The 230,686-nt window shown below is 56.5% G+C and carries 200 protein-coding genes, 1 other RNA gene, 1 pseudogene and 1 riboswitch (1 of these 203 cut by a window edge); of the genes and pseudogenes, 74 read left to right on the top strand and 128 right to left on the bottom strand.

From position 1 onward, the window contains the following. Positions 1-272, bottom strand: the beginning of a protein-coding gene (locus Q1A74_RS01000; RefSeq protein WP_299591530.1) for a DUF6538 domain-containing protein. The gene continues 1,027 nt to the left of window position 1, outside the view; the window shows 272 of its 1,299 coding nt (coding positions 1-272); it begins with the start codon at positions 270-272; its stop codon lies beyond the left edge, outside the window. A gap of 179 nt (positions 273-451) precedes the next feature. Between Q1A74_RS01000 and Q1A74_RS00995 the strand changes: the two genes are divergently transcribed. Continuing rightward, positions 452-1,384: a hypothetical protein gene (locus Q1A74_RS00995; RefSeq protein ID WP_299591528.1), complete on the top strand. Its 933-nt coding sequence runs from the start codon at positions 452-454 to the stop codon at positions 1,382-1,384. Between the two features lie 180 nt (positions 1,385-1,564). Next, complete coding sequence (locus Q1A74_RS00990; RefSeq protein WP_299591526.1) at positions 1,565-4,336, top strand: valine--tRNA ligase; 2,772 nt, start codon at positions 1,565-1,567, stop codon at positions 4,334-4,336. 129 nt (positions 4,337-4,465) lie between these two features. Here the strand turns inward: Q1A74_RS00990 and Q1A74_RS00985 are convergent, their stop codons facing one another. The 6 genes from Q1A74_RS00985 to Q1A74_RS00960 all read right to left on the bottom strand — a co-directional run bounded on the left by Q1A74_RS00985 (position 4,466) and on the right by Q1A74_RS00960 (position 11,841). Further along, positions 4,466-5,458 carry an alpha-L-glutamate ligase-like protein gene (locus Q1A74_RS00985; protein WP_299591524.1) on the bottom strand — a complete coding sequence of 331 codons (993 nt, stop codon included), beginning with the start codon at positions 5,456-5,458 and terminating at the stop codon, positions 4,466-4,468. Next, on the bottom strand, positions 5,458-6,990 hold the full coding sequence (locus Q1A74_RS00980; protein ID WP_299591522.1) for an inactive transglutaminase family protein: 1,533 nt from the start codon (positions 6,988-6,990) through the stop codon (positions 5,458-5,460). The genes Q1A74_RS00985 and Q1A74_RS00980 overlap by 1 nt, the downstream gene beginning before the upstream one ends. Positions 6,991-7,096: 106 nt before the next feature. After that, positions 7,097-7,771: a RimK/LysX family protein gene (locus Q1A74_RS00975; protein WP_299591520.1), complete on the bottom strand. Its 675-nt coding sequence runs from the start codon at positions 7,769-7,771 to the stop codon at positions 7,097-7,099. Between the two features lie 287 nt (positions 7,772-8,058). Beyond that, positions 8,059-8,385 (bottom strand): YqcC family protein, encoded by a 327-nt coding sequence (locus Q1A74_RS00970; protein WP_299591519.1) that lies wholly within the window; start codon positions 8,383-8,385, stop codon positions 8,059-8,061. Between the two features lie 26 nt (positions 8,386-8,411). Next, a complete protein-coding gene (gene dinG / locus Q1A74_RS00965; protein WP_299591517.1) occupies positions 8,412-10,586 on the bottom strand; it encodes an ATP-dependent DNA helicase DinG in 2,175 nt (724 codons plus the stop codon). A 79-nt stretch (positions 10,587-10,665) separates the two neighbouring features. Next, on the bottom strand, positions 10,666-11,841 hold the full coding sequence (locus tag Q1A74_RS00960; protein ID WP_299591515.1) for a 1-acyl-sn-glycerol-3-phosphate acyltransferase: 1,176 nt from the start codon (positions 11,839-11,841) through the stop codon (positions 10,666-10,668). A 382-nt stretch (positions 11,842-12,223) separates the two neighbouring features. Here Q1A74_RS00960 and nhaC point away from each other — a divergent pair, with 382 nt between their 5' ends. The 4 genes from nhaC (at position 12,224) to pgi (ending at position 17,504) form a co-directional block, all read left to right on the top strand. Then, a complete protein-coding gene (gene nhaC, locus Q1A74_RS00955; protein WP_299591513.1) occupies positions 12,224-13,732 on the top strand; it encodes a Na+/H+ antiporter NhaC in 1,509 nt (502 codons plus the stop codon). An 87-nt stretch (positions 13,733-13,819) separates the two neighbouring features. After that, positions 13,820-14,914, top strand: coding sequence for a DUF3549 family protein (locus Q1A74_RS00950; RefSeq protein WP_299591511.1), 1,095 nt, complete (start codon positions 13,820-13,822; stop codon positions 14,912-14,914). A gap of 166 nt (positions 14,915-15,080) precedes the next feature. Continuing rightward, the gene (locus Q1A74_RS00945) at positions 15,081-15,536 is read left to right on the top strand and encodes a hypothetical protein (protein WP_299591509.1); all 456 of its coding nucleotides are present in this window, start codon (positions 15,081-15,083) and stop codon (positions 15,534-15,536) included. A 354-nt stretch (positions 15,537-15,890) separates the two neighbouring features. After that, positions 15,891-17,504, top strand: a complete 1,614-nt coding sequence (pgi, locus tag Q1A74_RS00940; RefSeq protein WP_299591507.1) for a glucose-6-phosphate isomerase — start codon at positions 15,891-15,893, stop codon at positions 17,502-17,504. Positions 17,505-17,552: 48 nt separating this feature from the next. Here the strand turns inward: pgi and Q1A74_RS00935 are convergent, their stop codons facing one another. Then, positions 17,553-18,314, bottom strand: coding sequence for a slipin family protein (locus tag Q1A74_RS00935; RefSeq protein ID WP_299591505.1), 762 nt, complete (start codon positions 18,312-18,314; stop codon positions 17,553-17,555). Positions 18,315-18,334: 20 nt separating this feature from the next. Further along, a complete protein-coding gene (locus Q1A74_RS00930) occupies positions 18,335-19,768 on the bottom strand; it encodes a nodulation protein NfeD (protein WP_299591503.1) in 1,434 nt (477 codons plus the stop codon). A 234-nt stretch (positions 19,769-20,002) separates the two neighbouring features. Here Q1A74_RS00930 and Q1A74_RS00925 point away from each other — a divergent pair, with 234 nt between their 5' ends. Next, positions 20,003-20,689 (top strand): hypothetical protein, encoded by a 687-nt coding sequence (locus Q1A74_RS00925; protein ID WP_299591501.1) that lies wholly within the window; start codon positions 20,003-20,005, stop codon positions 20,687-20,689. Between the two features lie 32 nt (positions 20,690-20,721). Here Q1A74_RS00925 and Q1A74_RS00920 read toward each other — a convergent pair whose 3' ends face one another. The 5 genes from Q1A74_RS00920 to Q1A74_RS00900 all read right to left on the bottom strand — a co-directional run bounded on the left by Q1A74_RS00920 (position 20,722) and on the right by Q1A74_RS00900 (position 26,184). Continuing rightward, positions 20,722-22,398 carry a GNAT family N-acyltransferase gene (locus tag Q1A74_RS00920; protein WP_299591499.1) on the bottom strand — a complete coding sequence of 559 codons (1,677 nt, stop codon included), beginning with the start codon at positions 22,396-22,398 and terminating at the stop codon, positions 20,722-20,724. Beyond that, the gene (locus Q1A74_RS00915; protein ID WP_299591497.1) at positions 22,395-23,225 is read right to left on the bottom strand and encodes a UDP-2,3-diacylglucosamine diphosphatase; all 831 of its coding nucleotides are present in this window, start codon (positions 23,223-23,225) and stop codon (positions 22,395-22,397) included. The genes Q1A74_RS00920 and Q1A74_RS00915 overlap by 4 nt, the downstream gene beginning before the upstream one ends. A 152-nt stretch (positions 23,226-23,377) precedes the next feature. Then, positions 23,378-24,142, bottom strand: a complete 765-nt coding sequence (locus Q1A74_RS00910) for a hypothetical protein (RefSeq protein ID WP_299591495.1) — start codon at positions 24,140-24,142, stop codon at positions 23,378-23,380. Positions 24,143-24,195: 53 nt separating this feature from the next. Further along, entirely contained in the window at positions 24,196-25,569 is a 1,374-nt protein-coding gene (locus Q1A74_RS00905) for a hypothetical protein (RefSeq protein ID WP_299591493.1), read from the bottom strand. A gap of 282 nt (positions 25,570-25,851) precedes the next feature. After that, on the bottom strand, positions 25,852-26,184 hold the full coding sequence (locus Q1A74_RS00900; RefSeq protein WP_299591491.1) for a DUF1820 family protein: 333 nt from the start codon (positions 26,182-26,184) through the stop codon (positions 25,852-25,854). A gap of 204 nt (positions 26,185-26,388) precedes the next feature. On the opposite strand from Q1A74_RS00900, the gene miaB reads away from it, so the two are divergent. From miaB to Q1A74_RS00870, 6 genes are all read left to right on the top strand, one after another. Then, positions 26,389-27,783 carry a tRNA (N6-isopentenyl adenosine(37)-C2)-methylthiotransferase MiaB gene (gene miaB / locus Q1A74_RS00895; RefSeq protein WP_299591489.1) on the top strand — a complete coding sequence of 465 codons (1,395 nt, stop codon included), beginning with the start codon at positions 26,389-26,391 and terminating at the stop codon, positions 27,781-27,783. A 208-nt stretch (positions 27,784-27,991) separates the two neighbouring features. Beyond that, positions 27,992-29,077, top strand: a complete 1,086-nt coding sequence (locus Q1A74_RS00890; protein WP_299591487.1) for a PhoH family protein — start codon at positions 27,992-27,994, stop codon at positions 29,075-29,077. Positions 29,078-29,087: 10 nt separating this feature from the next. Then, complete coding sequence (gene ybeY, locus Q1A74_RS00885) at positions 29,088-29,660, top strand: rRNA maturation RNase YbeY (RefSeq protein ID WP_299591485.1); 573 nt, start codon at positions 29,088-29,090, stop codon at positions 29,658-29,660. A gap of 8 nt (positions 29,661-29,668) precedes the next feature. Next, positions 29,669-30,565 carry an HlyC/CorC family transporter gene (locus tag Q1A74_RS00880; RefSeq protein WP_299591483.1) on the top strand — a complete coding sequence of 299 codons (897 nt, stop codon included), beginning with the start codon at positions 29,669-29,671 and terminating at the stop codon, positions 30,563-30,565. After that, the gene (gene lnt, locus Q1A74_RS00875) at positions 30,565-32,145 is read left to right on the top strand and encodes an apolipoprotein N-acyltransferase (RefSeq protein WP_299591481.1); all 1,581 of its coding nucleotides are present in this window, start codon (positions 30,565-30,567) and stop codon (positions 32,143-32,145) included. The genes Q1A74_RS00880 and lnt overlap by 1 nt, the downstream gene beginning before the upstream one ends. 312 nt (positions 32,146-32,457) lie before the next feature. Continuing rightward, positions 32,458-33,390 carry a TIGR01777 family oxidoreductase gene (locus Q1A74_RS00870; protein ID WP_299591479.1) on the top strand — a complete coding sequence of 311 codons (933 nt, stop codon included), beginning with the start codon at positions 32,458-32,460 and terminating at the stop codon, positions 33,388-33,390. Positions 33,391-33,498: 108 nt separating this feature from the next. On the opposite strand, the gene Q1A74_RS00865 is transcribed toward Q1A74_RS00870, so the two are convergent. The 3 genes from Q1A74_RS00865 to Q1A74_RS00855 form a co-directional block, all read right to left on the bottom strand. Then, positions 33,499-33,888, bottom strand: coding sequence for a hypothetical protein (locus Q1A74_RS00865; RefSeq protein ID WP_299591477.1), 390 nt, complete (start codon positions 33,886-33,888; stop codon positions 33,499-33,501). Positions 33,889-34,143: 255 nt separating this feature from the next. Next, complete coding sequence (locus Q1A74_RS00860; protein WP_299591475.1) at positions 34,144-34,926, bottom strand: YdcF family protein; 783 nt, start codon at positions 34,924-34,926, stop codon at positions 34,144-34,146. 79 nt (positions 34,927-35,005) lie between these two features. Continuing rightward, entirely contained in the window at positions 35,006-35,500 is a 495-nt protein-coding gene (locus tag Q1A74_RS00855) for a hypothetical protein (protein ID WP_299591473.1), read from the bottom strand. 102 nt (positions 35,501-35,602) lie between these two features. On the opposite strand from Q1A74_RS00855, the gene leuS reads away from it, so the two are divergent. From leuS to holA, 3 genes are all read left to right on the top strand, one after another. Next, positions 35,603-38,200: a leucine--tRNA ligase gene (leuS, locus tag Q1A74_RS00850; protein ID WP_299591471.1), complete on the top strand. Its 2,598-nt coding sequence runs from the start codon at positions 35,603-35,605 to the stop codon at positions 38,198-38,200. A gap of 192 nt (positions 38,201-38,392) precedes the next feature. Further along, positions 38,393-38,911 (top strand): LPS assembly lipoprotein LptE, encoded by a 519-nt coding sequence (gene lptE / locus Q1A74_RS00845; RefSeq protein WP_299591469.1) that lies wholly within the window; start codon positions 38,393-38,395, stop codon positions 38,909-38,911. Beyond that, on the top strand, positions 38,911-39,915 hold the full coding sequence (gene holA, locus Q1A74_RS00840) for a DNA polymerase III subunit delta (RefSeq protein ID WP_299591466.1): 1,005 nt from the start codon (positions 38,911-38,913) through the stop codon (positions 39,913-39,915). The genes lptE and holA overlap by 1 nt, the downstream gene beginning before the upstream one ends. Positions 39,916-39,974: 59 nt before the next feature. On the opposite strand, the gene Q1A74_RS00835 is transcribed toward holA, so the two are convergent. Then, complete coding sequence (locus tag Q1A74_RS00835) at positions 39,975-41,093, bottom strand: glycoside hydrolase family 18 protein (RefSeq protein ID WP_299591464.1); 1,119 nt, start codon at positions 41,091-41,093, stop codon at positions 39,975-39,977. 277 nt (positions 41,094-41,370) lie between these two features. Between Q1A74_RS00835 and Q1A74_RS00830 the strand changes: the two genes are divergently transcribed. Further along, the gene (locus Q1A74_RS00830; protein WP_299591462.1) at positions 41,371-43,029 is read left to right on the top strand and encodes an acyl-CoA dehydrogenase family protein; all 1,659 of its coding nucleotides are present in this window, start codon (positions 41,371-41,373) and stop codon (positions 43,027-43,029) included. 43 nt (positions 43,030-43,072) lie between these two features. Here Q1A74_RS00830 and Q1A74_RS00825 read toward each other — a convergent pair whose 3' ends face one another. From Q1A74_RS00825 to Q1A74_RS00790, 8 genes are all read right to left on the bottom strand, one after another. Then, on the bottom strand, positions 43,073-43,462 hold the full coding sequence (locus Q1A74_RS00825; protein ID WP_299591460.1) for a hypothetical protein: 390 nt from the start codon (positions 43,460-43,462) through the stop codon (positions 43,073-43,075). A gap of 136 nt (positions 43,463-43,598) precedes the next feature. Further along, a complete protein-coding gene (locus tag Q1A74_RS00820) occupies positions 43,599-44,369 on the bottom strand; it encodes an ATP-binding protein (protein ID WP_299591458.1) in 771 nt (256 codons plus the stop codon). Between the two features lie 77 nt (positions 44,370-44,446). Continuing rightward, complete coding sequence (locus tag Q1A74_RS00815; RefSeq protein ID WP_299591456.1) at positions 44,447-46,420, bottom strand: aminotransferase class V-fold PLP-dependent enzyme; 1,974 nt, start codon at positions 46,418-46,420, stop codon at positions 44,447-44,449. Between the two features lie 157 nt (positions 46,421-46,577). Continuing rightward, on the bottom strand, positions 46,578-47,015 hold the full coding sequence (locus Q1A74_RS00810) for an NUDIX domain-containing protein (RefSeq protein WP_299591454.1): 438 nt from the start codon (positions 47,013-47,015) through the stop codon (positions 46,578-46,580). 35 nt (positions 47,016-47,050) lie between these two features. Continuing rightward, positions 47,051-48,175, bottom strand: a complete 1,125-nt coding sequence (locus Q1A74_RS00805; RefSeq protein ID WP_299591452.1) for a phospholipase A — start codon at positions 48,173-48,175, stop codon at positions 47,051-47,053. A gap of 127 nt (positions 48,176-48,302) precedes the next feature. Next, complete coding sequence (locus tag Q1A74_RS00800; RefSeq protein WP_299591450.1) at positions 48,303-49,040, bottom strand: hypothetical protein; 738 nt, start codon at positions 49,038-49,040, stop codon at positions 48,303-48,305. A gap of 239 nt (positions 49,041-49,279) precedes the next feature. Continuing rightward, positions 49,280-49,792 (bottom strand): GNAT family N-acetyltransferase, encoded by a 513-nt coding sequence (locus Q1A74_RS00795; protein WP_299591448.1) that lies wholly within the window; start codon positions 49,790-49,792, stop codon positions 49,280-49,282. 33 nt (positions 49,793-49,825) lie between these two features. Then, positions 49,826-50,038 (bottom strand): hypothetical protein, encoded by a 213-nt coding sequence (locus Q1A74_RS00790; protein ID WP_299591446.1) that lies wholly within the window; start codon positions 50,036-50,038, stop codon positions 49,826-49,828. Positions 50,039-50,291: 253 nt separating this feature from the next. Here Q1A74_RS00790 and can point away from each other — a divergent pair, with 253 nt between their 5' ends. From can to Q1A74_RS00770, 4 genes are all read left to right on the top strand, one after another. Further along, a complete protein-coding gene (can, locus tag Q1A74_RS00785) occupies positions 50,292-50,948 on the top strand; it encodes a carbonate dehydratase (protein ID WP_299591444.1) in 657 nt (218 codons plus the stop codon). A 90-nt stretch (positions 50,949-51,038) separates the two neighbouring features. Beyond that, positions 51,039-52,712 carry an FAD-dependent oxidoreductase gene (locus tag Q1A74_RS00780; RefSeq protein WP_299591442.1) on the top strand — a complete coding sequence of 558 codons (1,674 nt, stop codon included), beginning with the start codon at positions 51,039-51,041 and terminating at the stop codon, positions 52,710-52,712. Positions 52,713-52,790: 78 nt separating this feature from the next. Further along, positions 52,791-53,318 (top strand): flavin reductase family protein, encoded by a 528-nt coding sequence (locus tag Q1A74_RS00775; protein ID WP_299591440.1) that lies wholly within the window; start codon positions 52,791-52,793, stop codon positions 53,316-53,318. A 146-nt stretch (positions 53,319-53,464) separates the two neighbouring features. Next, positions 53,465-54,235 (top strand): glycerophosphodiester phosphodiesterase, encoded by a 771-nt coding sequence (locus Q1A74_RS00770; RefSeq protein WP_299591438.1) that lies wholly within the window; start codon positions 53,465-53,467, stop codon positions 54,233-54,235. 23 nt (positions 54,236-54,258) lie between these two features. On the opposite strand, the gene Q1A74_RS00765 is transcribed toward Q1A74_RS00770, so the two are convergent. Continuing rightward, positions 54,259-54,918: a peroxiredoxin-like family protein gene (locus tag Q1A74_RS00765; RefSeq protein ID WP_299591436.1), complete on the bottom strand. Its 660-nt coding sequence runs from the start codon at positions 54,916-54,918 to the stop codon at positions 54,259-54,261. A gap of 299 nt (positions 54,919-55,217) precedes the next feature. Then, positions 55,218-55,469, bottom strand: coding sequence for a YdcH family protein (locus tag Q1A74_RS00760; RefSeq protein WP_299591434.1), 252 nt, complete (start codon positions 55,467-55,469; stop codon positions 55,218-55,220). Between the two features lie 209 nt (positions 55,470-55,678). On the opposite strand from Q1A74_RS00760, the gene Q1A74_RS00755 reads away from it, so the two are divergent. Then, positions 55,679-57,154: a DUF3360 family protein gene (locus Q1A74_RS00755; protein ID WP_299591432.1), complete on the top strand. Its 1,476-nt coding sequence runs from the start codon at positions 55,679-55,681 to the stop codon at positions 57,152-57,154. 104 nt (positions 57,155-57,258) lie between these two features. Here the strand turns inward: Q1A74_RS00755 and Q1A74_RS00750 are convergent, their stop codons facing one another. Continuing rightward, positions 57,259-57,450 (bottom strand): AbrB/MazE/SpoVT family DNA-binding domain-containing protein, encoded by a 192-nt coding sequence (locus Q1A74_RS00750; RefSeq protein ID WP_299591430.1) that lies wholly within the window; start codon positions 57,448-57,450, stop codon positions 57,259-57,261. A 231-nt stretch (positions 57,451-57,681) separates the two neighbouring features. Further along, complete coding sequence (locus Q1A74_RS18410) at positions 57,682-58,032, bottom strand: helix-turn-helix domain-containing protein (RefSeq protein WP_367275362.1); 351 nt, start codon at positions 58,030-58,032, stop codon at positions 57,682-57,684. Positions 58,033-58,976: 944 nt separating this feature from the next. Between Q1A74_RS18410 and Q1A74_RS00745 the strand changes: the two genes are divergently transcribed. The 6 genes from Q1A74_RS00745 (at position 58,977) to Q1A74_RS00720 (ending at position 65,819) form a co-directional block, all read left to right on the top strand. After that, on the top strand, positions 58,977-60,143 hold the full coding sequence (locus tag Q1A74_RS00745) for a glycosyltransferase (protein ID WP_299591428.1): 1,167 nt from the start codon (positions 58,977-58,979) through the stop codon (positions 60,141-60,143). A gap of 25 nt (positions 60,144-60,168) precedes the next feature. Then, positions 60,169-60,939 carry a hypothetical protein gene (locus tag Q1A74_RS00740; RefSeq protein ID WP_299591427.1) on the top strand — a complete coding sequence of 257 codons (771 nt, stop codon included), beginning with the start codon at positions 60,169-60,171 and terminating at the stop codon, positions 60,937-60,939. Further along, positions 60,932-62,065, top strand: coding sequence for a glycosyltransferase family 4 protein (locus tag Q1A74_RS00735; RefSeq protein WP_299591425.1), 1,134 nt, complete (start codon positions 60,932-60,934; stop codon positions 62,063-62,065). Before Q1A74_RS00740 ends, Q1A74_RS00735 begins: the two co-directional genes overlap by 8 nt. Positions 62,066-62,109: 44 nt before the next feature. After that, a complete protein-coding gene (locus Q1A74_RS00730) occupies positions 62,110-62,796 on the top strand; it encodes a sulfotransferase family 2 domain-containing protein (RefSeq protein WP_367275343.1) in 687 nt (228 codons plus the stop codon). A 57-nt stretch (positions 62,797-62,853) separates the two neighbouring features. Beyond that, positions 62,854-64,146: an oligosaccharide flippase family protein gene (locus Q1A74_RS00725; RefSeq protein WP_299591423.1), complete on the top strand. Its 1,293-nt coding sequence runs from the start codon at positions 62,854-62,856 to the stop codon at positions 64,144-64,146. Between the two features lie 269 nt (positions 64,147-64,415). Continuing rightward, positions 64,416-65,819 (top strand): undecaprenyl-phosphate glucose phosphotransferase, encoded by a 1,404-nt coding sequence (locus tag Q1A74_RS00720; protein WP_299591421.1) that lies wholly within the window; start codon positions 64,416-64,418, stop codon positions 65,817-65,819. 184 nt (positions 65,820-66,003) lie between these two features. Here Q1A74_RS00720 and Q1A74_RS00715 read toward each other — a convergent pair whose 3' ends face one another. The 3 genes from Q1A74_RS00715 to Q1A74_RS00705 form a co-directional block, all read right to left on the bottom strand. Beyond that, positions 66,004-67,254 (bottom strand): O-antigen ligase, encoded by a 1,251-nt coding sequence (locus Q1A74_RS00715; protein ID WP_299591419.1) that lies wholly within the window; start codon positions 67,252-67,254, stop codon positions 66,004-66,006. 46 nt (positions 67,255-67,300) lie between these two features. Next, positions 67,301-69,214, bottom strand: a complete 1,914-nt coding sequence (locus Q1A74_RS00710) for an LTA synthase family protein (RefSeq protein ID WP_299591417.1) — start codon at positions 69,212-69,214, stop codon at positions 67,301-67,303. 130 nt (positions 69,215-69,344) lie between these two features. Continuing rightward, positions 69,345-69,830: a pilin gene (locus tag Q1A74_RS00705; RefSeq protein WP_299591415.1), complete on the bottom strand. Its 486-nt coding sequence runs from the start codon at positions 69,828-69,830 to the stop codon at positions 69,345-69,347. A gap of 509 nt (positions 69,831-70,339) precedes the next feature. Here Q1A74_RS00705 and pilB point away from each other — a divergent pair. From pilB to yacG, 7 genes are all read left to right on the top strand, one after another. Continuing rightward, positions 70,340-72,052 (top strand): type IV-A pilus assembly ATPase PilB, encoded by a 1,713-nt coding sequence (gene pilB / locus Q1A74_RS00700; protein WP_299591413.1) that lies wholly within the window; start codon positions 70,340-70,342, stop codon positions 72,050-72,052. Positions 72,053-72,183: 131 nt separating this feature from the next. Next, positions 72,184-73,398: a type II secretion system F family protein gene (locus Q1A74_RS00695; protein WP_299591411.1), complete on the top strand. Its 1,215-nt coding sequence runs from the start codon at positions 72,184-72,186 to the stop codon at positions 73,396-73,398. 10 nt (positions 73,399-73,408) lie between these two features. Next, entirely contained in the window at positions 73,409-74,293 is an 885-nt protein-coding gene (locus Q1A74_RS00690; RefSeq protein WP_299591409.1) for an A24 family peptidase, read from the top strand. A 41-nt stretch (positions 74,294-74,334) separates the two neighbouring features. Beyond that, complete coding sequence (locus Q1A74_RS00685; RefSeq protein ID WP_299591407.1) at positions 74,335-74,616, top strand: type II toxin-antitoxin system RelE/ParE family toxin; 282 nt, start codon at positions 74,335-74,337, stop codon at positions 74,614-74,616. Then, positions 74,613-74,906, top strand: coding sequence for a HigA family addiction module antitoxin (locus tag Q1A74_RS00680; RefSeq protein ID WP_299591405.1), 294 nt, complete (start codon positions 74,613-74,615; stop codon positions 74,904-74,906). Before Q1A74_RS00685 ends, Q1A74_RS00680 begins: the two co-directional genes overlap by 4 nt. Positions 74,907-75,099: 193 nt before the next feature. Beyond that, positions 75,100-75,714, top strand: coding sequence for a dephospho-CoA kinase (coaE, locus tag Q1A74_RS00675; RefSeq protein ID WP_299591403.1), 615 nt, complete (start codon positions 75,100-75,102; stop codon positions 75,712-75,714). A gap of 20 nt (positions 75,715-75,734) precedes the next feature. Further along, a complete protein-coding gene (yacG, locus tag Q1A74_RS00670; protein WP_299591401.1) occupies positions 75,735-75,947 on the top strand; it encodes a DNA gyrase inhibitor YacG in 213 nt (70 codons plus the stop codon). Positions 75,948-76,007: 60 nt separating this feature from the next. On the opposite strand, the gene Q1A74_RS00665 is transcribed toward yacG, so the two are convergent. From Q1A74_RS00665 to trmJ, 23 genes are all read right to left on the bottom strand, one after another. Continuing rightward, entirely contained in the window at positions 76,008-77,066 is a 1,059-nt protein-coding gene (locus tag Q1A74_RS00665; RefSeq protein ID WP_299591399.1) for a hypothetical protein, read from the bottom strand. A gap of 12 nt (positions 77,067-77,078) precedes the next feature. Next, positions 77,079-78,365 (bottom strand): hypothetical protein, encoded by a 1,287-nt coding sequence (locus tag Q1A74_RS00660; protein ID WP_299591397.1) that lies wholly within the window; start codon positions 78,363-78,365, stop codon positions 77,079-77,081. A gap of 231 nt (positions 78,366-78,596) precedes the next feature. Beyond that, positions 78,597-79,097 (bottom strand): protein disulfide oxidoreductase, encoded by a 501-nt coding sequence (locus Q1A74_RS00655; protein ID WP_299591395.1) that lies wholly within the window; start codon positions 79,095-79,097, stop codon positions 78,597-78,599. After that, positions 79,094-79,801 (bottom strand): tRNA (N6-threonylcarbamoyladenosine(37)-N6)-methyltransferase TrmO, encoded by a 708-nt coding sequence (tsaA, locus tag Q1A74_RS00650; RefSeq protein ID WP_299591393.1) that lies wholly within the window; start codon positions 79,799-79,801, stop codon positions 79,094-79,096. The genes Q1A74_RS00655 and tsaA overlap by 4 nt, the downstream gene beginning before the upstream one ends. Before the next feature lie 36 nt (positions 79,802-79,837). After that, positions 79,838-81,295: an NAD-dependent succinate-semialdehyde dehydrogenase gene (locus Q1A74_RS00645; protein ID WP_299591391.1), complete on the bottom strand. Its 1,458-nt coding sequence runs from the start codon at positions 81,293-81,295 to the stop codon at positions 79,838-79,840. Positions 81,296-81,454: 159 nt separating this feature from the next. Continuing rightward, positions 81,455-82,846 carry a ribosome biogenesis GTPase Der gene (der, locus tag Q1A74_RS00640; RefSeq protein ID WP_299591389.1) on the bottom strand — a complete coding sequence of 464 codons (1,392 nt, stop codon included), beginning with the start codon at positions 82,844-82,846 and terminating at the stop codon, positions 81,455-81,457. A gap of 175 nt (positions 82,847-83,021) precedes the next feature. Continuing rightward, a complete protein-coding gene (gene bamB / locus Q1A74_RS00635; RefSeq protein ID WP_299591387.1) occupies positions 83,022-84,206 on the bottom strand; it encodes an outer membrane protein assembly factor BamB in 1,185 nt (394 codons plus the stop codon). Further along, positions 84,203-84,967 carry a tetratricopeptide repeat protein gene (locus Q1A74_RS00630; RefSeq protein ID WP_299591385.1) on the bottom strand — a complete coding sequence of 255 codons (765 nt, stop codon included), beginning with the start codon at positions 84,965-84,967 and terminating at the stop codon, positions 84,203-84,205. Before Q1A74_RS00630 ends, bamB begins: the two co-directional genes overlap by 4 nt. Positions 84,968-85,040: 73 nt before the next feature. Beyond that, positions 85,041-86,303: a histidine--tRNA ligase gene (hisS, locus tag Q1A74_RS00625; RefSeq protein ID WP_299591383.1), complete on the bottom strand. Its 1,263-nt coding sequence runs from the start codon at positions 86,301-86,303 to the stop codon at positions 85,041-85,043. A 48-nt stretch (positions 86,304-86,351) separates the two neighbouring features. Then, positions 86,352-87,473, bottom strand: a complete 1,122-nt coding sequence (ispG, locus tag Q1A74_RS00620) for a flavodoxin-dependent (E)-4-hydroxy-3-methylbut-2-enyl-diphosphate synthase (protein ID WP_299591381.1) — start codon at positions 87,471-87,473, stop codon at positions 86,352-86,354. Positions 87,474-87,671: 198 nt separating this feature from the next. Next, a complete protein-coding gene (locus Q1A74_RS00615; protein WP_299591380.1) occupies positions 87,672-88,700 on the bottom strand; it encodes a RodZ domain-containing protein in 1,029 nt (342 codons plus the stop codon). Beyond that, positions 88,690-89,478, bottom strand: a complete 789-nt coding sequence (gene pilW, locus Q1A74_RS00610; protein ID WP_299591379.1) for a type IV pilus biogenesis/stability protein PilW — start codon at positions 89,476-89,478, stop codon at positions 88,690-88,692. The genes Q1A74_RS00615 and pilW overlap by 11 nt, the downstream gene beginning before the upstream one ends. 62 nt (positions 89,479-89,540) lie before the next feature. Then, the gene (gene rlmN / locus Q1A74_RS00605; protein WP_299591378.1) at positions 89,541-90,713 is read right to left on the bottom strand and encodes a 23S rRNA (adenine(2503)-C(2))-methyltransferase RlmN; all 1,173 of its coding nucleotides are present in this window, start codon (positions 90,711-90,713) and stop codon (positions 89,541-89,543) included. A gap of 148 nt (positions 90,714-90,861) precedes the next feature. Continuing rightward, entirely contained in the window at positions 90,862-91,287 is a 426-nt protein-coding gene (gene ndk / locus Q1A74_RS00600; RefSeq protein ID WP_299591377.1) for a nucleoside-diphosphate kinase, read from the bottom strand. A 165-nt stretch (positions 91,288-91,452) separates the two neighbouring features. Beyond that, positions 91,453-91,647, bottom strand: a complete 195-nt coding sequence (gene iscX, locus Q1A74_RS00595; protein WP_299591376.1) for a Fe-S cluster assembly protein IscX — start codon at positions 91,645-91,647, stop codon at positions 91,453-91,455. A 24-nt stretch (positions 91,648-91,671) separates the two neighbouring features. Beyond that, on the bottom strand, positions 91,672-92,010 hold the full coding sequence (gene fdx, locus Q1A74_RS00590; protein WP_299591375.1) for an ISC system 2Fe-2S type ferredoxin: 339 nt from the start codon (positions 92,008-92,010) through the stop codon (positions 91,672-91,674). A gap of 65 nt (positions 92,011-92,075) precedes the next feature. After that, positions 92,076-93,956 carry a Fe-S protein assembly chaperone HscA gene (gene hscA / locus Q1A74_RS00585; protein ID WP_299591374.1) on the bottom strand — a complete coding sequence of 627 codons (1,881 nt, stop codon included), beginning with the start codon at positions 93,954-93,956 and terminating at the stop codon, positions 92,076-92,078. 21 nt (positions 93,957-93,977) lie between these two features. After that, positions 93,978-94,496 carry a Fe-S protein assembly co-chaperone HscB gene (gene hscB / locus Q1A74_RS00580; RefSeq protein WP_299591373.1) on the bottom strand — a complete coding sequence of 173 codons (519 nt, stop codon included), beginning with the start codon at positions 94,494-94,496 and terminating at the stop codon, positions 93,978-93,980. Between the two features lie 74 nt (positions 94,497-94,570). After that, a complete protein-coding gene (iscA, locus tag Q1A74_RS00575) occupies positions 94,571-94,894 on the bottom strand; it encodes an iron-sulfur cluster assembly protein IscA (RefSeq protein ID WP_299591372.1) in 324 nt (107 codons plus the stop codon). Between the two features lie 62 nt (positions 94,895-94,956). Further along, positions 94,957-95,361, bottom strand: a complete 405-nt coding sequence (gene iscU / locus Q1A74_RS00570) for a Fe-S cluster assembly scaffold IscU (protein WP_299591371.1) — start codon at positions 95,359-95,361, stop codon at positions 94,957-94,959. A 39-nt stretch (positions 95,362-95,400) separates the two neighbouring features. After that, positions 95,401-96,615 carry an IscS subfamily cysteine desulfurase gene (locus tag Q1A74_RS00565; RefSeq protein ID WP_299591370.1) on the bottom strand — a complete coding sequence of 405 codons (1,215 nt, stop codon included), beginning with the start codon at positions 96,613-96,615 and terminating at the stop codon, positions 95,401-95,403. Positions 96,616-96,718: 103 nt separating this feature from the next. Beyond that, positions 96,719-97,219 (bottom strand): Fe-S cluster assembly transcriptional regulator IscR, encoded by a 501-nt coding sequence (gene iscR, locus Q1A74_RS00560; RefSeq protein ID WP_299591369.1) that lies wholly within the window; start codon positions 97,217-97,219, stop codon positions 96,719-96,721. Positions 97,220-97,469: 250 nt separating this feature from the next. Next, the gene (trmJ, locus tag Q1A74_RS00555; protein WP_299591368.1) at positions 97,470-98,282 is read right to left on the bottom strand and encodes a tRNA (cytosine(32)/uridine(32)-2'-O)-methyltransferase TrmJ; all 813 of its coding nucleotides are present in this window, start codon (positions 98,280-98,282) and stop codon (positions 97,470-97,472) included. Positions 98,283-98,434: 152 nt separating this feature from the next. Between trmJ and Q1A74_RS00550 the strand changes: the two genes are divergently transcribed. Then, the gene (locus tag Q1A74_RS00550; RefSeq protein ID WP_299591367.1) at positions 98,435-99,241 is read left to right on the top strand and encodes an inositol monophosphatase family protein; all 807 of its coding nucleotides are present in this window, start codon (positions 98,435-98,437) and stop codon (positions 99,239-99,241) included. A gap of 58 nt (positions 99,242-99,299) precedes the next feature. Here the strand turns inward: Q1A74_RS00550 and Q1A74_RS00545 are convergent, their stop codons facing one another. Further along, positions 99,300-102,719, bottom strand: a complete 3,420-nt coding sequence (locus Q1A74_RS00545) for an EAL domain-containing protein (RefSeq protein ID WP_299591366.1) — start codon at positions 102,717-102,719, stop codon at positions 99,300-99,302. Between the two features lie 161 nt (positions 102,720-102,880). Next, on the bottom strand, positions 102,881-104,908 hold the full coding sequence (locus Q1A74_RS00540) for an ATP-binding protein (protein WP_299591365.1): 2,028 nt from the start codon (positions 104,906-104,908) through the stop codon (positions 102,881-102,883). A gap of 638 nt (positions 104,909-105,546) precedes the next feature. Between Q1A74_RS00540 and Q1A74_RS00535 the strand changes: the two genes are divergently transcribed. The 5 genes from Q1A74_RS00535 (at position 105,547) to nagX (ending at position 113,082) form a co-directional block, all read left to right on the top strand. After that, positions 105,547-106,689 carry a fatty acid desaturase gene (locus tag Q1A74_RS00535; RefSeq protein ID WP_299591364.1) on the top strand — a complete coding sequence of 381 codons (1,143 nt, stop codon included), beginning with the start codon at positions 105,547-105,549 and terminating at the stop codon, positions 106,687-106,689. Positions 106,690-106,871: 182 nt separating this feature from the next. Continuing rightward, positions 106,872-107,330, top strand: a complete 459-nt coding sequence (locus Q1A74_RS00530) for a hypothetical protein (RefSeq protein WP_299591363.1) — start codon at positions 106,872-106,874, stop codon at positions 107,328-107,330. A 254-nt stretch (positions 107,331-107,584) separates the two neighbouring features. Further along, positions 107,585-110,701, top strand: a complete 3,117-nt coding sequence (locus tag Q1A74_RS00525; protein ID WP_299591362.1) for a glycosyl hydrolase family 18 protein — start codon at positions 107,585-107,587, stop codon at positions 110,699-110,701. 206 nt (positions 110,702-110,907) lie between these two features. Further along, the gene (locus tag Q1A74_RS00520; protein WP_299591361.1) at positions 110,908-111,897 is read left to right on the top strand and encodes a glycoside hydrolase family 16 protein; all 990 of its coding nucleotides are present in this window, start codon (positions 110,908-110,910) and stop codon (positions 111,895-111,897) included. 87 nt (positions 111,898-111,984) lie between these two features. Continuing rightward, positions 111,985-113,082 carry a transmembrane glucosamine N-acetyltransferase NagX gene (gene nagX, locus Q1A74_RS00515; RefSeq protein ID WP_299591360.1) on the top strand — a complete coding sequence of 366 codons (1,098 nt, stop codon included), beginning with the start codon at positions 111,985-111,987 and terminating at the stop codon, positions 113,080-113,082. A gap of 31 nt (positions 113,083-113,113) precedes the next feature. Here the strand turns inward: nagX and mutT are convergent, their stop codons facing one another. The 19 genes from mutT to mraZ all read right to left on the bottom strand — a co-directional run bounded on the left by mutT (position 113,114) and on the right by mraZ (position 136,737). Beyond that, positions 113,114-113,527 carry an 8-oxo-dGTP diphosphatase MutT gene (gene mutT / locus Q1A74_RS00510; protein WP_299591359.1) on the bottom strand — a complete coding sequence of 138 codons (414 nt, stop codon included), beginning with the start codon at positions 113,525-113,527 and terminating at the stop codon, positions 113,114-113,116. Beyond that, on the bottom strand, positions 113,527-114,723 hold the full coding sequence (gene argJ, locus Q1A74_RS00505; protein ID WP_299591358.1) for a bifunctional glutamate N-acetyltransferase/amino-acid acetyltransferase ArgJ: 1,197 nt from the start codon (positions 114,721-114,723) through the stop codon (positions 113,527-113,529). Before argJ ends, mutT begins: the two co-directional genes overlap by 1 nt. Positions 114,724-114,819: 96 nt before the next feature. After that, positions 114,820-117,567 (bottom strand): preprotein translocase subunit SecA, encoded by a 2,748-nt coding sequence (secA, locus tag Q1A74_RS00500; RefSeq protein ID WP_299591357.1) that lies wholly within the window; start codon positions 117,565-117,567, stop codon positions 114,820-114,822. A 173-nt stretch (positions 117,568-117,740) separates the two neighbouring features. After that, a complete protein-coding gene (locus tag Q1A74_RS00495; protein WP_299591356.1) occupies positions 117,741-118,679 on the bottom strand; it encodes a M23 family metallopeptidase in 939 nt (312 codons plus the stop codon). 253 nt (positions 118,680-118,932) lie between these two features. After that, on the bottom strand, positions 118,933-119,844 hold the full coding sequence (gene lpxC, locus Q1A74_RS00490; RefSeq protein ID WP_066966379.1) for a UDP-3-O-acyl-N-acetylglucosamine deacetylase: 912 nt from the start codon (positions 119,842-119,844) through the stop codon (positions 118,933-118,935). Between the two features lie 491 nt (positions 119,845-120,335). Continuing rightward, positions 120,336-121,541, bottom strand: a complete 1,206-nt coding sequence (gene ftsZ / locus Q1A74_RS00485) for a cell division protein FtsZ (protein ID WP_299591353.1) — start codon at positions 121,539-121,541, stop codon at positions 120,336-120,338. A 63-nt stretch (positions 121,542-121,604) separates the two neighbouring features. Further along, a complete protein-coding gene (gene ftsA, locus Q1A74_RS00480) occupies positions 121,605-122,840 on the bottom strand; it encodes a cell division protein FtsA (RefSeq protein ID WP_299591351.1) in 1,236 nt (411 codons plus the stop codon). A gap of 92 nt (positions 122,841-122,932) precedes the next feature. Then, a complete protein-coding gene (locus Q1A74_RS00475; RefSeq protein ID WP_299591349.1) occupies positions 122,933-123,793 on the bottom strand; it encodes an FtsQ-type POTRA domain-containing protein in 861 nt (286 codons plus the stop codon). Positions 123,794-123,829: 36 nt separating this feature from the next. Then, positions 123,830-125,287, bottom strand: a complete 1,458-nt coding sequence (murC, locus tag Q1A74_RS00470) for a UDP-N-acetylmuramate--L-alanine ligase (RefSeq protein ID WP_299591347.1) — start codon at positions 125,285-125,287, stop codon at positions 123,830-123,832. 70 nt (positions 125,288-125,357) lie between these two features. Next, a complete protein-coding gene (murG, locus tag Q1A74_RS00465) occupies positions 125,358-126,452 on the bottom strand; it encodes an undecaprenyldiphospho-muramoylpentapeptide beta-N-acetylglucosaminyltransferase (protein WP_299591345.1) in 1,095 nt (364 codons plus the stop codon). Continuing rightward, the gene (ftsW, locus tag Q1A74_RS00460; RefSeq protein WP_299591343.1) at positions 126,452-127,690 is read right to left on the bottom strand and encodes a putative lipid II flippase FtsW; all 1,239 of its coding nucleotides are present in this window, start codon (positions 127,688-127,690) and stop codon (positions 126,452-126,454) included. The genes murG and ftsW overlap by 1 nt, the downstream gene beginning before the upstream one ends. Next, a complete protein-coding gene (gene murD / locus Q1A74_RS00455) occupies positions 127,687-129,090 on the bottom strand; it encodes a UDP-N-acetylmuramoyl-L-alanine--D-glutamate ligase (RefSeq protein ID WP_299591340.1) in 1,404 nt (467 codons plus the stop codon). The genes ftsW and murD overlap by 4 nt, the downstream gene beginning before the upstream one ends. A gap of 35 nt (positions 129,091-129,125) precedes the next feature. Next, positions 129,126-130,211 carry a phospho-N-acetylmuramoyl-pentapeptide-transferase gene (gene mraY / locus Q1A74_RS00450; RefSeq protein ID WP_299591337.1) on the bottom strand — a complete coding sequence of 362 codons (1,086 nt, stop codon included), beginning with the start codon at positions 130,209-130,211 and terminating at the stop codon, positions 129,126-129,128. A gap of 12 nt (positions 130,212-130,223) precedes the next feature. Further along, a complete protein-coding gene (gene murF, locus Q1A74_RS00445) occupies positions 130,224-131,594 on the bottom strand; it encodes a UDP-N-acetylmuramoyl-tripeptide--D-alanyl-D-alanine ligase (protein ID WP_299591333.1) in 1,371 nt (456 codons plus the stop codon). After that, entirely contained in the window at positions 131,594-133,126 is a 1,533-nt protein-coding gene (locus Q1A74_RS00440) for a UDP-N-acetylmuramoyl-L-alanyl-D-glutamate--2,6-diaminopimelate ligase (RefSeq protein WP_299591330.1), read from the bottom strand. Before Q1A74_RS00440 ends, murF begins: the two co-directional genes overlap by 1 nt. Continuing rightward, positions 133,123-134,886, bottom strand: a complete 1,764-nt coding sequence (locus Q1A74_RS00435; RefSeq protein ID WP_299591328.1) for a penicillin-binding protein 2 — start codon at positions 134,884-134,886, stop codon at positions 133,123-133,125. The genes Q1A74_RS00440 and Q1A74_RS00435 overlap by 4 nt, the downstream gene beginning before the upstream one ends. 119 nt (positions 134,887-135,005) lie before the next feature. Beyond that, on the bottom strand, positions 135,006-135,293 hold the full coding sequence (ftsL, locus tag Q1A74_RS00430) for a cell division protein FtsL (RefSeq protein WP_299591326.1): 288 nt from the start codon (positions 135,291-135,293) through the stop codon (positions 135,006-135,008). A gap of 22 nt (positions 135,294-135,315) precedes the next feature. Beyond that, positions 135,316-136,236 (bottom strand): 16S rRNA (cytosine(1402)-N(4))-methyltransferase RsmH, encoded by a 921-nt coding sequence (rsmH, locus tag Q1A74_RS00425; RefSeq protein ID WP_299591324.1) that lies wholly within the window; start codon positions 136,234-136,236, stop codon positions 135,316-135,318. A gap of 57 nt (positions 136,237-136,293) precedes the next feature. After that, entirely contained in the window at positions 136,294-136,737 is a 444-nt protein-coding gene (mraZ, locus tag Q1A74_RS00420) for a division/cell wall cluster transcriptional repressor MraZ (protein WP_299591321.1), read from the bottom strand. Between the two features lie 568 nt (positions 136,738-137,305). Here mraZ and Q1A74_RS00415 point away from each other — a divergent pair. Both Q1A74_RS00415 and Q1A74_RS00410 read left to right on the top strand, forming a co-directional pair. Then, a complete protein-coding gene (locus Q1A74_RS00415; RefSeq protein WP_299591318.1) occupies positions 137,306-137,983 on the top strand; it encodes a phosphoadenosine phosphosulfate reductase family protein in 678 nt (225 codons plus the stop codon). 1,067 nt (positions 137,984-139,050) lie between these two features. Continuing rightward, the gene (locus Q1A74_RS00410) at positions 139,051-142,254 is read left to right on the top strand and encodes a DEAD/DEAH box helicase (RefSeq protein ID WP_299591314.1); all 3,204 of its coding nucleotides are present in this window, start codon (positions 139,051-139,053) and stop codon (positions 142,252-142,254) included. A 112-nt stretch (positions 142,255-142,366) separates the two neighbouring features. Here the strand turns inward: Q1A74_RS00410 and Q1A74_RS00405 are convergent, their stop codons facing one another. From Q1A74_RS00405 to Q1A74_RS00340, 14 genes are all read right to left on the bottom strand, one after another. Further along, a complete protein-coding gene (locus Q1A74_RS00405) occupies positions 142,367-145,615 on the bottom strand; it encodes a type I restriction endonuclease subunit R (protein ID WP_299591312.1) in 3,249 nt (1,082 codons plus the stop codon). 328 nt (positions 145,616-145,943) lie between these two features. Beyond that, complete coding sequence (locus tag Q1A74_RS00400) at positions 145,944-148,409, bottom strand: glycosyltransferase (protein ID WP_299593804.1); 2,466 nt, start codon at positions 148,407-148,409, stop codon at positions 145,944-145,946. Between the two features lie 32 nt (positions 148,410-148,441). Next, on the bottom strand, positions 148,442-149,170 hold the full coding sequence (locus Q1A74_RS00395) for an arylamine N-acetyltransferase (RefSeq protein WP_299591310.1): 729 nt from the start codon (positions 149,168-149,170) through the stop codon (positions 148,442-148,444). Next, positions 149,167-150,684, bottom strand: coding sequence for an asparagine synthase-related protein (locus Q1A74_RS00390; RefSeq protein WP_299591308.1), 1,518 nt, complete (start codon positions 150,682-150,684; stop codon positions 149,167-149,169). The genes Q1A74_RS00395 and Q1A74_RS00390 overlap by 4 nt, the downstream gene beginning before the upstream one ends. Then, entirely contained in the window at positions 150,672-151,514 is an 843-nt protein-coding gene (locus Q1A74_RS00385; RefSeq protein ID WP_299591306.1) for a M20/M25/M40 family metallo-hydrolase, read from the bottom strand. Before Q1A74_RS00385 ends, Q1A74_RS00390 begins: the two co-directional genes overlap by 13 nt. Then, positions 151,492-152,721: a TIGR00725 family protein gene (locus Q1A74_RS00380; protein WP_299591304.1), complete on the bottom strand. Its 1,230-nt coding sequence runs from the start codon at positions 152,719-152,721 to the stop codon at positions 151,492-151,494. The genes Q1A74_RS00385 and Q1A74_RS00380 overlap by 23 nt, the downstream gene beginning before the upstream one ends. Positions 152,722-152,730: 9 nt before the next feature. Next, on the bottom strand, positions 152,731-153,078 hold the full coding sequence (locus Q1A74_RS00375; protein ID WP_299591302.1) for an RNA-binding domain-containing protein: 348 nt from the start codon (positions 153,076-153,078) through the stop codon (positions 152,731-152,733). Positions 153,079-153,122: 44 nt separating this feature from the next. Then, positions 153,123-154,508: a restriction endonuclease subunit S gene (locus tag Q1A74_RS00370; protein ID WP_299591300.1), complete on the bottom strand. Its 1,386-nt coding sequence runs from the start codon at positions 154,506-154,508 to the stop codon at positions 153,123-153,125. Then, positions 154,498-156,093: a class I SAM-dependent DNA methyltransferase gene (locus Q1A74_RS00365; protein ID WP_299591298.1), complete on the bottom strand. Its 1,596-nt coding sequence runs from the start codon at positions 156,091-156,093 to the stop codon at positions 154,498-154,500. Before Q1A74_RS00365 ends, Q1A74_RS00370 begins: the two co-directional genes overlap by 11 nt. Before the next feature lie 344 nt (positions 156,094-156,437). Next, the gene (locus Q1A74_RS00360; RefSeq protein ID WP_299591296.1) at positions 156,438-156,779 is read right to left on the bottom strand and encodes a hypothetical protein; all 342 of its coding nucleotides are present in this window, start codon (positions 156,777-156,779) and stop codon (positions 156,438-156,440) included. A 201-nt stretch (positions 156,780-156,980) separates the two neighbouring features. Next, positions 156,981-158,957 (bottom strand): DUF2779 domain-containing protein, encoded by a 1,977-nt coding sequence (locus Q1A74_RS00355; RefSeq protein WP_299591294.1) that lies wholly within the window; start codon positions 158,955-158,957, stop codon positions 156,981-156,983. Positions 158,958-159,058: 101 nt separating this feature from the next. Continuing rightward, a complete protein-coding gene (locus Q1A74_RS00350) occupies positions 159,059-159,631 on the bottom strand; it encodes a hypothetical protein (protein ID WP_299591292.1) in 573 nt (190 codons plus the stop codon). Between the two features lie 4 nt (positions 159,632-159,635). Then, the gene (locus Q1A74_RS00345) at positions 159,636-159,986 is read right to left on the bottom strand and encodes a MazG nucleotide pyrophosphohydrolase domain-containing protein (protein ID WP_299591290.1); all 351 of its coding nucleotides are present in this window, start codon (positions 159,984-159,986) and stop codon (positions 159,636-159,638) included. Positions 159,987-160,314: 328 nt separating this feature from the next. Further along, the gene (locus tag Q1A74_RS00340; RefSeq protein ID WP_299591288.1) at positions 160,315-160,602 is read right to left on the bottom strand and encodes a hypothetical protein; all 288 of its coding nucleotides are present in this window, start codon (positions 160,600-160,602) and stop codon (positions 160,315-160,317) included. Between the two features lie 86 nt (positions 160,603-160,688). Here Q1A74_RS00340 and Q1A74_RS00335 point away from each other — a divergent pair, with 86 nt between their 5' ends. Beyond that, positions 160,689-161,801: a WYL domain-containing protein gene (locus Q1A74_RS00335; RefSeq protein ID WP_299591286.1), complete on the top strand. Its 1,113-nt coding sequence runs from the start codon at positions 160,689-160,691 to the stop codon at positions 161,799-161,801. A gap of 87 nt (positions 161,802-161,888) precedes the next feature. Next, positions 161,889-162,734, top strand: coding sequence for a hypothetical protein (locus Q1A74_RS00330; RefSeq protein WP_299591284.1), 846 nt, complete (start codon positions 161,889-161,891; stop codon positions 162,732-162,734). A 232-nt stretch (positions 162,735-162,966) separates the two neighbouring features. On the opposite strand, the pseudogene Q1A74_RS18405 reads toward Q1A74_RS00330, so the two are convergent. The 7 genes and pseudogenes from Q1A74_RS18405 to rsmI all read right to left on the bottom strand — a co-directional run bounded on the left by Q1A74_RS18405 (position 162,967) and on the right by rsmI (position 169,078). Continuing rightward, positions 162,967-163,698 (bottom strand): annotated as a pseudogene (locus Q1A74_RS18405) (recombinase family protein). Between the two features lie 367 nt (positions 163,699-164,065). Further along, a complete protein-coding gene (radC, locus tag Q1A74_RS00325; RefSeq protein ID WP_367275341.1) occupies positions 164,066-164,557 on the bottom strand; it encodes a DNA repair protein RadC in 492 nt (163 codons plus the stop codon). A 106-nt stretch (positions 164,558-164,663) separates the two neighbouring features. Continuing rightward, positions 164,664-164,981, bottom strand: a complete 318-nt coding sequence (locus Q1A74_RS00320) for a hypothetical protein (RefSeq protein WP_299591282.1) — start codon at positions 164,979-164,981, stop codon at positions 164,664-164,666. Positions 164,982-164,985: 4 nt separating this feature from the next. Continuing rightward, positions 164,986-165,783 carry a tetratricopeptide repeat protein gene (locus Q1A74_RS00315; RefSeq protein ID WP_299591280.1) on the bottom strand — a complete coding sequence of 266 codons (798 nt, stop codon included), beginning with the start codon at positions 165,781-165,783 and terminating at the stop codon, positions 164,986-164,988. A gap of 636 nt (positions 165,784-166,419) precedes the next feature. After that, a complete protein-coding gene (locus Q1A74_RS00310) occupies positions 166,420-167,334 on the bottom strand; it encodes a tyrosine-type recombinase/integrase (protein WP_299593797.1) in 915 nt (304 codons plus the stop codon). A gap of 474 nt (positions 167,335-167,808) precedes the next feature. Then, an RNA gene (gene rnpB / locus Q1A74_RS00305) (RNase P RNA component class A) lies at positions 167,809-168,186 on the bottom strand. A 49-nt stretch (positions 168,187-168,235) separates the two neighbouring features. After that, a complete protein-coding gene (gene rsmI / locus Q1A74_RS00300; RefSeq protein ID WP_299591278.1) occupies positions 168,236-169,078 on the bottom strand; it encodes a 16S rRNA (cytidine(1402)-2'-O)-methyltransferase in 843 nt (280 codons plus the stop codon). A 35-nt stretch (positions 169,079-169,113) separates the two neighbouring features. On the opposite strand from rsmI, the gene Q1A74_RS00295 reads away from it, so the two are divergent. From Q1A74_RS00295 to Q1A74_RS00280, 4 genes are all read left to right on the top strand, one after another. Further along, the gene (locus Q1A74_RS00295) at positions 169,114-171,030 is read left to right on the top strand and encodes a penicillin-binding protein activator (protein WP_299591276.1); all 1,917 of its coding nucleotides are present in this window, start codon (positions 169,114-169,116) and stop codon (positions 171,028-171,030) included. A gap of 73 nt (positions 171,031-171,103) precedes the next feature. Further along, positions 171,104-171,472, top strand: a complete 369-nt coding sequence (locus Q1A74_RS00290; protein ID WP_299591274.1) for a YraN family protein — start codon at positions 171,104-171,106, stop codon at positions 171,470-171,472. A gap of 28 nt (positions 171,473-171,500) precedes the next feature. Continuing rightward, complete coding sequence (locus Q1A74_RS00285) at positions 171,501-172,094, top strand: SIS domain-containing protein (RefSeq protein WP_299591272.1); 594 nt, start codon at positions 171,501-171,503, stop codon at positions 172,092-172,094. 3 nt (positions 172,095-172,097) lie between these two features. Next, complete coding sequence (locus Q1A74_RS00280) at positions 172,098-172,697, top strand: BON domain-containing protein (RefSeq protein ID WP_299591270.1); 600 nt, start codon at positions 172,098-172,100, stop codon at positions 172,695-172,697. 77 nt (positions 172,698-172,774) lie between these two features. On the opposite strand, the gene Q1A74_RS00275 is transcribed toward Q1A74_RS00280, so the two are convergent. Continuing rightward, on the bottom strand, positions 172,775-173,953 hold the full coding sequence (locus tag Q1A74_RS00275; protein ID WP_299593794.1) for an acetyl-CoA C-acyltransferase: 1,179 nt from the start codon (positions 173,951-173,953) through the stop codon (positions 172,775-172,777). A gap of 225 nt (positions 173,954-174,178) precedes the next feature. Here Q1A74_RS00275 and Q1A74_RS00270 point away from each other — a divergent pair, with 225 nt between their 5' ends. Continuing rightward, positions 174,179-174,775 carry a LemA family protein gene (locus Q1A74_RS00270; protein ID WP_299591268.1) on the top strand — a complete coding sequence of 199 codons (597 nt, stop codon included), beginning with the start codon at positions 174,179-174,181 and terminating at the stop codon, positions 174,773-174,775. A gap of 9 nt (positions 174,776-174,784) precedes the next feature. Further along, positions 174,785-176,797, top strand: coding sequence for a M48 family metallopeptidase (locus tag Q1A74_RS00265; RefSeq protein WP_299591266.1), 2,013 nt, complete (start codon positions 174,785-174,787; stop codon positions 176,795-176,797). A 111-nt stretch (positions 176,798-176,908) separates the two neighbouring features. Here Q1A74_RS00265 and Q1A74_RS00260 read toward each other — a convergent pair whose 3' ends face one another. The 8 genes from Q1A74_RS00260 to zapE all read right to left on the bottom strand — a co-directional run bounded on the left by Q1A74_RS00260 (position 176,909) and on the right by zapE (position 184,360). Further along, a complete protein-coding gene (locus tag Q1A74_RS00260; protein ID WP_299591264.1) occupies positions 176,909-177,532 on the bottom strand; it encodes a Yip1 family protein in 624 nt (207 codons plus the stop codon). 222 nt (positions 177,533-177,754) lie between these two features. Continuing rightward, positions 177,755-178,147 (bottom strand): ClpXP protease specificity-enhancing factor, encoded by a 393-nt coding sequence (locus Q1A74_RS00255; protein ID WP_066966442.1) that lies wholly within the window; start codon positions 178,145-178,147, stop codon positions 177,755-177,757. A gap of 23 nt (positions 178,148-178,170) precedes the next feature. After that, positions 178,171-178,800 carry a glutathione S-transferase N-terminal domain-containing protein gene (locus Q1A74_RS00250; RefSeq protein WP_299591258.1) on the bottom strand — a complete coding sequence of 210 codons (630 nt, stop codon included), beginning with the start codon at positions 178,798-178,800 and terminating at the stop codon, positions 178,171-178,173. A 140-nt stretch (positions 178,801-178,940) separates the two neighbouring features. Next, positions 178,941-181,142 carry a ubiquinol-cytochrome c reductase gene (locus Q1A74_RS00245; protein WP_299591256.1) on the bottom strand — a complete coding sequence of 734 codons (2,202 nt, stop codon included), beginning with the start codon at positions 181,140-181,142 and terminating at the stop codon, positions 178,941-178,943. Continuing rightward, a complete protein-coding gene (gene petA / locus Q1A74_RS00240) occupies positions 181,139-181,738 on the bottom strand; it encodes a ubiquinol-cytochrome c reductase iron-sulfur subunit (RefSeq protein WP_299591254.1) in 600 nt (199 codons plus the stop codon). Before petA ends, Q1A74_RS00245 begins: the two co-directional genes overlap by 4 nt. 511 nt (positions 181,739-182,249) lie before the next feature. Next, positions 182,250-182,642: a 30S ribosomal protein S9 gene (rpsI, locus tag Q1A74_RS00235; protein ID WP_299591252.1), complete on the bottom strand. Its 393-nt coding sequence runs from the start codon at positions 182,640-182,642 to the stop codon at positions 182,250-182,252. Positions 182,643-182,655: 13 nt separating this feature from the next. Then, positions 182,656-183,084 (bottom strand): 50S ribosomal protein L13, encoded by a 429-nt coding sequence (rplM, locus tag Q1A74_RS00230; protein ID WP_161859166.1) that lies wholly within the window; start codon positions 183,082-183,084, stop codon positions 182,656-182,658. A 136-nt stretch (positions 183,085-183,220) separates the two neighbouring features. Next, positions 183,221-184,360: a cell division protein ZapE gene (gene zapE, locus Q1A74_RS00225; protein ID WP_299591245.1), complete on the bottom strand. Its 1,140-nt coding sequence runs from the start codon at positions 184,358-184,360 to the stop codon at positions 183,221-183,223. 261 nt (positions 184,361-184,621) lie between these two features. On the opposite strand from zapE, the gene Q1A74_RS00220 reads away from it, so the two are divergent. Continuing rightward, the gene (locus Q1A74_RS00220; protein WP_299591243.1) at positions 184,622-185,098 is read left to right on the top strand and encodes a DUF1043 family protein; all 477 of its coding nucleotides are present in this window, start codon (positions 184,622-184,624) and stop codon (positions 185,096-185,098) included. A gap of 97 nt (positions 185,099-185,195) precedes the next feature. Here Q1A74_RS00220 and sat read toward each other — a convergent pair whose 3' ends face one another. After that, on the bottom strand, positions 185,196-186,386 hold the full coding sequence (gene sat, locus Q1A74_RS00215; protein WP_299591241.1) for a sulfate adenylyltransferase: 1,191 nt from the start codon (positions 186,384-186,386) through the stop codon (positions 185,196-185,198). A gap of 164 nt (positions 186,387-186,550) precedes the next feature. On the opposite strand from sat, the gene Q1A74_RS00210 reads away from it, so the two are divergent. Further along, entirely contained in the window at positions 186,551-187,693 is a 1,143-nt protein-coding gene (locus tag Q1A74_RS00210; protein WP_299591239.1) for a trypsin-like peptidase domain-containing protein, read from the top strand. A 70-nt stretch (positions 187,694-187,763) separates the two neighbouring features. Here Q1A74_RS00210 and hisD read toward each other — a convergent pair whose 3' ends face one another. The 5 genes from hisD to Q1A74_RS00185 all read right to left on the bottom strand — a co-directional run bounded on the left by hisD (position 187,764) and on the right by Q1A74_RS00185 (position 192,245). After that, positions 187,764-189,077: a histidinol dehydrogenase gene (gene hisD / locus Q1A74_RS00205; RefSeq protein ID WP_299591237.1), complete on the bottom strand. Its 1,314-nt coding sequence runs from the start codon at positions 189,075-189,077 to the stop codon at positions 187,764-187,766. 56 nt (positions 189,078-189,133) lie between these two features. Next, positions 189,134-189,772: an ATP phosphoribosyltransferase gene (gene hisG / locus Q1A74_RS00200; RefSeq protein ID WP_299591235.1), complete on the bottom strand. Its 639-nt coding sequence runs from the start codon at positions 189,770-189,772 to the stop codon at positions 189,134-189,136. Between the two features lie 184 nt (positions 189,773-189,956). Next, positions 189,957-191,219 carry a UDP-N-acetylglucosamine 1-carboxyvinyltransferase gene (gene murA / locus Q1A74_RS00195; RefSeq protein WP_299591233.1) on the bottom strand — a complete coding sequence of 421 codons (1,263 nt, stop codon included), beginning with the start codon at positions 191,217-191,219 and terminating at the stop codon, positions 189,957-189,959. A 39-nt stretch (positions 191,220-191,258) separates the two neighbouring features. Beyond that, entirely contained in the window at positions 191,259-191,492 is a 234-nt protein-coding gene (locus Q1A74_RS00190; protein WP_299591231.1) for a BolA/IbaG family iron-sulfur metabolism protein, read from the bottom strand. 99 nt (positions 191,493-191,591) lie between these two features. Continuing rightward, entirely contained in the window at positions 191,592-192,245 is a 654-nt protein-coding gene (locus Q1A74_RS00185) for a phospholipid-binding protein MlaC (RefSeq protein WP_299591229.1), read from the bottom strand. Between the two features lie 486 nt (positions 192,246-192,731). On the opposite strand from Q1A74_RS00185, the gene Q1A74_RS00180 reads away from it, so the two are divergent. The 12 genes from Q1A74_RS00180 (at position 192,732) to yjgA (ending at position 202,357) form a co-directional block, all read left to right on the top strand. After that, positions 192,732-193,706, top strand: a complete 975-nt coding sequence (locus Q1A74_RS00180; protein WP_367275361.1) for a KpsF/GutQ family sugar-phosphate isomerase — start codon at positions 192,732-192,734, stop codon at positions 193,704-193,706. A 36-nt stretch (positions 193,707-193,742) separates the two neighbouring features. Further along, complete coding sequence (locus Q1A74_RS00175) at positions 193,743-194,294, top strand: HAD family hydrolase (protein WP_299593791.1); 552 nt, start codon at positions 193,743-193,745, stop codon at positions 194,292-194,294. 81 nt (positions 194,295-194,375) lie between these two features. Beyond that, positions 194,376-194,939 (top strand): LPS export ABC transporter periplasmic protein LptC, encoded by a 564-nt coding sequence (lptC, locus tag Q1A74_RS00170; protein WP_299591225.1) that lies wholly within the window; start codon positions 194,376-194,378, stop codon positions 194,937-194,939. Next, positions 194,926-195,477 carry a lipopolysaccharide transport periplasmic protein LptA gene (gene lptA, locus Q1A74_RS00165; RefSeq protein WP_299591223.1) on the top strand — a complete coding sequence of 184 codons (552 nt, stop codon included), beginning with the start codon at positions 194,926-194,928 and terminating at the stop codon, positions 195,475-195,477. Before lptC ends, lptA begins: the two co-directional genes overlap by 14 nt. Before the next feature lie 112 nt (positions 195,478-195,589). Next, positions 195,590-196,315: an LPS export ABC transporter ATP-binding protein gene (lptB, locus tag Q1A74_RS00160; RefSeq protein ID WP_299591221.1), complete on the top strand. Its 726-nt coding sequence runs from the start codon at positions 195,590-195,592 to the stop codon at positions 196,313-196,315. Positions 196,316-196,547: 232 nt separating this feature from the next. Continuing rightward, a complete protein-coding gene (locus tag Q1A74_RS00155) occupies positions 196,548-198,029 on the top strand; it encodes an RNA polymerase factor sigma-54 (protein ID WP_299591218.1) in 1,482 nt (493 codons plus the stop codon). A gap of 166 nt (positions 198,030-198,195) precedes the next feature. Next, positions 198,196-198,489: a ribosome-associated translation inhibitor RaiA gene (raiA, locus tag Q1A74_RS00150; RefSeq protein ID WP_299591216.1), complete on the top strand. Its 294-nt coding sequence runs from the start codon at positions 198,196-198,198 to the stop codon at positions 198,487-198,489. Between the two features lie 54 nt (positions 198,490-198,543). Then, positions 198,544-199,005 (top strand): PTS IIA-like nitrogen regulatory protein PtsN, encoded by a 462-nt coding sequence (gene ptsN / locus Q1A74_RS00145; RefSeq protein ID WP_299591214.1) that lies wholly within the window; start codon positions 198,544-198,546, stop codon positions 199,003-199,005. Positions 199,006-199,108: 103 nt separating this feature from the next. Then, the gene (gene rapZ / locus Q1A74_RS00140) at positions 199,109-199,969 is read left to right on the top strand and encodes an RNase adapter RapZ (protein WP_299591212.1); all 861 of its coding nucleotides are present in this window, start codon (positions 199,109-199,111) and stop codon (positions 199,967-199,969) included. Between the two features lie 72 nt (positions 199,970-200,041). Beyond that, positions 200,042-200,311 (top strand): HPr family phosphocarrier protein, encoded by a 270-nt coding sequence (locus Q1A74_RS00135; protein WP_299591210.1) that lies wholly within the window; start codon positions 200,042-200,044, stop codon positions 200,309-200,311. A gap of 79 nt (positions 200,312-200,390) precedes the next feature. Further along, entirely contained in the window at positions 200,391-201,758 is a 1,368-nt protein-coding gene (gene mgtE / locus Q1A74_RS00130) for a magnesium transporter (protein ID WP_299591208.1), read from the top strand. 50 nt (positions 201,759-201,808) lie between these two features. Beyond that, on the top strand, positions 201,809-202,357 hold the full coding sequence (gene yjgA / locus Q1A74_RS00125) for a ribosome biogenesis factor YjgA (RefSeq protein ID WP_299591206.1): 549 nt from the start codon (positions 201,809-201,811) through the stop codon (positions 202,355-202,357). 8 nt (positions 202,358-202,365) lie between these two features. Here the strand turns inward: yjgA and Q1A74_RS00120 are convergent, their stop codons facing one another. The 4 genes from Q1A74_RS00120 to mpl all read right to left on the bottom strand — a co-directional run bounded on the left by Q1A74_RS00120 (position 202,366) and on the right by mpl (position 207,399). Beyond that, the gene (locus tag Q1A74_RS00120) at positions 202,366-204,999 is read right to left on the bottom strand and encodes an MMPL family transporter (protein WP_299591204.1); all 2,634 of its coding nucleotides are present in this window, start codon (positions 204,997-204,999) and stop codon (positions 202,366-202,368) included. Between the two features lie 62 nt (positions 205,000-205,061). Then, the gene (locus Q1A74_RS00115; RefSeq protein WP_299591202.1) at positions 205,062-205,334 is read right to left on the bottom strand and encodes a SelT/SelW/SelH family protein; all 273 of its coding nucleotides are present in this window, start codon (positions 205,332-205,334) and stop codon (positions 205,062-205,064) included. A gap of 12 nt (positions 205,335-205,346) precedes the next feature. Further along, entirely contained in the window at positions 205,347-205,967 is a 621-nt protein-coding gene (locus tag Q1A74_RS00110) for a flavin prenyltransferase UbiX (RefSeq protein ID WP_299591200.1), read from the bottom strand. A gap of 49 nt (positions 205,968-206,016) precedes the next feature. Then, positions 206,017-207,399, bottom strand: coding sequence for a UDP-N-acetylmuramate:L-alanyl-gamma-D-glutamyl-meso-diaminopimelate ligase (gene mpl, locus Q1A74_RS00105; protein WP_299591199.1), 1,383 nt, complete (start codon positions 207,397-207,399; stop codon positions 206,017-206,019). Positions 207,400-207,781: 382 nt separating this feature from the next. On the opposite strand from mpl, the gene Q1A74_RS00100 reads away from it, so the two are divergent. Further along, positions 207,782-209,050 (top strand): 6-phosphofructokinase, encoded by a 1,269-nt coding sequence (locus Q1A74_RS00100; RefSeq protein WP_299591197.1) that lies wholly within the window; start codon positions 207,782-207,784, stop codon positions 209,048-209,050. Positions 209,051-209,129: 79 nt separating this feature from the next. On the opposite strand, the gene Q1A74_RS00095 is transcribed toward Q1A74_RS00100, so the two are convergent. The 8 genes from Q1A74_RS00095 to Q1A74_RS00060 form a co-directional block, all read right to left on the bottom strand. Further along, positions 209,130-210,518 carry a glutamine synthetase family protein gene (locus Q1A74_RS00095; RefSeq protein ID WP_299591195.1) on the bottom strand — a complete coding sequence of 463 codons (1,389 nt, stop codon included), beginning with the start codon at positions 210,516-210,518 and terminating at the stop codon, positions 209,130-209,132. A gap of 134 nt (positions 210,519-210,652) precedes the next feature. Further along, complete coding sequence (locus Q1A74_RS00090) at positions 210,653-211,060, bottom strand: DoxX-like family protein (protein ID WP_299591193.1); 408 nt, start codon at positions 211,058-211,060, stop codon at positions 210,653-210,655. Next, entirely contained in the window at positions 211,057-211,512 is a 456-nt protein-coding gene (locus Q1A74_RS00085) for a thiol-disulfide oxidoreductase DCC family protein (RefSeq protein WP_299591191.1), read from the bottom strand. The genes Q1A74_RS00090 and Q1A74_RS00085 overlap by 4 nt, the downstream gene beginning before the upstream one ends. A 140-nt stretch (positions 211,513-211,652) precedes the next feature. Continuing rightward, positions 211,653-212,291, bottom strand: coding sequence for an RpiB/LacA/LacB family sugar-phosphate isomerase (locus tag Q1A74_RS00080; RefSeq protein ID WP_299591189.1), 639 nt, complete (start codon positions 212,289-212,291; stop codon positions 211,653-211,655). Between the two features lie 171 nt (positions 212,292-212,462). Then, positions 212,463-213,146: a DUF6064 family protein gene (locus tag Q1A74_RS00075; protein WP_299591187.1), complete on the bottom strand. Its 684-nt coding sequence runs from the start codon at positions 213,144-213,146 to the stop codon at positions 212,463-212,465. A gap of 41 nt (positions 213,147-213,187) precedes the next feature. Beyond that, a complete protein-coding gene (locus Q1A74_RS00070; RefSeq protein WP_299591185.1) occupies positions 213,188-214,120 on the bottom strand; it encodes an aldo/keto reductase in 933 nt (310 codons plus the stop codon). 15 nt (positions 214,121-214,135) lie between these two features. Then, entirely contained in the window at positions 214,136-214,549 is a 414-nt protein-coding gene (locus Q1A74_RS00065) for a hypothetical protein (RefSeq protein WP_299591183.1), read from the bottom strand. Beyond that, on the bottom strand, positions 214,542-215,540 hold the full coding sequence (locus tag Q1A74_RS00060) for an LLM class flavin-dependent oxidoreductase (RefSeq protein WP_299591181.1): 999 nt from the start codon (positions 215,538-215,540) through the stop codon (positions 214,542-214,544). The genes Q1A74_RS00065 and Q1A74_RS00060 overlap by 8 nt, the downstream gene beginning before the upstream one ends. Positions 215,541-215,684: 144 nt before the next feature. Beyond that, a riboswitch (TPP riboswitch) is annotated at positions 215,685-215,799 on the top strand. Between the two features lie 51 nt (positions 215,800-215,850). Here Q1A74_RS00060 and Q1A74_RS00055 point away from each other — a divergent pair. The 7 genes from Q1A74_RS00055 to Q1A74_RS00025 all read left to right on the top strand — a co-directional run bounded on the left by Q1A74_RS00055 (position 215,851) and on the right by Q1A74_RS00025 (position 225,242). Then, on the top strand, positions 215,851-217,989 hold the full coding sequence (locus Q1A74_RS00055; RefSeq protein WP_299591179.1) for a TonB-dependent receptor: 2,139 nt from the start codon (positions 215,851-215,853) through the stop codon (positions 217,987-217,989). A 189-nt stretch (positions 217,990-218,178) separates the two neighbouring features. Next, on the top strand, positions 218,179-218,439 hold the full coding sequence (locus tag Q1A74_RS00050) for a YkoF family thiamine/hydroxymethylpyrimidine-binding protein (RefSeq protein WP_299591177.1): 261 nt from the start codon (positions 218,179-218,181) through the stop codon (positions 218,437-218,439). 3 nt (positions 218,440-218,442) lie between these two features. Further along, on the top strand, positions 218,443-219,081 hold the full coding sequence (pnuC, locus tag Q1A74_RS00045; protein WP_299591175.1) for a nicotinamide riboside transporter PnuC: 639 nt from the start codon (positions 218,443-218,445) through the stop codon (positions 219,079-219,081). Further along, complete coding sequence (locus Q1A74_RS00040) at positions 219,078-219,941, top strand: phosphotransferase (RefSeq protein WP_299591173.1); 864 nt, start codon at positions 219,078-219,080, stop codon at positions 219,939-219,941. The genes pnuC and Q1A74_RS00040 overlap by 4 nt, the downstream gene beginning before the upstream one ends. Before the next feature lie 42 nt (positions 219,942-219,983). Next, positions 219,984-221,213 (top strand): AraC family transcriptional regulator, encoded by a 1,230-nt coding sequence (locus Q1A74_RS00035; RefSeq protein ID WP_299591171.1) that lies wholly within the window; start codon positions 219,984-219,986, stop codon positions 221,211-221,213. Positions 221,214-221,384: 171 nt separating this feature from the next. Continuing rightward, positions 221,385-223,640, top strand: coding sequence for a TonB-dependent receptor (locus Q1A74_RS00030; protein WP_299591169.1), 2,256 nt, complete (start codon positions 221,385-221,387; stop codon positions 223,638-223,640). Between the two features lie 105 nt (positions 223,641-223,745). Further along, entirely contained in the window at positions 223,746-225,242 is a 1,497-nt protein-coding gene (locus Q1A74_RS00025; RefSeq protein WP_299591167.1) for a M20 family peptidase, read from the top strand. 68 nt (positions 225,243-225,310) lie between these two features. Here the strand turns inward: Q1A74_RS00025 and Q1A74_RS00020 are convergent, their stop codons facing one another. Genes Q1A74_RS00020 through Q1A74_RS00010 form a run of 3 tightly spaced genes read right to left on the bottom strand, consistent with a single transcriptional unit; the run spans position 225,311 to position 229,387 of the window. Next, entirely contained in the window at positions 225,311-226,480 is a 1,170-nt protein-coding gene (locus Q1A74_RS00020; RefSeq protein ID WP_299591165.1) for an iron-containing alcohol dehydrogenase, read from the bottom strand. A gap of 8 nt (positions 226,481-226,488) precedes the next feature. After that, complete coding sequence (locus tag Q1A74_RS00015) at positions 226,489-227,886, bottom strand: aldehyde dehydrogenase family protein (protein ID WP_299591163.1); 1,398 nt, start codon at positions 227,884-227,886, stop codon at positions 226,489-226,491. 34 nt (positions 227,887-227,920) lie between these two features. After that, entirely contained in the window at positions 227,921-229,387 is a 1,467-nt protein-coding gene (locus tag Q1A74_RS00010) for a glutamine synthetase (protein WP_299591161.1), read from the bottom strand. 206 nt (positions 229,388-229,593) lie between these two features. Between Q1A74_RS00010 and ppa the strand changes: the two genes are divergently transcribed. Next, complete coding sequence (gene ppa, locus Q1A74_RS00005) at positions 229,594-230,130, top strand: inorganic diphosphatase (protein WP_010130952.1); 537 nt, start codon at positions 229,594-229,596, stop codon at positions 230,128-230,130. The last annotated feature ends 556 nt before the right edge of the window (positions 230,131-230,686 follow it).

The raw sequence follows: 230,686 nt of genomic DNA, 5'->3' as shown, positions 1-230,686 counted from the left end.
GCCTCACGATCAGACAACGCTGGTGAATCTCGCTGTTCCAGCTCCGCTAGAAAGTGCCGATACTTGTCACCGGGGCGCTGAGAACGGGTCTGACGCAGAGCCTCATCCATGTCAGCAACCATACGAGCAGCCATCGTTTTGGCGACTGAGACGTCGCTTGTCCCGAGGCTTTTGGTTAACATGGGCTTGCCACCGTACAGGTGACGCAGCTCCTTGGGAATACGCCTCTGGAACAGCCAGAGACCCCGCTTCTGCTTCAGGTATTGTGGCACGTAAAACACCGAGTGATTGTTTAATTGTAGACCCAAGTGTATACCCACTTGCAGACCCAAGGCCAGCAGCCATGCGGGATGTGAGGTATTACGGGGCCTACAGGCGGCCAAGGAAACTTTCCGTTACAATCGCACAAGATACCCAACTGATCCCAAGCAAAAAAACAAAAGCCAGCTCCATGTCCGGTCGCAAGAAAAACAGAAAACATCGCAACGGCCAGCCCTCACCCGAGTTGCTCGACGAGCTCAACTCCCTGCGGGACCTGCTCGGCAGCGACCTGGAAGCAGATATCCCCCTGCTGGATAAGGTTGCTGAGCACGGAGCTGACCAGAACGACAGTCGACAGGAAAGTCAGGTAAACCGCACAGGCACGCCAACGCCAGCACGCCCTCCCATCGCTCCCCCGCGCCCACTTCAGGAATCCGACCTGCCTATCCTGTTCAGTCCGGTGGATGAAGAGCCCGCTGAGGAATACACCCCAGTGCTCAGTGATGCAGACCGCGAACTGCTGCGCCCGCTGCAGAACCTGCCGCGCGAGCAGCAGGCCCCCGAGCCGCAACAAAACGTCGCTGAAAAGGAGCGCCAGCAGGAACAGGCACCTCTGCCGGAAGAATTTCAGCCCGGATTGTTTGATGCCCCCAAGAAGACGGTGCAGGAACCGGCTCAGCCCGCCAGTGTGGAACCGGCAAAGGTAAAGGCACCCGAACAGCCAGAGAAACAACCGTCAGTACCTGCAGCAAGTGCTCACAAGCCACTTCCCACTGCGCTGACAGAAAACCCGTTCTTGCCCCCCCATATCCGCGCCCGCCTCACCGGCGGCAAGGTCCCGCGGACACAGGAGCAGGAACATGCAAAGGAGCCGGAACAGAAAATTCCGCAGGCCAACCAGCCCACTCCCGACCAGGTCCCGACTCCCGCTGAGCCCAGTGTTGACGGCGAAACGGCCGACCTCAAGGGTGCCGTCCGCGAAGAAACGAGCGCTGTGCAGGAGCCCAGTGCGCGGGATCGGCTGATTGAACAGCTGGTAGCGGAGCAACTGCCAGAGCTGGAGCGCCAGTTGCGCGCAAACATTATCGCGCTGGTAGACGAGATCTATCCGGAAAGTGACTGACTTGTGCCGCTTTCCGGCTTACTTACCCACTCGCTTACCAATCCAGCAGCCCCTTCGCCTTTGCCCCACCTGCCCCCAGCGGTATAATTCCGCCCCTTTTCTTATTCACCGCCCCCAGCGCCCCCCGTCCCTATCGTGACCGGGCGGCCAGGCCCGACAAAGCAAGGCATTCCCCCGCGCATGGACAAGACATACCAGCCCAACGCCATCGAACAGCAGTGGTACAACACCTGGGAGGAGAACGGCTATTTCAAGCCCTCCGGCGATACAGAAGCCGCCCCCTACAGCATCATGATTCCGCCGCCCAACGTCACTGGCAGCCTGCACATGGGTCACGGCTTCCAGGAGTCCATCATGGATGCCCTGATTCGCTACCACCGCATGAAGGGTGACAACACTCTGTGGCAGGTAGGTACCGACCACGCCGGTATCGCCACCCAAATGGTGGTGGAACGTCTGCTGGCTGCGGAAGGCAAGAATCGTCATGAGCTGGGCCGCGACAAGTTCATCGAGAAGGTGTGGGAGTGGAAGGAAGAGTCCGGCGGTAATATCACCCGCCAGCTGCGCCGCCTCGGCGCCAGCCCGGACTGGTCCCGCGAGCGCTTCACCATGGACGACGGTTTCTATGAAGCGGTCCAGGAAGTGTTTATCCGCCTGTACGAAGACGATCTGATTTACCGCGGCAAGCGCCTGGTGAACTGGGATCCGAAACTGCACACCGCCATTTCCGATCTGGAAGTGCTGAACGAAGAAGAACAGGGCAGCCTGTGGCACTTCCGTTATCCGCTCAGCGACGGCTCCGGCCACCTTGTGGTCGCTACGACACGCCCGGAAACCATGCTCGGCGATACCGCCGTGGCGGTGCACCCGGAAGACGAGCGCTACAAGCACCTGATCGGAAAGACCATCAAGCTGCCGCTGGCGGATCGTGAAATTCCGATCATCGCCGACGACTACGTGGACCTGGAATTCGGCACCGGCTGCGTGAAGATCACCCCCGCGCACGACTTCAACGACTACGAAATGGGGCAGCGCCACGATCTGGAAATTATCAACATTCTGGATCAGGACGCCAACCTCAACGACAACGTGCCGGAAAAATACCGCGGCATGGAGCGCTTTGCCGCGCGCAAACTGGTAGTCGAAGATCTCGACGCACTGGGTCTTCTGGAAAAAATTGAACCACACACCCTGAAAGTCCCCCGCGGCGACCGCAGTGGTGTGGTGATCGAACCCTGGCTCACGGATCAGTGGTACGTCAAAACCCAGCCGCTGGCAGACGAAGCCATCAAGGCAGTAGAAGACGGCGACGTCGAGTTCGTGCCAAAAAACTACGAGAACATGTACTTCTCCTGGATGCGCGACATCCAGGACTGGTGTATCTCTCGCCAGCTGTGGTGGGGCCACCGTATTCCCGCCTGGTACGACAACGACGGCAAGGTTTACGTCGGTCGCTCTGAAGAGGAAGTGCGCAAGAAACACAATCTCGGCGATATCGAACTGCGCCAGGACGAAGATGTACTCGACACCTGGTTCTCCTCCGGTCTGTGGACCTTCGGCACCCTGGGCTGGCCGGAAGAAACCCCGGAGCTGGCAGCGTTTCACCCGACCTCTGTACTGGTCACCGGCTTTGACATTATCTTCTTCTGGGTCGCACGCATGATGATGCTGACCCTCTACTTCAAGAAAGAAGTACCCTTCAAAACCGTATACGTACACGGCCTGGTGCGCGACGGCCAGGGCCAGAAGATGTCCAAGTCCAAGGGCAACGTGCTGGACCCCATCGACCTGATCGATGGTATCGATCTGGAGAGCCTGGTTACCAAGCGTACTTACGGGCTCATGAACCCCAAAGACGCGACAAAAATTGAAAAGCAGACCCGCAAGGAGTTCCCGGAAGGCCTCGCCGCCTACGGCACCGACGCCCTGCGTTACACCTACTACTCGCTCGCCTCTACCGGCCGCGATATCAAATTCGATGTTGGTCGTATCGAAGGTTTCCGTAACTTCTGCAACAAGATCTGGAACGCATCCCGCTACGTACTTCAAAACTGCGACGGCCACGATTGCGGCCAGGACGGCAGTGAAGATTTCGAGCTGAGCATTGCTGACCGCTGGATCATCTCCCAGCTGCAACGCACCGAGATCAGTGTAAAAGAAGCCATCGAAAACTATCGCTTCGACCTGGCCTCCCAGGCTCTGTACGACTTTGTGTGGAGCGAATACTGTAGCTGGTACCTGGAACTGTCCAAGCCGGTGCTGTGGGATGAGAACGCCAGTGACGCGATCAAGAAAGGCACCCGCCGCACTTTGATCCGCGTATTGGAAACGATCCTGCGCCTGGCACACCCGCTGATGCCGTACATCACCGAAGAAATCTGGCAGCGCGTGAAGGACCTCGCCGGCAAGGCGGGCGACACCATCATGTTGCAGCCCTACCCGGAAGCCACCGAGCACCGCATCGACGAAAATGCCGAAGCGGCTATCGCCTGGCTGAAAGGGGTGATCGAGGGTGTGCGGAATATTCGCGGCGAAATGAATATTTCCCCGGCGAAGAAAATCCCGCTGATTCTGCGCAACGGGTCCGAGCAAGACGAGAGCCTGCTCAAGCAGACCCGCAGCCTGCTGACCAAGTTGGCCAGCCTGGAATCCATTGAGTGGCTGGAAAAAGGCACCGAAGCGCCGGCCTCCTCCACCGCGCTGGCGGGCGATCTGGAATTGCTGGTACCTATGGCCGGCCTGATCGACGTAGAAGCGGAAAGTGCGCGAGTGCAGAAAGAGCTGGATAAGCTGGACAAGGACCTGAAACAGGTCGCCGGCAAGCTGCAAAACCCGAACTTTGTGGACAAGGCACCGGAAGCGGTGGTCAACAAAGAGAAACAGCGGATGGCGGACCTGGAAAGTGCCCGCGCGCGCTTTGCGGAGCAGCTGGAATCCCTGAAGAACCTGTAACCACTCCGATCCTTCGGCGCAAAAAAAATGGCGAGCTGTAACAAGCTCGCCATTTTTTTGTTTGCTGTTTTTCGTGACGCCAATGGGCTTTATTTACATGAAATGTTTTATTCCAGCTACGACGTTTAATCAGGCTAAGGGCTTCGCCGCAAAATAATCCATAGAATAAGCTACCCGCTCTTCCACGTTTTTTTCCAGCTGCTCCAGATCCATCTGCTCGATATGCTCCAGGCGAGTGCGCAGGCCCACACCGTTGGCGATCTGGATGGCGAGGCCCGGGCGCGCATTGGCTTCCAGTAGCAGCGGGCCGCGCTTGCGGTCCAGTACGATGTCGCAGCCGAGATAACCGAGGCCGGTCATTTCATAACAGCTGGCGGCGAGCCGCACCAGTTCTTGCCAGTCCGGTACTTCCAGGTCAGAGAATGGCATCTGGGTATCCGGGTGAATATCCACGCGCATTCCCCGCTGCACCGCATGCGATGCCTTGCCGGTGGCGAGATCGACTCCCACACCGACTGCCCCCTGATGCAGGTTGGCCTTGCCATCGGAGTCGTGGGTAGAACAGCGCAACATAGCCATTACCGGGTAGCCACGGAATACGATTACGCGGATATCCGGCACGCCTTCAAAGGAATACTTGTCGAAGGTCGGATCGAAATCTACCAGAGCCTCGATCATCACCCGATCGGGCTTGCCGCCGAGACTGTACAGACCACTGTGGATATTGCTCACGTGGCGCTGGATATCCAGTGCGGTGACCTTGTTGCCCGAAGGCTTCAGATACTCATCGCCGTCGCGCCCCACAATCACCAGAATGCCTTTGCCACCGGAGCCCCGCGCGGGCTTGATCACAAATTTTTCCAGCGGCTCGATCACTTCCATCACCCGCTTGCGGCTGGGCTGGGTTTCGAACGCAGCGATCAGTTCAGGAACGGGAATACGGTAGCGTTTGGCCTGGCGCTTGGTGTTGAGCTTATCGTCAACGATGGGGTATTTATCGCGGTCGTTGTAGCGCGCAATGTACTGCACATTGCGCGCGTTCATACCCAGAACACCCAGTTTTTTCAGGGCAAACGGCGAGACCAGGCCACCGCGAAAAAAAGACGGTAATTGCAGCCGCATCAGCGCACCAGCTGGCGGAACCGCGCCAGTTCACCGAGGCGGAAGCCGGTGTAGTTACCGACGATCATGATGAAGCCCAGCAGTACCAGCAACAGCTCCGGGAAGTTGAAGGTCCAGTGCTCGATGTAGCGATTGGTCATCACCCACCAGGCGATCACCGCTACCAGCAGGCTGCCGCCCGCCTGAATCACCACCTCATAGGGGCCGTCTTCTTCCCACACGATGGACATTCGCTCGATCGTCCAGGCAAGAATGATCATCGGGAAGAAGGTGACCGTGAGCGCCTGTTCAATGCCGAGCTTGTAGCTCACCACACTGATAGCGCCCATCAGGATCACCACCGTGACCACCACGGCGGCGATCCTCGCCACAAGGAGCAGGTTCAACCTGCTTAAATAGAAGCGGATCCACAGGCCGAGAATCAGGATCAGCACAAAAATTGCCAGCCCGGTAAATAGCTGGGTTTCAATAAACGCGATGGCCAGCAGCACCGGCATAAAAGTACCGGAAGTGCGCAGCCCCACAAAGACTCGCAGCAACACCACTACCAGCGCACCTACCGGCACCAGCAGAATCAGCTTGAAGATGCTCTGCTGCTCGATCGGCAGACTGTAGATCGAGAAGTCCACCAGGGCTTCTTTTTCCTGGCTGGTGCTCAGCATGGCCACGTCCCGGGCCGGCACGTCGTTGGAGATGACCGAGAAGGTGACGCCAGAATTACGCCCCCCCTCCACGTCCAGCAGGCTCTTGCCGCCGCGCTGCCAGATAAAAAAGTTTTTCGGCACACCCGGCGAGCCGCTCTGGGGCTCGAACACCACCCAGCGCTTGCCGTCGTAGATTTCCAATAGATCTTCCGGGTCAAGACGGCGGCGATCATCTTCCAGGTAGAGCCCGCGAATCCGGTGCGCGGGAATGTCCGCTGCCGACAACACCAGCAGCGCAATATCTACGAAAGAGCGATCTTTGTAGTAACCGAAGATCAGGTTGCGGTCCTGATTGCGGTTGTCCGCCAGGTCGGTGAGGAGTTCAGAAGTAAAGGTGCGGGTGTCCGAGGAGCGCTCGCGGGCGGTTTCCACTACAGAGTAGATGGCCTGGCGCACCGCTTCCTGTTCGCGCGCGCCCAGCAAGGGTTTCACCACCTCGGTGCTGAGGTCCAGCGGCTGCTCCAGCGCCGCACCGGGCGTCTGGTGCACGTCCAGCTGGTAAAAGAGGGATTGCACTCCGCTGGCCTGGCGCTTTGCCCAGACCGCGCGATACTCATCGTCTTCACTGATGATATTGAAGCCGTAGCCGGAGGAGCTGAAGGTTTCTCCCAGCACTTCCATATTGCGCTGGGCGCGGGGCAGCGTGAGCGCGGCCTTGGCGGGGCCGCCGTCGGCAGTAAAGCCCACCTTAGCCTCGATGGTCCAGACGGTGCGGTATTCTCCGGGCAACAGTGGGAAGCCCAGTTCGACGTTTTTATAGATGGTGAGGCCGGCGCCCATCAGTGTGAGCAGCGCGGCGAGAATATAGACCTGAGCCCGTGGCGACATTCGCCATTCCCCAATTAATGATTGTTAGCAGCTTGTGGCCGCCTATTTTTGCCGTTTACAGAAGAGTCTGCCAGTAATCGGCCCACAATTTCAGCTTTCGGAGGAATTACTTACTGAACGAAGGGAGCTTCGGCTTGCCCTGCACCTGCTTGCGACTCACATCCACCACCGCCGCATCTTTCAGAAAGTTGCGGCCTACCAGCAGCGGAAACTCGAACTCCCCGCGCTCGACCAGGTTCACTTCCACCATGTGGGTGACCTCGCCCACAGTGAGGCTCATATCGACGACGGGGCGGCGCTGGCGGTCAAACCCCGGGCGCGCCACCCGTACATGGCGCTTGATCGGCAATTCAATTTTCTGAGGCTCGGCGTCGCTGCCATCACTCAACTTGAACCGGATCCAATCGCTGCCGTCCCGCTCGAACGGGGTCAGCTCGGTTACGCTAAGGGAGCTGGTTGCGGCGCCGGTATCCACCAGTGCCAACAAGCGCAAGCTGCCGGGCTCAATGGTGAAAAACTCTTCCGAACCCAGTACCAGTTTGTCTTTAGCCACCGGTACTTCCACAACTTTTTCAAAGTTGCGCTCGATCACTCGCTCCACCACTTTTACTTCAGGCTCGGCACACACCACCATTTCAACCGGTGGGCACTGGGCTGGGTCCAGAGGCGTTTCCGCTGGAGGGTGGGAGGGTTCGGCGACCTGGCCCGAACTTTCATTGGGCATAAGGCTTTCACAGCCGGAAAGCAGCTGCATAACCAGCAACAGAGAAATTGAAGGCAAAAACCGCATCTGTTTTATTACTACCTTAGGGGCGAGAGACCGGCCCTTTGTGCACTGTTTTTAAGTAATCCTGGCGGTATGAAATTCGGGCGGTCCCTGTTGCCCGATTTTTGCAAAGCCCGGATATTACCTTATCCGCCGGGCATCTGCACCGGGCCTTAAGTCGCGGGAGTCTTGATCCATCACCAGCTAGGCCTTGCGTGCCCCTCTGTGCCAGACAGACCACCGGACCGCATGGTACCAACTAGTCACGACGAATCAAGCGACAGCCCGCCGCGGCAAGCATGTCACCCCTGCTCCAGTCGCTCGTCAATCTCGGTCAATTTGCGTACAAGCCCCGCAATGGGTAGTTGGCCACCGCTGAAATACTCCTCCGCCATCGGCGCAATCCCACACTTCTGCGGCAAAGGGTGCTCGGCTTCTACCAGCTGGCTCATCCGCGGCAGGAATACAAACTGCAGCCACTGGGGCAATGTCAGTGTATCCACACAGAACGGCTGGGTACTGGCCAGCGCTTCCGGCGCCGGCGGCTCGGACTCCCACAGCGCCAGACGGCGTAACTCACCTTCCAGTTCCAGCAACAGGGTGGCGATATCGGGGTAAATCGACTTCATAGGCTACAACAAAGGGTCCAGCAGGTTCAGTTGATCATACGGCGGAACGGCGGCAGTGAATCCAGCATCGCGCGACCATAGCGTTTGGTGACGATACGCCGGTCCAGCAGGGTAATGGTGCCGCTGTCTTGTTCCGTACGCAGCAAGCGGCCGCAAGCCTGCACCAGCTTCAACGCCGCATCCGGCACTGTGATCTGCATAAACGGATTGCCACCTTTGGCCTCAATCCACTCCGCCAACGCGGCCTCAATGGGGTCGTCCGGCACCGCAAAGGGTAATTTCGCAATCACCACATGGCGACAATAATCGCCGGGGAGATCCAGCCCCTCGGCGAAACTGGCGAGGCCAAACAACACACTGTGGCCGCCGCTATCGACACTTTTTTTATGGCTGTCCAGCAACTGCTGGCGGGACTGCTGGCCCTGCATCAGGATGCGATTGCGCCAGGTACCGGGCAGGGATTCGTACACCGTCTCCATCTGCCGGCGGGAGGCAAACAGCACCAGGGCGCCGCCGCTGCCGCTATCCGAGTCGGTATCGCTCAATAAACCGGGCAGCGCATTGATTACGGCGTCGGTGTGCAGGTCCGCATTATTCGCCTCCACCGCGTCCTTTGGCACCCGCAGTTCCGCGCGGGAAAAGTCGAACGGGCTGGGAACGACTTCGTAACTGGCATTGTCCGGGGTGCCGGCGCGCATTTTCAACCGATCGAAGCCTCCCAGAGCGGTCAACGTAGCCGATGTCAGCACCGCGCCGTAGCACCGCCGCCACAGGCTGTACTCCAGGGTCTTGCCGGCGAGAATCGGCGAGCTGCACACTTCAAAATCAAACGAGCCACCCCAGTCCACCAGGGTCACCCAGCGCGCCTGGGGCACGGAGCCCTGATCTTCGCGAGAATAGTTGGCCCAGAGCTCCAGATTAGCCTCGGCGCGGCCGTGCCAGCCACCCAGCACCGGGTACCAGCGCTCCAGATCCACAATGGGCACCGGGCTGTGGGCGTCTTCCATCATGCGCTGGGCGGACTGCACCATCTTGTTCAGCAGCGCTTCCATTTCATCGAAGTCTTCGCGCAGCTGATCGGCGAGCTGCATCAGGGATTCCGGCACCACGCCGCCCTCAAAGCGGTGGCGCGCACTGCGCCCTGGGCCGGAGCCGCCGCCGCGCCGGTCTTCGTCAAATTCACAGATGTCTTCCAGCAGCGGCCAGGCCATCTCCAGCTTCTGCTTTGCCGCAGTAAACAGCGCGGGGAGCTCTTCCCCAGCCCTGTCCAGCTCGGCACCGTCGCCGATTTCACCGAGCAACTGGCTCAGATTTTTGTTGGCCTGATCCAGCCAGCCGGTGGTAGCGCCCACACGGCTGTGGTGGGCGAAGTGGTTCAGCGCTTTGTCCGGCAGGTGATGGGCCTCATCCAGCACATAAATGGCGTCTTCCGGTGCGGGCAGTATGGCGCCGCCACCGAGGGCCAGGTCCGCCAATAGCAAATCGTGGTTGGCCACAATCACCCGGCTTTTGCCGATGCTTTCGCGGGCGCGGAAGAAGCTGCAGCTGCTGACATGCGGACAGCGTCGGCCACTGCACTGGCGATGGTCCGTGGTGACCCGGCTCCAGTCTTCCCCTTCAATGGTGTCTTTCCAGTTGTCCCGATCGCCATCCCAGGTGCCGGTAGCCAGCTGATCGGCCATATCCCGATACAGCTTGATACCCACGTCATCCACCTGGGGCTTTTCGTCTTCGTACAACGCCATGGATGCGCCGACACCGCTGGAGGTCAATTCGGTGAGCAGCTGATCGAGCTTGGACAGGCACAGGTAGCGGCCGCGCCCCTTGGCCAGGGAAACTTCGAATTTGAGACCGGAGTGACGCACCAGCTCGGGCAGATCCTTGTTGATGATCTGTTCCTGCAGGGCAACGGTGGCGGTGGAGACGACGAGAGTCTTGTCGTGGGCGATGGCCAGGGGAATGGCGGCGAGCAGGTAGGAGACGGTTTTACCGGTACCGGTACCCGCTTCCACCACACAGATATGCTGGCCGTCGGTTTTGCCGTGATCCCGCTCACCGGCGCCGTTGCGCTCGATTCCACCGAGGGCTCGGGCGATGGCGGCGATCATCAGCTTCTGGCCGTAGCGGGCCTTGAGCTCGCGACCGTTGAGAAACTGGCGGTAGGCCTTCTGGATGGATTCTTTATCTTTATCGCTGAGCACTGGGGACCGGCTGGATCTGTATTGAGGGTTAAATCAGCCGGGCATTATCCATGCTTGTTCAGGGTTTAGCCAATCCGGATTACTGTTCGTAGGCCAACCGGGATACCACCGGGTTGGCGTAGCCCTGGATGGCCTTGTCCCGCCAGCGCTCATCAATTTTGGCCATGCGCTCTTCGAACTGCTGACGGATCTCCTGATGCTCATCCGGGTGCCAGGGCTTGGGCGGGTAACCCACCGGCAGCTGCGGCGCTTCACCGTAGATCATCTGGTAAGCAATCAGGTTGGTGGGGTGCAACACATAGTTGCCGATTATCTGACGATCAATCTCATCCGCCAGCGCCGCAACATCGTTGAAGTCCTTCTCGATCGGCGTACCGAACGCCGCGTGAATGTGCCCCTTCTGGCCCACCACACCCTTGCCGATGCTCCCCAGGTCCTCGTGCGCTCCTTTCTGATATTCGTCCTGATGCTCGGTAATATAGAGCTCGCGAGCCTTGTAGCGGTCACAGGGATCCCACTCGTAGGAGATCGACAGTGGCACGATATGCAGCTCGCGCCAGAAATCGGCGAACGGCTGCTCCTTCGGCTTGGCCATACCAAACATCGCCGCCAGCGCCGGATTGGTGCGGTCGCGGCCGTCTTTGGCGCGGCCGGCACGCTGGGCAATCCACACGTGCTCGTTGTCATTGACGATGGAGTGATGGATATAGCGGGAGAGCGTCGTCGCCGCCGTCAGCTTCTCACGGCGGCTACCGGAGCTGCGTTTCACCACAAAGCACTTGTTCAGTTTCATGATGTCGGTGGCAAACTGCTTGGACAGCAGATTGTCGCCAATGGCGATGCGGGAGGTCTCATGGCCCTCTTTATACATCGCTAGGATCGCCAGCGCCGGGTCCATGGCGATATCCCGGTGATTGGAAACAAACAGGCAGGCGCGATTCTTCGGCAGGGTATCCAGGCCGGAGATGCTAAGGCCGCAGCTGGTGCGGTTGACTGCCTTTTCCAGATAGCGGGCAATCACATCCTGAAAGCCTCGCACATCGTTGGCCTTGCGGAATTCGAAGCGCACAAACTGCCGCACCAGCCAGGCCAGCGGGCGCTCGAGCTTGCTCGCCACATCGGGCAACAGGAGGTGCGCCACGACCCGTGACATCTCCGGGTCCGCTACCAGACGCCGCAGCGCCGGCCGCACTTCATCGTCCCGATAGGGGCGAATGTCATCGAATTGACTGGTGTCCTGATTTCTCGCATTCATGGGATTCAATTACCTGCCTACTTCAGCGCACCATCTCTGAGGACGCTGCGCGCTGGCGCTTTCTTATTGTGGCCCAGCCAACGCCCGGTGGAGGCGCTGTGGACAAAACCGGCGCAGAACATACCGGATGCGCGGGAGAACTGCCAGCGCTGCGGCAGACTCGGCGGTTAAGCCATCCCCACACTCGCTCGCCGGCCGTCGCCCGAATCACCTGCCCGGCCACTATAGACATCTCCAGGCCCGGCCCCGAGAATAGAGCGCTTTGCGCAGACCATACGCAATACAGAACAAGAAACTGACCCGGCCGCCCGGCCACAAGCAGGGCGGCCAGACTTAGGCCACGATTCGTTCAGACTATGTAGGCCACAATAAGGAGAATACCTTGAGCCAGACCAGTTCCAGCAATGCCAGCGAGTCTCACCCGCAGCCGTCGCACCGCACTCCCAGCCTGCTGGATGCTCTCATTCCCCTACTAATTCTCATCGCACTCCTCTCTCTGTCCGTTTTCTTCTACGGCGCTGACTCCTCCTACGGCCCAAATCAGATCGCTCTGTTGCTCTGCGCGGGGGTTGCCGCTCTGGTGGGAATGAAAAACGGCTTCACCTGGAAAGAGATGGAAGGCGGCATGCTGCACGGCATCGGCCTGGTGTTCGGCGCCATCCTGATCCTGCTGGCGGTGGGCGCATTGATCGGCAGCTGGATTCTCGCCGGTACCGTGCCATCAATGATCTATTACGGGGTGCAGATACTGTCCCCTCAATGGTTCTACGCGGCCAGCTGCATCATCTGTGCGATTGTGGGCCTGAGTATCGGCTCCAGCTGGACCACCGCCGGTACCCTCGGTGTCGCCCTGATGGGTATTGCCGCCGCCCTGGGGCTCAACCCGGCCATTACCGCCGGTGCAGTGATTTCCGGGGCCTACTTTGGCGACAAGATGTCGCCGCTTTCGGACACCACCAATGTGGCGGCGGCGGTTACCTCCAACGACCTGTTCCTGCATATCCGCCATATGCTGTGGACCACCATGCCCGCCTTTGTGATCGCGCTGGTGATTTTCGCGATCATCGGCCTCAGCTCCGACACCGGGCACGCCTCGGCAGAAGACATCCAGACCCTGCTGGGTGCCCTGCAGGAAGAGTTCAGTATCTCGATCGTCAGCATGCTGCCACTGGCCCTCCTGCTATTTATGGCGTGGAAGAAGATCCCCGCCTACCCCACCCTGATCATCGGCTCCCTGGTTGGCTGTGTGATCGCGATGATTTTCGAGCCCAATGCGACCCGCCAGCTGGCCGGTGGTGAAGGCACCCTGAGCCTGCTGAAAGGCGCCTGGCACAGCCTGTTCGATGGTTACAAGTCCACCTCCAGTAATGAAGCGGTGGCCTCCCTGCTGTCCAAGGGCGGCATGAGCAGCATGCTCAACACCATCTGGCTGATCATTTCTGCCATGGCGTTTGGCGGCGTGATGGAGCGCGCAGGTTTCCTCGAGCGCATCGTCAACTGGGCGCTGTCCGGGGTGAAAACCGTGGGCGGCCTGATCACCTCCACCGTGGTCACCTGCTTCGGCATGAACGCGGCCGCCGGCGATCAGTACATGGCCATCATCATTCCCGGGCGCATGTTCCGCGAGGCCTTTGAAGACAAGGGGCTGCACAGCCTGAACCTGTCCCGCACCCTGGAGGACTCCGGTACCATCACCTCGGTGTTGATCCCTTGGAATACCTGTGGCGCCTACATGAGCGCGACCCTGGGTATCGCCACCTTTACCTATGCGCCGTTTGCCCTGTTCAACATCATCTGCCCACTGCTGGCTATCGCTTACGGCTGGCTGCACTTCAAGCAGATGCCGCTGGGCAAGCAGGAGCAACTGCCTGTCGCCGAAGAGCGCGCATAACTCTCTGCTATTTACATCTTTTCAGGAGTAGGCGGAGCGCCTTTCACGCTTCGCCTGCTCTGCCAACTACTGGACCTATTTCGTTTCGTGAATCAGAACCACCCGACTCCCCCGTCCACCCTCACTGACCTGATTGCCTCCGCAGAATTCAACCTGCGCTGGTTTGATATCGGCCGCCGCGTTCAAGCCGTCGGCAAAAAAGCGGCGCAAGCGTTTGAGGAGGGCTCGGCCCCCTGGCCACACCCCTACCTGCGCCAGGCCTGGTGTGGGCTGCTGTTGTGGCCATCGGATAAAGAGGCCGGGGGCGACCCGGTGGTGTGGTTTCTGCAATTGCCACTGGACGAACAGGGCAAGCTGCTGCTGCCCATCCGCGACCGCTTTCTGAAGCAGCTGCACGAGGCACTTTACCCACCGGGCAACGGCAACAACGGAAACGCCGCCCCGGAAAAACAGGATTCAGGGAAACGCCTGCAACAGGCTCTGGAGAGCAGCGGGCTGGTTTTCACCCCACCCGCAGAGAAGCGCGCGGTGTTTCATGCCAAAGCCGCCCGGCTACTGAAACGCCCACCGAGCGAACACTTCCCCGCTGCCAGGGCGTACGCCAAAGATCCGGCGTCCTTCCCCTGGGATCAACTCGCGTTACAGGGTATCGCGGATCTAGCTGTGCGCTGGGAAGAGGAGCGGGATGCTCTGGCGGCAAGCCTGCACCGATTCGCCACCCCGGCCCTGATCCCACTCTGCCAGTGCCTGGAGAGCGAAACCATTGACCACCAGCTCGCCGAGCCGCTGATTCGTCGCGCAGAACACTCCTTGAGTGAAGCGGAGCCCGACCTGAATCTGATTACGGCAGTGGTTCGTGGCGTGTCACACAGTATCGCTGCAGGCATGCGCCAGCAGTTTCTGATGAAGGTGCTGCAAAATGGCGCGGGCACACACGGTGAAGTACTGGCGGCCATCGGCAGCCGCTGCAGCGACGACCTCCTGGTGCCGGAGCTGGCGCAACTCTGGCTGGAGAATCTGAGTGCCAGCCAGCCACAGCAAACCTTCAACCTGCTGCTCACCGACCTGCTGTTTCTGCCACCGTTGCGCAACGGTCTGCTCGGCGTTCTGCGCAACCCGGAAAGAAAAGACTCTGTGGCGCGCGCATTCGGGGAGTTCCTGACACCGAGTGGAAAAAACTAAAGTTGAATTCGCGCGCCAAAATTCAACTTCCTCCAATCGAATAACTCCAGGCCTCCTACCCTGTCTTCAGCGCGCATATAAAAAATGCGCGTAAATCATCGACTTTATTTCGATCATTTCAGTTAATTTTTCAGCTTTCTGGCGTGCGTTACCACAATGGGATGTCATGAAAAAAGAAAAATTAATCCGCTTTCAGTGCTGTGAAAAAAATTTTCACCTCTGCTGGAACGGGTCGGAGTGTAATTTGGCGGGAAACGCTTTGAATTCAGACATTTCACGGCCACAAACTGGCGGCGGTTTTATCCTGAATTCATCTCTGGCGGCTATTTTAACCGCGCGCCTATTACACTCCATTGGGCGGTATGTTTGTAGAAAAGATTTTTACAAAGCACACCAAACAGGTGACGTTTTATTGTCTATGCTATTGACTAACATCAACGGAAAGGAGTTAGGGGATGAATTTCACTCCAGCCAAGTACTTAACCGGAATTATTTGTGCACTGGTCCTCGCAGGTTGTTGTGCACCGGCTCCAATGCCGGCCGCCTGCCCTCCGGGGTCAGAACAGATTCCGACTTCCATGGCTTGTCCTGCGGACGCGGATTGCTGGATGGCATCCGATAATGTTCGCTGTATGAAAGTGGTTAAATAACCGCTCTCATTCCAGGTCCATGCAAATGCCGCTTTTCGAAGCGGCATTTTGCATTTCTGGATCCGGGAATTTTCCAGCGGCAAAAACGCCCCTGAGAGGTATCGTCCTGTTTCGCTCTCCCGCTTTCGCTACCTGACCTGCTCCAGCTATACCGCCGACCTCCAGCCCACTCCGCTTCAATATTGAACACCCATTGCACGGTATTGATGCACCGCTGTATATCCTTGTCTGCCACGACCGAATTCGTCTCTCAAACTGGCCGCACAGGTCAATTGCCGTTAATATTTGCGCCTTTCCTTTTCACTGTCAGCGAAGAACTTTTGACCATGGATGCTCTCCCCCTGTCTGCCGCCATTTCCAAACTGCAACAACATAAAGACCAGCACCGCTGGTCACTGAGAGAGCTGTTCGCGGCCACACCGGACCGGGCACGGGGCTTCAGCGTTGAAGCCGCAGGCATTTACCTGGATTACAGCAAGAATCTGCTCAGCGCAGAAACTCTGCAACTGCTGCTGGAATACACCGATACCGCAGCACTGAAAGATCGTATCCGGGCACTGCTGAGCGGCACCCCCATCAATAACACCGAACACCGCCCGGCGCTGCATACCGCGTTGCGCTTCCAGGGGGAACCACAGACAGAGCACGAGCAGGCCGTAGCGGATTGCCGTGTGCAGATGGAAAAGTTTGTCGAGCAGGTACACAGCGGTGCCTGGACCGGTTTTAGCGGCAAGCGTATCCGCCACGTGGTCAATATCGGGATCGGTGGCTCTGACCTGGGCCCGCGCATGGTCTGTGAAGCACTGCGCCCCTGGCACAAAGACGACCTCACCGTGCACTTCGTGGCAAATGTCGACGGCGCCGACCTGAGCGACACCATCGCCACACTGCCCGCTGACGAGACTTTGTTTATCGTTGCCTCGAAGTCTTTCTCCACCCTGGAAACCCGGCAGAACGCGCTCTCAGCCCGCCAGTGGGTGCTCGACGCAGGCTGCGCTGAACCCGACCTGGAAAAACACTTCGTGGCGGTGAGCAGCAACATAGTGGCGGCACAGGATTTCGGTATCGCCGCGCAGAATATTTTCCCCATGTGGGACTGGGTGGGTGGGCGCTATTCACTCTGGTCCGCCATTGGCCTGCCCATTGCGCTGGCCTGCGGCTTTAAGGCCTACAGCGACCTGCTGAAAGGTGCCAACGCCATGGATACCCACTTTGCCGAGGCGGAATTTGCGGAGAATCTGCCGGTACTCATGGCCCTGATCCACTTCTGGTATCGCCAGTGCTGGAACACAGGCAGCCTGGCGGTGCTCCCCTACGCCCAGCGCCTTGCGAAATTCCCGGCCTGGTTACAACAGCTGGATATGGAGAGCCTGGGCAAGAGCGTGACCCGCGACGGGCAGCCGCTGCCCTATCCGAGCGGCAGTGTGATCTGGGGTGCAGAAGGCAGTAATGGCCAGCACTCTTTCCACCAGTTGCTGCACCAGGGCACGGATATGATTCCGGCGGACTTTGTCGCCATCAAGGAGCCGACGTCAGAACTAAAAGAGCAGCACCGGTGGTTGCTGGCCTGCTGCCTGAGCCAGAGTCAGGCGCTGCTGAAGGGGAAATCCCTGGCGGAAGCACGCAAGGAGCTGGAAGCCTCTGGCCACACGCACAAAGAGGTTCACCGGTTAGCACCGCACAAAGTGATTCCGGGCAACCGCCCGAGCAATACACTCATTCTGGAAAAGCTAGACCCGTTCCACTTGGGCAGCCTGCTGGCCCTGTACGAGCACAAGGTGTTTACCTTTGGCTGCCTGCTGGATATCAATCCGTTTGACCAGTGGGGCGTAGAGTTGGGCAAGGTACTCGGCAATGCGGTGCACGAGGCGATTGAGGGAGAGATTCCTGAGGACTGGGATGGCTCCACCGCCCACCTCCTCAAAAAGCTTCTGAAGTAAGTCTATCTTCAGCAGGCAGGGGGCACGCCGGCGTACCCCCTGCTCGATTCAACGTTCTCCCTTAACCTGCTTCTCGAGCAACGGTTTGATCAAATCCATCGGCAACGGGAACACAATCGTGGAGTTCTGCTCCCCGGCGATATCGATCAATGTCTGCATATAGCGCAAGCTCATGGCATTGGAGTTCTTTGAAAGCTCCTGCGCCGCCTCGGTGAGCTTCACCGCCGCTTGCGCTTCACCATCCGCGTGAATCACCTTGGCCCGCCGCGAACGTTCCGCTTCCGCCTGCTTGGCAATCGCCCGGATCATGCTCTCGTCGAGATCAATGTGTTTGATTTCCACATTCGTCACTTTCACGCCCCAGGCATCCGTCTGCTCATCCAGAATTTTCTGGATATCCACGTTGAGCTTGTCCCGTTCGGAAAGCATTTCATCCAACTCATGCTTACCCAACACCGAACGCAACGTGGTCTGTGAAAGCTGGCTGACCGCCTCATCGTAGTGCTCCACATTGATGATCGCTGATTGTGGATCGATCACACGGTAATACACCACTGCATTCACCTTCACCGACACGTTGTCCCGGCTGATGACATCCTGTGTCGGCACATCCATAACCACCGTGCGTAGATCCACCCGCTCCATGGTCTGGAGGACCGGGATGATGATGATCAACCCCGGCCCCTTTACTGACTGGAAACGCCCGAGAAAAAATACCACCGCGCGCTCGTACTCCCGCAAAACCCGGATCGCGTACATCACCAGCAATACCACCGCCAGCGCTAACAGACTCGCAAAATAACTGATCATAAACTCGCTCCCGCCTTTCCCTATTCCGGTTGTACCTGCAACATCAAACCCTGCTCCCCAATCACCTGTACCAACTGCCCTTCGGTAAGCAGATTGTCACAGTGGGCGCGCCAGATTTCTCCATCGACTTTTACCAGCAACGCTGGCTCCACTTCCGTCACCACCGCAGTGCGGCCCACCATCGCCTGATTGGCTGCAATTTTGGGCTTGCGCAGGCTGTGGCCCACCGCGTACAGAATGCCAAGCAGCGCCAGGCCGCTGATGCCGGCAATCCCGCCAATCAAACCTTTCGATACCTGCATGCCCGGCACATCACTGTCGATCAGCATCACTGAGCCGATCACCAGCGCCACCACACCGCCAATTCCCAGTGCGCCAAAACTCGGCACAAACAGCTCCGCTGCGATCAGCAGTGCCCCCACGATAATCAACGCCAGTCCGACGTAATTGATAGGCAGTACCTGCAGTGCGTAAAACGCCAGTAGCAGGCAAATGACGCCCACTACACCGGGCACGATGGCGCCAGGGCTATAGCCCTCGAAAATCAGGCCATAAATACCTACTAACAGAAGGATGTAGGCCACCTGGGGGTTGGTAATCAGGGAAAGTAGCTCATTGCGCCAGTCCGGTGCATAGGCCACTACCGGCAGCTTTGCGGTATCCGCGGTAACCTGTTCTGCACCGCTCGCAAGCAGTACTTCGCGCCCGGGAAGTTGTGCGAGGAGCTGTTCGCGGTTGTCGGCTACCACGTCGATCACATTTTCAGCCAGCGCCTCTTTCGCAGTCAGCGTCGCCGCATCGCGCACCGCTTGTTCGGCCCAGTCCGCGTTGCGCCCGTGACGATTTGCCAGGCCGCGAATGTAGGCCACCGAGTCGTTGATGACTTTCCGCTCCATCGCAGAACCCGGCTTGCTTTCGGAACCCCCGTCGGGCTGCGCCTCTTCCTTGCTATCGCCCTCCGATTTTTTATGCGCTTCGTCTGGTTCCGGCGGTTGTTGCCCGGGCATGCCACCACCACCAATTTGCACCGGGGTCGCCGCCCCCAGTGTGGTGGATGGTGTCATCGCCGCCACATGACTGGCGTACAAAATATAAGTGCCCGCACTGGCCGCCCGCGCGCCAGCAGGGGTCACATAGGTCACGTAAGGAAGATCGGAGGCGAGAATATGCTGGATGATGTCCCGGGTCGCAGCATCCAGGCCTCCGGGGGTATCCAGGGTGATGATAAATAGCCGCGCGCCCTGTTCGCGGGCGGTTTCGCTGGTGCGGATCAGGTAATCCGTAGTAGCGGGGCCGATAGGACCATCAATAGACAGCTCGGCAATGTGCGGGTGCGTTTCCCCATCGTTCGCTGCTGGGCCCTCTGCCGATTGCGCGAAACCGCAAGCAGAAAAAACCTGCGCCAGCACAAGCAGCAGGAATCCGGGTACTCCTTTCGACCACCACCGTTTCATGTGTTTTATCCTGGGCGGGAAAGATTGAGACAGAAACCTCAAGCGTAACAGAACGGCAAGACTTCAAAGGGAAGGAGGCGCCGGATATACCGGTATCGTTGGCTGCCGTTGGCTCATATTTGACTGATATTTGACTGAGAGTACCGAGGAACTCCTGCAGATAAGGCCAGTCCAAATTGAAGCAGAATCGCTTTTTGCCCACACTACCGCTGCAACCCTTTGTGAAATCGGCCTGTGTCACCCGCCATTGAAGAAAACCTATCCCCCCAGGCGAACAGTGACAGCACCAGGCCGCTCCTCGCCGGCCTTGCATTCGCACTGATATTGCACGCTGTATTCTTGCTCCTGCCCTACTCACCCGACACCGCGCACATCAAAGATCCGTCAAGATTCCAGATCACGTTGACTGCGCCCACTCCGCCAATAGAAACGCAAACGCACCCCGCCCAAACGCCGAATGACGCCGCTAAAACAGAGAACCCAGAAACGATGGCTGTTGAATCAAGCGCGCCTCGGGCCAGCACACGAAAATCAAGGCAAGAAGTGGCACCAGCGGCAGCGCCGATAAAGAGCCCCGTGCAGACTATGGATATGGGTAATGTGGAGGCTTCACCAGAGCCACCCCAAGCGGTACAGCCCATTCCCGGAGCCAAAACTCGCTCAACGGTTTTTGACCCGAGAATGGTTAATAAGCTGAAGGGTGAGCGCAACAGGGTACGGCAGGTTCGTTCACGGGATACGGAGTTCACCACAAACACCGGGATGTTTGTGCAAAGAGGCGACAGCTGCTGGGAAGAAAAAGACCTGCTTCCAGGTGATATCGACAGTAATGTCACTCAGCGCTTCAAAATCAAGTGCACCATCAACCGGCGCTCACAGAAAGATATCGACCGCCTGGCGGACAAATACGGGATTCCGTAATTATGATTGCGCCGGTTCAACGCATCCTTTTCTCACGCGTCTGCGAGATACCGCTTGGCAAACTTGGGATCCATTTTTTCCAGATCCACCACCACCAGTCCGTCTACGGAATCGCAGAAATCCGGGTCGATATTGAAAGCGTGGAAGCTGGTGCCGCCGGGTAGGGTAACCGCGGCATATTTCTTGAACAGCGGCGGCAGTACCACGCCCTCTTCTTTCAGGATCTGTTTCAGCTGCAACATATCTTCGTGCGCCTCACCGCAAAGTTCCGGTAAATCCGCACGGGCTTCAACAAACGGCAGCCGCGCATTGCCCATGGGTTTCTCGGTGGCGAAGTGGTGCAGGAAGTAGCGCACGATGGCGGACTTGGCACGGCGGGAGAAGTTGCCAGGCATGGACACCGGTCCGAACAGGAAGCGGCAGTTATTGCGTTGGATCCACTGGCCAATACCGCACCACAACAAGTCCAGGCCGCGACTGCGCCAGTATTCCGGCAGCAGGAAGCTGCGTCCCAACTCTGCGGAACGCGGCAGGCACTCTTCCGGTGAGCCGGAATAGTTGAACAGGGTGGTGCTGTAGATTCTGTCTGCGGCTAGCCCCTCGGTGCTGACCAGACGGTAGGCGCCGGCGATCTGCTGGCGCTCCTTGTCCCACAGCAACAGGTGGTCGTAATAGGCATCGAACGCATCCCAGTCGCGGCTGTATCCTGTGCCCTCGCCCACCGCGCGAAAAGCGATTTCCCGCAGGCGGGACAGTTCGCGCATTACCGGGCAATCTGCGCGCTGACTGTAGAGCTTCACCTCGAATTCACTGTGTGTCACCAGGGTCTCACAGTCGGCCAGTATCGCGGCTACCTCTGTGTTCGCTTCGGCCGCAGCAACAGGTTCCGGCGCCAGGCCCTGCGGGTTTTTATGCAGCCGGTAAACCTGATTCTTCCACAATTTTGCCTGCGCCCGCGGCGCCATGGGCCAGCTGCGGTAGTGCTCCGGGGTAACTGGAGTGCCGATACGAATGTCGATGCCTTTGCGCACCTGTTTGAACATCTCGCGCACCAGCCACAGGGTGGACAGTGGCTTGTTGACCATGGACAGGCCGTACCACCACAGGGAATTCCTGCCGCGCACCTGCACCGGCAGGATGGGTGCATTGGTCTTTTCCGCAAAGCGAATAAAACCGGGGTTCCAACGACCGTCGCGCACGCCCTGCGGAGTCAGGCGGGACACCTCTCCTGCGGGAAATACAATGATCGCACCACCGGCACGCAGGTGGTCGTAGATACCTTCCACATCTTCCCGCCGGGTGCGGCCGTTAAAGTTGTCTACCGGCAGAAGATAACTGCGCAGGGGCTCGATATTCCACAATAGCTGGCTGGCTACCGCTTTTACATCCTTGCGTACCCGCGCCACCAGATCGATCAACGCCAACCCATCCAGGCTGCCAAGGGGGTGATTGGAGACAATCACGAGTGGTCCGTCTTTGGAAATGCGTTCCAGTTCTGCGGGTGTCACGTCGTAACGGAAATCGAAGGAGCGGAATAGCTGTCGAATAAAGTCGAGCCCGCCAAGATGCGGGAAGTCGCGGCCCAGTTTCTGCAACTGCTGCTCGCAGCAGATTTTTTTTACCGTGGCGGACACCAGTCGGCGCGCCGGGCTTTTCGGCGCGACACTGTACCAGGGGTTTTTCTGCAACAGGTTTTCAAGCTGGATCATGCGGCAACGGCCTCGGTCATGATGCGGGCAATTTTCGGCGTGCGGTGCCAGTGCAATACATCCAACGCACCATTTTTTTCTTCCACGATCGCAGTCATGGAGTCCACCCAGTCGCCGCAGTTGGCGTAGGTTACCGGGCTCTTTTCCACAGGCGCTGCCGCTGGCTCTTTTGGCAACTCGGTTGGTGCCGCACTGTGGCGGATACCGGCGCGGTGGATATGCCCGCAGATGACACCGTCGTAGCCGCGGCGTCCGGTCTCGCGGATCGCCACTTCTTCAAACTTGTTCATCATCTTGCGCGCCGCGTGTACGCGGTTTTTGACGTGGTTGGCCAGGGACCACCAGGGCTTGTCGAAGCGACTGCGCCAGTAATTGATCCAACGATTGAATCGCAGCATCAGGTAATAACTGTGATCGCCGATGTGGTAACTGACAGGATTGATCTCGATGTGATGTTCGAACTGGTCGCCGTGGGTCACCCAGTAGCGTTTGCCATCAGCGGCAGTATGGGTCCACTCGCGCTCAATGCGGATATTGCCCAATCGCTTGCCCGCCCAGCTGCGCATGGGCGCATCGTGGTTGCCGGGGACGTAGATGATTTCCGGTACCCGGGTACTCAGGTCGGAGAGCATTTCCAGCAGCAGGCTGGAGGCGTGGCACCAGCTGCCCTTGCCCTGGGACATGGCCTTCATATCGAAGATGTCGCCCACCAGGTACACCGTATCTGCGGTATTCTGGGCGAGGAAGTCCGCCAGCCGCTGGGGCTCGCTGTCGCGGCTACCCAAGTGAACATCAGAAATCCACAATGCGCGATATCGATTACTCATTGGCAAGTCCCATCATTGGTTGCGGCCATTGGATGAGAGGAACTTTGCGTGAGTTTTTTTACAAACCGACGGCTGTTTCTTGAAGCTTCTGTTTCAATGGCACCGCGGCAAGGATTTTGGTGACAGATAGGGCGAAATCGGAGAATTGAGTTCTAATCCCGTACCCGCTGGATCTGCTCCAGCCTGGAAACACTGCCCAGATAGTCCTGCCAGCTGGCTTGCAACTCGGCGGTCTGGTAGCGCTGGTACTTTTCCCGGTCCAACCAGAAAACCCGGGTGCGCGCACGGCGCAGGTCGATCAACGGCAGCTGGTCGATGGCCGCAGATCCGCGCTTGAATACGGAGCCTGCGCGGGAATTCTGGATCATGTCGCTGACGATAGTGAGATGGACGTTTTCTGCCGCCGGGTCAAAATGATTCAGCGCCGCCACATCGGACAGCGCCTCATAAATGGGTGATACCGGCTGCTCGCCACCGGACACCGCGCGGCTGATGGCCTGGTCCAGCGGCTGCTCGAAGCGCTCGCGGTAGAGCGTCTGCACAAACTGCTGATTGGCTGTCAGTGCACTCACATCTTCCCCGGAATGGGGTTTGCAGAGGTCCACCACAGGATTGGACAGGCCGTTGTAATGGTCGTCGAGTACAAAGATCGAGAAGCGGTCGTTCACCGCTGCGGACGCCAGCAGGTCCGACAGGTGAGTATCGAGAAAATGTGTCTGGTGGGGCGACAGAGTATCCGACGCGTCAATGACCACAATATGCTGAGAAAAGCGCGGTAGGCTCGGGTTACACAGGGTGACCTTGTCGTAGTCACGCTCCGGTGCCCGCACCACATCCAGGGCGAAAAAACCCAGCCCTGCCAGCGCCAGAACACACAGAGAAAATACCGCAACGCCCCGCCGGTCTTCGCGAGACATTCGGCGGCGTCGAGCTGACGTGTTGCGTTTGCTTCTTTTTCCGAACATGGTCATTACGCTCTCCGCAGACCGTAATCCAGCTCAAGCTTGTCCACCAGCGCTGCGAGATCCTGCTGCAGCGACTCGCAGCGCGCATTCACCGTGTCGATCGCGCCGGTATATACATTATCCAGTTCCGCCATCAACGCTTCGAACGCGGCCAGGTCTCGCTGATGCTGCTCCAGCCCGGTGGTATTCAACCGCGGCAGCTTGTCCAGCTCAAAGCGCAGCAACTCGCCAAAATAGGCGGCGCGACGGTTCAGCATGCGTGCGGAGTACGACTGGTAATAACGAATCAGCTCGTCCAGCAATCCCTGCGCCTTGACGATATCTTCGTGGTAGTGACGATGAATCTCTTCACTGCGTTCGATGCTCGCCTTGAACTGGATAAACTGGGCACGGATCGTTTTTTCCCGGTCTGCCAGTATCTCGTGCACCTCTTCTCCCAACTCGTTGACGCTCTCAACCGCGTCCTCAAAGGCTTCTCCCCAGGACTTTTGCAGCGCGCGTACCCGCCTGGTAATCGCCGTGTAACCCGGGTAGCGGTCGTCCACGACAAAAAATTTGGCCGTCAGCAAAATCAGGGCAATGCCACTCACCACCACCATGATCCAGGAATTGAAATCCTGAATAGCCAGGGGCTGATTCCATAAACTGGTCATCGCCAGTTGCGAGGCCGTAAACGGATTCTGCTCGAGCGCCTCCCGGTAGTGGCCCACACCCAGTACAAACGTGGTGGCCACTGCCAACACCGACATACACAGCAGCGCTGCTCCAACCTTCCTGGCGAGATTCTGGTGAAAGCAATTGCGCAGAGAGAACGCCATAAATGCAGCGAAACCGAGATTGATCAGGGAGATGATGAACGCCTGAAAGAAGCCACCCACAAGCCCCAGGTCACTGCCTTTGGACAGGAAAAACGCATTCAGTACCGTTTCCAAAATAACAATAAAGAAAATAACCGAGTGGTGCAGGATCCGGGACTCCCGGTAAACCGCTTCGCGGGTGAGGCCATTGCGGTTGCGGAACATTTCCAGGTCCATCCGCAGGGCAGAATAGTCCTGCGCACTTCGCTTGAGCCCGCCCACAAGACTGGCCATGCGGCTGCTGATTTTTTTGTCCACCAGCGCATCGGTATTCTTCATGTCCTGGAACAGCTGGCGGATTTCTACTTCGCTGCGGTCCGCCAGTTCCTTGTCCAGCTCGGTCTGACGGTTTTCGTGCACACGGCCGATAATCTCGCGCACCACATAAGAGCGCAGGCTCTCTTCGCTTTCCGTATGATTGGAGCGATCGTGTTCGGGGATGCCCGCTTTCACATCGCGCTCGACGCGCTGCTCAATTTTGAGGGCGGAGATGGCGGCTTTAGTGGCCGGTATTGAAGTCATACTGTCACCTAAAAACTTCCACTACATTTTAGGTTTGGTGCGAATCGGAAAATCGGCGGCAGAAGGCAATTTCCCTATTCCCTCTTTCAGAATAGCCGCTTGGGAATTGTCGCCGTGGCGATTGCGACAAACCGTGCCGAGGTGGGGATACCTGCGCCAGCAAATCGTCCACCTGTCGCCCCTCTCAACAGCACACAAAGGCCCAGGCGTCATAGCCCCTGCCGGCAGGCACAAAAAAACGGGCGCGAGGCCCGTTTTTTTTTCAATATTTTCTTGGATGCATCACTCTGAATCGGTGGGATGCCGCATGGGTGAAGGAAAGGGAAACTGTGCAATCTTGTCGCCTTTCACTTCGTGCACCTTACCAACGCCCTCCTTTTCGACCTCGTCAATCCGCACGATGCTGTGCATGGGGATATAGGAGCGCTTCACGGAAGAAAATTCCGTTTTCAGTTTTTCCTCACTGGGATCTACCACCAGCTGGGACTTTTCGCCGAACACGAACTCTTCTACTTCGATAAAGCCATACATCTCGCTCTGGTAGATCGCGCGGGCGTACAGCTCGAACACCTGATTCTGGTTGTGGAAAATGACTTTGTAGATTGGGTTTGCCATAGATCGCTCGGTATGGGGGCGGGGAATTTCAAAGAGGGTTTCAAAGAAAGTTACGTGAGCCCCGTGAATTCTAGTGTGCAGCCGGGCCGGGCCCGAAAAAGCGCGGAAGATTAACACTCTAGTTTGATGGCGTCTATGCAGCCCCAGAGGCGGCCGGTATAATGCCCCACCTTTTAAATTGACCAGTTTTTGACCAGGCGCAACATGTCCCCAGAGAAGTCCTCCGAACTGACCGAAAAACCGGTGAAAAAGCTCTTCATCAAGACCCACGGCTGCCAGATGAACGAGTACGATTCTGCGCGCATGCGGGACCTGCTGGGCGAGTCCCACCAGATGGTACCCACGGATGACCCGGAAGACGCCGATGTACTGCTGGTGAACACCTGTTCTATCCGCGAGAAAGCACAGGAAAAATTGTTCCACCAACTGGGCCGCTGGAAGCACCTGAAAGAAAAGAATCCAGAGCTGGTTATCGGCGTCGGCGGCTGTGTGGCGAGCCAGGAAGGCGAGGCCATCGCCAAGCGCGCCCCCTATGTCGACCTGGTATTCGGCCCTCAGACCCTGCACCGCCTGCCGGAAATGATGGACACCCGCAAGCAGGATAGTGGCGCCATCGTGGTGGACGTTTCCTTCCCGGAAATCGAAAAGTTCGACCGCCTGCCCCAGCCCGAAGCGGACGGTGCCAGCGCGTTTGTCTCGATCATGGAAGGCTGCTCCAAATACTGCACCTTCTGCGTGGTGCCCTACACCCGAGGGGAGGAAGTAAGCCGCCCGGTAACAGACGTGCTGGATGAAGTGACGCATCTGGCCGACCAGGGAGTCCGCGAAGTCAATCTTCTGGGCCAGAATGTCAATGCGTATCGCGCGCCCGGTGAAGACGGCCAGATCGTGGATTTTGCCGAGCTGATCACCTATGTGGCAGCCATCGACGGCATCGACCGCATCCGCTACACCACCTCGCATCCAGTAGAATTCTCCGATGCGCTGATCGATGTGTACGCAGAAGTCCCGCAGCTTGTGAACCACCTGCACCTGCCGGTCCAGAGCGGTTCCGACCGCATTCTGATGGCGATGAAGCGCGGCCATACCGCACTGGAATACAAATCGAAGATCCGCCGTTTGAAGACCATCCGCCCGGATATCTGCCTGTCGTCGGACTTTATCATCGGCTTCCCCGGTGAAACCGAGCGCGACTTCGAAGCCACCATGAAGCTGATTCAGGATGTGGGCTTCGATATCTCCTTCAGTTTCATCTATTCCGCCCGCCCCGGCACACCGGCGGCCGACCTGCCGGACGACACCCCGGAAGAGATCAAGAAGCAGCGCCTGCAACTGCTGCAGCACCGTATCAATCAGCAGGCCGCGGAGATCGCGCGCCGAATGGTGGGCAATGTGGAGCGGGTACTGGTGAGCGGCGTCTCCAAGAAAGACCCGGGCCAACTGCAGGGCCGCACCGAAAACAACCGGGTAGTCAATTTCCGCTGTGACCAGATGGAGTTGATCGGCAAATTTGCCGATGTGCTGATTGAGGAAGCGCTGCCCAACTCCCTGCGTGGAACGCTGGTGGCTTCAGAGCTGGACGGGCCGCTGGATAGCTAGGAGAACACCCGGTTTTCGCCTGCAGGCAGGCTCCTCCAGGGAGGATTGCGCAGGCGAAACTGGTGGCCGGGATACCGGCAACCACAAACCGTCATACTCCCCTGTTATAAGCCCCGATACCGGTTAGAACCCATTCGTCACAAACCGACCTTTCCCCTACGAGGGAAATGGGTATAACCTACAGACTGAACCCCCAGACAAAAGGTGCATGGAAACCAATTTGGAAACACAAGCCCTCGCTCACAGCATCACCCTTGAGCCAAACGACGCCCGCCGCCTGGCCAATCTCTGTGGCCAATTCGATCAACACCTGCGCCAGATAGAACAGCGACTGGAAATCGAGATCCGCAACCGCGGCAATCAGTTTGCCTTTTACGGTGATGCCAATTCCGCCCGCGCGGCCGGAGAGATCATCAGCAACCTGTACAAGGAAACTGGAGGCAAAGACAGCCTCACGCCGGACGAGATTCACCTCGCCCTGCAGGAATCCGGGGTTGAAGAGCTGGTGAGTGGTAGGCAACAGATGGAAGACGGCGAAGGCGACCAGGTCGTATTGATCCGTACCAAAAAGTGTTCCGTGCGACCCCGTGGTATCAACCAGCGCAAATACGTGCGCGCGGTACAGACCAACGATATCAACTTCGGCATCGGCCCCGCCGGTACCGGTAAAACCTACCTGGCCGTCGCCTGCGCCGTGGAAGCCCTGCTCAAGGATTCCGTGGAGCGTATCCTGCTGGTGCGCCCGGCAGTGGAAGCCGGCGAGAAACTGGGTTTCCTGCCCGGTGACCTCAGCCAGAAGGTCGACCCCTACCTGCGCCCACTCTACGACGCCCTGTACGAAATGCTCGGCTTCGAAACCGTGGGCAAGCTCATCGAACGCAACGTCATCGAAGTGGCACCGCTGGCCTATATGCGCGGACGCACCCTGAACAATGCGTTTGTCATTCTCGACGAAAGCCAGAACACCACCCGCGAGCAGATGAAAATGTTCCTGACCCGGATCGGGTTCGGTTCCACCGCAGTGATCACTGGCGACCCGAGCCAGATCGACCTGCCCCGCGGCCAGGCTTCTGGCCTCAAGCATGCCATTGAAGTACTAAACAACGTAAACGGCATCAGCTTTACCCATTTCGGTGCCAAAGACGTGGTGCGTCACCCCCTGGTGCAACGTATCGTGGAAGCCTACGGGATTCACGAAGCAGAAGTGGAAGCCGCAGAAGAAGCCGAGCGCGCAGCGCGCAAGGCCGCAGCACTGCGGGCGGCAGGCAAGGCCTCTGGAGAAGATGCGGCCTGACGCCGCGCCCATGAACGCCAGCCAACCCGAGCAGCCGGCCCAGCCCGAATCGCTCTCGCCCGCTGACATCGTCCTTGATGTGCAGCGGGCCACCTCCCTCTCTTCACTGCCCGGCGACCAAGACCTCGTCCGCTGGGCGGCCGCTGCCGTGGGCGCGCACCGCGCCGAAGCCGAGATTTCCCTGCGCATCGTCGATGAAGAGGAAAGCCAGGCGCTCAACAGCCAGTACCGCGGCAAACACAAACCCACCAATGTGCTCTCCTTTCCCGCTGACATACCGGAAGAACTGGGTTTGCCCCTGCTGGGCGACCTGGTGATCTGCGCGCAGGTCGTGGCGAGGGAAGCGGAACAGCAGCACAAAGCCCTTTCTGCACACTGGGCACACATGGTGGTCCATGGCACACTGCATCTATTGGGTTACGACCATATCGAAGACGATGAGGCCGAGATCATGGAAAATCTCGAAACCCGCATTCTGGCGGGGCTGGGATTCAGTGATCCCTACCAGCCTGTAGAAGACACAACATTCGAGCCGGCGCGAACTGCGCGGGCTGACAATACGATAAACGGAACCGACGAGTAACGCGGAGTATGGCCACATCCATGACCACCGACGAACCCCCAAGTAGCTCCTCTTCCAACCGCCCCCGATCGGGGGAAAAGAACTGGTTGGAGAAAATACTGGGTGCCTTCTCACAAGAGCCCAAATCCCGCGATGAGCTGCTGGATATCATCAAGGACGCCGCCGAAAACAAGGTGGTAGATGCCGAAGCCCTGTCCATCATCGAGGGGGCGCTGGATGTGTCCAACCAGCAGGTGCGGGAGATCATGATTCCGCGCTCGCAGATGGTGGTGGTCAGCATTGAAGATCATCCGAAAGAATTTCTGCCCAAGATCATCGAATCCGGCCACTCCCGCTTTCCGGTGGTGGGTGAGAGTATCGACGATATCCGCGGCATTCTTCTCGCCAAAGACCTGCTGCCGCTGGTACTGAAGGGTGTGGACGAGTTCCGCCTGGAAGACCATATCCGCCCCGCCAACATCATCCCCGAAAGTAAGCGCCTGAACATCTTGCTGCGAGAATTTCGCGAGAACCGCTATCACATGGCTGTCGTAATCGACGAGTATGGTGGCGTCTCGGGCGTGGTAACCATTGAGGATATCCTCGAAGAAATCGTTGGCGAAATTGAAGACGAGACCGATGAGGAAGAAGCGGACAGCTTTATCCGCAAGGTGAGCGACAACGATTTCGTAGTGAAGGCACTGACCCCCATCGAGGACTTCAATGAGTACTTCGAGTGCGAGTTCAGTGACGAGGAGTTCGACACCATTGGCGGCCTGATCATGCAGTCCTTCGGCCACCTGCCGGGACGCGATGAAATGACCAAGATGGGAGACTTCAAATTCCGCGTCCTTTACGCCGACAACCGGCAGATTCACCTGCTGCGAGTCAGCCGTTTTGACAGGCCCGCTGAAGAAGATGGCTGATGCGTAACTCTCGACTCTTACCGCTCCTACCTTCCCTGGCCGCCCTGTTTGCCGGCGGCCTCCTCACCCTCTCCTTCGCCCCGTACAACCTCTGGTGGTGCAGCCTGCTCTCCCTGGGGTTGTTTGCGGTGCTGCTGGCACCGGGGCGCAATGGGGCCGAGAAACGGCTCAGTGGTAAACAGATCTACTGGCTCGCACTCTGCTTTGGTGTCGGGCTATTTGCCACCGGCGGGTCCTGGGTCTATGTCTCCATTACCGATTTTGGCAACTCCTCACCGCTGCTCGGCGTCCTGCTGACCGGTGCCTTTGTCGGCATCCTGGCCCTGTTGTTTGCACTGCCATTCCCCTTGCTCGCCCGCCTGCGCGCAAACCCGGCGTCCTTCGCCCTCGCGTTTGCCGCACTCTGGTTTGTCAGCGAATGGTGTCGCACCTGGATGTTTACCGGCTTCCCCTGGCTGTTCGCCGGTTACGGCCACACCCATACCTGGCTTGCGGGTTGGGCACCGGTGCTGAGCGTCTACGGGATCGGGCTATTGCTGGCTTTCTCTGCGGCCGTCGCAGCACTGTTTATCCGCCGTACCTTCGCGTCGTGGAAGTCCCCGCAAGCGCTGGTGCTGCTTACCACTGCTCTGCTGAGCTGGCCCTCCGGCCTGATTCTGTCACAACTGGACTGGACCCAGGCCAGCGGCACCACAAAAACTGTCGGGCTGGTGCAGGCCAACATCCCCCAGGACAAAAAGTGGCTACCAGAGTTTCGCGGCGAGACGATCAGACGCTACCAGTCCGCCACCCTAGAGCTACACCGGGAAAACGTGGACCTGGTGATCTGGCCTGAGGCCGCGCTGCCACTGCTGTACCATCAAGCACCCAACCTGATGGAAGCCCTGCAAAACAACGCCCAAGAAACGCAAACCGACCTGATCACCGGTGTTCTGTACGACACCGAACAGGATTACCGGCGGGTGATACACAATTCCGCCGCGGTGTTCGGCCAGGAACAGCAGCTTTACCACAAACGCCACCTGGTCCCGTTCGGCGAGTATGTGCCGCTGGAAGACTGGATTCGCGGCACCATTGAATTTTTCAACCTGCCCACCTCGTTTATCCGCCCGGGGCCCGAGGGCCAGCAACCCCTGCAGGCCGGCGGCCTAAACTGGGCACCGTTGATCTGCTACGAAATTGTCTATCCGCAACTGGTGGCGCGAAGCAGCGGCGACGCCGGCGTGCTGCTGACGCTGAGCAACGACGCCTGGTTTGGCCGCTCTATTGGCCCCCTGCAACATATGCAGATGGCGCAGATGCGCGCCCTGGAAACACGGCGTTATCTTGTGCGCGGCACCAACACCGGTGTCACCGCCATTGTCGCTCCAGACGGCACCATTACCGAACAACTGCCTCAGTTTGAGCAGGCTACCATGATCGGTCAGGTTGAATCCCGCAGCGGTTATACGCCCTTTATGGTGATTGGAGTCTGGGGAATCGTTGCCCTGGCCGCCCTGATGCTGATGTTCGCCGCACTGCTACAACGCCGCCCCACCGACGAAAACGAAACGGTGCTTACCCCCGAAGTAACAGACTGAAGCGGTAGCAGCAGCTTGTACACCGCCGGGGCGTTGTATGCCCCGGTATGCCGCCTGCTATTACTCGCCTTCACCCAATCCCCGCATTTATTTCCGGCATTCCGCGCAATCGTCTTGGTGGCTGCTATTATCGTGAGATATTCACCCGGCGAAGAGGGTGGCGTTGCCGTTTGGTTCCGCTCAATTCGCCCGGCGGGCCCATGAATTCCGGCCCGCTCCCGGTTCCGCCGCGTACAGCACACGGCGCCACAGAAACCGGGCAAATGTTTTCCATGCACAGACCAAACAATGTGCGGCACGGATGCCAGATTTATGCATTGCTTAATCACTGGCGGCACTGGATTGATAGGCCGTCTATTTTGTGCGAAATGGCTGGCGCGAGGCCATCGCCTGACCGTACTGAGCCGGTCACCCGACAAGGTGCACAAACTCTGCGGCGAGTCAGCCCAAGGCGTACGCGACCTGCAGCAGGTGGAAGGCCCGGTGGACGTAGTCGTCAACCTGGCAGGCGAAACCATAGCCAAGCGCTGGAGTAACGCGCGCAAGCAGGAAATCCGCCGCTCGCGCCTGGAAACCACTGCCCAGCTGGTGCAGTGGATACTTTCCCAGAGCCAGCGCCCCAAATACGTGCTGTCCGGCTCTGCGGTGGGTTACTACGGCGATCGCGGCGGCGACCTGCTGAAAGAATCCAGCGGCCCCGGCGGTGGATTTGCCGCAGATCTGTGCAAAGACTGGGAAGCCGCTACCCTGCCACTGCAGCAGGCTGATATCTGTGTAGGGATCATGCGCACCGCAATCGTGCTCTCCACCCGCGGCGGCGCCCTCGCACAGATGCTGCCCCCCTTCCGGCTGGGTCTGGGCGGTCCGATGAGCAGTGGCGAGCACTGGATGAGCTGGATTCACGAAGAAGACATAGTCGGCTTGATGCTCCACGCCATCGACCGGCAGCTCTGCGTGCCATTTAACGCCAGCGCACCGGAACCGGTCACCAACAATAGCTTCTCACGCCTGCTGGCCAAACAGCTTCACCGCCCCTGCCTGATGCGCACACCCGCATGGGTATTACGGCTGATGTTCGGCGAGATGGCCAACGAGCTCCTGCTCGCCAGCCAGAGGATGGAACCGCGCACCGCACTGGATAGTGGTTACAGCTTTCAGTACCCCACCCTGGAAAAAGCACTCGCCGAACTGCTCGGCCCCTCCCACGAAAATGGTGAAGCGCACCCCTCATCCAGGCCGCGCTAGCACCGGGGCCCACACTGCCCAACCGCCTTCCCAGCCCGGCAACACAAGACCCAAACGCAAAGAGCCCGCGTAAAGCGGGCTCAGGCGATCTAATCTCGGCGTTGGGCTTCAGGCTGCCGCGGTGTTGCGCGTCAGCACATCTTCCAGGTAATTGCGGGCCGCGTCCGAAGTTACCGGGTCGGCCTTGCAGTCCATGGGGGCAGAACCTACCCAGTGCGCATGCCAGCGGAACCAGTTATTAGCTTCCGCTTCGCTCTCGCGCTTGTCCTGACGCAGCTCGACGAAATCCGTCTGCTCCGGATCCAGCTTGAACTCGCGAACGATCTGCCCAACAAAGGTCTCGAAGTTCTTGCTCAATTTTGCCGCGCTGTCATCACCACCGGTAAGCAAAACCAGCTGGCGCTTGCCCCGCCGGGCCAGTTTGAAGCCGATCCATACCGGACGGTTCAGGCGATTGTGCAATTGAATGGGCGAAAAGGATGAAGGAATACCCGCCATCTGAACGTTACCTCGATTATTCTTATGTTGTTATATGCGATCCGGCCGAAGCCGCCGCCAGTAGCGCGGCGCTGATATCGCTCACATTAAGAGTTCCATTCATCAGGGCTCGTCTCCAAAAGCTCCAGGCACCCGTCAGCTTCCAAACGCTGGTTCAAAACAAGGTTTCAGAAGAAACTTTCCCTGAGGGCGCACATACTAGTTATTCATACTGAGCGCATCAAGCACCCATCCGGAACGAATGCGGCTACTGAGTCAGCAGCTGCGCCGCTTGGGCAGCGCCCGCCAGCGGTACCACTGGTCTCCCACCAACTCCCGCCAGTACACCTGGGTTCGCATCAGCGCCGCCGCACTGGGCAGCCAGCGCAACAGGCCGTTCTCGGCTCTGGGTACCAGCTCACCGGCACTACCTACCGCCAGTGGCCGTGCCTGGATACCGGCACGGGCAAAACTTTCGGCAGCCCGGGGCATATGCCACCAGTGCGTGACCAACAGCACCCCTTCGACGCCGGAGTCGTGCAAAAGTGCCGCGGAATTCGTGGCATTTTCCGCCGTAGTTCGACTGCAATTCTCACGCCAGGTTACCGGGCGCTGAAACAGATTCTCCATGGCATCGGCCATCAGATCCGCTTCCGGCACCTTTTCACCCGTGTAAACACGCCCACCGGAGACCAGAACAGGCAGTTTTTCCGGCGCCTGCTCCACTGCCCAAGCCACGCGCTCCAGGCTCGCCGCCGACAGCCGCTCGGCCCCTGTACCGGCATCCCGGTAACGTCCACCTCCCAGCACCACCACCGCCGCCGGCTCGAGATCCGGAACCGGCGCCTGCAGATTGGCCAGCCGCTGCCCTAACCAGCCAGAAAACACAGGGGTCGCGCAAATCCACAGAGTGAGGAAGCACAGAATCGCGAGCGGTAATGACAGTTTCGCGACGGGCGTCGACGACGGGAAAAACCAGAATACAAAGGCCATCAGCAGCCCCACCAGCGGAGCAAAGGGCGGCATAATCAGTGTGGCCAGGGCAGTTTGCAGTTCCATCGTACGGAGCGGGTATCCTGTTGCGAAGCGAGAATGTGTGTGATTTCAGGTTCCGTTGTTTGCGGTGCCGCCAGTGCGATTAACCTGCGCCGAGGCCGCCGGTGACCTGGCGGAAACAGCCGTAGCCACAGCGGTGGCAGGGGGTGATCTGGCTGCCGGGATCCGGCAGTGCGCGATAGCCGCAGCCGAGACACTGCAGCTCTTCACCCTCACCCACGGTTTCTCCGGCCAGGGCCCAGGGCTCGCCCTTGCGGATACAATGCATCAGCGCCGGCCAGGCCGCCTTAGTCGGGTCGGCGGCCTCCAGCATCCAGTCGCCGTAGCGCTCCTCCAGAGTCTTGAGCTCACCACCCAGGTCTTCCAGGTACTCCGCGGCCCTGTGCCGGTCGTCTTTCAGCCAGGCATTCAGGAAGGCGGCCTTGTTGGCGGTCAGCTTTTCTACCGCCAGTTCGTCCCTAACCAGCTCTTCCAGCTCCTGGCGCAGCCCGGCGGACAATTTTTCATCATCCAGCAGCAGATCAGGGTTATCCACCTCCGGCGTCGCATTCGTGCCGGCTTTAGGTTTCTTACTCACCCTATCCCTCCTATAATTCGCCGTTTTCCGACAGAACCGCGCAGGCGGTATTCGCTCGGAACATTCCAATAGATCGAGTCACAGAGTATAGGTTCCCCACAGATGGAAGAGCAGTACAACCCCTCCGCAGTCGAAGCCGCCGCCCAGGCCCACTGGGCCGAGCAGAAAAGCTTCGAGGTAAAGGAAGATCCCGCCAAGGACAAGTTCTACTGCCTATCCATGTTCCCCTACCCCAGCGGCAAGCTGCACATGGGGCACGTGCGCAACTACACCATCACCGACGTGATTTCCCGCTACCAGCGCATGCAGGGCAAAAACGTGCTGCATCCCATGGGCTGGGACGCCTTCGGCCTGCCGGCGGAAAACGCCGCCATCCAGAACAAGACCGCACCGGCCAAGTGGACCTACTCCAATATCGAATACATGAAAGGCCAGCTGAAAGCCCTCGGCTTCGGTTTCGACTGGTCCCGCGAGCTGGCCACCTGCCAGCCCTCTTACTACCGCTGGGAACAGTGGTTCTTCACCCGCCTGTATAAGAAAGGCCTGGTGTACAAAAAGAACTCCGCGGTGAACTGGTGCCCCCACGACGCCACAGTACTCGCCAACGAACAGGTAGAAGACGGTGCCTGCTGGCGCTGTGGCACTACCGTTGAGCGCCGCGAATTGGCCCAGTGGTTTATCAAGATCACTGACTACGCCGAAGAACTGCTGAAAGACCTGGACCAGCTGCCGGACTGGCCGGAACAGGTGCGCACCATGCAGCGCAACTGGATCGGCAAATCCAGGGGCGTCGAGCTGGCTTTCGCCCTGCCGAAAACCATCGCAGGCGTCGACCACTTCGACGTCTACACCACCCGCCCGGACACATTGATGGGTGTGACCTACGTGTCTCTGGCCGCCGAGCACCCGATCGCCCTGGAACTGGCCGAAAGCAATCCAGAGCTGAAAGCCTTTATCGCCGAATGTAAAAAGCAATCCATGTCCGAAGCCGATATGGCCACCATGGACAAGAAAGGCATGGATACCGGCCTCAAGGCCATCCACCCGCTCACCGGCGAAGAAGTACCGGTGTGGATCGCCAACTACGTGTTGATGGATTACGGCTCCGGCGCCGTCATGGCCGTACCTGCCCACGACCAGCGCGACTGGGAATTCGCCAAGAAATACGACCTGCCGATTGAGCAGGTGATCGCCCCCGCCGGTGACGAAACCATCGACCTCGACAAAGAAGCCTTCACCGAGAAAGGTGTGCTGGTCAATTCCGGCGGCTTCGACGGCCTCGACTTCGATGCCGCTTTCAATGCCATCGCCGATGGTTTAGAGGCCGCCGGCAAAGGTCGCGTCACCACCAACTACCGCCTGCGCGACTGGGGTGTCTCCCGCCAGCGCTACTGGGGCGCCCCCATCCCCATGTTCAACCAGGCCGACGGTACCGAGATTCCGGTACCAGCGGAAAAACTGCCGATTCTGCTGCCGGAAGACGTGGAGCTGGACGGCGTTACCTCCCCGATCAAAGCAGATCCGGAATGGTGCAAAGACGAATACAACGGTGAAGCAGTCACCCGCGAAACCGACACCTTCGACACCTTCATGGAATCCAGCTGGTACTACGCCCGCTATACCTGCCCGGACTTCGAACAAGGCATGCTCGACCCCGACCGCGCCAACTACTGGCTGCCGGTGGACCAGTATGTAGGCGGTATCGAACACGCCATCCTGCACCTGCTGTATGCGCGCTTCTTCCACAAACTGATGCGCGACGAAGGCCTGGTAAAAAGTGACGAGCCCTTCAAACGCCTGCTGTGCCAGGGCATGGTGTTGGCTGAATCCTTCTACAAAGAAGAAAATGGCCACAAAACCTGGATTGCCCCCACTGCCGTAGATGTCGAGCGCGACGAAAAAGGCAAGCCGATCAAGGCCATCGAGCGCGCCACTGGTGAAGAAGTCATCGCCGGCGGCGTGGTCAAAATGTCCAAGTCCAAAAGCAACGGCATCGACCCCCACGCCACCGTGCAGGAATACGGTGCCGACACCGTACGCCTGTTCACCATGTTCGCCGCGCCCCCCGAGCAGACCCTCGAATGGCACGACTCCGGTGTCGAAGGCGCCAGCCGCTTCCTGCGCAAACTGTGGAAAACCGTACACAGCCACATTGAAGCCGGCGATGGCAGCAGCGAGATTGACGTAAACAATCTCAGCGACAAGCAGCAGCAACTGCGCCGTAAAACCCACGAAACCATCCAGAAAGTCAGCGACGACTACGGCCGCCGCCAGACCTTCAACACCGCCGTTGCCGCGGTGATGGAACTGCTGAATGAAGTGAACAAGGTTGCCGAACGCGATTCCGCCAACGGCCTTGCCGTCGAGCGCGAAGCACTGCAGGCCGCAGTCCTCCTCCTCGCCCCGGTTACCCCGCACATCAGCCACGAACTGTGGAATGCGCTCGGCAACTCCAGCGAACTGGTCGATGCCCCCTGGCCGACCGTGGACGAAAAAGCACTGGTCCGCTCCAGCATCACCCTGGTGATTCAGGTCAACGGCAAGCTGCGCGCGAAACTGGAAGTGCCTGCGGATGCGGACAAAGAAGCGCTGGAAAAAATGGCACTAGCGGACGAAAACGTCCTGAAATTTACCGAAGGTAAAACCGTACGCAAGGTGATTGTGGTACCGGGTAAGCTGGTCAACATCGTCGCCAATTAACCAATTCAATTCGCTTCGAAGCAATAAAGCCAAACGCGAAGGACGGGTGCCGGGTACAGGTTTTCAGGTGCGTCGCAAACAGGATGTTTGCGCCGCAGCGCCCAGGGATGGGTTCACAGCGGTCCTGAAAACCTGTACCCGGTGCCCGTCCGCCACAAGACAAAAAACCACCGGACCAAGATGAAAAATACAGTGCTCCGCATAACCGCAATAATCCTGGCCGTTGCAATCTCAGCCTGTGGCTGGCACCTCCGCGGCGCACCGAAAAACTTCCCCCCCGGCAGCAAGCTCTACATCACCACCGAAGACCCCAGAAGCGAACTGGCCGACAGCATCACCCGCCTGCTGCAAACCAGCGGTCTGCCACTCGCGGAAGACCCGGTCGAAGCCGATTTCACCCTCACCATTCACCGAGAGATCGAGAAAAAACGCACCGTCTCCGTGGATGCCCGAGGTCGCGCCTCCGAATACGAACTGATCACCAGTGCCGAATACAGCGTGCAAGATAAAAACGGCCGTGACCTGCTCACCCAAGCCCGGGCAGATGTCTACCGCACACTGGAGTGGGACGACGCCGAAGTGGTGAGTAAAGGCGAAGAAGAGCGCCTACAGCGCGAAGAAATGCGCCGCGAGCTCATAAGCCGCATTATCGACCGCCTGCGCCGTATAGAGATCAGCGCTCCCGTCACCGATAATCCGGCAGCCCCCTGATGCCACGTATCAATCCTCGCCAACTGGCGCAAAACCTTCGCCAGGGTCTCGCCCCCATCTACGTCGTCACCGGCGACGAACCGCTGTTGGTACAGGAGTGCTGCGACAGTATCCGCGAGGCCGCGCGCAAACACGATTTCAACGAGCGCGAACTGCTGCACGGCGAACACAACTTCGACTGGGGGCAACTGCTTTCCGCCGCTGGCAGTATGTCCCTGTTCGCCGATAAAAAAATTATCGAACTCCGCCTGCCCGGCGGCAAACCCGGCGACAAAGGCAGCAAAGCGCTACAGGAATTCGCCAGCATGGCGAACGACGAAACCCTGCTGCTGCTAGTCCTGCCACGCCTCGACCGCTCGCAACTGAACAGCAAGTGGGTAAAAGCCCTGGAAGCCAAGGGTGTACTGATTCAGATCTGGCCTGTCGACGCCTCGGAAATGCCCCGCTGGATCCACCAGCGCCTGCGCGCGAACGGCCTCGACGCCGAGCCGGAAGCCATCCAGATTCTCGCCGAACGGGTGGAAGGCAACTTGCTCGCCGCCAGCCAGGAAATCGAAAAACTGAAGCTGCTGGCCAACGACAACATTATCACCGCCGAGACCATGAATAATGCCGTCGCCAGCTCCGCCCGCTACGACGTCTTCGGCCTGATAGACAAAGCCCTTGCCGCCGATGCCGCTGGCGCGGTTCGTACACTACAGGGGCTGCGCGCCGAAGGCGTCGAAGCCCCGGTAGTGCTCTGGGCCATCGCCCGCGAAATTCGCACGCTACTGGAAACCCAGGAGAAACTGGACCAGGGCCAACCAATCAACCGCCTGGTGCGCATTCAAAAACGCCAGCCGCTGGTCCAATCCGCCTGCCAACGCCTGCGGCCCCGCCACCTGCAAAACTTCCTGCTCCGCGCCCGCGCAGTCGACAACGCCATCAAAGGCGGCAAGGAAATGGATCCCTGGGCGGGCTTGCTGGAGCTCACACTGAACCTCTCCGGCAAACGCAGCATCTAGTACGCACTTCTAGTGCGTACTTCGCTCTGTTCGCCTGCAGGGCAGGCTCCTACAGCTTACTATTCTGCGGTTTTTGCGGAATAAATTGCGTCGAGTAACACTCCCTCTTCGCTGTCTCCCGGCAATTCCCAAAACATGATGCCGCCCAACCCGAGCTTTTTCGCATACTCCGTTTTCAGCGCGACTGACTTCGGGTTATCAAACGTCGCGTAGCGTTTTTGTTCCGGGTTATAGGCGTAAGCCGCGCCGGCCTCCTCATCCCAAAAGACGCTGTAGCCATTCACTTCCCGGTACTCCGCACCCTGTTGGGAAAAGCGCAATCCCGGTACATGCTTGCCGCTCTGATAGCGACCGTTACTGCCCTTTTCTACGCCTTCCCAGACACGGGAATAAAACGCCGCACCAATCACGATTTTCTGCGCCGGAACGCCGGCATTCAGAAGAAACTGCACCGCATTGTCGGTGGACTGCTTCTGCCGCTCCGTGGAATAGAGTGGTGTGTGGTGGCCAGTTACGGTGCTGAAGCCGTTGACCAGGTCGTAACTCATCAGGTTGACGCTGTTAATCAACGGCGTCACCGCCTGCCAGTCGAGTGACTTTTGCAGAAACTCATCAAAGCCTCCGGCGGCAACGGTAATCAAATAGTTTTGACCCAAAGTAGCGCGCAACTGCCGCACCAGCGCAGTGAAATTGTCGCGATCTTCCGGCTTGAACGGGTGGCCCGGATGCCCTTCGATAGACGGGTACTCCCAATCCATGTCGAGACCATCTCCACCGATTTCATCGAGCGCGGTCTTCACCGATTGTGCAAAAGCGCGTCGATTCTCTGCGGAGGAAAATACGTCCGAGCAGGGTTCGCACCCACCCCACCCTCCCAGAGCCAACATCACTCTGAGGTGAGGATACTGCGCTTTCAGTGCCAACAGGCGCCGATAGGAGGCTCTCGCGTTCTCGTCGCGAAATGCCATTTCGTTACCATCCAGATACACAAAGCTGTAGATCAGGTGCGTGAGCTTATTAAAGTCATATCGGGCGAGGTCGCGACCATCACCGGTGTAATAGCCCATTACTGCCATCTCATCGGGGCTGACCGGCGGGGCCTCCGATCCACTATCTGCCAAGGCTCCACTAGCCAATAGCGCCAACCACAGACTGCTCCAACGCAACCAGTTACCCATCGTTCTCTCCTTACTTAATGTCCGGGTTTGTCTTTAATCTTGCTTCTGGCCGTATCGTATCTCTTCATACCGCGCGGTGACAACGCTGTCAAAAGGTCTTTAAGAACCAGCTCTGCAGGCGCGCCGACAGGTTCGCCTACGGGCAAGGCCCTGCAGGCTACAGGTTAATTACTGGGTGTGAATCTGGCGCAACAAGCCAACCAATCCGACACCCTTGGCCAAGCTCATGTCCCGTTGAACGGCTAGGATGTTCAATACCAGCCGGAGGCCTGCATCCATGACACAACACAAAGCGCCAATTGATCGAACAAATACCCATCAAGTGCTGAATCAGCCCAAACCACTGCAGGGCCACAACCTGTACACCGGGGACACTGCGCTACAGGATGCGGTGCTACGCAACGGTGGCCACTGGGCGGAAGATGACCTGCAGCGCTACGGTGAAGTCTGCGGTCGCCCGGAGTGGATTGAGCGCGGCTTTCAGGCGAATCACCACAAGCCCGAATTCGAGCCCCACGACCGCATAGGCAACCGCATCGACCAGGTGAGTTACCATCCGGCCTACCACCAGCTGATGCAGCTGGCTTTGAGCGAGGGGCTGCACTCTGCCCCCTGGACAGCCCCCAAGCCCGGCGCCCATGTGGTGCGTGCTGCAAAATACTATTTGCACAGCCAGGTGGAAGCCGGCCACGGCTGCCCGATAACCATGACCTTTGCCTCGGTTCCCTCGATCAATCTCACACCGGCATTGGCAAAAGAGTGGCTCCCCAAAATCACCAACCGCGGCTACGACCCGAGCAACCGCCCGCACACCGAGAAAAGCACCGTCACTATCGGTATGGGGATGACCGAAAAACAGGGCGGCTCCGACGTGCGCGCCAACACCACCACGGCCATACCCAGCGGCGATGGCACCTACGAAATCGTAGGGCACAAATGGTTTACCTCCGCCCCGATGTGCGACGCCTTCCTGATGCTGGCGCAGACCGATGCAGGGCTCAGCTGTTTTCTGGTTCCCCGCTGGCGCCCGGACGGCAGTAAAAACCCCATCCAGGTACAGCGGTTGAAAGACAAGGCAGGCAATGTCTCCAATGCCTCCTCGGAAATCGAATTACGCGGCGCTCTCGGTTGGCTTGTGGGTGAAGAAGGTCGCGGTGTGCCGGCAATCATCGAAATGGTTTCGGCCACCCGCTTCGACTGTATGATCGGCTCGTCCGGCGGCCAACGTCAGGCCACTCTCCAGGCGATTTACCACACCAGCCAGCGCAGCGCCTTCGGCAAAACCCTGATCGACCAGCCGCTGATGCAGAATGTGCTTGCGGATTTACAGTTGGAAGTGGAGGGGTCCATCGCAATGACCATGCGCATGGCGCAGGCAATGGATAACCTCGACAACGAGCAGCAGAAGCTATTGATGCGCCTGGGCACAGCGGTGGGCAAATACTGGATCTGCAAACGCACCCCGCACCACGCTTACGAGGCCATGGAGTGCCTTGGCGGCAACGGTGTAATTGAAAACTTCATTACCGCCCGCCTCTACCGCGATGCGCCCATCAACGCAATCTGGGAGGGTTCCGGTAACATTCAGGCGCTGGATGTGCTGCGCGCACTGGCAAAAACACCCGCGGTCCTCACCAACTGGTACGACGAGCTGGCAAAGAGTAAAGGCAGTGATCCACTCTATGACATGGCGGTCGACAATCTGAAAGATGACCTCGGCAACCTCGATAATGCCGAATACCGCGCCCGCCACCTGGTGGATCAGATGGCACTCACCATGCAATCCCACTTATTGATACAGGGCGGCAATAGTGCAGTGGCAGAAGGATTTATCGCCTCGCGGCTAGGCGCGCGAGGCATGGGCAATACGGGAACATTACCGGTGGGTGTGGACGTACAATCCATTATTGAGCGCGGCAACCCGCTGGTTGTTTAGCCGGAAACACGCTCAGTAAAAATTGCCGGAATCACGGGGTAATTCAGGACATCAGGGAACGGATAGGTTCCAGGTCCGGATTACTTTCTGGCAGCGCCAGTTCGCGCCGACGGACTTCCTGAGAAAGTTCCGCGCCCGCTTTTTCCAGAGCGCTCTCGGCGAAATGGGCCAGCTGACTATCGCCGCGTTTATTCTGGCTAAGCTCTGTGAGCGTGCGCAATAACCCACCGTAAACCACAAGTGCCTCATCATAACGGCTCTGGCTGAAATACAGATCCGCAAGGTTCTGGTTACTCACCGCGAGCATTGCAATTGCCGCTTCGTGATCCTGCCACTCGGTAAGTAGTGGAACCGCACGCTGACATGCCGACTGATAAAGTTGCTCTGCATCACTCTCGCGCCCTTCCTGATACGCGCGATTGGCTGAGCTCATGACTGCCTTCCATTGCTCCATAGGACGTCCCTTGGGGTTTCAATGTGCTAGATTGGCGCAAAACGCTTCATTGCGAATGAGAACAACGTATTACAGAAACAATACCAGTTTATCCGCGACCTATGTCAAGCGGAAATTACGCGATATAACTTCGGGAAAACTGCTCCGCCGTCCGTCCGCTGTGGCTGGCACGGAGCATGGCGAACTGTCTGGCGGCGGTGTGGAGTTGCTCGCGGTCGCCGTCAAACTCGTTGAAGTACTGGTCCACCATCTTCAGGTAACTATCCCAGTCGGCGGGGTAGAAACTCAACCAGAGGCCGAAGCGGTCGGCGAGAGACAGGGTCTCCTCAACCACGTCGCCGTGGTGCAGTTCACCATTCACGATTTTTGTCTGCTGATTGTCTGATGCGTTCTCTGGGATCAGGTGACGGCGGTTGGAGGTGGCATACAGGAGGACATTCTCTGGCGGCAGTTCGAGGGAGCCGGCGAGAATGGTTTTCAGCGCTTTGTAACGTCCATCGCCTTTCTCAAACGAAAAATCATCACAAAACAGAATAAAGCGGTAATTGCGCGCATCGCCACTGTCCAACAGGTCGACGATTTCCGGCAGGTCTTCCAGATCCTCGAGGCCGACCTCGACACAACGCAGGCCATCGTCCCCAAAACGGTTCAGCAACCCCTTGATCAGGCTGGACTTGCCGGTACCACGCGCACCCCATAACAGTGTGTGGTTGGCGGGCTCTCCGCGCAAAAATTTTTGCGTGTTTTCCACAAGCTGCAGCTTCTGCTGGTCCACCCCCAGCAGCTGATCCAATTCGATCGGGTCCATGCGCCGCACAGGCTTGAGTATTCCCTGCTTTGCCCGCCAGATTGCGGCGACGTGATTCTTCCAGTCCAGTTTCTGCATGCTACTTGGCTCCTTCATCGAGCTGCAGAAACTACACTGCTGCCGCAGGGCGATCAATCATCACTTAAACTGAGAGATCACTTTTTTGCAGCCGGTTCCGATTTTTTCATCACACGCAGCATGGGCTCATCCGAGCGGAAAATCAGCCCGTGAATTTCCGTGGCATTCTGCCCCTGCAACAACTGCTGCAGAAACTGCACAATCTGTGCTGAAATTTCCTGTCCCGGCACCAGCACCGGAATGCCCGGGGGATAGGGAACAATCTCATCGGCACAGGTACGGCCGACCAGTTTTTTCTCTGCAGCAACGCCATTGTCCATCAACGGCAGTTCTTCGGTATCGGAAAAATACGCATCGGCGGGCAGACACTTGAGCGGTGTCAATTCGGGCAACTGTCGGGGCGAGCCAGGGTGGCTGCGTTTGCGCGGGCTTCGGGCCAGCTGTTTAAGAGCGTGGACCAGGCGCAGCAACTTGCTTTCGGTACTGCCCAGTGTCACCAGCACGGTTATTGTGTTGTAGGTGGTTTTTTCTACCTGAATACCGAACTGATCGAACAATTTTACCTGGATTTCTTTACCGGAATATCCACTACCAGTCACGTCGATCGTGACCTTTGTGGGGTCCAGCCGGATATTGTCTTTCGCCAGTGGCGCCGGCACCAGATCTTCCAGAGTCAGCGCGCGGAACACGCCGGTGGCATCCACTTCCCGGCGCAGTGTCGCAACCATTTGCGCACAGTGCCGCAAGCGGCCGTAGCCTTCCATCACCATCTGTTTGCGCGCCACATCCAGGCTCGCAATCATCAAATACTGCGGGCTGGTGGAGGCGTACATATTCAGGTTTTCGCGGAAACGGAATTCATCAAAGTCCGGATCCTGTACATGGATCATGCTGGCCTGGGAAAAGGCAGACAGCATTTTGTGAGTGCTCTGGGTGACGTAGTCTGCCCCACACTCCAGTGCCGTCGGGCGCAATTCGGTATGGAAGTATCCGTGGGCGTACCAGGCTTCGTCGATCAGCACTTTCACGCCGCGCTCGTGGGCGTATTCGATAATGGGCTTCAGGTCGTAGCGTAGACCGTCGTAGGTGCAGGAGGTGATCACCAGCAGGCCTGCGTCCGGATGCTCATCCAGTGCTTTTTCGATATCCGCGCGACATACAGGGCCGTAAATACCGAACTGGGGATGCAGGGTGGATTTGAGGTACACCGGCTCAATCCGGTTCATGACGATGGCGTGGTGCACAGACTTGTGACAGGCCTGATCCACAATGATTTTACCGCCACCTCCCAGCACTTGCTGGATTACCACTTTGTTGGCAGTGGACGTACCGTTGGTGAGGAAGAACGTCTGCTCGGCGCCAAAGGCCTGGGCGGCGAGATCCTGGGCCTCCTGAATCACCGAGTGGGGCTCCAGCAGGCTATCCAGCACCTGTACCGATACCGACAGGTCGGTATTGAAAACATGCTCGCCCATAAAACGGTAAAAATCCCCTACCCAGGGGCTATTGCGCAGGCTGTCGCCACCGGAGTGCCCGGGGGTGTGCCAGGCATCGCGAGCCGAGAATACGTATTCCTTGAGGGTATCGGCAAAGGGCGTGGAAGCGCGGCGGGCAATAAACGCCTGTACCAGGCGGAACATGTGGTTAAAGTTGCATTCGCGCCGGTCGAACAGTTCGTCAAAGCGTTTGCGCACCGAGGCGGGTGCACCCCCCTGGTCGTTCAGGAAAGAATCCTGCGCCACCAGGAATACATTCAACTGGGCGCGCAGATCGTGCAAACGGTCCGCAAGCTGCTCCGCGTCCTTGAGTTCGTCGGGGCTGCAGCCACCGTCAATAATCAGCGCCTGCAGCTGATCTTCTTCCCGCAGGTATTTCTCCAGCGCACTGGTGGCCACCGCCTCGAAACGCAGCCCAAAAGGGTTCTCGTGCTGCGCGGCGGTAGCGTTGAGGGCGTTCACCCAGCCGCTACTCAAATCGCGATCGTTGCTGACCAGCGCCACTCGACACTCCAGTGGCTGGCGCTGCTCACACAGGTTGCCCAAATCAGGCATTGTCAGTTCCACACCCATAACACTTCTTCTTATCTTTCAGCATAGAAGCCAGATACTAAAGGAGGCAGGCGACATTTAGGTGCACCACCGAAAAATTGGCGATAACCACCACAAATCGGAATCGATACGAAATGAAAATACGGGAAATTGCAGGACTTCAGAACTTTGCGCTCTGAACTTCTCCATTGAACTGCACACAGTGCTGAACCCGTACGCGCTGTACCGGCGAGAGGTCGGCCAGCGGAAAGTAATCGAATGCCGAGTGCTCAGAGGACAGGGTAATATCGCCGCTGCCATGGCCCACCCCATTGGGATTGACGCCACAGGCCTTCAGATGCGCGCGAAAAATAAAGACATGGGAGTTGTAGACTCGGTGGTAATACACGCCACTGAGGTAATCGATCACAATTTCGCGGCCCAACTCTTCCCGGCACTCGCGATACAAGGCTTCGTGAATGGTTTCCCCCAGGTCCAGTGCACCGCCGGGAAGCCCCCAGGTTTTATCCGCGTAAGTGGCGCGCAGTTGCAGCACCTCTCCTTCCTCGTTGGTAATAACCGCGTGCGCGCTCAACTTGTACGTGTCGTCAAATCCCATCCGTGGACCTTGTCTTGATTCCGCTTAAGCGTGGCTCAGTTACCGGTTCCCCGGGCCAGTTCAATACCGATCCCCAGGGTCTGTACCGATTCATCGTAGTCGATCAGGCTCTCACCGTAGCCATTGAAATACTTCACATAGCCACGCACCCGGTTTCCCATGGGGAAGCTCCAGCGCAGCTCCCCCGCGCCCTTGTTATCAGAGCGCAGGTTGTTGCGCACCATGATGGAAATATTATGGTCGCCGCGCTCGATACCGCCCACAAACTCAAAATGCCCGAGGTAAAACTCCAGGTCCGGGTTGTCGTCATCTTCCCTGTCTTCCGGGATGCGATACCAGGGTTTGACGGTGAAATAGACGTCGTCTTTCTCGAAGGCGAAATTGGCGTAAATACGATTCCAGCTGCGCGACAACGGTTCGGTGCGGCCGTTGGACTGATGATTGAATGCGATCTGATTGGCGACATTCTGGAAACCGAAAATGGTCCAGTCGTTCAACCAGGTCATGATCAGCTCCGGCTCGTGATTGGTCTCACGAAAGGGCGCGGAATCATCGGAGTTGTAGGCCTGCCAGAAAGAGCGATTGGTGTAGGCAAAGCTCATGAAAGACGCCTTGCCTAGAAAGCCCCGCCACACGGGCACCTGTACCGATAGCTGGAACTGCACTTCGATCGAATCCAGGTCCAGCTCGTTGTTGACGTCGTAATCTTCCAGTCCACCCTTGTTGGGCTTGGGGTTGTACGTAATCGGCAACAGATAGTTGGTCTTGTGGGACGCCAGCGTAAACGGATTCTGCGACGCATCGCGAATCGCCTGGGCGCGCTCACTGACCTTTACCCCGTCAGTTTCTGCGGACTCCACCTCGGGCACAGAGGCAAACACCGGTGTTTCCTTCACCCGTCGGCCATCGCGAATCACCGACAACTCGCAGCGAATACGCATCTCTTCCAGGGTGATGTTCGCCGGTGCAGTCAACAGTTGTTCGCGCAGACAGTTTTGCTGGCGCCGCTCGTCACTCTGCAAGGAGTCGTCGGTCTGCAGCAGCTCAATTTCTTCATAGGAAGGTGCCGTGGGCTCGGGCTCTTCCGCCGACACGCTCTGCGAAACCAGCACCGCAAGCAACACGAGGATCGCGGCCAACAGGCGCAATAAGCGCAACAACAGGGAATGCGGAAAAAGGGGCAGGGGTAAAAACAAGACTGGCGCTCCTGAATCAGTTCAGTGCGCCAGTTTACATGGTTTTAAGAACCGATAACGTGCGGCCAGTCAGGAGATCGGAGCCGCCCGATCAGCAGAGGGATGTGAGCTCCCGGGCCCATTCCAGGTCCCGCAGACGCACCTGCCACAGGCGACCAGTGCTGCTGGGCCAATCGTAGCCCACCAACAAGCCGCGGGGGTCGACAAAACAATGGGTATCCCGCTCCGCCTCATCACCCTGGTAAGAAAATACCGTGATATCCGCGCCCAGGTCGTGTACCCCCTGGATATTGGCATCGCCGGCCATGATGGTGGCGCGGCGGTGACTTACCCGGGGAGCCAGCAGCTTGCCCCGCTGGGAGGGGTCGACAATGTCCGGCGCTACCACCTCACAGCCAAACTCCATATCACACAAGCGCAGCAGCAACGGCCCCATAAAAATTCGCATCAGCGGGAACAGCAGCCGGTTATGGCCTTCGAGCACGCTCTGCTGCAGGCCATTGGGCCCGGTCCACTCCGCCTCGATAGGATCACCCATATGGGGTGCCCTGCCACCTTCGGGTGCCAGGCGGTAGTGGGCATTAACCTCGTCCACCTCGTCTTTCCACGTAACACGGCACTCGGTCACCAGCCCGGCGTCCATCAGTGCCCGCACTTCAATACCGTGATCCTGCTCGCCTACCAAGCGCCGGCTGATCAGCAACTGCCTGCCCTGTTCATCGCGGCCCAGTTGCCAGTCGTCCTGCACCGGCATGGCTCTGCCATCGCAGCTGTACTCGTAGCGGCCCTGGGCCAGGTTAGCAGTCAATCGCATAAGATTGTCTTCCATGATTTCTCTTAATGCTGAGGGGGAATTTGCCGGTGCAAACGCACAAAATTGATGCATAGTTTTCGCACTCTTGCCTTCAAAAAGTATTGCACAAGTACGCGAATTTGCTGCGGATTTATGACGTTTGTGGGAAATATCGAAGAGCTAATCCGGCCCGCTGCCAGCCGGTGGGGCGGAGTAAATTACGTGGTATTTACAATAGAAATGTTCGCCCCGGGTAATACTGGCTGCACTCCGGTTTACAGGTAGCGCTGCCAGAATTCTGCTTTACCGTATTCTTCATCCAGGGCGTAAGGCTTGAAACCGCACTTGAGGTAAGCGCCCCGTGCGGGCAGGTTTTTTTCCAGCACCTCCAATGTGATTTTGCAGCAACCGCGCTCGCGGGCCACTTCGGCCACCTTCTCCATTATCCGCGTGCACACACCCAGGCCCCGAGCAGAGTCCTTCACCACCACATCGTGGATATTGACCAGCGGTTTGCACATAAATGTGGAGAACCCCATAAAGCAATTCGCCAAGCCCACAGCTTCCTCGCCACGATAAGCCAATACCGTGAAAGCGCCGGGAAATTCCGCCAACCGGCCAAGCAGTTCACGGTGACACAAATCCAACAGAGGCTCACCGCCGCCGTAGGGGTCGCGGGAATAATGATCCATCAACCCCAGTAGATCCGCGCCCTGCCTTTCATCCCGGTAATCGGCAATAACAATTTCCACTTCTGTATCCGCCGGCACCATTTGTAAATTCTCCATACTCGCTTTGTTACCTCAAATTTTTCACACCACTCACTCCGTGGCTTTACCTTCCGGTTTCACTGCTTTCCGCGAGGCCTCCCCCTTGGCAGACAAGGCACTCTGAATGGCAAAAAAACGTCGGTAGTTGCGCACGCGAGCGCGCTGGGCCAACAGCCAGCGCACTTTTTTACGCCGTCGCGTCAGCGCCGCATTGTGCTTGTTGAATCGGCGCGGGCGACGGATTGCTGAATTTCTGAGCCCCATAAGGCCTGTCCCTGTGTGATCCTGTCTCAACAGAAGAGGAATATGTACATTAAATAAGCCAGAACTACGTCGCGGCAGAGTAGCAGAACACACTATCAATTTCAGTCTCACACCCGCTCAAACCGGTCAAAAATTAGACCGCAGCAGCGGTGCACATTGGCGCGCTGCGGTAAAAACGCTATTCTGCGCGGCTATTGTTAACAGCCCCTGAATTCCCATAATAACCGCTCCACAAACCGCCGGAATTAGTGCCTTGTCAAAGCTGAACGATCTGATCGAAAAAAACCGCGCCTGGTCTGAATCCACTCGCCGGGAAAAGCCGGACTTCTTCCTGAAGCTCTCCAAGCAACAATCCCCCGAGTACCTGTGGATCGGCTGCGCCGACAGCCGCGTCCCCGCCAACCAGATCGTCGACCTGCTCCCGGGCGAGCTGTTTGTGCACCGCAACGTGGCCAACGTGGTGGTGCCGTCCGACCTCAACTGCCTGTCAGTCATCCAGTTCGCGGTGGAAGCGCTCAAGGTGAAGCACATCATGGTGGTGGGCCACTACGGCTGCGGCGGGGTGAAGGCGGCACTGGAAAACCAGCGCCTGGGTCTGATCGAAAGCTGGCTGCGCCATATCAAGGATGTGCGCGACAAGCACCACACCCTGATTGAACTCTTCCCGGAAGAAGATCGCGTCGACCTGCTGTGCGAGCTGAATGTGCTGGAGCAGGTCATCCACGTATGCCAAACCACCCCGGTGCGCGATGCCTGGGAAAACGGCCAGGAGCTGTCGGTACACGGCTGGGTCTACGGGCTCTCCAACGGCCTGGTCAACGACCTGCAGATCACCGTGGAAAGCACCGAGCAGATCAACGAGATCTACCACAAGGCACTGACCAGTATTGCCCAACGCACCAAAGGCTGAGCCTAATTCTGTCGTTGTGCAAAATTAGAACCTTAATTTCTTAAGAACCAGAAACAGAACCACCAGAAATAGTTGTACTCAGGGGTCTTCATGTCCGATTTTCGCGTTTGGGAATGCCAGATTTGTGGCTGGATTTACGATGAGGCCAAGGGCTCACCCGATGACGGCATCCCCCCCGGCACCCGCTGGGAAGACATCCCTGACGACTGGGCCTGCCCCGAGTGCGGCGCCACCAAAGACGAGTTTGTCATGCTCGCGGTCGTCGCCGGCAAGGCCGAAAAGAAACAAGCAGCAACTACCTCTTCCCTGGTGCCTGTTGAAAACTCCGCTGCACCCTCCCCCGCGCCAGCAGCGCAATCTGCGAGCAGCCGCATCTGGGAATGCATGGTGTGCGGATGGATCTACAACGAAGCCAAGGGCGCGCCGGAAGAAGGCATTGCCCCTGGTACTCGCTGGGAAGATATTCCGGACGACTGGACCTGCCCCGAATGCGGTGTCGGCAAAGAAGATTTCGACATGGTGCTGGTGAGCCAGCCCCAGACTGTAGAAGCAGAGGTGGCCCCCGCGACAATGCAAACCGCCACTCTCGACGACGTCGACCCCCTGGTGATCATCGGCACTGGCCTCGCGGGCTACCACCTGGCAAAAGAATTCCGCAAGCTGGATCAGCGCACGCCACTGGTCATGATCAGTGCCGACGACGGCACCTTCTACTCCAAGCCCCTGCTGTCCGCGTCCCTCGCCCACGGCAAGACCCCGCAGCAACTGGCCACCGCCAGTGCAGAAGCCATGGCCAAAGAGCTGAACGCCGAAATCCTGGTGCACACGCGGGTCACCCACGTGAACCGGGTAGCTCGTGTACTCAACCTGGTATCCGACAGTGGCGGTATCAGTGCCGAACTGCGCTACGGGCGACTGGTCTTCGCCACCGGCGCCCAATGCGCGCCGTTGCCGCCCATCGAAGGCGACGGCCTTGCGCGCCTGTTCCGGGTCAACAGCCTCGACGACTACCACCGCTTCCGCACCGCACTGACCAATCGCAAGAGCGTACTACTGATCGGCGCCGGGCTGATCGGCTGCGAATTTGCCAATGATCTGGTGCAGGCAGGTTATCAGGTTGAAGTCGTGGATATTCAGCCCTGGCCCCTGGCCAATATGCTGCCGGAAGCCGCCGGCCGGGATCTCCAGCAGACACTGGAACAGGCCGGTGCCCGCTTCCACCTTGGTGCCGGGGTATCGCGCCTCGAGCGCACCGCCACTGGTATCCGTGCACTGCTGGCCAATGGTGACGAAATCGAAGCCGATATCGCCCTCGCCGCCCTGGGGCTTTTGCCCAGCACTGGCCTGGCCGAAAGCGCCGATATCACCACCAACCGCGGTATCGTGACCGATCGACACCTGCAGACCAGCGACAACAACATCTATGCCTTGGGCGACTGCGCAGAAGTCGATGGGCTCAGCCTCTACTACGTCGCCCCACTGACGCAAAGTGCCCGCGCTCTGGCAAAAACCCTCACCGGCAATCCCACGCCCGTGCAGTACGGGTGCCTGCCGGTGGCGGTCAAAACCACCCTGAGGCCAACCGTAGTCTGCCCCCCGCAACCGGGCAGTGCGGGTGAATGGCGAGTCGCCGCCACTACTGATGGTGTAAAAGCAGAATTCCTGGATACCGCCGGCACGCTGCTCGGCTTCGCCCTCACCGGTAGCGCCATCGCCGAACGGGACGCCCTCAGCCATCGCTGCGCGCCGCTGATGGCGCAATAGAAAGAAAACTACGCAAATCGGCCATTTTTCCCGTAAAATGGCCGCCAGCACAAAAATTGACCAGATTTTGATCGAAGTATGACGGCATCCAGCAAACCAGTAACCCCTGTCGAAACCGCCCAGTCACCGGGGGAGTGCAGCCGCGCCCTGCGTGACACTCTGGGCCATTTCGCCACCGGCATCACCGTGGTCACCACCCTCGATGCCAGCGGCCAACCGGTAGGCATGACCGTCAACAGCTTCAACTCCGTCTCTCTGGACCCGGCTTTGATCCTCTGGAGCATCGACCGCAACTCCCTCAGCTACAGCGCGTTTACCGAATGCGAGCGGTTTGTGGTACACGTCCTGAAGGGCGACCAACAGCATGTCTCCAACCTGTTTGCCGGCCGCGGTGCCGACAAATTCGGCCAGGTCAAATGGCACCAGGGCCCGCAAAACATCCCCCAGCTGGATGACTGCGCCGCTCTTTTCCACTGTCGCCGCGCGCAAAATATTGAAGGTGGCGACCACACCATCCTGCTCGGTGAAGTGCTCGAATTCAGCGCCGGCGGCGGCGAGCCCCTCGTCTTCCACCGCGGCCGCTACCGCGCCCTCGCCGGGGAATAACGCCTCCTGTTATAAATCCGCCCACCATATGAACCAATCGTTCTAAAAATTCCGGCGGATTCTCCCCCGGCACATTGTCGCCGTGTCATCTCATAGTCATACTTTTGATACACCCTTGGGAGACCTCCGCCAAAGTGGACGTCGATATGCACACCGCCGACACCCTCTTCTGTTTTGCCCACCGCGGTTACCCCAAGCGCGCCACGGAAAACACCCTGCAGGCCATTACCCATGCCCTCGAATTTGATATCGACGGTATCGAAATCGACGTGTGGAATGTGGGCGGCGAGCTGATCGTCAAACACGATCGCCGCCTCGGCCGCCTGCTCGCCGGGCACGAACTACTCACCGACATAGCCCCCGCTACCCTTCGCCAGATGCTGCTCCCCGGTGGCGAGCAGGTACCCACCCTGCGGGAAGTTCTGGAGCTGGTGGGTAACAACGTACAGTTGAATATCGAACTGAAAGGCCCCAACTGCGCCGCCCTCGCCGCGCAGGAACTGGAATCCTACATTCGCGACAACGGTGCCAGCTACGAACAGTACCTGCTCTCCTCATTCGACCACCGCCAAGTGTACGAATGTCTGAAGCTGATCCCCCACGTGCGCCGCGGCGTACTGATCGACGGTGTGCCCCTTGACCTCGCCGCCTGCGGTGAGCCACTGGAAGCCTACTCCCTGCACCACAGCCTCAACTTCGTCTGCCCGGAAATCATCGCCGACGGCCACAAACGCGGCTTCAAAAGTTACGTCTTCACCGTCAACCACCCGCACGATCTCGCGCTGGTAGCCGCAATGAATGCCGACGGGGTATTCACCGACGAACCGCAATTGATCATGGATTACAACGCCGAGAAAACGGCTGAAGTGATGGCTCAGCAGATTGAGCCGGTGGGGAAGCTTAATCGGGCGGGGTGAGCCCCGCCCCTACTACAAAGCAATTACTTGCGCGCATCCAGCATACCGAGCAACTGATCGACGCTCGGGCGGGTTTTGTAGTCTTTGGACACGTGAGCCCACTCTACAGTGCCATCGGCATCTACCAGGAAGATACCCGGCGCAGCGATTTTGTGGTGATCTTTACCGGACCAGTCTTCCAGCACAATACCGTAGGTCTTGTACTTCTCCGCAGTGGCATCATCAATCTGAACCACCACATCAAACGCCTCATGGGCCTTGAGATCCGGGTCAGACAGCACCGGAAACGGAATCTCATAAGTCGCTTTGGCCATGGCACCGGCATCCGGCTTGTCCGCACTGATCAACACCGGCGTGACCCCTCGCTTCTCAAACTCCGGCCAGGCTTCTGCCAACTGACGGATCTGCACATTACAGTAAGGGCACCAGCCACCGCGGTAAAATACCACCAGGATTGGCGCATTTTCCTTCAACAGACTCTCGAGGGATTTCTCTTTGCCCTTGTGCGTCAATACAGAAAAGTCTGCAGGCTTCTCGCCCGCTTTCAGGCCGGTTTCGACTTTGCCGAGATCGGCATTCTCGGTTTCTGCCAGGTCCGGTAATTTTTCGGGCAAGCGAATATCCTGAGACAACACATTAAAACTGCAAAGAGTCAGTGCAGCGGCGACCAAAAGGTACTTCATAAGTTAAATTCCATATCAGAGTGCATTGACCAAAAGCCAGATCACAACAACATCCTTGATGAACCCAAGGGGAATAGCTAGAAAAAGGCGTTATTCTGATGCTTGAGCCTAACCGAACTGTTACCCACCCAACAAGACCCGCACAAGAAATGAACGGCGTTACCAGAATGCGCAACGCCATTGTTCACAATGACCTGAATCTAGACTGAACTCTCGTGCAGACAGTAACTAAGAAAAATACCTGAAAATTGGCCAGTTCGTCGAACACTGCTGCAAATTACTTCGCGATTCCTGATGCGCTACTGGGGGCTATGGTTCTTGGCCTTCTGATACAACTGATCTTTTAACCGAGCGCGCTGGGTTTTCAGCTCTTTAAAATGATCGTCATCCGTCGCAACGCCCCGCTCTTCCAGGCCGCGGATGGCCTTGTCCAGCTTGTGGTAATCATCGCGATCACTCTTGTACTGAATGCTGTCCTGAACCAGGTGGCGAATGCTATCGGCGAGGTCGGGAAACTCGGTTTCCAGGGTACGGGAGGGAATAGAAGACATTGACTGCAACTCCTGTGACTACTACTTCACCAAACTATTGTAGTCTCCACTCCGGTGCTCCCCCAATAACCCTGACACGCACTCAAAGACAACCCCGCACAGCCGTCAGGCAACTGGCCGAGCTTCGCCTTCCTCTACATCCCCACGTCTATAGTTACCTAAACTCCTGAGTTACCTAAACTCCTGCGGAGCTGGCGAAGGAACCCACAATGAGTGAGCCTCAAACCGAGAGTAGCTATCGTGCACAGCGCAAGCCGAGATCCGCGTTTGCTACTCGCGAAGAGTACCTGGAGCACGAACTGCAAATCATGGCCCCGCGCCGCTGGGCCCCCAATTACCCCTTCCGCGATTACCGATTTGAATGGGAAGACTGGATACCCGCCATGGCCGCTACCATCGGCAAGGTCGTGATGGTGGCCGCCATCGTAGCGGCCTTTGCCACTCCGCTGGGATTGTCAGCCGAGTTTATGACAGAGAACATTCGCTTCGAGATGCTGATCGCCGCAGCGCTGTTCGCGTTCTTCCTTTCAGGGTTCCTGAATCCCACTGCCAACTTGCCGGGCACACACGGACCCTTGATCCCCATGATCCCGCTGGTCGTCGCCTCTGGTGGGCACCCCATGGCGCTGGGAATCATGATCGGGATACTGGGCTTTATATTGGGCATCACCAAGGGAGGGAGTCTGCTGACCAGGCTGACCAGCAACGGCGTGGCTGGTGGCCTGTTGCTATACCTTGGGTTCATCGGTGTAACCAGCCAGGTTGAGCGCCTGTTTGCGTGGGCGGAAAGCTTTGACAAGGGCTATATCGCGTTTGTAGTACTGGTGGCGACGATTGTGATGTACGCCCTGCTGGAGCACATACGCAAACGCTGGCTGGCCATCCCCTTGGGTTGTCTGCTGGCGGGCGTTGTGGCTTTTGCACTCGGCGCACCATTCGAATTTACAACCGAACCGGGCCTGCCAAACATGAATCCGGCGTATTGGTGGGGGGAGACTACCGGTTGGCAGCTGGGCTTGCCGGACTTAAAGGCGTTTCTGGCAGTCACGCCCTTCGCCATTCTGGCGGTTGCCATGTGGTCACCGGACTTCCTGGGTCACCAGGTGTTCCAGAGGCTCAACTACCCGAAAAATACCGACCGGGTAATCATGAATATTGACGACACCATGATTGGCGCGGCTTCCCGGCAAATGGTCGGCAGTGTACTGGGGGGTGCCAACATCACCTCTTCCTGGGGGACATATATCGTACCGGCCGCAATCGCCAAGCGGCCAATCCCAGGTGGCGCCGTGCTAACCGGTATCCTGTGTATCGCCACTGCCGTACTGGGCTACCCGATGGATTTAGCGGTATGGCCGCCGGTGTTGAGTATCGCGCTGATTGTCGGCGTATTCCTGCCGCTGCTGGAAGCCGGCATGCAAATGACACGCAAGGGCAAAACTACGGAATCCGCTGCGGTTGTTATTTTCGCCTCTGCCATCGTCAATCCGGTGTTCGGCTGGTCCCTGACGGTACTCCTGGACAACCTGGGCCTGATTGGCTGCAAAGAGCGCGGGCAGGAACTTGGTCACACTGGCCGCTGGATTATCCCCGGTATTGTCTTCGCCCTGTTGTGCGCCGTCATGCTGGCGATTGGTATGTTTCCGGGGATTCCGGCTATGGTGGAGACTTTCAGGGTTCAATAAACTGCAGACGCGGGCTACGCGCTGGGGAGCACTCTGTCAGAAAGCCAGCCTATTAACCATTTCGCTTATCGAAAAAGGTCACACCTTCCGCCCCTTCGAAATGATCATCGGAATCCATCAATCCGCGCACCACGCATCATGCCCGTTAATTCCACCAATGACCGCAATGGCACCAACCCAATCACGCCGCCTTTAGAAATCACCGTAAACTTTTGCCCTGCCTGAAGCCCAAGCTCTTCACGAACAGACTTTGGAATCCCGAATTGAAACTTACTGGACAAGGTTGCCACAGCCATTCTTACCACCCACTTATCGATATCAATATCGTAAGAATCGAGAGCAAACCCTGAAAGTCCAAGCTTCTTGGCACAGCGAAACCCCTCGATTGAGACCAGGTGGTCACGACGGGTTGACTGAAACGAACATGAGCAGGAGTTCGGTTGCACTGGTCGCTTGATTATCCACGACGCCGTTTTCGACCTCCAATGTAGGTCATATAGCCGCCTTTGGAGGTCAGCTGGCGTTCACTAAAGAAGCCCCCGCGCAGCCTCCACCCTCTCAGACAAAGCAGGGGCCGATAGCGCTCTCCCCTTAATCCTCCGCACCGCCTGGCTCACCGCGCTGTAATGACCCCCTCCAAATACCCGCCCGATTTCTGGCTGCGTCATACCAGCACACTCTTGGCACAGCCACATAGCTACCGCCCGTGCCGGATTGGCTCCAGCTCGCCCCAGTGAAGCACGGAGGTAAAGAGTATTCGCAACCACGCCAAATATACTCGCCACCGCACCCACCACCTCTGAGTGGTCCAGCGCAGAACCTGGAGCCCTCTCCTGCTGTGGTACTTCGGCAGAGAGCGCACCCCGCTTTAGGATCATCTGCTTACGAAACGCTTCATCACCAAGAATCGATGATTGCCGTTCCCGCCGGAAAAATTCCGACAATTCCTCATCTACCCCAAGCTCCACAAACTGGCGATATCCACGGTATCGATCACGGAGACTGAGCGCGTAATAAGTGAAGTCTCTAAAAAGTCAGTCTGGCGCGTCGGATAAGTTTAGATAAGCGGAATAGCTGGACCAGGGGTAATCTTCCAACCGGTCCACCAGTGGCCTTAGCATCTCAATCGAGTTGTGGTGAATATAGGTGGTAACTGTCAGTGTCGACCAGAACTGCCTTATATCGACACGAACAAGGCCCGCCACGGCGCTGCAGTCAGTTCAATCGCAGATTGTTGACCCGTTGATATGCCCCACTTCGCAACAGAAGTTGCGCTTCGGCGTCCGGATTATAAAGTGATAGATATAGGGCTGGATGCCAGTCCGTTGGCACACCTCAGTGGTTATACAAACCCAAAGACCTCACTCTAAACAACCATTGTAAAAAAATAGTCAAGCACAATTTTGGCGGACCCTAAACCTAAACCCTGGGCCGAACCTTACCATTTTCGAGATGGTCATTATTTAACCTGCCCATCGTTAAGCGGAACAATATCACCGAAAGTCAGGTAGCCAAAATTTCTACGCCACCACACTCCGTATATCTACACATTGCCCGACTTAAGCATTTTTTGACCTATCAGTCTGAACGCTTCCGCTTGTACTGAATCTCGGGGCTAATTCTATTGATGGCCCCATAGCCCCTACCGATAGAATTAAGTAAAATAGCCTCTACCGCGAGCTACCTAACATCACCCCAAAATTCAACCAGCATTGCGTACCGACGTGTACCACCAACAGTAGTGCAGTAGTGTCTCTCGCTTCACCATTCATATTATCCGATATTTCAGATAACTAAATTGCCCCAACATGCTGAGCATTAGATGAACTTCTTTATGTTTCTTGCTGTTATATTTATTTCATTAATCATATATTGCTATATAGCTTATCCGGTTGCCCTATGGTTTTCTGCAAATATTTTTGGAAATTCAAAATCTGAAGCTTCCCCAAAAAACAGACTGATGCCAGAAGTTACGCTATTGATCCCCGGGCATAACATTCGTCACCTCATTAATAGAAAAATAAAAAATATCATGAATTTACAGTACGAAGGGAATCTGACCTTTCTATTTGTACTTGACGGATGTAATGACGGGAGCAAAGAGCTTCTTGAGAGCTATCACGATAAAGAAACACCATATCCAATAAAAATATATGCAAGCTCGATAAGAGTGGGAAAGGAAGCTGCGATAGCGAACGCATTAAAAAACGTTTGCTCAGAAGTTTTAGTGTTTAGCGACGCCGATGCAATTCTTGATCTGAACTGTGTAGATGCATTGGTAGAAACATTAATGAAACACGGAATTGGTGCGGTAAGTGGTCGAGAAATTCACCAGAAAATATCTAACAATGGTGCTGGCGAAGGCCAGGGATTATTTTATAAATATGAAGAATTCATAAAAACTCATCTAACAAAAATAGGGTCACTTCCATATGTACAAGGGGGCAACTTTGCCATGCTGAGAAAGTTATATCCTGAAAAAATACCGACTGGTTGCACCCAAGATGGAATTATAGCGTTCGATGTGGTCCTAAAAGGCTACCGGGTTGCATATGAACCAAATGCCGTTTCCCGAGAGGAATACAGCCTTTCCAGCAAAGAAGATTTCTTAAGAAGAGTAAGAACAGTAAATCGAGCTTTATATTCGATTTTATGCCGCCCGAAAATTTTTAATCCAATTAAAACAGGGTGGTATTTCATCCATGTGTTTTCGGGAAGAGTTCTTAGGTGGTTCACCCTTTTCTTTGGGTTTTTTGCAGTTATTTCACTACTGGCCAGCGGTAGCCCGGTAGCTGTGCTTCTCACCATGACGGGGGCGGCGATTTGGATAATATTTTTACTACTGGGATTATTCGCTGAGGAAAAAGGGATCCGAATAAAACTCCCTTATTTTGTATTCTATTTCACGTACATTCACGTTGCCGCAGCAATTGCAGTGTTAAAAGTCATGTTGGGCATAAAAACCACAACCTGGAAACCCAGTCGTTAAATATGTTAGCTAGTCAGGTTGAATTGTGAACGAAAAGTTTATACTGCTATCTTCCCAGCGGACAGGCTCTGCCTTCCTGCAGCAATCGTTAAACTCACACTCAAAAATTCGGTGTGATGGTGAGGTTTTGCTTGGCTATGGCGGCTTGCATAAGAAGTCACCCCCTCATATTTTAAAGAGGTATAGAAGATTACGAACTCTATGGAAGACAGTTGTTAGTGGTGCAGCGATGAACCCGATAAAAACCATGGAAAACAGTTGGGCGCCTAGGTCCAATGAGAGCGCAATGGGGTTTCGGCTGATGTACAACCAAATTGAGAGAGACCCACGTGTCAAGCACTATTTATCAGGGCTGTCTGGAGTCAAGCTAATAACCTTAAAGAGAAGAAATATTTTAAAACAATTCGTTTCTCTTAAGCTAATGCACGATCAAACCAAACACGGTCGTTTTTCCGCACATGTATATGAAAAGCCGGAGACCGTAACGTTGCGAGTGGATCCGAGCGAAGCAGTTTTTTATATCAAAAGGATTCAAACTCAGCGACAAAAATACAAGCAGTTTTTCTCCGGTCTTGAATCGATAGATATAGACTACGAAGAGATGGTTGCCGGGAGTGGTTTGAAACCACAAATTTCAGAGGCGATCTGCGATTTTTTAAATGTAGACAGAAGTTCGCTGATCAGCACCTATGTAAAATCAAACCCTGCGAAACTTGATGAGTTTGTCATCAATTATAAGGAACTGATTGATTTTGTATCTAATTCAGGCTGCGGAGGGGATAGCGACTATGTATAAAGTCTTAACGATTGCGCCTACACCTCCTAAGATTTCTGAAGTGTGGATGACCCGCATAAATGATTTCATCATGCCGGAAAATATGTTCGTTTCCCTTGCATCCTCTATTTTAGATTCTCCAGACTCCCCACATGGTGGAGCTTCACTCTCCCGCACTTTTGGCATGCCAATAAAGCTTCATTTATATCTTTTCTCAAAAGCAATTAAGGCAAGATTGAACCGTATTCTAAGTGAGTCACCCAAGGATACTGTTGTATTTTGCCATTACTTGACAACGGCAGTTTACCTCTGGAAAGAACTTAAAAAGTTTAATAAGAAAATCATAATTCATTGTCACGGTCACGACGTTACTTGGGATAGGCGGATAGAGGGGCTTCCATTTTTTCGTGCCCATGGGTTTTTCTATGTAGCCAGAGCCAAAAAACTTATTGGAAAGGTAACTTTGATTGCGAACTCCACGTGCACGAAAAAAAAGCTTATAGACATCGGATTTCCAGAAGCGGATATAATCGTAAATCACCTTTCTGTTAATACGGACGAACTAAAACCGACTAGAAAACCTGAATCTGATAAAGTAAATATTTTATACTTGGGGCGACTAACAGACTTCAAGGGCCCCATTGAAACCATTAAAGCATTTGAGATAGCAAGGTCAAAGGGGCTGAAGGGTGACTTGCACCTGGTCGGCGGCGGGACATTAAAAAAGGCATGCGCCAAACTTGTAGCAAAGTCTACATTTAAAGAAAGTATTCACTTATATGGATCTGTAGAGCGAGATAGAGCTATGGAGTTTTTTGGCTCAGCCGATATTTTTACTGCCCATAATAAAAAGTCCGAAAAAACTAAACAGGAAGAAGCTTTTGGCGTTTCAATCATTGAAGCAATGTCTTTTGGAATCCCTGTAGTGACAGGTAGAAGCGCTGGTGTTACTGAAACGATAGTGGACAAGAAGACAGGGTTTCTAATCCCTACTGGTGATATTGAAGCGCATGCGAATGCCTTACTACGACTTTGGAGTGACCCAAAACTTCGTATAAAAATGGGTGCCAAAGGCCGCAAAAGAGCTATAGAACATTTCGACTCAAAAAGAGATAAACTGCGACTACGTGCTATTTTGGGGATTTAAGTGATACTCGAAATTTATTTTCAATTTTCAATTGGCTTGAGCAAATGAGCTTTTTACAAACAATTGGGAAGTCGATACCACTCCGAAAAGGGCTTTTGAGGCAGGTACAAAATTCCATTTACCCCTACCCTTATACTTCGTCCATGGTGAAATATAAGTATGTTTTCGTACACATCCCAAAATCCGGAGGTACGAGCATGCTCAGAGCGCTTAAAGCTCCTACTCGAAGGAATCATGCACCTTGGGAAATATATAAAGAAGCAAACAGGTTTTATTTTGACGATTTTTTCAAGTTCACGATAGTACGCCACCCAGTCACAAGAATTTATTCTGCATATAACTACATTTTAAATGGCGGAAATGGTCGACCCGCTGACCTTGAATTCTCTCATCACCTACAGATTACCTCTCCCACGTTTGAGAGTTTTATTTTGGATTATCTAACACCATCAAGCGTCTTCAAGCATAACCTGTTTCGCCCACAAGTATTTTTTGTTTGCAATTATTTTGATGAAATTGTAGTCGATCACGTATGTAAGTTAGAACATATTGAAGATGAAATTATTGCTGTTTTTAAGAATTTAAATATACCTTCCCCAGAGAATTTCCCTCACGCAAACAATACTTACCATTCGGAAGAGACTCCAGACTTCAGTGAAGAAATTAAGTCCGCAATCTATGAATTGTATCACTCCGATTTCAGAGTTTTCGGGTATGAAATTAGCGTTTGATGAGATTTATTCTCATAAGATGGAAATTTAAAAGCATCTTCTTTTGGGGAAAATGACGTGACGGTGTTATCTACTTGGTGCAGCCAAGAAAAAGAATTTCTGCGAACCTCGGCGGTTAGTATTACCGCTCGTATTTTGGCCGCACTAAGTGCGGTTCTTGCAAGTGTGGTGGTTGGTCGTCAGCTTGGAGCTGCTGAGTCAGGTTACTACTTTTTGGCCTTTAGTCTTATTACCGTTCTGGCGGCTTTTTCCCGCGTGGGGCTCGACAATGCGGTGCTCCGTTTTACTGGTGCCGCATTAGTAGAGCAGGCATGGGGAGTAGTACGATCAGTATCCCACCGGTCCATTCTGTTAGTAGCTTGTGTTAGCTCGCTTATGGCCCTGACACTGCACTTATCCGCAGGCATACTTGCCAACTATGTGTTCGGTAAGCCCAGTTTGGAGGAGGTGCTTCGCGCAATGGCCCCAGGTCTGGTAGGCCTTGCGCTCCTCACTCTAGTCTCCATGAGTTTACAAGGGTTGAGGCGTGTTGTTGCGTCGGTAACCACCGTTGGCATTTTGGTCAACCTGCTGCTCGCTCTGGCGCTATTACTCTTCGGGATTAAAAACGCTGAATATGCAGGTTGGGCTTACAGCGCTGCCACGCTGTCAATTATGTTTATCGCTTATGCTTTCTTCAGATTGGGAATTGGTGACAGTACTGGTCTCATCACTTGGCGAGCTCTATTCCAAAGCTGCCTACCACTATGGGTTACGATGATCATGAGCCAGCTGGTTTTGTGGTCCGGGCAGATTATTGCTGGAATTTGGTGTGCGCCTGATGCGGTTGCCCAACTTGCTGTGGCCCAGCGTACCGCGCTTTTAACTAGTTTTATCCTCACTGCCTGTAACTTGGTGATCGCTCCTCGCTTTGCCGCAATGTACAAAAAGGGGCAAACACTTGAAGCGGAAAGATTGGCGCTCTCGTCAGTGAAATTAATGGTATTGCTTGCTCTTCCGGCTGTGACGGTTATGTTAGTAGCACCCGGCTTGGTGATGTCGCTATTTGGAGATGGCTTTAGAGATGGGGCTCATCTGCTACAAATTCTAGTCATTGGGCAGTTTGTAAATGTCGTGACAGGTTCTGTTGCAATACTATTGACTATGTCTGGTCACGAAAGGGAATTGCGAAATATGGCCCTGATTTCAGGTCCGATTGCAGTTACCCTGGCTCTCGCGCTAGTACCTGTCTGGGGAGAAACAGGTAGTGCTGTTGCTACGGCAGTAGCTCTGGCCACACAGAACCTACTGGCAGCTTGGCAGGTGAAACGGCTGCTCGGCTTCAACACGCTCGCGGTCTGGCGACGCTAAGTAGCCATACTAGACTTGCCTCAAAATTACTGTATATATAATACACAGATATTTTAGGTTCTCGATGGCCTCGAGAAAAGGTATGACTTATTGTACTTATAACAAGCCTAAGCTGAGATGATCTCTACGTATTAGCCTTGAGCCATATGATATAAATGACATGCTTGTTACTAAAATAGAACTAATTTTTGACAGGGTGTCAGGGCAACAACGGTTTCCCAATTGACACCACGGATATTGACTGAATTTCGAGATATTGGGGAGGGGAGATGCGCAGCCTGTATGCGGGCCTTCTACGTGAGTTTTCACTTTTATTGACATGGCTAACGCGATTTTTGGATCTGGCAGTACTTTGGGCCGCCTGCTGGCTGGCTTATGGCATTGTTTTCGAGGGGCGGAGCTTTGGTTTTAGATACCTAGTTGCCTTCGTTATTGCTGCTGCACTTTCTTTTTCTGTTTATCCCTATTTCTCGCTATATCGTGTACGGCGCGGTGTACCGTTCATTCAAGAGCTTCGTACCGTTAGTGTTGCCTGGGTGACACTTTTTACCGGACTAGCGCTACTTTCTGTCATTACAAAAACCTCAAATGATTATTCGCGGCTGTGGTTTGGCCTGTGGTTCGGTTTGGGCTTTTTGTGCTTGCTTGCCAGTAGGTTGGCTATACGAGGCATTCTGGCTCGCCTACGCATGAGGGGTATCAATCACAGTAAAATGGTGATTGTCGGTGGCTCCGATTTAGCAAAAGAGGCTGCGGAAAGGATAAAGCTCTCTCCAGAGCTTGGTTACGACATAGTGGGTTTTTTCTCCGATTTTGAAGGGGCAAAGACTGGTGATATCGGTAACGATATAGAATTCTTGGGGGCGTCCGCAGATACAGCTGCGTACGTCTCCCGGAACCATGTGGACCAGGTCTGGATTGCCATGTCGTTGGAGCAAACGGCCACGATCAAACAGGTAGTAGACAGCCTAGACACTTCCACAGTCGACGTGTGTTATATACCGGATATTTTTAGCTTTTCGTTACTGAATCATTCAGTTTCCGAAGTCGGAGATATGCCACTGGTAAATATCTCCGTATCACCCATGAGCGGTGTCAATCGCCTGATTAAGGCTCTTGAAGACCGAATTATCGCGGCGTTAATCTTGGCAATAATTTCGCCGGCAATGCTGATTCTAGCCATCGGTGTAAAGTTAAGCTCTCCCGGGCCGGTTTTCTATCGGCAAGAGCGGGTAAGCTGGAACGGTCAGCACTTTGAGATGCTTAAGTTTCGCTCAATGCCTGTGGACAGTGAAAAAGATGGCATCCAATGGGGAGGGGGTCGAAACAAGGCGGCGCTTCCGTTCGGCCAGTTTATTCGCAGAACGTCACTCGACGAATTGCCACAGTTTCTTAATGTTTTGATGGGGCAGATGTCGATTGTAGGTCCCCGCCCCGAGCGTCCCGTATTTGTGGAGCAGTTTAAAGCCGAGATACCAGGTTATATGAAGAAACATAAAGTGAAGGCCGGCATTACCGGTTGGGCGCAGATTAATGGTTGGAGGGGGGACACTGACCTTACCAAGCGCGTTGAATACGATCTGTATTACATTCGCAATTGGTCGCCTTGGCTTGATATTAAGATTATCTTTTTTACAATATTTAAGGGCTTTGTAAGTAAGCACGCCTATTAATCAAACTTCTATCAATGATGGCAAGCCCATAGGGAACCCAGGCCAAACAAAGTACCGCCGTTTGCCCCACCATAGGAATATACGAATCGACCTCCTTTAGCGCTACAATACGCCACTCGATACTAATCAGTATAGCCATAAAGTTTAACTGTTACGCGCTCCCTTTTTAAGCGAGGAAACTCGATTACACCCGAGAACTGCTACCCGTAGTCAAACTATGGTATCGAAGAATGACAAATGAAATAACTAGAACCATCATTACCATGGGCGCAGTATGGTAGAAAATCCCATCAACGAGGCCAAAAACAAGGCCTCCTACAAGAAGTGAAGCAGCCAAAAGATCAGTATCGGACTCTGAATAAATAATCAAATACAATGATTTTTTAACCAAAGACACGGATAGACCAATAAACAAAATTAACCCTATGGCACCAAATTCTATTAAAAACTGTACCAAGCTACTATGTGGCTGGCCCGACCCGGCTCTCCAAACTCCGTAACGAGCAAATGCATCGGGTGCCATTCCAAAAACCTGAGCAAGAACATCCTGCTGTAAGTAGGCATCAAGGCTGGCCATCCAAAGATCAATACGCTTTGAACTAAGTTGATTCAAAGAGTCCGACGCAACGGTTTTTAAAGTAGTGTCATAGAGAAATACCGTTTTACCTGTCACGAGAATTAATAACAAAGAGCATATGAGAATAAAAAAACACACAATCTCCAGCTTTTGGGGCGGCCTATTCCACAAGCGTAATCGAACAACCGTATAAGAAGCCATTAACGCAAGCATCATTCCCCTACCTGCAGTCCACACGGCAGTTACACATAGAATAAAAGCAAACAGAATCAGGCCTAAACTCCTCAAGTTATCCTTTAACAAAAACACCAATACAGGCAATGCAAAGTACAAATCGTAATTAAAGTGACGAAGATCCTGATAAATAGGAGGCTGCCTCTTTACTTGCCCTTCGAGGCTGGGATCCTGAAGTAAGAACACGAAAACCGCAAAAGAAATAGCAACCCCCACTATGACAGCAAGCTTTACGCGAAGCATACTAAGAAAGAGTCCTACATCCTTTTGGTATAACTCAGACACGGACAGGTACAGCGCCAACATGCAAATGATAACGAAATACCTATCAACAAAGAAAATCAACGTTCCAGAAATAATCCACGCAATAGAAAACATAAGTAGCAAAAGACCAAGCGGTATTGCTCCTGGAACAGCCGAAAACACTATCTTTTCGTAATCATACTGATAGAGAATGATTAGCCCAGCGGCAACCGTTAGACTCACCATTGCAGAATAATAGTTAAACGGGAACCAAGGATTTCCTATTGAAAAGTAAACTGGAGAAAAAAAGAGGCCCACAGCTAATACAGTAAATACAAACGACCTAACTCTGGTCAATAAACAATTAATAGCTGAAAACATACCCCCGCCTCGCCCGGTTTAATGCCCAATCAGTGTATCAAGTTAATTATTCGTTGTATTTCTTCGTGATTACCGATGACCTATCAAGCACACGGTTATTTTCATAGGTAATCATCCTAACTGCGGACTTCATTAGTCTTGAGTTATCGTAAATTTTCACTTCCGTCCCACCTTTCAACAAATCACCTTGAATACGATAACAGTCACCACGGCCGAAATTTTTAACAAACTCAGAGATATCCGTATCCGCCCAACAGCTTTGGTAGGCTCCACCACCACACATTGGTGTAGGCGAGAGACAGATCTGTTCACCTAGCCGCACAATCACTTCGCCCCCCTTCATCATGACAGCCCATGGCTCAACTACCTGGTCGAACAGGTTCTTCCCTACGAACGTCCCAGAATCATATTGAATATCCAGCAGGGATAAAAGCGTCGGCGGGATATCCACATGACTTCCAACCTGAGAAATTCGCTGCCCACCCTTTAATTCCGGGTGATAGATAAACAGTGGAACCCGAAAATACTGCTCATTTTGGCGCACATGATCCAGCTCAGAAATAAAGCTCCATACACCGTGATCCCCAGTGACTATGAGAATAGTATTTTTAGCTAAAGGCGAGTGGATAAACTGATTCCAGAAGTGTCCGAGCGCGTCATCACTATAGTAAATAGCATTTTCATATCCGGCATATACCTTCTCTGATTTTGACATACTGTTCGTCAATTCGTTGGGTACAGTTAAGGGCCAATCATACTGAAAGGGATAATGCGCACTCAGGGTCATAAGATGCGCAAAGAAAGGTTGCTCTGAGTCTGCCTGCAATCGCTGCAATGCTAATTCATAAAAATCAGCGTCAGAAAGCCCCCAGCCAATGTAATTACGATTATCGATTTCATTGAGAACCCGATCTGCGTGAAAATAAATATCATGAAAACCGAGCTGTGGGAGATAATTTTCTCGGTTATAAAACTTGCCACGATTTGCGTGCATGTAATAAGTTTTATAATCAGATTCATCGAGAAATTTCGGTAAGCAGTTTAAGTTCTTTTCTCCTTCGAGCTCAGCAATTGACAGTTTTGCATTATGATCGAAGAAACCACAGAGAATGGCATTCTCGCTTTTCACCGTATAGTTGGAGCTTGCGTAAAAACTTTCAAAAAGAACACCTTTTGTTGCCATTTCATCAAAATGAGGTGTTAACGAGCCCTGCCCTCCATATACACCAATAAAAGAAGCTCGGAACGACTCTAGAGTCACAACAATCACATTGTATTTATTTCCTGCCAACTGCCCGGAAAGAAACTTATTTGGATTTTCAACGTGATTTCGTGATTTGAACTGCTGCCAATCCTCTTTAGTTTCAATATCAGGTACAGCCATGGGATAGAAAAATGCCTGCACTGGATGGAAGTAATATGGAGACAATGCCAATGCATTTGCCTGCCTTAAACGCTCCAATTGAAAGATCGACAAGCTGACAAAAACTATCGACAACAACAAACAAGTAGACGACTGAAGTAGCACCCGAGAGGGAAATATAGTAAATGCTCGCAACCTGGCATAGAGCAGGACCACCAATACCGTAATTACAGCTTGAACCGAGAATTGTGGCCAATAGGCATACTGGCTTAGCGATTCGAACGCACGCAAACCATCCCGTGCAAATGCAAGGTATTCGTAGTTAAAGTAACTTTGGAAAAACTGATAGTGCCACCAGTTGGAAAACACCAGAAGCAAGAACAAGGTGAAATAAAGCGAGACTACCAAGTAAGCAAGACGTGACGGCAGGAATAGCGACAACAGTAAAAAGGACAGTGTGAGAAAAGCAAGCCCTAAACTTCCTTCAACACCAACAAAAACAGGTTGAGGGCCACCAAGATGCCCCATGAAGCCGGCCATTACGATGATCAAGAACGAGATTACGAGCTTCAGTCCTGCCTGCTTTTCATGGAACATTGGACATTAAATCTAATCAAAAAAATCTGTTAGAGCCTACCAGCCCAACTAGTGAGGCAGTATGAAAGCAAAAAGGCCCCAAAATATGGGGCCTTTAAGTAATCCAGCTAGCTCGATCGCCGGAAGGATCTTAGCTACGGCAAGAGCCCGGCAGGTATTTAGGGTCAACGCCGCTAGTCGCGCCAGGACCACATTCCCAATGATGGACAGTAGCACCTACATCACCATTAGTAATTGCGGTAGTTGCATCAGAGAAGGGAACCAACTGAATAGTGGTGCTGTTCACGGAAGAAGGAAGATCAGGTGCCGCAGTGGAATCAGCTACAGTAACAGTAACCACGCCAGCATTATTGGTAGCGATTGACCCTACATATTTGGTAGTTGCAGTCGAAGACTCACAGCCCCATTCCCCAGCGTTAGGCAAAGTGGTCCCAGTAGCAGATTGGATGGTTTCAGTGATGCTGGTACGACACTGAGAGGCCGCAAGTACAACCTCAGACATTTTCGCACGCACGGTGTAATCTTGATACGCAGGCAACGCTACCGCAGCCAGAATACCAATGATTGCAACCACGATCATCAATTCAATAAGAGTAAAGCCCTGTTGCTTTTTCATTGTAACCGTCTCCATACAGACTGTTGTTTTTAAGATGAAATCCCGTGAGGAAGTCGGCAGTTACAATACCGGTAATGTGGCAAAACGCGCAAGCGTGGAAATTGTCCTTATGGTGTAGTTTGCGAGGAAAGTCATACTAGGATTGATCGCTTGTTAGCCAATACTTTTAAATTTTGAGCAAGTCATGGCGCGTAGTGACGAAATTTGTCAGGCGCTGGCAGAGAGGGGATGACTTGATCGCGCAACACAGTGCTGCAAAGTTCATAGCTACTTAGAAGACTGTGCTGGATCCCGGACCGATCCGGGACGGCGGTTAGCTCTGTGATACGTTATTTGGGAAGATATCCAGTTCACAGCTTTCGGGAATGGCTCGTCGGGATCATTGGCTGGCGGGTGCTTATTCGCTATATTGGCGAGTCTGCCAATGGCAAATTTTCTTTGCTGGCCGGCACTTAAGAACAAAATTTAAACAAAGATAATACATTCGGCACTCACATTAACGGTTCCCCATGAGCAGCACTCCACTGAGCGGCCTGGCCAAGCGGCTGGTATCTGACAACGCCATTGATGAGCCTACGGCCCAATCGGCCATAAAAGCGGCTAAGCGCGAGGGGCAAACCTTTGCCCAACACGCGGTAGAGGCCAAGCTGATCAAGAGCCGGGAGCTGGCCAGTATTGCATCGGCGGCCTTCGGCAGTCCGCTGTTTGACCTCTCTAGCTACAACTTTGACCTCCTCCCCAAAGATATTGTTGACGAAAAACTGATCAGCAAACATTTTGCGCTGCCTCTATATAAGCGGGGCAATCGGCTGTTTGTGGCAGTGGCAGACCCCACCAACTTGGCGGGACTGGATGAAATCAATTTCAATACCGGCTTGAATACCGATGCCGTTCTGGTGGAAACCGAGAAGCTTGCAAAGGCGATCGAAAGCTACTTATCCAATAGTGGAGACATTGGCGGTGGCCTAGAGGGGTTAGATGATGAAGATCTCGATAGCTTGGATGTTGACGGTGGAGAAGCCAGGCAGGAAGACAACAATGATGCTGGTGGCGATGAAGCACCTGTCGTTCGTTTTGTAAACAAGGTATTGCTGGATGCAATCCGCACCGGCGCCTCAGATATTCACTTCGAACCCTACGAGAAGCTCTACCGGGTTCGTTTACGTACCGATGGTGTGCTGCATGAGGTGGCGCGCCCGCCAATCCAATTGGCCACGCGCATTTCCGCCCGCCTGAAGGTGATGTCCAAAATGGACATCTCGGAGCGACGGGTACCTCAGGACGGCCGTATCAAGATGAAGCTGTCCAAAACCAAGGCCATCGATTTCCGGGTTAACAGCCTGCCTACACTGTGGGGCGAAAAAATTGTACTGCGGATTCTGGATCCTTCTTCGGCCAAGCTCGGTATTGATGCGCTGGGCTACGAAGAAGAACAAAAGCAGATCTATATGGATGCCTTGGCTCAACCCCAGGGCATGATTCTCGTTACTGGCCCCACCGGCTCGGGTAAAACCGTCTCGCTATACACGGGCCTGAATATCCTGAATACCGCTGAGCGTAATATCTCTACCGCAGAAGATCCGGTGGAGATCAATCTGGAGGGGATCAACCAGGTAAACGTCTCCAACAAGGTAGGCCTGAACTTTGCCGAAGCACTGCGCTCTTTCCTCCGCCAGGACCCCGATATCGTGATGGTTGGGGAGATTCGGGACCTGGAGACCGCTGAAATTGCAATCAAGGCCGCCCAGACCGGGCATTTGGTGCTTTCCACCCTGCACACTAATTCAGCCCCCGAGACCCTGACCCGACTGATGAATATGGGTGTACCCACCTTCAATATCGCCACTTCGGTGAGTGTGATTATCGCCCAGCGCCTCGCTCGCCGGCTGTGTGGTGAATGCAAGCAACCGGTAGATCTACCGGATGAAGTTCTGAAAGAGGAAGGTTTTGATGCGGTTACCATGCCCAAGAGCGAGTGGAAAATTTACCAGCCGGTAGGCTGCGAGCACTGCTCCAAGGGCTACAAGGGTCGCGTAGGCGTGTATGAAGTGGTTCGCATCACTGACGGGATTTCGCGCATTATAATGGAGGGAGGTAACTCCATTCAGATCGCTGACCAAGCGCAAAAAGAAGGCTTCAATAACCTCCGCACTTCGGCTTTGCGGAAAGTAGTGATGGGGGTTACCAGTCTTGAGGAAGCTAACCGGGTAACGAACGATTGAGCGCTGGGCTCGAATCAAGCAGTGAAGGTATAAGACCGAACTCCGGAGCGAGCCCGGAATGACGATAATTGAATAATTAATTGTATTACGGGTCGATTCGACTTCGTTTTAAGAGCAACGGGAATAACAACATGGCCAACGCCTCAGTAGCAACCGCTTATATCTTTAAGGGTGTGGATGCCAAAGGCAATAAGGTTGAAGGTGAAGTCAACGGTGCGAGCCCTGCTTTAATTAAAGCTCAGCTGCGTCGCCAGGGGATTATTGCCAGGAAAGTCCAAAAAAAGCCCAAACCCTTATTTGGCGGTAACAAGAAAGTAAAACCCGGTGATATTGCCATTTTCACCCGACAGATGGCCACGATGATGAAAGCTGGCGTTCCGCTGGTACAAAGCTTTGAGATTGTTGCGGATGGCCTCGATAACGCCGGTCTCAAAGAGCTAATTTACAAGATCCGAGACGATGTGGCCTCAGGCACTGCCTTTGCAGAGGCCTTACGCAAACACCCTCTCTACTTCGACGACTTGTTCTGCAACCTGGTGGCATCTGGTGAGCAATCCGGTGCGCTGGAAACCATGCTGGACCGAATTGCCACCTACAAGGAAAAAACTGAATCCCTCAAGGCTAAAATCAAAAAAGCCATGACCTACCCAATTGCCGTACTGGTTGTGGCAGTAGTAGTTACCGCAATTTTGCTGGTCAAGGTAGTACCTCAGTTTGCAGAGACTTTTTCGAGTTTTGGTGCGGATCTCCCCTCATTCACGTTATTTGTTTTAAGTATCTCTGAGTGGATGCAGAACAACTGGCTCATTGCTTTTATTGCCCTCGTAGTCGGAATTGGCGGAACGCTGGAAGCCAAAAAGCGCAATAAGAAGGTAGCGAACTTTTTCGACAAGTTGATGCTGAAACTTCCCATCCTGGGCCTGATTACATACAACTCCATTGCCGCTCGTTATGCCCGTACCCTTTCGACAACGTTCGCCGCTGGTGTACCTCTGATTGATGCGCTGAAATCCGTTGCAGGGGCTACTGGCAACGTTGTTTACGAGGAGGCTACGTTAAAAATTCGCGATGCAGTCGCCACCGGCATTCCGCTCAATGGCGCCATGCGCTCGTCGGGACTTTATCCAACCATGCTGGTACAGATGGCAGCCATCGGTGAAGAGTCTGGCGCACTGGATGAAATGCTTGCGAAAGCGGCCGACTTTTACGAAGAAGCCGTGGACAATTTAGTCGACAACCTGACGACTCTGCTAGAGCCGATGATCATGGCGGTCCTTGGTATTCTGGTCGGCGGCTTGATGATTGCCATGTACCTGCCCATCTTCCAGCTCGGTAACGTGGTGTAAGTCGGCCAATATGCAAGATTATTTGATTACACACCAAGCGCTGCTAATAAGCAGCGCTTTTATTTTAGGCCTGCTAATCGGCAGCTTCCTCAATGTAGTCATCCACCGCCTGCCCATTATGATGGAGCGGGAATACCAGCGGGATTTTTACAGCTACTTTGAGAAAGCACCCTCTGCGGAAGACGAGAAAGAGCTGGCCCAGACTTACAATCTGGTACTGCCCCACTCCCACTGCCCCAAGTGCGAGGCAGTGATCAAGCCCTGGCAGAATGTTCCAATCGTCAGCTATTTATTGCTGCGCGGTAAATGCGGCAACTGCGACACCCCAATTTCCAAGCGCTACCCGCTGGTGGAGCTGGCCACGGGTATTCTTACCGCCATTGTGGTCTGGCAGCTGGGCTTCACCTCGCAGGCGCTGGCAGGAATGTTTTTTACCTGGGCGCTGGTCGCACTGACCGGCATTGATTTTGACAAGCAGTTGCTGCCAGACAACATCACCCTGCCGCTGTTGTGGGCGGGGCTTCTGATCAATATCTGGGGTGTATTCGTGCCGCTGCAAGATGCGGTAATCGGGGCGATTGCCGGATACCTGGCGCTGTGGAGTGTGTTCCATATCTTCAAGCTGGTCACTGGCAAGGAAGGCATGGGCGCGGGGGATTTCAAGATTCTTGCGGCCATTGGTGCCTGGTTTGGCTGGCAGGTGCTACCCATGGTGATTCTGCTCTCTGCGGCAGTGGGTGCGCTGGTCGGTATTTTGTGGACGCTCATTTCCGGACGGGACAAGAATCTGCCCATTGCCTTCGGCCCCTACCTCGCCGGCGCGGCCTGGATCGCCATGTTGTGGGGCGAGCAGATCATGGGGTGGTATTTTCGGATTTCCGGGTTGAGTAGCTAGCGAGATTGCCGCGCGTTGCGCACTGCGCTACAATCACCGGAATGATCAAGTCCTTCAAGCACAAAGGTGTTGAGCACTTTTTCCGAAGTGGCGTGAAGTCCGGCATTCAAGTCAAACACGCTCCAAAGCTTCGCATGCAACTATTGGCGCTGGATACCGCTGCGGAAATAGACGACTTGAACATTCCCGGCTATCGGCTACACCCACTAAAAGGGCAAAGGAAAGGCATCTGGTCAATCGCCGTGAGCGGCAATTGGCGACTGACCTTTGAGTTTCGTGATGGCAATGTCTATATCCTGAATTACGAGGATTACCACTCATGACCATGCACAACCCTCCACACCCCGGCGAATTCATTCAATTTACTTATATGGAGCCCTTTGGCATTAGCTGCCGCTTTTTGGCTACAAGGCTTGATGTGGCGGCCTCTACGCTGAACCGGGTACTAAAGGGCCAAAGTGGCATTAGCCCGGAAATGGCACTACGACTTTCCAAAGCCCTCGGGCGCACTCCGGAAAGCTGGTTGGCTATGCAGGATAACTTTGACTTGTGGCAAGCAAGAAAGCATGTCCGGTTGAACAACGTTCAAAGGCTGGACCCCGATGCGGCATGACGCACACAACGGCACAGCTTTCGAGCAAGAGCCAACTCTGACTTTGCACCAGAGAGAAGTATTCGATTCGCGGCTGGCCGCCTACGAATCGGATAACAATCCGGGCTCGAGCCGGAAAGGCTTCAAGAGTCGGATTACACGGAATCGCCCCCGCCTGCCCCGCAGCCCCAAGCGATAGAAGGTTGATGCTCCTATGTTGACTGTGGGCCTGACGGGAGGTATCGGCAGCGGCAAGTCCGCTGCAGCCGCGCGGTTTCGGCACCATGGGGTGAATGTGGTGGATGCGGATGTTGCCGCGCGCGTTGTGGTTGAGCCTGGGCAGCCGGCGCTTGCGGCGATTGCGGAACATTTTGGGGCTGGCGTGATTCAGGCGGATGGGGCGCTGGACCGGGCGGCGTTGCGCCAGCTGGTGTTCAATGACCCGGGAGGGCGGCGCTGGCTGGAACGCTTGACCCATCCGTTAATCCGTGAAGAAATTATTTCCTCTCTTGGAGCCAGTTCAAAGACCCACTCTGCTCCTTACGCGATTCTCGAATCTCCCTTGTTGATCGAATCCGGCCAGTTCGAACTGGTACAGCGGATTTGTGTGGTGGATATTCCGGAGGAATTGCAGTTGCAGCGCGCCAGTACGCGGGATGCCAATTCGGTGGAGCAGATCCGCAAGATTATGGACGCGCAGCTACCGCGGGCGGAGCGGTGTGCAAAGGCGGACGATATTCTGGATAATAGCGGCTCGCTCGAATCACTCAATGCGCAGGTGGATACGCTTCACCAGAAGTACGTTCAACTAGCCGCCCACTCTCAATAACATTCGCAATAGCTGTAGTTATGTCCAACCCCGAAACACCAACCGTCGCCTGCCCTACCTGCAAGAAACCGATGGAATGGAGCCCCAAGAACCTCTACCGCCCATTTTGCTGCGAGCGCTGCAAGCTGATTGACCTTGGTGAGTGGGCCAGTGAAGGACACAAGATCCCGGGGCAGCCGGTGTTTGACGATGTGATGAGTGAGGACCTGGATCCTTCCAAAACCCGGCACTGAGCGCACCGTACGGGTGAGCGTGCTTCGGCTAACGCCCGCGGCGCTCGACCTCTCGGCGCGCTACTTAGCGGACAAAGCTGGCATCTCTGCTTTTGTTCTGTTCTCACTATCGGCATTAACCTCAACCGACGCAGGACCAATGGCAAGGCAGCCCGGTAGCGGGCGAGGCTGGATGCGTTGGTCGATAAAGGCCGCTACGTCTTCTTTGGGGGCGCGGTGATCTCCACCTTGTTTGGGTTGGGATTTATCCGTGTAGCCCTTACCACTCCACATATACATTGTATGTTTCGCGTCTCTCACAAGATGGCCGGAAAGCTTGGGTAGGGGGTGTTCATCGTTGGGCTTGGTGGCATTTTGCCGTTCTGATTTCGCCACTTCGGATAAATTTATGGTGACCGTATCCATAATGGATTCCATTAACTCGCGGTAATTACTTGTGGGGCTCCGCTGAGCCTGCCTGTACGGGTTTCCAGCATTGGATAGCCATTGCGTGACCATAAAATGCCCCATTACGCAGTATTGATGGCCTATTGGGGTCAACCAGAAGAAATCCTGCGCGCCACTCCACAATGGCTGGGTTTCAAAATACAGCCACTCGCTACCATTTCGATCCAACCACTGGCTGTTGATCGGGGACAAATAGTTAGGCCATTGATGCTGCGTCAGATCAAAAGGGTTCCTGTCTTCAGCGTGTCCCTTATGGTATCGCCCGATATCCGTCCTATCGTGCAAGCGGGCGACCAGTTCGGCCAAGGTCGAACGGGTAAAGAGGCTCTGATTAATGGCAAGATCTTTTACGTGCAGTACACTCAACCGCAATACTAAATCGCCAAGTGTTTCACCATCCAAGATGGGCCGCCCGGTAAAATTCCATCCACTAAGCCAGATCCGTGCATCCTGTATACAATTTTCTTCTTCGCTGTTCTCATAGGGCTTATAGATTGCAGTATCACCAAGGTCGAACGTATCAGGCTGTTCTTCAAGTTCGCTACGCCCCCGCAGTGGTAACCGCATCATCGGCGTAGAGAACCGAATACGGGTACCGGAAATATTCTTGTCGACGCTCTGAAGCCTATGCCAAGCGGGCCCTTTTGGGCTTATCTCATTGCCAAAAATCATAAATTTGCCTACTCAGCCTTGTTTGCGAAAGCGATTTAACCATGCACCGAGCTGTTGACCGGGGTTTTTATAATGGCTGTCTCTAGCTCCTGGTAAAGACGCGATCAGGATACTCGCCCCCAAAATGGCCAGACTAGCGGGTACTCCCGCCGTAGAGATCATTGCGGTTGCCGCGCCGGTAACAAACAAGCCTTTGGTACCTGACTGCCAGAGCAGGTCCCCACCTTTGCCCAGCATTTCGTCTTTCGAGGTGCGATGGCGCAGCTCATCTGCCAAACAAAGCAGTGGCCCGACGCCAAAATGTAAACCGCCGACCAACTGTGCCGGGCCTGGTGAGATGTTGTGCCAGGTACTGTCTTTCGTATCCATTTTGATCGCGTGACGGGCCCGATCTGCGACCAGGTGACTCGAAGACGCATCACTGAGGAAGATTTTTTGTCGCTCTTCGAGGTTAACCTTCTTATGCGCCAGCTGCTGCATGGCTTCTGTTAACACCCATGCCCCGTGCTTGTGAGCCGTCCACTCGACGTACAACTGCTTTTCATGAGCCTCGTACATATGTTGCGCTAAGACTCTTGAGGCTCTACGTTGCTCATCGGTTCCATTTAGCCCCAAACTCTTTATCGAAACCCACTCGTTTACCAAAGCACTTGAACCTGACGGCACATAGAGAAGTTGAAAGCCAGTATATTCCAGACTAGCCTTTTTACCTTCATCGCCGCGAGCCATACGCTTTCCCAGTGCTGTAGCCGCATGAGCCAGATCTTCACTGTGGCCATTTACACCAACTTTTATTGGGCTCTCTTTTTTACCTGCCATTTTGGGCGATGGCTCCAACTGTAACTTGGGGTCAGCACCACCCTGAACCCATTGATCACCTGAGCGGTGCTCAATACTCCAAAGCGCGGAGCGCCGCTCTTCCCGCGCGTCCTCCATCGCCATCCGAATATCCACAATCTCCACATCCGTCTGACATCCCCCATAGTAACTGTTCAGCTCATACTCAATCTCAAATCCCCCGGCCACCAGCAAGCGGCGGGTAGGGCTATTCGGCTTTAACATGCTGTTGACGGGGCTGGCGGGGCCGCGGAGGCTGTTTACGGCTTTGATGAGGGTTTGTGCGTGGAAACCTTCACTGCTTTGCTGAGTGCTGAGCTGGCGGAAGTTGTCGAGTAATTGTTGATGATGGCCGTTGGCGAAAATGGCGCGGCCAGACGAGGAACCAGCAGAATTGCTACCCCAGGCTTGCAGAGCGCTAGATGATTGAACGGGGGATTGAATCGATGGCGGTTGTCCCATGGCGAGTTCCTTCTGCGGACGGGTTTTCCATTGATGTGAACCGGTCAACCCGGTGCAGAAGGTAGACTATCAAAGACGCCAAAACTCAGGCAAAAATAGTTGGGGTACAATCGTCCCAGGTAAATGGAGCAGGTAGGTAGCGCGCAGATAGGTGGTGCAGAGTTTGATGGATGCGCTGCGCTTATCCACCCTACGGTAATACGGTATGGGGCGCCTGGGTTATGGAGGGAGTTAGCGGTCTGCGAGCCACAGCCGTGTTTTTAATCCCCACTTTGAGGTCATGCCTGAGGTTACGGCACTAACGTTCCCCTCGGTATCTACAATGGCTATAGATGGGGTTACTTTGAGGCCCCAGCTATTACTCAGTGCACCAGCTGGATCGTTGATGGTGCGGAATTTGAGATTGTGTTTTTGCTGGTAAGTGGCCACTTCATCCGGAGTGCCCGATTGCAAAGCGATGGTGATGACCTGGTGATCCTCTGATAGGTCGGAGACGGCCGGGGACACCACGCGGCAGTAACCGCACCAGGTGGCCCAGAAATAAATCAGCACCGGGCCCTTCTCTGTCATTTTCTGCAGGCTGATCAAGCGGCCATTGATGTCCGGGGCCAGCAGGTCTGGCGCCTGGCCTTGGGGCATGTTGCGGCTGTGGTACCAGGAGACGGCGCTGACAATGACAGCGGCGAGCAAAATAAATTTTGTGAGAGACCAAACCGCACTGCGCCACTTCACCCTGCCACCTCGCTGGTCAGTTGATCCATTGCCACCACTTCGATCCCGCCCTCTCTATACCGCCACTGCAGATTAAAACTACAGAGCTTCATGCCGTAGACCCGCTCCGGGTCCGGTTGCTGATACGCGGGTTTCGGGTCCTGCCCAAGAACCTGCTGAATGAGTTGCGGAAGGTCGGTTCCCAACGCATCCCTATATTCACGAGCCCGCCGCAGGATCGGGTCTGGGATATGCACGCTGACAAGCGCGGGCGATTGCTCGGCGAGCGCACTGGTTGCCGAAGGGACGCTATCTGCATAGGGAATGTAGGGTTTGATATCCAGGATCGGCGTAGCATCCAATAGATCGGCACCGGCAACGATGAGTTCCACTTTGGGGTGTAAACGCACTTCGATCAGACGCACGACCGACAGGCCGATATTATTTGGTCGAAATGGCGAACGGGTAGCGAAGACACCGAGCTTTTTATTGCCACCAAGGCGCGGTGGGCGCACTTTGGGGGACCACTGCCCAGCGACCTGGTGAAATTGCCAGGTGAGCCAGAGGTGGCTGTGTTGTTCCAGTCCGCTGACAGCATCCGGGTCGTTGAATGGTGGCAGCAGTTCGATGGATGCGCGGCTGGCATCCGCCAGCAGGGGCTGCCGGGGGATGCCGAATTTTTCCGTGAAGCAGGAGTGAGTGATCGCGACGGGGGCTATCTTCAACTCAGTGTTTAATGGCGCGCTCAAGTACCACCCATACTAAATCCCACCCATACAGAGGTATTTGATTTCCAAGTAATCGTCGATGCCGTACTTGGAACCTTCGCGGCCGGTGCCGGATTCCTTGATACCGCCGAAGGGGGCCATCTCATTAGAGATGATGCCTTCGTTAATGCCCACCATGCCGTATTCCAGCCCTTCCGCCACGCGCCAGATTCGGCCGATATCGCGGGAGTAGAAATAGGAAGCCAGGCCGAACTCGGTATCGTTAGCCATCTGAATGGCTTCTTCTTCGCTGGAGAATTTATACAGTGGCGCGACGGGGCCAAAGATTTCTTCTTTAAACAGTTTCATGGTGTCGTCCACGCCGGACAGTACTGTCGGGGTATAAAAGCACTCCCCCAGATCGCTGGGACCGCCATCGTTCAGGTTTTTGGCGCCTTTGCTAACGGCATCTTCCACCAGTTTTTTTACGTCTTGTACCGCGCCGGGGTTAATCATGGGGCCGACTTCCACGCCCTCTTCCGTGCCGTCACCCACTTTCAGGGCCTTCACGGCTTCGGTGAATTTTTTGGCGAACTCGTCGTAAACACCTTCCTGCACCAGGATGCGGTTGGCGCAGACACAGGTCTGGCCCGCGTTGCGGTATTTGCACACGATGGCGCCCTTCACCGCTTCGTCCAGATCCGCGTCGTCGAACACGATAAACGGCGCGTTGCCGCCAAGTTCCATGGAGGTTTTCTTGATGGTGTCGGCGCACTGGGCCTGCAGTTGTTTGCCCACGGCAGTGGAGCCGGTGAAGGTGAATTTGCGCACCAGCGGGTTGCCGGTCATCTCGGCGCCGATTTCCCGCGAACTTTTGCCCACCACTACGTTGAATACCCCTTTGGGGACACCGGCCTTTTCTGCCAGCACGGCTAGAGCCACGGCGGAGAGCGGGGTTTCTGAGGCGGGTTTAGCGACGAAGGTACAGCCGGTGGCCAGGGCCGGAGCGACCTTGCGCGCGATCATGGCACTGGGGAAATTCCACGGGGTGATGGACGCGGTGACGCCCACGGGCTGTTTTACCACGACAATGCGCTTGTCGTTACTCGGGGGGGCGATGACGTCGCCATAAACGCGCTTGGCTTCTTCCGAGAACCATTCCAGGTAGTTGGCGCCGTAAGTGATTTCGGTTTTCGCTTCGCTGAGGGGCTTGCCCTGCTCTGCAGTAAGGATGGCGGCAAGGTCGTCGACGTTGTCGATGATCAGGTTGTACCAGTCGCGCAGAATTTTCGCCCGCTCTTTGACGGTGCGGTTGCGCCAGGCAGGCCAGGCCTGGTTGGCGGCTTCGATGGCGCGGCGGGTTTCGTCAGCACCGCAGGAGGCGATGGTGGCCACGACTTCACCATTGGCGGGGTTGATGACGTCGAGGGTGTTGCCGGAATCCGCATCTGCCCACTGGCCGTTGATGTAAGACTGTTTGCGCAGCAGGTTGGGGTTCTTAAGACTTAGCATTTGGGGGCCTTTCCTTGTAGTTGCCAGCAGCTTGAGTTGCGGCGCGGCTAGCTACGAACGTTCGTTGTTCGCAATTCTAGCCTTCCGCAGTTTTTTCTGCCCTTACCTAAAGGGTATTGCGACGCCCCGTGCCGATTTCAACCGAGTTCGACTCCGCGGCTATTTTTTCTTTTTCACAAACTTCATCAGGCGGCGCTTCTTGGCTTTTTGGCGCTCGTTGAGTTTGTTTTTCTTGCCCGCGTAGGGGTTGTCGCCAGTGCGGAATTCGATCTTTACCGGGGTGCCGTGCAGGTCCAGGGCTTTGCGGAAGGTTTTTTCCAGGTAGCGCACATAGTGGTTCGGCACCTGGGCGGTCTGGTTGCCGTGAATCACAATCACCGGAGGATTTTGACCACCGGCGTGGGCGTAGCGCAGTTTGATGCGGTGGCCATTCACCAGCGGCGGTTGGTGCTCAGTAACCGCCCACTGCAGAATCCGCGTGAGGTGGTTAGTGGAGAGCTTGTCGGTGGCGGACTGATAAGCGTCTTCGATGGACTTGTACAGATTGCCCACGCCCGTGCCATGCAGTGCGGAAATAAAGTGAATATCCGCAAAGTCCACAAAGCGCAGGCGGCGCTCCAGTTCGGTTTTGACAAAGTCGCGGTGGTCGGGATCGAGGCCGTCCCACTTGTTCAGGGCCACAACCAAAGCACGGCCGGCCTGGATGACACTGCCCATCAGGTGCAGATCCTGATCCACCAGGCCTTCACTGGCATCGATCACCAGCACCACCACGTTGGCATCTTCCACTGCCTGCAGGGTTTTGACGATGGAGAATTTCTCCACCGATTCCTTGACGTTTTTACGGCGGCGGATGCCGGCAGTGTCGATGATGGTGTACGGCTTTTCGTCGCGGGTGTAGTTGATGTACACGCTGTCGCGGGTGGTGCCGGGCTGGTCGAAAACCACTACGCGCTCTTCGCCCAGCAGGCGGTTCACCAGAGTGGATTTGCCCACGTTGGGGCGGCCGACGATACCAATCTTGATGCCTTTGGCTTCTTCCTGCTCTTCCTCTTCCGTCGCCGGCAGCCCCTCGACCAGGCGCTCCATCAGTGAGCGAACACCGCGGCCGTGGGTGGCGGTGGTGGGGAAAAGTTCGCCGATGCCGAGTTCGTAGAATGGCGCCAGGGCGATATCCGGATTTACCCCGTCTACCTTATTGGCCACCAATATGGTGGGCTTGGAGCGGGTGCGTAGGCGCTCGGCGATCATATCGTCCGCCGGGGTGAGGCCCGCGCGGCAGTCCACCAAAAACAGCACAAAGTCCGCTTCTTCGATGGCCTGCATGGATTGCTCGGCCATGGCCGCGTCGATACCTGCTTCGTCACCACTGATACCGCCGGTGTCCACCAGAATCATTTTGCGGCCTTCGAATTCCGCTTCGCCGTATTTGCGGTCGCGGGTGAGGCCGGCGTAGTTGGCCACGAGGGCATCGCGGCTTTTGGTGAGCCGGTTGAACAGGGTGGATTTACCCACGTTGGGGCGCCCTACGAGGGCGATTACAGGCAACATATCAGGAGGTACTCAAATGCTGGCATCGGGCCAGATATATAAATGTCTACGGGCTGCGTTGGGCACGCTTTAACCAGAAATGCAAACGCCCGCAGTGATGCGGGCGGTTCGGTTTTCCGTTGTAGGACACAGCCTGAAGGCAGGCTCCTACAAACGATCGTGTACTAAAACTACGTTAGCGCTCCAGGCGCAGTGCCACCAGTTCGCCGTCGTCCGACAGGGCGAACAGCAGGTCGCCATCGGCCAGCAGCGGGATGCGCACTGGATCGCGGTCGATACGGGTGCGGCCCACAAAGCGGCCGGTAGATGGATCCAGCGCGTGGAGGTAACCATCCAGGTCGCCAACCACCACGACATCACCAAAATACGCGGGTCCGCTCAATTCGCGACGCAGCAGTTCACTGTTGGTCCACTGGATCTGCCCATTACCCACATTGTAGGCGTGGACACTGCCATCGGCGCCGCTGAGGAACACCTGACCGGCACCCACGGTCACCCCGTGGTTGGTCGAGGCGTCACGGGCCCAAAGGCCGCGGCCATCTTCCCGGGACAGCGCAACCGCGCGGCCCTGATAACTCGCGGCAAAAACCAGGTCACCGCGTACCAGCGGCGTGCCGTCGACATCGACGACACGTTCCAGCTCGGCGGTCCCCTGGGGAATGGCAACGCGCTGTTCCCAGCGGGTGAGGCCATCGGAAGCATTCAGAGCAAGCAGCTTACCGTTGTCCAGACCGGCGAACACCATGCCGGCGGAGATCACGGGGCTGGCTGTGCCGCGCAGGGTCAGTACCGGCAGCGCGGTGTTGTGCCGCCACTGCTGTTCACCGGTGTTGGCATCCAGACCCAGCAGTTTGCCATCCACGGTCTGCACGACCACCATGCCGGAACCCACTGCCGGGGTGGCAACCACTTCGCCACCCAGCTGGGTGGCCCAGCGCTCGCTGCCGTCGTGCAGGTTCAAGGCGACAATACGGCCGCGATAATCAGCCACTACGGCCATACCCAGGCCAACACCGACACCGCCGCTGATGGACTGATCGATATCCACTTTCCACAGACGTTTGCCACTTGCGCGATCAAAGGCATTCACATCGCCATCGCTGTTGGCGGCAATGACTTTGCCATCAATGATGCCCGGCTTGAGCATGGCATAACGCAGCGCGTCGATATCGCCAATATTCTGCGACCAGACTTCACGCAGCTGGACGCTCTCGGTGATTTCCGTCAGCTCTACGGGATCGGTATCTTCCTTTTCTTCGGTGGAAGCACAGGCACCGATCACTGCGGCCAGAGCCACGGCGGCAATCCGGTTAAGCGCTTTGCCCGCCACCATGCGTACGCCTGTGTGAGTAGCTATCATTGCGCGTCCTTCTCCGTTGCTGCTTCGCTGTCCGTTTCTGCTTCGTTTGCGTCGCCTGCCGCTTGTGCGGCCGGGCCGTCTTGAGCATTCGACTTTTCAGCCTGGGGTGCTTCGCCCAGGGTTTCAATTTTCAGGTCCAGCAGGCGCGAGCCGGCAGCCTGCTCTGGCAGCAACTGGGCGCGGGCTTGCAGGTAGGCAGCGCGGGCGGCTTCTTTATCGCCCTGCTGTACCAGAATATCCCCGCGGGTTTCCGCATAAAGCGCGGCGAACGCTGCAGGTACATCGCCTTGTACCAGCGCCAGGGCTTCTTTGGTTTCACCGCGCGCGGCCTTGACGGCTGCCAGACGGCGCTTGGCCACCAGCGTCAGTGATTCGTCGCCGCTGTTATCCAGCACCCACTGCAGTTCTTTGGCGGCAGTTTCCAGATCATTCTTCTCTGCCGCCAGACCCGCCAGCTGCAGCGATGCCTGCGCGGCATAAATACGCTTGGCGAAGTCGTCTTTCAGTTCGCGGGCCAGAGACTGGGCAGTGGTCAGCTGCTTGTTGTCCGGGTTGCCCTCGTTGGCAGCCAGCGCTTCAACAAAGCCCTGATACACGTTGGAAGCCGCTTCTGCATCGCTGCGCTCCTTGCCCTGCCACCACTGCCAGCCGAAGTAACCGGCCAGCGCCAGTACGATACCGGTGACGATGCCGGTACCGTTTTCTTTCCACCAGCGTTTGAGCGATTCAATCTGTTCTTCTTCGGTCAAATGGTCAGCCATTTCTTATTCGCCTTATTTTTAATCCAATACGTAAATTCGGTCTTGATATCCGGCCGGGTGGCCGGTGAGCGCCTTATGCCTGTAGCATTTTGGCCACATCTGCCAGCGCCACAGTCTGCTGTTCGGCGCCTGTGCGCAGCGGTTTTACCGTTACCTGCCCCGCGGCGGCCTCGTCTTCACCAATGATCAGCGCGTAATCGGCGTTGCTCTTGTCGGCCTTTTTCATCTGACTCTTGAAGCTGCCGCCACCGCAGTGGGTCTGCAGGCGCAACCAGGGCAGCTCGCTACGCACTTGCTCCGCTGCCGTCAGGGCTGCGGATTGTACATTACCCACCGCCACCAGGTACGCATCGACCTGCTGGTCGAGGGAGTCCGGCAACACTTCCAGTGTTTCCAGCAACAGGACCAGGCGCTCAACGCCGAGGCCGAAGCCTACGCCCGGGGTAGGCTTACCGCCCATCTGTTCGACGAGACCATCGTAACGGCCGCCGGCACACACGGTACCCTGGGCGCCAAGGCTGTCGGTCACCCACTCGAAAACGGTCTTGCCATAGTAGTCGAGGCCGCGCACCAGGCGCGGATTTACCTCGTAGACCACACCGGCAGCATCCAAGAGTGCGCGCAGCTGTTCAAAGTGTGATTTTGATTCCTCGTCGAGGAAGTCCAGTAGACAAGGAGCGTCCGTCAGCAGTTCCTGAGTCTGGGCATTTTTACTGTCGAGAATACGCAATGGGTTCCGCTCGAGGCGGCGCTGGCTGTCTTCGTCCAGTTGATCCTTGCGCGCAGACAGGTATTCCACCAGCGCATCGCGATAGGCGGCGCGGCTGTCGCTGTTGCCCAGGGAGTTCAGCTGCAGAGTGACGTGCTCGGACACACCCAGTTGCTTCCAGATGCGCGCGGTCATCATCAGCATTTCGGCGTCGATATCCGGGCCGTTGATGCCAAAAACTTCTACCCCAAACTGGTGGAACTGCCGCAGGCGGCCCTTCTGTGGGCGCTCGTAGCGGAACATGGGGCCGAAGTACCAGAGGCGTTGGGGCAGGCTCAGCAGGCTGTTCTGGATCGCTGCGCGCACGGTGCCGGCGGTACCTTCGGGGCGCAGGGTGACACTGTCTCCGCTCTTGTCGTCAAAGGTGTACATTTCCTTTTCGACAATATCGGTGGCCTCACCCACAGCGCGCGCAAACAAGTGCGTGGACTCGAGCATCGGGGTACGGATTTCACTGTACCCGTAGCGGGCGAAGAGTTCGCTGAGGGTGCTTTCTACGTACTGCCACACCGGCGACTGGGTGGGCAGCAGGTCGTTCATGCCGCGGATGGCGCGAAGTTGTTTCAACGGATGTCCTTAACGTCTTGACGATTAAACGGAGCTCAGAGCTTCCAGTTATTCCGTGGTTTCTTTGGCGATGATCTGCGCTTCCTGCGCTTCTTTGGCCGCGGCTTTTTCGCGGATCAGTTGCTCCAGATCATTCACCAGGTTGTCGTTCTTGAATTTACGGTCCGGCTGTCCGTCCACATAAATGGCGTGGCTGGGGGTACCGCCGGCAAGGCCGATATCCGCTTCTTTTGCCTCGCCCGGGCCGTTGACGATGCAACCGATCACCGCCACATCCAACGGCGTGGTGATATCTTCCAGGCGGGTTTCCAGTTCATTCATGGTTTTCACCACATCGAAGTTCTGGCGCGAGCAGCTGGGGCAGGCAATAAAGTTGATGCCTTTGGTACGCAGCCGCAGGCTTTTCAGCAGGTCCCAACCCACTTTCACCTCTTCCACCGGATCGGCAGCGAGGGAAACTCGCAGGGTATCGCCGATGCCGTCCAGCAACAGCGCGCCCAGGCCAATAGCGGATTTCACAGTACCGGCACGCAGGCCGCCGGCTTCGGTGATGCCCAGGTGCAGCGGCTGCTCGATCTGGGAGGCCAACTTGCGGTAAGCCGCGGTGGCCATAAAGATGTCGGAGGCCTTTACGCTCACCTTGAAGTCCTGGAAGTTCAGGCTGTCCAGGATATCCACATGGCGCAGGGCGGATTCCACCAGGGCGTCCGGAGTGGGTTCGCCGTATTTCTTCTGCAGGTCTTTTTCCAGGGACCCGGCGTTGACGCCGATGCGGATCGGGATGTTCAGATCCCGCGCCTTGTCGACCACCGCGCGAATACGCTTCTCGCGACCGATGTTGCCCGGGTTAATGCGCAGGCAGTCCACCCCCAGATCGGCCACCCGCAGGGCGATGCGGTAGTCGAAGTGAATATCCGCCACCAGCGGTACATTCACCTGCTTTTTAATCGCACCGAAGGCTTCCGCAGCATCCATAGACGGAACCGAAACCCGCACGATATCCGCACCGGCGCTCTCCAGCCGCTGGATCTGATCCACGGTTGCGGCCACATCGCAGGTCTCGGTGTTGGTCATACTCTGCACCGAAATCGGCGCACCACCACCCACCGGCACATTACCCACCATGATCTGGCGCGATACGCGGCGAACTATGGGCGACTCGAATTGCATAAACAGCACCTGCGTTGGCTTTTAGCGAGTAAAGGGGATGACCAAAATTGGGGGGGATTATAGATAGATTGGGCGCAAACCTACAGTCACCTGTTGGGCCTCGCCGGACTAACACGCCTTAGGAGGCTGCTTGCAGGCGAACAGCTGGGTGTTCGCCCGGTTCACCTGCAAGCAGGCCCCTACAGAGAGAGGGAAGTGTCAGCCGCCCACGGTGAGCTTACGGGTACGACGATTGCCCAGGGGGGCGCTTTCCACCACTTCTCCGGCGTAGCTGACGGTGGTAGCCGCGGCATTGCCCAGCATCAGGCTGAACGGGGCCTCGCCTTCCAGCTCGACAGTGGAACCTGCAGGCTGCAGCCTGGCAAGGATCTTGTTACCAGTGGCGTCGGTAACTTCCACCCAGGACTCCTCACTGAAGCTCAGGGCCAGCGCAGCACCGGAAATAGCAACGGGTGCCGGAGGTTCTGCCACTGGCTGCAACGTTGAAGCAGGCACCGACGGCTCAGAAATGGCTATCTGAGGCTCGGAAACAACCGGGTCCGCCTGCTGTACAGTTTCCTGCACCGGCACAACCGCTTCAGCAGCCGCTTCCGGCTCTGGCTCAGGGCTCTCGGTAACAACGTCCGCCACGTCAGCCAGCTGGACATCGGTTTCAGGCGCAAAATCTTCCGCCAGCTCGGACTCCAGCTGGCCCTGCGAAGACACGGCAAAGTCCTGTGGATCTGGCAGCTCATCTGCAGGTTCAGCATCTACAACCGCGTTATCTGCAACCTGGGCCTGCGGTGCTACGGGTGCATTCTTCTGCCCCATCCACCAGTAACCACCGGCAGCGACCACTGCAGCGACCAGCACGATAGGCACGAACGCGGAGCCGCCAGAGGAACCACTCCCGCCAACCACCGGGCCTTTGGGCACCTGGGCGGCGCGCGGTGCTTCGGCCGGGGCCTGCCGGGCAAAAGCGGCCAGCGGACCAGTCTCATCTATGCGGAGCTCTTTACAGATGTTGCGGATATAGCCGCGCACGTAGGTGCTGCCGGGGAAGCGATCCAGCTGATCCTGCTCCAGCGCTTCGAGCTTGCTCGGCGTCATACACAGGCGCCGGGCCAACTCGTCACTGGTCAGCCCCGCCTGCTCACGGGCGGAGCGAAGTTGCACGCCGACGGAAGCGGTTTGCGGCTGTTCGTCGGTGGTTTCCGGCTGGTCCGGATTGAGGTTACTACTGCTCATTTTCGGCCATCATCTGCTGGTATTTCAGCGTTTCCGCTGAATAGGGAAATAGGTTTTTCAGAGCCAGGGCATAACTCCGTTCCTTATCCCGGTTGCCAAAGATTTTTTCGATGCGGATACCCAGCCACAGGGATTGCGGAATCTGGCGATTCTTTTCACTGAAGCGATCCAGATACTGCTTGGCCTGGGTGTAGTCCTGCTTTTCGAACTTGAGCTCGGCCAGCTCCAGCAAGGCAACGGGCAGATCGGAACTCAGCGCCAGGGCCTTTTTGAACGCGCGCTCGGCGCCGTCCAGTTCGCGCAACCTCAACTCCGCACGGCCGAGGTTGGCGAGTGCGTACGAGCGGCGGTTGTAGGAAAGATCTTCCGATGCAGTGAGAAACTGCTCTTTGGCATCGACGTACCGCTCTTGCTGATACAGGAATACGCCGTAGTTCACCCGCGCCATGGAGAAGCTGCGGTCGTAACGCAGAGCTTTTTCGAAATGGGATTCAGCCACCGCCAGCTCGCCATCCGCCTGATACAGCAGTGCGAGACCGTGATGGGCCTGCGGGTCTCGTTTACCCAGCTTCAGGGCTTCCTGGAAGTGGTGACGGGCCATTTCGCGGTTGTCACCACCGCTTTGCAGATAGCGTAAGCCGAGCTGGACGTGAGTTTCACGGGCCTTGTCGAGGTCGACCTGCTTGCCACCGCCGGTGGTTACGCAGCCCCCCAGCAACAGGGAAACGAGTAATCCAGCAATGACTGCCGGATTGGAAATTTTTGCTAACACGAGCATCACCTTGTAGTTATCGGGTGCGTATTACCTGCGCACGCCGTATCCCTTCGGCGATGCAAGAGTCAGGCCTGGCTGACAATCCTTACCGGGCGCGCGGCGTTGCGATAACGCTCGGAGCGACGGGTGCGGTCGTTCACCTGACCGGCCAGCTGACCACAGGCCGCGGCGATATCGTCGCCTCGGGTGGTACGCACGGTTACGGTATAGCCTTTGTCCAACAAAATCTGTTGAAAACGTCGCAATGCGTTGTTGCTGACCCGCTGATAATCGGACAGCTCGAACGGATTGAAGGGTATCAGATTTATCTTTACCGGCACATCGCGCAGCAGTTCCGCCAGCTCTTCGGCGTGCTCCGGACGGTCGTTCACCTCACGCATCATGGTGTACTCGATGGTGATCTTGCGGTGATTGTCCGGCATCTGCTCGATATAGCGCTTGGCGCTGTCGAGCAGCATGGCGATGGGGTATTTCTTGTTGATGGGCACCAGCTCGTTGCGCAGGGCATCGTTGGGTGCGTGCAGGGAGATCGCCAGGCTCACATCGGTCGCTTCAGCCAGGCGGTCCAGGGCCGGCACGACGCCGGAGGTGCTCAGCGTGACCCGACGCTTGGAGATGCCGTACGCATTGTCTTCCATCATCAGGTTCATGGCGTCGACCACGTTGTCGAAGTTGAGCAGGGGTTCCCCCATACCCATCATCACCACATTGGTCACCTTGCGCGGCCGCTCCTGCTTGGGTTGCGGAGGCAGCAGCTGACCAAACGACTTACACGCGATCCACACCTGGCCGATGATCTCGGCAGCAGTCAGGTCGCGGTTAAAGCCCTGCTTGCCGGTGGCGCAGAAGCTGCAGTCCAGGGAACAGCCGACCTGGGAGGACACACACAGGGTGCCCCGGTCACCATCGGGGATATAGACCGTCTCGATCACGTTGCCACCGCTGACCTCAATCAGCCACTTGCGGGTGCCATCGGTGGAGTCCATCTGCTTGAGGACTTTGGGGGCGCGGACTTCGGCGATCTCCGACAGCTTGGCGCGCATCGCCTTGCTGACGTTGGTCATCTGCTCGAAATCGTCCACGCCGCTCTGGTGAATCCATTTCAGTACCTGTACCGCGCGAAAGCGCTTCTCGCCCAAGCCGGAAAAGAAGTCCGTGAGCTTGTCGACCGACATGCCCAGCAGATTGATTCTTTCGGCTTGTTGGGTTTCGGCCTGTACGGTTTGTACTTCGGTCATGGATTCACCTTGCACCCAGATGAGTGCGAATTAAGTCGGTGCGGAATTTGGATACACCGCAGGAGCCTCCCTGCACGCGAACGGTTCGAAGTCCGGACCATTCGCCTGTAGAGCAGGCTCCCGCTGATAGTACTGCGTAGCAGGCTACTTAGCGTGCGCAGACTTCTTCCGCAGAGAAGAAGTAGCTCACTTCGCGCTCTGCAGAAGCGGCGGAGTCGGAGCCGTGTACGGCGTTGGCATCGATGCTGTCGGCGAAATCTGCACGGATGGTACCGGCGTCGGCTTCTTTCGGGTTGGTGGCGCCCATCAGGTCACGGTTGGCCAGGATGGCGTTTTCGCCTTCCAGAACCTGTACCACAACCGGGCCGGAAGTCATGAAGGCAACCAGGTCTTTAAAGAAAGGACGCTCTTTGTGCTCGGCATAGAAACCTTCAGCCTTTTCCTGGGACAACTGAACCATTTTCATCGCAACGATGCTCAGGCCAGCCTTCTCGAAACGGCTCTCGATTTCGCCGATTACGTTTTTGGCGACGGCGTCCGGCTTGATGATGGACAGGGTGCGTTCTACGGCCATGATGTTCTCCATTTCCAGGTTTTGTAAAAAATTGTCTTAATACAGATACGAAAAAAGCAACTTTCGTTGCTCTTCCCTGAATTCTCTCACCACAACAACTGGCGATTTAATAACCAGCCAGCCTCGCGGAGCGCGGATTATACGCGCTGTGCGATGAAGTTTGTACTATTCGTTTTCTTCGATCCAGGCGGCTTGAATGGCCTCGAGGATCTTCTCGCCACAGCGGTTGGGGTCGTCATCGAACCCCGGCAGCGCCATGACCCACTGGCGCAGGTCGACGAAGTTGACCCGCAGTGGGTCCACGTCCGGATGGGCATCGCACAACTCGATGGCGATATCGTTAATATCCGTCCATTTCATGTCATTTTCCTCGCGCTGTTCGCCTCAGTGTTTCTCGGACACCTGGTTGATGGTGTATTTAGGAATCTCGACCACCAGGTCTTCGTTTTCCACAATCGCCTGGCAGGACAGACGGGAATCCGGCTCCAGCCCCCAGGCCTTGTCCAGCAGGTCCTCTTCCAGCTCGTCTGGCTCACCCAGTGAGTCAAAGCCCTCGCGCACGATGACGTGACAGGTGGTGCAGGCGCAGGCCTTCTCACAGGCGTGCTCAATCTCCACGCCGTGCTTGAGCGCCGCATCGCAGACACTGATACCGGGATCCACTTCGATGACTTTGCCTTCCGGGCACAATTCTTCGTGGGGCAGGAAAACTATCTTCGGCATACTTTCAAACTCCGAGTCGCAACTCTTCAATCATGACCGCCCGTGAGGGCTTGTCGAATGGCCCCTCAGGGCTTGTCGAATTCATCCAGGCTGTGGCCCTGCATGGCGCGCTTTATGGACTCGTCCATGCGGCGCGCGGCAAACGGCTCGGACAGCGCATTCAGCTCGTCGATACGGCTGCGGATCTCTTCCGGGGTGCCGCCATTGTGGGCCAGCCGCAGCGCCTGCATCCCCCGCTCCAGTGCCTCCAGTTCTTTTTCGTCCAGCAGCTCGGCACCGTTTTCCTGCAGCGCCACCAGCATGGCCTCCAGCGTGCGCTCGGCCTCGACTTGGGCCTCGCGCAGGGCGCGGGCGGCAATGTCTTCTTCGGCGTTGGCGTAGGAGTCCTGCAGCATACGGGTGATATCCGAATCTCCCAGGCCGTAGGACGGCTTGACGGTGATCTCCGCCTGCACGCCGCTGCTCTTTTCCATGGCCGTGACAGACAGCAGGCCGTCGGCGTCTACCTGAAAGGTCACGCGGATATGCGCAGCGCCGGCCACCATAGGCGGGATACCGCGCAGCTCGAAACGCGCCAGGGAGCGACAGTCCTGCACAAGTTCACGTTCGCCCTGCACCACGTGAATGGCCATGGCAGTCTGGCCGTCCTTGAAGGTGGTGAACTCCTGAGCCTTGGCCACCGGGATGGTGGTATTGCGGTGGATCAGCTTCTCAGTGAGGCCGCCCATGGTCTCAATCCCCAGAGACAGGGGGATGACATCCAGCAGCAACAGGTCTTCGCGGGATTTGTTGCCCACGAGCACGTCGGCCTGCAACGCGGCACCGATGGCGACCACCTGATCCGGATCGATATCTGCGTGGGGCTCACGACCGAAAAAATCCCGCACTTTGTCGCGCACCCGCAGGGTTCTGGTAGAACCGCCCACCAGCACCACTTCGGCAACTTCTTCCGCAGACAGGTCCGCGTCGCGCAGGGCGCGCTTGCAGGCCCGCAGGGTCTTCGCGATCAATGGATCCAGCAGCTCGGCGAGCTTTTCCCGGCTGAGTTCAGCGGACCAGCCGCCGTAACTGACGGATACCGAAACTTCACTGGCCAGGGCTTCCTTGGCGGCACAGGCGGTGTTCAGCAACTTCCGCTGTTCGCCGGCGTCGTGGTCGGTACCCAGCCCGGCCTCCTCGGCAATCCACTCAGCCACCGCGCGGTCAAAGTCATCGCCACCGAGGGCGCTGTCGCCACCGGTAGAGAGCACTTCAAATACACCCTTGGACAGGCGCAGAATTGAAATATCAAAGGTGCCGCCGCCGAGATCGTAGACGGCGATCGTCTTGTCGGCAGCATCACCACGCTCCTCCTGCTTGTCGAGCCCATAGGCGACCGCCGCTGCGGTGGGCTCGTTCAGCAGACGCAGTACATTCAAACCTGCGAGCTTGGCGGCATCTTTGGTGGCCTGGCGTTGGGCTTCGTCAAAGTACGCGGGCACGGTAATCACCGCGCCGTCCAGTGGCCCACCGAGCGACTCGGCGCCGCGCGCAGCGAGCACTTTCAAAATCTCTGCGGAAACCTGCACCGGGTTTACCTTACCGGCGACTGTTTCGATCGCAGGCATGCCGCCAGTGTCTTCGGCAAAGTGGTAGGGCAGTTGATCGCCGAAATTCTTGATATCTGCCAGGCCGCGGCCCATAAGGCGCTTGATGGAAATCAGCGAGTTATACGGGTCCTCACCGGCGGCGGCGCGGGCGCCATAACCCACTTCCACACCAGCTTCGGTGTAACGCACCGCGGAGGGCAAAATCACGCGGCCATCATCCGCGGGCAGCGGTACGGCCGAGCCACTGCGCACGGTGGCCACCAGTGAGTTAGTGGTACCGAGATCGATGCCTACCGCGCGCTTGCGCTGATGAGGCTCGGGCGTCTGGCCGGGTTCGGAAATCTGCAGTAATGCCATAGTGCTAATATTTAGTTCGCTTCAGTCCAGTAAATCTTCTTCGAGCTCTTCAACCTGCCGCTGCAACTTGGCCAGGAACTGGAGTTTGAGCAGTGCGCTTTTCGCCTCTTCCAGCGCATTGGCGCTCAGGGCAGAGGCGAAGGCAGCCTCCTGCGCCTTAAACAGCTGGCCTGCTTCGCTACCCAGGTTGTCCAACTCCGCCTCCGGATCGGCGGCCGTGCGTACGTCTTCCAGCTGTTCACGCAACATCATCTGCTGCATGAGAAACTCGCCATCGGCGGTCGTCTGTTCCGGATTGATTTCAACACCGGCCAGTTGCAACAGATAGGCGGCGCGGGCCACCGGGTCTTTCAGGGTGTTATTGGCTTCGTTGATCTGCGCTGCGTACTGCATCGACAGCATCTGCTCGCGCTCGGACTTCGCCGCGAAGCGGTCCGGATGGAATTCCTGCTGCAACTCGCGGTAGCGTTTTGCCAGCGCCTGACGGTCAACCGCGTAGGAGACCGGAAGGCCAAAAATTTCAAAGTGATTCTGTTGCATAAAAGTGCTGCCAAATAACAAAAAGGCCGGCATGCACCAGGCATCCGGCCTCCAACTGCGCGAAAGCCCAGGTATTAAACGTGGAAGCTCTCGCCGCAGCCGCACTCATTTTTTACATTGGGGTTCTTGAAGGCGAAGCCTTCATTCAGCCCCTCTTTGACGAAGTCCAGTTCGGTACCGTCGAGATAGGCGAGGCTTTTGGGGTCGACAATCAGCTTGACGCCGCCCGCTTCAAACACCGTATCTTCCGCCTCAGCCTGATCGACAAACTCGAGAACGTAGGCCATTCCAGAGCAGCCGGCGGTCTTCACGCCGACGCGAATACCGATACCACTACCACGGCTGGCCAATTGCCTGGCGACGTGAGCCTGGGCCGCTTGGGTCATGGAAATTGCCATGTCGGTGCTACTCCTTACCGGTCTTCACTCTTGCCTGACAGTCTCGGGACCTGAGCCTGAGCTCAGCCCGCAGCCTGTTCGGTTTTCTCACCGCGCTTCTCGCGGATGTTATTCACTGCGGCCTTGATCGCATCTTCGGCGAGTACGGAACAGTGAATTTTTACCGGCGGCAGCGCCAGCTCTTCGGCAATCTCGGTGTTCTTGATCTGCGCCGCTTCATCCAGGCTCTTGCCTTTCACCCACTCGGTGAGCAGGGAGCTGGAAGCAATGGCAGAACCGCAGCCATAGGTTTTGAACTTGGCGTCTTCAATGATGCCGCTTTCGTTCACCTGAATCTGCAGACGCATGACGTCACCACAAGCCGGTGCGCCGACCATGCCAGTCCCCACATTTTCCGCCTTGTCGTCCATGCGACCGACGTTACGGGGATGTTCATAGTGGTCAATTACTTTATCGCTATAGGCCATGACTATACCCTCTCAAAAATTCTCGATTTGCGCGGCAGCTTAGTGGGCTGCCCATTCGATGGTGCTGAGGTCAACGCCATCTTTGTACATGTCCCAGAGCGGGGACAGTTCGCGCAGTTTTTCCACTGCCTGCCTTACTTCTTTGGCCGCGGTATCCACGTCCTGTTCCGTGGTAAAGCGACCAAAACTGAAGCGCAGGGAGCTGTGGGCCATCTCGTCGTTTACACCCAGCGCGCGCAGTACGTAGCTGGGCTCCAGGCTCGCCGACGTACACGCGGAGCCGGAGGAGATCGCCAGATCTTTCAGCGACATGATCAGGCTCTCACCCTCTACGAACGCAAAGCTGACGTTCAGATTGCCCGGTACACGCTGCTCAACAGAGCCGTTGATGTGCACTTCTTCCATATCGTTGATCTGATTCCAGAAACGCTCGCGCAGTGCAACCAGGCGCTTGCCCTCTTCCGCCATCTCTTCTTTGGCGATGCGGAATGCTTCACCCATACCCACGATCTGGTGGGTGGGCAGAGTGCCAGAGCGCATACCGCGCTCGTGGCCACCACCGTGCATCTGCGCTTCCAGACGCACGCGCGGCTTGCGACGCACATACAGGGCGCCGATACCTTTGGGGCCGTAAACTTTGTGAGCGGAGAAGGACATCAGGTCCACTTTGAGCTCCGCCAGATCGATATCGATCTTGCCGGCACTCTGGGCTGCGTCCACGTGGAAGATCACTTTGCGCTCGCGGCAAAGCTCGCCGATCGCGGCAATGTCGTTGACTACGCCAATTTCGTTATTGACGTGCATCAGACTCACCAGAATGGTGTCTTCACGCAGCGCTTCCTGTACCTGCTCCGGGTAGACGATGCCGTCTTCTTTCGGATTCAGATAGGTCACTTCAAAGCCTTCGCGCTCCAGTTGGCGGCAGGCATCGAGTACGGCTTTGTGCTCAATCTTGGAAGTGATGATGTGCTTGCCGCGGCCCTGATAGAAGTGCGCAGCACCTTTGATGGCGAGGTTATCAGACTCGGTGGCACCACTGGTCCACACGATCTCACGGGGGTCGGCGTTGACCAGCTCCGCCACTTCGCGACGGGCATCTTCCACCGCCTCTTCCGCTTTCCAGCCATACAGGTGGGAGCGGGACGCCGGGTTACCGAAGTTACCCTCCATAGTCATCTGCTCCGCCATCTTACTGGCGACGCGCGGGTCTACCGGGCAAGTTGCCGAATAATCCAGGTAAATGGGAAGCTTCATAATCTTTTCTCTCCACTCGCCGATCTGTTACCGGCGCCATACTGCTGATTAAGCTCAATGTTCGGTTGGTCAGACCCGCTAGCCTGACCGGGCGGGCGGCACCTTACTGCAAGCCACCAATAATCGCCACTTTCTGTTCTACCACCTGATCCAGAGCATCGGACGCGGCGCGCCCGTCCTGGCGGCGGGCCACTTCCTGCACATCGGCACGCTCGACCATATCGGCCAGGCTGATCCCGTTGAGGAAGCCGTGAATCTGACGGCTGAGATCCGTCCACAGGTAGTGGGTAAGGCACTGTTCACCGGCGGAGCAGTCGCTGTTACCGCCGCAACTGGTTGCATCGACCGATTCATTGACCGCATCGATGATTTCCGCCACGCAGATGTCCGCGTTTGCCCGGGCCAGGCGATAGCCGCCGCCGGGGCCGCGCACACTGGATACCAGTCCAGACTGACGCAGGCGGGAAAACAGCTGCTCAAGATAAGACAGGGAGATATCCTGGCGCTTGGATATGTCAGCCAGGCTAATGGGGCCGCGCTCGGCGTGTAATGCCAGGTCCAGCATGGCTGTGACCGCATATCGCCCTTTGGTTGTTAAACGCATACGCTCTCCTGGCCTTCTCTCGGCTCTCGATTGAAAAGCCCCCTCCCATCGCCCCGCTTTACGGGCTTCAGGGCCCGAAACCAGTACTACCGAACCGGGGCGCGAGTATGGAATAACCCACTACTTCAGTCAAGTATATAGCCGAGTAAACCAGTCGGGTATTTGGCGGAAGGTTATACCAATTGGTTATCACTGGCGGCGCCGGCGATATATACAGGTGCCACCCACCGGGGAAGCGTGACCCAGTGGACTATTTCGGCCGCCCCTTGCCACCGGTGCGATGAATCAGATTCTGAATCGCGGTCAGCATACCGCGCAGTATCCCCAGCTCCATATCGTCCGGACGGACGCGACTAAACAGTCGACGCAGGCGGGTCATGGTCTGACGGGGGTTGTCCGGATCGATAAACCCGAGCTCGCCCAGCGCCAGCTGAAGGTGGTCGTAGTAAAGCTCCATATCCCCGGCTTTCGCTGGGGGGCGATCCCAATCGGCATAGCTGAGTGCCGCACCCTTCTCCGCTTCCAGCGCCGCCATTCGCGCTTCGTACACCAGCACCTGTACCGCCGTAGCCAGATTCAGGGAGCTGTATTCGGGGTTTGCGGGAATATGCACATGGAAGTTACAGGCCTGCAGCTCCTCATTGGTCAACCCCCGGTCTTCGCGACCGAATACCAGCGCCACCGGGTGAGACTGGGCTTCGACGATTGCACGTTCGCCGCATTCCCGCGGCGTCAGCAGCGGCCAGGGGATACGGCGCTCGCGGGCGCTGGTGGCGACCACCAGGCCACAATCTGCCACCGCCTCTTCCAGGGTTTCCACCACCACTGCACTATCGAGCAGCTCTGCGGCACCGGCAGCACGCCACACCGCATTGGCAGCGGGGAATTCCCGCGGCTGCACCAGATACAGCTGGCTCAGCCCCATATTCTTGAGCGCGCGGGCGGCGCCACCGATATTGCCCGGGTGGGCACTGTTGACCAGCACAACGCGGATGTTGTCCAGCGCAGCCAGTGCACTCTTGGACGCCGATTTCGATGCGGTTTCGGAAGGAGAAGTCGCCATATTGGTTACCCGGTCAGAATGACTACACTAGGGCCTGTTATAAAACGGGCGCGGAGTGTAGCAAAATTGCACAGGAATCCCTACAATCGCGCCGCCGGCCTGCCCGGCACTGCTTTTTACCATCGACACCCACAACTGATCGCGGAATTCCTATGGAACCCATGCTGAATATTGCCCTGCGCGCGGCGCGCAAGGCCGGTGAACTGATCGAACGCGCCTGGGAGCGCGGCGACCTGATGAAGTTTGAAGAAAAAAGTCGCAACGATTTCGTGACGGAAGTGGACAAGGCCAGCGAGCAGGAAATCATCTACCACCTGCGCAAGGCTTACCCCAAGCACAGCATCCTCGCCGAAGAAAGCGGCCTCCAGGAAGGCGCCGAGCCGGAATACGAGTGGATCATCGATCCCCTGGACGGCACTACCAACTTTATCCACGGCTGCCCGCATTTCGCGGTGTCCATCGCCTGCCGCTACCGCGGACAGATTGAGCACGCCGTGGTTCTCGACCCGATCAAACGTGAAGAATTTACCGCCAGCCGCGGTCGCGGTGCGGCCCTGAACGGTCGTCGTATTCGCGTGTCCCCACGTCAGGGCCTGAAAGGCGCGCTCATCGGTACCGGCATTCCGTTCAATGGCGAACCGCTGGAAAACATTGACGCCTACCTGGCAGTGATGAAAGAAATTGCCGGACAGACCGCGGGTATCCGCCGCCCGGGCGCCGCTGCCCTGGACCTGGCGTATGTGGCCGCCGGCCGCTTTGATGGGTTCTGGGAAATGTACCTGAACAGCTGGGACATCGCCGCGGGCTCACTGCTGGTGAAAGAAGCCGGCGGCCTGATCAGCGACTTCCGCGGTGGCAACGACTACCTGGAATCCGGCAACCTGGTTTGCGCCACACCGAAGACCTTCAAACCGCTCCTGCAGGTTGTGGGTAAGCACCTGGGGAAAATCCCCCAATAACAAGTGTAACCATCCGCGGTTAACATCCGAGTTAAAACCTGAAGCGGCACCCGCTGCTTCAGGTTTCCATCTCCACTTCACTCTTGTCTTCCCGTTCAACACTCTCGGGCTTCCGCTGCCGTCTCAACTTGGCGATTACCCGCTCGGGCATCTCGGCAAGCACTTCATCCAGCGGACGGGGGCGACCGATGTGGTAGCCCTGCAACAGATCGACTCCGATCTCCTGCAAGCGCTCCGCAGTACCCAGGTCCTCGACAAACTCCGCAATGGTGTGCGCATTCAGGCGATGGGCAACCTGATTGATGGACTCGACAATCATCAGGTCGACAAAATTGGAATCCACCTCCCGCACAAAGCTCCCGTCAATTTTGATGTAGTCAATGGAGAAGGCCTTCAGATAGTTGAAGGAACTCAGGCCATTGCCGAAATCGTCCAGCGCCACCTTGCAGCCCATTTCCCGCAATGAGGCCACAAATTCGCTGGCGCTTTCCATCTGGTTGATCATCGCCGTTTCGGTGATTTCAATCCCCAGGCGCGGGGAAGGCAGCTCGGCCTTTTCCAGCAGCGCGATGAATTTCTGCTGAAAATCGCGATCGCCAATGGCTTCGGCAGACAGGTTCATCGCAAAACTGAGACCGCTGGCGGCAGCAATTTTTACCTTGTTGCACAAAAACTCATTCATCACCCAATTGTCGATCTGCAACATCAACCCATAGCGCTCGGCGGCAGGGATAAACGCTCCAGGGGGAATCAGAGCGCCATCACTCCCCACCATACGTACCAGCAATTCATAATGGCTGACTCGGCTAGCATCCCTGGCGCTCGCGATCGGCTGCGCATGCAGCACAAAGCGGTTTTCGTCCAGCGCTTCGCGAATACGCGAGGCCATATGAATTTCCCGGTGCTGCTCCGCCGCTGCACTACTATCAGCCTCATACAGCATGACCACACCGCGCCCCGCGTGCTTTGCCGAATAACAGGCGACATCGGCCTGGCTCATAAGGTCAGCCACATGATTGTTTTCCCGACGAATCTCCGTCACCCCCACACTGGCGCCCACATCAAATACGCGCCCAGCCCAGGGGAAGCGCAAGGAAATGATTTTTCGCACTAACTGCTCGCAGCGCAAACGCCCCTGCTCTTTATTGCAATCCCGCAGCAGGAGACCGAACTCATCCCCTCCTAGACGGGCAACGCAGTCGGAATCCCGCAACTGGCCCTTCAGGAAGCGCGCCACATTGCGCAGCAGCGCGTCGCCCGCCTGGTGACCAGCACTGTCGTTGATGACCTTGAACCGATCCAGATCCATATACGCGAGGGTATGCACCACTTCGTTGTTTCGCACCGAAGCTACCGCTTCCAGCAGGTCGCGCTTGAAGGCCTCGCGATTGGGCAAGTGGGTTAGATCGTCATGGTGAGCTTTGTAACGCAGCTGCCGGATCAGCTGGCGAGTTTCTGTCACGTCCTGGAACACCAGCACCGCCCCTAAAACCTGACCACTGCCCGTGCGCAGGGGTGACGCAGAACATTTGACGTCGTAACTGTTGCCACTGCGGTTGTGCAACACCGAGCCTTCGGCGGAGACAAACGGCATCACGTTTTGCAGGCAATCGTCCACCGGGCTGCTGACCGGCTTACCGTCGCGACCGGTGGACAACTGCAGAACACTATCGATATCCCGCCCCTGTACCTCACCCAGAGACCAACCGGTAAGCTGCTCCGCAACCGGGTTCATAAATGTGATACGCCGACGCCTGTCGGTTGCGATCACCGCGTCAGCAATCGCATTCAAGGTCACCTGCAGGTGCTCTTTCTCTTCTTCCAGCGAGCGCGCCATCTGCTTGTTGTCGGTAATATCCCGAAGAATACCGATCAGACGCATCGGCTGCCCCTCTTCACCGGACTCCATTACACGGGCAGTTTCGTGGATCCAGCGGATTTTTCCGGAATCGGTACGCACACGGTACTGACAGTCGATATCTTTCGCCTTACCACTGATGTGTGCGAGCTGCGCCTGCAGCAGGCGCTCGCGATCATCTCCGCTTACCCGCGACAGCCAATCATGGCGACTGGCAAGGTGTTCGGCATCAATGCCAACGCCACTGCTCAACCACTCGGAATAGAATGTCTTGCCAGAGCCGAGATCCCAGTCGTATACCACCTGCCCGGTCACCGTGAGGGAGAATTTCCAGCGCTCTTCGGCTTTGGCCAGCTGTGTTTCACTGCGCTTTCTCCAGTCGATATCCTCGACCTGAACCACGGCGTAGAGCGGCTCGTTATTTGCCCCCCGGGCGAGAGTACAGGACCAGTGCCCCCACACCTGCTCTCCGCTTTTGCACATAAACCGCCACTCGGCGTCCTGCACATACCCAAGCTCAAAATCAAACAGCAGGTTTCCACTGCCGGAACCGCCGGTTTCGCTGGACGCAGAGTGGTTAAGGCTCCGCTCCTCCGTTCCGATCACCTCGCGAATATTCAATCCGCGCAGCTCCACCTCCGAATAACCGATAAACCGGCAGAAACTGGAGTTAGACTGAATAATCCGGTTATCCAGTGAAACCAGCAGCATACCGATACGGGAAGACCCCATGGCCGCGCGGAAACTACTCTCCACTTCAATGATCCGCTGGCTACGCTTGCGCTCGACACTGGTTGCCACTGCCATGACATAAGCGGGAATCATTGCGGCATACAGCGGCAGAAAATCCAGCGAACTATCGATACTGCGGATGCTTTCCGGCAGCCAGGCATTGCCATTGACGAAGATCATCAGCAACGTCAGCACCGTGGAAAATACCAACAGCAGGGTTTGTGGCAACGCCAAACGCGAGGCAGCCCAGATTAGTGGCAGTGCCACATAGACGAACGGGTGTGGCAAAAGTTTTAGTACGGCAAAAATACAGACCAGAGAAAAGGCCGATATACCTAAAAAGCGCAGCAACTGCCGGGGAGCCACCAGGCTTCGCCACACCTGCATATTGAGCATATGCAGAAACGGAAGAAATATACTGATGCCAACGGTATCCGCGAGGTACCAGAAAAGAAATACATCACTGAATGGCAGGCCACGGAACAGTGCGGCCACGCCAGCACCAACACCCGCCCCTGCCAGGGTCGACAGCAACGCACCAAATATCAGAAACCGCAACCAACGCCATATGCTGCCAAAAAAATCGCCATCCGCACAAAAGAAGCGCAATAGCGACGCGGCAACAACGGACTCGACCACACCCGCCACCGAGTACAGGGTGGCGATCGCAAGCTCGAGGCCACTGACGACCGAGGCTGCCACGCTACCAATAAAAGAGGCCGCTAACAGGAAGATCCAGCGCCCGACAGGGAAGCGGTACAGAACCGCAATGGTGAGCGCATCGGCCAGCCAGATGGTCGCGATGCCATCACTGAACGACAGAAAATGTTTGCAGAAATAGGCGAGACAAAAGCTCCCCATCATCAGTAAGCAGGCTACTGACAACATACTGGTTCGCTCAGCCTCATGCTGACGCTTACCAGTGGGTTGGGGAGACGGGCTCCCACCGGGAAAATGAACGGACATCAACCACTACTTCCTTTTGGTTGGCTTTTCTTATTCTTTGCAGCCAATCTATACGGCTGCTTCAGCAAATCCCTTAACACATGCTATGAAGAACCGACCTGCCGCTGGGCATCGCTGCCGGTTTCTTTTTTCAGCGCCAGGCAGTACCTCAGCCCTTCGGCCAATTGCGGGAGGTCGTAGCTCGTTGGGACACAGACATCCAGGCACTCACTACTCTGGTCCACCAGCCCCAGAATCGGCGTGCCTGCGGTTGCGGCATCCCCGCGCACAATCGTCGAGAAATCCTTCAGGGATATTCCCGGCAGCTCGCCATCGACAACAATGATATCGACACTTCCGGTGCGGGCACTGAAAATGCCTTTCATGGCATCACTGACAACCTGTACTTCAACCTGCTGAACCGATGCCAGCACGGCTTTCATCCGGTTCGCCCAAGCAGACCGGCCAGCAACATACAACACACGGCAAACCGGTAGCATACTGGTGTAATCCGGGCGCGCGGCCATCTTCAATACTTCACTGGGTGCATCGTTCATCATGAACTCCACCCAGAAAACCGAGCCCTGCCCCTCCTCACTGTCAAACCCGATGCGCCCACCCATCGCTTCCGTCAATTGCCGGGCAATTGCCAGGCCAACACCGGTGCCCTCGATCTTGCCCTGCTCCGCGCCCAGGCGATTAAACGGCTCGAACACATGGGGCTGTTTACTGACGGCGATACCGCTACCGGTATCCAATACACTCAGGCGCAACCAGCCCTCGGCTTGGGGGGCGAAGGTAATCACTACGCGGCCGTTTTCCCGGTTGTACTTGATCGCATTGCCCACCAAATTCAGTACCACCTGTTTAAATCGCGTGGGGTCCGCAAGCACATAGGCGCGCTCCCACCCCAACGGCTCAAACGTAAGGCTGACTTTGCGGGTTTCTGCCAGTGGCTCCAGCAACTGGCGGCAATCGGCCACCAGTGGCGCCGGCTGCACGGCCTCGATGGACGGAGCCAGTCGGTTACTATCAATACGAGCGAGATCCAGAACGTCGCCCACCAGATGCAGCAGATGTTGCCCCGCCTTGCGTATCTCCGCCAGACGCAATCGCTGGTCCGGATTCAAGCTCTGGTCCAGCTCCACCATCTGGCTGTAGCCGAGAATGGCGTTTAGCGGTGTACGCAGCTCGTGGCTCAAACTGGAAATCAGCTCCGCCCTGTCCCGGCTTTCCTGTTTCAACCTGCGAGAGTCTTCCTCCAGCTTGAGCAACTTCTTTTTACTCGCGGTGATGTCCTGCAGGGTCCCCAAAACACGAATGGGCTGCCCCCCGCTGCTGCGCTGTACATTGCCACGGCAACGCACCCACACAATCCCCCGCTCCCGGTGCCTGAGGCGGAACTCAATATCCAGCGGTAGCTGCTCGCGGACATTGTCTTCCATGGCCTGTTTCACATCCGGGTAGTCGTCCGCGACCATATGGGTCTTCCAGCGTGCGAGTGCCGCGCGCGCATCCGATTCACTCTGCCCACTGGCATAGCCGAGCATTCGCCAACAGGTGTCGTCGAGGACCATCTCATCCGCGCGCAGGTCCCACTCCCACAGCCCGTCCCCCACCATATCCAGAGCGTAGTGAAAGCGTTCACCGGAAAAATAGGAAAGCGACCTGGGAGAGAGCGACTCACTGTAGTCGGTACAGCCGCCGAGAAAGAAACGCTCCCCCGACGGGGCGGTAAAAGCGCGCGCCCACAGACGCAGCCACACCGGCTGTCCATCGCGGGCGTAGGCGCGAATCGTGGTATCAACAAAAATCCCCTGCTGACACAGGCGTGTGCGCAAGGTCATCAAGCCATCGCGGTCATCGGAGTGAACAAGGGCGAGATCCCCGCTCCATACCCCGGACAGGGCAGCTTCGGGATCCCGGTGTAGCTGTAGCCAGAGGTTTCCTGTCGCGCGCTGGGCGCCGCTCTCGGGATGCCACTCCCAGACCCCTCGATTGGCACTCAATAGCAGACTGTGCAGGTAGCGCACCTGGGTCAGGGCCTGCTTTGGCTCCAAGCTGTCAAGCTCACCGGGGGTAGCGAGATTCAGGCTGACTGCTTGAGATTGAGAGGATTCAGAGTTCAACACTATTTCGCCGTCAGAGCTGCCAACGCACAGCCAGTAGCCACTTAAAATTCCGGGAATATCTGGGGGTAGTGAATCACTTATCGGCAGATAAAAAAAGGCCCCGCAATGCGGGGCCCAAAATAGCGATGATGAGAGAAAACGGGAAGTCACGCATTATTTCGTATGCCATAACCCGTGATGGATTCCCGGAGCGTGGACCTCGCGGCCCACGCTTAAGGTATTGCAACCGGTGTGCCAACTTTTGAAAAAAGCTAAAAATTTCTTAAAAATCCCCCTTGGCGCCCGAAATTGATCAAACGGTGACCACCAAGATCTGCGTGCCAATGAAATATCTGTGCTAACGACGCCACTGTTGCCGATAAATGACAGCGCTCGACCCAAGAATGAACGCAAAAACTCACTCTTGCACCAAAACAATGCGCAAACCGACCTTTCCGCCGTAATGTGACTTTCCATTCCCGAATAGTGCACTTTTCCCGTCCCGACAGCGCACGATTTCCAGTTATCGAAGTCTCACATAGGCCATACTGCCCTCGAATGACGTGTCCCGACCGGGCATCTGCGGTAGGATTTCGCTTTCGACCCGCGAACAAACTGCCGGGATCGAGATCGGAAGGCTCAAACAAGGTTGTAAACATATGAAAGCAGTTCCCGAGGCCCCACGTATCTGGCTCACGACCGTACTCTTTGCCAGTACCGCACTGGTGGCCGTGACCCTCGTACCGTTGTACGGCTTCCTGGTTGGTTACCACTGGTACCAGTGGCTGGCATTCGCCGTCCTGGGTGCCTTTTGCGGCTTGTCCATTACCGCGGGCTATCACCGCCTATGGTCCCACCGTACCTATGAAGCACACTGGTCCCTGCGCCTCTTTTATGCGCTGTTTGGCGCCGCCGCGCTGCAGAACAGTGCGCTGATCTGGTGTTCCGGCCATCGCCGCCACCACCGTCACTGCGACGACAACGATCAAGACCCTTATTCCGCCAAGCGCGGATTCTGGTTCTCCCACATCGGCTGGATGCTGCGGGAGTACCCGAGTGGTGCGGAAGATTTCGACAATGCCAAGGATCTGCAACGCGACAAAATTGTGATGTGGCAGCACAACCACTATGTGCCAGTTACTGTGGCAATGAATGTGGGCGTGCCCCTCGTGCTCGGCCTGCTGACCGGCGACGTGATCGGCATGCTGTTGCTTGCCGGCGTGCTGCGCATTGTGGTCAACCACCACACCACCTTCTTTATCAACTCCCTCGCACACATCTGGGGCCGCCGCCCCTATACCGATGAAAACACCGCGCGCGACAACGACCTGCTGGCGTTTTTCACCTTTGGTGAGGGCTATCACAACTACCACCACATCTTTCAGACCGATTACCGCAACGGTATCCGCTGGTACCAGTGGGATCCCACCAAGTGGCTGATCAAGACGGCGAGCTGGCTGGGCCTGGCGCGCAACCTGAAAACCGTGCCGGCCATGCGCATTCAGCGCGCCATGCTGACCATGCAGTTCAAACGCGCCGAGAAAAAGCTCGAACAATCCAAACATTGCGAAAGCTGGCGGCAGCTACTGGAGCGAGAGGCACAAGATTTTTCCGCGGCGCTTGCCGAGTGGAAAGAACTGCAGCAACAACGCTATGAAAATGCCCGCGAGCGCCTGCTGAGCACCTGGGAAAATGCGGCAATCCGCACCCGCGTCAAAGAGCTGGAATACAGTCTGAAAATGCAGCGCAAGCGCCTGCAGATCATGACCGAGCAATTCCATCTGGCCCCAGCGGCGGCGTAGAAATAAACAAGGCGACCCAAGTGGTCGCCTTTTTTGTATCTGCAGCCCCGACGATATTGCCGAAATGACGACTTGAACGCCCGCAGATATGCACTATAACCATAAGAGAAACTTGCCACTTCCCCCACCAACGGCCCCACTGAGAAAACTATAATTAGGTTAACCACTGAGAAGGCGCAGAGATGAAGACGTTCAAACAGGCCCATGAAGTTCTCAAAAACGCCCAGAAATTCCACCTGGATATCGCCGGTGTTTACCAGCAGCTGATGGACAATGCACAGGACAACCGCACGCAGTTGCTGCTAAAGCACTTGCACGAGCACGAGCTGCGCATGGCCAACAACCTGAAAAACTACGGTGCCGTTGCCGAGCAGAAGGTCATGCAGACCTGGCTTCAGTACACCCATGAAGAGAGTGCCGGCGACCTGATCAAAAACCTCTATCTGAGTGACAAGCCCAGCATTGAAGAAATCAATCAGCTTGGCCAGGAAGTGGACCGGTACTTTTCCGAGCTCTATCACTCTGTCTACGGGACCATCGAATCGGCGGAAGTCAAAGAGGTGTTCGAAAACCTGAAACACATTCAGGACAAAGAGCGCATCACCCTTTCCATGGCCACAAACTCCCTCTGGGACATGTAGTTCACCGCCCACACCCAGTCTTATTTAGCGCCATCCGCCCCGATGCCTTCGGGCGGATGCGTGTGATCTCCCTCCCACTTCGCGCTCGAAAGTGAAGAAGTTGGCGCTGGATTCGCCAAATATTACCCCTTTATGAAATCTCCCTATTGCCTCGGCTGAACCCGGTTGCTATTTTGACAGCGATGTCATTTGGCGGCGCCGAGGTACTAGCGTCGACTTTATATAAAAATAAACGGCCGCAAGGTGAACATTATATGATCAGCAACAAGCTCCGGCTCGGTCTGGTGACCGCTGCCATGCTCTCTGCAGGACACGGCTACGCCGCTGTCGACTGCACTTCCTTAGCCACGTGGGAAGCAGGTCCGTCCTACTCCACTGGCGCCCAGGTCCAGTACAACGACAACGCCTACGAGGCGAAGTGGTGGACCCAAAATCAGAACCCCGAGCAATACTCTGGCCAGTATCAGGAATGGAAACTGCTCGGCGCCTGTGACAGTGAAAATCCTCCGCTCACACCACCCCAGGGCTCTATTGCCGCGCCTACTGGCGGAGCCACTTTCAGCGAAAATGACAGCGTTGTCTTCTCCGTTTCCGCGTCCGATGAAGACGGACAGGTAACCTCGGTAGAGTTCTTTGTAGATGGCACTCTCGTCGCCACCGACACTGCCGCCCCCTGGGAAGCATCCTGGGCCGCCACGGCCGGCGACCACAGCCTCACCGCTCAAGTCACCGACAACGACGACCTAAGCACCACCACCGCTCCGGTGTCCTTCACCGTGGAAGAAGACATCGTAGTCGGCCCGGTCGCCCCGCAGGTGAGCATCACCGCACCGGCGAATGGTTCGACACACACTACCGGCGACAGCCTGACCATTACTGCCAGCGCATCCGACAGCGATGGCAGCGTCACTCAGGTCGCTTTCTACGTCGATGGCAGTCTGCTGAGCACCGACACCAGCGCCCCCTACAGCACCGAGTGGACCGCCATCCTGGGCAGTCACACTATTTCTGTAGTGGCCACCGATAACGACAACCTGGAAGCCTCTGCGGAAGCAACCATCTCTATCGATGATGAGCAGGTTCCACCGGTCACCAACCACCCCTGTCGCCCCGACGGCCTCTACACCTCCCCAGGCACCGCGCCCAACTACTGCGACATCTACGACGCAGAGGGCCGTGAAGACATGGGTGCCGATCACCCGCGCCGTATCATCGGCTACTTCACCAGCTGGCGGAATGGCGCCAACGGCCAGCCCAGCTACCTGGTAAAAGACATTCCCTGGGGCAAGATCACCCACATCAACTACGCCTTCGCCCACGTGGGCAGCGACTACTCCGTATCTGTGGGCAACACCAGCGACCCGGCCAACCCCGCCACCGGTATGGAATGGACCGGTATTGCCGGTGCAGAAACCGATCCGGACTACGCCTACAAGGGCCACTTCAACCAGCTGTCCAAATACAAGGAACAGCATCCGGAAGTGAAAACCCTGGTTTCTGTAGGCGGCTGGGCCGAGACCGGTGGCCACTTTAATGAGAATGGCGATCGCGTGGCCGACGGTGGTTTCTACACCATGACCACCAACGCCGACGGCAGCATCAACCATCAGGGTATCGAAGCCTTCGCCGACTCCTCCGTGGACTTTATCCGCGAGTACGGCTTCGACGGTGTGGATATCGATTACGAATACCCGACCACCATGAATGACGCCGGTAACCCGCTGGACTTCGGCATCGCCAACCCCCTGCGCGGCTCGTTGATGGAATCCTACGTTGAGCTGATGCGCGTACTGCGCGAGAAGCTGGACGAAGCGGGCGAGCAGGACGGCACCCACTACATGCTGACCATCGCATCGCCGTCTTCCGGCTACCTGCTGCGCGGCATGGAAACCATGCAGATCACCCAGTATCTGGATTACGTCAACATCATGACCTACGACCTGCACGGGGCGTGGAATGAATACGTTGGCCACAACTCCGCACTGTTCGACAACGGCAATGACCCGGAGCTGGCAGCCGCCAGTGTTTACTCCACTTCCCAGTACGGTGGCATTGGCTACCTGAATATCGATTGGGCCGTGAAGTACTTCCGCGGCTCCATGCCCGCAGGCCGCATCAACGTGGGTATTCCTTACTACACCCGCGGCTGGCAGGGCGTATCCGGCGGTGACAATGGTCTCGGCGGCTCTGCGGCTCTGCCTTCGCAGTCCGAATGCCCCGAAGGTACCGGCGGAGCAGCCGATTGCGGTCACGGCGCGGTTGGTATCGACAACATGTGGCACGACCTGGACGAAGGCGGCAACGAAATGGGCGCGGGCTCCAACCCCATGTGGCACGCCAAGAACCTGGAGAACGGCATCCTCGGTAGCTACATCACCGATTACGGCCTGGATCCAGCCAACGACCCGGACGACGCGCTGGTAGGTACTTATGTACGCAACTACGACAGCGTCTCCGAAGCCCCGTGGCTGTGGAATGCCGAGAAGAGCGTGTACATCTCCACCGAAGATGAAGAGTCCATGGACGCCAAAGTCCAGTACGTCATCGATCAGGGTGTGGGCGGCATCATGTTCTGGGAACTGGCCGGCGACTACGACTTCGACGCAGCAAAAGGCGAGTACTACATGGGTGACACCCTCACCACCCTCGCCTACGACAAGTTCACCAACGCCAGCAATTACCGCCACCTGCGCACCGACCGCGTAGTGCCGGAAGAAGCACTGGATATCGGTATCGAAATCACCGAGTTCAAACTGGGCGACCAGAATTACCCGCTGAATCCGAAGCTGTACATCACCAACAACACCGGCGGTGTATTGCCGGGCGGCACCGTGTTCGAATTCGACATGCCGACCTCCACTTCCAACATCATCACCGACCAGAGCGGTGCCGGTCTGGAAGTGATCGAAGATGGCGCCAATGCCGGCGGCGGTAACGTGGGCGGCCTGGAAAACGAATTCCACCGCGTGCGCTTCAGCCTCCCCGGCTGGCAGGATCTGGCCGACGGCGAAACCTGGGACATGACCCTGAACTACTACCTCCCGGTTTCCGGTCCGCAGGCCTACACCGCCACCATTAACGGCACCACCTACGCACTGGCGTTCGAATACCCGGATCTGCCGGTGGCCGAACTCGGCAGCGGCGGCGGTAGCTCCTCCAGCTCCAGTTCATCTGGCGGTGGCGGCGATACCTGTGCCGATGCCGGTGTTAACACCAGCGGACTGGTGACCTACCCGGAATGGCCGCGCAGCAACCACGCCGCCAGCGGCGACCAGATCATCCACGATGGCAGCGTCTTCCAGGCCAAGTGGTGGACCCAATCTGTACCGGGCACTGCGGATGGCAGCTGGCAGTTTATCTGCACCATGTAATCGGACTTAAAAATGGATTTACCCGGCCGGCGGCGCAGCGCCGGCCAATCTCACAGGATGGTTGGAACTAACAGATTGTTTTTAAAAATTCTCTCTCTGCGTTGTAACTGATAGGAACTCCTGTACAGGATTTGCTCCTATGTTCGCCCCGACTCCGGTCGGGGCTTTTTTCGTTTAACTATCTGTTAAAAAATAAGGAAATCACGATGAAATTGCTCGTTAACCCCTCGCATGTGACCATAGCGGTTGTCGCACTGACGATCAGCGGATGTGGGAACAGCGACGGCGGCACAGTAAAAGTGGCACCAACGGAAAATGCCGTACACGCTGCCGCTGTAACTGCCGACGATAAGCAGGGCAGCAAGGTATTTTTTGACGATTTTTCCTATGGCTCGCTGGAAGAAATGGGGAAAAACCAGTGGAAAGCCCGCAGTGAAACTGGCCACCCCGGGGTTACTGGCGCACGCTGGTCTGGGGATGGGATCAGCTTTCTGCCGGATGCGAAGAACCCGGGGAATACACTTCTGCGTATGACCTCCTCGACCGACGGTAGCAGCGACAACACGCAACACACTCAGTTTTGCCATCAGCGTAAATACCTGGCCGGCACCTATGCTGCGCGGGTTTTCTTCCGCGATGAGCCTACTTCTGGACCCGATGGCGATCAGATCATCGAGACCTTTTACACCATCAGCCCTCTCAAGGCGGACATGGACCCGGACTACAGCGAGATGGACTTCGAATATCTTGCCAACGGCGGTTGGGGTGAGCCGGACAACGCACTTTTTGCTACCAGCTGGGAAACCTTCAAGCTTGACCCGTTTGTGAAAGACAATGAGTACAGCACCAAGCCCGGCAGCTTTGCCGGCTGGCATACCCTGGTTCTACAGGCCGCAGACAACAAGATTCGCTACTATGTCGACGGGGAGCTGTTTGCCGAACACAGTGAACACGTATACCCGGAAGAGCCGATGTCGATCAACTTCAACCTGTGGTTCACCCAGGAAGGGCTTATCGACTCCACTGAGCTGCGCACCTATGAACAGGAAGTAGATTGGGTATATCACATCGCTGATGAAGTACTGAGCCCGGAAGAGGTTTCTCAACAGGTACAGCACCTTCGCACCGATAAGATCGTATTTACCGACACCGTGCCAGACTGGAACCCCAAGCTGGAGTCTCCCTGCGGACTTTGATGCACTGAATTTTCACGTAAAAGTACGGAGCGACCTGGATCGCTCCCCACTTCGAAACCGACAACATTGACTTAGAAAGTAGTAACCATGGTCAGTAAAAAACAACGACTTGCATCCGTAGACGCTCTGCGCGGCTTCGATATGTTCTGGATCATCGGCGGCGAGGCACTGTTCCTACCGCTATTTGCGCTCACCGGGTGGTCCATTTTCCAGTTTGGCCACGGACAGATGCAGCACACCGAATGGCACGGCTTCAGTTTTTACGACCTGATCTTTCCGCTGTTTATTTTTCTCTCCGGTGTCACCCTTGGACTTGCCAACAAGTCGTTGCGCGGGCTCCCGATCAGCCAGCGGGCACCGGTGTATCGCAAGGCGATCAAACGCCTGTTTTTGCTGATTCTACTGGGGGTTCTTTACAACCACGGTTGGGGCACTGGTATTCCCGCTGACCTGGGTGAAACCCGCTATGCCAGTGTGCTGGCCCGTATCGGCTTTGCGTGGTTTTTTGCTGCGATGATTGTGTGGCACTTTGGCATTCGCGCTCAGTACGCGATTACTGCCGGTATATTGCTGGGGTACTGGCTGATCCAGGCTGTCGCTGGCGATTACACACCGGAAGGCTCGATCAATGCCTGGGTGGATCAACATTTCCTGCCGGGTATCACTTATCAGAACCGTGCCTACGACCCTGAAGGTGTGCTCTCCACTATTCCGCCCATTGCCAATGCGATGTTCGGCGTATTCGCTGGACGCTGGCTCAGTAAGCACGCGGGGAATCACCCGGCAATACTGAAGGGCTTGTTTATTGGCTCCGTGGCCTGCCTGCTGATCGGCCTTCTTTGGCACTGGATCTATCCCGTCAACAAGGAGCTGTGGACCAGTTCTTTTGTACTGATCACCTGCGGCTGCTGCCTGCTTCTACTGGGTATTTTTTATCTGGTTGTGGACATGTGGCACTGGAAAACCTTCACCTATTTTTTCTCGGTGATTGGTTGCAATGCGATTCTCGTGTATCTCGGTACCAGCCTGGTGAACTGGCAGTACAGCAGTAAAAGTGTATTTGGTGGGATTGCTTCCGCCCTGCCGGAAGCGGCGGGCACGTTGCTGATTGCCTGTGGGGTAATTTTGCTGCAGTGGCTGGTACTGCGGTTCCTGTACAAGCGTGGGATTTTTATCAGTCCGTAAGCGATTTCCGCATGTGGGGTGGATATCCACCCTACATGTTCAATTTGGTTTGTATTGCTTCAACAATAGGTTGATTTGCGTCAGGGAAATGGTAATCAGGTAACTCTGACGCAGTGACCCAAGCCAGCTCCTGGCCTTCAACACCGCGTTCGGTGCCACTGAATTCGGTAACGAACCAGGTATCCAGAAAAACCTGTTTGTCCCCGTAGTCGTGACGTATCTCGATCAACGGCTCCATAGTATTCACTTCGATGTCAAGCTCTTCTTTCAACTCGCGCGTCATTGCCTGCTGAATCGACTCTCCCTGCTCAACCTTGCCGCCGGGAAACTCCCAGCGCCCACCCATGTGCAGATGCTCCGGGCGTTTCGCCAGTAAAATTCGTCCGTCGCGGCCCAGGATAACGCCAACCGCCACATGAATATGCTTGATCGCCGCTTCTCCCATCAGGTCCTGTACTCCGCGTTGATAGTCACGTACTCGTGGGAAAAATCGCAGGTCCAGATATGTTCACAAGCATCGCCGCGCTGCAGGTCGACAGTAATAGTGAACTCCGCTTGCTCAAAAATTTTCTGCCCCGCTTCCTCGGTATAGCTGTCCGCGCGACCGCCCGCTTCCACGATTTGCACATCGTTTAGAAACACGCTGATCTTGCTCGTATCCAGATTCTCGGCACCGGCATTGCCGATCGCCATTACCAGCCGCCCCCAGTTTGGGTCAGAGGCGTACATCGCAGTTTTGACCAGGGGTGATTCGCCGATCTCAAACGCCATACGCGACGCTTCTTTTGAGTTCGCCGCGTTGTTCACCTGCACAGTGACAAACTTGGTCGCGCCCTCACCGTCTTTCACGATGGCTTGCGCCAGCTCGATATGCACATCGACGATGGCCGTTTTCAACTGTGCATAGGCCTCGCTGCCGCGCTCAAAATCATTGCCGGTGGCGCCGCTGGCAATCAACACGCAAGCGTCATTGGTGGAGGTATCCCCGTCCACACTGATGCGATTGAACGACGCGCCTACAGCTTCCTTTACCAGCTCATCCAGCAACGGCTGCGCGATATGCGCATCGGTAGCCACGTAGGCGAGCATGGTCGCCATATTCGGCTGGATCATACCCGCGCCCTTGGCGATGCCAGCAATGGTGATTGTTTCACCGGCAATATCGAGGGTACGGCTGGCGGTCTTGGGGCGGGTGTCGGTGGTCATGATGGCTCTGGAAGCACTATCCCAGGCATCTGCCTGCAGGTTACTCACAGCCGCCGGCAGGGCGTCAAGAATCTTCTGTACCGGCAAATGCTCGCCGATCACGCCGGTACTGAAGGGCAATACCTGCTGCGCTTCAATGCTCAGCGCTTTCGCTACACCCTCACAGCTCTGCTCAGCGGTTTTCAGGCCGCGCGCGCCGGTGGCTGCATTGGCGTTGCCCGCGTTGATCAACAGTGCGCGGATATTGCCCTGGCGAATGTGCTCCTTGGCCACCAGTACCGGCGCCGCGCAAAAGGCGTTCTGGGTAAAGGTGGCAGAAACACTCGCACCCTCGGCGATTTCGATCAGCAATAGATCGTCACGCTGCCAGTTTTTGATTTTGGCGGGAACCGCGGAGAGGCGAACACCTGGAATCTGGGGGAGTGGCTGCGCCATGAAATTACGTCCTTGAGCAAAAACAGAGAATGCGCGGATTATAAATAAAAAGGCCCGCTGGGTAAGAGCGGGCCTTTGCGTTGGATCAACCCCGAATCAGGAAGGGGTGGAAGAAGTCAGCTTGCCATGGCATTGCTTGTACTTCTTGCCAGATCCACAAGGGCACGGGTCGTTGCGGCCGACCCGTGGGCCGCGTCGTACCGGCTCCGGGGTTGCCTCCGCCGTAGCGGTTTCCGTCTCCGGCATCGCCGAAGCCTCTGCGTGTTGCAATTCCAGCTGCTGACGGCGCTGCGCCTCCAGGCGGCGCTGTTCCATTTCTTCCATCTGCTCGCGGGTCATCGGCTCCACATGGGCCAGCACCCGGATAACCTCATGCTTGAGGTTGTCCAGCAGACTCTGGAACAGATGGAAGGACTCGCGCTTGAACTCCTGCTTGGGGTTCTTGTTCGCGTAAGCACGCAGGCCGATGCCCGCGCGCAGGTGATCCATACTGGACAGGTGCTCTTTCCACAGCTGGTCCAGGACCTGCAGCATGACCTGACGCTCGATGGTGGGCATCAGGTTCTCGTCGCCGGTGCTCTCGGAGATACGGTTTAGCTTGCCCTGATAGGCTTTTTGAGACTCTTCAACGATCTTTGCACGCAGGCTCTCTTCGTGCAGCGTACGGTCTTCGTCGAGCCACTGCTGTACCGGCAGTTGCAGACCCAGTTCTGAGCTCAACTGCTGCTCCAGCGCCGGAACATCCCACTGTTCCTCAACACTCTGCGGCGGAACATGGCGGGAGATCAGCTCGTCGACCACGTCCTCGCGAATGGCATTGATGGTGTCACTGATACTGTCGGCTTCCAGCAGCTCGTTGCGCTGGGAGTAGATCACCTGACGCTGGTCGTTGGCCACGTCATCGTATTCCAGCAGCTGTTTGCGAATATCGAAGTTGCGACCTTCCACACGGCGCTGGGCTTTTTCGATGGCGTTGGACACCATGCGGTGCTCGATGGCCTCGCCACGCTCCATACCCAGCATCTGCATAAAATTCTTCACCCGATCGGAGGCGAAGATACGCATCAGGTTATCTTCCAGGGACAGGTAGAAGCGGGTCACACCCGGGTCCCCCTGACGGCCGGCACGGCCACGGAGCTGATTGTCGATACGACGGGATTCGTGGCGCTCGGTACCAATGATGTGCAGGCCACCGGCCTCGATCACGGTGTCGTGGCGCTCTTTCCAGTCCGCTTTGATCTTCGCAATCTCGTCGGCAGTGGCCTCGCGACCTTCCTGCTGCTGCAGGGCTTCGACTTCCGCTTCCCAGTTGCCGCCGAGCACGATGTCGGTGCCCCGGCCCGCCATATTGGTGGCGATGGTCACGGTGCCTGGACGACCGGCCTGAGCGATGATCTGGGCTTCTTTTTCGTGGAACTTGGCGTTCAGTACCTGGTGCTCGATCTTGGCCTTCTGCAGCATGCGAGCCATCTCTTCCGACGTCTCGATGGACGCGGTACCCACCAGGATCGGCGCTTTCTTGTCACGGCAGTACTTGATGTCTTCGACGATGGCTTCGAGCTTCTCGTCTTTGGTGAGGTACACCAGGTCATTGAGGTCATCGCGCTGCTTTTCACGGTTCGTGGGGATGACCACCACATCGAGGCCGTAGATCTGACGGAATTCGAACGCCTCGGTATCCGCGGTGCCGGTCATCCCGGACAGCTTGGGATAGAAACGGAACAGGTTCTGGAAGGTGGTGGAAGCCAGGGTCTGGCTCTCACTCTGGATCTGAACGTTTTCTTTCGCCTCCAGCGCCTGGTGCAGGCCCTCGGAGAGGCGGCGACCCGGCATGGTACGGCCGGTGTGTTCATCGATCAGTACCACCTGGCCGTTCTGCACGATGTAATCCACATCCTTATTGAACAGCACGTGGGCGCGCAGGGCGGCGTTGACATGGTGCAGCAGCCCGAGGTTGCCGGGCGCGTACAGGGATTCGTCTTCTTTCAGCAGGCCGCCACGGGTCAGCAGGTCTTCGATCAGCTGGTGACCGTCTTCGGTCATCTCCACCTGGCGGGACTTCTCATCGACGGTGTAGTGACCTTCGCCACCCTCTTCACCGCGCTCCAGCTGGGGCACCAGAGTATTCATCGCCATATATAGCTGGGAGGAATCTTCTGCGGCGCCGGAAATGATCAGCGGGGTGCGCGCCTCATCGATCAGGATGGAATCCACCTCATCCACGATGGCAAAATTCTGCGGGCGCTGGGTGCGGTCCTCCTTGCGCAACACCATATTGTCGCGCAGGTAATCGAAACCAAATTCGTTGTTGGTGCCGTAGGTAATGTCCGCCTGATACGCGGCTTTTTTGTCTTCCGGGTACTGCTGGGAGACCACGATTCCCACGGTCAGGCCAAGGAATTCAAACACCGGGCGCATCCAGTTGGCGTCCCGGCTGGCGAGGTAGTCGTTCACGGTAACAATGTGCACGCCCTTGCCTTCCAGAGCGTTCAGGTACGCCGGCAGCGTTGCCACCAGGGTTTTACCCTCACCGGTGCGCATCTCCGCGATATGCCCCTCGTGCAGGGTCATGCCGCCGATCATCTGTACATCAAAGTGACGCATACCCAGCGTTCGGTCACTGGCTTCGCGTACCGCGGCGAAGGCTTCCGGCAGGATCTGATTCAGGGTCTCGCCATCGGCCAGGCGCTGTCTGAACTCGTCCGTCTTGGCTTTCAGCGCGGCGTCGTCCAGCGCCTTGTATTCTTCTTCCAGCGCGTTGATCTTGGCGACCGCCTTGCGCATACGCTTGAGTTCTCGGTCATTTTTTGAACCGAAGACCGTTTTTATCAGTTTGCCAATCATTATTCAGAAACCACATTAAAGCTGAGTGTGCCCGCGGGCCCAAGGCTGGGGGGCTGTTGCGCGGAAAAGGTGCAAGTAAACAGGAAGGCGCCAGACGCCGCAACCGTGTATGAAGTTGCGGGCGCCACTACAGGATTACAAGTCTCCTGGCGCGCAATGATAGAGGATAGTTGCTATCTGCCGGTGCGGCGGATATAGGTGGCGGGGTCTACGGGACGGTTGTTTTTATAGACTTCAAAATGCACATGGGGGCCAGTAGAGCGGCCACTGGATCCCATCAGGGCAATCACCTGCCCTTTTTTCACGATATCGCCCAGTTTGACCTTGAGCTCACTGTTGTGACCGTAGCGGGTCTTGTAACCGTTACCGTGGTTGATTTCGACCAGCTCGCCGTAACCATAGCGATCTTCCGCCCAGGTCACCACGCCGGCGGCAACAGACACGACGTCAGAGCCATTCTTGCCGGCAAAATCCACACCCTTGTGCCAGGAACGGCGGCCACTGAAAGGATCGGTGCGGTAGCCATAGCGGGATGACATCCAGCCGCGGGTAATCGGGCGCCCGGCGATAAACTGCTCGTCCTGCAGCTGGCGGCGGGCCATCAGGGAATCCAGGGTAGAAAGCTGCATCTGCCGGTCTTCAATCTGATCCGACAAGTCGCCGATGACTTCGAGGAATTCGGGGGGTTGGTAGGGAAGCTCGCTGCCACCGCTGATACCCGGGTCTTCCGGGCCGCCGACGGCGGGCACACTGCCAAACTGGAATTCGCCTTCATCAAGCTTGGCAATAGTGGTGAGGCGCTCGCCGAGGGCATCCAGGCGGGTGAGCCGCGCCTGCATTTCCGCCAGTTTGACGGTCAGCGCGGTGAGCTGTTCTCGGGCCTGCTGGTCCGCTTCCTGGATGTCGTCCTGCTGTTTGCGCAGGGCTTTGTTCCAGGCTTTGACCGCACGGGCATCAAAAACGTCGGATTCCGCAGCCGGGAGATTGGCCCCCAACCACAAGGCACCCACAGGCAACCCCAACAGGCAAAGACCGAGCAGTGCTTTGCTCAGCCCTCCGAAGTTGAAGCTGCGGGAGACCCCCCCACGCTCATTGACGAGAATAATTTTCATATCAGGCGTGCAAGAATTACGACAAATTTTAGTTTTATTGGTTTATCCACCGATTGGCGCCAATGGCACCCAAAACGTGGAGGGACTGTCGCTTCCTGCTGCGCCCCGGGCCATCCTCGTGGCCACCGGCAATCTGGTCAGGTTCTGTGTCTGCCAAACTGCCTGGAATCTCTTACTTTCAACGTGAACGCACCCGCTCCGGGGCACGTAAAAAAGCCGGCAAATTTTGTGCCGGCTTTGTCTTCTGCGCTTCTTACACCGCCAGAATCGGCTTGACGTAAGAGATGGGCGCTTCCTGCTCGTCCTCGAAGGTCACCATTTCCCAGGCGTCTTCCTGCGCCATCAAGGTGCGCAGGGACTTGTTGTTCAGCGCGTGGCCAGATTTAAAGGCCTTGAACTCACCAATCACGCTGGTACCCAACAGGTACAGGTCGCCAATGGCGTCGAGAATCTTGTGTTTGACGAATTCGTCTTCGTAGCGAAGGCCGCCTTCGTTCAGGATACGGTACTGATCGATAACGATCGCGTTATCCACACTGCCACCCTGCACCAGGCCCTTTGAGCGCAGGTATTCGATCTCGTGCATGAAACCGAAGGTACGCGCGCGGCTCACTTCTTTTACGAAGGAGGTGCTGGAGAAATCGACAGAGGAGCTGAGATTGCGCCCCTGGAATACCGGGTGGTCAAAATCGATGGTGAAGGACACCTTGAAGCCATTGAATGGCAGGAAGCTGGCGACTTTATCGCCCTCTTCGACGGTGACCGGCTTCTTGATGCGCAGGAATTTCTTGGCAGCGGACTGCTCCTGAATGCCTGCGGACTGAATCAGGAATACAAACGGACCGGCACTGCCGTCCATGATCGGCACTTCCTGAGCGGAGAGTTCGACAATCGCGTTGTCGATGCCCAGGCCAGCCATGGCAGACAGCAGGTGCTCAACCGTGGCAATACGCACATCGCCCTTCACCAGAGTGGTGGAAAGCAGTGTGTCACCCACGTTTTCAGCACGCGCTTCAATCTCAACCACCGGATCCAGATCGACCCGACGGAACACGATGCCGCTGTTTACCGGCGCCGGCTTCAGGGTCAAAACGACCTTTTTACCGGTATGCAGGCCGACACCAGTGGCTCGAATAGCATTTTTGAGAGTGCGCTGTTTGATCATCTATGTCTTGGTTCCCATTCGGTGAGCTGCGCGCGAACCGCAGCGAGCCGGCGATAGTAACAGAAAATATACGCCAAAACTACAAATAACGCATTGGTCACAACCTGTCACCAAGTGGTCGCGTCTTGTGTTTATGGCCGGGCTTTTCCTCTCCAATCCCTGTAAGCATAGCCCAGTGAGACGACTGCAACGCCAAACCAGCGCACAGTAATGCCTTTAATTGTACTGCGTTACCAGCGGGCCATTGGTTAAATAATGTTAACCCTCAGGCCAAAACTCAGTGGTCACCGGAACTTGGCCCGGCATTCCACCAAAATGAACCATTTCGTTCATCGAGACATCCCTGTCCCACGGGTTTCGCGGGACTGCCCATTCAGGCAGCCAACACGCGAAACCCACGCACCAAAGCGGGCGGGGGCCCGGCCAAATCGGCCAGGCAAGGACATGAGCAGATGAGTCCCGCCCCACACTCCGGTGGGAGCCTTACGGGCTCAGTCTGCCTGGCGGCGCAGAAACGCCGGGATATCCAGATATTCCATGTCCTGATCCGCCGGATTCAGCGCCGGCATCGCGCGCTTGGGACGCTCGCTTTCCACGCGGTTGTTGCGCACTTCCTGAGTGTCACGCGCAGCTTCAGCCGGTGCAACCGGACGCGCAGTCTCACGCGGCTCGGCACGACGGGTGTTGTCTACGACCTTGGTTGGGCGGGCAGCCTGGGTGCCAGGCTCACCGAGGCCTGCGGCCACCACGGTAACGCGCATTTCGTCACCGAGCTTGTCGTCAACCGCTGTGCCGATCACCACAGTAGCGTCGTCGGAAGCGATCTCCTGCACGATCTGGCCTACTTCGGAGTACTCACCCAGCGTCAGCTCCTGACAACCCGCCTCTTCACTACCGGTGATGATGTTCACCAGAATACCGCGTGCACCCTGAAGGTTGACGTTGTCCAGCAGCGGGCTGCGAACGGCTTTCTCGGCCGCTTCGCGGGCGCGGTTCTCACCAACAGCAGCGCCGGAGCCCATCATCGCCATGCCCATTTCAGACATGACCGTACGCACGTCGGCAAAGTCCACGTTCATGATGCCCGGACGGATCATCAGGTCGGCAATACCCTGTACGGCGCCCAGCAGTACATTGTCCGCTTCTTTGTAGGCCGCCTTCATGGTGATCTTGTTACCGAGCACTTCCAGCAGACGATCATTGGGAATGGTGATCAGGGAGTCCACCTTGTCGCGCAGCTCGAGGATACCCTCTTCGGCGACCAGGGTGCGTTTGCGCCCTTCGATCATGAACGGACGGGTAACCACCGCGACGGTGAGGATACCCAGATCCTTGGCAATTTCGGCCACAATCGGCGCGCCGCCAGTACCGGTACCGCCGCCCATGCCCGCAGTAATGAACACCATATCCGCACCGGTCAGCACCTCGGCGATGCGCTCGCGATCTTCCAGCGCGGACTGACGGCCCACATCAGGATTGGCGCCGGCACCAAGACCGCGGGTAATGGTATTACCCAGCTGCATAATGGTCTGGGCTTCCACATCTTTCAGCGCCTGTGCGTCGGTGTTTGCACAGATAAAGTCCACACCGCCCACTTCGCTGGCGATCATGTGCTTGACGGCATTACCACCACCGCCACCAACACCGATCACTTTAATGACAGGTTTGTCCTGTACGCTATCTACGAGTTCGAACATTGCTGTTCCCCTTTTTTGCTCATGTCCAAATTTAATTATCGATCCCGGTAATTATTTGCCGGTTCAGAGGTTGCCCCTGAACCAGTGCTTCACCTTATCCCACCACTGGTTTTCGCTACGCTGAACCGTGGAGTTACTGCCTTTACTGTCTTCCACCTTGATCGCATACATCAACAGACCAACGCCGGTGGAGTAAATCGGGTTACTGACTATATCGGTCAATCCCGAAATTCCCTGAGGAACCGCAAGACGTACCGGCATGTGGAAGATCTCTTCCGCCAGCTCTACCGCACCTTCCATTTTTGAAGACCCGCCGGTGAGCACGATGCCCGCCGCACACAGATCTTCGAAACCACTGCGGCGCAGCTCCGCCTGAACCAGCGTAAACAGTTCGTCGTAACGGGGCTCCACCACTTCGGCCAGCGCCTGGCGAGACAGATCACGCGGCGCGCGGTCACCCACGCTCGGCACTTTGATGGTTTCCCCTTCCCGCGCCAGCTTGGCGAGGGCACAGGCGTATTTGATTTTCAATTCTTCCGCATGTGGCGTCGGCGTACGCAGGGCCATGGCAATATCGTTGGTCACCTGGTCCCCGGCGATAGGAATGACCCCGGTGTGGCGGATGGAACCGCCGGTAAACACTGCGATATCCGTGGTGCCACCACCGATATCTACCATGCAGACACCCAGCTCTTTTTCGTCGTCGGTGAGTACCGCGTAGCTGGATGCGAGTTGCTCGAGAATGATGTCTTCCACTTCCAGGCCGCAGCGGCGAATACACTTTTCGATATTCTGTGCTGCATTCACTGCACCACTGACCAGGTGCACCTTCGCTTCCAGGCGTACACCGGACATGCCCAGCGGCTCTTTCACCCCTTCCTGGCTGTCGATCAAATATTCCTGCGGCAGGGTGTGCAGGATTTTCTGGTCCGCCGGGATGGCCACCGCGCGCGCGGCATCGATCACGCGATCCAGATCCTGCTGGGTTACCTCGCGATCCTTGATCGCCACGATGCCGTGGCTGTTCAGGCTGCGAATATGGCTGCCGGCAATGCCCGCATAGACAGAGTGAATCTCACAACCGGCCATCAGCTCCGCCTCTTCGACGGCGCGCTGGATGGACTGCACTGTGGACTCAATATTTACCACCACACCCCGTTTCATACCCGTAGATCGGTGTGAGCCAATGCCGACGATATTCAGCTCGCCGTCACCGGACATCTCACCGACAATCGCCACGACCTTGGATGTACCGATATCCAGACCGACGATCATGCGTGGTTCAGTTGTTTGCGTCATTGGATTTTCAACCTCGCCAGACTTTAGCGCCGATCCACATCAGGAATGTTGGATCAGGGCCGGGCCCGACATTTTATCTGCCTGTTTTGTTGTCAGTTTTCTGCTTTGTCACTCGTTTTCCATTCCACCGCAACTGCATTGTTATAGCGGGTATCAACGCCCACGATTTTTTGCAGGTGCGGTGCCAGTACGCCGCGCGTCAAACTGAGAAAGCGGTCTACCCGCTCCAGCAGCTCGTCGTGCCCGAGCTGCAGGCGGATACCGCTCACCAGCTCCAGTTGCCAGCCCGCCAGATCATCAAATGACAGACGGCGTACTTCCATTTCTTTGGTGGTCAGCAGTCCGGCCAGTGCCTGGTACTGCGCCATGATTCGATCCACCAGTTCTGCATCTCCGGCGAGTTCCGGCAGACGCAGTGCTTTCAAATTTTCCGGCCGTGGCAACAGTTCACCGCTCGCAATCAGCAACTGATCTCCACCCCAGATTGCGAGCGGCTCGGCCTCTTCTACCACCACCTCTACGCCATTGGGCCAGCGGCGGCTTACCGCGGCATTGACGATCCACGGATTGGCCATCAATGCTGCGCGCAGCTCACTGATATCCAGTGAGAAGAATCCCTTGCGCAGATGCGGCAGCAGAATATCTTCGAGTTCCGTTTCAGTCACCGCGCGAAACGGTGCCTTTACCCGCACATTTTCCAGTGCGTCTACCCGGCTCAATTCGACCGCCGGAGCCTGTTGCCACAACCAGCGGGCGCTGTAACCGAGTCCCGCCGCAACCAGTAGCAAAAAGCCAAGCGTCAGTACCAACCGCAGCGGGCGCAGCCCCGTTTCTTCGTCCGACGCGGGCAGCGCGCGGGCGCCGCGGGTTGGCTGCTTGCCCCGCCCTTTTTTTGGCTGAGCAGCATTTCCTTTTGCTCCGGTTCCTCTCGCCACGCGTTTCTCTTTAGCCACTCTCTTTTCTTTAGCCCATGTACTGTCGCTGACGGTTTACTTGTCCGAACCGGCTTTATCGCCCAGTCGCCACTCCGCCAGCTGCTGCGCCAGACCGCCGACATTACCGGCACCCTGGGTCAATACGATATCGCCGGGCGCTAACAGGTCTGCCAGCAGCGGCGGTACCTGATCCACCTTTTCCACAAAAATCGGGTCTATCTGGCCGCGGTTGCGAATACTGCGCGCCAGAGTACGGCCGTCCGCCCCGGGAATTGCGGCTTCACCGGCGCTATATACATCCAGAAGAACCAGTTTGTCGACCTGTGAAAGCACGTGTACGAAATCTTCGAACAGGTCCCGCGTACGGGTATAGCGATGAGGTTGATACACCATTACCAGACGGCGCTCCGGCCAGCCGTCGCGTACGGTCTGGATAGTGGCGGCCACTTCCCGCGGATGATGCCCGTAATCGTCCACCAGCATGACAGTTTCCGCATCGGCGTCATCACTGACCGGGTAATCACCGTAAATCTGAAAGCGGCGGCCAACCCCCTGGAAGCCGTTCAAGCCTTCGCGGATCGCCTCATCGCTAACGCCTTCTTCGGTAGCCACCGCAATCGCCGCTGTCGCATTCAGCACATTGTGAATACCCGGTGTATTTACATACACGCTCAGTGCGGTGCCGTCGGGGCGGTGCACAGTAAAGGCACTGCGCAGTGGCTCCTGTTTTACATCGCTGATGCGGAAATCATTACCCTCATCAAAGCCGTAAGTGGTGATCGGGCGAGCCATACGCGGAATCACTTCCTGTACATTGGCATCGTCACCACACACGACCGCCAGGCCGTAAAACGGCAGGTTGTGGATGAAATCGATAAAGATCTGTTTGACCTTTTCGAAATCCCCACCGTAGGTTTCCATATGATCCGCATCAATATTGGTCACTACGGTAACCATCGGCTGCAGGTGCAGGAAGGACGCGTCGCTCTCGTCCGCCTCAGCAATCAGGTAGCGGCTCTCACCCAGCGCCGCATTGGTACCCGCACTATTCACCAGGCCACCGATCACAAACGTGGGATCCTTGCCATCGGCCGCGAAAATGGAGGCGATCAGGCTGGTGGTAGTGGTTTTTCCGTGCGTACCGGCAACCGCAATCCCGTAGCGGTAGCGCATCAGTTCCCCGAGCATTTCTGCGCGACGCACTACCGGAATACGGTTGTCTCGTGCCGCAATCAGCTCCGGATTATCTCCGTAAATGGCCGAGGAATTGACCACCACATCTACATCGCTCACGTTGGCCGCGGTGTGGCCAAGCTGGACTTTGATACCCAGTTTGCGCAAACGCTCAGTGACCTTGCTTTCGCGCAGGTCAGAGCCGGACACTTCATAGCCCTGGTTCTGCAGCACTTCGGCGATGCCACTCATACCCGCACCGCCCACACCGATAAAGTGGATGCGGCGAATACGACGCATGGCCGGTACGTGGTAGTGGCTTTCGCCCTTGTCGCTCATATTTTTTCCAATGCTTTCTGAATTCTTTGTTCGCTGGCTAGTTGTTTGCTGGTCATCTGTACGAGACATATCAACACCCCAACTCTTCGCGACATACGGCCAACACCCGGTCGGTCGCATCGGGCTTGGCAACGCGGCGTGCCGCCTCCGCCATAGCCAGTAATGTATTCGCGTCGGCGAATAGCGATTCGAGTAGTCCCGCCAGTTCGTCAGCGTCGAGCGCATCCTGCTGAATCACTCGTGCTGCGCCCGCCTGTTCCAGCCACTCGCCATTTTTGGTCTGGTGGTCATCAATGGCGAAGGGAAACGGCACCATAATGGCCCCCAATCCTGCGGCGGCAATTTCCGATACGGTCAATGCACCCGAGCGGCAGATCACCAGGTCTGCCTGCCCGTAGGCACCTGCCATATCGGCAATAAACGGTACAACTTCTGCTTCTACACCAGCGCGCTCATAGGCTTCTTTGGCCAGGTCCAGATGCCGCTGCCCGGCCTGATGGCGTACTGTCGGCCGCTTTTCTGCGGGTATTTTTGCCAGCGCCTCGGGCACCAGCTGGTTGATTGCCACGGCACCCAGGCTGCCACCCAGCACCAGCAAGCACGCCGGTGATTGTTTTCCTATGCGTTCCGCGGGCGCCGGCAGTTCAGCTATTTCAGTGCGCACCGGGTTGCCCACTTCCTGGGCCGCCGGCAGGCCACTGGGAAAGGCTTCCAGTACCCGGTTGGCAATTTTTGCCAGCAACCGATTGGTTGTGCCGGCCACCGCATTCTGCTCGTGAATAATCAACGGCACACCGGCGAGCCGCGCAGCCACACCGCCAGGTCCCGTGGCAAAGCCACCAAATCCCAGCACCGCATCCGGCTTCACCGCTTTCACCACCTGGCGCGCCTGCCAGATTGCCTTGCTGATTTGCACGGGCGCCTTCAGCAAGGCTGCTTTTCCTTTCCCACGAATGCCTTCGACAGTGATGAAATGCAGCGGAATATCCGCTGCGGGAATCAGCTGCGCTTCAATACCACGCATAGTGCCGAGCCATTCCACCGAGCCGCCTTCGGCCTGCAGTGCACGCGCAACGGCCAGCGCAGGGAACACATGTCCACCGGTGCCACCGGCCATCACAAGAAATTTCTTGCCGGTAAACGTGGCGCTGTTGGTCTCACTCATCACGCTGCCTCCCCGGTTTTTCGGTCGCCCAGTTGCAGAGGGTTGAAAATCGGCAACTGGCGAATACTCGCAATGCCACCCTCAGATGCCTGTTGCTCACTGCTCAATTCTTTCTGCACTCGCCAGGCGAGGCCGAACAGGGCAAAACACACCACCAGGCTGGATCCGCCGGAGCTGACAAAGGGCAGCGTCAAGCCCTTGGTGGGCAGCAAGCCGGAGGCGACGCCCATATTTACAAACGCCTGTCCGGCCAGCAGTACCGCAATGCCGAATGTGAGCAGCGCGGCAAAAACCGCCTGTTTTTCCAAGGCTTTGCGCACCAGCCGCAACAGTGACCAAGTCAACGCTGCGTAGAGGCCGATCACCACAAGTCCTCCCAGCATGCCCCACTCTTCCGCGAGGATGGCAAACACGAAATCGGTGTGGGCCTCGGGCAGATAAAACAGTTTCTGCACGCTGTTGCCCAGCCCCACACCGAACCATTCACCGCGCCCGAACGCAATTAGCGACTGGGTCAGCTGATAGCCGCCGGCAAACTGCTCGCCCCAGGGGTCGAGGAAGGTCGTCAGGCGCTGCAACCGGTAGGGGCTGACCAGAGCCATCAACGCCAGCCCGCAGGCGGCAAGCCCCACCAGCAAAAACGTATGCGGCAGGCGCGCGCCGGCAAGAAACACCATTGCCAGCGCGGTGCCGGAAATGACCACTACCGAACCAAAATCCGGCTCCAGCAGCAGCAAAACCGCCACCATACCCAGCACGGAAATCGGTACCATAAAGCTGCTCCAGTGCCGCAACTTCTCGTGACGCCGGGTAAGAAAACTGGCGAAGAAAATCAGGCAGCAGAATTTGGCTATTTCCGCCGGCTGCACTGTAATCGGCCCCAGGGCAATCCAGCGCATGCTGCCGTTGACCGCACGTCCTACTCCGGGAATCAGCACCACCAGTAACATACCCAGGGCAAAAATCAGCAGCGTCCAGGAAAGGTTGGACCAGATCGCCAGAGAAATGCGGCTCACGATCAATGCACCGACAGCGCCCGCAGCTAAAAACACCAGGTGTCGCTTGAGGAAATACCAGGAGTCGCTGTACACGTCGGCAGCAAACGCAATAGACGCCGAGGCCACCATCACCACACCAATACTGGCCAGAGCCAGCACACAGAACGGCAGCACCCAGGCAAAGTCGTCGATCTGCTCGTTGGCCGCCACATTCAGATTCTTGCGCTCTTTACGGCTCACGATGCACCTCCGGAGCTTTGCGCACTGTCAGCGGTGGCGATCAAGCCGTTGACCGCCTGCCGGAAATCTTCGCCGCGGGCTTCAAAATTACGGTACATATCGAAACTGGCACAGGCGGGAGACAGAACAACAAAGTCTCCGCTCTCAGCCATGGCAGCCGCCTTGCGAACAGCATCGTCCATTGAGTCCGCAGATTGATGGGCGACATGGCCGTCAAATACTTGCGCAATTTTCGGCCCGTCAACACCGATAGTCACAAGCCCGCGCAGCGTGTTTACAGCTTCAGCCAGCGGCGCAAAGTCCGCACCTTTACCATCGCCGCCAGCAATCAACACAATTTTCCGCTCACCCTCGGCCAAACCATCCAGTGCGGCACGGGTTGCCCCCACGTTGGTACCCTTGGAATCGTTCACGAAGGTCACGTCAGCGTGGTCCGCCACCCGCTCACAGCGATGGGTAAGCCCGGTAAACCGACGCAAGGTGTCGAGCATTTTATCCATTGGCAAACCAACGGCATTGCCCAATGCCAGCGCCGCCAAAGCGTTGGCCACATTGTGGCTCCCCACCATGGCCATTTCCCGCGCGGGCATCAGTTTATTCGCGCCCTGCGCCAGCCAGTTTTCGCCCGCACTGGAAATTACCCCGAACTGCTGCAGATCCGGACGGTTCAGCCCAAAGCTCCACTCGCGGCTTTCCCGGGACAGCGGCCCGCGGGTAAGCGGATCGGCGCGGTTGATGACGAATTGCCGCGCGTGACGGTACACCCGCTGCTTGGCTCGGTGGTATGCCGCAATATCTGCATAGCGGTCCATATGGTCCGCACTGACGTTGAGAATCGTCGCCACATCCGATTGCAACGAGTAAGTGGTCTCAAGCTGAAAACTGGACAACTCCAGCACAAACAATTCCGGCAACGGCTGATCACTACTGAGGAGATCCAGCACCGGTATGCCGATATTGCCGCCTACCTGCACACTCACACCGGCCGCTTTCGCCATTTCACCCATCAGGGTGGTAACCGTGCTCTTACCGTTGGAGCCGGTAATCGCAATCACCTTGGGCGCGGGTTGCGCGTTTGCCAATTCGCGGGCAAACAGTTCGATATCCCCAATCACCGGAATTTCTTCTGCAACGGCAGCGGCGATTGCCGGCTCGGCCACACCGATTCCGGGGCTTGCAATGATTTCACTGGCGGCGAGCAGGGTATCTTTATCCAGCGGACCGCACTCAACCGGTACCCCCGGGAATTCCGCGCGGAAAGATTCCAGCGCAGGGGGCGCTTCGCGGCTATCCACCACAACCGGAGAAATACCCTGGCGCAGCAAAAAGCGCACTACCGATTGCCCGGTAGCACCCAATCCGATCACCACTTTTTTCTCTGAGGTTGCGATAAGACTCATTGGTTCTTTATCAGTTCCTGTTTCTCGGGTTTACATCAACGCAGTTTCAGGGTCGCCAGTCCGGCGAGCACCAGCACTACGGTGATAATCCAGAAACGCACGATGACGCGCGGCTCCGGCCAGCCTTTCAATTCAAAATGATGGTGCAGGGGGGCCATGCGAAAAATACGCTTCCCGGTCAATTTGAACGACGCCACCTGCAAGATCACGGAAACCGTTTCCATCACAAATACGCCACCCATAATGAACAGCACAATCTCGTGGCGGGTGATGACCGCGATAATACCCAGCGCCGCACCCAGCGCCAGCGCGCCCACGTCCCCCATAAATACCTGTGCCGGGTATGTGTTGAACCATAAAAACCCGAGGCCGGCGCCACCCAGCGCTGCACAGAACACCGCCAGCTCGCCCGCTCCCGAGATCGATGGAATATGCAGGTACTCGGCAAATTCCACATGCCCAACCAGATAGGCAATCACACCCAGTGCACCACCGACCATTACAGATGGCATGATCGCCAGCCCGTCCAGGCCATCCGTCAGATTGACTGCATTACTGGAGCCAACCACCACAAAATACGTGAGCAGGATAAAAGTGACTGGGCCGAGATTGATTGCTATATCCTTGAAAAACGGTACAAACAACTGGGTCTCGGCCGGTGTCGTGGCACTCATGTACAGATAAATCGCAGCACCCAGACCGGCAACGGACTGCCACAAATATTTCCAGCGTGCGATCAGACCACGGGAATTTTTCTCGACCACTTTCTTGTAGTCATCCACAAAACCGACCGCTCCAAACACGAAGGTCACCAGCAGGGTGACCCAGACCAGGCGGTTGCTGAGATCGGACCACAGCAAAGACCCGGAAAAAATCGCCGCAAGAATCAGGGTGCCACCCATGGTGGGCGTGCCCGACTTGCTGAGGTGTGACTGAGGTCCGTCGTCGCGCACTGCCTGACCAACCTGCAGGCGATTCAGCCAGGTAATCATGCGCGGCCCCACCAGCAGGGAAATACCCAGTGCGGTCAGCGCACTCAAAATCGCACGCACAGTCAGGTAATCGAAGACCGAAAAGCCCTTCCAGAATTGTTGTAAATATTCAGCCAGCCAAAGCAGCATGGTTAAAACCTTTTATTGATTCCCGTTGGTCAGTGCTTGCACTACCAGTTCCATACGCGCACTGCGGGAACCTTTCACCAGCACAGTGGTGTTTTCATCCAGCTCCGGCGCCAGTGCCCGGACCAGGGCCTCGCGCTCGGAGAAATTCCGTTGTTTCTGTTGATGCCCGGAGGCGAACTCGATACTTGCCGCCGCGCTCAGGGTGCCGAGCGTAAACAGCTGATCAATACCGCGTTCCAGCGCCAGCCGGCCCATATCGCGGTGCGACTGGTCCGCTTCCGGGCCAAGTTCCGCCATATCCCCGAGCACCAAAATTTTCTTGCCATCGCGCTGTGCCAGCAGTTCGATCGCTGCGCTCACCGAACCCGGATTAGCGTTGTAGCTGTCGTCGATGACCGAGGCACCGGAACCGCTACTGAACGACTGCATGCGCCCACCCACGCCTGTGAGCGCATTGAGGCCTTCGGCAATCTCCGCAACAGGGATGCCGGCTGCAAACGCGCAACCCGCTGCGACCAGCGCGTTATGCACATTGTGCTCACCCAGCAACTGCAATTGCACCGGATGGGATACACCCTCGATCACCAGATCGAAAGAGGCGCACCCCAATGCATTCAATTCGATGTTTTCCGGGTGTACCGCACATTGATGGCCGAATCCGACCTCCAGGGTGCGCACACCGTCGGGCATTTCACCGCGCCAGTAGTTCGCGTAATTGTCATCCGCATTGACGACTGCAATACCGCCATTTTGCAGGCTGGTATAAATCTGTCCTTTCGCAGTGGCAATACCGTCCACGGAGCCGAAGCCCTCCACATGGGCGGGCATCACATTATTCACCGCGGTAATCTGCGGCTTGGCAACACTGCACAGATAGCCGATTTCATCCGGGCCACTGGCTCCCATCTCCACAATCAGCACCTGGTGCTCGGGCGCCAGGGAAAACAGAGTCATGGGTACGCCAAAATGGTTGTTCAGGTTGCCGCGGGTCACGCACACGTTATGGTGCTGACCGAAAATTGCCGCGAGCATCTCTTTTACCGTGGTCTTCCCACAGGAACCGGTAATCCCGATCACCGGGCCGGTAAACTGTTCGCGGCACAGCAGGCCTATCTGACCCAGGGCGACGGTGGTATCGGACACCAGCCACTGCGGCAGGTTCGAACCTTGAATGACCTTTTCGGTAACAACACCCAGGACGTTACCGTCCACTTCGTTCAGAAAATCGTGCGCGTCGAAGTTTTCTCCGCGCAGGGCAACAAACAAAGCGCGGGGATCCAGCTTGCGCGTATCCGTGCACACCGCATCGAAATCGACGGAGCCATTGATCAGCTCGCCGCCAAACCGTTGTTGCAACTGCTGCAGTGAAAACGAGGCAATCATCAGCGGCCACCCTTCAGTTCTCGCGCAGCGCGCTTGGCAAGTGCGGCTGCCGCCTGCTCGCGATCGCAAAAATGCAACTTTTCGCCGGCGATCAACTGATAATCTTCATGGCCTTTACCCGCAATCACCACCGTATCACCGGCGGCGGCGTGATCAATGGCGTATTGGATCGCTTCGGCCCGGTCCAGTTTCACGGTGCAGTGCTCATCGTTGGCACCGCCAGCGATACCCTTAATAATTTCCTCGACGATGGCTTGCGGATCTTCACCGCGCGGATTGTCACTGGTAACCACCGTGTAGTCTGCAAGCTCGCTAGCGATACGACCCATCGGTGCGCGCTTGCCATTGTCGCGATCGCCACCACAGCCAAATACGCACAAGAGCTTGCCGCGGCAATAGGGGCGCGCTGCTTCCAAGGCCGCACGCAGTGCATCCGGTGTATGCGCATAATCCACCAGCACATTGACCTCACCCGCTTCGCTCGCGACGCGCTCCATACGTCCGGGAACCGGCTGAATGGCCGGAAACTCAGCCAGAATGTCTTCCAGCGGCATGCCCGCAGCCGCGACTGCAGCAACCACCGCCAGCATATTGTGAATATTGAAGTCACCGATCAGCGGTGCGCGCAGTTCGCCTTCTCCCCAGGGGGTAAGCAGCTGCACCGAAAAACCGTCATCCAGACGCTTCAGGTTGCGCACCTGCAGATCGCCGGTCTGCATCCCGTAGGTAATGACTTTGAGACCGCGCAGTTTGCAGCGTTCTACCATCTGCGCACCAAACGGGTCGTCGATATTAATTACGCCGCGCTTCAGCTTGGGCAGGCCAAAAAGTTTTTCTTTGGCCGCACCGTACGCCGCCATATTGCCGTGGTAATCCAGGTGATCGCGGGTCAGGTTGGTGAACACCGCCGTATCAAATACCAGACCGTGCACACGCCCTTGCGACAGGGAGTGCGACGAAACTTCCATCGCCGCAGCGCGCGCGCCATCCGCGTAAAAATCGGCGTAGTCTGCCTGCAGTCGCACCGGGTCAGGCGTCGTAAGACCGGTCTCCTGCAGAGCAATATCACCATCCTTCCACACACCGTTGCCGATGGTGCCCATTACGGCGGCACTGCCAAAATATTTTGCCAGTAATTGTGCAGTGAGATACGCACAGGTGGACTTGCCGTTGGTACCCGTCACGCCCACCAGATACATGGACTCGGACGGGTGGCCGTAAAAACGCGCCGCGATTTCCCCGACCCGCGCCGCAAGCCCAGGCACGGTGACTACCTGAACGCCACTGCGCTCTTCGCACCCCAGGGCGTCACCGTCGGCTAGTACCGCCGCGGCACCGCTATTGATGGCGGCATCGATAAATTCGCGACCGTCCACAACGGTGCCGCGCAGCGCCATAAATACATCGCCGGATTTCACCTGGCGGCTGTCCAGCGCCACGCCTGAAACCTGAGTATCGGGAATACCCGCATAGCCCGGCACCAGAGTGGCCAGGGAGGCTTTGCGGATCTGTTGTTCGTTGTGCTGGGTCACGATGCAGTACCTCTTTCGTCCAGCTGTGTCGCCAGCTGCTGCTCTGCAGGGGCGACTTTTTCCGGCGGCACCTGCAGCAGGCGCATAGCACCGGTCATCACTTTGCCGAATACTGGCGCGGCCACTTCGCCGCCGTAGTATTTCGCGTGGCTCGGATCATCAATCACGACCACAGCCGCCAGGCGCGGATTGTCTGCCGGCACAAAACCCGCAAACACCGAGCGATAGCGGTTGTCCGCGTATCCTTCGCTACCCACCTTGTGCACGGTGCCGGTCTTGCCCGCCACCCGATATCCGTCGACGGCAGCGCGCTTGCCAGTACCACCGGGGCCAATCACGGTTTCCAGCATGGCGGTTACCTGTAGAGCCAACGCTGACTCGACCACACGCTCACCATTACTCGACGCCTTTTTCCCCTGCTCCAGAATCAGCGAAACCGGGCGCTTGAGCCCGGCATTGGCGACCACACTGTAGGCTTGGGCCAGTTGCACGGCATTCACCGTTAAACCGTAGCCAAAGGCAAAGTTGGCCAGCTCAATGGGATGCCAACGATCCCGGGTGGGCAGAATGCCCGGCGCCTCCCCGGGGAACCCACTGCCAACCGCCTCGCCCAGCCCCAGACGATAGAAAAGTCCGCGCAACGTTTCGGGCTCTAGGTCCATGGCAACCTTGGTGATGCCCACCTGGCTGGACTTGGTAATCACTTTGGTCAGATCTATCTCACCGTAATTCACCGGGTCCAACAGTGTTTTGCCCGGCAGACGGATGTAACCGGGGCTGGTATTGATGCGGGTATGCGGTTGATAGCGACCAGTTTCCAACGCCGCCAAGGCCGTCAGCGGCTTGATGGTGGAGCCGGGCTCGAACTGATCGATCAGCGCGCGGTTACGCATCGCCGCAGCCTTCACCCCGTGACGATTGTTCGGGTTAAAGGAAGGCTGATTGGCCATCGCCAGCACATCGCCGCTCTGGGTATCCAGGATCACCATAAAGCCGGAAGCGGCGCCATTTTCAGACACCGCTTTCTTGAGTTCCCGATACGCCAGATATTGGAGGCGCATATCAATCGTGAGCTGAAGGTCCCGGCCAGGGCGCGCCTCCTGCTTGACGGCAAGATCCTGCACAGTGCGGCCCTTCAGGTCTTTCACCACCTGACGCTTGCCCGCTTCCCCCGCCAAGGATTGCTCGTACGCCAGCTCCAACCCCTCCTGACCGAGGTCGTCAATATTAGTAAAGCCCAGCAACTGGGCAGTGACTTCACCTGCAGGATAAAAGCGGCGGTATTCTTTTTTGCTGTAAACACCGGCGAGATCCAGCGCCAACACCTTGCCGGCCCGCTCCGGCGTCATATGCCGATGCAGGTACATAAATCCTTTATTGCGGTACTTTTTCAACCGTTTGGCCAGGCGCGTCGGCGGCGTACCCAGGGCCGATGCCAGCGCGCGCAACTCATCGGCACTCGCTTCTTTCAACAGCTGGGGATTGGCCCAGATGGTCTGTACCGGAGTACTCACCGCCAGCAACTCGCCGTTGCGATCGAGAATTGACCCCCGGTAAGCAGCAATTTCCTCGGTGCGGATGGTGCGTGCACGCCCCTGATCCTGCAGGAAGCGGTACCCCTTATCCTGCTCCGGAAGTACCTGCAAGCCCGCCAGGTGTACGATCAGGGCCACAGCCAGCAGACACAGCAGACCGGCCACCAGCGCAAAGCGCCAGCGGGCGATGCCCGGCTGTTGTTGCGGTTTTTTCACTGCACCCATGACTGAATGTTTCCCTGCGCGGATAGCGCACTCTTTATAATTTGCCACTTACCGGTGGAGCGTCTCCGCCCCATCGCAGCTGTATCTCCAACTGCCTGGACCCGCCTGTTGGCGGCCCCTTATTTTCGCTCCGCGCTCACCAGTACCCGCTCGGCGGGGGTTGGCGCGCGCATATTCAAATCTTCTCGCGCTATCTGCTCAATCCGGCTGTAGGCGGACCAGGCACCGCGCTCCAGCAACAGCCGCTCCTGCTCATAGCGCAGCTCATCGCGATGGCGCTGCGCCTGCTCCAGCTTTGCGGTCAGCGTGCGGCTCTGCTGGGTGGTGTGCACCACGCCCAGGGAGGACACCATCACCAGAACCCACAGCCCGGCAAGCAACCACTTATTCCCGCGAATTTCGCTCATTGCTTCTTTACTCAGGCCCAGCTCAAGCAAGCCGCTCGGCCACGCGCATCACGGCACTGCGGGAGCGCACGTTGTCGCCAATTTCCCCAGCCTCCGCTTTCACCGCCTTGCCCACCGAGCGCAGCGTCTTGTGAATCTGGCTATCCATCACCGGCAGACCGCGGGGCAACTGGGGCCCCTTTTCCTGGTCGCGAATAAACCGCTTAACAATCCGGTCTTCCAGCGAGTGAAAGCTGATCACTACCAGCCGACCACCGGGCTTCAGCAGAGTCAGGGACTTTTTCAGCGCTGCCTGAAGGTCATCCAGTTCACCATTGACATGAATCCGGATGGCCTGAAACACCCGCGTCGACGGATGCTTACCCTTTTCCCAAGCCGGGTTTGCCGCCTTGACCACTTCCGCCAGATCCAGAGTGCGCTCGAAGGGCTTTTCTGCCCGGCGGCGCACGATCGCACCAGCCATACGGCGCGCAAACCGCTCTTCACCGTACTCTTTAAACACCCGCACCATTTCCGCTTCGGACTCGGTGTTTACCCACTCCGCAGCACTGATGCCGCGGCTGGTATCCATGCGCATATCCAGCGGTCCATCCTGCATAAAGCTGAAGCCGCGCTCGGCCTGGTCCAGCTGAGGGGATGACACACCGAGATCCAACAGAATGCCGGTGACCTGTCCTGCTTCCGCCGCCTGATCCATATCTGCAAACGAGCCGTGCCAGATATCAAATCGCGACTCGCCGCCAAAACGCTCTCCGGCAAACTCAATGGCCTGAGGGTCTTTATCCACCGCCAGCAAGCGACCGGATGCATTCAGACGCTCCAGCACCAGCGCACTGTGGCCACCGCGCCCGAAGGTCCCATCGATATAAAAGCCGCCGGGATCCACCACCAGGGCGTCCACAGCTTCGCGTAACAACACACTGCGATGCAGATCTTGGGACACCCGCCTCTCCTGCGATTATGAAAAATTCGTTTAAAAGCACCTGCCCGCCAGGCCGGTCTACAGAGACAGTGAAGCCATTTCTTCCGGCATTTCGCCATCGCCTTCGCTATCGTCCAACCAGCTCATCCAGCGATCTTCACTCCACAGCTCCAGTTTTTTGCCCTGGCCTACCAGCATCAGTTTCTTCTCCAGACCCGCGTACTCGCGCAGGGTCGGCGGTATCAGCACCCGGCCATTGGCATCGACCTGCAATTCACAGGCATAACCGATCAACAACCGCTGAGCCCGGCGCGCCACCTTATTGAAACTGGACAGCGCCTCGATCTTTGGAAGAATTTCGCGCCACTGAGCTTCAGGATAGACCAGCAGGCAGCGCTCTTCCGTATGCGCCGTCACAACCAGCCGACCACCGCAATCTTCCAGCAGCGAGTCCCTGACCCGCGCCGGAATGGCCAGACGCCCCTTGGCGTCCATATTGATTGCGTGACTTCCCAGATACATAGATCAGGTTCCGCGATCGTTCCTGGCTGTGTTTTCGTTATGAGCGATGAAAAATTGTGCGATTTCAGCCGAATGGGCGTGATTAACCACTCACAACCACATTCACCCCACCAAGCCCCACAAAATTCCACTTTTCTCCACTTCAGACACTATAAATCTGGCCCACATAAAGTCAAGGAAATCGATGGTATCTACGGATAAAAAGCCCAGTATTTTCGCGGGCTGCAGGCGAAGTGGTTACATTTCAGGCAGGCGTGCAGGCGGGCAAATATTCAACAGAGCAAGTACTTACTTTTGCAAGCTCACAAGTTACTTTAAGTTTGCAAGGGAGCGCCCTGAAGGAAAAGAAAAAGTACTTTTGCGAGCGGGCACTAACCTGACACAACGCGCAAAAATGGAAATCACGCCAAAAACGAGACTCCCACCTCCAAGCGAAGCGCAAAGGAAATCGGCGTCAATCCAGCGAGTTAGAACGTGGGAGCATATAAAGATCAGCTTTTATTATTTTTAACCAAGTTCAACTCGCTGTAGCGTTGCGATATTCAAAATTCAGCAGGAATCCACAGCCATGGGCCTTTCAGCAGGACTGAGCAAACAGACCGCGACCTCCCGCACCTTCCACCACGGTGCCGACCTGGACGCGCTCAACCAACGCCTCAAAGGTGCCAAGCCCAGCGAAATCATGGAATTCACCATTGCCGAGGCTGAGAACCCGGTAGTGTTCACCAACTTCCGCCCACTGGCGGTCGCCTTCCTGCACCTGGTCACCCGCGCCAAGCCCGATATCCCCGTTATCTGGGTAGACCATGGCTACAACACGCCGGAAACCTACCGCCATATCGAGAATGTGATCCAGCTGCTGGACCTAAACCTGCACACTTTCTCGCCCAAAATGTCGGCGGCCCACTTCAACGCCGTACACGGCGGCATTCCGCCCCTGGACACCCCAGAGCACGACTTCTTCTCCCGCACCGTTAAGCTGGAGCCGTTCAATCGCGCCATGCAGGAACTGAAACCGGACGTCTGGCTGAACGGCATCCGTCACGACCAGAACGCCCACCGCAAAGGGCTGGATATCTTCACCAAGGGCAACCACGGCACCATTCGCGTGGCGCCCATGTTCCACCTCAAGGAGATTGATGTGGAAGAGTACGTGTACGAGAACGACCTGCCGGACAACGATGTGTACTTTGACCCCACCAAGGGCGAGGAGCATCGGGAGTGTGGGTTGTTACTGCAGAAGTAAGAGGGGATACGTAAACAGTGACCGCGGCGCGGTCACTGTTGCGCAGGAATAAGTCGAGTCAGCCGGTAAGCCGGGTTCTGTCGCGGACAATCATTCATCTGGGATGCCTGTCACCAGACACCTCAAGCGACCTACCCGCCCCCAGTGCGGGTCACACCTGCTAGCTTGCGCTAAGGGGGGCCTATTTGGTCTTGCTCCGAACGGGGTTTACCATGCCGCGGACTGTTACCCCAGCTCGACACTGCGATATTTTCAAAGGGTTGCACCGAACAACTGTAGCACACCCCACCCCCAACTTTGTACCAAATTCTGTACCACCCTCAGCTCCATCGGGATACACCCTGCTCAGGCAGCCCCCCCTAGTAAGCCGCTGCCCCATACCCCATCCGCACCCCTCCGCTCAAGCGAGTAGCCTTCCCGCCACACAAAGCACCCCCCTCTCAACGGACCCGACACCCCGGGATCAGCGTTCAGCCAGCCAGCGAAATCGGGCGAAGTAAAATAAGACTGATAGAAATCTATCAATTAATTAACAAACTGAATCTGAGAGGTCCCATATGCATTTCAGGAACCAAGTAGATCGAGCCGTAAAGCTTTGCGGCGGCCCAACCATGGTGGGTGTCGGCCTTGGAGTCGCCAACGCCACAGTCCACGACTGGATACGGAGGGGGTATGTTCCGAAGCTCTCTAGAGCAAAAGAACTAGCGGAGTTTGCAGAGATTGATTTTCGGCTTCTCCGGAAGCCAATTACACAATCGGAGGGTTGAAACCGGAGGCCTTCGCCCCAAATTCTCTGAGCCCAAAAACAAAAAAGCCCGGGACTGGTACTCGCCGGGCTCTTTCAGGAGATATGCTTTTACTATATGAGTTATTTTAACCTACAAAGCGCACAGAGCGCAAGTCCCTCGTCGGACCAGAACTACATAAGTGTCTTAAAAGATCGGCACAGTCCGGCCACTAAACAGTTCCACCTTCGTGAGAACGAGGTCCATAAAACTCCCTATAAAATGGGCAAGCTGTTCGCGTATCGGCGCTTCCCCATAAACTGCTTGCACGAAATGTATGGAATGATTCAGGCGCTAGCAGCAGAGCCTTTCCAGTTCATCGTCAGGGGCACACCCAGCGTCGATGCCGCAGTCAGCATAGAGCGGAACAAGGAAACGTTTCCAGAGAGCCCCGCCGGTACGCCCTGGGTGATGCTGGACTTTGACGGTATTAACCTCCCCGAGGAAATCGACCCCGTTTCCACCGAGGCGGTCGAGCATGTAGTCAACAAGCTTCCTGAAGAGTTTCACAGCTCCAGCTACATTTACCAGTTCAGCTCAAGCGCCGGAATATTGAACGCTGATGGCACCCCACTGAAGCCGGGTCTTAGCGTTCACGTGTTTTTCTGGCTATCTAGTAGGGTCAACGGCCAGGCGCTCGCGGATTATTTATGTCATCACTGTCTTACCACCGACTTTTACTCTCTAGCCACCAGCAAAGCAGGTATTCCCGAGCTCAAGTATGGCATCGACATCTCTGTGATCCGCACAAGTTGCCAGCCACACTACACCGCATCGCCCATTATTGGGAAGGGCATTCAGACAAGCCTTACCCCCAACCAACGTCTAGGCCTCATCGAGAAGAGCAGTGACAGCGTATCCCTGCCCGATTCTCCGAAGTCACTTCGCTTCACCGTCGAGCGGCTAAAGAAGCAGCTGCGCCGCGAGTGGTACAGCGCGAATGGCTATACAGAAAAAACTCATCGCAGCCACTCGGCCCGGGGTAGCAGTTCTGTGACCTACTATCAGCGGCCGCACAATGCCCCTCAGACCGGGAGAATTCTCGACGACTACAAACTCGCAGGAGCAGAGAATGAGTTCTGCATCTTCTACTTCGACGACGAAAATACACCCGGCAGCTGGTACGTCGGGAATAAAACTCCGACCATCGCTAGGCGCTACGGCGACGGCGAGACACTGCCGCTGAAAGAGCTCTCCGAGGACGCATACCGCCTCGTGGCACATGACCTGAGATGGTTTTTCGATATCGCTTCCTACCAGCATACCCTAACGGCCGCGGGTTACCTGCCAGATATTAGCAGATTCGCCAACAGTCAGATCAACCTAATTAAGGCCCCCACGGGTTCCGGCAAAACCACTGCTACCGTGCGCTGGATCCAGGCTGGGGGTCAGCCGGTCATCTACTGTGCCCCCACCAAGGCTCTGGTCAAGCAAATGGAAAGTGATCTGGCAGAGTCTGGGCTTTCAGTAATTCACTACAGGGAACTACAGCGATTAGTCCCCGGGTCCGCTATAGACTGCGTCGTATCGACGAACAAGTCCCTACCGAAAGTGATCGATGTTCTATGTGAGTTCAGGAGAGGGGTTCGGCTCGTCATCGATGAGATTCACCAAAGCCTGGATGAATTCATGGAGACCAGCACAAGTAACATGGCCCTAGAACGCGCCATGAAGAAGGCAGACAAAACCCTGCTATTGACCGGCACAATCACGGAGCTGCAAATCTCGAAAATTGTAAACCTCGTCAATCACGCCTTCGAAAGGATGGATCCCCAACTGCTGTCTATTCACGAGTTTGCGCCAGTCAAGCGGAACATCCTCGAGCTTCACCAGGAACGGTACTGGTATCACGACGTTTTCGAGCTACTTAGCTCACTACAGGAGCGGCGAAGCAGGGGCGAAGCGGTTCCTCGTACGGTGTTAATCACGTCTAGCTCAAAAATGGCCATTTACGAGCAACTGGTCGATCAACTCCAACTGACAGATCTGTCTACCATCGTCTCCAGCAAGGAGTCCTATGAAGATGAAGTGTGGAGCGCTCGAATCAGTGACAGGCCGATCCTGATAACCAGTCCGGTGTTCTCCCTTGGCATCAACTTCACCTTCCACCCAGAAACGCTCTGGGTATCCCTGGGACGTCTCGATGTTGACTGCAACCAAATCATTCAGGCAGTGAATCGGGGGAACCGATCCGCCATAGCGTGCGCCACCCGGCTATATGCCTACAACACGATTGAGGCCATGCCGTCAGCCCCGACATACCTCATGGAAAAGCTCAACGTAGAGGAAGACTTCCTTCGTGAAGCCTCCATTCCTGGGCTGCTGGAAATGCACACACAGATTGACCGGGCAACATACCGCCAGCTACGGAAACTCGAACAAAACACTGCGACCTCACTTGGTCAGCTCGTCCGTGAAGACAGTATTCAGAACTACACCTTGCGCGATCTCATGGAACGGCCGGCACCACCGGCAAAAGATGTGCAGGAAGCAGTGGCGGAACTGAAAAAGCACGCCCGGGACCAGTATGAGGAGGCCATAGCAGAGGCATCCTCTAGATACCGGGTCATCGAGGGATGGGAAGCTTTCCTGTACTTAGAGCGCCTATGGCAAGAAATGGCCGACTACCGAGCCACTGAAACGCGTCTACAGCGAGAAATCGAAACCGACAAACTCGCGATCCTAAAGAGCTATACCGGGCTGCAAGTACCGACGGCGTTGCGGAATATTTCTCCTATATCCATTTTAAGACTATCTGGTCATGCACTCCCGTATCTAAGTGATCAGTACCATCGGGACCGCTTCCCCGAATGGAAAACTGTAGCGGCCGAAAAAATTGGGAAGATTCGGCTCCTGGTTGTGAAGCTGAACGAGCTATTCGCGGAGGAGCTCGAAATGAATGGCTTTTGCCTTGCAGTCCGTCGAACTGGCCAACTTCGAGAAGCGATTCTGGCGCTTGCCCAGAATGAGAAAGATTATCTCCTAGTACGCCGCCAATTAAAGGACATCGAAGCAGCGTGCGACGTGGTCCGCCGGAGCAATACGCCAAGACACAGGGCTGCCGCTGAATCCACTGTACTGGACTTTGTGAAGGGTCGCTTTAGCGCTTGGGGAATTGGCTTTTACAGGGGGCCAGACGGAAAATATGACTATCGGATGCCCCTCAAGCCCCCCTTCTGGAATGCCGCACGCTTTCTCTTCGACCTTGACCACCTGCAAAGCATCTTGAAGAAATACGGCATAGGGCCCGAACGCCCGGCCCTCGATGGCACCATTCTGCGGGAGCTTGAGGACGAACCGGAACGCCCGAGACGAATCTGCGAGGATTGCATCTTCTTCCGTGACAATAGCTGCGTTCGGGGTATCCCGACTGACTGGCAAGACGGAGAGGTTGGCGTAGGACATGCCACTGAGTGCGACGAAAAACGGAAAATTCCCGCTAAGTTGTTAGCCAGCCCTCATCACATAACGCACACTTTTGTTTGATTATTGTGCGACAGTAACTGGTTCAGGCCCCCGGCTCACGGGGGCTTCTGCTGATTTTGCAAAACTAAGTAGTAGAAGAAGGGGCCGCCCATGCACACTTGCGCAGGGTGCGCTAGGCGGCTCGGTATTTCTTGAAATTCTCCGCCTGCTCAAAAATTTCCTTGTAGACCTCGTCCCTGTCAACTGGCGGGTAGCCATATTTAGCCAGCAGCAAAATCAACCCCACCTTCAGCTCTGCTTTGATATCGTCACGCTGGCTCCAGTCGGTGTACTTGGCTTTGTCATCCACCACGTTTTTCACCGCCTTCGATAGCTCCAGCAGCTTGTCTTCCGGGTAGGTGAAATCGTATTTGATCGCCAGCTTTTTCAGGATGTCGTAAAAGGCTTTCTCCTCCAGATCGATACCGAGATCGGCGAAGGATTCTTTTTCCTGCTTCAGTGCCTGAATCAGATCAATAATCTCATCGGAGAAGTCTTCCAGCACCTCGCTCACCAGCACATCGTCTTCCTTGCGCTCGTTATAGTGGTCAACCAGCTTGCGGAACTTCTCGGAGAAATCCATCCCCTTGGTCCTATTGATTTTCTTGAAGTCCTCAATCGCCGTGGCCAGTAGCTTCTGCAGCAGCTTGATCTTGGTGTTGGGCAGCTTTATTTTTTCGATCTTGGCCAGGTAATCGTCAGTGAAGATATCCGTTTCACCGGAGTCTTCCTCACCCAGCTTGAAGATTTCTTCCACCCCGTCGGCCTTGAGGGCCTCCGCGATCATCTCACGTACTCGGGCATTCATCTGAGCCAAGTCGGGGGCGTCGCCCTTGGTGAGCTTGAACACGATCGAGCGTACCGCGAGGTAAAAGTGAATCAGGTCGCGTTCGGCCTGGCCGATGGCCTCAGAACCACAGCAGATGTCGTAGGCCGCCTTGAGACGCTTTACTAGCGCCATAAAGCGCTTTTCGATCTTGTCGGTGAGCTGCACATACTCCGCGGCCATATTAAGGCAGCTGAGTTGCTCAAGCGGGCTACCGATGAAGTAGGGCTTGCTGTCGAACTTGTGGAAGATCTTGCTCAACAGATCCAGGTGATCCTTGACCACAATTACAGATTGGGCGATCTCCTCGATATTCTGCTGGTCGGCCTTGTTGTAGTAGGCCAGGGCCAGGTTCATTTGCTTTTTGATGCCAATGTAGTCCACCACCAGGCCCTTGTCCTTGCCCTCGTACTTACGATTGACGCGGGAGATAGTCTGGATCAGGTTGTGCCGCTGGATCGGCTTGTCGATATAGATCGTATCGAGGAAGGGCACATCGAAGCCTGTGAGCCACATATCCACCACAATGGCGATCTTGAAATTCGATTTGGCATTCTTGAACTGGCGGTCCAGCTCCTTCTGGTACTCCTTGGTACCCAGCATGTTATAGAGTGCCTTTTCGTCATCCTTGCCCCGGGTCATGATCATCTTGATCCGGGCCATGGGCTTGATCTCTTTGCGCTCCTTGTCCGAGAGTTCCGAGCCCTCTTCTGCCGCCAACACGTCATTCCACTGCGGGCGCAACTCCACCACTTCCTGCCAGAAGCTGTAGGCGATTTCGCGGCTGCTGCACACAAACATCGCCTTGCCCTTGATAGTGGCGCCCTCTTCCAGGCGCTTTTCATAGTGGTGGACAAAATCAATCGCTAGCGCTCGGATTCGATCGGGATCACCGAGGATCGCATTCATATTGGCGCTGGTTTTTTTGCTCTCCTCGATCTGGTATTCGCTAGTGCCAGCTTCCGCACACTCCCCGTAGTACTCTTCGATCTCCTTGAGTTTGTCGTTGTCCAGCATCAACTTAGCCGCGCGCCCCTCATACACAATACGCACGGTAATTTCGTCTTTCACGGATTCCGTCATAGTATAGCTATCCACCACCGGACCAAACACGTCCAGCGTGGCATCGATGGGGGTACCGGTGAAGCCTACATAGGTGGCGTTAGGTAGAGAATCGTGCAGGTATTTAGCAAACCCGTAAGTCCGCTTTACCCCCTTTTCAGTCACTCGCACCTTCTGGTCGAGATTGATCTGGCTGCGGTGGGCCTCGTCACTGATGCACACTACATTGGAGCGGGTCGTCAGCAATTCTGTGTCTTCGGTAAATTTATGAATGGTGGTGAGGAACACCCCTCCGCTTGCCCTTCCTTGAGGAACCAAGACACTTTCGGAAGTCTGCCCACCCAGAAGGTTCCGTAATTCTGACCGGCTCTCGACACTGACGATCAGGTCATCACCAATGAATCCCTTGGCTTTGACAAACTGACCGGAGAGTTGGTCGTCGAGGTCGGTGCGATCCGTAATCAATACCAGCGTAGGGCTCGCCATTTCCACGTCACGCATCAACAAGCGGGACAGGAACAGCATAGTAAAGCTCTTGCCACAACCGGTAGCACCAAAGTAGGTTCCGCCCTTTCCGTCACCTTGGGGCTTACGCTGCTGCTTGATATTCTGGTGCAGTTTGGTTGCCGCATAGTATTGCGGGTAGCGGCAAACGATTTTCTCCTCTCTGTTAGATACGTCTGGGAAGTAGATAAAATTCCGAATCACATCCAGCAAGCGGCGCTTATCAAACAGTCCGTGAATGAGCGTATACAGAGAGTCGATACCGTCCTTTTCGACCGTTTCGTCCCCGTTAATTTTTCGCCAGGCATAGAAAAATTCATACGGCGCAAACACGGAACCCATTTTGTTGTTTACGCCATCCGAGATGACACACAGAGCGTTGTACTTCATCAGCTCAGGGATATCGCGAGCGTAGCGAGTAGTCAATTGCTTCCAGGCGTCGAAGATGGTGGCGTTTTCGCGAATCGCACTTTTAAACTCGAACACCACCAGCGGCAGGCCGTTGATATATAGAACGGCATCAGGGATGCGCTTCTCGCTGCCGACAATTTCAAGTTGGTTAACAACTCGGTAGATGTTTTGCTCACCGTAGGTGGGGGGCTTTTCCGTAAGCAGAGTATCCAGTTCCCCTTCTTCGGGGATACGCTGCTCTGGCAGACCCGTATAGTCGATCAGCTGGACATATAAATCTTTCTGGGTCCGGTCTTCTCGCTTGAGCAGTAGACCGTCTGCCACCCGCTTATGGATCTTTTTGTTGCTGTCGTACAAATCCGTAGCGGGCAGCCGTTCCAGTTCGGCAATTATTGTTTCTATTTCTGCTGTAGTAATCTTTTCGTCGGCATAGCGCTTGCTGAGAAACGCCCGCAGGTCGTCTTTCAGTAGCACCTCACTGGGTGCGATCGCCAATGCGCTGCCTTGGGTATAGGGGTAACCTTGCTGCTCCAGCAACTGGATAATGGCCTGTTCGAGTTTAGCCTCAGTAAAGCGCATACCTGTTTGCCTTATATTTGATCATTGTGCGTTTTTTATAATCTGACGGGCTTACAACATTTTTTGGTAGCCCTTCGTGTGCCAGGCCCCTTCTACTTGCTGATGCTTGGGCTTCCCTAAACCACTGGCCCTACTCCGCCAGTCGGGCTTGGTAAGCAGTAGAAAGCAGTATATACCGCTGAATGGTAGGCAGACTCCCATGACATCTGCTCAGGGGGGATGGCAGCTATCGCTGGTCCGCCAGCGACTTAAAGCTGCAAATAGCCCTCGCCGTTAACAGGTAGCTTAGCTAGAAGCCTTCAAGTTATACAGACTGTGACCACAATAACTATGTGGCTGCAGCAACCCGTGTTTCCTCAGTTGCGAAATCCTCAAAGCGGGTACCGTTGATAGCTGGCCACGCTCCTTCACATTTACTCTCTGCCGTTGCTCCACCCAGCCCTTCTCTAGCGAAAACCCGAACCAATTGTTGTATTTGGGATACCACGTCGAAGCCCTTGGTGATCTCCCTTACCTTACCGATTTGCTCAACAACATTACCATTCAGGTGATTAATGCGAAATAGATCGAGCGCCATATTCACGGCCTCAATTTCCGCACCATGAACACTTCGTGATTGATTCATCCACCAGTGATTTTCTGACAATAACGCTCGTATTTGAAGAACCAACTGATCAGCTCGAAGGTGATTAACGGCAATTAGCTCCAAATAGTCATCCACGATCCCTAGAAACCGACTTTGTATCCTAGGTTCACTTGGGAATTTTCCATCGTAGAATTCAGAAAATACCCGATAAAAACATAAGCCGACTATATCATCCGCCAATTTCGTCGCACTAATTTCGCAGGGAGCTTCCTGTATCCGCCGATGATGGCGCAAGGGAAGAGAGACCTCTTCGATCTTCACCCCCATATTTTTGACCATATGAATCGCGGAAATAAAATCGCTTCGCCTGGCCTGCGTCGATAAATCGCCAACTTCAATAGACACCGACAGATTCGGAACATCCACAAGCAGAGACAGCTTCCTGTACAATGCAATACCGCCCCGCCTGTAGCTAATACTACCAGCGGTTTCATTCCACGCTTTCGATGAAGCCAGCAGTGGCCGACTAATATTAGCCTGCTCGTTCAGATATTGAATATCGCGGAGAAACACGCTAAAGACTTCTGCAACTTTACTCCCTTCTGCCCCCGAATCCGGCTGCCATATGACGGGGCACTCCAGGTGATCGAAACGAGCAGACGAAAAATCGTAGTAATAATCATCTCCATTGATCACTTCTTGGAGTTGACGGATATCCGCATCAAAGTCTTGCCCTGGTGCTACGGACGAAAAATTTAGCAGCGTATAGTAAACATCCACAAGCTGTGTACGTAGAGAGCTGTAGAACGGTAACGCCGGCGCATCCGAGTACGGAGAAACAATGATGTCCGCATCGGAATTTCGAATTAATGAGCTGATTTTCCCGAGAAAATTTAGCCTTCTGCTCCCCAGAGTGCCGTCTTCTATGCTGAGCGATTCGAACTGTAGGTCATCATCAAGTATTAACACCTTACAGTCGGATCCCTGTTTTTTTGCCTCTTCCCAGCTAAAAAAATGAAGCAGGCTTCTAGAAAATGCTATTGACTTCCGACCAATTGCACTGAAATCAAATACAGAACTGTGAGGAAAGCAAGCATAGCGTTTTTCCTGCTCAGCTAGATCCACGAGACGAACAGAAAAATTTTTCGGGTAAACCTCCTGTAAAGCAGCCTTTATTTCATCATCACAACCGCCGTTAGTTAACAGTAGATACTGCACCTGTCCGTCAAACTTCTGCTCTTGCTGAATCTGCCGCTCGATAGACGTTATTTGGCTTCTCACATTCCGCGCACAGGATGAAGTCACACCAATTACCAACTTCACTGGCGGCTCATCTTCATAAGTTTTGTAGCTATCGGCTTGCGGAATGGCGTTAGGGGAACACTGCCTGCGGTAGCCAAATAGGCGCTCAGCTCTCTCAAAAGAGGCTTCTCGGGTTTCCGCATCCATACGTGGCGCGTACTTTTCATAGAAAAGATCCAGCCCCTTGCGCTTACCCACCTGACAGAGGGTAACCCGCTCGCCAGTGTGTGCATGGTGGCGAAGCAATGGCCATTCGTTGACCAGAATCTTCTTTCCACGCAATTTACTTACTTCCAGTACGCGAATCGCGAAATCTCGATCCTGAGTACTGGGCATGGATTCATCGTACCCCCCCGCCTGCCAAAACGCTTCGGCTTCGATAAATGTATTACTACCCTGCCAGCCGGGGTTGCCAATAAAAAATTCATCGAACGTCAGGTGCTCTGGAAGAATATGAATCGGCTTATCCACTCCAAGTTCATAGCGATGGAAAGCAGAGACAACAGCCATTGCGGTAACATTTTCCTCAGCCACTCGCCTGCAACAGCTGGCCAAGTACTGCGGATACCATTCATCATCGTCATCCAAAATAGCAAAATAGAGTGGCTCGCTAGTTGATCGACTCCTCCACGCTGCCATCGCACCGCTATTCCAGGCACCACTCCCAGAACGTCCCCGAGTTCGGGAATTTCGGATTACCTCAGTTTTGAACCAGTGATCAGGTATACCGCCGGGAAATTTCGACGCGAAATATGCTTCGCGAAATCTTTTTACCCTTTGTCTGATCGAAAGATATTCTTCGTCACACGCGTTGTCATCTACCACATAGATACGCCACGGGCTCACCCCTTCCTGTGCATACACAGATCGGAGTGATCGCTCAATCAAAAAATCAGTACGTCGCATTGAGGTTGCGATAATCACGGCAACGGATATTCTCAAGATGAACACCCCCAAGCGCCGCGTCCACATCTCAATTTACTTTCAGATAATCCACACGCTTCCAGATCTAGACCAAAATAGGTTTGCAAGGCTGACAACTGACTTGTGCGGTTCGATATTTGGATACGACGCGTAATCGCCCGATCCGAATAAATTCGCAACTCATCCCCTTTAAGGAAAAGAAAATCGTCATCAACGACTTGTGCATATCTCAATGCAGCACGGAATGGGTAAGAAATTTCTCCGTTAAAACGTTGATTAATGGCCGAAATCACCGCTGATTCCCGCTGTTTCTGCTTCGGTATACTCTGTGACAAGCTCTCTCTGCCCTCTTTGATTTGATACACATCTAGAAATTGATTACGCAGGCGAGTTTGAAACACGATACCGAAAGCCTTATAACGAACTTCACGGTCGGCGGGAAAAAGGCGAAAGCTCGGCCAGCCATTGCCGACATCCGCGTAATAGACACCATCGTCCAGCTCCAAGGCCAATACTCGGTGACAGAGCTGGTCGTTGATCCAGGAATTGTGCAGTCGCGCGCTCACATTGGCACACTGTAAGCGAGTCCTTAACGCCAATACCTTATCAGAGCAGGTACCCCCACCTAGTGCGCGAGAAGGGATACACCACTCCAGATAAAATAGATTGTGAAAAGGTGTGGCCTGAAACTCGTCCAAGATCATCTGTTCGATTTCACTGATCGAAAGTTCGCGATTAATCATTTGTGATCGGTACCACGCCGATCGATGATGTCGTCAAAAGTCGGATAGGCAGAAAAATACGGATGTTCTTCATGATCTTCGCCAATGAAACTGTCCGAAAAGTGCATGCACCATATTTTTCGTAACGCTTCCCGTTCCGAGCATCCGTTCTCACGTAGGTGCCTAACCACCAATGCGCGCATTCCACTGCCCACATCACAAGAGATCTTGCGGCGCAAGGATATCTGTTCCGGCAATAGTCCATTTACGGCTTCACGCAACACCGCTTTATTGATACAGCCGCTGTCGGTCCAGCGGTAAAGATCGTCAAAACACAGAGCTAATGCCCAGGTGCAGATTTCACGGTCGAGAAAAGGACAGCGGGTTTCAATGGCATGGGCCATACCGGTCAGGTCGATACGCCGCAACTCAGTGTTGCGAAGATCCGCCAAAAGCTGGTTACGTGTTTCGGCCCAGGGATCATTTCTGCGGTAGTAATGATATCCACCAAACAATTCGTCGGCCCCTTCACCTGACAACACCAACTTCAGTCCATCTTCGCGAGCGGCCTCCGCCAACAGATAGGTACAGATGCCATTGCTAATGACAGACGGGTTGTAACTTTCGGTGACGTAGACAACCTTGTGAATCAGTTCTGTCAGCGCCTCCCCGTCGGGAAGGGTCAAGTAGCGCACCTGCTTGAGCTTGAGGTGATCTGCCAACAGCCGTGCATTGTCGCCATCCCCAGCACTAGGCGCGCTCAGGCAGTAATAGCGGGCATCAGAACGAAGGTTACTGACCAGAGCAGCGATCGCCGAGCTATCCAGGCCTCCACTCAGAAACACACCAACTGGCTCACTAGCTGCCGGCAGGCGCTTTTCAACCGCTCGAGTTATCAACGCGCGCAGCTCACTAGGTTTGACACCAGCGGCTAAAGCTACCGGAGTAGAAAGGTTAGTCTCGAGCTCGCAGTCTGGCGGCATTGTCCAAAGCTTCGTACAGTTTCCGGTTTTCAGATCGATTTGACTGATGCCCGATGGCAGTGCCGCAAACTCATCGACTCGGTCGAGAGCCTTGAGTTCACTGGTGATAAAACACTCCGATCCCGAGCGCCCCCAAAAAAGCGGCTTTTTTCCCATAGCATCGCGCAAGATAATCAAGCCGTTGTCTTGCTCATTAAACACAACACCGGCGAAGAATCCGTCCAGCTTCCCCAAAGCTGCCACGCCCAGCTTTTCCACCAGGGCCGGTACTACATGGCAATCGTTAGTGGATGCAAGTTTCAGCTGATAACGCTCCCGCAACTCGGAGGCGTTATAGATTTCGCCATTGATAGCTGCCACATAGCTGCCAACGCAGTAAGGCTGTCGCCCTGCATGGGATTTGTCATTGATTGCCAGCCTGGCAAAACCCAGGCTCAGAGCGCCGCTATTCCAGTGGTACTGGGCATCAGGGCCGCGGTGGGCAAGCCGTTGCAGGCATCTTGGTAGTCGTTCGCCGGCACGAGGGCCGTACAGCAATACTAGGCCGCACATGGTGTCTCTAGCGCCCTAGTTAATTTAGAACACCAGGTCAAAAATCGATCAAACAACGTGAAATATTGCTCAAGCAATTCCAAGCTGATGGATTCGTTGTCGCGGTGAATACGGGCCGAATAATCGTTGGGTCCAAAACCCAAATAAAGACTGCCACCGGGGAGGTTTTCGATCAGCGGGCAGGGGCCGAATTTGGATAGCGTGCGCGTCTCTACCCGTGCCTTGCCGTCGTACAGCATGCTGTTAAGCGAAGCGACCAATGACTCGCCGTTCCCAGTAGTTATCGCCTCGCCCTTCTGGAATATCAACGGCGCACCATCGCGGTAGTAGCCGGTCTCCTCAATGCAGAGACTATTTTTGAATGGGGCCAGCTCATCCGGAAATAATTCGTGGGCCAGCGGCGCACCCACTTCCTCCTCCCCCTGAATCAACCAGAGCATGCTCGGCAGCGCCTCGCCCCGAGCCACACGCGACTCAATCACCGAAAGCCTGGCCAAAAGCACAGCCTTGTTGTCGGCAACACCGCGCCCCCACAGGCGACCATCCCGCTCCGTCAATTGAAACGGCGGCGATTGCCAGTCCTCCTGCGGGCGCACACGCTCCACGTCGTAGTGGTTGTACAGGACTAGGGGCGCCCCACCGGAATCCCCATACCGCGCCACTAACAGCGGTTGATCGGTCCGCGCCTCCCCCTTTACCTGTACATCAAAACCCAGCTTTTGCAGGCGCGCAAATAGATAGTTCACAGCCGCCCTGTTGGCTTGTTCGTTTCCGGTAACTGTTTCGAGGGCGACAAAATCAATTAATTCATCCAGGTACTGCGTCAGCACGGGTTACCTCTGCGTAAAACTGATCAAACTGGTTAGCCAGGTCTGATGCGCTGTGCGCAACACCATCGCAGGCGGCAATACCGTCAAAGTCATCGTGGTCATTGGTGTAGCGACACATACGCTTGAAATCAGCGTGTGCGCTGTAATAGACAGTAAGGAAGGCACGCTTGCACATGCTCAGAAAGAGCGCATCGCTATACGGCATTAGGTCGCGGCCAATATCGATAAACACCAGCCGGCTGTCGTAAGTGCAACGGAAGTTTTCCGCCTTCACATTGCTAAGACAACAGCCGGCGGTACGCATAGCGCGCAGGAATTCCACCATCTGCTGAGTCTGACCGCCTGTGTAGGGTTGTGAGGCAAAGTCCGGGTAATGGACAACCAGGTAGTCACCCCGGTGTACTTCGTACAGCGGTATCGGAGCGGATTCCTCGGGGAGCGGCGCCAGAGTCTGTGCGATGCCACTCAGGTGAGTAAACAACAGCATGGTGAAATCGCTGCGGTGGAACAGCTTGTAGATGCGCTGGCCACTTCGGAACACCGTGCCTTCAGAGCCTCGCCCCAGAAAGTCCAGCTCGCCACTGGCTGAGTTGTCGGTAAAGGTGGATTGCAGGTAGGCACGCAGTTCGGACTGGCAAACGGAGCTGGCCGCTATGCCGTCGTAACCCGGTAAATTCTGGCCTCGCAATTGCCATAGAAACCCCGCCAAAGCCTCCATATCGGGGCATACGGCTATGGCATCATCGCGGCGTTCGTCCAGCATTAATGTTTGCAGACGAGTATGCCAGCCCTCGCCGCCCACACAGGCAATGGGCTTTCGCATCTGCCAGGCCAGTGCGATCTCAGACAAAGTACCGGAACCGCCATCCAGAGCGATAACAGCATCGCAGGCCGCCATCAGCACTGTATTACGCGCGACACCCAACCCAGTAGGCAATACGATATCGACGTAGGGATTGGCTTCGGCCTTGTCATAGGAAGGCAGTATGCCAATCACGTCGCCGGGCTGGTGCCGGGTCGAACTCCGCGCGCCGCATGCCGCCTGCTCCATTACCCCGCCCATGCCGCCGTTGATCAGCCGGCAATCATTGTCGATCACCAACTTACCCACGTGAAAAGCAAGCGTCCGCTGCACCTCGCTCAGCTGATTGCTGGCCGATCCCACGACGGCGATCTGCAGTCGTCGGGTACTACTTAATTTATTCATCTGGCTAACTTACTTCGACCAGTTATTGTTCGAATCAAAAAATGCGTGTTTGATACAGCGGGTGGAGCCATCGAGCGAAACATTGGCGCTCAACAGCGTGCTGTCGTTGACGCTGCTCCAAATCTCGTCGATGACTTTGCCGGTATCTTGTATACCCACCAGGGAAAACTTCCCATGTTTATCCTCCTCTAGCCCCCAAAAAATATCGCCGTCTTGGGTATTGGCAAAGGCGCTGTAGGTATCCCAGAGGCCTTTCGGGCAGGCCCCCTTGCCGTCGCGGCCCTTCGCCAGCTTACATCCGACATCCGAGCTTTCTTTCAGGGCCGCAATATCTTCGGGACCGCTGATTTCAATCACGAACTGCAGCTCCTGTTTTTTCTTCCGAGGACCTTGTCATGGGCTCAGATCGTATTGGCTAGTTGATGCTCAGCTTCGGAGATTTCAATTTGACCAGAGAGCAACTTAGGAAGTAGAGAATCCCGTAATTTGGTCAGCCCAGATATCTGCTCAGTCAACAAAAGCATTCTTGACTGGATGACGACTGCCTGTTCATTAAAAGCGGATACGGCCTCACCATTGGGAACTAGGAACGGAATTGGCTTGAAGTTCTTTTTACTGATTTCCAAAAACGTGCTCCCATTAGCCCTGTCGGTAACATACCCCATATTGGATTTCGTCCAGTTGAGCAGATACAAAGGGCCAAAGACTGAATTTGGCAGCATGGCAATCACCCCTTGGTTCACAGAAATAGGGGCATTACTAATCGCAAGGTATCCTATCGGAGCACGGGAAGACATTAGTACGCTTCCAGCCGGCAACTGGCCGGAAGAAATTTTGCGCACACCAACGTCAGTGAGGTGGCGATCAGTATCCGTCAACATCCAAGACGATAATTGAGACATATCTTTAGGGGTACAGAAAGGATGTTCCCCTCCCTCCCAAAAAGCTGGATTTTTTGTACTGGGTGTTCCTCCGCCCGTCGTCTCCACTACAGTACCGATGGTGCTAACTTCCCACCCTTCCGGAATCCAGCCCATTTCTTCAGTAAATACAAAACTACTGGGAAACAGCCGCTGAATCTCGGCCGGCAGATTTTGCGTGGAGGCTTTGGCGCCGGTGTGTATTTCTTGCCTAGTGCGCGCCCTGGCTTCCAGGGCATCCGGGATCGGATTGCCGGCGGCCAAGGTGTTGTCGATGACCGGGTCAAAATCCACAAACCAGCTTTTAAACAGCGCCTGGGCCATGGACTCCAGGGTGGAATTGATTTGGCGATTGAGCTCGATTTTGTCATCGAGAGCTGCAAGTATTTTGGAAATAGCTTTCTGCTCTCCTAGCGGAGGAAACGGAAAAACTAAATTCAATAAATTGCCCACTTTTATACTTGGCTGTGCAGCGCCAATATTTAGGTTCATCAGGGATGGGCGATTCAACTTAAGCAGGTAATAAAGGTATTTATTGTCGTGTTCTTCAGTACAACGCAACCCAATTGTGTTCTGAATTATTACACACCTACAACTTGGGGTAATGCCGACTTGACCATATCCGTTGCCGACCAGCGTAACTAGCACATCATCTTCTTTAATATGCTTTCTGATAAACGAGTTGTATGTATCCTCATCAATAAATCTACGAACATTATTTATGTTGATTCGCCAATCACTAGTGATCAAATAGTTATCTATAACTGGTATCCCAGTTTCAGCATATGCCTTAGGGTTCTTGCCTCGGTTATCAGCTACGAACTCGACGACATCACCCAGCCGGAGTTCCTGCCACTCACTTTCCATAGCCCAACCCCGCCAGATTCTGCTTGATCACCGCATCCAGCTGCTCGGCCATCGCCATCTGCCGGTACAGTGTTTGCGTCAGTTCACGCATCTTTTCTTCAAACAGTTCATCATCTTCTTCCACTTCGGCGGTGCCCACATAACGCCCAGGGGTCAGCACATAGTCGTTGGTTTTAATGTCGTCAACGGTGGCGACCCTGCAAAAACCGGGAATATCCTGATACCCGCCATCTTTGGCTTCGCCGCGCCAGGCGTGGTAGGTGCGAGCAATCTCGGCGATATCGTCCACAGCCAGTTCCTTGTGAATACGACTGATCATGCTGCCCATATTGCGCGCGTCGATAAACAGCGTTTCGCCTTCACGGTTGCGATGGTTGCTGCCTTCGTGCCCGGGGATAACTGCGGCTTTCTTGTTTTTGGTGATAAACCACAAGCAAACCGGGATCTGGGTGGTGTAGAACAGCTGGCCAGGCAACGCAATCATGCAGTCCACCAGATCGTTTTCGATGATCTTCCTGCGGATTTCCCCTTCACCCTTGGTGGTGGTGCTCATGGAACCATTGGCCAGTACAAAGCCAGCGATGCCATTCTCGCTGAGCTTGCTGATCATGTGCAGGATCCAGCCGTAGTTGGCATTGCCTGTAGGCGGCACCTCGTAACCGGACCAGCGGGGATCGTCGGTGAGCTCATCGGAGCCGCGCCACTCCTTCAGGTTGAACGGTGGGTTGGCCATGATGAAGTCGGCCTTGAGGTCCGGGTGCTGATCTTTGAAGAAGGTGTCGGCGGGCACCTCGCCCAGGTTGGTACTGATACCGCGGATGGCCAGGTTCATCTTCGCCAGCTTGTAGGTGGTGCTGGTCTGCTCCTGGCCGTAGATGGAGATGTCTTTCTTGTTGCCCTGGTGGTTCTCCACAAACTTCACGGACTGCACGAACATGCCGCCACTGCCACAGCAGGGGTCGTAGATCTTGCCATGGTAGGGCTCGATCATTTCCGCCAGTAGGTTGACCACGCACTTGGGGGTATAGAACTCGCCGCCGCCCTTGCCCTCTGTGGCCGCGAAGTTGCCGAGGAAGTATTCGTACACGCGGCCTACGATATCCACCTCGCTCGCCGCACCGCCTTCCTGCTCCACCACCGTGTCGATATTGTTGATGGAGTCGATCAGCGCCGACAGTTTGCTGGCATCCAGCCCCAGGCGGGAGAAGTAGTTATCCGGCAACGCACCCTTGAGTGCCTTGTTGTTCTTTTCCACTGTATACAGGGCAGTGTCGATTTTAATGGCGATATCGTCCTGCTTGGCGTGCTGGGAGATGTAGTCCCAGCGGCTTTCTGCTGGCAGGTAGAAGACGTTCTTCATGGTGTAGAACTCCACCATGTCCACGTAGTCACCCTGACCCTCGGCAACCAGCTCACGCTTGCGCTGCTCGAATTTATCGCTGATGAATTTGAGGAAGATCAGGGACAGCACCACGTGCTTGTATTCGGAGGACTCCACGCTGCCGCGCAGTTTATCGGCGGTTTCCCACAGGGTTTGCTCAAAGGATTTCTGGTTTTTCGGTTTGTTAGCCGTTGTGCGGGCCATCTCGTCGCCTTCCTATCAGTGTATTTGCGGCCCAGACATAGCGGGGGGCCAGAGCGAAATCGAACAATAATTCGACAGCTCGAAAACAGGTTTGAATGGCTTCGATTTTGCCGGATTTGGCGGGGTATGTCTCTATAAGACCGCGGTCTGACCGGCATCACACGAGGCGTCACGTGGTTGCTTGGCTTTCGCTGTGACAGCGACAGACGGGGAGTAAGCGGACGAGCAAGTAGAGTTACTGCTTACCTCAGCTCGTCGCAGGGGGGATGCTGGGGAGGGAAACGTGGTCGCCGGATGCCAGGGGCAAAATCACCTGGCGCCCAAACACAGTGACCATATCGACGTTATGCGACGGTCAGCACATCATAGAGCTTCTCAGCAAGCTCGAGTGCAGACTGTTCACTCAGCAATGCCGATTGCAGGTGTTCGCTACCGCTCGTATACCCTTTACCGGACTGATATTGAGACATCAACTGATGCACCCGCTCGCTGTCACATTCCACAATCGCGCGAGACATAGTAACCAGGTCGGCCTCGACCCGTGCCCCTTTGCCGGATTTCGTAACAGAGATGAGCGGTACTCCGAGTTTTTTGCAGTCTCGGAAGTGCCTATTCTTTGCACGGTCCTCCGCAGCTGCTTGATCTACGATGACGAATTTCTTGATGGCTGGTCGAATAGTGTTCATGGGGATCTCCATAAAGATAATTTCCTATAGTTTAACTCCCCGCCCCGTGAATTTAGGTTGCCCCTGGGTTTGCACTCTGCCACCGCGTGCAAATTAGGTTCTGCCAGCCTCCCTTACATTCAACGACCCCGACAGTCCCCCTTCTCCACCGGCTTATCATCCCATCTCACGCTGTGCGATAGCAGCATGGTGGATTAGGCGCTAATTCAGCTTATCCCGCCAGGCTTCAAAGATCATGACCATAGCCAGAGTATCCAGCTCACAATACTTCAACAAAGCCCCTCGCAACTGCTCGCGCTCGTATTCACTCATCTCGGTAAACTGAATCCTGGCATATGCCGTGAGCGCAGCCCCGCCATTGGCCAAACTGTCGCTATCCGACAGCAGCTCGTCGATATTCTCGGGAATGTCTATAAACATCGGTGGCAGCAGTTTGTACGGGTCCTGAACCTGGCCGTTCACCATCCGGATCCATTGCCAGTCGCTGAAGTTGGAACTGGGGATGCCGCCTGCAGCACCATAGATCGGTTTGCCGTATTTTTCCTGCAGGAAGATCGAATCGTTCAATACAGCCGGCAGTACATTCTTGATGGAATTGGAGCCCCTGGTGGCCGGGTAGTAGGCGTAGCGCTTGACCAGCTCCAGCATATCTACCATATCCCGCGGGCCACACCATTGACGTTCACTCTTCTTGGACGAGCGAGAGATGCTTTCAATGAACCCACACAACTCCTGAACCTCAGCCTGCGGAAGGTCACTATCCTGAAGCTGCCTGTGGATCAGATTGAGGAAGGTATTCTCATGGTCCGCATAGCGGAAGATAGTTCCGCTGTCGCCCTCGAGCGCCCCTTTCAGGGCTCGGATAAAGTCGAAACTCGGAAAATGCCCCGGGGTGGTATCGAGAAACTGATCCGCATGTTCCACTGAGCCATCCGCATTTAAGACATGGTGCGAGAACTGGAAGGCCACGCCTTCATAGGGCCGTCGGCCTCTGGTGAAAGGTAGAGCGGCAGTGATCGTTTCGAAGTCGATAAAGTGCATTGGGTAAGTCCAGCTCTCTATCTCCTTGCGCAGACCATCGATATCGATTTCCGGGGTGGAATCGCCCTGTTGTACCTTCATGACCTGCAGCCACTGTCGCTCACTCCTGGATAGGCCCGGCTTTCCATCACCCTTCGGGTTGATATCGGACTCTTCGACGTCGGTCAATTTGACCTTATTAGCGTTCACCAACTCATCGACCTTAGTAAAGCCTGCAATTTCAAACACGAGGGGATCCTCGAAGTCCTGGTCCTGCCAGCCGAGCTCCTGCTTCCAGCATTCGCGGAAGCCACTCTGCTGCCCATGATCCCCCTCTTCGCTGGTACAGTGAAACTCACATGTCTTGCAGGTCGAACTTATCTGTCCTCTCAGGCGCTCGCCCTTTTGCAGGGCATCCGCCGCAATGGCGATATAGTCGTCAAAAAAATAGCCGTGGAATTCCATTTTCTTACGGATGTATTCCACCGACTGATTCACATCGACCTTAGCCAGAAGGCCGTGGGCTAGGTCGCTCTCCCCAAGGTTGTCTGACACGATCACCTGATGGTCAGCAGTCACACGGAACTTGCTGTTCAGTCCATCGGTTGCGGCGCGGGCCTGTTTGTTCGGCAGCATCAAGTAACAGTCGATGAAGCCGGTTTTCAGCGCTCTTTCCAGTACCACCTGTTGAAAGGCGATGTCGCACAGATAGGGTTCATCCTTCTTGACGACCCCATCGCCCTTTCTCTTCATGAAGTTACCATCGTCCTGCCTCCAGGACTTGGCCTTGACCTCGATCAGCTCATAGTGGTCGCCATCCTTAACCAGTATGTCGACCTGTATCATCAGCTGTTCGTGACGGATTGCAGCTTCAAAAATGGTGACCGTATCCCGCTGCAGCAGCTCGATTGTGCGTATCAGCGCCTCGTCCGGTGACAGTCCTGTCAGGTCCTCCCCGCCGGGGAAATAACATTTGGCCAGTGCGCCGACCTGATGGCCCCCCTTGGCCAACTCCGCCAGAAAATCGTCGTCCAGGCTCTGGTTGGCGTAGTCGGGTTGTTCGGCGTAATACAGCTTGGTGGGGCACTCCAGGGCGCGCTTAAAACGCGATTTGGTCAATAGAGGCGGGCGCTGCTGGCTGTTGGCACTTGGGGGCATGCGGCTTCCTATTCTCTAGTTTTTTAAGCTCTTATCGAGCGTTTTATTACGCTACCGCCAGTCAACCCAATATAGGCGTCAGCTGGCGCTATAATCAACGGTTAGCGTGCTACCGCTGGAGGAGGGGCAAGGTCGATATAGGCATGGGCTGCGGCTGCACGGATATCCCAGAGAAAGTCGCCATGGAATGACATGCCTTTATGTACATAGTGGAACTGCTCCTTACAGTAGATGCTGGCCGTGGGCGGGCTGCGGTAGCCGTCATCGTCGTCAAAGAAGCCGCACTGGGTATACATTCGGTATGGCTGTGGCTTTCTGTCGGGCTGCCAGGGCAAGCCCAGGGGCCGAGTGTCTTCACTGATCACTGAGGGGAAGAGCAGTATCTCTTCGCCCTCAAAGAAGTCCTCGAAAACCGGCATGTCGCGGTGCTCTCCTGTGGGCACTCCGCGGAAGGAAGCGTCCACCCCGGTAAAGACCAGTTCGAGTACCAGCTCGCCGTCATAGCGCACTTGTAATGGGTGACACCCATTAAGCAGGCAGTTTTCCGCTTGGGCATAAACGAATACGGTCAAGTCGTCTCCCTTCCGGTAGTACTCTGCTGCCACTGCATCGCGAATCACGATATTGCGGAACAACAGGGCCTCTGGCAGCCATGCACTTGACTTAACCTGCATAGGCTTACTCCTTACTCTCTCTCTGGCGGTAGCGATTAGCATCGCGGGCGCTCTTTTTCTGCAGGTTGCGCACCAGGGCTTCTGCCAGGTTGATGCCCTGCTCGTTGGCGATACAGGCGAGCACGAACATCACGTCCGATAGTTCGTCGGCGAGGGCACGGTGAAAATTTGCCGGTTCCTCTCCGGCCTTGTAGCGCTGCTCCCGGTACTGGCGGCACAGCAGGCGGTTTACCTCGCCCACTTCCTCCGACAGCATGCAGCCATTAGTGAGTGGTTCGAAGTACTGGCTGCCGACACCGGCAATCCAGTTATCCACAGACAGCAAATAATCGTTCACGCTGATGTCATTCTGCATGGTTTCTTACCAATTCGTTCCGGCATTTCTTATCGGTAAAATAGGCTGGACAAGTGGTTTCCTTGCCCCAAAGGCTGCCCTTTGTTATCGAAGGTACGGCCGCCCGGCCCGAAGTTCGGGATAAACCAGCCAAGGATGTTACCGCCAGCACGGTAGGCGTATAGATGTCCGGTAGTGGCATCAGGCTGTATCCAGCCAAGTAGCTGGCCCCTGGGGTCACGGAGAATTTGTCGATTCATTTTTTGCCTCATGATTTAGCGGTGTCCGCTATCCGGAGACAGCCTGCGAACGTATTCAAAGGAATTTGCCCCCCCAGATTTCGGGTTGTTCAATTTGGAAACGCGCCCCCTATTGCAAAACATTTTTGTTGATTTCCATCCTGTTGATCAGCCCGGTGCACTTCAATAAGCTGATTGAGTTTGGCCGCCACATGTTCACAACGGTCTCTAGTCTTTGCGTGACTGACGACTAGGCCGGGATTGCACTCTTCGCTAAGCAGCTTGGCAATGGCAGCTTCGATTTCTGAATTGAGATGTTCAGTCAGTGATTGCAGAGCCTGGTACAAGGTGACTGCACTCTCCAGTGGAAGTGCTATTTGATGCGATGGCTTACCCATAAGATTCTCCGGCGGCAAGTACATGATTGTGCTGATACGGTCAAACTATTACACTCAAGTGGAACATAAAAAATTCCACTTTTGGCATGAATCAAAAAGTACGTTTTTCTAATAGTGAGCATCTGCAAGCGTCAGCAATATTGCTGCGCGAGCTAGAAAAGGCCGGCAAGACCGGCAGGAGTGTGCAGGAGCTGACGAATTGCCTCGCGACACATTTCAGTCAAGGGTGGTCAGAAAGTACTCTCGGGGTTGGAAAGTCAGCCCGACAAAGAACCGTCAGGATTCTTAAAGGGCTGTTAGCAGACAGATCAAATCGCGTAGGCGTCAAGATAGGAGAGGTAGATTTTCCTCCCGGAGCAGATCCTAAGTCGGTAAATGTCGGTCCTGGCTTTAGGCATCTGTGGTACATGGAGGTAGGTACCAACTTACCGACTTCTTCTCAAAGCGGCCTCATCGCGGCCATTTCCCTTAACTACTCTGCGCACTTCTTGCCGCCAAGCGATCGACAGTACTTGCAGCGGGTACTCGAATCTGGGCGACTGCGCGGTGCCCAAACCGAACTCTACAAGCGCTGGCTGAAGAATCTGAAGGTAGCCCCTCGTTACCCTTCCCTACATGTGCGGTTACCCGATAATTACCCGGAAATTGAACAGCTGATTTTTGAGGCCTTGGAGGCCGGGAGGGGATTTCGGGGATGGTACATTGGTGAAGCCAAGCCCTATATATACAGACCAGTTAAGTTGGTCCGGAGAGAACGTGTCAACTACATCGCTTGCACCGTATCAAAGGACGATTCCTACAAAGAGTATGCGCTGCACCGATTTAGCGGTGTGGATTTAGTAGATGCAAACCTTCCTCCGACTCCTAATGAGGACGAATACGTTTTTATTGGCGGAAAAGTACCCTGGGGAGCCATGGAGTCGGATTTCGTGTTTGAAATTTCGGGAAAGCCCGCTCAGCACCTAAGTGAAATTTACTTCCACGAAGATTCACCCGAAAAAACGCGTGTTCAGGTAGTCGAGCGCTGTGGGAATGGAAGCGTACAAAAAGCAATCATCACTGTGAGTGATCTGCAATATAGCTACGAGATTTATTGCTGGCTGCTGGGTCTTGGCGAGCATGTCAGGGTGCTCGGTCCGCCTTCAGTCGCTCGGCATGTACGAGATGCGATTGAAAAAATGTACCAGACCAGCCCCTAAGGAACCCTTTATGTTCCACTTTGCCATTACTGTTGCAAAACAAGCCCGGTGGTTTGCCCTCCTTCTTTCGAATGAACAAGGATTTCTATGACCCTATCGAAGAACCAATTCCTGCAGAACCCTGACGTTCAAAGTTTTGCACAGTACTTAGCAGACCTGTATCTGGGACGCGTTCAGTTTTCGCACACCTACTATGATAGAAAGCGGGACCAATCAGTGCGCTTCGGTTCTTTCAGCCAGGCTAAGGAGCACTATTATTGGAAGACATTGGGTTTTGATGAAACAAAAAGGGAGCTTCTCCAGTTTACTGACAGGCTAGCGTCCAGCAGATCCACTCTAGACTACCGGCAGGTAGTCTATGAAATCTTTGTTTGGGGCGGTGTTCCTAAATGCTTTGAATGGATAAAAAGGCAGGAATCCGTAGATCCGGACTTCGATATTAAGGCAAACATTGAAGAGGCAATGGAAGTATTGACGTCCAATAGTCCGGACTTACAAAGCTTCCATGAGGGGCGGTTTAGAATGGACTCCGGATTCACCAAGGTCTATACCCTGTTAACGGGTAATCTCATAATATTCGATGGTCGTGTCGGCGCCGCATTGGGGCACTTGGCGCTAACCTGGGCCGAGTTCGGCCAGTGCCGGCGTATCCCCAGGGAACTTCAGTTCCCATGGAAACCGGGCCGCCAGACCCAAGCACCAGCTAATCGGAACCCCAGTCTGTTCTCTGAAGCTTATAATTTTCCGCAATGCCGAATCGGGAAACATCATGCGATCTGGAAGTTACGTGCAAGCTGGTTGATTGAATGCGCGGTCGAGAAAGTAGGCCTGGAACATTTTGGCGACTGTCGGATTGAAGGCGGTCGGGCCTTTGAAGCCGCGCTATTTATGATCGGCTATGACTTTCCCATCCAGGCGCATTACGCTGCTTAATTCTCTAATCGTCGACTAGGTATAAAGCTCTCTTTCCAGCGTTACCGCTCGCTCCCGACAGGTTGGCTATGCACCTTCAACCTTTGCATAGCCAACCTCAACATCTGTCAATCCAGGCACCATTCGCAGATACTATCTTCGTGCCGGTAATTGGTCCCGGGACGGCAAAAGTGGAGTGAACCAAATTCTGTGATTGGGAGCCGAAAATGCGACCTGCAGCCTTCGTCCGTAACTAGGTTGCACTAGTACCTGACGATAGTGATATACCAAGCCGTCTAATCAGCCTACATACTCGAGTTGCATCCCACCTGCAACCTGCAGGCGTATACCACTTTTTCTCGTTTAGCTGCTCTGCGATCCCCGTGTATGTCGAGACGCCTTTAGACTTCAGCTCGGTAACAATCTGCCGATAACACTCAGCTCTTTCTAGTGCCTTTCTGGCCTTACCCAGTCTTGCAGCCTCCGTATTTCGTGTTACAAGGTGCAAGCGGGGGTTTCCCAGCGTTACCCCACGTTCAACCGCCCTAGCAAGAGCAGCCTTTGTCCGTTTACTAATCATCTCAGCCTCATGCTCGGCCATCGCGGCCATTATGTGTATCGTCAACTTATTTGCCTCCGGCAAATCTACTGCAACAAAATCGACAGAACTCTCCATCAGCTTGGATGTGAAACTTACACTGCGAGCAAGCCGATCCAAGCGAGCAATAACAAGACGACTTCCAGTCGCATTTGCGCGACGGATAGCTGCCTGGAGCTACTGGCGGTGGTGGTTCCTTCCGGACTCTACTTTGGTATAGCTTTCCAGAATTTTCGCACCTCTAGCGCTAACGAATGCTTGGACAGAAGCCCTTTGAGCCTCTAAGCCCAAACCCGAAGCGCCCTGTCGCCTCGTCGACACACGGTAGTAGGCTATAAAACACTCGCTGGTAGTTACCCTGTCACATCTCAATCCCTCGTTTATCATTTTGACATCTCCGAATTTAATCGCTGAAAAAGCTGTACAGCAGCATCAGGGTTATCACCCGAAACAGAAATGAAGTCCTGAACAGCCACACAAGTAGAAGCCGCCCTCCCAGAAGGAGAGCCACGAGAAACGCCAGGAACAGCATCACAGCCTCCTGTACCGGCGTAGGGTGGTTAGTGCTACTCTGGGTAGTCGTCGTAGCGGCGGGTAGTTGATGAGGGTGTAAGGGCGTCTGCTAGCACCTTGACCAATACAGTCACTGTCGATAGAACAGCCGCCCTGAAAACCTCTTTTCCTAGTTTCGAGAAAAACTCCTTCTTTATCTCTTCTTCCGTTTCGTGTTGACCATCGAAGCACATATCAGACCTCAAATCAGGCCGTTCGCGGCGAAACTGTATTGAGAGTCTGCACCGACGATGATGTGGTCCAGGACACGGATATCAACAACTGTCAGAGCGTCCCTGATTCTTGATGTAATTGCCTTATCTGCCTCAGATGGCGAGCTAATTCCAGATGGGTGGTTATGCGCAAGCAGTACCGCTGCAGCATTCAGCGCCAAGGCGCGCTTGACTATTTCTCGCGGATAAACCGAAGCGGCATTGACAGTACCCCAGAACAATTTTTCAAAAGTAATGATTCTATGTTGACTATCTAGAAAAATAACTCCAAATACCTCGCGCTCTTCTATACCAAGGGCGAACAATAGGTAACGACTTGCTGACTCAGCAGAACAAATTTCTTCTCCTCGCTGAAACTGAGCCATCAATATTTCGGCTGCACACTGGATTAGTTGCTCTTTAGTAACAGGCTTCTCTGTTTCGTAGCGACCTTGTTGATTTTTAACTATGCACGCTTCCATATTCCTTCCTTTTAGAAATGAAAAAGCCCTGCCGAACTGGCAGGGCCTACATAGTTCTTATACCAATAGATCGGTAAAATAATGTTTTCTAGTGACTAGAAGATAACTAGGGATTCACAATATCTTTCGATAAACTGTGATTTTTATAATAAACAACAGCAGCTGGCGATCCGAAACAAAGTATAACGAATAACCAGTAGCCCAAGTCCGTAACAAAGAAGTCACCATAACTATCAAGAACCTGACGAGTTAGCGCCTTAGCCATTACCCGCTGTTCCTCCGCGGTTAGCATAGGAAATTTTTCCTCCACCTCGGACAATGATTTAAAAGGAAGCGCAAAGCCGTCAACCGACAGCGCTATTACTAACGCAGGTATGACTAGGATGAAAAGAAAAATGAAGTATTGCCATATATATTTCTTCAAAGCTTCACCCCTCCCACGTAAAGGGTTTGACCGATGCCAATATTTCTTTAGACCTTTTTAGTGCCACCCGCTTTTGAATTTCCGAAATATCAGAGCCAGTGAGCTCTAGAGACATATTTATGTGATCCTTATCAAGCTCATCGCTAATCTCACCGAATTCATTAGCCGCAAGTGCCCACGCATACCCCTCTACACAATCCTGTTTCACGCCTATACCAGCATGAAAACTAGCACCTATTGCAGCCATTGAGGACTGATCACCGCCCTCTGCAGCACGCTTTTTCAGACTGAACCGCTCTTCATCGGTAGACGCAAGGTACATAGCTTGATAGCTCAATGCTTCTGGATATCCTTGATTTGCACTTTTAAGTATCCACTTCTCTGAGGATGAAGGTGTACAGTCTATTGTTATATCTTTCAAATTTTTCCACTGACAAAATAAACCAAGCCAGTATTGAGAGAGAGGATCACCAAGTGATGCAGCCCTCTCTAAATATTCATATGCCAAAAATTCCAGATCGTCCTTAGCATATAATCGCCCTAAGTCTCTATTTGCCTGAATATGACCTCGCTTGGCTGCCGTTTTTCCCCAAGAAAGTCCGCTATCAACCTGGCCATCTTTTATTAATAAAATACCTAGCTGGTACTGCGCCTCTGTATCACCACTCTTAGCTCGCTGGAAGCAGTCGTCGATAGTTGAACAGGAATCCGATCGGGAAGAATCATTTGCAGTATCGCCAACCCTTTCCTCACTACACCCAAAAATCAAAAAAATAAAACACACGATCGTTATTTTTTTCACTATTAAACCTTTGCTCCATGCTGAACTTTATTTTGGTGCTGCCAACTGACATATATCTTTGATGATGAATACGCAGTCTGAACACACGCCGAATAATGTGACACAAATCACATTAATTCAAGTGGGGAGCGTTACTTGTAGGTGGCTGTAACCCTTTACGTTGTGGGCTAAATGATTGCAGACTAATGAATATACAGGCACATGGTGGGCAACTTGGTGAGCAAAGCACTATGGCAAAAATAAAAACCATAGCCCGTTGATTTATATATTATTTTTATAAAATCACATTCAGATGCAGATCGCTTCATATGCTCTGGCAAATCCAGCATTCGAGAGTACTCTCAGATAACCACTCTTAGGTCTTGATTGAGCAATCGCTGATCAGATGACCTAACTTTACCAAAAACTATCTCGCGATCTCATAGCTGTCACTGGCGCATGTAGCCAGTGGCACAGCCGTTGACTCTATCCTTGAACTCGTTGGTACAGTATTGGTTGCGCCGGCAGGGATCCGAGGTAGGAGTTACTATTGAGTAGGGGCTCTTTATACTAATTAGTTTTGTCTATTCGGCTGGAGCCCGCACCACGCCTGCTCTTCACGCCCTGTCCGTCGCACAAGTTTCACGAGAACCTGTGTTAGGTGCCTCTCCCTTTGCTTTCGACAATCTCTCTGCACACAGGGAACTGGACGGCATCGACCACACAGAGAACATCCTTGACGGGGAAAGTATGCGTGTAGCGATCCGTAATCCCCGCTCCACGCTTCTCGTGTCCGACCACCTGCTGCACCAATACGTCGGGGACCCCCGCTGCGCGGGCCTTAGTAATAAAAGTATGCCGTAGTGAGTGGAACACCATTCGTTCACCCACCTCGTTGAATGAAGCACTGAAAAGGCTATTGAACAAGTCCGTGGCTCGATTGGGGTTTCGTGCTGCAATAGGGAATAGCTGGCCTTTCTGCTCTGCCACCCACTCCAGTAATCCAGCCTGAATTAGCATTTTGTGCAGTGGTACACGTCGTGTAGCCGCTTTCGTTTTCCCTGACTTGATTAAAAAGTATTCACGCCTGGAGCCGCTATCGATTCTAAAATCTTCGCTCAGCAAATTGGCAATTTCTGATCTTCGCGCTCCGGAGTAAATCGCAATTAATAAAAACCAGCGGAACCACTCAGGCTTCTCCGCAGACGCTCTTACTGCCTGCTGAACCAGCTGGTCATCGAGGCTAGCGTATCGGCGGTTTTCGTAGCGCCAGGTGAGGCCTGCCGTCGGCGATTGCTCGAGCAACTCGAGCTCGTTGACTAAGTAGCTGCTGAACAACCCCTGAGCTAGCTTCAGATGTCCCTTCACATACTTACCAGACACCCGATCCTCTTCAGGTACAGCTTCATTAGCCAGCTGCTCCAGTGACCGCCCCTTGTACGGAGCTTTGTGCCGTACCGGTAACCAGGAAATCTGCTGCAGAGCCGCCTTGAGCCCTTGCTTGGTGACTTGATCAACCGGCACATCACCTAGAAAGTGTCGCAGGCTCTCAAACATCCGCTCGTTATCCACAGCCAAACGCTCTCCCCATTGCCTCCAGGCCTTAAACGCTACCCATGCCTCAGTTAGGGTGGGGAAAGGCTCGTCAGCGCTCACAGAGGCCCTCTTAGCTGGAATGTTCTTCGGCCCGGGGCTCACCTCCCAGTCACAAGAATAAGTCTGCGCGAAGTCTGTCAAACGGCCATATAGCCTTTCTAGCGAAGCAGGGTCCCGGGAACGACGGATTTCAGCAATCGTGCCGAGCTTGGTTCCGACCAAAGACGCAGAATGAGTCAAGGAATCAGTTCTGAGACTACGTCGGATTTCCCTGGGTGCGCTTGGGAGAAGCTCGAGAACGTGTCGTGGTGAAACGAAACGGAAGTAGAAGGTCTTATTTCGTAGAAGAAGATATGGAAAGGAAGTTTGTAGCAGTCTTTGTACCATCAACAGGGTCTCCAAAGGGCAGAGTCGGATCTAACCCTTTGAAAACACTGAAGAAATACCAATTTAGTGAGCCAGCCGGTAAGCCGGGTTCTGTCGCGGACAATCATTCATCTGGGATGCCTGTCACCAGACACCTCAAGCGACCTACCCGCCCCCAGTGCGGGTCACACCTGCTAGCTTGCGCTAAAGGGGGCCTATTTGGTCTTGCTCCGAACGGGGTTTACCATGCCGCGGACTGTTACCAGCCGCGCGGTGCGCTCTTACCGCACCCTTTCACCCTTACCTGTGCTTCCGAGGAAGCCATCGGCGGTCTACTCTCTGCTGCACTTTCCGTAGGCTCACGCCCCCCAGGCGTTACCTGGCGTCCCACCCTATGGAGCCCGGACTTTCCTCCATCTCACCGCCCGAAAGCGGCTCGACAGCGATTGCCTGGCTGACTCGGCGCGAAGAGTAATGAGCGCCCTCCGGTAATGCAACTTACTTTTGCCACCTATTTTTGCGAAAGCGACCAGTTGTAGAGCAGCTTCTTGTTCACACCGGTAATCTCTGCCGCCAACGCCGCCGCACGCTTGGGCGGCAGCTCCGCCAGCAGCAGCGTCATCACGCGCTCCGACTCTGCATCCAGCGCCGACGACTTCTCCTCCGCCGCCCCGCGCACCAGCACCGCAATCTCCCCCCGCTGCTGATTGCTATCCGCACGCACCCACTCCACCAGCTCCGCCAATGGCAGCAGATGAATGGTCTCAAACGCCTTGGTCAACTCCCGCGCAATGACAGCCTCGCGAGCGCCGCCAAATACCTCGCACATAGCTTCCAGCGTATCCAGCACCCGGTGCGGCGCCTCGTAAAACACCATGGTGCGCGTTTCGCCGCCCAGCGCCTGTAGCGCTTTCTCTCTCGCCAGCGATTTGGACGGCAAAAAACCCTCGAAGGTAAACCGGTCACTGGGCAGCCCAGCCGCCGACAGGGCCGCCACAAAGGCACAGGGACCGGGGATCGGCACCACTTTAAAGCCCCGCTCGCGGGCCTCGCGCACCAGCCGGTAGCCCGGATCGGAGATTAGCGGAGTGCCCGCATCGGAAATGAGGGCGATGGTCTGCCCCTCTTCCAGTCGCTGCAGAATTTTTGTGGTCCGCTGGTCATCCGAGTGATCGTGATAGGCCACAAGGGGCGTTTCGATGGAAAAGTGCGAAAAAAGTCTCTGACTGTGACGGGTGTCTTCCGCCGCCACCAGATCCGCCGATTGTAGAACTTCTATGGCTCGCGGTACCATATCCGCCAAATTGCCAATGGGCGTCGCCACGATATAGAGCACCGCTGTATCCAGCCCCATAGTTCACTCCAGAATAAGTTTTGTGGGAGAAGAATATGTCCGCCCTGTACCGGCGAATTCCTTTGATTTTCAATGGCCTGGCGGCCGCTACCCTGACACTGGCTCTGGCCGGGTGCCAGACGCCCAGCAGCCAGCCTGGCGCACAGATCCCGGCCGATCCGGGCAATGTTGCCTCCGCCGACCGCCAGAGCGCCATCCGTCTGCTGAATGACGCGCGCCAGCTGCCATCGCCGGAAAAAGACCGGGCGCAGCTGCAGGCGGCCGCCATTCTATACACTCTGGGCGATAACGCGACGGTCAGGCAAGCTGCCAGCAGTATCGATGCCGAACAGCTGACCGATACCGAGTACGCCAAGTACGCTCAGGTGTACGGCAGCGCACTGGCCGCAGACGACGAATTCTTTACTGCCCTGGACCTGGTTAGCGCGCCGCGACTGGAGCAGTCCTGGTTTCAGATACCTGCCGATACCGCCCTGCCTCTGCGCAATCTGCGCGCTGACCTGTGGAGCCTGATGGGCGATATCGACAGCGGCATCGCCGAGCGTCAGCGCATCGCCCCGCTCGCCCGTGAAGCCGAGGCCATCGCCGCCAACAACGACGGCTTCTGGCAGCTGTTGACCCAATTGCCCTCCAAAGAGCTGCGCCTGCGCGCCGAGGAGAGCCTCGACTCGAAGATGCGCGCCTGGTACGAGCTGGCCCTGCTCGGCCGCGACACCCAGGCAGATATCAGCACGCAACTGTCCGCACTGAGCCGCTGGCGCCAGCAGTGGCCGAGCCACACCGCGGTATCCCACCCGCCCCAGGCGCTGCAACTGCTGGAACAGCTGGCGTCCCAGCGCGCGCAGAATGTCGCGCTGCTATTGCCGCTGTCTGGGCCGCTGGGCAGCGCCGGGCGCGCAATTCGCGACGGTTTCATGGCCGCCTATTACAGCGCACTGGATGCAGGCGCACCCACCCCGCAAGTACAGGTGTACGATACCGGCCGGGATCAACCGTTTGAAGAAATCTACCAGGCTGCGGTCAACAACGGTGCCCAGGCGATCGTCGGCCCACTGGACAAGAGCAAGGTCGCCAATTTACTGGCCACCGAAATGTTGCCAGTGCCCACGCTGGCGCTCAACTATGCCGGCGACAAGGGCGACCAGGGGCGCCTGACACCGGATCTGGTCCAGTTCGGCCTCGCCATTGAAGATGAAGCCCGCCAGGTTGCGCAGCAGGCGTATCGCCAGGGACACCGTCAGGCAATGATCCTGGCTCCAGAATCCAGCTGGGGACAGCGCGGCCTGGAAGCCTTTACCGAGGAGTGGAACCAGCTCGGCGGCAGTGTCACCGAGAGCCGTAACTACCGCGACAACAGCAATTTCTCACAGTTGATCAGTGATGCCCTGCTGATCTCCGAGAGCAAGAACCGCGAGCGCGAGCTGCGCAGCAAACTCGCCTCACCACTGAAGTTCACTCCGCGCCGGCGCGGTGATGTGGATATGCTGTTTGTTCTGGCGCAACCGCAACAGGCTCGCCAGATCAAACCCATGCTGTCGTTCTTCTACGCCGGTGAACTCCCGGTATTTTCCACTTCCCAGGTTTTTGCCGGCACCATCAATCGCCAGCGCGACCGCGATATCAACGGAGTGCGCTTTACCGCACTGCCGTGGTTGTTTGAAGACGACAATCAGACCAAACAGAACATCGTGAAACAGGCCGCGCCTGCACCGGCGTTTGCCCGCCTCTACGCACTGGGTGCCGATGCCTTCCGCCTGTATCCGCGCTTACCAATGTTGCGCCAGTTTCCCGAACAACAGGTTTACGGCCTCACCGGGGCTCTGAGTCTCACCGCCGATGGCCGTATCGTGCGGGAGCAGATCTGGGCAAAGATCGACAAAGGTGCGCCGGTCCCCATCACTACCAGTGAAAGCGGCACGGTACCCAATGACAGCAGCGCACATATCGACTGACACAGCACACGATTTTTAGCACACGGAGCCCCAGGGATCAGGGGTGCCGGCAATCCAAATGTATGGACACAAAATGGATACGACCACGATAGGCAACCGGATGGAAGCGGTTGCCGAACGACACCTGATACAAGCCGGGTTGAAAATTGTCGAGCGGAACTTTCGCGGCCGCTTTGGTGAGATAGACCTGATTGCCCGCGACGGCAACACCCTGGTTTTTGTCGAGGTACGCTACCGAAGTAATCGCAGTTTTGGCGGCGCCGGTGTTTCGGTAGACTTCCGCAAACAACGCAAATTACTGGCCACTGCGAACGGTTACCTGCAATATCGCAAAATGGATTGCCCCTGCCGCTTTGATGTCATCACTATCGAGCGAAGCAACCAAAGCAACCAATGCGAATCACTGATTATCGACTGGATAAAAAACGCCTTCGGGCAATAGGCTCACACAGATGGAAATCACCGAATAAATGGAACAGCGCGTTGTAACCCTGTTTCACCACAGCATTGAAGCGACGATGAATGCGGGTGAACTTTTGGCACCGTTGATTGCCGAAGCCAGTGAAATGGTCGTGCATACACTGCTGGCCGAAAACAAACTCCTGATCTGTGGCAATGGCTTGAGCGGCGCCCTCTCGCAAAGTTTTTCCGCACAGTTGATGGGCGGCTTTGAACGGGAGCGGCCGGGCCTTCCCGCGCTGGCATTGAACGGCGACGCGATTACTACCGGCACCGTAGCGCGCAATCACGGCCGCGCCGAATCTTACGCCCGCCAGGTCCGCGCCCTGGGCCAGCCGGGAGATTTACTCGTCATCATCAGTACCGATGGCAATGACTCCAACCTGGTGCAGGCAATCCGCGCGGCCCACGACCGGGAAATGGGCGTGCTTGCGCTCACCGGAGGAGAAAGCGATGGCGACTGCACCGCACTACTGGACGTACACGATATCGAACTGCGCGTACCTTCTCATGTCGCTTCAGAGGTACACCAGGTCCACTTGCTGACGCTGTTCTGCCTGTGCGACCTGATCGACAGCAGCCTGTTTGGCGGATACGAGGATTGATCCATGCAAATAACTAGCGGTAAACCCTTTATGAAATCGCTCCAGCTGACCCTTGCGGCCTGCACACTGACTCTGTTCGGCGGGTGCGCTACGGTACTGGACGCCACCCACGACGGCCCCATTCAGCCGGATCCCGGTGAGCGCAGCTTTGGCACCTATATTGATGACCAGCAGCTTGAAACCATCACCAAAGTCAATATCGGCAAAGCCCACCCGGACCTGAAAGCAGCCAATATCGATGTTGTCAGCTTCAATGGGGTGGTACTGCTCACCGGGCAGGTATCCAGCAATGACCTGCGCAATCTGGCCGGCGGCACTGCACAACAGGTGCATTCCGTACGCCAGGTTTACAACGAGATTCAGGTGCGCGGCACCACTTCCGTGCTGGCCCGCACCAGCGATACCTGGCTGACTACCAAAGTGAAGAGCGCCCTGCTAACCGACAAGGAAATCGACAGCGGCCGCATCAAGGTGGTTACCGAAAACGGCGTGGTGTACCTGATGGGCCTGCTGACCCGCCAGGAAGCGGAAAATGCAGCGGAAAAAACCCGCACTGTCGGCGGGGTACAGAAGGTCGTGAAAGCGGTGGAATATATCGACTGAGCACGACGCAAAAAAAGAGTACACATAAAAAAACGGAGGCATTGCCTCCGTTTTTTTATGTGTAAACAAGTGCTCATTTACGGCCGCTCGATCGCGACCGCCGTCGCCTCACCGCCGCCAATGCAAAGACTCGCCACCCCTTTTTTAAGGTCGCGATTTTCCAGAGCCGCGAGCAGGGTAACGATCACCCGCGCGCCACTGGCTCCCAGTGGATGGCCGAGTGCACAGGCACCGCCATTCACATTGACCTTGTCGCGCGGCAGATCCAGCTCCTTCATTCCCGCCATGGTGACTACGGCAAAAGCCTCATTGATTTCAAACAGGTCTACATCCGCAGCGTTCCAGCCGGTTTTCTTCAACAGGTTGGCCATAGCCGATACCGGTGCAGTGGTAAACCACTCCGGCTCGTGGGCGAACTGGCTCTGCCCTTTCAGTACCGCAAGAATGCGCACACCGCGAGCCTTGGCTTCGCTTTCACGCATCAACACCAGGGCTGCCGCGCCGTCGGAAATCGAGCTGGCGTTGGCTGCGGTTACGGTGCCGTCCTTGCGGAACGCCGGGCGCAGCGCAGGGATTTTGTCCGGACGGGCACTGCCCGGCCCCTCGTCCACGGCGACTTCCACATCACCCTTGCGGGTGCTGATGGTGACGGGAGAAATCTCCCGCTTGAACGCACCGGACTCAATCGCCGCGTTCGCGCGCGCGAGGGATTCCAGGGCAAACGCATCCTGTGCCTCCCGGGTGAACCCAAACTTGTCTGCGGTGCACTCGGCAAAGTTACCCATCAACTGGCCGTCGTAGGCATTTTCCAGACCGTCGGTAAACATGTGGTCCAGCACTTCGCCGTGACCGAGACGCATGCCTGCACGGGACTTGGGCAGCAGGTACGGCGCATTGCTCATACTCTCCATACCGCCAGCGACCACGATCTTGGCATCCCCTGCAAGTAGGGCGTTGCGCGCCATCATCACGGTCTTCATACCGGAACCACACACCTTGTTTACGGTGGTGGTGGGTATACCTTCGGGAATGCCAGCACCCAGGGATGCCTGGCGCGCAGGTGCCTGGCCCAGCCCCGCCGGCAGTACACAACCCATCAGGACCTCATCCACATCGGCAGCCGCCACGCTGGCATCGGCGAGTGCGCCGCGAATCGCGACGGCACCCAGCTCCGGGGCGCTCAGGCCAGACAGCGCGCCCTGCATGGCTCCCAGGGGGGTGCGGGATATTCCAACAATGACCACGGGGTCTGTAATTTGCTCGCTCATGTTGTCAATGACTCCAAATTTAACGGCAACTGCCACAAAATGATGACCAGTATTGCGATAAGTAGAATTTTCGAGGCCGATTATACCTCAACCTGTGGGTGTGCCGACTATCCACCTTTCGTTGTATTGCTCATGGTAATATCAGACGCAATCGTGGGATAAACCGATCCGAACCAATAAGACTGACTTTTCACAACAGGAAGATAACCACCCATGGAAGTTTCAACCATCGTCTGGCTGGTGATTCTGGCCGCACTGGTGTTTTACGTTATCGGCATCTACAACAAGCTGGTATCCCTGAAGAACCGCTATGAAAACGCGTTTGCGCAAATCGAGGTACAACTCAAGCGCCGCTACGATCTGATCCCCAACCTGGTGGAATCCGCCAAGGCATATCTCAAGCACGAGCGCGGCACCCTGGAAGCGGTGATCAGCGCGCGCAACACGGCCCTCGCCGGCCTCCAGGCCGCCTCCAGCAACCCCGGGTCTGCCACCGCCATAGCGGACCTCGGCAACGCCGAAGGGATTCTCAGTAACGCACTGGGACGCCTGAACGTGGTTATGGAGGCCTACCCAGACCTGAAAGCCAATCAGACCGTACAACAGGTGATGGAAGAGCTGACCTCCACAGAAAACAAGGTCTCCTTTGCGCGGCAGGCTTTCAATGACGGCGTCACCACCTACAACATCTACCGCCAGAGCTTCCCGCCAGTATTTTTTGCGGGCTTCTTTGGCCATCGAGATAACGGAAAACTACTCGAGTTCGCCGATTCAGAGGCCTTCCAAGCCGCGCCCAAGGTTCAGTTCTGACGCCCGCCTATGAATTTTTTTGAATACCAGGACAAGGCCCGCCGCAACTCCACTCTGCTGGTAGCCTTGTTTGCCGTCGCCGTTGTCGGGTTGATTGCCATCACCACCCTGTTTATCGCCCTGCTCACCCACTACTCCCGCGGGCAGGATTCCGCTTCTGTTTTGCAAATGATCGCTGGCCTCGGCTGGGATACGGTGGCGGGCATTGCGACAACCATCGCCGCGATCATTGCCATCGCAAGTATATTTCGCTTGCGCCAGTTGGCAGCCGGCGGCCACGCCGTCGCCGAGTCACTGGGGGGCAAAAAGATCAACATCGCTCCCCGCGGGCTGGCCGAGCAACGCGCCCTGAACGTAGTTGAAGAGATGGCCCTGGCCTCGGGCACACCGGTGCCCGACGTCTATATCATCGAAGACAACGCTATCAACGCCTTTGCTGCGGGCTACAAACCCTCCGACGCCGTGGTGGGGCTGACCCGAGGCTGTATCGAACAGCTCAACCGGGAAGAACTGCAGGGAGTTGTAGCACACGAGTTCAGCCATATTTTCAATGGCGACATGCGCCTCAACCTCCGTATTGTGGGGCTGCTACACGGCATCCTGATCATTAGCCTGCTCGGCGGCTGGCTGCTGCGTGGCAGCCACTGGGGCGGCCGCGACAACCGCGGCAGGATCGTGCTGTTTGCTATTGGCGCCGGCTTACTGGTGATCGGCTACACCGGCACCCTGTTCGGCAACCTGATCAAATCTGCGGTAGGGCGCCAGCGCGAATATCTGGCAGATGCATCCGCGGTTCAGTTCACCCGCAGCAACCATGGCATCGCGGGCGCGCTGAAGAAAATAGGCCAACACACACACGGCTCCAATCTACAGGCGGCGAATGCCAGCGAATTCAGCCATATGTATTTTGCCAGCAGCCTGAAGCACGCCCTGCTGGGCTTTTTCGCCACCCACCCGCCGCTGGCGGCGCGCATCACTCGCCTGGATCCAGCCTGGAAGGGCTTCGCTGCGCAAAAGACCGTGCCGCCGCAGAGCAGCACCGATATTCCCAGTACCGGCAGCGCGCTGAATTCGCGAACAGACGCCCGGGCATCCAGCTTGCATGATGCGGAAATCCACTCGGGCATCATTTCGAAAGATACCGGCAGTGACTATCAGGCGCGCCTGAATCGGGTACTGGAAGCCGTCGACAACAATATTGCCGCCCCCTCCGCCGACCAGGTCGCGCTCGGCCGCAGCCTGTTGCACCGGGTGCCCACAGACCTGCAGGCGGCCGCCCACGATCCATTTGCGGCCAGAGCACTGGTATATGGGCTGCTCATGGCGCCCGGGCAGCGGGAGCTACAACACGACATACTGACGCGGTCCGCGCACCCGGCTGTGCTGCGCGAGTTCGGTAAACTGCAACCGTCGATGGAGCAGCTGCCATTAGCCTGTCGCCTGCCCCTATTGGATTTGTGTATTCCCGCACTTAAAGCACTGGCGCCACAGCAGTACCAGATATTCAAACGCAATGTGATCAAGCTGTTGCGTGCCGACGGCAAGGTGGAAATCTGGGAATGGGCGCTGTACCGCGTACTGGTACACGGGCTGGAATCCACACCGGATAAACAGCGCAAAGTATCCAGTGGTACTGACAAGGCCACCGCCGACGCCCAGCACTTTCTACTGGCGACCATGGCGCATGCGGGCAATGCCGATTACCTGAAGGCAAAACGCGCGTTCGAGGCAGGTCTTCGGCATCTCGGGGTTACACCCCCGATACCACTACCTACCCGCACCGATATTACGCTACAGCGCCTGGACAAGGCGCTAGCAATCGCCGTGGATACCGCGCCACTGAAAAAACCGGGGTTTCTCAAGGCTCTGGCTATCACCCTCGCCCATGATGATGTGATCGAAGGGACTGAGGTCGAGCTGCTGCGCGCCATCGCCGATTGCCTGGACTGCCCAATGCCCCCCATTGCCCTGACAGCCACCATCAGCACGCCCTGCGACAATGGTCAGACGGCCACACTCTGAACAACCATTTACAGGCATCCAAAAACACGAAAGCCGGCTGTTCCGCCGGCTTTTTTATGGACACTCCATTTATGGGAACTCCAACCGGGGCTTCCCATCAGCACATATGCGCTACTGGTAGTGATGCTGGTACACAGGACCAACCCCCATCGTCCAGATGATTACTGAGCAGATCATCATGGTAACCATGCCCACCAGACCAATGGTGAGCACCGCACTCGCATATAAAAAAGCGCGCTCTTTGCTCATATTCATCAGAATCGGAATACCTTCATACAGCAGGTAGACAGAGTAGATAGCCGCCAGCCCCATTACGGTGACGACCAGCCACAAATGGGGATACAACAACACAATACCCGCCAGAAGTACCGGCGTAGTGACAAAAACTGCGAGGGCAGTGCCTTCGTAATGGCGGGTCGGCTCATCGTCCTCGACGCCATAAGCCTTGGCCATCCAATTGATAAACTCGCCAACCAGGTAAATACCCACCAGCAGCGAGATGTAGGTAATTACGGCGAGCGCACCGGCACTGGCCGGGGTCAACTTGGAAACGTGGCCGCCCAGCTCAAACCCGACCTGGGTAACACCGATGTACCCGGCAATAGTGGGAACCAGCGCCAGAATGGGCACATGGCTCAAAAAAACCTGGAGGAATGAGTGCTTGTCGGCGCGGATCGCCTGCCACTCTTTGTCCGGGTTGGTAAAAATGCCAATGGTATGACTGAGTAATTTCACTGGGGTCCTCCTGAGCACCGCTTGATTGCAGTATCGGAAGGGCGCCGGCAATTCACCAATCAATAACAGGAATAAGGCGTCAATTTTTACGCCAGCACTTTTGGCGCCAGAGGCAGGCAGGAAGACAGAAAAGAGCGGCGTTGCCGCTATTCGCCGAATTAACGGACTGAAGCGTTGAATAAGCCCCGGTGAAACCCGGGGCTTATACGCCACTGAACAGGATTACTTCACCACCCGCAAGGATGGCTTTTTGGACGGTTTTTTGAGTGTGGTCGGTGGTGTTGGCTCCGGCGGTTCCGGCGTTTCCTCCGGCTCGAATACCATGCCCTGCCCGTTTTCACGGGCATAGATCCCCACCACTGCACCCACGGGCACTTGAATGTCTGTGGGCACTCCGCCGAACCGCGCGTTAAAACGGATGGCGTAATTGTCCATGGTCAGCCCCATGACTGCCGTTTCCGAGACGTTCAGGACAATCTGCCCGTCTTCGTTCACGTGCTGCTGGGGAACCAGCACCCCATTCAAATGGGTATCCACCAGCAGGTATGGGGTGCACTTATTGTCAGTGATCCACTCGTAAAACGCCCGCAGCAGGTACGGACGGTTCGAGGTCATCGGCGGCTTATTCAATCAGCACCTCAGGAGCGCATTTCGCGTTCGAACTCGGTCAGGCTCTGCTGGAATGCTTCACGGGCAAACAGTCGATCCATGTAATCCAGCAGTGGCTTGACCTGCTTGGTCTTCGGCAGGGCGACTTCCAGATGATCCAGACGCCACAGCAGCGGTGCCATGCAGCAATCCACCAGGGAGAACTCTTCGTTGAAGAAGTACGGCAAGTCGGTAAACATCGGCGCGATACCTGCCAGGCTGTCGCGCAGCTCTTTGCGGGCAGCAGCAACATCCTTACCACCGGCGAGGATCTTCTCCACCAGAGGGCACCAGTCACGCTCAATACGGTGCATGATCTGGCGGCTCTGGGCGCGGGCGACTGGATACACCGGCAACAGCGGCGGATGCGGGAAACGCTCGTCCAGATACTCCATCATCACCTTGGTCTCGAACAGCACCAGGTCGCGATCCACCAGCGTGGGCAGGGAGTTGTAAGGATTGAGATCCGCCAGCTCGGACGGCTTGTCATCGGGATCGACATCGATGATGTCTACAGAAACACCTTTTTCTGCCAGGACGATACGTACCCTGTGGCTGAAATGACAACGACCATCGGAAAAGAAGGTCATGGAGGAGCGCTTGTTGGTCGGCACACCCATTATGGAACTACCTCAGTCTACTGGCCGGTGAATTCCGGCCCCTATTCAAAAAAGAAAGACGGTCAAAACGGAAAACGGGCGGTTGGGCCACAACCGGTATACCGGCGGCCCACCACCCGGGAAATCTGCCTGCCTGACACTCAGTGGTGTATGTCTTTCCAGTATTCGCGGTTCAGCAACCAGGCGAAAATAAAGAACACCAGAATGAACGCCAATACATAGAAACCGATGCGCTTGCGCGTCTCCGCCATAGGCTCGGCGATGTACTCCATGAAGTTCACCAGATCATACACTGCCTGATCGTACTGAACGTCATCCATGGAACCTTTTACCTTGCCCACTTCCAGGCTGCCGCAATCGGCATCCATGATGGGGTTGCCCATTTCATCGCGCACCACCTTGCCGTGGTCGCGCTTGGGGCCGGGGGCACATTCGGGCAGTCCCTGAAGCTCCATCAGCACATGGGGCATACCCACATTGGGGAACACCTTGTTGTTTACCCCGAGCGGACGGCTGTCGTCCTTGTAAAAGCTACGCAGGTAAGTGTACAGCCATTCCGGAGAGCGGGCTCGCGCAACCAGAGTCAGATCCGGCGGCGTGGCGCCAAACCAGGTCTTGGAATCCTCTGGCCGCATGGAGATCTCCATCAGATCACCAATCTTGCTGTCACCCAACACCAGATTCTGCTGCATCAACTCATTGGGGATGCCCAGATCAGTCGCCACCCGCTCCCAGCGGGAGAAGTTGGCACTGTGACACCCCATACAGTAGTTCACAAAGTACTTGGCGCCGCGCTGCAGAGACGGTTTGTCGTTGAGATCGATATTGATGTAATCGAGTTCAACAGAGCTTTCGGCACCCACTGCCTTGATCGGGATAAAGGTGAGCAGCAGGACAGCAATAATACCGCTTACCAGTACGATAAAGGACTTGCTACCAGACGGACTGGTTACTCGAGTGGGCTCGGGATGAACCACGTCGCGGTTGGTCAGCCAAGGCAGGATGGCAAAGAACACAGCGAAAACCATGGACATCGCGAACACAAACAGGCTCGCCTTGAAGTTCACCACCGCCATCCACAGGAACAGCACGCCGAAGATGCCGCTTACAATCCAGGACACCAGCGTCTTGCGGGTCGTCGGGTTGGTCCAGATCGGCATGGTAACGAAGAAGGCGAAGTAGAACAGAGTCGCCACCTGCGCCAGGAAGTTACGTCCCGGAGTCGGCGATTTCACACCCAAGTATCCGAGGATGATGAAGATCGCTGCGAACACCATCAGCAGGACCTTGGGCAGCACACCTTTGTAACGGATGGACTTCACCGGGCTCTTGTCGAGCCAGGGCAGCACAAACAGGATAGCAATCGCGGCCCCCATGGCCACCAGGCCGAGGAATTTCGCCGTCAGCGGACCGATATCGATCGTCACCGCGCGCAGTACCGCATAGAAAGGGGTGAAGTACCACACGGGCGCAATGTGCTCCGGTGTTTTCAGCGGGTTAGCTTCTTCGAAGTTGGCGTACTCTAGGAAGAATCCGCCCATTTCCGGGAAGAAAAACACCACTACACAGAAGGCAAACAGGAATACAGCCACACCCACCAGGTCGTGCACGGTGTAGTACGGATGGAAAGGTACGCCGTCCAGCGGCACGCCATTCGCGTCCTTGTTCTTCTTGATCTCAACACCGTCGGGGTTATTGGAGCCCACTTCGTGCAGCGCGAGAATGTGCAGCACGATCAGCAGCACCAACACCAGTGGCAGGGCGATAACGTGCAGGGAGAAGAACCGCGTGAGAGTAATACCGGAAATAAGGTAGTCACCGCGAATCCACTGCACCAGATCTTCACCAATGCCAGGGATGGCACCGAACAGGGATACGATCACCTGCGCTCCCCAGTAGGACATCTGGCCCCAGGGAAGAACGTAGCCCATGAAGGCTTCCGCCATCAAGACCAGGTAGATGCACATACCGAAGATCCACACCAGCTCCCGCGGCGGCTTGTACGAGCCATACATCAGGCCGCGGAACATATGCAGGTACACCACCACAAAGAACGCAGAGGCCCCGGTGGAGTGCAGATATCGGATGACCCACCCCATTTCCACATCGCGCATGATGTATTCCACAGAGGCGAAAGCGCCTTCCGCGGTGGGGGTATAGCTCATGACCAGCCAGATACCGGTCAGCAGCTGGTTCACCAGAACCAGCATGGAAAGCACACCGAAGAAATACCACAGGTTAAAGTTTTTGGGCGCGTAGTACTTGCCCATGTGGGTGTCCCACGCGCGGTAGATCGGCAGTCGCTGGTCGACCCAATCACCCAGTGCTGTTAGCCAGTTCATGCGCTCCCCTCCTGATCCACGCCAATTACGATTACATCATCACCCTCGTAGGAGTAAGGAGGCACTTCCAGATTCAGCGGCGCAGGCACGCCCAGATAGACGCGACCCGCCATATCGTATTTGGAACCGTGGCAGGCACAGAAGAAGCCGCCCATCCACTGGTCACCGCCAAGATCGGCAGTACCGACTTCTGGACGATACATGGGCGCGCAGCCCAGGTGAGTACACAGGCCGACCAGAACCAGGGTCTGGGCCTTGATCGCCCGGTTTTCCGGGTTGACGTAGGCTGGCTGCTTGGACTCTTCGGATTCAGGATCGCGCAGGAAAGGAGCCACTTTAGGAAGGTTATCCAGAGCCTCCTGAGTTCGGCGCACCACGTATACCGGCTTGCCGCGCCACTCAACGGTGACCATCTGCCCCGGCTCCAGCTTGCCGATATTGTATTTGACTGGCGCGCCGGCGGCCTTGGCCTTGGCACTCGGATTCCATGAAGCGACAAAAGGTACAGCGACTCCAACCGCACCTGCACCACCTACCACTGAGGTGGCCGCGGTCAGAAATCGACGACGCCCCACATTTACACCGTCATCACTCATGACGTAGTTCTCCCATCACAGCGCCCCGTCACCTACCGGAAGGTAAGCCCGAGACTGACTGGCCCAAACCCAAAATTCTGGGAAGTCTCTGTGATAAGTCTGTAATACCTGCATGTGCGGTGTTTCAGAATACGCGCAAATGGCAGCAACGGTGCCGCCCTAATGGTTCGAATTGACAGCTCGAGACCAGACAGAACAGAGCACCCGCAAAACGGCAAATGAATCACCGCTGCAAAATCAGAGACTTACTACAGAAACTCCCCTACAACTGGCCCGCTCGCCCGACCACAGAACAAAGTAGCCAAACCCCAAGTGCAAGCGGATAGAAATTCGCGCAATGTTAAAGAAAATGCCAAATTGATACAAGGCGAAACCGGCAGGGAACATCGGCAACCCTGCGCCGAACTGGCGGCATTTTATACAGTTCCGGGCAACCACTGCTCACACAGAAACCGCCGCAGGCAAAAAAAAGCCCGGCATATGCCGGGCCAAAAAATCCTGAAGCTCTCGCTTAACGCTTGGAGAACTGCGGCTTCTTACGCGCTTTGCGCAAGCCGACTTTCTTACGCTCGACGGCGCGAGCGTCACGAGTTACGTAACCAGCTGCACGCAGCGGCTGACGCAGAGACTCGTCGTATTGCATCAGGGCGCGGGTCAGGCCGTGACGGATAGCACCCGCCTGACCGAAGGAACCGCCGCCCTTCACAGTAACGTTGATGTCGAATTTCTCGACCATGTCGGTCAGCTCCAGCGGCTGGCGCACGATCATGCGAGCCACTTCGCGGCCGAAATATTCGTCCAGAGTGCGACCGTTTACGCTGATTTTACCTTCACCCTGCGCGATGAAAACGCGAGCGGTGGAGGTTTTGCGACGGCCGGTACCGTAGTATTGAGTAGTTGCCATGAGAATGTTCCGTTTAGATCGACAGTTCAATCGGCTGCTGGGCCGTGTGAGGATGCTCGCTACCCTTGTACACCTTCAATTTCTTGAACATGGCGCGGCCCAGAGGACCTTTAGGGAGCATGCCTTTTACCGCACTTTGGATAGTGCGCTCAGGCGCCTTGTCGATCAGCTTCTCAAAGCTGATGGATTTAAGACCACCAGGGTAGCCGGAGTGGCTGTGGTAAATCTTGTCTTTGGCCTTGTTGCCGGTCACGCGAACCTTCTCGGCATTGATCACAACGATGTAATCACCGGTGTCCACGTGGGGCGTGTATTCAGGCTTGTGCTTGCCGCGCAGGCGGTGAGCGATCTCGGCGGAAATACGGCCGAGAGTCTTATCCGCAGCGTCAACAATGTACCAGTCGCGAGTTACCGCTTCTGGCTTGGCACTGTAAGTCTTCATGTTATAAAACACCTGTATATGGCCCCGGGAATGGAGCCGTCCCACGAAAAGAGCGCGAATACTACATAAGCACCAAGGGCTTTTCAAGCTCAAAATTGGCCGATATGTGACCAGCCAGAGCCCGCACTCTCACCATCTATTCCGGACGGTGCGGCCGCGCCAGATACTCCCGCGACTGCATTTCCTGCAGCCGGCTCATGGTCCGGTCGAACTCGAAGCGCAACTGGCCGCCGATGTACAGGGACTCAATCGGCTCCGCCGCTGACACCACCAGCTTGACGCAGCGGTCATAGAACTCGTCCACCAAATTAATGAAGCGCCGCGCCTGACTCTCCATGCGACCGTCCATTTGCGGCACATTGGCGAGCAATACCGTGTGAAACTCTCGTGCGAGCTCGATATAGTCGTTCTGGGAGCGGGGGCCATCGCACAACTCGGCAAATTCGAACCAGGCCACATCGTCCGCCACCCTTCTGGCGACAATCGGGCGCCCTTCGATATCCAGAGAGACCGATTCACGCACCTCGCAGCCCTCCACCATCAGGCTGGCGAACGAGCGGTCGAGGCTCTCGTCGGCCTCTTCGTCCAGCGGAGTGTGGTACAGCTCGGCCATTTCCAGCGCCCGCAGCCGGTAGTCCACACCGTTATCCACGTTGACCACGCTGGTGTGCTCAAGCAGCAGGTCGATGGCGGGAAGAAAGCGGGCCCGCTGAAGCCCATCCTTATATAGTCCTTCCGGGATGATGTTTGAGGTCGCCACCAGAGTAACCCCACGCTCGAACAGCGCCTCCAGCAGATTCGCCAGAATCATGGCATCCGTGATATCAGAAACAAAAAACTCGTCGAAACACAGCACCCGCGCCCGGCTCGCAATCCCGTCCGCCACCTTCTCCAGGGGGTTCTTTTCTCCAGACAGCGCTTTCAGCTGCCGGTGCACATCGCGCATAAAGCGGTGAAAGTGGGTGCGCTGCTTCTCCTCAAACGGCAGCGACTCAAAAAAGGCATCCATCAGATACGTTTTACCCCGGCCGACGCCACCCCAGAAGTAGAGGCCCTTCTCCGGGACATTTTCCCGCTGCCACAGACGCTTCAGGCGGCCGACCACGCCTCCGCCACCGCAATGCTTCGCCAGCAGGCGTTCATATAAATCCTGCAACGCCTCCACCGCGGCCCTCTGCGCGGGATCCTCGACAAATTCCGGGCGCTGGAGGTCGCGTTCATACCGCTCCATGGGCGTAAGGCGCAAGGGTTCGGACGGGAACTGTTCCGTGAACATCTATTCAAAACCGCTCAGTAGCAATCGATAACATCGATCGATAAAAACATGCGACAACAGGCATCATTGCCGGGAAAGTGGTGGGTAGCAGGCAGCTCCGCACCAGCGAGAAAGGCCGAGTATCGGCCAGGTGGCGGGCACTTTACCAAATTCGTCACGACTTGGCACAAACCACAGCAGGGCGCGGCCGGTGGAATTGCGTATAATAAGGTCACCGTCACGGATGGCTGGTGCCACTATTTATCTTGAGGAGGATGTAACGTGCACTCAACTTCGATTCTAATTCTGGTCGGCGTCATCGGCCTGTCCCTGGGAGCCCTGCTGGCCTTCCTCGCTACCCGCAGCCGACAGAACATCGACCGCACCCAGGAGCTGGAACTGCGCCTAAAGGAAGCGAACACCAAACTGGAAGACTTCCAGCTACAGGTGAACGAACATTTTGACCAGACATCCCAACTGGTTCACAACCTCACCCAGAGCTACCGGGATGTGCACGAATATCTGGCCAACAGCGCCATGCGCCTGTCCAGTCAGGATATCGGCCGCCAGATGCTGGAAGCCGGCAGCGGCCAGCTGAGTGACAACGACGAAAACCTGAGTGTATTGCCCCCGCGAGACTGGGCGCCGAAAGAACCGGGCTCCAAGGGCACCCTGTCCGAAGAATTCGGCCTGGAGAAAGAGGCCCAGGCACCCTCCCCGGCAACTGCTCCCAACCCGGAAGAAGTGGTCAACCGCTAACTCCCCAGAATCCAAGACACAAAAAAGGCGGGAAGATCCCGCCTTTTTTGTGTCTGCCAGAACCTCTCAGGCTCTGGCACCCCAGAGGCTTTATGCCTCAGAGGCTCTGATAATAGTCCATCAGAATCTGCGCCACTTCCGGGCGGGAGAACTCTGGAGGCGGCGCAATACCGTTGCCCAGCATCTCGCGCACCTTGGTACCAGACAGCAGGATAAAGTCCTCTTTGGTGTGATCCGGCACATCACGCATCATCACCACTTTGTTCAGTTTCTTTGAATAAGCGGTGTGGTCTGCACGAAAGATCTCGATCTCCAACGCACCTTCCGGCACCTTCTCATCGAAGATGGTCTGCGCATCAAATGCACCGTAGTAGTCGCCAACACCGGCGTGATCACGACCGACAATCAGGTGGCTACAACCGCAGTTCTGGCGGAATACCGCGTGCAGCACCGCTTCGCGCGGACCTGCATACAGCATATCGAAGCCGTACCCGGTCACCATCACGGTATTTTTAGGGAAGTAATCCTCCACCATTTTACGGATGGATGCATCGCGCACGTGGGCGGGAATATCGCCCGGCTTCAGCTTGCCCAGCAGCATGTGGATCAAGACTCCATCGGCATCCACACCTTCCAATGCCATTTTGCACAGTTCTTCGTGAGCACGGTGCATGGGGTTGCGGGTCTGGAAGGCCACTACCTTGCTCCAGCCGTGCTCGACAAACTCGTTTCGAATTTCCACTGCGGTACGGAAGGTATCCGGGAAGTCCGCCTGGAAGTAGCTGAAGTTCAACACCTCGATGGAGCCAGAAATCAGCTGACGGCCCGCGCTCTTGAACGTAGCCACACCCGGGTGCTTGTCATCCAGGGTACCGAACACATGCTCGGCGATGGTGTTGATCTGCTCATCGGATACAGTTTCGATGGCTTCTACATCCATGATCGCCAGAACTGGATTGCCCTCAACGTTGGGGTCACGCAGCGCAATGCGCTTGGCACCTGCAATCGGGGAAGTATCCTCTACCATGTTCACTACCGGCACCGGCCAGAACAGACCATCCGCGGTACGCAGGGATTCAGCAACACTCAGGGTGTCTGCCAGGTTCATATAGCCGTGCAGCGGGTTGAAGTAACCGGCTCCCAGCATGACCGCATTGGCAGCGGCGGCGGAGCTGACCACGATAGATGGCAGGGACTCCGCCTCGTGCATCAACTGATGATGGCGCTCACTGTCGTAAACGAATCGGGGCTGCAGCTCGACACTGCCGTGTGGACGAACCAGGGACATTAGACACTCCTGAGATTGGTGAGGACTTCAAAGTAAAATTTTGAGCGCCACATTATACGGATTCCGGCACCGGCACCAAGCGGGACCGCTCATAAGGCTTAGATCGCTTGGTGAGGACACAAGAACTCAAAGACGTATAATGGCTTCAAATCAAGGAGCTCTCGGTGTCATTACAACGTTTTCTGCAAGACTGGGCCATCCCGGCTCTTATCGGCCTCGCCGTCGCTGCGGCACTGCTACTGCTGTTCCCCCACATGCGAGGGCAGAATGATAAGGCACCGTCGCCAGCGAGCTTCCAGGGTCCAGTGTCCTATGCCAGCGCGGTAAACCTTGCCGGCCCGGCCGTGGTCAACATCTTTACCCGCAAGATGGTCTCCACTCGCAGACACCCGCTATACAACCACCCCCTGTACCGCCGCCTGCTGGACAATATGAACCTGCCTCAGCAGGAACGCATGCAGTCAAATCTGGGATCCGGCGTCATTGTGGATCCGAGCGGGTACATCCTCACCAACTACCACGTCATCTCCGAAGCCGAAGAGATCGCCGTTGTCCTGTCCGACGGGCGCGAGGCGCAGGCGCAGATGGTGGGCTCCGATGCGGACTTTGATCTGGCGGTACTGAAAGTAGACCTCCCGTCCCTCACAACTATTGAGGTGGGCGATCCGGACAAGGCCCAAGTGGGCGATGTGGTGCTGGCCATCGGCAACCCGTTCGGCGTTGGCCAGACAGTAACCCAGGGCATCATCAGTGCGACCGGGCGCGATCTGGCCAATACCGGCACCGGCAGCTATCTGCAGAACTTCCTGCAGACCGATGCGGCGGTCAATCCGGGCAATTCCGGCGGAGCGCTGGTAGACGCACACGGCAAGCTGCTCGGTATCAACACCTCGATACTGAACCAGAGCGGCTCCAGCGGCGGGATCAGTTTTGCCATCCCGGCCAATATCGCACTCAAAATCATGCAGGACATTCTTGAATTCGGGCGGGTTGTGCCCGGCTGGCTGGGTATCGAAGCGCAGAACCTTAACCCGCTGCTGGCCCGCTCATTCAACCTGGCATCCACCAACGGGGTCATTGTCACTGCTATTTACAATCAGGGGCCGGCCCATCAGGCGGGATTGAAACCGGGCGATGTGATCACCCACATCAACACCGACCCGATCAACGACGGCAAACACGGCAATGCCGCCATGGCGATGCTGCGCCCTGGAGAAGTGGTGACAATCACCTATGTTCGCAACGGCGAAACCCTGACCACACAGGCGACAGTTTCGGAAAAACCACAGCCGGAAAACGAAGGCTGACGGGGCAAGCCTCCGCCAAAACCCAGGGCTATTCGGAGTTTTTCACTCGATGCTTTTCACCCGGTACTTTTCACCCGGTACTTTTCACCCGGTACTCCGCAGAGCGGGCGTGGGCGTCCAGCCCTTCTCCCTGCGCCAGCGTCGAGGCCACCCGGCCAAGCTGATCGGCCCCCTGCTCAGAGCAGTAGATGATCGAACTGCGCTTCTGGAAATCGTAAACCCCCAGCGGCGATGAAAAACGTGCGGTACCACTGGTGGGCAGCACATGATTGGGGCCGGCACAGTAATCACCCAGTGCTTCGGCGGTATAGCGCCCGAGGAAAATGGCTCCGGCGTGGCGGATTCGGGGCAAATATTGCTCCGGCTGATCCACGGAGACCTCAAGGTGCTCCGGTGCGATGCGATTGGATACGTCGATCGCCTGCTGGATATCACGCACCAGAATCAACGCACCGCGATCGGCGATAGAACGGCTGGCGATCGACGCCCGCGGAAGTTCTTTAAGCAATTTTTCGAGAGACGCCTCCACTGCATCCAGAAATTCCGCATCGGGGCACAACAGGATCGACTGCGCCTGCTCATCGTGCTCCGCCTGCGACAGCAAGTCCATGGCGATCCAGTCGGGATCCGTTTTGCCATCGCAGATCACCAGAATTTCCGACGGACCGGCAATCATGTCGATGGCCACCTGGCCGAATACCGCGCGCTTGGCGGAGGCTACAAAAATATTACCCGGGCCAACAATTTTGTCGACGCGGGCAATGGAATCCGTCCCATAGGCGAGCGCAGCCACCGCCTGGGCGCCGCCGATAGTGAACACTTTATCGACGCCAGCAATCGCCGCCGCGGCGAGCACCAGGTCATTGAGCTGGCCATCCGGCGCCGGCACCACCATCTGGATTTCATCCACCCCCGCCACTTTCGCGGGAATTGCGTTCATCAGAACCGACGATGGATAGCTGGCCTTCCCTCCCGGCACATAGATACCAACACGCTCCATCGGGGTGATCTGCTGACCGAGAATGGTGCCGTCCGCCTCCTGATACTGCCAGGAAGACTGGAGCTGGTGGTCGTGATACGCCCGCACCCGGTCAGCGGCCGCCTGAAGCGCATCGCGACTGTTCGCGGGAATCCGATCCAGCGCAGCCTGCAACGCATCGGCAGCGAGGCAGAACTCAGCAGCACTTTCGAGATTGCGACGATCAAAGCGATTGGTGAACTCGATGACAGCAGCATCGCCCCGACTTCTTACCTGCTGAAGTATATCGGCGACGGCCCCTTCCACTTTCTGGTCGGCCACCGACTCCCAAGCCAACAGGCGATCCAGGTCAGCAGAAAACTCTGGGCTCCCGGCGTCCAGCCGGCGAATGGAAAACTCACTCATAATCTTTGATCAATGGGTATTCGTAATGACTAGGTAAGCGCAGGAGAACAGGTGGGTCAGCCTACATTCTTCGCACTTACCGCCTGCGCCAGCTGCTCGATCAGTGCATTGATCGCGCTGTACTTCATTTTCATGGAAGCCTTGTTGACGATCAGGCGGCTGCTGATATCGGCGATCTGATCCCGCGCCTCCAGGCCGTTGGCCTTGAGGGTATTACCGGTATCCACGATATCCACAATCTCATCAGCCAGGTCCATCAAGGGGGCCAGCTCCATGGCGCCGTAGAGCTTGATGATATCGGTCTGGCGACCCTGGGCCGCGTAATAGCGCTTCGCCGACTGCACAAATTTGGTGGCAACCTTGATCCGACCACTGGGAAGCGGAGCACCTTTGATACCTGCGGTCATCAGCCGACAACGGGCGATACCCAGATCCAGAGGCTCGTAGATGTTGCTGTCGTCGTGCTCGAGCAGATTATCCTTACCGGCAACCCCCATATCCGCAGCGCCGTGCTGTACATAGGTAGGCACATCGGAACCCCGCAAAATCAGCAGGCGGACATTTTCCTGATTGGTGGGGAATATCAGCTTGCGGCTCTTGGCGATATCTTCCAGCGGCTCGAGGCCGGCGGCAGCCAGCAGCGGCAGCGTTTCCTTGAGAATACGCCCCTTGGTCAGGGCAATAGTGATCTGCATAACAATTATGATTATCTGAAAAGCCCGGCAAACGCCGGGCCTGAAGATGGAGGTTGCTTTCCTTGATACCCCGAAGCTTATCGGCTCACGGAATATGACGCCAATACAAAACTAGAATAAATCTAGATGGGAAACATCTAGGGAGCCTCGGGACAAGCCCGCGATACCGCAGGCTGGTGCAGGGTCAGCCGGGAACCCGGCGAATATTCGCACCCAACTGTTGCAGTTTTTCCTCGATACACTCGTAGCCACGGTCGATATGGTAAATGCGATCGACGATGGTGGTGCCCTCGGCGATCATACCGGCAATCACCAGGCTCGCGGACGCGCGCAGGTCAGAGGCCATGACCGGTGCACCGGTAAGTTTTTCCACCCCGGTCACGATCGCGGTATTGCCTTCCAGAACGATATTGGCACCCATCCGGTTCAGCTCGTGCACCTGGATCAGGCGGTTCTCAAAAATCGTTTCGACCACGGTCCCCTTCCCTTCCGCCACAGCGTTCATGGCAGTGAACTGGGACTGCATATCGGTAGGGAAAGCTGGGTAAGGTGCCGTGCGAAAACTCACCGCCTTGGGCCGGTTGCCCTTCATATCCAGCTCGATCCAGTTGTCACCGATACTGATATGCGCACCCGCTTCTTCGAACTTGGCCAGTACCGCATCGAGAATATCGGCGCGGGTGTGAGTCAGACGGACCTTGCCGCGAGCGGCAGCGGCAGCGGCCAGAAAGGTCCCGGTCTCGATCCGGTCCGGCATAACGGTATAGGAACAGGGGTTAAGCCGCGCCACCCCGTGCACACGAATGGTGTCGGTACCGGCGCCCTCGATCTGGGCACCCATCGCGATCAAAAACTCCGCCAGATCGACGATTTCCGGCTCGCGCGCAGCGTTGTGCAGCACCGAAGTACCCTCTGCCAGCGCAGCGGCCATCAGCAGATTCTCAGTGCCGCCCACCGTGACTTTTTCCATCACGATGTTGGCGCCCTTCAGGCGACCATTACTACGTGCACGGATAAAGCCTTCATCGATGGTGATTTCCGCCCCCATGGCCTCCAACCCTTTGAGGTGGATATCCACCGGGCGGCTGCCGATGGCGCAACCACCGGGAAAGGAAACATTGGCCACTCCGTGGCGGGCCAGCAACGGCCCCAACACCAGAATGGACGCGCGCATGGTTTTCACCAGCTCGTAGGGTGCGGTCAGTTCATTGACCGAGCGCGGATCAATTTCCACACCCAGTTTTTCGTCGATGGTGACGTCGGTCCCCATGCACCGCAACAGGGTGATCATGGTGGTGATATCGTTGAGGTGCGGAAGATTGTGAATCTGCACCGGCCCATCCGCCAACAGCGTTGCCGCCAAGATGGGCAACGCGGAATTCTTGGCCCCGGAAATCTTCAAGGTTCCGGAGATGGGGCTGCCCCCTTCGATAATCAGTTTATCCATTCGGTCTGGTTTCCAATCACGGAGCAGTAAACGTGTGTATTACTGGCTGGCCTCTTCGGGTGTCAGGGTTTTCATCTGCACCGCGTGCAGGGTGCCATCGGCAATCTTGTCAGACAGCGCGCCATACACAAGCTGCTGTTTTTTCAGCGTGCTGAGGCCGCTGAATGCGTCGCTGACAACGGTGAGTTTCAGGTGACTTCCTTCAAACGCCACTTCGACCTGGCTGCCGGGGATTTGCCCTTCTATCAGGGTTTTGATCTGATCTGGTTGCATAGGTGGGATTTACAGTTGTGTTAAAAGCGCGCAGTGTACTGGAATACAGAAGCTGGCGCAGCCGCTGCGCGGCCGTGCCAAATTCCTGCATAAGCTGAATCAGCCGACTTTGTCGGCCGCAGACCAGCTGGCAATCACTTTATCTATGTCACCGCCATTAGCCTGCATCGCCTGAGAAAACTGTCCGCGGAATGTCTTGCCCAGGTTGACGCCATTCAGAATCACATTGATCAGCTTCCACTGACCACTGCGATTGCGCACCAGGGTGTATGAAACTTTGGTCACCCCCTCTTTACTGCGAACTTCCTGCAGAACATTGACGCGATTGCCGCTGGGTGCAGAACCGGGGTTCACCACCTTCACATCCATGTTGCCGAATGTAGCCACACCGCGGGCAAAGGTTGCTACCAGGTCGCGACGGAAGGTGCTGGCAAACTTGGCGCGCTGCGCTGCGGTGGCGCTTTTGGCGTGACTGCCCATGACGCCGCGAGCAATAAAGTCGAAGTCCACAACCGGCGCCAACACGCGATCGATCGCCGAATAATAGCGCTGAGGATTTGAATTTACGTGCTGCCCCTCACTGCGAATAACACCGAGCAGGTCACTTGAAACACCCTCGATCAAGGTATATGGATTTTGTGCTGCCACCGCAAAAGGTGACAGGCAGCACAGTACAAAAACGGAAACCAAAACCCGGGCCTTGCTGGCGATCCGGTTGCTGGCGGTACGGGTCAGGATGGTGAGTGGGCTCACAGAATTTCTCCCATTGGCAATTCGTCCCTTGGATACACACAACACCAAAAAGTGTCGTGGCGATCCCGAAAATTTTCGCTGGAGGACTGCGGGCCTTAACCCTCAGCCTGTCTCGGTAGCTGACAATAGCGGCGGCAAACTATACCATGGCCGCGCTTTGGACAAGCGGCACTGGATCACTTTCGCTGTGCCCTGATCGTACGGGTTTTGGGTGTACGGGTTTCGCGCCATCAACAGGCGCCCCCACCCACAGCGGCACTAACCAACACTAAAAGGTTAGCACGTCAGCGCTGGGGCAGTGGCTCGCGGCAATGTGGCCAAACCACTTTTCGCCACACCCGGTCGCACTCGCTATCGCGCCCCTGCAGCCATTGTGACAATGCCAGTCAGCCAAGCTTATCTAAAATACACTGAATTACCGCGGCCAGCGGCTTACCTGCACTCACCCTGCAAGGCTGCGCCGCCCAGGATCATCTAGCGAGAGACATCATGGGTACAGATCTGATCATACAGGCCGGACGCCGCACCATTGCCATGGAAACGGCGGCCGTAGCCGCTCTGGAATCCCGCATTGGCGACGACTTCCAAAAGGCCTGCGAATTGATCATGGCCTGCAAAGGCCGCGTGATCGTCTCCGGGATGGGAAAATCCGGCCATATCGGCCGCAAGATTGCGGCCACCCTGGCCAGCACTGGCACGCCGAGCTTTTTTGTACACCCGGGGGAAGCCAGCCACGGGGATCTGGGAATGATCACGCGCCAGGATCTGGTGATTGCGATCTCCAACTCCGGCTCCTCTGCCGAAGTGCTCACCCTTCTGCCGCTACTCAAGCGCCTGGGCATTCCTATGATCAGCATGACCGGCAAGCCGGACTCTCCCCTGTCCCAGTCCGCGGATGTGAATCTAGATATCGCGGTGGACACCGAGGCCTGCCCGCTGAACCTGGCCCCCACCTCCTCCACCACGGTCACCCTGGTGATGGGCGACGCCCTGGCAGTGGCGCTACTGGAGGCACGCGGGTTCACCGCAGAGGATTTTGCCTTTTCCCACCCGGGCGGCGCCCTTGGGCGCCAATTACTGCTGAAAGTAGAAGATGTAATGCACGCCGGTGACGAGCTTCCGCAAGTGACACCGGAAACGCCACTCGCCACAGCCCTACTGGAAATGACCAGTAAAGGCTTCGGTATGACTACAGTGGTCGACGGCCAGGGCCAGTTGCTTGGGGTATTCACCGACGGCGACCTGCGCCGGGTCATCGACCAGCAGTTTGAGCTGGACAGCGCCACCATGGCCCAGGTCATGAGCCGCCGACCAAAAACCGTAAGTGCCCAGACCCTGGCGGCTGAAGCACTGCGTATTATGGAAGACAACAAGATTACCGCACTGGTGGTTGAGGATCCCGCACACCACCCCATCGGCCTGCTGCATATGCACGATATACTGCGCGCTGGTGTAATCTGACACACTGAATTACGAAGGAAGCTACCCTTGAGCCAAGTGAACGCCGCCAACAATGCCCGGAATATCGACGACAAACTGAGCCGAGTGCGTCACCTGATCCTTGATGTCGACGGTGTACTCACCGATGGCCGACTGTACTTCGACAATCACGGCAATGAGCTGAAAACGTTTCACACCTTGGATGGCCACGGCATCAAAATGCTCCAGCAATCCGGCGTGGCGGTCGCCATCATTACCGGGCGGCGCAGCGCGCTGGTTGAAAAGCGAGCCAGCGACCTGGGGATCACCCGGCTGATCCAGGGGCGCGAAGACAAGTACATCGCATTCAAGGAGCTGTTCGCGAACGAGCCTTACGATATGGAAAACATCGCCTATATGGGCGACGACTACCCGGATCTACAACTGATGACCCGCGTCGGCTGCCCAATCGCGGTTCCCAATGCTGCGCCGCCGGTTGCCGAGCGCGCGCTGTTCACCACCGAGCGCAGTGGCGGCCGCGGCGCTGTGCGCGAAGTGTGCGACCGCATCATGCAGGCCCAGGGCACATTTGAAGCGGCACTGGCACCCTATCTGGCAACATCCAACTGAACCAAGCGCTGGCAACGGCAACTAAACGATAGCGAACTCACAGCCCGGCCCGACTCAAAGGCAAAAGGATAGACACAACGAATGCGCAGCTGGCTACCACTGGTGATTGTGGTCATGCTGATTTCCCTGGGACTCTGGTTTACCGAGAGCCCACCGGAGCAGCTGATGGGGAAGCGCCCCACCCAACAGGAACACAACAAGGCCGCGGACCTGATCATCCGGGGCGCCCGCACGCGCCACTACAATATCGAGGGCACCCTTGCCTACAAAGTGGATGCCGAGCGCGTGACCTTTTTCCAGTTCGCTCGCCGCGACCGCGCCGACCTTACCGAGCCGCGCATGATGTTCTATCAGGGAGAAGACTCCCACTGGCGCACCGAATCCCGCACCGGCGTAGCCTTCAACAACGGGCAACGGGTGGTGCTGCAGGGCGATGTGTCTATCAAGGAGTTGCCGGAACCCGGCATTACCCTGCGCACCCCCAGAATCGAAATCAGGCCGCGGGAAGAATTCGCCGAAACAGACAAAGTTGTTACCATTACCGACGGCCCCAACCACACCACCGGCACGGGCCTGCGCGCCGATCTGAAACAAGATAACGTTGAAATTCTGTCCGATGTGGAAAGCCGCTATGAACTCCGTTGACGCCCCCCGCCGACTCGCCGCTGTGGCACTGGCGGCCATCTTTGCACTGACAGGCCTTCAGGCGCTGGCCCTGCCTGGCGACCGCGAGCAACCGGTAAAAGTATCTGCCGACAACCTCAAAGCCAACCGCAGTAAAAACCTGTCTGTATACAGCGGCAATGTGGTCATCTCGCAAGGCTCCCTGCAAATCCGCGCGGACCGCGTCGAAGTCCACGGCAACAGCAAGGGCGAAATCAACAAGGTGGTGGCCACCGGCACACCCGCGCATTTTCAACAGCAGGTGAAAGAGAGCACCAGCCCGGTCAAGGCGCGAGCCAAACGCATCGAATTTCTGGTCAGCAGCGACGCGCTGGAGCTCACTGGCGAAGCCTTCGTCGACCGCGACGGCAACACCCTGTCCGCCGAGCGCATTGATTACGACCTCGGCAGCGAACAGATGCAGGCCCAGGGCCAATCGGAGAAAAAGCGGGTGGAGATGATCTGGAAACCCGAATCACAACCAGAGTCAGAAACAGCACCACAACCCGACTCGCAGTAAGCGCGCAACCCCCCCCACGCGCCGCGGCCAGGTCGGACGCCAGAGCAACACACGAAAAGAACTCAGCCAGCCGAGGTTACCGCGGCTAGCCCACCAGATACCGGAATTTGCCATGCCGACGCTCAAAGCGTTACATCTCGCCAAGCAGTATAAGAAGCGCAAAGTCGTTCAGGATGTATCCGTGAGCGTATCCAGCGGCCAGGTGGTCGGCCTGCTGGGCCCCAACGGCGCCGGTAAAACCACCTGTTTCTACATGATCGCGGGCCTGGTGCAGGCAGACGCCGGACGGGTGATGATCGACAGCGAAGACATTACCGGGCTCTCCATGCACGGCCGCGCCCGCAAGGGAATTGGCTACCTGCCCCAGGAGGCCTCGGTGTTCCGCCGCCTGTCAGTCGCCGACAACATCCTCGCCATCCTGGAAACCCGCAAAGACCTCAATCGCACCCAGCGTAAAGAACAGCTGGAGGCGCTGCTGGAAGAGTTCCACATCACCCATATCCGCGACAGCCTGGGCATGGCCCTGTCCGGCGGTGAACGCCGGCGTGTGGAGATCGCACGCGCCCTCGCCACCAACCCCGCCTTTGTCCTGCTCGATGAACCCTTCGCCGGCGTAGACCCGATTTCGGTCAACGACATCAAGCAGATCATCCGCCACCTGCGGGACCGCGGCATCGGCGTGCTGATCACCGACCACAATGTGCGCGAAACCCTGGATATCTGTGAGACCGCTTTTATCGTCAGCGAGGGCCACATCATTGCCTCCGGCAACCCCCGGGACGTAGCCGAAAACAAACAGGTGAAAGATGTGTATCTGGGACACGAGTTCACCATTTAAGCGATTTTGCACACTTTCATCTGCCCAGCTCGCAATTGATTAGGCCGTTTTTATCCACAAACACCCTGTGACCGGATTCTCAAAATTTTCCGGCACACTTATTGCTTAACCGCCCCCTTGTGTTCCGGATTTCCCCGGGGTAGTCTGCAGGAAATGAGCTTTACGCCGCCGCAGCAAGCATCAAATCTTCTGCAGCGGGCCAACGCCAGAATTTTCTGCCGGCACCCCCTTTATGAAGCAGTCACTCCAGTTAAAACTCGGCACACAGCTGACGATGACACCGCAGCTGCAGCAGGCAATTCGTCTGCTGCAATTGTCGACGCTGGATCTGCAGCAGGAAATCCAGTCTGCGCTCGACAGCAACCCCCTGCTGGAATCCGACTTCGACGAGCACGCCGGTGAGACACATCACGACCAGAACACCCCAGCCAAATCCGAAGGCCAGGAGCGGGAAGCCGCCGAGCGCGAGAGTGCCCGCGAGACCCAGAACGACGCCACGGCCAATGCCGACGGTGACTGGAACAGCGAAATCCCCGACGACCTGCCCGTAGACACCCGCTGGGACGACATCTATACCAGTGGCAGCTACAGCGGCGGTGAGGGCGAAGAGTACGCACTGGAGCAGCGCAACGCGGCCTCAGAGAGCCTGCAGGATCATCTGCGCTGGCAACTGAATCTGACCGGCCTCACCGACGTCGACAAGCTGATCGGCGAAGCCCTGATCGATGCCATCGCTCCCAACGGTTTTCTCGACGCGGATCTGGACGAGATGGCGGCCGCTTTTGAGGTGGAGAGCGACGAAGTACAGGCGGTATTGAAGACCATCCAGCAGCTGGAGCCCGCCGGCTGCGGTGCCCGCGACCTGCGCGAGAGCCTGCTGCTGCAACTGCGCCAGTTACCGGAGCACACCCCCTGGATTGACCAGGCGCTACTGGTCGTCAGCGAGCATCTCGATCTACTCGGCAAGCGCGATTTCCGCCAGCTGAGCCGCCGCACCCGCCTCAACGAGACCCAGCTCGGCGACGTCATGCGGCTGATCCAGACCCTCACCCCCTATCCCGGCGAAGCGTTTGGCGGCGAGGAGCCCCAGTACGTGGTGCCCGACGTGATCGTGAGCCGCAAAGAGCACCGCTGGGTAGTGGAACTGAACCCTGAGACCACCCCCAAACTACGCATCAATGACACCTACGCAGCGTTGATCAAGCGCGCCGATAATTCCAGCCAGAACAACTACCTGCGCGACAACCTGCAGGAGGCGCGCTGGTTCCTGAAAAGCCTGCAGAGCCGCCACGAGACCCTGCTCAAAGTCGCCAGCAGCATCGTAGAGAAACAGCAGGGCTTTTTCGAACTGGGCCCGGAAGCCATGAAACCCATGGTGCTGGCCAATATTGCCGAAAATATCGGCATGCACGAATCCACCATTTCGCGGGTAACCACCCAGAAGTACATGCTCACCCCACGCGGTGTGTTCGAGCTCAAATACTTCTTTTCCAGCCATGTGAGCACCGACTCCGGCGAAGATGCCTCCTCCACCGCCATCCGCGCCCTGATCCGCAAGCTGGTCGACGCCGAGCAGCCGCGCAAGCCACTCTCCGACAACAAGATCACTCAGGAGCTGGACTCCCAGGGTATCAAGGTGGCGCGGCGGACCGTCGCCAAATACCGAGAATCCATGGGTATCCCCTCCTCCAGCGAGCGAAAGCGACTGGTCTAGCCGGTAGGGTCACAATCGCCGGTTACCTCACCCCCGTGCGGTCACTTTCTGCGCAACCAATGGCCAGTCATCGAGTGTATCCTTCCATTCTGGCGCACTTCCTAGTAGGGTGCCGCCCTGTGCGGGGGTGCAGCCAGATTGTGTTGCACCCGATGAGGAGAAATCCATGCAGATTAACATCAGTGGCCACCATGTAGACCTTACTCCGGCCATGCGCGATTACTGCCTGACCAAACTGGACAAGCTCTCCCGCCACAATGACCTGATCACCAACGCCCAGGTCATTCTGTCCGTCGACAAACTCATCCAGAAAGCCGAGGCACGGGTTCACGTGAACGGCAACAAGGATATCTTTGCCGATTCGGAATCTGAGGACATGTACGCAGCGATTGATTCGCTGAGTGACAAACTCGACCGGCAACTGCTGAAACACAAAGAGAAGTTACGCAGTCACCGCTAGTCGTAACACAACCCGGTTACCGGCTGGCCTGTACCGCTAGATCATCAGTAAGTTATGACATTGGAAGCATTACTCTCTCCCCGCCTGAGCCTTTGCCACCTGGCGGGGAGCAGCAAGAAAAAGCTGTTACTCAATATCGCCCAGGCGATTTCAGAACAACACCCCGAACTGGATTCCGATACCGTATTCAACCAGCTGGTCGCCCGGGAACGCCTGGGCTCCACCGGGATTGGCGAAGGTGTTGCCATCCCCCACTGCCGCCTGCCCGGCTGTGAGCGCCCCATCGGTGTTCTGTGTACAACGTCCCCCGCCGTAGACTTTGACGCTATTGACCGCCAGCCCGTGGACCTGCTGTTCGCCCTGTTGGTCCCCGAGGATTCCGACCAGGAACACCTGGATACCCTCGCGGAAATTGCCGCCCTGTTCAGCGACAGCCGTGTGCGCGAAAAACTGCGCGCAGCGACCACCAGCGACGAGCTCTACGCACTGGCCATCAACAGCGCTGCCGCGGCATAATAGCTGGCGCCTGCGCTGGCACCCTCCCTCCGGAGCCCAGCCCGGCTCACGTTAGCCAATCCGGCGGCACACTGCCCCGGATACCGCAAGGAGTGCTTGTTTTATGCGACTGGTCATAATCAGCGGCCGTTCGGGCTCCGGCAAAAGCTCCGCCCTGCAACTGCTGGAAGATGTTGGCTTCAACTGCATCGACAATCTCCCGGCGAGCCTGCTGCCAGAGTTAATCCGCCGGGTAGCGGAGCAGCCCGCCGAGGAAAACACCCAGCTGGCACTCGGCATCGATGCCCGCAACCTGTGGCACGACGTGCGCCAGGCTCCTCAGGTCATCAACGATCTGCGCGACAGCGGTATAGACTGCGACGTCATCTATCTGGATGCACGCTCCCCCATATTGGTACAACGCTTCAGCGAAACCCGCCGCAAGCACCCGCTCAGTGACAGCCACACCCACCTGCTGGAAGCCCTCAATCGCGAGAAAGAACTGCTCGCGCCTCTCGCGTCCATGGCCGACCTGGTGATCGACACCAGCAGCCTCAGCCTGCACCAGTTGCGCGACCAGATGAAATCCCGGGTAGTGGGCAAAGATTCGCCGGGCATGGCGATCCTGTTCCAGTCCTTCGGGTTCAAACACGGCGTCCCGGTAGATGCGGATCTGGTGTTCGACCTGCGCTGCCTGCCCAACCCCTACTGGATAGCGGAGTTGCGCAACAAAACTGGTATGGACCCGGAAGTGGCGGAGTTTCTGCGCTCACACCAGGAAACCCAAGACATGGAGCGGGACATCACCCATTTCCTGGAGCGCTGGCTGCCCTCTTACCAACAGAGCAACCGCAGCTACACCTCCGTCTCCATCGGCTGTACCGGCGGTCGTCACCGCTCTGTGTATATGGTCGAGCAGCTGGCCAAAACCTTCGCCAGCCAGTTCGAAAATATCCAGATCCGCCACCGCGAGCAGCAGAAGTAAGACCGGCCCAGGCACAGCAGCCCCAGAAAGCCAGCCCATAAAAACAACGAGAACATCGACAGAACACTACCCATGCAGAAAAGCCGCATCACCATCATCAATAAGCTCGGCCTCCACGCCCGCGCCGCCAGCAAATTTGCCCAGACCAGTGCGCGCTTCTCATCCGAAGTGAAAGTGCACTGCCAGGGCAAGGCGGTGGACGGTAAAAGTGTGATGGCGTTGATGCTGCTTGCCGCCGGCAAGGGTGTGGAGCTGGAACTGGAAATCTGCGGCCGCGACGAAGACGCCGCGCACGAAGCCATCTGTCTGCTGATCAATGACTACTTTGGCGAGGGCGAGTAGTCAGGCTATAGAGCCGCCCGTTCATTTTTTGCCGCTATAATGCCGGCACTCGCCGCCACCTCGAAGATCAGGAATCCCTGTGCCCAAACCCGTCAACGCCGACATCAATTTCCGTGCGCAGAATCAGCTCGGTGAGCTGTACGCCGCGCTGGATAGCGGCACCGGACGCGAAGTCCAGCGCATGCTGGCATCCCTCTCCCCGCCGAGTATTGCCCAGCTGCTGGAAAGCTCCCCGCCGCGTATCCGCCAGGTGTTGTGGAAGCTGATCGATCGCGAAGTAGAGGGCGAAGTTCTGCAGGAACTGCCCGACGAGGTCCAGGCGCAGATCCTCTCCACCATGGACACCGAAGAAATGGTGGCGGTGATGGAAGGGCTGGATGCGGACGATGTGGCAGACATCCTGCAGCAGCTGCCGGAACGGGTCATGGGGGAAGTACTGTCCGCCATGAGCGAGCGCGATCGCCAGCGGGTAGAGAGCGTCCTCGCCTACGACGAGGAAACCGCCGGTGGCCTGATGGATACGGAAATCGTATCTGTGCGCCCCAACCTGCATCTGGACGTGGTGCTGCGCTACCTGCGCCGCCACGAGCAACTGCCGGAATCCACCGACAACCTGTTTGTAGTGAACCGCAAGGATCGGTTTATCGGCCTGTTGCCGCTCACCAAACTACTCACCACCGACCCCTCCGTCACCGTGCGCGAGATTATGGTCACCGACGTGGAACCCATTCCCGCGGACATGCCCGATGACGAGGTCGCGCGTCTGTTTGCCAAATACGACTGGGTAACCGCACCGGTAGTGGACGAACACAAGCGCCTGCTGGGACGTATCACCATCGACGATGTGGTGGACGTGATCCGGGAAGATGCGGACCACTCACTCATGAGCCTCGCCGGCCTGGACGAGGAGGAAGACACCTTCGCCACCGTGCGACGCACCGCCCCGCGCCGCGCAATCTGGCTCGGGATCAACCTGCTCACCGCACTACTGGCATCCTGGGTCATCAACCTGTTCCAGGGCACCATCGACAAGGTGGTGGCACTGGCGGTCTTGATGCCGATTGTTGCCAGCATGGGCGGTGTGGCCGGTAGCCAGACGCTGACCGTGGTGATTCGCGGTATGGCATTGGGCCAGGTGGGCCGCAGTAACCTTGGCTGGCTGCTTTCACGGGAGCTTGGCAGCGGCGCGCTGAACGCGATTTTGTGGTCGGCCGTGATGGGCGCTATCGCCGCACTCTGGTTTGGGGATCCGCGTATTGGCTGGATTATCATTGCCGCCATGGTCATCAACCTGATTACCGCGGCACTCGCCGGCGCCATCCTGCCGGTGGCACTGCGGGCAATGCGCATCGACCCGGCACTGGCGGGCGGCGTAGCCCTGACGACGGTCACAGACGTGGTGGGCTTTATGTCCTTCCTCGGCCTGGCGACGATATTTTTTGCCTGATTTATTATTCACCCGCGACTCAGCGTGAAGCGTAATTTTTGAGATTTTCTATGCACAATTCTGACGACCGCAATTCCGACAGCAATGATCCTTACAACGCGTTTGACGATGAGGATTTGCCCAAAAGCAAAACCCAGATCAAAGAAGAGATGCACCGGCTGCAGGAGCTTGGCAAACAGCTGACCGAGCTGAATGCCACCAAGCTTGCGGATGTGCCGATGGATGCAGTGCTGACCGAAGCCATTGAAACCATGCACCGGATCAAGTCCCGGGAAGCCCGCCGCAGGCAACTGCAGTACATCGGCAAGCTGATGCGCAAAGCGGACGTGGAGGCGATTGAAGCCGTGCTGGAAAAACACAAGGAGCAGGACCACCTGCACCTGCGCTTTGACCGCATGGCGGAAGATTGGCGAACGCGCCTGCTAGAACACGGCAAAGATGCCCAGAGCGCATTTTTCAATGAATACCCGGGCGCAGATCATCAGCAATTACGCACTCTGATCCGCGAATCCAATAAAGAAATCGCCAATAAAAAAGCCCCGACAAACCAGCGAAAATTATTTCGCTATTTGCGGGACTTCTTTATGCAGGAAGATTGAGCGCGACCTCAACCGGGGCAGGTTTCAGCCGCCGATGACTTTCCCGGCTCGTCCCCTTCCTTCGCCAACGGCTTGATCAATACCAGCAGCAGCGGTAACAGGGTCAGAGAGCCCAGCAGTGCCGCCGACATGGCGAGTGCGGTCAACAGCCCGAAGTAAATCGACGGCACAAACTTGGACAGGGCCAGAATCGAGAAACCGGCGATAATGGTGATTGCGGTATAGAACATGGCGCGGCCGATAGTGGCGTGGCTGCGATGCATGGTCGCCACGTAGTCACCGTCTTTGGCAAACTCCTCGCGGAACCGGTACAGATAGTGGATCGCGTGGTCCACGCCAATCCCCACGGTAATCGCCGCGATGGTAATGGTCATCATATCCAGCGGGATATTGGCCAGCCCCATGCCACCCAGCACCACACAAGCAGCCAGCATATTCGGCACCAGTGCAATCACCGCCAGTGAAAGAGAGCGGAACAACACCAGGAACATCAGCAGGATTCCCGCAAATACCGCACCCAATGTCAGAATCTGGGATTTAAACAGGCTCTGCAGCATATTGTTGTACAGCACCAGCATCCCGGTCTGACGAATATTTTCCGGCGCGATACCCATATCCGTTTCCGCAAAGGTATAGATACGACGGATCAGCTCATCCCGGCTCAGGTCCGGGTCGGTTTCCATCACCCGCATGGTGATACGCACTTCCTGCTGCTGCGGAGACCAGTAGGGATTTACCAACACCTGATTGATCTCCTCCGGCAGGCTCTGGCGGGCCACCGCCAACTCAAAATCGTTGAGGCCACCATCGTTCAGATCCTGAGCCACCTTGTACAGGGTGGCGAGCGACTGCACCTTGCCGATTTCCGGTTGCGCCTCGAGGAAGTCATGCAGCCGCTCGATCTGATTCAGGCCGGCAACAGTAAACCAGTAGGCGTCTGGAGCCTGGCTGTCGCTGCCGCTGGCGAACGGGTCATCCGCCGCGAATGGGTCTTCTGCGGCAAATGGATCCGACTCAGCAAATGAATCGGCATCTTCGCCTTCTGCGCTCTCACTACTGCCGAACTCATCCCCACCAAAGTCCGCCGCAAATGGGTCCTCCTCACCTTCGAACACCGCCTCCGTCTGCTCCGGTTTACTCAGCACCACGTCCAGGTTGATGGTGCCACCGAGGCGCTGATCGATGACCAGCATGCCCTGATAAATTTCGGTGGAATCATCGAAATAATCGATAAATCGGTTTTCCACTTTCAGCTGACTAATGCCCACCGCACTGATCAATGCCGCCACCACAGCAACGCCCAGTACCACGCCCTTGTGGTGTTCCGCAAAGCGAGAAAACACCTGGGTGAATGCGTGCGAATTATCAGCACCCTGCCCGGCATCGCGCTTTTTAAGCAGCATCAGACTGGCGGGCAGAATCAGGAACGACAGCACCAGTGCCACGGTAACACCCATGGTCATCATCCAGCCGAAATCGATCACCGGGCGGATACCACTGACCACCAGCGAGATAAACGCCACCATGGTGGTGAGCCCGGTGTAGAGACAGGGCTTGGCCATGAACGACACGGTGGCGGATGCCAGCTGGAAGCGGCTCCACTCCGGATGTTCGGCGAAATATTCCCGGTAGCGCACCGCCAGGTGGATGGTGATGGCGAGAGTGATGATCAGCAGCAACGCAACAAAGTTTGCCGAGATAACCGTCAGGCGCCAGTCCATCCAGGACAGCAACCCCAGCATCATCACCGCGGTGGTGACACAGGTCACCAGCGGCAACAATACCCAGCGCGGCTGACGAAAGATCAGCAGCAGGGTAATGACAATAAACGCCAGGATACCCGCGCCGAACACCATTAGATCGCTCTGGATAAACGCGATCATATCCGAGGTGATCATGGTGAGGCCGCCCAGGAACAGTTCGGCGTTGTCGTTGTAGTGGGTGAGGATTCCGCGGACTTCATCTACCCGATCGCGCGCCGCCGCTTCCTGTGCGGTGCGATGCTTCAGGTATTCTGCCGATACGGCTTCCAGCCGCTGAGCTTCCTCGGTATTCAGGCCTTCATTGTTGCGCTGACGGCGCAGGCCATCGCGTTCGCGCACCAGATCGAGCCCTTTCTTGTCCAGCTCGAGATTGAGCATCATGGCTGTGGTTTCGCCATCGGGGCTCAGGATCAGTTCCTTATAGATGGGGCTTTCAAGGAATTCCTGGCGCGCCAGGTCCTTATCTACACCGGGGCTGGACAGGGTACGGATGCCGTCGGCCACTTCGGTAATGGACAGCTTCGGACTGTACAGCAACGGGACATTGAGAATTGACTGCACCCCGGTAACCCCGTCCACCAACGACAGCTCGTCCTGAAGACGACGCATTGTGGCCAGGGATTCATCGCTGAACAGGTCGCCGTCCTTGTAGCGGTAGGTCACCACCAGGAAATCACCGGAGTTGTAACGCTCGGAAACCTCGCGGAAAAAGTCCAGCGAATCGTCGGTCTCCAGAGTAAGGGAGTCCGCGGAGGCATCCAGTTTGAACTTCGGCAGGCCCGCGGCGGCGGCCAGGGTGAGCAGAGCCACCAGCGCCAACACGGTTTTCGGGTGTCCGAGCACCAGCTTCTCGTACCAGGTCTTCAAGCCCAACAACATAATCTGATCACTTATCTTCGTAATAAAACGTGTGCGCAGCACACGGCATTTTGTCGATAGAATTATTTATCGACGTGCCCCAAGTCGCGCTCGGGAAAAAGTACATCGCGCACTTTCTGCTTCAATTCTTTCGGACCGGGAAATCCACCATCCCGCTTGCGCTCCCAGATGAGCTGATCGCCCACATGGATTTCAAACACACCGCCGCTACCGGGCTTCAGTGCGACCTGCTCGAGATCTTCTGCAAAGGTGTACAGCAGCTCCTGTGCCATCCAGGAGGAGCGCAGCATCCAGTTGCACTGTACGCAGAAGTGAATGGTAACGATCTTTTGCATGACGCCTGTTTCTCAGCCGTTGCCCCAAGGGGGTAATAGGGATTGTTCGATACCCAGTTGGCTCAGGATTCTGGCCACCACAAAGTCCACCAGGTCTTCCACGGACTGCGGCTTCTGATAAAACCCCGGGCTCGCCGGCAGAATAACCGCACCCATGCGGGTGAGTTTGAGCATGTTTTCCAGATGAATTTCTGAATAGGGTGCCTCGCGCGGTACCAGAATCAGCTGGCGGCGCTCTTTCAGTGCCACGTCTGCGGCGCGCTCGATCAGATTGTTGGAAGCACCACAGGCGACTGCAGACAGGGTGCCGCCGCTGGCCGGGCAAATCACCAGACTGTTGGCGGCACCGGTACCGGAGGCCACCGGCGAGAACCAGTCACGCTTGCCAAACAGGGTCAACTGCCCCTCTTCCGCGCCGTACAGCTCGCGCAAAAACGCTGCCGTACAATCCTCGCCTTCCGGTAGCGAAACACCGGTTTCGGTATCGATCACGATACGCGCCGCGTCAGACAGCAACAGCCATACGCGCACCCTTGATGCCAGTAAACACTGCAACAGGCGCAGGCCGTACTGGGCACCGGAGGCACCGGTGATGGCCAGGGTGACGGTTTGGGAAAAAGCGGTAGAAACCAAGATTGAATCCGTAAATGTTGCGACAGGTGTTCGCCGTAGGGCAGATGCGCTATTTGGTGTACTTCTGCTCCAGGGCGCTCATCAGCCGCTGGTGTACACCGCCGAAGCCACCGTTGCTCATCACGATAACGTGACTGCCGGGGTCGGATAGTTCGAGCACGGATTCTACCGCAGCGTCGATGCTGTGGAGAACCTTTGCCGGCACGGTGGAATGGTGAACCACCTCATCCAGAGACCAATCCATCCCTTCCGGCTGATACCACAGTACCAGGTCGGCACCAGCACAGGCGCGCGCCAGTTGATTTTGGTGGTGCCCCATGCGCATGGTGTTGGAGCGCGGCTCAATCAAGGCGATAACCTTGTCACTGCCAACCTTCGCGCGCAGACCGTTCAGGGTGGTTTCGATCGCCGTCGGGTGGTGGGCGAAATCGTCGTACACACGAATGCCCTGGATATCGCCCAGGCACTCCATACGGCGTTTCACACCGCCAAACTTGCCCAGCGCTTCCGCCGCCATCGGCGGCTCGACACCCACATGGCGCGCGGCGACCAACACGGCAAGGCCATTCTTCACACTGTGCAACCCGGTCTGATCCCATGTGACGCTGGCCACGATCTTGCCCTCATGCTGCACATCAAAACGGCTGCCATCCGCAGCGATATTGACCGCACACCAGTCACCCAGGCGCACACCATCCTGCCGCTCGACATCGAAATGCTGCACTTCACTCCAGCAGCCCTGATCGAGCACCTGGGTAACCGCATCTTCCTGCGCTGCGATCACCAGACCACCGCCCGGTACGGTGCGCACCAGGTGGTGAAACTGTTTCTGGATAGCGGCCAGATCCTCAAAAATGTCTGCGTGGTCAAACTCGAGGTTGTTGATGATCAGAGTGCGCGGGCGATAGTGCACGAACTTGGAGCGTTTATCGAAAAAGGCGGTGTCGTACTCGTCTGCCTCCACCACAAAAAATGGCGTAGTTCCGAGGCGGGCGGACACATCGAAATTCTGCGGTACCCCGCCTATGAGGAACCCCGGATCCATGCCCGCGTAGTCCAGCACCCAGGCGAGCATACTGGCAGTAGTGGTTTTACCGTGGGTGCCGGCCACGGCCAGAACCCAGCGTCCGCCGAGGAAATGATCGCACAGCCACTGGGCACCAGAGGTGTAAGCCAGCCCCTTTTCCAGCACGGCCTCTACCGCGGGGTTCCCCCGCGACAGCGCATTGCCGACGATCACAAGATCCGGCGCCGGATCCAGTTGCGCCGGGTCGTACCCTTCAGTCAACGCAATGCCTGCGCGCTCCAGCTGGGTGCTCATGGGCGGGTAGACGTTGGCATCCGAACCGGTGACTTTGTGTCCTTCGGCCACGGCCAGCTGGGCCAGACTGCCCATAAAGGTGCCGCAGATACCTAAAATATGGATATGCATACCAGTTGGTTCGCCCTACAAATTGAATACAAAGACCGACAGTGGTGACGGCAAGTTGAACTGAACGCCAAATGAGACCGGTTAGCCGCGCAATGATTCCAAGTCGCCTGCTGTTTTATTGGCGCATCGTGCGCTCCGGCGCGGTTTTTGCTGGTCTTTTCAGGGGAAAACACCAGCCTCGCAAAAGGCTGCGAAAAACCCTGAGAGCAATGCCGCGCAAGCTTATCACGGGACTTTGCAGCAGTAAGTGTCGAAAGTCCCCAAATCCATGCAATTGCCATATGAATACATTAGACTTCGCGCCGCGTGAGGTAGCCGCCAGAAGCCACCCGCCGACGCCCCACCCACGGGTGACCATCTGACGAGAAGCCATAGGATAGACATGTCGAAGAAGAACGCTTTTTACGCGCAATCTGGCGGCGTTACCGCCGTTATCAACGCCTCCGCCTGCGGGGTCATCGAGACTGCCCGCCAGCACGGCGACAAGATCGGCAATGTATATGCCGGCCTGAACGGGATTGTAGGCGCCCTCAAGGAAGAACTGATCGACGTCAGCCAGGAGAGCACCGAGACTATCGCCGCTCTCCGCCACACCCCGTCCGGCGCGTTCGGCTCCTGCCGCTACAAGCTGAAAAGCCTGGAGCAGAACCGTGCCGAATACGAGCGCCTGATCGAAGTGTTCAAGGCCCACGACATCGGCTACTTCTTCTATAACGGCGGCGGTGACTCCGCGGACACCTGCCTCAAAATTTCCCAGCTGTCGGAGAAGATGGGCTACCCCATCCAGGCCATCCACATCCCCAAAACCGTGGACAACGACCTGCCATTTACCGACAACTGCCCGGGCTTCGGCTCCGTAGCCAAATACGTGGCCGTTTCCACCAAGGAAGCGGCCCTGGACGTGGCCTCCATGTGCGCCACCTCCACCAAGGTATTCATCGTTGAGGTAATGGGCCGTCACGCAGGCTGGATTGCCGCTGCCGGTGCCCTCGCTCAGGAGCAGGAAGGCGATGCTCCGCACATCATCCTGTTGCCGGAAGTCGCCTTCGACAAAGAGAAATTCCTCGCCAAGGTGCAAAAGACGGTCGACGAGAAAGGCTACTGCGTGATCGTGGCCTCCGAGGGCGCCCAATACGAAGACGGCACTTTCCTCGCCGACGCCGGTAGCGTCGACGCCTTCGGCCACAAACAGCTGGGTGGCGTGGCGCCGACTCTGGCAAAAATGGTGAAGGACGAGCTGGGCTTCAAATACCACTGGGCCCTGGCCGACTACCTGCAGCGCGCCGCCCGTCATATCGCCTCCGCCACCGATGTGGAACAGGCCTACGCCGTAGGCAAGGCCGCGGTGGAAGCGGCAGCAGCCGGCAAGAACGCCATCATGCCCACCATCGAGCGCAACGGTACCAGCTCCGCGGATTACAGCTGGAGCATCGGCGAGGCGCCGCTCAGCGAAGTGGCCAATGTCGAGAAGTTCATGCCCAAGGAATTTATTTCCGAAGATGGCTTCGGCATCACCCAGGCCGCGCGCGACTATCTTGAACCGCTGATTCAGGGCGAGGACTACCCGCCCTACAAAAACGGTATTCCGCAATATGCACGCCTCAAAAAAGCGCTGGTAGAAAAGAAACTGAAGGAAGGTTTTACGGTGTAATCATCCACTGCCATCCCGATAAAAAAGGCCCCCACCGGGTGTTCGGTGGGGGCCTTTTTATTTAGAGCGCCTTTTTACGTCAGACATTCAACAACAGGTGCTGACGCTCCCAGGGGGAAATTTCCCGGTGGAACAGGCGCATCTCTTCATTTTTCACCGCCGCGTATAGCTGACAGAAATCCTCACCGAGGGCCTGGCGAACGGTATCCGCGCCCTCAAAGATCCGCAGCGCCTGATCGAAGGTAGCGGGGATATAGAAGCTGGCCTCCTGCTCCTCTTCCAGCTCCGACTCCGCCGGTGCACTGGGCTCCACACCGTTGACCATTCCCAGGTAGCCGCATACCAGGCTGGCGGCAATGGCCAGATAGGGGTTGGCATCCACCCCCACCACCCGGTTTTCCAGGCGGCGATCCTGGGCGCCGGAGTTGGGCACTCGCAAGCCGGTGGCACGGTTGTCGTAGCCCCAACCGGTATTGGTGGGTGCACTGGAATTATCCGCCCCCTCAAACCGGCGGTAGGAATTCACGTTGGGCGCGATAAACGGCATGATCTCCCGCAGGTGCTTCTGGGTCCCGCCGATAAAGTAGCGAAACAGGTCGGAGGCACTGCCGTCTTCACTGGAAAAGACATTCTTGCCGCTCGCCAAGTCCACCACGCTCTGGTGAATATGCATGGCACTGCCGGGCTGATCGCGCATGGGCTTGGCCATAAAGGTGGCGAACATGCCGTTCTTCAGCGCCGCCTCGCGGATGATGCGCTTGAAGTAAAACACCTGGTCCGCCAGCAACAGTGGATCGCCGTGGGTAAGATTGAACTCCACCTGCCCGGCGCCGTCTTCCTGGATGACCGAATCGATATGCAGTCCCGCCGCCTCAGCGTACTCATAGATGGTATCGATCACCGGACCGTACTCGTCGATCGCGGTCATGGAATAGGATTGCAGGGAGGTGCCGGAACGGCCATTGCGCCCCACCGGTGGCTGAATCGGCTCGTTGGGATCGATATTCGGCTTGGTCAGGTAAAACTCCAGCTCCGGCGCCACGATCGGCTGCCACCCCTTGTCCCGATACATCCCGATCACCCGCTTCAACACATTGCGTGGAGCACAGGGGATTGGATTGCCGTCCAGGTCCTGCAAGTCGTGAATAATCTGCAGCGCCGGCGTTTTCGCCCAGGGCACCGCCATGGCGGTGGACATATCCGGCACCAGCGCCATATCGCTCTCCGCCCACTGGTTTTCAATATCCATCTCCACATCCTGACCGGTGATGGTCTGGTAGAAGATGGAGATGGGCAGAAAGATCGGCGCTTCTGGGGAGAACTTGTTCAGCGGCATCGCCTTGCCGCGAGACATACCATTCAGGTCCGGGACGATGCACTCCACCTCATCCAGACGACGGCCATTAAGGTAAGCCAGGAAGGCTTTGGGCAGGGCATCCAGCCAGAAATTTACAGCGGGCTGACTCATACGGACTCCGAACATTGGCCAGGGAATTAAATGGGTAGTAGCAGTGTAAAGGAAAGCGCCGACGGGAAGCACGCATCTTTCACGGTGCCATTGAAGGAAGGGCAGCACCTAAAGGGAAGGGAAAGGGACTTGTGTCACCCCGCATAGCAAGACGCACAAGACGACTTCTCAAGCTGGTTCAATGCCACCAAAGAGAGCACCAGCACACAAAGGTTTGTCGTGACCGGATTGAATGCCCCCATTGCCAGTTCCGGCACAGCGACCAAAGCATACATCAACAGCGCAACCATAGCGGCCGCGGTCAACACCAGCGGCCAGCGCTGCTTCCAGAACAGTATCACGGCAACAGAGAGGAGCACCTCCGATACACCGCCGAATCTCGCCAGTAGCTCGGCATCTTTAACCGTCAGGCCCAGAGCCATGTTCATCGCCAGCTCATCTCTATGCGGGCCGAGTAATTTGGGTACCACTCCGTGGTACAACCATACAAAGGCGATACAAAGCCGACAAAGGGCGTAATTGCTCAACGCTGGCATATTCATTCAGGTTTCTTTTTTGTAAGGAAACGCGCTTCATCGGCCGCATCGGGCATCGCGCACTGCGATCTTTTCCCGAAGAGGCGGTACCGATTGCGCGCAACGCGATCATAGACCCAATCCCGCAACGGAGCCGGAATCAGGCGAAAGCCGGTCACTGCCGACCATGGAAACGGGAGCTGCGCAACGACACGAAGAATCGCATCAGACTTTACGTACATCCGACTCCCCTCAACCAGAAGCATGGTTTCGTATTCATCCAGTGGCATATTAAAAAAAGACAGTATCGCCTGCCCCTCTTCAGACTGCACCGTGGCCAGCTTGAAATTTCGATCTCGATCAAACCTCAACAGAAAGCGCGCCCAGAAAGAACACAGTCTGCAAACCCCATCGAACAGGACAACACGATCCCCCTCCCGAAGATAGGGCGCGATATCGCTTCGGTTTCCATCAGACATTTGCGCAGCCCCTTGCCAGATACCTGAACCAAACCTTCAGCCAAAACCTGAAAAATATCGAAGAACTATAAACAAAAAAGGCCGCTCCGGATATTCCGGAGCGGCCTTTGCGAATCGGCACCCGTTCAGCGCTGCATCACTCAGGAGTCCAGCACACTGCGAACAAAGTCGGTCAGTTCCTGGTCCTGGCAGTTTTCGAAGAAACAGGCCTGGAAGCGCTCGCCGGTTACCGCGGTTTTTAGCAGTTCCGGATCGATGGCCTTGAGGCCGTCCAGGTAGGCTTTGCCGGTGGCTTCCTTGATGTGGTTCAGGATGCCTGCGTTGGCCACCTGGGATTCTTTGCGCTCTGGCGGGTAGCCCTGGCCTTTTACGCCGGTGAAGGCTTTTTCGAACATGTAGCGGATGTTCAGCTCAGCGCCCCAACCGAAGCCCTTGGCGAAGGGAATGGCCAGCGCGTTGCCGTTGTTGATCTGGGCAAACAGGAAGGCGTCTGCGGGGTCGATGCAATAGCCACAGGTTACGCCCGGGTAGGCGTTCAGGGACATGAGTGCGCCCTGGCCGGTACCACAGCCGCTTACCACGAAGTCCACGGCCTTGGAGTTCAGCAGCAGGCTACCCATGATGCCCAGGTGGATGTAGGTGAGGCGGTGATCGTTGTCGTCGCTCATACCGGTGTTGTACACGGTGTGGCCCAGTTCGCCGGCAACGTCCTGCAGTTCTTTCAGAACCACGGCGTTTTTGGATGCCTGGCTGAATTCGTTCATCAATGCGATTTTCATCAATCGGTCTCCCATTATTCCCGCCTGTGCAGCGAAATGTGCATCGCGACCGACCCGCTCAAAAAACGAACAGACCAAATCGATGCGGTTTTCTATTGGGGCAGGATTATACGTGCCTGACCAAAAAATAAAAACCGGCCTGACAAAATGATCAGGGGGAGGAGGGACACTCTAACTCTTTGGCCCAGACAACATGGCGCGAGACTGCCTTATCAGGTTGCCGACAGCCGCGGCAACTACCGCGAACAGGGCCAGCCACCAGGGCGCCTCGAGTACCTGGAGAGTGAGTGCAGATAGCGTTATCCACAACAGGGGAACCAGGCAGGTCAACCATTGAGCCCAGCCGCGCAGGGCGATCATAAAGATACCCAGGCTCACCACTGCTGTGGGGTCCGGATGCAACCCGAACACTTCCGCCTGAGTCCAAGTGGCACCAAGTACCGGCGCCAGCAACGGAAACATCAGTAAACCAATCAGGGATATCAGCACGCCGGTGATGGTGCTTGCTGAAAGGAATTCCAAGCGATCAGCAGTACCGCGCCCTGTCGCAGCAAGCAAAACCAGCAGCGCCGCCTGCGCAATCCAGACCCAACTGAGGACTTGCCCAATCCAGTTCAGACTCGCGTACCGCTGTGCGAAAAAAGCCACGCCGACAAATACCCATACCGGCGCAAGGAGCAGAAGCGCTATGCGGGGTTTTCCGCGCAATGCGAGTAGCAGCGCCACAACCCCTACCGCCAGGGTGAATAACTGTAGCGGCCAGAAGGTTTCCCCCATTCGTTCCAGCATGCGGAAGTACACATCCGCACTGAAGGGAACAAAATCCTGGATCTGGTAGCTATTCCACTCACTCATGGTGCGCCCACTTAATAGTTACTTTTTAGGGAAGAATGGATTTACAAAGATTCGATATACGCGACCATTTTCTCTCGTGCCTTCGCATCGGGCAGCGGCGCTGTGCCCGCCGCCATATTTTCATTCATATGCTCGACCCGCGTAGTTGCCGGAATAGCGCAGTTGAGCGCGGGATGGCTGACGATAAATTTGAGAAGGAAATCCGCCCAGGTGCGGCAGCCGCATTCCTCCGCTGCCCAAGCAGGCACTTTTTCCCTGCGTTTCAACCCCTTGATCAGGCTGCCACCGTCGTAGGGACGATTGGCGATAACGGCGATTCCCTTCTCCTCCGCCAGTGGCAACAGTCTCGACTCCACCTCGCGGTGCGTGATGTTGTAGGTCATCTGGGCAAAATCAATTTCGGTGCTCGCCATCACCTGTTCAAACTCGTTGTGGCGACGGCCGTGGGAAGTGGTGATTCCAAGATAACGAATAACACCGCTGGCCTTCAGCTCGCGCAAGACCGAGAGATGCTCCTGCCAGTCATCCAGATTGTGCACCTGTACCAGATCAAAGGTTTTCAATCCCCAGCGTTCGGCCAGGCTGGCAACCTGCTCGCGAGTAGTGCCACCGGCGGGGCTCCATACTTTTTCCGCGCTGAAGAGTGTTTTCGGGATACCTAACTTTTTCAGTGCAAAGCCGAGTGTATCCGCTGCAGAGCCATACATGGGAGACGAATCCACCAGGCCACCACCGCTGGCAAAAAATGTTTTAAGTACCTGAGTGCGGGCGGCAAGTAACTCGGGATCGTTGCCCACATTAAACGTGCGCCAGGTGCCCATGCCAATGACAGGCAGCGATTCACCACTGCTGGGGATTGGTTTGGACAGCAGTGCCGACGACTGTGCGCCGGCCATCCCCGGAAAACCCCAGGCACTGACCACACCCGCCCCGAGCATTTTGAGAAATTGACGGCGTAGCATCTTACCTTCCATGGTGGCTTCCTCTATTTATTGAGCACTCAACGCGCGCGGTCGCGCCAGTGCAGTAGCGAGAACCAGAATAAAACAGGCGAGCACAAAGACCTTGTTGACGAACCAGTTGGTTCGCCAGATATCCCACTCGGGCTCGGCGAGAAACAGCGCAAACTTGGTGACGATAATCACGATCTCCACCACGGACATCACGATGGCCAGGGTGCGCAGGTAACCTGGCTGCCTCAGTACTGCCCAGCCCAGCCATAAATGCGCAATAGGCCACAAATCCCAGTACACATGACTGTCCCAGGGTGCGCCGCTGGAAAGTGCAACGGTGATGGGGAATAGATATTTGATGAACACCGTCCACGCCACCAGCACAAACAGAAAGTGGGCGAGGAACCACCGCCAGTGCATTTTCCGATCGATCGAGGCAGTTTCAGCCATCCACCCGCTCCCGCAAAATCTCCGCTGCCAGCTCGAAGGAGCGCAGGCGCGCACTGTGATCATAGATAGCACCGGTGACGATCAACTCGTCGACCCGGGTTCGCTCTAGAAATCCGTCGATCCACTTGGCAACGGTGTCCCGCGTTCCCACCGCGCTCTCCGCCAGCGCCTGCGCCACCTGCATGCGCTCGGCGGGGCCGGCGATGGATTCAGGGTCGTCCACCGGCGGTTTGATTTTCCCGGGGGTGCCCCGGCGCAGCGCGACAAACTGCTGCTCGATGGAGGTCATCAGCTTGCGCGCCTCAACCGCGTCGTCCGCGGCAAACACATTGATCGCCGCAGCCGCATAGGGTTCAGCGAGAGATTCCGACGGTTTGAACTGCGTTCTATAGAGATGCAATGCCTGATCCAGCATGGCGGGGGCAAAGTGGGAGGCAAAGGCAAACGGCAACCCCATGGCCGCGGCCAATTGCGCGCTGTAGAGGCTGGAGCCCAGCAACCAGATCGGCACCTGCAGCCCTGCCCCCGGTACCGCGCGCACCCGTTGGCCCGGCCTCTCCGGGGCAAAGTAGTGCAACAACTCGCGCACATCTTCCGGGAACTGATCTGCGGCGTGCAGTGGATCGCGGCGCAGGGCGGTCATGGTGGCGCCATCAGTGCCCGGCGCCCGCCCCAGCCCCAGGTCCACCCGGTTTGGATACAGCGCAGCGAGGGTGCCAAACTGCTCGGCAATCACCAGCGGTGCGTGATTGGGCAGCATGACACCGCCGGCAGCAACGCGGATTTTTTCAGTGCCCGCGGCAATGTGACCCAGGGCCACCGCCGTTGCTGCACTGGCGACACCGGCCATATTGTGGTGCTCGGCCATCCAGTAGCGCCGGTAACCGAAGCGTTCCGCATGCTGTGCCAGATCCAGGGAGTTCATCAACGCCGTGCGGGCGTCGCTTCCCTCGGTTATAGGCGACAGGTCCAGTAGTGAAAAAGCGCGCATATCAACTCCTGTACGCGTTTGGCCTTGCGCGAGTTAGCACAAATGGCGATTCAGATATGACCATCCTATCGAAGCTGTTCTCCGTGCACACCACAGTTCCTGACACTTCGCTTATCTGATAGGATCGCGCCCGCAAAAACTCATGCACAACCTAAGGGGTGGCGAAAGCCTGAGATGCTGTGAATCCTAGTTGATTCGACAGTAAACCCTTGAACCTGATCCGGCTAATACCGGCGTAGGAATAGGTAGTCCTCAAGCTCCCCTCTTCACGTCGCGCTCCGGGTCTCTCACTGATTTGTACGAGAGAGCCATGAAGACCAATAACTTTTTCAAACCACTCGCCCACGCCATTGGTGCTGTATCCGCGCTGATCAGCACTGCCGCGCTCGCAGAAACCGCCATCGAGGAAGTAGTGGTCACCAGCCAACTGCGCGCCACCAGCCAGCTGGACACCCCTACCAGCGTGAGCGTACTGGATGCCGCCGCCATCGAAACCCGCGGTGCGACCAACCTTGAGCAATTGCTGAACCTGGCGCCCAACGTAAATTTCTCCAGCGGCGCCTCCCGCGGCCGCTTTGTGCAGATCCGCGGTATCGGTGAGCGCAGCCAGTTTATCGACCCGGTCAATCCATCCGTGGGTCTGATAGTCGACGGCATCGACTTTACCGGCCTGGGCCTCGCCGCCAGCACCCTGGATATGCAGCAGGTGGAAATCCTGCGTGGCCCCCAGGGCACCGTGTACGGCGCCAACGCGCTGGCCGGTCTGGTTAGTATGACCAGCAATGCACCGACCGCGGACACCTATGCAAAGGTTTCCGCCGAAGCCGCCCGCTACGGCTCCAGCACTCTGTCAGCTGTGACCAGCGGTCCGCTTTCAGAACAGCTGGGCTACCGCTTCGCGGTACAGAACCAGCAGTCCGACGGCTATGTGCGCAACCGTTACCTGGATAGCAAAGACACCAACAATATTGACGAGACCGTGGCCCGCGGCAAGCTGCGCTATCAAGCCAGCGAAGACCTGCTGCTGGATTTCACCCTCTTCTATCTGGACGCGGATAACGGCTACGATGCCTTCAGCTTCGATAACTCCCGCACCACACAGTCCGACCAACCGGGCTGGGACCGCCAGGAAACCCTCGCCGGAGCCGTGAGCGCCCAGTGGAGCGGCAGCGACCTGTTTACCATTAACTCCGTACTGAGCGCCGCCAGTTCCGATACCGAGTATGGCTACGATGAAGACTGGTCTTACGTTGGCTTCCATCCCTGGGAGTACAGTGGCACCGACAATTACCTGCGCGACCGGGACAACCTGAGCGCCGATGTACGCATGGTCTCAACCGACGAGAGCCGCCTGTTTAGTGGAAGTACCGGCTGGGTGGCCGGAGTGTATCTGCGCACCGAAGAAGAAGCGCTGGAGCGCAACGCCAGCTTTACCAGTCAGTTCGATACCGACAATGCGGCGATTTACGGGCAGCTGAACACTGCGCTCACGGACCGCCTTGAATTGATCACCGGCCTGCGCCTGGAGCAGCGCCGCGCGGATTACAGTGACAACCTTGAAGTCACCAACAGCAATGATGAGAACCTGTGGGGCGGTAATATCACCCTGCAATTCAGTGCCGATGACAACACTCTGATTTACGGTACCCTATCCCGGGGCTACAAGGCGGGTGGCGTAAACGGCTACATCAATTCCGTAGCCGATGACAACGAAGCTATTGGGCCTGATGCGTACCTGTTCGATACAGAAAGCATGCTGAACTATGAGCTGGGTGTAAAAGGTGACTGGCTGGAAAACCGGCTACAGGCACAGCTTTCTGCTTTCTACCAGGACCGCAAAAACGTCCAGGCCAAGCAGTCCATTTTCAACCCGGATCCACAAAACCCCTCATTTGACGACTACCTGGCGAATGCCGCCGGCGGCAACAGCACCGGTATCGAGGCAGAAATCAACTTCCAGGCCACCGACGCCCTGCAACTCTTCGCTACTTTCGGCTGGTTGAATGCCGAGTTTGTAGACTTTATTAGCAGCACTCACGTGGACGCACGGGACGACAGTGAAGAAGTGGCTCTGCCTCCGGTAGACCTCGATGGCCGCGACCTGGCACACGCTCCCAACTACCAGTACTTCACCGGTGCAGAGTATGCATTAACCAATAACCTGAGCGCGCGCGTGGAACTCGAAGGCAAGGACGACTTCTATTTCTCCAATAGCCACAATGAAAAGTCCACCGCCTACGAGCTGGTCAATGCGCGCCTTACCTACCGAGGCGACAACTGGGATTTGTCCCTGTGGGGCAGAAACCTGACCGACGAAGTGATCTACACTCGCGGCTTCTACTTCAGTAATCAGGGCGGCAACAACCCGGCTAATTACTATGCACCAGAAGCGTATTACCAGCTCGGCGAACCGCGCACTGCGGGTATCTCCGGTAGCTATACATTTTGATTCAGTGAACTGAAATTGCTGTGAAGGTACCGATGCTGGGTATACCTTTGCGAGACCGTCTGCGGCCTGGATGGCCGCAGCCGAGCCCCCATGGATGGGTTCACGGCGTGTCTCGCAAAGGTAAACCCAGCAGCGGTACCGCCTCGAGCTGGTTCCATGGAACGCCCCCAATAACTCAAGAGATTTGATATGCAACTCTCCGTAGAAATCAGTATGTACCCGCTGAAAGATGAGTACATCCCGGCCATCAAGGATTTCATCCAGCGTCTGAACGAACAGCCGCAGCTGCAGGTAATCTCCAACACCATGAGCACCCAGGTGTTCGGGGATTACGATGTGGTGATGGACGTGCTGAAGGCGGAAATGCGTAAATCCTGGGAGCAGTCCGGGCGCGCGATTTTCGTGTGCAAATTTATCGATGGCGACCTGAACCCGAACATCGGGCTTTGATTCATGGTCTCCCCGGAAATTCGCGAAGCCATCGCCTCCGCCTACGCCGCCATGACCCTGTGGGAAGTGGCGGCGGTAGTGCTGGCACTCACCTACCTGCTGCTCGCCATGCGGGAAAATATACTGTGCTGGTACGCCGCCTTTGCCAGCACCGCCATCTACCTGTTCCTGTTTTGGGATGTCAGCCTGTTGATGGAGTCGGCACTGCAGATTTTTTATCTGGTGATCGCCGTGTACGGCTGGTGGCAGTGGCGGCATCGCAATAGAGACGGTGAAAAACTGCATATTCATCGCTGGTCTGCAGCCATGCACCTTTACGCATTTGCAGGCGTTGGCGTGCTCACTCTGGTATTCGGTTATCTGCTGGATAACTACACCAGCGCCGCCCTGCCCTACCTGGATTCCTTCACCACCTGGGGCGCGGTCATAACCACCTATATGGTGACCCGCAAGGTGCTGGAAAACTGGCTCTACTGGATCGTCATCGACGGTGCCGCGATTTATCTGTACATCGACCGCGAGCTGTACCTGACGGCACTGCTGTTTGTGCTCTACGTGATTCTGGTGGTGATCGGATTTTTCCAGTGGTACGCGCTGTACCGGCAACAGCAGGTTGATTCCGGGCAAGCGGTCGCCGTATGAACACGGAGGTGATTAAGCTTCTCGCCAGCGACTGGCGGCGATGGAGCGACCGCCCACCGCAAGTGATTGGCCCGCTCGCCGGCGGGCTGACCAACCGCAGTTTTCTGTTGCAGTCCGGTGATGACAGGCTGGTGTTGCGCATCAACGCGCCCAACTCCCGCGCGCTGGATCTCGACCGCGCCGCAGAGGCCGAAGCCCTGCGCCGGGCAAGCGCCCAGGGCCTGTGCGCCCCGCTGGTGTATGCCGACCTGGAATACCGCTACCTGCTGACCCGATATATCCACAGCGCGCCGCTGGATCCAAGTCTTCCACGGGCCCTTGAACAAGTCGCAGAATTGCTGCGGCGGATTCACCGGTTACCGCCAATTTCCGCCCACCTGGACATTGCCGACAAGGCCAACCGCTACTGGCAGTCCATCGACCCATCGTCCCGCTTCTTCCCGGCTCTCTCGAAACTGCGTACGAGGATGGAGTCACTACTCCAGTGCAACCGCAACAGCCCGGCGACCGAGCGGCTGTGTCACAACGATCTGCTGCCGGACAACCTCCTTGTGGATAACTCCGGAAACCTTCGCGCCATCGACTGGGAGTACGCCGCGGTCGGCGACCCCTTCTTTGACTTGGCGACGGTGGCACAGGGCTACCGGCTGGATCACCGCCAGCAGCGGGATCTGCTCACGGCGTATCTGCAGCGCCCCGCCAGTGAGGCCGACCTGCACAAGCTGGCTCACTGGCAGCGGATATACCGCTACCTGTCGGTGCTCTGGTATGCCGTACAGGCCACTCAATCCACCAACAGTTTCCGCGATGAAACGGCCCTGATTGCAGAAATCACTGACCTGCTGACGGCTTTTGAGTAAGCTTGTCCCCATTCAGCCAGGCCATCAGATGTATCCGCGCCCATGCTCCTGACCCAAGAGTTCACCCTGCACCTCTCCAGCCTCGTTATTCTGTTTGGCGGCGCCAGCGGTTTCACCCTGGCGCTGCTGCTGTTTATGGCTCCCTGGGGTAACCGCCGTGCAAACCGCTGCCTCGGCGCGCTACTGGCGATGATGAGCCTGCTGGCTCTCGCCTATGTACCGCACACCGAGGTGCAGTCGCCGTCGGCGCTCTTCTACGCCCTGTTTGCCCTGCAACTGCTTTTCGGCCCCCTGCTGTACTTCTATTGCCGACTGCTGACGGAACCGGAATTCCGCTGGCAGCAGCGCCACCTGTGGCACCTGCTGCCGGCTCTGGCCTCGGCGCTGCTGTGGCTGTGGCAACTGCAGGTGGCGAGCGACGACCTGCTGAACGCGCCCTGTATCGGCGAAGCGGCATGCACCACCAGCGAGGTCACCCGCGCGCGTTTTATACACCGGGCTGCGGCGATGGTTTCGTCCATCGCCTACGCCATCTGGGTACTGCGCCTGTTGCGTCCTTACCAGCGCCGGGTGATGGAGAGCTATTCCGATATCGAGCCCGTGGGCCTGAGCTGGCTGCGGGTGCTGAGCCTGACCTGCCTGGCCATCGCCGCGGTCTGTATTTTCCTGGAGATATACGGCTGGCTGGCACCCACCCGTGAACTGACCCCCGGGCTGCTGCAGGCACTGGGACCACTGATCATCAGCGTACTGCTGGGCGGTTTCGGCCTGCGCCAGCGCAGTATCCGACTGTCAGCAGAGCACCGCGCCGAACCGGAAGCAGACGATTCCGGGTCGGGGCAGCGGGTAGCTAACACCGCTACCGATTCGACACCAGCCACCAGAAAGTCCACCGTGCGCAACCTGAGCGAGAGTTCAGCCGAGGCGCTGTGGCGGCAGCTGCAGATCACCATGCAACAGCGAAAGCCCTACCTGGAACCCGGCCTGAAGATCGCGCAGCTGGCAGAGTTGCTGCAGGTTCCGCCGCACCACCTGTCGGAAACCATCAACGGTATTGCCGGCCAGTCGTTTTACGACTTCATCAATCAGTACCGGGTGGAGGAGGCCGCGCAGCTGTTGACCGACCCGTCGAACACCCATCTGTCGGTCACCGATATCGGCCTGCAGGCCGGATTCAACTCCAACTCCACCTTTTTCTCGCAGTTCAAAAAGCGCCTCGGGGCGTCGCCCAGCCGCTACCGCAGCCGCCAACAGAATTCCGCAACCATCTGATTTTAAAGGGAAAATAAATCCGGATTCGCAAGTTCGGATTTTTCCGGCAAACAAATCTCTCCGACTTTACGAGGCCGGACGCCGCACCGGCACCGATCCGCTATAACCCTCGCGAGCCCCGCACAAACCAATGCCGGGGCACCAAAACAATAAATTCGCCAGGAGAACCCCATGACTGCCCGCAGCCCTGCTCGCCCGTTTTATCTGCCACGCGCCCTACCCTGTACCCTTGCCGCCGCCGTAACGGCCGCGATTACCGTCCAGATGGCCCCCGCCGCTTTCGCCGCGGAACTGGAGGAAGTCACCGTCACCGCGCAGAAGCGCGCCGAACGCATCACCGAGGTCCCCATTGCCATCACCAATGTGGGAGCGGAAGCGATCAAGCAGACCGGCGTGCGCCAGGTGACCGAGGTGGCCCAGTTTGTACCCAACCTGCATATCAGCTCCGGTACCGATTTCACCACCTCGGTAAGCATGCGCGGTGTGGGTTCCGACAGCCGCAATATCGGCTTCGATACCCGCGTGGGGGTCTACCTGGATGGTGTCTATCTGGGGCAGTCCCCGGCGATCAACCAAGATCTGGTGGATCTGGAACGCATCGAGGTACTGCGCGGTCCCCAAGGCACCCTGTTTGGCAAGAACACCGTGGCCGGCGCCATCAACCTGATCTCCCAGAAGCCCACGGATGAATTCTCCGGCAGTGTCAGTGCCGAGTACGGCAGCATGAACTCCCGCCAGCTGTCTGCCACCGTCAACGCGCCACTGTCCGACAGCCTTTTCGGCAAGATTTCCGTCAACCGCCAGCAGCGCAACGGCTATATCAAAAACCTCACCACCAACAACCTGCTCAACGAACAGGACGGCAGCGCCTACCGTGCCCAGCTGATGTACGACGCCGGCGGCAACTTCAATGCGATCCTGGCCTTGGACGGCATGCAGAGCGACCGCCTGTCCGCCACCGGTGAGGCGGTCACCAACTCCTTTGGCACCGCGCCGGACACCGCCGCGCCGGAAAGAAACCAGGTGGCCATGAACGTGGACCCGCGCGAGGAGCGGGATATCCGCGGCGCCGCGCTGACCATGGAGTGGAACCTGGCGAATGACTTCACCCTGCGCTCCATCACCGCGTCCCGCAACACGGAGATGACTTACAACAACGACATGGACTACTCCCCCTACCAACTGGCGGAAATCAACTACGCGGACAACTACAACCAGCTGACCCAGGAATTCCAACTGGTGTCGCCGGGTGCGGACGATTTCAACTATGTGGCCGGCCTCTACCTGTACCAGCAGGAAGCCGACAGCTATCGCCTGGTGACCTCGTCGGAACTGTTTGAAAACCTGCTGGAGGCGCAGTATGGCGTCCCCGGCCTGATCAATGCGGACAGCCCGGTGTACAGTACCGGGGTGGTGGATACCAGCAGCATTGCCGCCTATGTCAACGGCTCCTACCAGCTGAGCGATGACTGGAAACTGGGCTTTGGCCTGCGCTATTCCGAGGAGCAGAAGGACGTGGACTGGGCCATCGATGGCCAGGGCGCGCCCCTGTTCCAGATCGCTACCGGTGCCGTGAATGACAAGCGTACCGACACCCATGTATCCCCGACCGTCAGTATCAATTACGCCCTGAGCGAGGACGTAAATACCTACGCAAAATACAGCGGCGGCTTCAAAAGCGGTGGGTTCAACCTCGACTTTGTCGCCGCCGGCGACCTGGCCGCGGGCACCGATTTTGACAAGGAAACGGTCGACGCGTTTGAGATAGGCCTCAAGGGCACCGCGCTGTCCCGCCAGCTCAGCTACAACCTGGCGCTGTTCCATTCCGTGTTCGAAAACTACCAGGTCAACCAGTTTTTGGACTTAGGGGAAGGCGCCACGTCCATTTCCATTCGCAACGCCGCGGAAGTGGAAACCTCCGGCCTGGAAGCGGAAGTCACCTGGCTTGCCAGCGACAATCTCACCATCAACACCTCCCTCGGCCTGCTGAATGCGAAATTTGCCAGCTACCCCAACGCGGACGCCTATGGCAGCGACCTCTCCGGAAACAAACTGCCCAACGCACCGGAGACCTCGTTCAATCTGGGCGGCCAGTACTACCTGCCGATCAACAATATCGGTGCCGACCTGCTGCTGCGCCTGGATTACATTTACCGCGGCAGCATGTATAACACTGCGGATAACGAAACCGAGCGCACCCTGGCGAGCGGTGATTCCGTGCAGTTTGGCCAGGTGGATGCCTACCAGCTGGTGAATGCGAGGATTGGACTGCAAAGCCAGGCGGATACCTGGAATGCAGCGCTGTTTGTGCACAACCTCACCGATGAGGAATATCTGGTGGACACCAGCCGCGACTTCCTCGGCACCCTGCGCCATTTTTACGGACTGGAGCGCACCGCCGGGATCGAGCTGGAGTACCGTTTCTAAGGTATCCCGTCGCGCACGTTTAACAAGGTTCCGTAAACAAATACCCATTCGGGCTCGCGCGGTGCCACCGCCGGGCCTGTCAAACACCGATGCAAGACTTTGACCATGCAAACCAGAATACTCAACCGATGCCTTGCCGGCGCCGGCGTGGCGGTTCTTCTACTCGCGTCCGTGCTCGTAATCCGTACGCTCAGTTTTACCCCGCCCACGGTCGCCGTAGGCGACCCCGAGCCTCTCGACCTTGATGCCGACACCATTGCCACCCACCTGTCCGAGGCAATCCAGTTCCGCACCATCTCCTCGCAACTGGAGCAGAGTGAAACCCGGCAGGAATTCCACAACTTCATCGACTGGCTGGCGGCGACCTACCCGGAAGTCCACGCCGCGATTCCGCCACAGAGGCTGGGCAAGCAAGAAGAGCAGGCCTTTTCCCTGTTGTTCACCTGGCCGGGGAAAAACTCAGAACTTCCCGCCATTTTGCTGTCCGCGCACTACGACGTGGTGCCGGTCATCCCGGGTACCGACGCGGAATGGCAACACCCTCCCTACGCGGGCACCGTGGACGACACCCATATCTGGGGACGCGGTGCGCTGGATGACAAGAGTGCAGCCATTGCCCTGATGGAAGCCACCACCGGCCTGCTGCAGCAGGGCTACCAGCCCGAGCGCACCGTCTATATCAGCCTCACCAGCGATGAGGAAATCGGCGGTGACCACGGCACCGCCGCGGTGGTGGAAAAATTACAAAGTGAGGGGGTACGACTGGACTGGAGCCTGGACGAAGGTTCCTTCCTGCTGCACGGATTTATTCCCGGCGTGGATGCCCCGATTGCCAGTATCAATGTGGCGGAAAAAGGGTATCTCACGGTAGATCTGGTGGCGCGGAGCCAGGGCGGTCACTCCTCCATGCCGCCGCCGGAAACCGCGGTGGATATGCTCGCCCAGGCCCTGGTGCGGCTGAACCAGAATCCAATGCCCGGCGGTCTCGAGGGATTGAGTAGCAAGCTGTTCGATGCTGCGGCACGCCATATGCCGTTCGAAAAGCGGCTGATGTTCGCCAACCAGTGGTTGTTCGGCAGCGGTATCGAAGCGGTACTGGAAAAACAGGGTAGTACCGCTGCCATGCTGCGTACCACTACCGCGCCCACCATGCTCTCCGCCAGCGTCAAGGAAAACGTGCTGCCCATCAATGCCACCGCCACGGTGAACTTCCGCCTGCACCCGCGGGACAGCATTGATGATGTCCTGCAGCATGTGAAAACCGTCATCGATGACGAGCGTATCGACGTGGTGATGCGCCGCGGGGATTCCGCCTCTCGAGTATCCAGTGATGAGGCGCCCGGCTTTCACCTGCTGGCAAATACCACCCGCGCACTGTTCGGCCCGGTGATTGCCACGCCGGGGCTGACTGTTGGCGGTACCGACAGCCGCCGCTACGAGGCGGTTGCCGACAACAATTATCGCTTCAACCCCATGCTGGTCACCCGCGAAGACGTGCACGGATTCCACGGCACCAACGAGCGCATCAGCATCGACAATATGGTGAAGGCGACCGGGTTTTATCAGGCGTTGATCCGCAATGCGAATGCGCAGCCGCGATAAACATTCACAACCGGAATCACGTGAAATTTTGCCGCCTGTACCGTTTGGCGCGCCTGAGGCGCGCCATGTCAAAGATCACCACGGCAAGCGCTGAAAAAAATCTCCCGGTAGTCATCCACTGAAAGCGGCCGCGGATTTCCCGGTGCCGAGGGATCCGCAAACGCCATCTGTGCGATTTGATCCGCATCCTCGTCACCAATACCGATTTCAGCCAGGGTGTTGGGGATACCGAAGTCTCGCCGCAAAAATAACACCCAGTCCAGCACCCCGGTAAATCCGGCGGTCGGCAGTCCAAGGTAACGAGACAATCGACTCATGGGCTCCTCAATTGCCACCTGATTGGCACTCAACACATAGGGCATCAGAATCGCATTCAACAGGCCATGGTGCTTGTCATAGAGCGCGCCGAGCGGGTGGGCCAGGGCGTGCATGGCGCCGAGTCCGCGCTGAAACGCGGTGGCCCCCATACTGGAGGCCACCAGCATCTGCATGCGCGCTTCCAGGTCATTGCCATCGGCGACCGCCCGCGGCAGGTACACATTGATCAGACGCATCGCTTCCAGCGCAATGCCCTCCGCCATCGGGTGAAAGTTATTCGAGCAGAAAGCTTCAAGATTGTGAGACAGTGCATCCATGCCCGTCGCAGCAGTGATCGGCGCAGGTAGCCCCAGGGTGAGCTCCGGATCCAGCAACACGATTTCCGGCAGCATGCGCGGGTGGAAAATAATTTTTTTCAGCTTGGCGTGCTCATCGGTAATCACCGAAGAGCGCCCCACTTCGGAGCCGGTCCCGGCGGTGGTGGGCACCGCAATCACCGGCACCATACCGCGGGTGTTTACCTTGAGGTAATTGTCCCCAACATCTTCAAATTCCCAGATGGGGTGCGTCTGCCCCACCATCAACGCGATTGCTTTGCCTGCATCCAGTGCAGAGCCGCCCCCAAACGCAATGACGCCATCACAACCGTGCGCCTTGAACACCGCAACACCGTCGCTCACGTTCGTACCGGTCGGGTTGCCTTTTATCTCACTGAACACCGTCAACGGCACGCCCGCCACCAGGCAGTTTTCCACAACGCTCTGGATCATTGGCAGCGCCGCCAACCCCGGATCGGTGACCAGCATGGGTGTGGCCATGCCCATTTCCCGGCACAACTGAGGCAACTCGTTGATGCGCCCGGGGCCGACGCGTATGGCGGTGGGGTAATTCCAGTTGGTAAAAAAATGATTGTCGGACATGGTCTGACTCAGGGCTTTATTTTGAAGTGGAAAGATTTAGGGCGGGTGAGATGCTCAAACCCCACGCCGGACAGGGTGCAGCCACGGCCGGAATTTTTCACGCCGGTCCAGGCCAGTGCCGGGTCGAGATAGTCGCAGCGGTTCAGAAACACGGTGCCGGTCTGTAACTGATCGCCAAGCAACAACGCTGCTTTTTCGTCTGCGGAATAGATGGCGGCAGTGAGCCCGTATTCGCTGTCGTTCATCAGCGCTACTGCTTCGGCGTCGCCTGCCACCGGCATCACCCCCAGCACCGGGCCGAAGGACTCCTCGCTCATCACGCGCATATTGTGATGGACGTTGGTGAGCAGCTGCGGAGCCATATAGGCACTGCCGCGCTGATCCAGCGGAAAATCCCCGTCATCGATATGGGCCTGAGCGCCCTGCGCCACAGCTTCATCGATCTGATCGCGCACGAAATCTGCGGCACTGGCGCGCACGAGTGGGCCCAGTGTCGTCGACTGTTCGTCGGAACGGCCGAGGCGATATTCGCGAATCAGCGCCGCCGCACGCCGCACAAATTCATCAAACAGAGATTCATGAACGTAGGCCCGCTCGATGCCGCAGCAGGACTGGCCGGAATTGAAAAAGGCCCCATCCACAACTGAGGCTACGGCGTATTCGAGATCCGCATCCGCACGCACATAAGCAGGGTCTTTACCGCCAAGCTCCAGCCCGACAGAGAGAAAGCGCCCGGCCGCAGCACTTTCCACCGCCGCGCCACCGGCGACGGATCCGGTAAAGGCCACATGCTGCACGCCGCCATTGATGATGATCTGCTCCGCATCCCGGTGATCCAGGTGCAGATATTGGAAAATACCCTCGGGCAATCCCGCCTCGATAAACCCTTCGACCAATCGCTCGGCACATACTGGCGTCTGCGCCGAATGTTTGAGAATCACGCTGTTGCCAGCGAGCAGAGCAGGCACCACCGCATTGATGGCGGTGAGATAGGGGTAATTCCAGGGGGCAATAACAAAACTGGTGCCCAAGGGTTCCCTGCGAATAAAGCGGGTAAACCCCGGCTTTTCCGGCAGCGCAATATCCGCCAGTGGACTGCCGGTGCTCTCGGCCAGGTCGGCCATATAAAGCGCGCGTTCGGCGAGACCGTCGATTTCTCCTCCCGCGTATTGAATCGGCCGCCCCATCTGCCAGCTGATCTCGTCCGCCAGTTGCGCTTTTTTCTGTAGCAGGTTTTTTACCGCTACCCGCACCAGCGCCGCGCGTTCAGAAACCGGTACTTGTTTCCAATGTTGCTGCGCGCCCTCTGCGCGGCTGAGCGCATTCTGGATTTCGTATTCTGTGGCCAGTGGGCGCTCGACGTAGACACTGTTGTCGATGGGAGAAATACACTGGAGTTTTTGCATGAGTTTGCCTGGCTTCCTGCCTCAGTCGAACGAATTAAATAATCTCGAAGTAGCGCTGCAATTCCCAGTCACCGATATGCTTGCGGTATTCCCGCTCTTCCCATTCGCGACTGGCGGCGAAATGTTCTACAAAGGCGTCGCCAAACAGATCTCGCGCTGCCCCGGATTGCTTTAGCCTTTGCGCCGCATCCCACAGAGTGCGCGGTAGAGCCAATTCCTCGGGATGCTCAGCCTCGTAAGCATTCCCCTCCACGGCCTTACCCGGCTCCCAACCCTGCTCGATACCGTAAAGACCGGAGCCAAGCGCAACCGCCAGCGCGAGATAGGGATTGGCATCCGCAGCACCCAGTCGGTACTCCTGGCGCTGGGATTTGTCGCTACCGGGTATTACCCGCAGCGCTGCGGTGCGGTTTTCCACCCCCCAGGTGGCATCGGTGGGCGCCCAGAAACCGGGAATCATGCGGCGGTAACTGTTGATGGTGGGTGCGACCATACACAGCAATTCCGGCATCAACCGTTGCTGGCCGGCGAGAAAGTGCCGCTGGGTGTCACTCATGGAGTGTGGCTGGCCTTCGGCATAAAACGCCGAGGCATTGTCTTTTTTATTGCGCAGGGAAAGATGAATGTGCCCGCTCTGCCCGGGGTAGTCGTTGGACCACTTGGCCATAAAGGTCGCCATCAAACCGCGCCGTTCCGCCAGCACCTTGATAAAGGTTTTGAACAGCGCCGCCTTGTCACCGGCCGCTTCTGCGTTGTCGACGGTGATCGCGGCTTCCAGAACACCGGGGCCGGTTTCCGTATGCAGCCCCTCAATAGGGAAATCCATGTGCTCCGCGAAGGCCAGAATCTCGTGGTACAGATCCGCGTGTACGGAGTTGCGAATCATCGAGTAACCAAACCAGCCGGGGGTAAACGGCTTCAGGCCGCGATAGCCCTTGGCGCGGGCAGAATCCGGAGTCTCATTGAACACAAAGAACTCGTACTCCAGCGCCGCATAGGGCGCAAAGCCCAATTTTTCACAGCGCTCGATCACCCGCCGCAACAGTGCCCGCGGGCATACCGCCTCCGCCGCTCCCTCAAATTCCGCCAGGAACAGCAGCATGCCATCCTCAAACGGCACCTCGCGACATGTGTGGGGCAGGATCCGCACCGGCGCATCCGGGTACCCCGTGTGCCAGCCGGTGTAGCGGGCGTTGTCGTAGAGCTGGTCCTGGATATCCCAGCCCAGCACCACATCGCAGAAGGCAAAACCCTTGTCGAGGGCGGAGAAGAACTTCTCCCGGCTCATGTATTTGCCGCGCATCACCCCGTCGTTATCAAACAGGCCCACCTTTACATGGGTCAGATTGCGCGTCTCTACGATCCGCTTGGCCTCCTCCACCGTGCGCACATCGCGCGGGTTCAGCGCCCGGGGCATGCCATTGGCCGCGGGTGACGGGGAAGAGACAGAAGTGGTGAGAGATGCCGGCGAAGAAGGCGGCAGTTCGGTGGACTCGTCCATGAGATGCTCCGTTATTGTGGCCACACCACCACATTCAATCGATTGGAATGCGATGGGCAGAATCTTGCCTACAGGATAGTTCAAGCCCCGCACCCCGGAGCCTTGAACAAAATTTGAACGGCCACACTGACAACTATGTTCGCGACCGCTCAGGGTATATAATCCCGCCTCCAAATTTTCCGATCACACATTAGTCAGGACCAGCAATGAGCTTCGACAAGGTTTCCCCAGGCAAAGAACTGCCCAACGATATCAACGTAATCATCGAGATCCCGGCCAACCACGATCCGATCAAATACGAAGTCGACAAGGACGCAGACGCGGTATTCGTAGACCGTTTCGTAGCTACCCCCATGTTCTACCCGGCCAACTACGGCTACGTACCCCAGACCCTGTCTGAAGACGGCGACCCCCTGGACGTACTGGTTGTAGCCCCTTACCCGGTAATGGTTGGCTCCGTAATCCGCTCCCGCGTGATCGGCGTACTGAACATGACCGACGAGTCCGGTGTAGACGCCAAGCTGCTGGCGGTACCGCACACCAAGCTGACCAAGCTGTACGACCACGTCAACGAAATCGGCGACCTGCCGGAGCTGCTGATCAAGCAGATCGAGCACTACTTCGAAAACTACAAAGCCCTGGAAGCAGGCAAGTGGGTAAAAGTAGACGGCTGGGCCGACGCTGACGCCGCACGCGCTGAAGTCATGGCTTCCCGCGAGCGCTACCTGAAAGAAGAAGGCTGATATCCCACCCGGCAATCGCTACCGATACTCTTCGGTAACAGCAAGGTGAACGCTGCAGAATGAATATTCCGCAGCCCAAAAAGCGAGTCACGTTTGTGATTCGCTTTTTTATTGCACATCGAATATGTAAGCGCCTCAAACCAAGCCTTAACGCGCACGCACGCAAGAGCCTCCAACTCCCTGAACCGCCCCCATCTGCCGTTCCTATATATCTAAGCGCTACATCCCGATTTCAGAAGCCTATGGCTCGTGTGCACAGAATGGAACACGCTAAGTGCATGATTTATAACGAAATCACTACAACCAAAAGCGCCATTTGAAATCCAGAAACAAAAGCCCACGGCTTCTTTTGCTGATGCGTTCAATTATTGGTTTAATTGTAAACTAATGATTTCATTTGAAACTTCATAGCTTGAAAGCTTTTCACGCCAGGAAACACAAGCGAGAACAACAAACGCCTTAGGCGTATGAATAAAACTGTTAAGCGTCAAGGAAGAATTGTGGTCAAAAAAGAAGATTGGAAAGTTAAAAATTTACCAATCGAAAGAGAAGATTT

This window comes from uncultured Microbulbifer sp. (assembly GCF_947504145.1).
Classification (GTDB): domain Bacteria; phylum Pseudomonadota; class Gammaproteobacteria; order Pseudomonadales; family Cellvibrionaceae; genus Microbulbifer.
The sequence above is the reverse complement of the archived record's forward strand: the minus strand, read 5'-3'. Positions and strand labels throughout refer to the sequence as shown.

Excerpts from the sequence above, each read along its gene's own strand:
- Q1A74_RS00995 (WP_299591528.1), top strand. The coding sequence starts at position 452 with ATGTCCGGTCGCAAGAAAAACAGAAAACATCGCAACGGCCAGCCCTCA.
- Q1A74_RS00990 (WP_299591526.1), top strand. The coding sequence starts at position 1,565 with ATGGACAAGACATACCAGCCCAACGCCATCGAACAGCAGTGGTACAAC.
- Q1A74_RS00985 (WP_299591524.1), bottom strand. The coding sequence starts at position 5,458 with ATGCGGCTGCAATTACCGTCTTTTTTTCGCGGTGGCCTGGTCTCGCCG.
- Q1A74_RS00980 (WP_299591522.1), bottom strand. The coding sequence starts at position 6,990 with ATGTCGCCACGGGCTCAGGTCTATATTCTCGCCGCGCTGCTCACACTG.
- Q1A74_RS00970 (WP_299591519.1), bottom strand. The coding sequence starts at position 8,385 with ATGAAGTCGATTTACCCCGATATCGCCACCCTGTTGCTGGAACTGGAA.
- Q1A74_RS00960 (WP_299591515.1), bottom strand. The coding sequence starts at position 11,841 with ATGAATGCGAGAAATCAGGACACCAGTCAATTCGATGACATTCGCCCC.
- Q1A74_RS00945 (WP_299591509.1), top strand. The coding sequence starts at position 15,081 with ATGAAAAAAGAAAAATTAATCCGCTTTCAGTGCTGTGAAAAAAATTTT.
- pgi (WP_299591507.1), top strand. The coding sequence starts at position 15,891 with ATGGATGCTCTCCCCCTGTCTGCCGCCATTTCCAAACTGCAACAACAT.
- Q1A74_RS00935 (WP_299591505.1), bottom strand. The coding sequence starts at position 18,314 with ATGATCAGTTATTTTGCGAGTCTGTTAGCGCTGGCGGTGGTATTGCTG.
- Q1A74_RS00930 (WP_299591503.1), bottom strand. The coding sequence starts at position 19,768 with ATGAAACGGTGGTGGTCGAAAGGAGTACCCGGATTCCTGCTGCTTGTG.
- Q1A74_RS00920 (WP_299591499.1), bottom strand. The coding sequence starts at position 22,398 with ATGATCCAGCTTGAAAACCTGTTGCAGAAAAACCCCTGGTACAGTGTC.
- Q1A74_RS00915 (WP_299591497.1), bottom strand. The coding sequence starts at position 23,225 with ATGAGTAATCGATATCGCGCATTGTGGATTTCTGATGTTCACTTGGGT.
- Q1A74_RS00910 (WP_299591495.1), bottom strand. The coding sequence starts at position 24,142 with ATGTCTCGCGAAGACCGGCGGGGCGTTGCGGTATTTTCTCTGTGTGTT.
- Q1A74_RS00905 (WP_299591493.1), bottom strand. The coding sequence starts at position 25,569 with ATGACTTCAATACCGGCCACTAAAGCCGCCATCTCCGCCCTCAAAATT.
- Q1A74_RS00900 (WP_299591491.1), bottom strand. The coding sequence starts at position 26,184 with ATGGCAAACCCAATCTACAAAGTCATTTTCCACAACCAGAATCAGGTG.
- miaB (WP_299591489.1), top strand. The coding sequence starts at position 26,389 with ATGTCCCCAGAGAAGTCCTCCGAACTGACCGAAAAACCGGTGAAAAAG.
- Q1A74_RS00890 (WP_299591487.1), top strand. The coding sequence starts at position 27,992 with ATGGAAACCAATTTGGAAACACAAGCCCTCGCTCACAGCATCACCCTT.
- ybeY (WP_299591485.1), top strand. The coding sequence starts at position 29,088 with ATGAACGCCAGCCAACCCGAGCAGCCGGCCCAGCCCGAATCGCTCTCG.
- Q1A74_RS00880 (WP_299591483.1), top strand. The coding sequence starts at position 29,669 with ATGGCCACATCCATGACCACCGACGAACCCCCAAGTAGCTCCTCTTCC.
- lnt (WP_299591481.1), top strand. The coding sequence starts at position 30,565 with ATGCGTAACTCTCGACTCTTACCGCTCCTACCTTCCCTGGCCGCCCTG.
- Q1A74_RS00870 (WP_299591479.1), top strand. The coding sequence starts at position 32,458 with ATGCATTGCTTAATCACTGGCGGCACTGGATTGATAGGCCGTCTATTT.
- Q1A74_RS00865 (WP_299591477.1), bottom strand. The coding sequence starts at position 33,888 with ATGGCGGGTATTCCTTCATCCTTTTCGCCCATTCAATTGCACAATCGC.
- Q1A74_RS00860 (WP_299591475.1), bottom strand. The coding sequence starts at position 34,926 with ATGGAACTGCAAACTGCCCTGGCCACACTGATTATGCCGCCCTTTGCT.
- leuS (WP_299591471.1), top strand. The coding sequence starts at position 35,603 with ATGGAAGAGCAGTACAACCCCTCCGCAGTCGAAGCCGCCGCCCAGGCC.
- holA (WP_299591466.1), top strand. The coding sequence starts at position 38,911 with ATGCCACGTATCAATCCTCGCCAACTGGCGCAAAACCTTCGCCAGGGT.
- Q1A74_RS00835 (WP_299591464.1), bottom strand. The coding sequence starts at position 41,093 with ATGGGTAACTGGTTGCGTTGGAGCAGTCTGTGGTTGGCGCTATTGGCT.
- Q1A74_RS00830 (WP_299591462.1), top strand. The coding sequence starts at position 41,371 with ATGACACAACACAAAGCGCCAATTGATCGAACAAATACCCATCAAGTG.
- Q1A74_RS00825 (WP_299591460.1), bottom strand. The coding sequence starts at position 43,462 with ATGAGCTCAGCCAATCGCGCGTATCAGGAAGGGCGCGAGAGTGATGCA.
- Q1A74_RS00820 (WP_299591458.1), bottom strand. The coding sequence starts at position 44,369 with ATGCAGAAACTGGACTGGAAGAATCACGTCGCCGCAATCTGGCGGGCA.
- Q1A74_RS00815 (WP_299591456.1), bottom strand. The coding sequence starts at position 46,420 with ATGCCTGATTTGGGCAACCTGTGTGAGCAGCGCCAGCCACTGGAGTGT.
- Q1A74_RS00810 (WP_299591454.1), bottom strand. The coding sequence starts at position 47,015 with ATGGGATTTGACGACACGTACAAGTTGAGCGCGCACGCGGTTATTACC.
- Q1A74_RS00800 (WP_299591450.1), bottom strand. The coding sequence starts at position 49,040 with ATGGAAGACAATCTTATGCGATTGACTGCTAACCTGGCCCAGGGCCGC.
- Q1A74_RS00795 (WP_299591448.1), bottom strand. The coding sequence starts at position 49,792 with ATGGAGAATTTACAAATGGTGCCGGCGGATACAGAAGTGGAAATTGTT.
- Q1A74_RS00790 (WP_299591446.1), bottom strand. The coding sequence starts at position 50,038 with ATGGGGCTCAGAAATTCAGCAATCCGTCGCCCGCGCCGATTCAACAAG.
- Q1A74_RS00780 (WP_299591442.1), top strand. The coding sequence starts at position 51,039 with ATGTCCGATTTTCGCGTTTGGGAATGCCAGATTTGTGGCTGGATTTAC.
- Q1A74_RS00775 (WP_299591440.1), top strand. The coding sequence starts at position 52,791 with ATGACGGCATCCAGCAAACCAGTAACCCCTGTCGAAACCGCCCAGTCA.
- Q1A74_RS00770 (WP_299591438.1), top strand. The coding sequence starts at position 53,465 with ATGCACACCGCCGACACCCTCTTCTGTTTTGCCCACCGCGGTTACCCC.
- Q1A74_RS00765 (WP_299591436.1), bottom strand. The coding sequence starts at position 54,918 with ATGAAGTACCTTTTGGTCGCCGCTGCACTGACTCTTTGCAGTTTTAAT.
- Q1A74_RS00760 (WP_299591434.1), bottom strand. The coding sequence starts at position 55,469 with ATGTCTTCTATTCCCTCCCGTACCCTGGAAACCGAGTTTCCCGACCTC.
- Q1A74_RS00755 (WP_299591432.1), top strand. The coding sequence starts at position 55,679 with ATGAGTGAGCCTCAAACCGAGAGTAGCTATCGTGCACAGCGCAAGCCG.
- Q1A74_RS00750 (WP_299591430.1), bottom strand. The coding sequence starts at position 57,450 with ATGGCTGTGGCAACCTTGTCCAGTAAGTTTCAATTCGGGATTCCAAAG.
- Q1A74_RS18410 (WP_367275362.1), bottom strand. The coding sequence starts at position 58,032 with ATGATCCTAAAGCGGGGTGCGCTCTCTGCCGAAGTACCACAGCAGGAG.
- Q1A74_RS00745 (WP_299591428.1), top strand. The coding sequence starts at position 58,977 with ATGAACTTCTTTATGTTTCTTGCTGTTATATTTATTTCATTAATCATA.
- Q1A74_RS00735 (WP_299591425.1), top strand. The coding sequence starts at position 60,932 with ATGTATAAAGTCTTAACGATTGCGCCTACACCTCCTAAGATTTCTGAA.
- Q1A74_RS00730 (WP_367275343.1), top strand. The coding sequence starts at position 62,110 with ATGAGCTTTTTACAAACAATTGGGAAGTCGATACCACTCCGAAAAGGG.
- Q1A74_RS00720 (WP_299591421.1), top strand. The coding sequence starts at position 64,416 with ATGCGCAGCCTGTATGCGGGCCTTCTACGTGAGTTTTCACTTTTATTG.
- Q1A74_RS00715 (WP_299591419.1), bottom strand. The coding sequence starts at position 67,254 with ATGTTTTCAGCTATTAATTGTTTATTGACCAGAGTTAGGTCGTTTGTA.
- Q1A74_RS00710 (WP_299591417.1), bottom strand. The coding sequence starts at position 69,214 with ATGTTCCATGAAAAGCAGGCAGGACTGAAGCTCGTAATCTCGTTCTTG.
- Q1A74_RS00705 (WP_299591415.1), bottom strand. The coding sequence starts at position 69,830 with ATGAAAAAGCAACAGGGCTTTACTCTTATTGAATTGATGATCGTGGTT.
- pilB (WP_299591413.1), top strand. The coding sequence starts at position 70,340 with ATGAGCAGCACTCCACTGAGCGGCCTGGCCAAGCGGCTGGTATCTGAC.
- Q1A74_RS00695 (WP_299591411.1), top strand. The coding sequence starts at position 72,184 with ATGGCCAACGCCTCAGTAGCAACCGCTTATATCTTTAAGGGTGTGGAT.
- Q1A74_RS00690 (WP_299591409.1), top strand. The coding sequence starts at position 73,409 with ATGCAAGATTATTTGATTACACACCAAGCGCTGCTAATAAGCAGCGCT.
- Q1A74_RS00685 (WP_299591407.1), top strand. The coding sequence starts at position 74,335 with ATGATCAAGTCCTTCAAGCACAAAGGTGTTGAGCACTTTTTCCGAAGT.
- Q1A74_RS00680 (WP_299591405.1), top strand. The coding sequence starts at position 74,613 with ATGACCATGCACAACCCTCCACACCCCGGCGAATTCATTCAATTTACT.
- coaE (WP_299591403.1), top strand. The coding sequence starts at position 75,100 with ATGTTGACTGTGGGCCTGACGGGAGGTATCGGCAGCGGCAAGTCCGCT.
- yacG (WP_299591401.1), top strand. The coding sequence starts at position 75,735 with ATGTCCAACCCCGAAACACCAACCGTCGCCTGCCCTACCTGCAAGAAA.
- Q1A74_RS00665 (WP_299591399.1), bottom strand. The coding sequence starts at position 77,066 with ATGATTTTTGGCAATGAGATAAGCCCAAAAGGGCCCGCTTGGCATAGG.
- Q1A74_RS00660 (WP_299591397.1), bottom strand. The coding sequence starts at position 78,365 with ATGGGACAACCGCCATCGATTCAATCCCCCGTTCAATCATCTAGCGCT.
- Q1A74_RS00645 (WP_299591391.1), bottom strand. The coding sequence starts at position 81,295 with ATGCTAAGTCTTAAGAACCCCAACCTGCTGCGCAAACAGTCTTACATC.
- der (WP_299591389.1), bottom strand. The coding sequence starts at position 82,846 with ATGTTGCCTGTAATCGCCCTCGTAGGGCGCCCCAACGTGGGTAAATCC.
- bamB (WP_299591387.1), bottom strand. The coding sequence starts at position 84,206 with ATGATAGCTACTCACACAGGCGTACGCATGGTGGCGGGCAAAGCGCTT.
- Q1A74_RS00630 (WP_299591385.1), bottom strand. The coding sequence starts at position 84,967 with ATGGCTGACCATTTGACCGAAGAAGAACAGATTGAATCGCTCAAACGC.
- ispG (WP_299591381.1), bottom strand. The coding sequence starts at position 87,473 with ATGCAATTCGAGTCGCCCATAGTTCGCCGCGTATCGCGCCAGATCATG.
- Q1A74_RS00615 (WP_299591380.1), bottom strand. The coding sequence starts at position 88,700 with ATGAGCAGTAGTAACCTCAATCCGGACCAGCCGGAAACCACCGACGAA.
- pilW (WP_299591379.1), bottom strand. The coding sequence starts at position 89,478 with ATGCTCGTGTTAGCAAAAATTTCCAATCCGGCAGTCATTGCTGGATTA.
- rlmN (WP_299591378.1), bottom strand. The coding sequence starts at position 90,713 with ATGACCGAAGTACAAACCGTACAGGCCGAAACCCAACAAGCCGAAAGA.
- ndk (WP_299591377.1), bottom strand. The coding sequence starts at position 91,287 with ATGGCCGTAGAACGCACCCTGTCCATCATCAAGCCGGACGCCGTCGCC.
- iscX (WP_299591376.1), bottom strand. The coding sequence starts at position 91,647 with ATGAAATGGACGGATATTAACGATATCGCCATCGAGTTGTGCGATGCC.
- fdx (WP_299591375.1), bottom strand. The coding sequence starts at position 92,010 with ATGCCGAAGATAGTTTTCCTGCCCCACGAAGAATTGTGCCCGGAAGGC.
- hscA (WP_299591374.1), bottom strand. The coding sequence starts at position 93,956 with ATGGCATTACTGCAGATTTCCGAACCCGGCCAGACGCCCGAGCCTCAT.
- hscB (WP_299591373.1), bottom strand. The coding sequence starts at position 94,496 with ATGCAACAGAATCACTTTGAAATTTTTGGCCTTCCGGTCTCCTACGCG.
- iscA (WP_299591372.1), bottom strand. The coding sequence starts at position 94,894 with ATGGCAATTTCCATGACCCAAGCGGCCCAGGCTCACGTCGCCAGGCAA.
- iscU (WP_299591371.1), bottom strand. The coding sequence starts at position 95,361 with ATGGCCTATAGCGATAAAGTAATTGACCACTATGAACATCCCCGTAAC.
- Q1A74_RS00565 (WP_299591370.1), bottom strand. The coding sequence starts at position 96,615 with ATGAAGCTTCCCATTTACCTGGATTATTCGGCAACTTGCCCGGTAGAC.
- iscR (WP_299591369.1), bottom strand. The coding sequence starts at position 97,219 with ATGCGTTTAACAACCAAAGGGCGATATGCGGTCACAGCCATGCTGGAC.
- trmJ (WP_299591368.1), bottom strand. The coding sequence starts at position 98,282 with ATGGCGACTTCTCCTTCCGAAACCGCATCGAAATCGGCGTCCAAGAGT.
- Q1A74_RS00550 (WP_299591367.1), top strand. The coding sequence starts at position 98,435 with ATGGAACCCATGCTGAATATTGCCCTGCGCGCGGCGCGCAAGGCCGGT.
- Q1A74_RS00545 (WP_299591366.1), bottom strand. The coding sequence starts at position 102,719 with ATGTTGTCAGTAGCCTGCTTACTGATGATGGGGAGCTTTTGTCTCGCC.
- Q1A74_RS00535 (WP_299591364.1), top strand. The coding sequence starts at position 105,547 with ATGAAAGCAGTTCCCGAGGCCCCACGTATCTGGCTCACGACCGTACTC.
- Q1A74_RS00530 (WP_299591363.1), top strand. The coding sequence starts at position 106,872 with ATGAAGACGTTCAAACAGGCCCATGAAGTTCTCAAAAACGCCCAGAAA.
- Q1A74_RS00525 (WP_299591362.1), top strand. The coding sequence starts at position 107,585 with ATGATCAGCAACAAGCTCCGGCTCGGTCTGGTGACCGCTGCCATGCTC.
- Q1A74_RS00520 (WP_299591361.1), top strand. The coding sequence starts at position 110,908 with ATGAAATTGCTCGTTAACCCCTCGCATGTGACCATAGCGGTTGTCGCA.
- nagX (WP_299591360.1), top strand. The coding sequence starts at position 111,985 with ATGGTCAGTAAAAAACAACGACTTGCATCCGTAGACGCTCTGCGCGGC.
- mutT (WP_299591359.1), bottom strand. The coding sequence starts at position 113,527 with ATGGGAGAAGCGGCGATCAAGCATATTCATGTGGCGGTTGGCGTTATC.
- argJ (WP_299591358.1), bottom strand. The coding sequence starts at position 114,723 with ATGGCGCAGCCACTCCCCCAGATTCCAGGTGTTCGCCTCTCCGCGGTT.
- secA (WP_299591357.1), bottom strand. The coding sequence starts at position 117,567 with ATGATTGGCAAACTGATAAAAACGGTCTTCGGTTCAAAAAATGACCGA.
- Q1A74_RS00495 (WP_299591356.1), bottom strand. The coding sequence starts at position 118,679 with ATGAAAATTATTCTCGTCAATGAGCGTGGGGGGGTCTCCCGCAGCTTC.
- lpxC (WP_066966379.1), bottom strand. The coding sequence starts at position 119,844 with ATGATCAAACAGCGCACTCTCAAAAATGCTATTCGAGCCACTGGTGTC.
- ftsZ (WP_299591353.1), bottom strand. The coding sequence starts at position 121,541 with ATGTTCGAACTCGTAGATAGCGTACAGGACAAACCTGTCATTAAAGTG.
- ftsA (WP_299591351.1), bottom strand. The coding sequence starts at position 122,840 with ATGACGCAAACAACTGAACCACGCATGATCGTCGGTCTGGATATCGGT.
- murC (WP_299591347.1), bottom strand. The coding sequence starts at position 125,287 with ATGAGCGACAAGGGCGAAAGCCACTACCACGTACCGGCCATGCGTCGT.
- murG (WP_299591345.1), bottom strand. The coding sequence starts at position 126,452 with ATGAGTGAGACCAACAGCGCCACGTTTACCGGCAAGAAATTTCTTGTG.
- murD (WP_299591340.1), bottom strand. The coding sequence starts at position 129,090 with ATGAGTCTTATCGCAACCTCAGAGAAAAAAGTGGTGATCGGATTGGGT.
- mraY (WP_299591337.1), bottom strand. The coding sequence starts at position 130,211 with ATGCTGCTTTGGCTGGCTGAATATTTACAACAATTCTGGAAGGGCTTT.
- murF (WP_299591333.1), bottom strand. The coding sequence starts at position 131,594 with ATGATTGCCTCGTTTTCACTGCAGCAGTTGCAACAACGGTTTGGCGGC.
- Q1A74_RS00435 (WP_299591328.1), bottom strand. The coding sequence starts at position 134,886 with ATGGGTGCAGTGAAAAAACCGCAACAACAGCCGGGCATCGCCCGCTGG.
- ftsL (WP_299591326.1), bottom strand. The coding sequence starts at position 135,293 with ATGAGCGAAATTCGCGGGAATAAGTGGTTGCTTGCCGGGCTGTGGGTT.
- mraZ (WP_299591321.1), bottom strand. The coding sequence starts at position 136,737 with ATGTATCTGGGAAGTCACGCAATCAATATGGACGCCAAGGGGCGTCTG.
- Q1A74_RS00415 (WP_299591318.1), top strand. The coding sequence starts at position 137,306 with ATGGGCCTTTCAGCAGGACTGAGCAAACAGACCGCGACCTCCCGCACC.
- Q1A74_RS00410 (WP_299591314.1), top strand. The coding sequence starts at position 139,051 with ATGATTCAGGCGCTAGCAGCAGAGCCTTTCCAGTTCATCGTCAGGGGC.
- Q1A74_RS00405 (WP_299591312.1), bottom strand. The coding sequence starts at position 145,615 with ATGCGCTTTACTGAGGCTAAACTCGAACAGGCCATTATCCAGTTGCTG.
- Q1A74_RS00400 (WP_299593804.1), bottom strand. The coding sequence starts at position 148,409 with ATGCGACGTACTGATTTTTTGATTGAGCGATCACTCCGATCTGTGTAT.
- Q1A74_RS00395 (WP_299591310.1), bottom strand. The coding sequence starts at position 149,170 with ATGATTAATCGCGAACTTTCGATCAGTGAAATCGAACAGATGATCTTG.
- Q1A74_RS00390 (WP_299591308.1), bottom strand. The coding sequence starts at position 150,684 with ATGTGCGGCCTAGTATTGCTGTACGGCCCTCGTGCCGGCGAACGACTA.
- Q1A74_RS00380 (WP_299591304.1), bottom strand. The coding sequence starts at position 152,721 with ATGAATAAATTAAGTAGTACCCGACGACTGCAGATCGCCGTCGTGGGA.
- Q1A74_RS00370 (WP_299591300.1), bottom strand. The coding sequence starts at position 154,508 with ATGGAAAGTGAGTGGCAGGAACTCCGGCTGGGTGATGTCGTCGAGTTC.
- Q1A74_RS00365 (WP_299591298.1), bottom strand. The coding sequence starts at position 156,093 with ATGGCCCGCACAACGGCTAACAAACCGAAAAACCAGAAATCCTTTGAG.
- Q1A74_RS00360 (WP_299591296.1), bottom strand. The coding sequence starts at position 156,779 with ATGAACACTATTCGACCAGCCATCAAGAAATTCGTCATCGTAGATCAA.
- Q1A74_RS00355 (WP_299591294.1), bottom strand. The coding sequence starts at position 158,957 with ATGCCCCCAAGTGCCAACAGCCAGCAGCGCCCGCCTCTATTGACCAAA.
- Q1A74_RS00350 (WP_299591292.1), bottom strand. The coding sequence starts at position 159,631 with ATGCAGGTTAAGTCAAGTGCATGGCTGCCAGAGGCCCTGTTGTTCCGC.
- Q1A74_RS00345 (WP_299591290.1), bottom strand. The coding sequence starts at position 159,986 with ATGCAGAATGACATCAGCGTGAACGATTATTTGCTGTCTGTGGATAAC.
- Q1A74_RS00340 (WP_299591288.1), bottom strand. The coding sequence starts at position 160,602 with ATGGGTAAGCCATCGCATCAAATAGCACTTCCACTGGAGAGTGCAGTC.
- Q1A74_RS00335 (WP_299591286.1), top strand. The coding sequence starts at position 160,689 with ATGAATCAAAAAGTACGTTTTTCTAATAGTGAGCATCTGCAAGCGTCA.
- Q1A74_RS00330 (WP_299591284.1), top strand. The coding sequence starts at position 161,889 with ATGACCCTATCGAAGAACCAATTCCTGCAGAACCCTGACGTTCAAAGT.
- radC (WP_367275341.1), bottom strand. The coding sequence starts at position 164,557 with ATGGAAGCGTGCATAGTTAAAAATCAACAAGGTCGCTACGAAACAGAG.
- rsmI (WP_299591278.1), bottom strand. The coding sequence starts at position 169,078 with ATGGGGCTGGATACAGCGGTGCTCTATATCGTGGCGACGCCCATTGGC.
- Q1A74_RS00295 (WP_299591276.1), top strand. The coding sequence starts at position 169,114 with ATGTCCGCCCTGTACCGGCGAATTCCTTTGATTTTCAATGGCCTGGCG.
- Q1A74_RS00290 (WP_299591274.1), top strand. The coding sequence starts at position 171,104 with ATGGATACGACCACGATAGGCAACCGGATGGAAGCGGTTGCCGAACGA.
- Q1A74_RS00285 (WP_299591272.1), top strand. The coding sequence starts at position 171,501 with ATGGAACAGCGCGTTGTAACCCTGTTTCACCACAGCATTGAAGCGACG.
- Q1A74_RS00280 (WP_299591270.1), top strand. The coding sequence starts at position 172,098 with ATGCAAATAACTAGCGGTAAACCCTTTATGAAATCGCTCCAGCTGACC.
- Q1A74_RS00270 (WP_299591268.1), top strand. The coding sequence starts at position 174,179 with ATGGAAGTTTCAACCATCGTCTGGCTGGTGATTCTGGCCGCACTGGTG.
- Q1A74_RS00265 (WP_299591266.1), top strand. The coding sequence starts at position 174,785 with ATGAATTTTTTTGAATACCAGGACAAGGCCCGCCGCAACTCCACTCTG.
- Q1A74_RS00255 (WP_066966442.1), bottom strand. The coding sequence starts at position 178,147 with ATGACCTCGAACCGTCCGTACCTGCTGCGGGCGTTTTACGAGTGGATC.
- Q1A74_RS00250 (WP_299591258.1), bottom strand. The coding sequence starts at position 178,800 with ATGGGTGTGCCGACCAACAAGCGCTCCTCCATGACCTTCTTTTCCGAT.
- Q1A74_RS00245 (WP_299591256.1), bottom strand. The coding sequence starts at position 181,142 with ATGAACTGGCTAACAGCACTGGGTGATTGGGTCGACCAGCGACTGCCG.
- petA (WP_299591254.1), bottom strand. The coding sequence starts at position 181,738 with ATGAGTGATGACGGTGTAAATGTGGGGCGTCGTCGATTTCTGACCGCG.
- rpsI (WP_299591252.1), bottom strand. The coding sequence starts at position 182,642 with ATGGCAACTACTCAATACTACGGTACCGGCCGTCGCAAAACCTCCACC.
- rplM (WP_161859166.1), bottom strand. The coding sequence starts at position 183,084 with ATGAAGACTTACAGTGCCAAGCCAGAAGCGGTAACTCGCGACTGGTAC.
- zapE (WP_299591245.1), bottom strand. The coding sequence starts at position 184,360 with ATGTTCACGGAACAGTTCCCGTCCGAACCCTTGCGCCTTACGCCCATG.
- sat (WP_299591241.1), bottom strand. The coding sequence starts at position 186,386 with ATGTCCCTGGTTCGTCCACACGGCAGTGTCGAGCTGCAGCCCCGATTC.
- hisD (WP_299591237.1), bottom strand. The coding sequence starts at position 189,077 with ATGAGTGAGTTTTCCATTCGCCGGCTGGACGCCGGGAGCCCAGAGTTT.
- hisG (WP_299591235.1), bottom strand. The coding sequence starts at position 189,772 with ATGCAGATCACTATTGCCCTGACCAAGGGGCGTATTCTCAAGGAAACG.
- murA (WP_299591233.1), bottom strand. The coding sequence starts at position 191,219 with ATGGATAAACTGATTATCGAAGGGGGCAGCCCCATCTCCGGAACCTTG.
- Q1A74_RS00190 (WP_299591231.1), bottom strand. The coding sequence starts at position 191,492 with ATGCAACCAGATCAGATCAAAACCCTGATAGAAGGGCAAATCCCCGGC.
- lptC (WP_299591225.1), top strand. The coding sequence starts at position 194,376 with ATGCGCAGCTGGCTACCACTGGTGATTGTGGTCATGCTGATTTCCCTG.
- lptA (WP_299591223.1), top strand. The coding sequence starts at position 194,926 with ATGAACTCCGTTGACGCCCCCCGCCGACTCGCCGCTGTGGCACTGGCG.
- lptB (WP_299591221.1), top strand. The coding sequence starts at position 195,590 with ATGCCGACGCTCAAAGCGTTACATCTCGCCAAGCAGTATAAGAAGCGC.
- Q1A74_RS00155 (WP_299591218.1), top strand. The coding sequence starts at position 196,548 with ATGAAGCAGTCACTCCAGTTAAAACTCGGCACACAGCTGACGATGACA.
- raiA (WP_299591216.1), top strand. The coding sequence starts at position 198,196 with ATGCAGATTAACATCAGTGGCCACCATGTAGACCTTACTCCGGCCATG.
- ptsN (WP_299591214.1), top strand. The coding sequence starts at position 198,544 with ATGACATTGGAAGCATTACTCTCTCCCCGCCTGAGCCTTTGCCACCTG.
- rapZ (WP_299591212.1), top strand. The coding sequence starts at position 199,109 with ATGCGACTGGTCATAATCAGCGGCCGTTCGGGCTCCGGCAAAAGCTCC.
- Q1A74_RS00135 (WP_299591210.1), top strand. The coding sequence starts at position 200,042 with ATGCAGAAAAGCCGCATCACCATCATCAATAAGCTCGGCCTCCACGCC.
- yjgA (WP_299591206.1), top strand. The coding sequence starts at position 201,809 with ATGCACAATTCTGACGACCGCAATTCCGACAGCAATGATCCTTACAAC.
- Q1A74_RS00120 (WP_299591204.1), bottom strand. The coding sequence starts at position 204,999 with ATGTTGTTGGGCTTGAAGACCTGGTACGAGAAGCTGGTGCTCGGACAC.
- Q1A74_RS00115 (WP_299591202.1), bottom strand. The coding sequence starts at position 205,334 with ATGCAAAAGATCGTTACCATTCACTTCTGCGTACAGTGCAACTGGATG.
- mpl (WP_299591199.1), bottom strand. The coding sequence starts at position 207,399 with ATGCATATCCATATTTTAGGTATCTGCGGCACCTTTATGGGCAGTCTG.
- Q1A74_RS00100 (WP_299591197.1), top strand. The coding sequence starts at position 207,782 with ATGTCGAAGAAGAACGCTTTTTACGCGCAATCTGGCGGCGTTACCGCC.
- Q1A74_RS00095 (WP_299591195.1), bottom strand. The coding sequence starts at position 210,518 with ATGAGTCAGCCCGCTGTAAATTTCTGGCTGGATGCCCTGCCCAAAGCC.
- Q1A74_RS00090 (WP_299591193.1), bottom strand. The coding sequence starts at position 211,060 with ATGAATATGCCAGCGTTGAGCAATTACGCCCTTTGTCGGCTTTGTATC.
- Q1A74_RS00085 (WP_299591191.1), bottom strand. The coding sequence starts at position 211,512 with ATGTCTGATGGAAACCGAAGCGATATCGCGCCCTATCTTCGGGAGGGG.
- Q1A74_RS00080 (WP_299591189.1), bottom strand. The coding sequence starts at position 212,291 with ATGAAAATCGCATTGATGAACGAATTCAGCCAGGCATCCAAAAACGCC.
- Q1A74_RS00075 (WP_299591187.1), bottom strand. The coding sequence starts at position 213,146 with ATGAGTGAGTGGAATAGCTACCAGATCCAGGATTTTGTTCCCTTCAGT.
- Q1A74_RS00070 (WP_299591185.1), bottom strand. The coding sequence starts at position 214,120 with ATGGAAGGTAAGATGCTACGCCGTCAATTTCTCAAAATGCTCGGGGCG.
- Q1A74_RS00065 (WP_299591183.1), bottom strand. The coding sequence starts at position 214,549 with ATGGCTGAAACTGCCTCGATCGATCGGAAAATGCACTGGCGGTGGTTC.
- Q1A74_RS00060 (WP_299591181.1), bottom strand. The coding sequence starts at position 215,540 with ATGCGCGCTTTTTCACTACTGGACCTGTCGCCTATAACCGAGGGAAGC.
- Q1A74_RS00055 (WP_299591179.1), top strand. The coding sequence starts at position 215,851 with ATGAAGACCAATAACTTTTTCAAACCACTCGCCCACGCCATTGGTGCT.
- Q1A74_RS00050 (WP_299591177.1), top strand. The coding sequence starts at position 218,179 with ATGCAACTCTCCGTAGAAATCAGTATGTACCCGCTGAAAGATGAGTAC.
- pnuC (WP_299591175.1), top strand. The coding sequence starts at position 218,443 with ATGGTCTCCCCGGAAATTCGCGAAGCCATCGCCTCCGCCTACGCCGCC.
- Q1A74_RS00040 (WP_299591173.1), top strand. The coding sequence starts at position 219,078 with ATGAACACGGAGGTGATTAAGCTTCTCGCCAGCGACTGGCGGCGATGG.
- Q1A74_RS00035 (WP_299591171.1), top strand. The coding sequence starts at position 219,984 with ATGCTCCTGACCCAAGAGTTCACCCTGCACCTCTCCAGCCTCGTTATT.
- Q1A74_RS00030 (WP_299591169.1), top strand. The coding sequence starts at position 221,385 with ATGACTGCCCGCAGCCCTGCTCGCCCGTTTTATCTGCCACGCGCCCTA.
- Q1A74_RS00025 (WP_299591167.1), top strand. The coding sequence starts at position 223,746 with ATGCAAACCAGAATACTCAACCGATGCCTTGCCGGCGCCGGCGTGGCG.
- Q1A74_RS00020 (WP_299591165.1), bottom strand. The coding sequence starts at position 226,480 with ATGTCCGACAATCATTTTTTTACCAACTGGAATTACCCCACCGCCATA.
- Q1A74_RS00015 (WP_299591163.1), bottom strand. The coding sequence starts at position 227,886 with ATGCAAAAACTCCAGTGTATTTCTCCCATCGACAACAGTGTCTACGTC.
- Q1A74_RS00010 (WP_299591161.1), bottom strand. The coding sequence starts at position 229,387 with ATGGACGAGTCCACCGAACTGCCGCCTTCTTCGCCGGCATCTCTCACC.
- ppa (WP_010130952.1), top strand. The coding sequence starts at position 229,594 with ATGAGCTTCGACAAGGTTTCCCCAGGCAAAGAACTGCCCAACGATATC.